Genomic DNA, 230686 nt, shown 5'->3' on the forward strand with positions numbered 1-230686 from the left:
GCTCGTCGGCCCCTGGGCGGCGGTGGAAGCATGGAAAGGACCGTCGGGGAGCTCAAGGGATTTCGAGCTGGACGGGTGTCTCGTCGAGGTCAAAGCTCGCCGTGGAGCAGCAAAGCCGTTCGTACAGATTTCCTCCAAGGACCAGCTATCGGACGTCGACGGTTGTCGACTCTTTTTGGTGGTTTCTGCGGTCGATGCGGCGATCAGGCCGGACGGCAAGACGCTAACTGACCACGTCCGCGATCTCGAGACGTTCTATGCGACTGCCGAACCCGAGGCATATCGGCTTTGGGAACAGGCCCTCGCCGATGCAGGGTTCGACTTCGAGGACGATTATTCCGAGCGTTGCTGGACGTTGGGAAAAACGAGCGAGTTCGAGGTCTCGGGCAACTTTCCGCGGGTGGCGGCACCGTTGAAGCCGGGTGTTTCCGGGGTACGCTACAGCATCGCCCTGGACGCATGCGCACCTTTCCGGATTGAGCCTGAAACGCTCGATGCACAGATCAAAGAGGGGCTGGGAGGATGGATGAGCTGAATGAATTTCATCGCGAGTTCCTGGCAGAGGTCCAGGGCGAAGCCGACGCGCAGGGCCTGATCACCACCGAGGCGTTCCTCGAGAAGATGGGCGATATCCTCGACGAGGCGGGCGAACTCTCCTCGTTCGCCCAATGCTACCACGAGGGGACGTTCAAGCGGAAAGCCGTCCAGGTCGATGGCTATGGCTGGGATGCTGACGAGGAGGAGGGCACGCTCAACCTCGTGATCTCAGATTTTCATCGCGATGCGGAAGCGGGGGCAATCGACAAGACTGAGGCGAACCGCCTTTTGTCTCGGCTGGTGCAGTTCGTCATGGCCGCTCTGGATCGGGACTATCGCGAAGGTCTCGAAGAAAGCAGCCAGGCCTATGCACTCGCAGATCTGATCCGGCGCAACTGGAAGAAGGTCGCAAAAATCAAACTTATTCTGGTCACCAACCGGCTGAACAAGTCGAGGACGGACGCCCAGCCCGTGGGAAAGATCGGCGAGATTCCGGTCACCTCAAATGTCTGGGACCTGGCGCGGATCCAGCGTTTCATCGAGGCCGGCCAGACGCGTGAGGACCTCGTCATCGACTTCGCCGAAGATTTCGGCGAGGCAATCCCGGTCCTGCGGGCATCCTATGACGGCGCGCCTCTGGAGAGCTACATTGCGGTGATCCCAGGTAAGCAACTGGCTGACATCTACGACAGATGGGCGATGCCTTCCTTGCGGCACAGCTCGGCGATACTGTCTTCGCCGCGCAGCCCCTCCAGCACGATCCTGATTTTGTCCTCTGCAGAGAAGTGCCGGCGCGTCGCACGCCGTATGTCCTTCACCACCCGCTCAGCTGGGGCCTTCGGCGCCGATTTTTTCAAGGAGGATTTGGGCTTCATCTTCGTTCCTTCGTCACTACGACGAAGCCCAAATCCTCCTTAAATCACAACCTCAATCTGTGCCATTGGCGCTGACGGCGGACACTCTTGACCCTCAGCCAGTTAATGGTACTCATAAGTATCAGAAAATTAGGAGGGGACGTGCTGTGAAGTCGGCACCAAAAGCTTGATCATGTGCCCGGCGCAGCAGTGTGAGACCTTGATATCTTCGAAATGCCCCTCGCAGATATCATTGATCTGCAAGACGCCTAGACGGCCTTTCGCAAGCATGAAGATATTTTATGGACACCAAAAATGAAGGGCATTGGGCGCTTACCAGACTTTGGCGTCAAGCCGGAGCACAACTTCGCATGGCTACGGGCATTGTCTTCCGGCGTCGTGGGCTCGAACATGTCTGGCCTGCCGCAACCTAAGCATAGCCCCCGCGCTTGCCTGCCTCGACGAAAGGAGAATGTATGACGAGCACCAATGAAAATGCACTCACTTTTAAAGGCACGTGGGTGTCACGATACAAGGTGATTCATACCATCCCGGCGACTGGCGATGAGATCTGGCACGTTACGACCGACTATTTTGGCGATCTATCCGGCGTCGGGAACGCTGCAGGCACAGTCAGGGCGGGCTCTCCCGGCTTCATGTTGCGCTCCTTCGTAAATGAGACGGTGTCCATGAACGGAGGATCCCGCGTCGGCACATTTCTCAACTATGGCCCCATAGATGTGAAAGCCAACAACGGCCCCCATGGCATGGTCGCTGATCTCTATGCCGAATTTGGTACGGGTGATTTTGTCGGACTCGGCGGCAAGTTCACTCTCAGTATCGACGCCCTCGATCCACCAAAGGGCGCTTGGTGCCTGGAACTGTTTGAGCCCCTCTGCGACGCGTGATGATGCAGCGGACAGCTGACCATATCTTGGAAAGGAACACGAAATAAAAGCTGTGGTGATGCGGCAGGCGACACACCCATTTGCATCGAAGACGTGACGGTCGCCGACGTCGGGCCGCGCGGGGCACGAATTGCCACGCTCGCTGTTGGGGTATGTCATTCCGATCTGCATTTCGCGAGGGGAGAGCTGGCGCTTCCGCTGCCGACTATCCGCCCCGTGGAAATGTCCATGTGCCTTTATCCAGGCATGATTTAAGCTGTAGCCCGGATCAGTGCTCCCGCCTCCTGCCCCCAAATGTGGGAGGCGGGGCACGGCGTCAGGACGGGCGCCACGCAAAGCACGCATAGTCATTAACGGCGACTTCGCGCCCTAATTCCCGCCGTCCGACCTCACTTGAGACACCCCTAGAAGCGGCCGTTCTGCGTGGTTCAGCGGAGGGCCCTGGTAGGTTGATCTAGCCGACCATTGCGCCTGCCAGATGCTGCAACTTGTCCGGATTGCGAACGATGTAGATCGCCGTGATCTTGCCGTCTCGTATGTCCAGCGCCGTGGTCTGCACGAGGCCGCAGTCAACGCTGATGTAGCCAGGCAGACCATCGATCTCGGCAGTGCTTAGCAGTTGCGCGGTAGGCGCGTTCTTGCGCCGAAGTCCGGCGAACAAGCGCAGCGCGCGATCGAGGCCGCGGATCACATTGCGGAAGGCCAACACCCTGCCGCCGCCGTCCGAATGGATCTCGACCTCTTGGGCAAGTAGTGAGGCAAGCGATGCGGTATCGCCATCACGTGCTGCAACGAAGAAAGCCTGAGTGATTCGGCTTGCCTCGGCTGCTTCCACGCTGAAGCGCGGTCGCGCGGCCTGGACATGCTTTCGTGCGCGAGAAGCCAGTTGACGTACCGCGGCTGGCTCGCGACGAAGCGTCGCGGCGACGTCGCTCAGAGCGACATCGAATACGTCGTGCAGCAGGAAAGCTGCGCGTTCCAGGGGCGAGAGGCGCTCCATGGCGAGCATCAGCGTGACCGTAATATCGTCAGCGATCGTTTCGTCGGGATCGGTCGAGCCCACCAGCGGGTCCGGCAACCACGGTCCGATGTAGGTTTCGCGGCGCGAGCGTGCGGATTTCAGAAGATCGAGGCATAGCCGAGTGATGACCCGCGTCAGATAGGCAGCAGGTGAGTCGATACCACCCTCGACCTGCTCCCATTTCAACCAGCCATCCTGGACGACATCCTCAGCTTCGCTGAACGAACCGAGCATCCGATACGCCAGGCGGATAAGACGCTTACGCTCGCGCTGAAAGTCAGCCAAGCGAGAGCTCGGTTCGATCGTCGTTACCGGCGCCTGCTCCCTGTCGAACCTCGTCATTTTGCGTCGCTCCAATGGTTTCACCGATCTGACGAGCCAGCCCAATGCAGTGTGACATGGTCGCGGCAGAACCGAAAAAAAATACTTTGGACATGTCACATCGCCGGAGCCCGCCTCGTCAGTGCAGCGAGCGTCAATTCGACGCTGCTGTGAAAGGAACGATGGAATGAACGAGATCAAAAGACTGGTGTGGCACGAAGTTGCTCCGAAGGGCGCTCAGGCATTGTTCGGCGTGCACCAATACATCGCGACGGGCACAAATCTGCCCAAAGAGATGATCCATCTCGTGTTCCTGCGCGTGTCGCAGATCAACGGCTGCGCGCATTGTATCGACCTGCATACGCGCGACCTGCTCAAGACGATGCCGCTCGACAAGGTGCTGCTGCTGTCGGTGTGGGCAGAAGTGCCCCACCTCTTCGATCGGAGATATCGCGCAGCCCTTGCCTGGGCCGAAGAAGTTACGCGCGTCAGCGAGACCCACGCCTCGGAGGACGCCTACGCCGCAGCAGCGGCAGCGTTCGAGCCACGCGACCTGGTCGACCTGACGATCGCGATCGCGGCGATGAACGCCTTCAACCGGCTTGGCGCGCCATTCCGTTTGCCGGTCAAAGCCAAGCCCTGACACCTCCCGACGTATTGGATCTACAGACCATGACCAAACGACTGAACCATATGCGCCAACTGCCGGCACTGACGCAGAAGCTGGGGCTGGGTGTATCTGTCGACCGTGCTCGACGACTTCTCCCGCTATGTCATCGCCTGGAAGCTTTGCACCACCATGCGCGCCGGGGACGTCACCGACACGCTGGAACTGGCGCTTGAAGCCTCGGGCTGTTCGTCAGCCAGGGTCGTGCAAAAGCCCAGGCTGCTCAGCGATAATGGTCCGAGCTACATCGCCGAGGAGCTGGCCCAATGGATCGGTGCCAACGGTATGAGCCATGTCCGCGGCGCCCCGATGCATCCCCAGACCCAAGGCAAGATCGAGCGCTGGCACCAGACCCTCAAGAACCGGATCCTGCTGGAAAATTACTTCCTGCCCGGCGATCTGGAGACCCGGATCGAGGCCTTCATCGACCACTATAATCACCGCCGATATCACGAAAGCCTCGGCAATGTGACGCCCGCCGACACCTACTTCGGCAGGGCTGACGCCATCATCCAACAGCGCGAAAGGATCAAACGGAAGACCATCGAACACCGACGCTTGCAGCACCGCAAGCTCGCCGCTTAATATCAACCCCAGGACGAGGCCCGCGCTCCGCTAATCTACGCCGCGATCTGCGCCAAATGTTCTGACGACAGACACGGTCCCAAGCCTGCCGCAGCATGTTCACGACATGGTTGGAAGCATCTCGCCGCGCAACCACAGGATCGCCTTGCTTAGGCCGCCCTCCCAAAAAAGCTTCGATCTCGGTCTCGGCACGCAGCGTGATCTGCATTTCAGCCGGCAGGTAAGAGCGCATTTCTTCAAGGCCGGCGAAGGTGACAAGCAGCGCGTCATGTCTGACGCTTGGCACTGGTAGCATTTCGGGTATCTTTTTAAGCGTGTCAGCGCTCACTCGCAGGTTGTAGAAGCGCACACGAGGCGGCAGCGCTTTGAGGCCAAGCGAGTTTGTCATAAGTTCGGCATTCCGCTCGATTACCCGATCCCGCCCCTCGAACCAGTCCGAGACCCATTGACCCACGGCTTGCGATTCGGCGCGTCTCGGGAATTCGTCTCGCGCGAGCAGTTTGAGCAGCCTAGCTAGCCCGTCGGCCCAGGAAGGGTGGAAAGCGATCGCATTCTGCCGCGCGACCTGCATGGGGAGGTCGCTTCGGTTGAGTGGCGCGAGCGTGATGGGGACGATGAACTTATCATGCTCGATCCCCAGCCTCTCAGCGGTTGCAGCGGCGCGCTCTATTTCGTCAAGAACGCCGTTTTTCGAGCGTGTCACCTTGGAAACGATGGCGACCGTCTTTCCAATCACTGTGTCGAAAGCTTGTTCGATCCCGCTCCAGAATCGCTCGCCCCAATCAGTTGTGTGGCTTCTGACCAGACGCGATATCCGGCATTGGCGAGTTGCATGCCAAGCCAGACGGCAAATTCGGTATCCTCTGGCATAGCATGACTGAGAAAAATGACGTCTCTTGGCGTTTGTCCGATTGCATCGTTCAAAATCGGGCCCTCGAAAGCATTGACCGTCTGTCTTTGGCCTTTAACATCTCAAGTCTCCAGACCTTTTTAGGCGCAGGTGATTTGGAGGCTCCGCCGCCTCGTGCCGCTTGTGCAACTTCTCCATGAATGTGTAGAGAGTCGATGCGCAATTTCTCCTTGAAACCTGAAGATATTCCGTCATTCAAGCCTATGGAGCAAAGTTGTTATTGACGCACCCAAGCATTAGCGATTCGCTGCTCCAGTTTGTGATCGTTTTTTCATATCTGGAGACCCGCAAAAACCGGTAGCGTTTGGACGGCTATAATGATTCACTGAGGGCGCGCGATCACGGAGGCCAGCTATGGATCCCAAGTCCCTGTTCAGTTTGAGCGATCACCTTGAGGCATTGAGCAAGGAGGGCGATCCGCTTGAGGTTTTGCAGGAGACGGTGGATTTCGAGTATTTCCGGGCGTGGCTGGTCGAAGGACTTGGTTATGGCGATGGAGCCAAAGGCGGACGCCCACCCTTCGATCCGGTGATGATGTTCAAGGCCCTGATCCTGCAGGCGCAGCATAATCTATCAGACGCCCGGATGGAGTTCATGATCCGCGATCGGCTGAGTTGGCTACGGTTTCTGGGACTGTCGCTTGGGGATCGCACGCCGGATGAGAACACGATCCGGCATTTTCGCAATCGCCTGACCGAGACGGGAACGCTCAAGCGGGTGATGAAGGCCTTTGACTGGCAACTCCAGAAGAAGGGCTACATTCCAATGTCCGGGCAGATCGTGGACGCCTCGCTGGTGCCTGCACCAAGACAGCGGAACACCGAGGGCGAACGTGAAGCGATCAAGTCGGGCAAGAGCGCCAGAGATATCTGGCCGGACGAGCCGAACAAGGCAGCACAGAAAGATACCGACGCCCGCTGGACCCTCAAGGTCGGCGGGAAAGTTCGGTATCGGGCGGATGGGACGCCGCTCCCCATGATCGCCCTGCCGGTCTTCGGCTATAAATCTCACATCAGCATCGACCGACGCTTCGGCTTCATCCGAGGCATGGCGGTGACTTCGGCGTCAGCGGCGGACGGGCGTCTTCTCCGACAGGTCGTCAGCACGGACAATACCAGTTCCGAGGTATGGGCTGACAGTGCCTATCGATCCAGGCGCAACGAGAAGTGGTTGTCGGATCAGATGCTCACGTCCCGCATTCATCGCCGCAAACCCATGGGCAAGCCGATGTCGAAGGCAACCGCACGGGCCAATGCCGCCAAATCCTCGATCCGTGCACATGTCGAGCATGTCTTCGCGCATCAGAAGAACCGGTTCAACCTGTTCATCCGCACCATCGGCCTGGCCCGCGCTGAGGCAAAACTGACCCTTTGCAACCTGGCCTACAACTTCAACCGCCTGATCTTCCACGAACGCCGGGAATGCAGGGGCTGACTCTGTCTGCAAGCCAGCCAAACCGGCGAAAACAACGCCAGGCATCGTGGAAATCGCTCCGAACGATGCCGTTCTTGCGCCCCGAAGCCTCGACGTCATCAAACCAGCCCGCTTCGCCAGAAATTACCCGGTTTTTGCGGGTCTCCAGCTAACCTTGGTGTTCCTGTTATCGACCAGGGAAACACCATTGCCATTGAGATCAAGCACAATGGGCGAGGCAATGCCTACTTGGACACCTCCCTTAAATTCGGTCTTTTCGATCCCGGTCAGCGTGTCCTTACCATCGTTCCCATCAGCAAGCGGACTTGTATCAATGATCGAGACGCTGCCTCCCGAAGTGACCAAGGAATAAGATGCTTGTTCACCAGCAAACCTGGCAATGTCCGTGCCACTCCCTCCTGAAATGATATCATTGCCGCCGTCACCGGAGAGGATATCGTTTCCATTGCCGCCGTAAAGTTGGTCATCGCCGTTTCCACCAGCGATATTATCAGAACCTTCATAGCCATAGAAAATATCAGCACCTTCAGTGGGTTGCTGAGACCGAGCCATCATATCAGCGAAGGTCCAAACAGTGCCATCGGCGAAGGTCACCTTTTCGATCCGCGAGCCTGTCACGGTATTGTCGAGGGTGATTCGATCAGTCGATCCGGCAAAGGTCAGGATCAGATCATTTCCATTATCGGCTTGCGTCACTGTCACGTTCGCCGGATCAATGCTGATACCTAGCTGGACAATATCCTCTCCCGCCTGACCGGCGTCATTGATGATGTCCTGCCCGTCACCAATGTTGAACACATAAATATCACCGTGGTCATTCCCACTTAGCGTATCACTACCCGGACCTCCGATCAGGATGTCACTGCCGGAACGGCCATAAAGGACATCATTCCCTGCACCACCGGTCAGCGTATCGGCATCAGAGCTGCCCGAAAACACATCGTCGCCCCCGTTGTTCAGCATGGATCGCGTCACCAGATCCGCATGCGTCCACACCGTGCCGTTATTGAACGTTACCTTTTCGATCCGGCCCCACCAGTCCTGCATCGTATTGTCGAGGGTGACGCGATCGTCGGTCCCTGCGATAAGTAGGATCAGATCGTTCCCATTGTCAGCCTGTACGACCGTGACGTCGGAAGGGAGGATCCCAGGACCGAATTGCACGATGTCCTCACTACCTTGGCCGCCATCTGAAACGAAATCCTGACCGTCGCCCAGATTGAACACATAAGTGTCGCCACCATCGCCGCCGCTCAAGATATCATTGCCGATGCCACCTTGGAGAATGTCGTTGCCGGCGCGGCCATTTAGGACATCCTTTCCTGCACCACCGGTTAGCGTATCGGCATCAGAGCTGCCCGAAAACACATCGTCGCTCCCATTGTTCAGCATGGATCGCGTCACCAGATCCGCATGCGTCCACACCGTGCCGTTATTGAACGTAACCTTTTCGATCCGGCCCCACCAGTCCTGCATCGTATTGTCGAGGGTGACGCGATCGTCGGTCCCTGCGATGAGTAGGATCAGATCGTTCCCATTGTCAGCCTGTACGACCGTGACGTCGGAAGGGAGGATCCCAGGACCGAATTGCACGATGTCCTCACTACCTTGGCCACCATCTGAAACGAAATCCTGACCATCGCCCAGATTGAACACATAAGTGTCGCCACCATCGCCGCCGCTCAAGATATCATTGCCGATGCCACCTTGGAGAATGTCGTTGCCGGCGCGGCCATTTAGGACGTCCTTTCCTGCACCACCGGTTAGCGTATCGGCATCAGAGCTGCCCGAAAACACATCGTCGCTCCCATTGTTCAGCATGGATCGCGTCACCAGATCCGCATGTGTCCACACCGTGCCGTCATTGAACGTTACCTTTTCGATCCGGCCCCACCAGTCCTGCATCGTATTGTCGAGGGTGATGCGATCGTCGCTACCGGCAAAGGTCAAGACCAAGTCATTGCCATTGTCCGCCTGTGTGACTGTCACATCACCGGGTGCTATGCCTGCGCCAAGCTGAACGATATCGTCCCCCGCCTGGCCGGAGTCAGTGATGATATCTTGTCCATCTCCAGGGTTGAACACATAGATATCACCATGGTCGTTGCCACTTAGCCAGTCGTTACCGGCACCGCCGATCAGAATGTCGCTGCCCGCCAACCCGCTGAGCCTGTCATTTCCCGGCCCACCGGTCAGGGTATCTGCGGAGCTTGTTCCAGTGACAACCAAATCTGACGGCGAAGTGGAAACACGTGCAACAAGATCATTATGCGTCCAGACGGTGCCGTCTGCGAAGGTCACCCGCTCGATCCGCCGCTGATTGTTCGTCATGGTGTCGTTAATGATGATGCGGTCGGTCGAGCCGGCGAAGGTAAGCACGAGATCATTGCCGTTATCGGCCTGGAAGACCGTAACATCGGAAGTCAGGATACCCGTGCCCAACTGGATGGTGTCGTTGCCCCATCCATCATCAGTGATCGTGTCCTGGCCATCCCCGGGATTGAACACGAAGATGTCATCACCGCTATTCCCGTACAATATGTCATTGCCGGTCCCGCCTGTCAGAACATCGTTACCATCACGACCAACCAGAATGTCGTTGCCCGCGCCTCCGGTCAGAGCTTCACCGAATTCGCTACCATAGAAGGCGTTGTTAGCGACATTGTCGAGCATAGAACGGGCGACAAGATCATTATGGGTCCAGATCGTGCCGTCGGCAAAGGTGACGCGCTCGATCCGCCGCTGGCCGTTAATCATCGTATCATTGATAACGATGCGGTCATTCGAACCAGCGAACGTTAGAACGAGATCATTGCCGTTATCGGCCTGAGAAACCGTCACGTCGGAGGTCAGGATACCCACGCCCAACTGGATGGTGTCGTTGCCCCATCCATCATCCGTGATCGTGTCCTGACCATCGCCGGCATTGAACACGAAGGTGTCATCACCGCTATTCCCGTACAATATGTCATTGCCGGTACCGCCTGTCAGAACATCGTTGCCATCACGACCAACCAGAATGTCGTTACCCGCGCCTCCGGTCAAAGCTTCACCGAATTCGCTGCCATAGAAGACGTTGTCGCCAGAATTATCCTGCATAGAGCGGGAGACAAGATCATTATGGGTCCAGATCGTGCCGTCGACAAAGGTGACGCGCTCGATCCGCCGCTGGCCGTTAATCATCGTATCATTGATAACGATGCGGTCAGTCGAACCGGCAAATTTCAGTACGAGGTCGCTGCCGTTGTCCGCCTGGGAGACCGTCACATCGGAGGTCAGGATACCCACGCCCAACTGGATGGTGTCGTTGCCCCATCCATCATCCGTGATCGTGTCCTGACCATCGCCGGCATTGAACACGAAGGTGTCATCACCGCTATTCCCGTACAATATATCATTGCCGGTCCCGCCTGTCAGAACATCGTTACCATCACGACCAACCAGAATGTCGTTGCCCGCGCCTCCGGTCAGAGCTTCACCGAATTCGCTACCATAGAAGGCGTTGTCAGCGACATTGTCGAGCATAGAACGGGCGACAAGATCATTATGGGTCCAGATCGTGCCGTCGGCAAAGGTGACGCGCTCGATCCGCCGCTGGCCGTTAATCATCGTATCATTGATAACGATGCGGTCATTCGAACCAGCGAACGTTAGAACGAGATCATTGCCGTTATCGGCCTGAGAAACCGTCACGTCGGAGGTCAGGATACCCACGCCCAACTGGATGGTGTCGTTGCCCCATCCATCATCCGTGATCGTGTCCTGACCATCACCGGCATTGAACACGAAGGTGTCATCACCGCTATTCCCGTACAATATGTCATTGCCGGTACCGCCAATGAGAATGTCATTGCCGTCGCCTGCGATCAGAACATCGTGGTCTGCACCGCCTTCCAGCCGATCATTGCCGCTCCCACCAGAGAGAGTGTCATCGCCGCTCCCGCCCAAAATTAGGTCGTCACCCTCCAACCCAGAGATAATATCATTGCCGCCAAGGCCAAAAATATCTTCGCCGGCGGCTGTGCCGACGATGTAATCCTTATATTCTGAACTGAATGAACGCAGATAAATCGTTGCAATATCACCGGCATCAAGAGGGCCTACGCCAACAAAGCTGAACCGCTCGACCGCCGAGCCACCCATGTTGACCTGATTAGTCAATATGATTCCTTGCGAAGCATCACCAAAGTGAAGCTGCAGATCATTGGTACCTGTGATCCGAATAACATGCAGATCTTCGAGTTTCAGCTCACTGGAAAAGAATACAGCATCTTCGGCGCCGGATTCTTCTGTGATGCGGTCGAGGCCTGAACCTGCCGAATAGACATACATGTCACTGTCGGAACCGCCGAACAGGAGATCGTTTCCAGCGCCACCGATCAGTGTATCAACCCCGTCATTTCCGCGGAGTTCGTCGTTTCCTTCATATCCATACAAACGCTGATCGCGGGTCTGTCGCGACTGCTGTGTATAGACCGTTCCGCCATTTGCTCCCGTTGAAGCGACAAACTCTGTTATCGTGGACACAACGACGTTGAGCACATCGTTCCCGGATGTGCCATGCACATCGGCTGCCGGCTTCATCAGCCACTGCCATCCGGTGACGTTCTTCACATAGTCTCCGCTGATTCCCATGGCAGCGGCTACGTTGAACAGCAGGGATCCTTCTTTTTCGTACCACGCCTGCCACGGATGCACCGGCTCCGGCTCCGGCTCTGGCTCGCCTTCGCCCGAGCCGAAGGTGCTAACTATATAACCGTTCGTTTTCGGAGGTGCCGGCGGCGGTCCGCTAGACGCGCCTACGAACATGCTTCCAAAAGATGGCTGATCCTTGATGAACTCCCTGGCGAAGGCATCAAAGTCACCCGTCACCAAGCCTGTTTCGGGATCCAACGAAAGATCAGAGAATTTCTCAAGATATTCGTAAGGAAGTTCAAGGTTCGCAATATTGGACAGAACTGAATCCGTTAAATCGGCAACGGTATCCAAATAACCAGCATCGAACGGATCAAGGCCAGCCAATTGGCTACCCAGATCAACCATGAGCATATTTCTGGAGCGGTCGGCCGCCTGAATAAGGAATCCAACCCCAAACCGCCCAATGATGCTGTCAAAAACATCGTTGATCCGGGCCTGCTGACTTGCGCTTAGATCGAACAGAGACTCCCCTGTAAGGGCTTCGATGAGCTTTTCCTTGAGAGATGCGCTCGTTTCACCTGCCGCATGCAAATCTATACCGGCCCAGCGGTACAGGATATCCATGAAGCCACCATCAAGAAAATCCTTGAAGGTGTCGAAATCATGGTTCTGCGCGACCAGATTGAGGACCATGCCCTTCAAGGTCGGATCATGGAACATCGAAGTTCTCAAATCGGCAATCGGACCATAGCCCCCGAGATTAGGTAGCGTTCCGATTTCACTCAAGTCCGCCCCCTGCGGCAATGTTGGGCGCGTCACCGTTTCATCTTTTGCGAATTGCACACTGCCCATCGCACGTTGAGCGCCGGAGGTAAGGGTATAACTCCCTACTCGCGCGATAACATTGCCGCCAGCGTTAGCACCTGATGACGTGTATGCCAGATTGAAACTGGTAATTCCGGCTTGCGCCGTTGTCAGCAGTTCGCTCGACGAAGAAACTCCGTCACCATTGACATCGCGCCAAACGAGCAGCTTGGAGAACTCAGCATCCTGTTGATTGATTTTCCCATCGCCGTTTGAATCCAACGAAGCCAATTCATCAAAGCCGTCAATATGCGTGTTACCGATCAACTCATCGATACCATCGACCTGCCCGTTCTGATTAGCATCAAGAACCAATAGGCCATCATTCGGGTCGATCCAGCCTACGCGTTCCATTGCACCGTCGCCGTCAACATCAAATCTGGTATTGCTTGCGTTAAGGGCGGTCAATGTAATGCCATTGCCGTCTAGATCGAGAACTAGCGGATCCGAGCGGAAGTGACGAAGAAGATCGCCAAGGGCGTCCAGCGCATCGACAGCGTCAAACCCGAAGTCTGCGGCCTTTCCAAAAAGCCATTCTCCAATCAATCCACCGCCGAAAGCGCCCACTATCGAACCAACAATTCCCGCTACGATTATTCCGACTGGTCCGAATGGACTTCCAACTTCTATTCCGGCAATAGCACCGAGAAATGCGCCACCGAAGGCACGCCCAAGCAGGCCGCCAATCAGTTCATCTGCACGCTTAAGGTCGCCGCGTGATAATGCATCAATAACTTCTTGATAGGTTTGAGCAGAGTCCAGCCCTATCAGTGCTGCTCCAACCCCTTCTCCCGCGAGGTGGAAAATTTTACTTTGTACACCTTCTGGAAGATCGCTCCACTTAAGCGATCCCATCTCGGGAATTGTAACAGCCCCCTTCTCATCGAACGCAATAGACCTCCAGAAGTCTGATAGACCTTTAGCAGGACCAAGGGGGCGACCGAATATTGAATTTTCGTGATATTTAGGACGCATTGATTCGACATAGTCCGCGCCCCGCATATAATTTTCATAGGTAGGATTTGCAGAAAACCTATCCGCATACAATCCAAGCCTATTTCTATAATTACTTTCATCAAATCCGGCTTCATTGAACCATGGCTTACCCGGAAATCGATCCTCTCCGCTAAGAAATATCTGTCGTCCATTTGAAGCTGGAGACCCGCAAAAACCGGTAGCGTTTGGACGGCTATAATGATTCACTGAGGGCGCGCGATCACGGAGGCCAGCTATGGATCCCAAGTCCCTGTTCAGTTTGAGCGATCACCTTGAGGCATTGAGCAAGGAGGGCGATCCGCTTGAGGTTTTGCAGGAGACGGTGGATTTCGAGTATTTCCGGGCGTGGCTGGTCGAAGGACTTGGTTATGGCGATGGAGCCAAAGGCGGACGCCCACCCTTCGATCCGGTGATGATGTTCAAGGCCCTGATCCTGCAGGCGCAGCATAATCTATCAGACGCCCGGATGGAGTTCATGATCCGCGATCGGCTGAGTTGGCTACGGTTTCTGGGACTGTCGCTTGGGGATCGCACGCCGGATGAGAACACGATCCGGCATTTTCGCAATCGCCTGACCGAGACGGGAACGCTCAAGCGGGTGATGAAGGCCTTTGACTGGCAACTCCAGAAGAAGGGCTACATTCCAATGTCCGGGCAGATCGTGGACGCCTCGCTGGTGCCTGCACCAAGACAGCGGAACACCGAGGGCGAACGTGAAGCGATCAAGTCGGGCAAGAGCGCCAGAGATATCTGGCCGGACGAGCCGAACAAGGCAGCACAGAAAGATACCGACGCCCGCTGGACCCTCAAGGTCGGCGGGAAAGTTCGGTATCGGGCGGATGGGACGCCGCTCCCCATGATCGCCCTGCCGGTCTTCGGCTATAAATCTCACATCAGCATCGACCGACGCTTCGGCTTCATCCGAGGCATGGCGGTGACTTCGGCGTCAGCGGCGGACGGGCGTCTTCTCCGACAGGTCGTCAGCACGGACAATACCAGTTCCGAGGTATGGGCTGACAGTGCCTATCGATCCAGGCGCAACGAGAAGTGGTTGTCGGATCAGATGCTCACGTCCCGCATTCATCGCCGCAAACCCATGGGCAAGCCGATGTCGAAGGCAACCGCACGGGCCAATGCCGCCAAATCCTCGATCCGTGCACATGTCGAGCATGTCTTCGCGCATCAGAAGAACCGGTTCAACCTGTTCATCCGCACCATCGGCCTGGCCCGCGCTGAGGCAAAACTGACCCTTTGCAACCTGGCCTACAACTTCAACCGCCTGATCTTCCACGAACGCCGGGAATGCAGGGGCTGACTCTGTCTGCAAGCCAGCCAAACCGGCGAAAACAACGCCAGGCATCGTGGAAATCGCTCCGAACGATGCCGTTCTTGCGCCCCGAAGCCTCGACGTCATCAAACCAGCCCGCTTCGCCAGAAATTACCCGGTTTTTGCGGGTCTCCAGCTTGATATTCTGGATTCTGCGCCGTTTCAAACGCCAGAGATCTTTCGCCTTTGTCGGACCCAGTATATTGGGCAGCCACTTCCGGTGACAATATATCGACGTCTATCCTGTTCGAATGTTGATCTAACCAGTCTTTAATCAACGGTCCGTCGTCATACCCTCCAGCCGTCAGCTCTTCGATTATTTTTGAATTCGTCACCAATCGATCGTCGCCAACCAGAAGGTCATCAAGAAACCTATATGCGTCAGGCGGGATCGGATCCCCCGGCTCCCAATTTCCAAGCCCAGCATTTATTGCATATATAAGATCATTGGTGTCGAGAAAGATGACGTCAACCATGTCGGATACCTCCAACATTCTTAGGCATGCCAAGCTTAACTGTTCTTATGGCGGTTCTCATATCCATCCATGCCGATATAAGCGCCATATGCCCTTCCACCTCCGCATTATTTTGTAAAAATTGGAAAACGGTAGCCTGTACATCTTGCAACTCATTAACTTCTACGGCTCTCCCTTTAGCCTCAATCGACATCCATTCTTTGAATTCTAGTTGGAATAGTTTTTCAAATTTATTGAGTAGTTCTATTATATCTGATTCGCTGTGAATCTTAGGGTGCGTTAGCTTAATCATAAATAACTCCGCATATATTTCTTTACAAATTTCGTGTTATTAGAGTTTTTTATCTCTCTCGCCCAGATTCTTCTACAGATTCCTGGATAGGCGACACCAAATAACTTAGGATGCTGCGCTTTCCAGTCCTGATGTCGGCTATGGCTACCAAGCCAGCACTTAATCGTACGTTATTCGATATCGTCTTATCGACAGGTTCGAGATGGATACGAATTGGGTAAACGAGACCAAGCTTCTCATCCTCGATAGCATCCGATCCGATGCTATCAACATACGCGGGAATGGTACCGTATCGAGTGAACGGGAACGCCTCGAGTTTAATAGCTACTGGCTGCCCCTCTTTCACGAAGCCGACATCTTTGTTGAGGATCTTGACCTCAGCTACAAGAGAACCGCCTTTGGGCACCACCACCATGATTGGCTTGGCCTGTTCTACGACGCCGCCAATGGTGTGAATGGAAAGCTGAGTGATCGTCCCATCGACAGGAGCGGTAAGGCGCTGCAAGCTGCTGCGCTGTCGGCTCTTGGTTAGTTCCTCCTGGCGTAACCGCGCATCGGCCTCCGCCTTAGCAAGGTCCGTCAATATGCGTGCACGCGCTTCGGCCTTGCTCTGGGCCATAGTGCTGGAGGCACTAGAGGATTGGGCTTCAGCCCTGCGCGCCGTCGCCAGCGCCGCCTCACGATCTCGGGCCGTTGCGAAACGCTGCCGCCGCATCTCGATAACCTTGAGCTTGGCGGCATAGCCCTTTGTCAGCAATCCTTCATAGGCATCGAGTTGCTGATCCAGGAGCGGGAGGGTTTCTGTTAGCTTGGCAGCCTGTACCAGCGCTTCCGAACGCGCTGCATTTGCTGCCTGCAAATCCGCCGATCGACCCGTTGCGGACGCTTCGATTGAAGCCAGCTCCGCCGCCGCCAAGGCCCTCTGGGTCGCAATAAGTTGCAGAGCCGTTCCCTTGGGCGGCACAAAGTCGAGTCCATTCCCGTCCAATGCTGAGAGCCTGATCCGAAACTAAGTTGAGTGGTATCAGCGGGTTAGCTTGACGCCAGCCCAAGTCGTTGATTCAGGTGGTTTTGCGAAGACTACCGGAGATCAACGATGTGGACCGACACCACTCGGGCGCAGTATGCCCGCGCGGACTTGGCTTTGCCAAGTGATTTGACCGACGCCGAATGGGCGCTGCTTGAGCCGTTTTTTCCGCCGCCGTCGCATGTGGGCCGTCCGCGCAAGTGGCCGCTCAGGCGGATTGTCGAGGCGATCCTGTATCTGTTGCGCGGCGGTCTGCCGTGGCGGATGCTGCCACCGTGCTTTCCGCCGGTCTCGACAGTGCGGCGCTGGTTCTACCTGTGGCGGGACAACCGGCTCTGGTTATCGCTCAATCATGCCCTATTGCTGATCGGGCGCGAGGCGACCGGGCGCGATGCCTCGCCCAGTGCCGGGGTCATCGACAGCCAGAGCGTCAAGACCACCGAATCCGGCGGTCCTCGCGGCTATGATGCGGGCAAAAAGATCAAGGGTCGCAAGCGCCACATTTTGACTGACACCGAGGGCAATCTGGTCCACGCCGTGATCCACACCGCTGACATCCAGGACCGAGACGGTGCACCGCTGGTGCTGGCCGAGATCATCAAGCGCTTCCCGTGGCTGCGCTATGTGTTTGCCGATGGCGGCTATGCTGGCGACAAACTCCGACAGGCGCTGCGCCGGATCGGCAAATGGACCCTCGAGATCGTCAAACGGTCCGATACCGCCAAGGGTTTCGTGGTCCTTCCACGCCGTTGGGTCGTAGAGCGGACGCTGGCATGGCTGAATCGAAACCGCCGACTGGCCAAGGACTTCGAGCAAACCATCGCGTCAGCAACCGCATGGCTGTTCATCGCCTCGATCCAGCTCTTTGCCCGCCGCATCGCAAGGCTATGAATTCGCAAAGGATAATTTTGAATCAGACTCTGAGAGTACCGCCTTGGCGCGCGCGACATCAAACAGTGCCGTTTGCAGCGCGGCCTCCGCCTGGACAGTTTCGGCGGTCGAAACCGTCGGATCGAGTTCGACCAGCACCTGCCCTTTGCGCACGAACTGACCGTTGCGAACATAAATAGCGCGCACGATCCCTGCCTCCGCTGGCTGAACCAGCTTGACGTTGTCCGCGGGGATCAGACGGCCTGGCGCAGAGGCCACTACATCGACCTTGCCAAAGGTCAGCCATACGATTGTCGAGACAAGGATGATGAGCAAAACCCAGGTCGTCGCTCTTGCGGTGGGCGACACGGGCTGTTCGATGATTTCCAGCGCTGCCGGAAGAAAGGTGACTTCATCGACCCTTATCAGTTTGTTCGCCCGCCGTTTTTCATCGGCGAGCGCAGCGCGGACTACATCCCAATGTTGCGCGATGCTATTCATGCCGCGCCCTCACTCACACCCATCTGTCGCCGGTGCAGGCCAGCATAGCGACCGCCTTGTCGCAGCAGTTCGTCATGGGTGCCGACTTCGACGATCCGTCCTTTTTCCAACGTCATGATGCGGTCGCATTGGCGGATTGCCGAGAGGCGATGGGCGATGATGAGGACCGTGCGGCCCCGCGCCATAGCACGGAGATTGCGCTGGATGATCTCCTCGCTCTCCGCGTCCAAAGCCGAGGTGGCTTCGTCAAGGATGAGAATGCGAGGCTGCGTGACCAAGGCGCGAGCAATGGCAATACGCTGGCGCTGTCCACCGGACAGGTTGACGCCCCTCTCCTCGATGATCGTGTCATAGCCTTGCGGCAGACCAACGATGAACTCATGGGCGCCCGCAAGTTGGGCGGCGGCCATGACCTGTTCCAGCGGCATGGCGGGATGGGCCAGCGCGATATTCTCGCGGATCGAACGGTTGAACAGCAGGTTTTCCTGCAACACCACACCGATCTGACGACGCAGCCAGCTTGGGTCGATCTGGGCGATATCGACGCCGTCGATGAGGACCCGTCCTGCCGCCGGGGTATAGAGGCGTTGCAGTAGCTTGGTGAGGGTGGACTTGCCCGATCCCGAGGAGCCAGCAATGCCCAGCGTCCCGCCCGCGGGCAGATGGATGTCGATATCCTCCAGCGTCCAGGGGCCATCCACGCCATAACGGAACTTCACGCCCTCGAAGCGGATGGTGCCCTTGATCTCCGGCAGGGCGACGCGGGAGCCTGCGCCCGGCTCGATGGGCTGGTTGAGGACATCGCCCAGCCTATCGATGGAAAGGCGAACCTGCTGGAAGTCCTGCCAGAGTTGGGCCATGCGGATGACCGGTCCCGAAACGCGCTGGGCGAACATGTTGAAAGCGACAAGCGCTCCCACCGTCATGGCCCCGGCAATCACCTCGCGGGCGCCGAAGAATAGGATGGCAGCGAGACTGAGCTTAGAGATTAGCTGGACTGCTTGGCTGCCAGTATTGCCGAGATTGATGACCCGCTGATTGGCGGCACTATAGCCTGCCAGTTGCCGTTCCCATCTTTCCTGCCATTGCGGCTCAACCGCCGACGCCTTGATGGTCTGCATCCCCGACACGCTTTCCACCAGCAGGGCGTTGTTGGCCGAGCCGCGTTCGAATTTCTCATCGAGGCGATGACGCAGCGGTCCGGTGACGAGCAGCGACACCCCGACATAGGCCGGAATCGTGGCGGCAACGATCCAGAAGAGGGTGGGAGAATAAATCCACATTGCCACCAGGAAGACGATGGTGAAGAGGGGATCGATCAGGACCGACAGCGACGCGTTGGTCAGGAATTCGCGGATGGATTCAAGCTGGCGTACCCGCGTCACCGTGTCGCCGACACGGCGCCCTTCGAAATAGGAGAGTGGCAGACCCAGCATGTGCCGGAAGAGCTTGGAACCCAATTCGACGTCGAGCTTCTGACTGGTCTCCGAATAGAGCCGGGTCCGCAGCCAGCCAAAGGCCACCTCCCAGAGCGAGACCGCCACAAAGCCGACCGACAGCACCTGGAGGGTCGCCAGGGTGTTGTGGACCAACACCTTGTCGATCACATTCTGGAAGAACAAAGGCGCGGCCAATCCAAGAAGATTGAGCGCCAGCGTGATGAGCAGCACCTCGCCAATCAGCTTGCGATAACGAACGACCTGCGGGATGAACCATCGGATATCGAAGCGACCGGCTGCGCCACCTACGCTTTCACGCGTGGTCAGCAGAATAATCTCGCCGGACCAGATCGCCTCCAGTTCGTTCCTTGAAAGCTTCTCGACATTGGCGTCAGGGCGTTGGATCAGCGCTTCCGACTCAGAAGCACGGCCGATCAGGAACCAGCCCTCATGTCCATTGGCCATCACCGGCAGCGGCTGTCGCGCCAATCTGTCGAAATTTGCGTGAACAAGGCGCGCGCGAACTCCGTCCTGACGTTTGGCTAGCCTTAACACTTCATCGGATGTCAGCGCCTCATGATGCCCCAGTTCATGACGCAGCTGTTGAGGATCGACAGCAATTTTATGCACGGCCAACAGCGTAGCGAGCGCACGCACGCCGCTCTCGACGCCCGAAGAGACGTCTCCCAATCCCCTGTCCATCTTCACCCCTGTTCGGCGCAGACCCCGGCGCCATCGCAATGGGTTTCACAACCGCACGGACTAATCAATTCAATTTGCGACGATTTGAGGAATTTTATCAGGATATTTCAGTTCATTATGGATGATTTAGCCCTAGCTTCTCATTAACCAGACAGGCCCATCGGGCCTGTCACCAACAAAGGGTTAGCCGTCGCATCGAGTTTAAAACAAGCAGGACTGGATCGGCCGTGATAGCCGTCACGGTGGGGTCGGATTTCGAGGATTTCCGGTCTCTTCGCTGAGTGCTGCCATGGCATCGGCAACATTTGCGATTTGCATCACTTGCAGCTCAATCCGTATCACAAAATCCCAAAAGCCTGCTGGGCCATGTGATGGTATACGCGATCAAATTCGTCATATTATACAGAAATATCAATAACTTAATCCACTAAAACAATTCCCGTAGGGGTCACCAATAGCATCAATGGATGGGATGGATGGTGAACCAGGAAATTGGTCCATCTCCTTTATCCATGGATTCTTCCCGAAAATCAGCCGTTTACGCTCAAATGCACTGAAATCCTGAAGCCATTCCCCTGTCCGATAGTCGACCCCGATGAAATGCGAACGGTCGCGTTCCCGTCGGCGTTCGGCCTCAAGAACGGTTCAGCCCATTCGACCAAGCCAATCAGATGATCAAAGCCCGCGCAGCATTTCGAGACGGCGTTCGCCGATGATGCGCGCAGTCTCCCCTCGTTAATGTAGTCTCCTCGTTAACGATGCACAGCAGCCCGCCGAACGCTCCCTCGGCTATGTGCAGCGGACTGTAGGAGAAGCTGTGGCAGGCCCCCTCGGGGAAACCGCTCCGCTCAAGCAGCAGCAACGCCTTGTTCCAGGTCGCCTCGCCGGCACGCGCACGCGACCTGATCAGCCACCTCGTCATAGCCTTCGGACCAGACCCTCGCAGAACGGATGGCCGAGCATGGCCGGATGCTCGATGCCGAGCGTCGGGATATCGGCATCCTCCTAGAAGAAGCTGAACTCTTCACCCCAGCCATGCCGGAGATCGGCGTCACCGCGCGGGAACGGGAGCAATCCGCATGCCCCTCCCCCCGGACGGGCATGCGCGGTAAAGCGTCAGTTCGCCTTGCTCAGATCCACCTTCTCGACCCATTCGGGATAGAAGGTCGGCTCCCGGTTCGACCAGCCCACGGCGGTCGCCGCTGCCTCACTGATCGACTGGAGCAACGCGCGGCGCTTTTCGGGATGCAGATGCGGCAGGCTCGCGGCCGCGCAGAAGGCACCCGGCAGCCACGGCCGCGCCCCCGCCCCCAGCAACCGCTCGTAGAGAAAGCGATAGGCCGAAAAGCTGCTCAGCCGATCCTGGCCCAGGTCGAAGGCGGAGATCGTCACCAGCGGCGCCATGAACGGCTCCATCTGATCGAGGCCGCTGTCATCGGGCACGCGGGCCTTGATCTCCTCAAGGCGGCCGTAAATCCGCGCCTGCGCACGGATGCTGGCTTCCTCCACCATGTCGCGCGACCACAGCTTCATCGCATCGCGCCGATGGAGGCCGATATCCAGCGATCTTCGGATATAGCGCTGCGTGGCGGCCGGGAAGCTGGCGAATTCACGCAATTCCGCCAGTGTGATGGCCCCGTCCGCAGGTCTTGCACTCGTGCCCATGCTCATGCCCTCCGACTTCAAGTCGACCGACAAACCATGCGCCCAATATGGTTTCTACAAGATTAAGCGCCGGTTGCCCCGACAGACACAGGGAATCATTTTTCCTTGTGCGGTGCAACATGTAATTTTTGTGAATGCGCCCAATGGATAAGCGCCACGGCAGGAATGTCCGCCGGCACCCTCGCGCATGGCACATTTTCGGCCCTTTGCCGCGCCCTCACTCCTGCGCGGCCAGCGGTTCGGCCCGCAGCATCCCGGCCAGTTCCGGCCAGTGCACCGCCGCCCCTTCCTGCGCCGCAGCCTGCAAGGCACGGTAGCGCGCCAGCAATGCCTGCCCGAATGGGGTCAGACGCGCCCCTTCGGTCGAGGTGGCGACCACCGGCGTCGTCCAACAGCGATTCATGACGTCCACCAGCAACCAGCAGCGGCGATAGCTCATCTTCAGCTTGCGCCCGGCAGCGGAAATCGACCCTTCGCCGGCAATGGCGTCCAGCAGGTCGGCCTTGCCCGGCCCCATGGCGATTTCCTCGCCGCAATAAATCTGGATCTTGATCTTCAACATCGGCCCAACCATAGCGAAGCCTATGCCATGGCGGCGCGAAGAGGCCAATGCGCCTTTCCCGCGAAACGGCTACGCCTTCAGGCCCGCCGCTCCAGCACGGCCCCGATCATGCTCCGCCACACCGTCACGTCGCCCGCCTGCGCCATCTGCGCATCGGGTTCGCGCAATGTGTGCAGGATCGCATAGGCGTCATCGACATGGTTCTGCCAACTGGCATCGACTGCGCCCGCCGCGTGCGGATCGCTGCCCTCGCCGTTCAGGCTGAGCTGGCGCCCGGCCAGGACACGGGCAATGCGTTCGATCGCGGGAGTAGCGGAAGTCGGCATATGAAGTGGCTCCTCTCACCTGCGAAGGGGCCACATCGGGGCGGCCCCTTGCGAAAAACGATCATATCACGATTTCCCGCTCCGTCTATCGCCGGTCCTTCTCCTTGCCCCCGGGAAAGCCGGAAGACGGCACCGGATCACCATGGTCGCCCGGCGCGGTGGCGGACGGCGGGTCGGACGCGTCCATCGAATCCTTCAGGCCCTCGTCCAGCTTTTCCTCAGGGGTGATGGCATGGTCCTGCTCGTCGGTGGGCCGCTTGTCGCCCGCTTCCTCGCGGCTGTTGGGACGGATATCGGTCTTGTCGGTCATGGCTCTCTCCTTTTCCGATCAACGGGCCAGCGCGGCGGCCGGTTCCGCCCCCCGACCACACCCTCATCGACCAACGCCCTCATCGACCAACGCATGGAACCCTTCGACCAGCTTCACCGCCAAGGGGCGACAGCGCGGACCGCTTGGCCTAGACTTTCGCCCATGAGCATAAAGAATGAAGACGGCGAGCCGGGCGTGCCGCCGACGGTCGCACTCTATTCGATACTGGGTTTCTGGTTCTTCTATGCGGTGCTGGTGACGCTGCGCGCCTCGGTCATGGGGTTCGAGGCGCAGGGGGCCATGGCCGCGCGCCGCGCGGTGGTGACGGTGATCGGCATCGTCGTCACCTGGGTCCTCTATCTCTGCCTGCGCCGGTTCGACCGCAAGCCGCTGGCGACCCGCATCGTCGCCGCCTTCACCCTGGCCGCCCCCTTCGCGCTGGCGACGGCGGCAGCCAATTTCTACGTCTTCAACATCTATGATCCGGCCTCGCTCTTCCCCGACGCGGATTACCAGAAATATGCGAGCGAACAGGGTTTCGCCCTGACCCAGATCGTGGAGGACGCGATCAGCCGCTATTTCTTCCTCGCCGCCTGGGCCGGCCTTTACCTCGCCTTGTCCTATGCCAGCGAGGCGCATCGGGTGGAACGCCGCGCCGACCGGCTGGAACGCGCCGCGCAACAGGCCGAACTGCGATCGCTGCGCTACCAGGTGAACCCGCATTTCCTGTTCAACACGCTCAATTCGCTCTCGTCACTGGTGATGAAGAACCGGCGCGACGAAGCGGAACAGATGATCCTCTCCCTCTCCAATTTCTACCGCACGAGCCTCACCGGCGACCCGCTGGAGGATGTTTCGCTGGAGGAGGAAGTGCATCTCCAGAAACTCTATCTGGATATCGAAGCGGTGCGCTTCCCGGATCGCCTGTCGACCAGCATCCGGATACCCGACAGGCTGCTCAATGCCTGCGTACCCGGCCTCATCCTGCAACCGCTGGTCGAAAATGCGATCAAATATGGCGTGTCGCGCACGTCCAGCCCCGTCACCATCACCATCGCCGCGCGGGAGGAGGAGGGCATACTCCACCTCAGCGTCACCGATAATGGCGACAAGCCGCCTAGCGATGCCGATGCGGGCAGCGGCATCGGCCTTGCCAATGTGCGCGACCGCCTGACCGCGCGTTTCGGCGATAAGGGGCGCATCGACTATGGTCCCCGCACCGGCGGCGGTTTCGCGGTCGACCTCACCCTGCCCGTCATCCGCAGGAATATCTGAATGGCCATCCGCACCCTGATCGTCGACGACGAGCCGCTCGCGGTGGAGCGGCTCCAGATGCTCTGCGCCCGCGAACCGCGCATCGCCCTGGTCGGCACGGCCAGCGACGGCGAGGCGGCCCTGCGGCTGATCGAGGGGCTGGAGCCCGATCTGGTGATGCTGGACATCGCGATGCCGCTGCTCGACGGCATCGGCGTGGCGCGGGCGACATCGCGCATGGGCATCTGCCCGGCGGTGATCTTCGTGACCGCGTTCGAGGGGTTCGCGGTCGAGGCCTTCGACCTTGCCGCCGTCGATTATCTGCTCAAGCCCGTCGCGCATGAACGCCTTGCCCGCGCGGTCGACCGGGTGGAACAGGCGCTCGGCAACCGCGCCGCGCCCTCCCCTGCGACCAGCATGGAGGCGGAGAGCGAATGGGCAGAGGAATTCTGGGTCCCGCACCGGTCCGAACTGGTGCGCATCGGCGCGGTCCAGATCGACCGGATCGAGGCGGAACGCGACTATATGCGCCTGCATGTCGGGCAGAACAGCTATTTGCTGCACCAGACGATCAGCTCGCTGGAAAACCGGCTCGACCCGCAGCAGTTCGTCCGCCTGCACCGATCGCATATCGTGCGCCGCGACCATATCGCGCGCCTTCGCCACGACGGCAGCGGCGTCTGGTCCGCCTGCCTGGTCGACGACACGGAAATCCGCATCGGCCGCACCTATCTCGCCAACGCCCGCGCCATGACCGGGCGCTGATCGATCGGAGCGGGTTTGGGTGGCTAGTAGACTGGCGGCTTTGCGCCGCGATCAGATCAAACCGGCCATCGCTAACGTCTGCGAAATTCAACAGTCGTCCGTCTGCCCGACAGATTAATTGTCGTTGGCGTCGGGCTACCATCAAGACGGAGCTTCAAAGCGCTTTTCTTCCTGTCGATACCGACCCGATTTACATCTGACACACCGACGTAAACGGCGGGCAGAACATATCGCCCAACTTTGTCGTGTTCGACCACATAGCTAACTATCTGCTTCTGCAAGGACATTTGCCCGCCTTGCAATTTTAGGGAGCCACAGCAAGCGCTCACATAAATGCCGTCGGCTGACCCGATTGGCTCGCGAGGCGGGAAGGCTGCCCAATATCCGAGCAAAGCCACAAAGAACGTAGGAATGAGAACGATGCGGACGAGGGTGGCCTTATTCACCACTGCATTATCAGCCAAATTCCATGACATAGCAACGTCCGGTATCTGGACTGCGTGCCGACGCTTTGAACGGCCGGAAATGGTCGTCAGCGGCCTGGCGCATCCAAACAAAAAGGCCCGGGTCTCCCCAGGCCTTTGCTCCATCACCAAAGCGGAAAATCTCAGTTCCCGGCGCCCAGCGGCTTGTCCTTGGCCATATCCGCATAGCGTTCGCCATTATTGGCCTTGGCGATCGCCAGTTCCACCGAACTGCGCACATGCGCGGCAGCGACCGACTGGCACTCCTTGATCTCGCTGTCCCTCGTGCCGTGCTTGCAGACCTTCCACGCGGCCCGCCAGATCCGCCACTTCAGCGCATTCTGCCCCTTGGCGCTGGACAGGTCCAGGTCATGATAACGGACGTCGGCGGTCTTACCGTTGGATTGGAATTCGACGGCCGAAGCCGTCCCGGCAACGCCCAGCAATGCGGCGGCAGCGATTATCTTCGCGGCGATCATGACACTCATCTCCTCAACTCTCGTCCGCGCGCGGCGAACCTCAAGCGAAGAGAAGAGAGGGCCTCAACAGATCATCGTCTCTGTCTTCGCCCATCCGGTTTACGCCCGCTGCCCGTGCACCGCCTTCCGCTTTCGACCGGCGCCCCTTCCCGTCGGCCAACGACGCCCCTGTCGACCAAATGCAGTCCAGCTTGGACGAACGACAATTTTACGCCAAAAAAACAAGCTTTCCGTAGCGGAAAATTACAAATGTTCAACAAGCGCGCGACACAAAAAACACCCCCGGCGCAAGGGATAGGCCGGGGGTGCATCCAGGAAGCTGTCGGGCTCTCCGGGACTTCAAACTGTTATCGACAGGGCAACCTCACACCGGCCGGAACCGTATCGGGTCGTCGCTGTGTCGGCACGCATCATAGCGCGGGCGAAGCAGGACCGTTTTCCCCATTCGATGATCCGCCGACCCGCCCCGCCCGGCGGCATCCACGGACGACAAACCGCAGCAGCCCGTCGACGAACGACATCACATCGCAGCCCCGCCGCCCGCCGCCAGTTGCGCCCGCAAATCGACCAGCGTCCGCGCGTCGACCGCAGGCCGCGACGGCGCCTCCTGCCCCTCGCGCAGCTTGCGCTTGTCCTTCTCCGGCGGCTCCACCACTCGCACCCTGACCGGCGCATGGCCCGTCGCCCTGATCCCCAGTTGCTCCGCCGCGCCGCGCGACAGGTCGATGATCCGCCCCTGCCCGGCAAAAGGCCCGCGATCGTTCACCCGCACCAGGATGGTCCGCCCCGTATCCAGCGACGTCACCTCGACATAGCTCGGCAGCGGCAGCGTCGTATGCGCCGCCGTCACCGCCCTGGGCACGAAGCGCTCCCCATTGGCCGTCTGGTTCCCGCTCTCATGCCCATACCAACTGGCATAACCCAGATAGTCGTAGGTGGGATCGGCCGCCGGCACATAAGTCACCCCGCGCACCGTATAGGGTTTCCCGACCCGCACCGGCACATCGCTCACCGGCCGGAACTTGACGCCCCCGCCACACCCCGCCAGCGCGACCGCCACGGCCAGCGCCCCGCATCGCATCCGAACCGAAATCCCGCTCATCCCCCAGCCCTAACCCAGCCTCTCCGCGGAGAAAAGCCGCCACCTTTTCCTTTCACCGCACAGACCCTATCTTGCCCCCGACCGGGCCTTGCCCTCGAAGAACAAATCTGGAACAACACGCCCCCATGAGTCTCACGCAAATTTCCGTCCGCGGCGCCCGCGAACACAACCTCAAGGGCGTCGACGTCGACCTCCCCCGCGACAGCCTGATCGTCATCACCGGCCTGTCCGGCTCGGGCAAGTCCAGCCTCGCCTTCGACACCATCTATGCCGAGGGTCAGCGCCGCTATGTGGAGTCCCTCTCCGCCTACGCCCGCCAGTTCCTGGAGATGATGCAGAAGCCCGACGTCGAACATATAGAGGGCCTCTCCCCCGCCATCTCGATCGAACAGAAAACGACGTCCAGAAACCCCCGCTCCACCGTCGCCACGGTCACGGAGATCTACGACTATATGCGCCTCCTCTGGGCGCGCGTCGGCATCCCCTACAGCCCCGCCACCGGCCTCCCCATCAGCGCCCAGACCGTCAGCCAGATGGTCGACCGCGTGATGCAGCTTCCGGAGGGCACCCGTTTCTACCTCCTCGCCCCCGTCGTGCGCGGCCGCAAGGGCGAATACCGCAAGGAACTGGCCGAATGGCAGAAGGCCGGCTTCACCCGCGTCCGCATCGACGGCGAACTCTACGCGATCGAGGACGCCCCCGCCCTCGACAAGAAATACAAACATGACATCGAAGTGGTCGTCGACCGCCTCGCCGTCACGCAGGACATGTCCACCCGCCTCGCCGACAGCTTCGAGCAAGCCCTCAAACTCGCCGACGGCCTCGCCTATGTCGACCTCGCCGACGGCACCGTCGCCGACCTCACCTCTCCCCTCCCGCAGGCGGGAGGGGCCGGGGGTGGGCAAAGCGCAACCGCCGGCAAAATGAAAAACGCCGAAGTCCCCGCCAACCGCATCGTCTTCTCTGAAAGATTCGCCTGCCCCGTCAGCGGCTTCACAATCCCCGAAATCGAACCCCGCCTCTTTTCCTTCAACGCCCCGCAGGGCGCCTGCCCCGCCTGCGACGGCCTGGGCGAACGGCAGGAGTTCGACCCCGAACTCGTCGTCCCCAACGAAGCCCTCACGCTCAAGAAGGGCGCCATCGTCCCCTGGGCCAAATCCAACCCGCCCAGCCCCTATTACATGCAGGTCCTGGGCAGCCTCGCGAAGGAATTCGGCTTTTCCCTCGAAACCCCTTGGGCCGACCTCCCCGCGGAGGTGAAGATCATCATCCTCCACGGCACCGCGGGCAAACCCGTCACCCTGCGCTTCGTCGACGGCAAGAAGTCCTACGAGGTCAAGAAACCCTTCGAAGGCGTGATCGGCAACCTCAACCGCCGCCTGCTCCAGACCGACAGCGCCTGGATGCGCGAGGAACTGAGCAAATACCAGACCGCCATGCCCTGTGAGACATGCGACGGCGCCCGCCTCAAACCCGAAGCCCGCGCGGTCAAGATCGCCGGAGAGGACATCTCCATGTCCACCCGCCGCTCGGTGGCGGACGCGCTCGGCTTCTTCTCCACCCTCCCCACCCACCTCACCGATCAGCAGAATCAGATCGCCAAGGCCATCCTCAAGGAAATCGTGGAACGCCTCGGTTTCCTCAACAATGTCGGCCTCGACTATCTGAACCTGGACCGCACCAGCGGCACCCTGTCCGGCGGCGAGTCCCAGCGCATCCGCCTCGCATCGCAAATCGGCAGCGGCCTCTCCGGCGTCCTCTACGTCCTCGACGAACCGTCGATCGGCCTGCACCAGCGCGACAATGACCGCCTGCTCGTGACCCTCAAACGCCTGCGCGACCTCGGCAACACCGTCATCGTCGTGGAGCATGACGAGGACGCGATCCGCACCGCCGACTATATCGTCGACATGGGGCCGGGCGCAGGCGTCCACGGCGGCACCATCGTCGCACAGGGCAACCTCAACCAACTCCTCGCCCACAAGGACAGCCTGACCGCCGATTATCTGAACGGCACCCGCCGCATCGAAGTCCCCACCAAACGCCGCAAGGGCTCGGGCAAGAAACTCACCGTCCACAACGCCCGCGCCAACAACCTGCAAAATGTGACAGCCAGCATCCCGCTCGGCACCTTCACCTGCATCACCGGCGTCTCAGGTTCGGGCAAGTCCAGCTTCACCATCGACACCCTCTACGCGGCGTCAGCCCGCGCCCTCAACGGCGCCCGCATCGTCGCCGGCCCGCACGACAAGGTGACTGGCCTCGAACATTGCGACAAGGTGATCGACATCGACCAGTCGCCCATCGGCCGCACCCCCCGCTCGAACCCCGCGACCTATACCGGCGCCTTCACCAACATCCGCGACTGGTTCGCGCAGCTTCCCGAAGCCCAGGCCCGCGGCTACAAACCCGGCCGCTTTTCGTTCAACGTCAAGGGCGGCCGCTGCGAAGCCTGCCAGGGCGACGGCGTTCTCAAGATCGAGATGCACTTCCTCCCCGACGTCTACGTCACCTGCGACGTCTGCCACGGCGCCCGCTACAATCGCGAGACGCTGGAGGTGAAGTTCAAGGGCCACAGCATAGCCGACGTGCTCGACATGACGGTCGAGGACGCGGTGGAATTCTTCAAGGCCGTCCCCCCCATCCGCGACAAGATGGCGATGCTGGCCGAAGTGGGCCTGGGCTATGTCAAGGTCGGCCAACAGGCCACCACCCTCTCCGGCGGCGAAGCCCAACGCGTCAAACTCGCCAAGGAACTGAGCCGCCGAGCCACCGGCAACACCCTCTACATATTGGACGAACCCACCACCGGCCTGCATTTCGAGGACGTCCGCAAACTGCTCGAAGTCCTCCACGCGCTGGTCGAACAGGGCAACAGCGTGGTCGTGATCGAACATAATCTGGATGTCATCAAGACCGCCGACTGGATCATCGACATGGGGCCAGAGGGTGGCGTCAAGGGCGGCGAAGTGGTGGCCGAAGGCACCCCGGAGAAGGTCGCGAAGAACGCCCGGAGCTTTACCGGGCGCTATCTCGCGCCGTTGCTGGGGATGGAGGCTGTGGCGGCGGAGTAGGCTTTTCAGAGGGGGTAATTAATGCCGCGGACTTTTGATGAATTAGCTTTCTCACCGAGCGTTAACGAAATTCTCGAGAAACAAAGTGAAAGAAATGTTACCATCTTCACTGGTCGGAATAATTCGGGAAAGTCGGCATATCTCAAGAAAATGTCTCTTGATAAGACGAAGCTGTATATAGGTGTAAATAGATTTTATTCATTTCATCATCTCCCTCTTTATAATCACAATGAGAGAGAGCTGGACGAGTGGTATAATAACTTATATCATAACAGCAGAAGTCATTATCAGAACTTTGAAGGGTCATATTTTAATTGTAACACAGCTGGAGACCCGCAAAAACCGGGTAATTTCTGGCGAAGCGGGCTGGTTTGATGACGTCGAGGCTTCGGGGCGCAAGAACGGCATCGTTCGGAGCGATTTCCACGATGCCTGGCGTTGTTTTCGCCGGTTTGGCTGGCTTGCAGACAGAGTCAGCCCCTGCATTCCCGGCGTTCGTGGAAGATCAGGCGGTTGAAGTTGTAGGCCAGGTTGCAAAGGGTCAGTTTTGCCTCAGCGCGGGCCAGGCCGATGGTGCGGATGAACAGGTTGAACCGGTTCTTCTGATGCGCGAAGACATGCTCGACATGTGCACGGATCGAGGATTTGGCGGCATTGGCCCGTGCGGTTGCCTTCGACATCGGCTTGCCCATGGGTTTGCGGCGATGAATGCGGGACGTGAGCATCTGATCCGACAACCACTTCTCGTTGCGCCTGGATCGATAGGCACTGTCAGCCCATACCTCGGAACTGGTATTGTCCGTGCTGACGACCTGTCGGAGAAGACGCCCGTCCGCCGCTGACGCCGAAGTCACCGCCATGCCTCGGATGAAGCCGAAGCGTCGGTCGATGCTGATGTGAGATTTATAGCCGAAGACCGGCAGGGCGATCATGGGGAGCGGCGTCCCATCCGCCCGATACCGAACTTTCCCGCCGACCTTGAGGGTCCAGCGGGCGTCGGTATCTTTCTGTGCTGCCTTGTTCGGCTCGTCCGGCCAGATATCTCTGGCGCTCTTGCCCGACTTGATCGCTTCACGTTCGCCCTCGGTGTTCCGCTGTCTTGGTGCAGGCACCAGCGAGGCGTCCACGATCTGCCCGGACATTGGAATGTAGCCCTTCTTCTGGAGTTGCCAGTCAAAGGCCTTCATCACCCGCTTGAGCGTTCCCGTCTCGGTCAGGCGATTGCGAAAATGCCGGATCGTGTTCTCATCCGGCGTGCGATCCCCAAGCGACAGTCCCAGAAACCGTAGCCAACTCAGCCGATCGCGGATCATGAACTCCATCCGGGCGTCTGATAGATTATGCTGCGCCTGCAGGATCAGGGCCTTGAACATCATCACCGGATCGAAGGGTGGGCGTCCGCCTTTGGCTCCATCGCCATAACCAAGTCCTTCGACCAGCCACGCCCGGAAATACTCGAAATCCACCGTCTCCTGCAAAACCTCAAGCGGATCGCCCTCCTTGCTCAATGCCTCAAGGTGATCGCTCAAACTGAACAGGGACTTGGGATCCATAGCTGGCCTCCGTGATCGCGCGCCCTCAGTGAATCATTATAGCCGTCCAAACGCTACCGGTTTTTGCGGGTCTCCAGCTTTAACTCGACTGAGCGATGCTCGGCGAGAGGTGCTGTTCTCCACTTTCAGAGATTTGTTCGATCTGGATATTAGCGTGGAATCGGAATTTCCAGATAACGCCTTCAGCAATCGCTACATTAGCGTTGATGGCGAGAGCCTTAGCGTCACTTCAAGTGGAACAAGATTATTCTTAGGCATTCTCGCTGCATTAATGGATGAGCGATTTTCAGTTGTCGCCATTGATGAGCCCGAATTGGGCCTCTCGCCTGCTCTCCAAGCAAAGCTAGCCAAAATTATCGTGGACAGAGAACGAGGAGAGGACTTATTTCCTCACAAACCGCATTTCGTTCTAAGCACACACTCACACAACTTTTTAGACAAACAAGTTCCAAGCAATAATTTTGTTGTGAGTAGAAATGGGAATTTAATTTCTGCTAAAACTTGCAAGACATTTTCTGAACTTCACGATATACAGTTTAGAATGCTTGGAAATGATTTGGGTAGTTTATTTCTACCGGATGCCATAATATTGGTAGAAGGTGAAACAGATAGAATTTACCTCAACAAAGTAATATCGCTTATGTTGCCCGGACGGCGTATCGTAATCGAAGGCTGCGGCGGCGATATCGCTGCCCGCTTAAATTACTGGTCGTCTCTTTTAGGAGATATGCAAACGAGTCCGTATCGAAATAGGACTTTCATCGTTCTAGATTCGGTCAAACAATCTGGCATTGAGAGAGTTTGTAACAGGGTGGGTATACCGACTTCATCGATGGTCGAATGGTCCGACAATGGCATAGAATATCTCTATCCCTCTCGCATAATATCCGGTATTTTCAAGACCAACATAGCGACCACTTCCGATCTTCATATTTCCGGAGATCGAGTTGAATTCAATGGGATTACTTATACAAAAATGCAACTTTGCAACTTAGTAGTCAACGCCATTCAGACAGATACCGAGTTTCCTGACGAGTTGATAAATAAACTTGTTACCCCTCTTAAAGACGCTATTGAAGACCGAGACAGCGGATAGGTTTGCTGCCATGCTGAACCAGTTTTGCTCTCCTAGGAAGATGCTAACATCTATGGTATTTTCACCAGCATGACCAAGCTCACCCCCATCGAGTCCGAGTTCGCGACGACCGAAGAAGCCGAGGCCTATGACGCATGGTTCCGTGCGCAGATAGAGGCATCCTTGGCCGACCCTCGGCCGGGCATCCCGCACGATCAGGTCATGGCGGAACTGCGCGCCATCATTGAGGCCAAGAAGGCCAACCAGGCATAATGCCCCACATCATCTGGCGTCCGAGGGCGCGCGAGGATGCTGGCCGGATCGTCGACTATATTTCCGACCGCAATCCCGCAGCCGCCGCCCGACTTGCCGAATTGCTCGAATATGCCGCCGAGCGATTGGCCGATCATCCTTATATGCACCGCGCCGGACGCCTGCCCGATACGCGTGAAGCGATCATCACCCCCAACTACATCCTCGTTTACCGCATAGGCGCCGAAGCCATCGAGATACTGGCCGTCAAACACACCCGCCAGCAATATCCCTGACGCTATCTGTTCCCATTTTGTTCTGTCCTACAACCCCTCCCCTAACATATCCTCCCGGCAAACCCTCCCATAAAAAGGAGCTTTGCCCATGTCCTACCACTTCCCTCCCCTCCCCGCGCCCGCTCCGCCAATCCGCATCGACGGCTGGAGCCCGGAACGCCAGCGCGCTTTCCTTGAAACCCTCGCCGCCACCGGCATCATCCGCGCCGCCTGCGAAGCCGCGCAGATCAGCACCCGCTCGGCCTACTCCTTACGCATCCGCCGCGACGGCGCGGCCTTTCGCTTGGGCTGGGACGCGGCCATCCTCATCGCTCGAGCCCGCCTCGTCGACGATCTGCTCGCCCGCGCGCTAACCGGCCATGAGGAAGTGATCCGCAAGGACATGGAAGCAGGCGAAATCACCCGCCACCGCCACGACAACCGCCTCGCCATGTCGATGCTCTCCCGCCTCGACCGCATGGCCGACAGCCCGCCCGAAGGCTCCGACGCCGCCCTCGCCCGCATCGTCGCGCAGGATTTCGCCGCCTATCTCGACATGCTCTGCCCGCAGGACCAGGCGGAAGCGGAGGCAGATCTGTCCGCTCCCTATGCCGGTCCCATGGCCGGCGACAGCGACGACGCCGGACCGCTCGACCCCGCCATGGAACGGGCTGCCCCCGCCCTCTCGCCGGGCGCCTCCGCCGCGCTGTTCGTCGCCGCGCGCATGGCGCTGAAGGAGGGCGGCAAGGCCCCGTCCCACCGCTTCCAGGAACAGTGTGAACTTCCGCCCGCGCCGGTCGACCGCACGACCCTTCCGCCCGATGAGGCCGCCGCCCTGCTGCGCGGCGCTTGGTGGGACGCGAACCTGGAAAGCTATCGCACCGACTTTCCCCCGCCCCCCGGCTTCGACGGCTACGAGAGCGACGACCTTTATGACATCGACTGTTATGAGCGCGACCTGACAGCGGAAGAATCGCAAGCGCTCCGCGCGCTGGCGGCCGAACAATGCCGCCCCTATGTGGACGCCGCCGCCCGCGCCCGCGACGCCTTTTTCGGCTTCTCCGCGCTGGCGGGTGCGGGATAGGGACTGCCGCACGACGGAGGGTCAGGCCATCCTGCGCGAAGGTGGAAACCGGTTTCCTCCAAAGCGATGCGACACCTGCGTCCGCTGAAAATGCGGCGCGCTCCGGCATGGCCCATGCCGCCGCTTTCGCCATCCCGTCCCCCGCTGCCACCATATCGCACCGCGACCACGCCTCGCCGCAGCCCCGGAACCACAGGCCCCGCCGCCCGTTTATCCGGCAAATATCGAAACCAAGGAGCATCCCATGATCCGCACCCTGATCTTCGGCGCGATCGCTGGCTATGTCGGCAAGAAACTCTATGACGAAGGCAAGCTGACCGAGTTCAAGGACGACCTTGTCGCCCGCTACAATGATGCGAAGGCCAACCTGGCCGCCCGCGAAACGGAAACGGCGCCGGTGATCACCCCGACCCCACCCCGGCCCACGACCAGCGCAGGATCGCCATCCCTGTCCTGATCCTTTTTCGCTGACCCTCTTCGGGCAGGAGAAACTGGCCCGCTCCAGACGCCCCTCTTCCTGCCCGGACCCAGCCTTCCCCAGACAGCGCCAAACCAGCGGACACACCCTCTCTCCGCTGGCCCCCACTGCCCGCCCGGACGCCTTTTCCCCCCTTTGGGCACGCCGCGGCGGGCAGACTAATTCTGCCCGCGAAACTTCCCTCGGCCAAAAGCATTATCCCTCTCATCAGGGGATATAATGAGGAGAGAACAACCATGCGCACCCCCCTTCTGGCCGCGATGTTGCTGGCCCTGCCGCTGACAGCCTGCGTCACCGACGGCGATGGCGGCCGTTACGGCTATGATCGCCCCAGCTACGGCCACCGCCCCGGCGGCCGCCCGATCGGCGACAACGACTATATCTATCGCGACAATGACGGCCGCTATTATTGCAAGCGCGACGACGGCACCACCGGCACCATCGTCGGCGCCATAGCGGGTGGTGTACTGGGCAATATCATCGCTCCCGGCGGGTCGAAGACCCTCGGCACGATCCTGGGCGGCGCAGGCGGCGCGCTGGCAGGCCGCGCCATCGACAAGAATGACGTCCGCTGCGAATAACGGACAAGAAAAAGGGCGCGGACCTGAAAGCCCGCGCCCTTCTTTCGAATTTCAGGGGGAACTGGCTTACAGCTTCTCGACCAGCTCCGGCACGACCTTGAACAGGTCGCCGACAAGGCCGATGTCCGCGACCTGGAAGATCGGTGCATCCTCATCCTTGTTGATGGCGACGATGGTCTTGGAATCCTTCATCCCCGCCAGATGCTGGATCGCGCCGGAGATGCCGACCGCGATATAGACTTCCGGCGCCACGATCTTGCCGGTCTGCCCGACCTGATAATCGTTCGGCACATAGCCAGCATCGACCGCCGCACGGCTCGCACCGACCGCCGCGCCCAGCTTGTCCGCCAGCGGGAAGATGGTCGCCTCAAACGTCTCGCTGTCCTTCAGCGCGCGGCCGCCCGACACGATGATCTTGGCCGAGGTCAGTTCCGGACGCTCCTGCTTGGCGATCTCGGCGCCGACGAAGCTGCTCAGCCCCTTGTCGCCGGTCGAGGCCACGGCTTCCACCCCGCCCGAACCACCCTCACGGGCCGCCTTCTCGAACGCCGTACCGCGAACGGTCAGGACCTTCTTGGCATCCTTCGACTTGACGGTCGCGATCGCGTTGCCGGCATAGATCGGACGGGTGAAACTGTCCTCGCTCTCCACCGACAGGATGTCGCTGATCTGCATCACGTCGAGCAGAGCCGCAACACGCGGCGCGATATTCTTGCCGTTGCTGGTGGCAGGCGCGACAAAGGCGTCATGGTGGCCCATCAGTTCGACGACCAGTGGCGCGACATTCTCGGCCAGCGCATGACCGAAGGCGGCGTCGTCCGCGACATGGACCTTGCCCACGCCCGCGATCTTCGCAGCCTCCTCGGCCACCCCGCCGACGCCCGAACCGGCGACCAGCAGATGGACTTCACCCAGCTTCGATGCAGCGGTGACGGCGGAGAGGGTCGCGTCCTTGACCGCGCCGCCCTCATGTTCAACCCAAACGAGCGTCTTCGTCATGCTGCAACTCCCAGAGCCTTGAGCTTAGCGACCAGTTCATCGACATCGGCAACCTTCACGCCGGCCGAACGCTTGGCGGGTTCCGTGACCTTGAGCGTCTCCAGACGCGGCGCAATGTCCACGCCGTAATCGGCGGGTGCCTTGGTCGCGAGCGGCTTGCTCTTCGCCTTCATGATGTTGGGCAGCGAGGCATAGCGCGGTTCATTGAGGCGCAGGTCGGTGGTGATGATCGCCGGGGTGGTGAGCTTCACCGTCTCCAGGCCGCCATCGACTTCGCGGGTGACGCTGACCTTGTCGCCCTCGACCTCCACCTTGCTGGCGAAGGTGCCCTGCGGCAGGTTCAGCAGCGCCGCCAGCATCTGGCCGGTCTGGTTGCTGTCATCGTCGATCGCCTGCTTGCCCAGGATGATCAGGCCAGCGCCTTCCTCTTCCTGGACCTTCGCCAGCAGCTTGGCCACGCCCAGCGGTTCAACCTCATCATCCGTCTGGATCAGGATCGCCCGATCCGCACCCATGGCCAGCGCCGTGCGCAGCGTTTCCTGCGCCTTCGCCACGCCGATCGACACCGCGACGATCTCGGTCGCGACGCCCTTTTCCTTCAGGCGGATCGCTTCCTCCACCGCGATCTCGTCGAACGGGTTCATCGACATCTTCACGTTCGCCAGGTCGACGCCCGTGCCGTCCGCCTTCACCCGCGGCTTCACATTATAATCTATCACCCGCTTCACGGGCACAAGGATCTTCATCTCCAACATCCTCCGTTAAATCACGCCAAGTCCGCCGATGCGAAAGCAAAGGCAAACACAGGCGCGGGCAGCCCGTCTCCGGACCACCCGCACCCTTTGGTGTCTTGGTTCAGGCGAAAAGCTGCGTCAGGCTGCCTTCCTCACTTCCGCCACGATCTTCTTCGCCGCGTCGCCCAGATCGTCCGCCGGGACGATGGCCAGGCCCGAAGCCGCTAGAATGTCCTTGCCCTGCTGGACGTTCGTGCCTTCCAGGCGGACGACCAGCGGAACCGACAGGTTCACTTCCTTGGCGGCGGCGACGATGCCCTCGGCAATGATGTCGCACTTCATGATGCCGCCGAAGATGTTGACGAGAATGCCCTTCACCGCCGGGTCCTTCAGGATGATCTTGAAGGCCGCGGTCACCTTTTCCTTGTTCGCGCCGCCACCGACGTCCAGGAAGTTGGCAGGGAATTCGCCGTTCAGCTTGATGATGTCCATGGTCGCCATGGCCAGGCCCGCGCCGTTCACCATGCAGCCGATGTTGCCATCGAGCTTGATGTAGGCGAGGTCATATTCCGAAGCTTCGACTTCCGCCGGATCTTCCTCGGTCAGGTCGCGCAGTTCGGCGATGTCCTTGTGACGGAACATGGCGTTGCCGTCGAAACCGACCTTCGCATCGAGCACCAGCAGGTTACCCTGTTCGGTCAGCGCCAGCGGATTGACTTCGATCTGCTCGGCGTCGGTGTCGAGGAAGGCGGCGTAGAGCGAGGCAGCGACCTTGGCAGCCTGCTTTGCCTGGTCCCCGGACAGGCCCAGAGCGGCGGCAACGGCGCGGCCGTGGTGCGGCTGGAAGCCCGAAGCCGGATCGACCGAGAAGCTGTGGATCTTTTCAGGGGTCGAGTGGGCGACCTCTTCAATATCCATGCCGCCTTCGGTCGATACGACGAAGGCAACTCGGCTGCTGGCGCGGTCGACCAGCAGGGCGAGGTAGAATTCCTTCGCAATGTCGGCGCCATCGGTGATGTAGAGGCGATTGACCTGCTTGCCCGCTTCGCCGGTCTGGATGGTGACCAGCGTGTTGCCGAGCATGTCGGTGGCATGCGCCTTCACTTCGTCCAGATTGAAGGCCAGGCGAACGCCACCCTTCGCATCGGGACCGAGTTCCTTGAACTTGCCCTTGCCGCGACCCCCAGCATGGATCTGCGACTTAACCACATAAAGCGGCCCGGGCAGCTTCTTGGCGGCTTCGACGGCTTCCTCGACGGAGAAGGCGGCATAACCGGCAGCGATCGGCGCGCCGTATTTCGCCAGCAATTCCTTCGCCTGATATTCGTGGATGTTCATGGGGCTCGCCCGTCCTTTCCGCTGAAACTTGATGGTCAGCGGCTAAGCACAGGCGAAAGGTCAACGCCAGTGAATTTCGCAAAACCACTTTGCAAAATTGCAAAACTTTTGCAAAGCGTCGCCTCGATTTATTGCGAAATCAGCGGTCGATGGCGCAGATCAGCGCCGCCTTGCTGGTTACCGCGAATATCTCCGGGTCCTCCAGCGCGCGGACCTTATAGAGCAAGCGGTCGACCGTCATGTCGCCCATGTGAGACTTGCGAAGCGAGGCCAGCGACTGGAGCCGTCGCAATTGTGCGATACTGAGCCGGTCAGCCATTCTTTCGGCCATGCAGCCCGCCATGGGCGGCGACAATCCTGCATCGATCAGCCCGGCGCGCACCCGCGATTCGGGTGACACCGTCGCACAGGAGGCGAGAAAAAGTGATGCGCCAAGCCCGACGGCCAGCGAACGGAAGGGGATGGTTGTCATGACACCTTCATGGCAAGCACGGGCTGAACGGAGGCTAAATATGGCTGCTCACATCCATTTATTTTTGCCTTCCGCGAAACATAAACCGTTTCGGCCGAGTTCAGCACGTTCCAGGAGAAATATCGATATGGACAGGATTTTTACGGCTTTCGCGCACAGGATCGCCTGCTGGTCGGGGCAACCTCTCGCTTTTATCCTGGCGGTGCTGGTAATCCTCTGCTGGATCCTGACCGGTCCGATCTTTCATTATTCCGACACCTGGCAACTGATCATCAATACCGGCACGACCATCGTGACCTTTCTGATGGTGTTCCTCATCCAGAATGCGCAAAATCGCGATGGTTCCGCAATCCAGGCAAAGATGGACGAACTGATCCGCGCCATCTCGACCGCGCGTAATGAGTTCATCGGCATCGAACATCTGACGGAAACGGAACTGGAGAAAATCAAATCGGTTCTCGAGAAAGAGTGCGGCGACGATCACGTCCATCGCCTGTCGATCGAGAATCTCATCGCCCGGCGCTAAAGCGTGCCGCGTCCCATCTGACGCAGATCACACTCAACCCGGACAATGCGCGAGATCGACCAATCGTTCATTCTCACGGCGATAGGCGTCGATACGGCTCGTGTAACCGCGCGCCAGATCCTCATAGGCCGCCCTGCCCTTGGCGGAGTGGCTCATCTGCGCGCGGATCAACGCCACTTGTTGTCGATGCAACAAATAGTTGACATCCATTTCCCCAAACATATTCACCCTCCTACCTGATCGCTGAAAGGGACTGGCTAGGGTCTTCGCATCTCGTGCGATTCGCTCTTATGGCGGCCAGCAAAATAGCATTGCCGCTTTCCGCGCGCGATTCCGTCCGACGCATGGACAGAGCGGTCCAACGGATAATCGCGCTACTCAACAACGCGATTCCGCCCTCCGTAAAACTATATATCCAGCCACGGCGGATAGCAACGATCCCGCGATTATGCCGATCTTCGCCTGTTCCACCAAGGCGGCGGAGCCCGGGAATGCCAGCATGCCGATGAACAGGCTCATGGTGAAGCCGATGCCGCAAAGCAGCGCCATGCCGTATATCTGCGCCCAACTCGCCCCTGCGGGTCGCCGCGACAGGCCAAGCCGGTCGGCTACCCAGATACCGCCGAAAATACCGATCTGCTTGCCGAAAAACAGGCCGGCGGCGACGCCGATCGGCAGGGGGGTCAGCAATACGCCCAGCGCGGCGCCGTCGAGCATCACGCCGGCATTGATGAAACCGAACAGCGGCACGATCAGATAAGCGCTCCAGGGATGCAAGGCATGTTCCAGGCGATGCAGGGAACTGTCGGCGGCATCCGGCTTGCCGGGCGTGGACTTGATCGGCACGGACATTGCCGTCAGCACCCCCGCGACGGTCGCATGCACCCCGGAAAGCAGGGTAAAGTACCACAAGGCCCCAAAAGCCAGCATATAGGGTATCAGCCTTTGCACGGCTAGGCGATTGAGACCGAACATCACGAGCAGCACCGCCGCCGCACAGCCCAACGCCGTCCAGTCGATGTCCTGCGTATAGGCCAGCGCGATGATTGCCACCGCCCCCATATCGTCGACTATCGCGATGGCGGTCAGCATGAGCTTCAACGAAGCTGGCACCCTGCGCCCCAGCAGCGCCAACACCCCGATGGCAAAGGCGATGTCCGTTGCAGCCGGGATCGCCCAGCCGCTCGCAAGATGGGGCCGTCCCGCGACCACGAGAAGATAGACGCAGGCCGGAGCAAGCATGCCCGCCGCCGCCGCGATGAACGGCAGGCGCCGCCGTTCCCAGCTCGACAGGCCGCCGTCGACCAGTTCCCGCTTGATCTCCAGCCCGACCAGAAGGAAGAAAATCGCCATCAGGCCGTCATTGACCCAGAGGTGGACGGTCATAGGCCCCAGTTTCGGCGTGAATTCAGGGCCGATTTGCGCATGCACCAGCGCGTGATGCACATGCCCCGCCTCTCCCGGCAGGTTGGCGAGCAGCATCGCGAAAGCAGCGACCGCCATCAGCAGAACGCCGCCACCGGCCTCACTCTTCAGAAAATCACGCAGCGCCGACGGCGGACGATTCAACATGGGCGCTTTCTCCAAGACATTCTCCATCTGTAGGCAATGGCTTTCCCAGATCAAATGTCAAAATGGATACGAAAGTGGAACGAATAACCGTTTGAGAATCAATCTGTTACTGCAATAGCTCACGCTAGGGACAGAGGGGGTTAGATCCGTGGCGGAAATATTCTTCGCTTCTCTGGCGAAGGCGCATCATGAGATTCTGCTGTTCGCGGTGGTAGGGCTGGCGATCGGCGGCATCGATGATTTCATTATAGACGTGCTGTTCCTGTGCCGCCACTTGTGGCGCCGCCTGACCGTCTATTCCCGCCATCAACGGATGACGACCGTCACCCTGCCCGCTTCCGTACGGCCCGGACGCATCGCCATCTTCATTCCAGCCTGGCGGGAGGCGGACGTGATCGGACCGATGCTCCGCAATGCGCTCGCCCATTGGGGGCATCAGGACTATCGCATCTTCGTCGGCCTCTATCCCAATGATCAGGCGACGCTGGATGCCGTCGCGCCCCTGGCGGCCGGGGAAGAGCGGCTGATATTGTGCATCAACGAGCGGAATGGACCGACCACCAAGGCGGATTGCCTCAATGTGGTCTGGCGGACCATGTTGCGGGAGGAAGCGCGCACGGGCGTCGACTTCAAGGCCATCGTCATGCACGATGCGGAAGATGTCGTGCACCGCGACGAAATCCATCTGTTCGATGTCATGACGGATCGCTTTCAACTGGTCCAATTACCGGTCCTGCCCCTGCCCGGCCAGGGTGGCTGGTGGAACAAAGCCATTGCAAATCATTACTGTGATGAGTTCGCGGAGAGCCATGGCAAATATCTGACGGTGCGAGAAGCGATGGGCGCCTCCATGCCCTCGGCCGGGGTGGCTTGCGCCTTTGAACGCAAGATGCTGGAGCGTCTGGTGAACCCCGCCCATGGCGGGCCGTTCGACCCTGGATCGCTGACCGAGGATTATGAGGTCGGGCTGCGTATCGCCACCATGGGTGGACGAGGCGTGTTCGTACGAATGCGTGACAGTGACGGACAACTGGTTGCTACCAAGGAATATTTTCCTGACAGCCTGAAGGGCGCAGTCAAGCAGAAGGCGCGGTGGATGGTCGGCATCTCGCTTGCGGGATGGGATCGCTTGGGCTGGCAGGGCGGGCCCATGGAATGGTGGATGCGGATGCGAGATCGCCGCGCGGCGCTGTCTGCCTTCGTCCTGTTCACCGCCTATCTCACTCTATTGCTATCGGCGGTGCTACAGATCGGCGGCCTGTTCGGCCTCGACTCCCATCTTAGACCTTCACGCGCGGTCGAAACGCTGTTGTGGATCAATTTCGCTTTCATGACCTGGCGCATGGCGACGCGCGCCATTTTTGCCGGCATGAGCTATGGCTGGGCGTTCGGCCTGGGGGCGATACCGCGCACCATCATTGCCAATATCATCGCGATGATGGCTGCCCGGCGCGCCATGTTTCTTTACCTCCAGTCCTTGACCGGCAAACCGCTGGCATGGGACAAGACCCAGCATCGCTTTCCCGATCTGGAAGTCCCGGCATGAACGAGGCGGCGAGCGGACGGCCGGTTCGCTTCTTCGCCTTCGTCATGGCCGGTTGGGTCCTCATCCGTCTGGCAAGTCCCCAAGGCGACATATGGGTGTACCCCGAAGACGGACAGCTCCGCCGCCCGGAGCGTCCGAAAATCTGGTCGACATCAGCGCGGAACGACGCCCCCTTGCACTGGAAGACCATGGTCCGACACAGGCAGACCCCACCCGCTTCCGGCCGGCGCGAGCCTTCATATTTCGCCTCACCGGCCGGGGAGAGCAGGACTGCGGCGGTCATTCCCATTTCCATCCGGGTGGCCGACGTCGCCGCCACCTCAATGCCGAGTGAGGATCACACAGCTCCAACCGATCCGCCGGTCCATCCAGCTCCCGCCATACCCCTGGCGTTGCCGCAGACGGTGGGCAACGGCCGCTGGCATGGCAGCCTGTGGTTGCTCTGGCGCGAAGGCGGCGCCACTCGGGCCGATGCCGTTTCGGCGGGCAGGCTCGGCGGGTCACAGGCAGGGGGCCGCATCGATTTCGATCTGACTCCGCACGCCTCCTCCCGGGCGACGGCCTATGCGAGAGCGAGCGCAGCCTTGAACCGTCCCGCTTCCCCCGAAGCGGCGCTGGGACTGGCATGGCAGCCGGCACGCCGCATTCCGGTCAGCGTTGCGACGGAGCGACGGATCGCGCTTGGTCAGGGTGGACGCAATGCCAATGCGGTCATGGTTGTAGGCGGAATCGGACCGATGCCGATCGCGCCTTCATTGGAGGTTGCAGCCTATGCGCAGGGCGGCATGGTCGGCTTCCGATCGAACGATCTGTTCGTCGACGGCAAGATATCCTTGCTGTCGACGATCGGGCGTTCGCCTTTACGGCTTGGCGCCAGCCTTTCGGGTGGAGCGCAGCCGCAAGTGGAGCGACTGGATGTCGGACCGGAAATCCAGGTCCGCCTGCCCCTGAAGCCCGTCGCAGCCCGGTTGGGCATCGAATGGCGCGAACGCATCGCTGGCCGCGCTGCACCTGCCTCCGGCCTTGCCGTGACGCTTGGGGCGGATTTTTAAGCGGGACCGCCTTTATCTCTCCGCATATTACGCTTAACCCAAGACCTCCATGGACCTTTATCTGCCCATCGCCAATCTGTCGGTGAACGCGCTGGTCATCATTGCCCTTGGCGGCGTGGTGGGCCTGTTGTCAGGTATGTTCGGGGTCGGCGGGGGATTCCTGACCACGCCATTGCTGATTTTCTACGGCATTCCGCCGACCGTTGCTGCGGCTTCGGCGGCGTCACAGGTGACCGGCGCCAGCGTATCGGGCGTCGTCACGCACATGTCGCGCGGCACGGTGGATTTCCGTATGGGCGGCGTGTTGATCGTGGGCGGCGTGGTGGGGGCGGGCCTGGGCGTACTCATCTTCCGGCTGCTGCAAGCCATCGGCCAGATCGATACGGTGATCGGTATCCTCTACGTGTTGATGCTCGGCGGCATCGGATCGCTCATGGCGAAGGAATCGATCCAGGCGCTGATCGCGCTCAAGAGCGGCAGACGCATCCAGGCGCGCAAGCGGCGACACCATCCCCTGGTCGCTGCCATGCCGATGCGCTGGCGTTTCTATCGCTCGGGGCTTTATATCTCGCCGCTGGCGCCGCTGCTGCTGGGCATGGCGACGGGCATCCTCACCATGTTGCTGGGCGTGGGCGGCGGGTTCATCCTGGTTCCGGCCATGCTCTACCTGCTGGGCATGACGACCCAGTCGGTGGTCGGGACGTCGCTGTTCCAGATTTTGTTCGTCACCATGGCGACGACGATGATGCACGCCATGACCACCCATGCGGTCGATCTGGTGCTGGCCCTGCTGCTGCTGATCGGCAGCGTCACCGGCGCGCAGGTGGGGACGCGCATCTCCATGACGATCCGGCCGGAATATCTGCGCATCCTGCTGGCCGCGATCGTGCTGCTGGTCGCTGCGCGCATGGCGCTGGGCCTGGGATTCCGGCCAGATGAAATCTATACGGTCGAAGTGCGGTGAAAAGGCGTGCCCTTCTCGCTTTGCCCCCCGCCATGCTGCTGCTGACGGCGGCGGACGAGCCGATGCTGGTGCCCGACGTGTCGCAACGCGAGGTGGAGATCCAATATAGCTTCACCGGTGCCGACCTGCTGCTGTTCGGCGCAATCGTCTATCCCGACGGGCGGCGGCCGAAGACGCCCGCCGACATCATGGTGGTGCTGAAAGGCCCCGACCAGTCGATCACCATGCGCGAAAAGCAGAAGGTGGCGGGCATCTGGGTCAATGCCGACAGCGCGCGCTTCCGCTCGGCGCCGAGCTTCTATGCCATCGCGTCGTCGCGGCCCATCGGCAAGGTGGTCGATGAACGGACGGCGGCGATCTACGAGATGGGCGTGGACAAACTCCAGCTTTCTCCCTCCTCCCTCAACGACAGCGCGGAACTGGATCGCTTCCAGAAGGGGCTGATCGACCTGCGCCAGCGCGCGGGCCTCTATGTCGAGCAGCAGGGAACGGTGGAGATCACCGACGGCGTGCTCTACCGGGCGCGGCTGCCGCTGTCCGCGCGGGTGATCGTGGGCGATTATACGGCCGAGACATTCCTGGTGCAGGATGGTCGCGTGGTGGCGGCAGCGGTGCGCGACATAACCATCCGCAAGTCCGGGTTCGAACGCTTCATGGCGGTCGCGGCCGAGCAATGGCCGTTTTTCTATGGGCTGGTCGCGATGATGCTGGCGGTCGGCATGGGCTGGGCAGCGGGCGCGATCGCCAAGCGGATTTAGGAACGGGGATCTCAGGCGGGAGGGCACGGCACTGAGGATGTCCCTGCTTCGCCGGGATCAGGGACAACCTCCGGACTGTGACCGATGACGCGTTGGGGGCATGTTGGATCTTTGCGCTGCCTTCTGCGTGGCGATCGTGCCGGAAACGTCGGCCCGGCTCGGCACGCGGGGCGCCGGGGATAGCGACAGCCGCGCGTGCGCAATGGATTGGGCATATCGGTGGTGACGCTGACGCTGGAACAAGCGCGCGGGCAGTCCCGGTACGGGAACGGATCGTCCTCCATCACGCCCCCCTCATGAATTGGCGCTTTTCCGATGCGCGTCCGGCCGCTACGGCATGTCCCGGTTCCATTCACGGCGCGCCCCCGGCCCGCCAATTGCCTGAGCGAGTAAACCGCCTATGTCCATCACTCTCACCCGCTTCCTGATCGAGCAACAGCGGCAGGCCAATGCCCTGCCGTCCGAGTTGCGCCTGCTGATCGAAACCGTCGCGCGCGCATGCAAGACGATCTGCCACAGCGTGTCCAAGGGCGCGCTGGGCGAGGTGCTGGGAAGCCTGGGCAGCGAGAATGTGCAGGGCGAGGTCCAGAAAAAGCTGGACGTGATCGCCAATGAGTTGCTGCTCGACGCCAATGAATGGGGCGGGCATCTGGCGGCCATGGCTTCGGAGGAGATGGAGACGATCCATCGCATTCCCAATCGCTATCCCAAGGGCGAATATCTGCTGCTGTTCGATCCGATCGACGGGTCCAGCAATATCGACGTCGACCTGAGCGTCGGCACCATCTTCTCCGTGCTGAAGGCGCCGGAGGAATGTTCGGGCCGCGAGGTGACGGAGCAGGACTTCCTCCAGCCCGGTACGCAGCAGGTCGCGGCGGGCTACGCGATCTACGGGCCGCAGACGCTGCTGGTGCTGACCATCGGCACGGGAGTCTATGAGTTCACGCTGGACCGGGAAATCGGCTCCTGGCGGATGACTGACGGACCAATGGAAATGCCGCAGGGCAATGCCGAATTCGCGATCAACATGGCGCGACGGCGGCAATGGTCGCCGGGGATCGCCCGCTATATCGAGGAGCGCATCCAGGGGACGGAGGGGCCGCTGGGCAAGGATTACAACATGCGCTGGACCGCTTCGATGGTGGCAGACGTGCATCGCGTCCTGAAGCGAGGCGGCATTTTCCTCTATCCCGCCGATCACCGCTATGCGGACAAGGCGCGACTGCGGCTGATGTATGAGGCGAACCCCATGTCCTTCCTGGTCGAACAGGCCGGCGGCGCGGCAAGCAACGGTTATGCGCCGATCATGGAGGTGAAGCCGACCGGGCTGCATCAGCGGGTCGGCGTGGTGCTGGGCGACAAGGCCGAGGTGGAGGCCGTGATTGCCTATGGCCAGGCGGGATAGGGGTCCATAGCCCTTACCGCTACCCCGGGCTTGACCCGGGGTCCCCTGACTGGACAGGCCGCGGACGAAAGACGAACAGCGGGGCTCCCAATCCAGTCCGGAGCGACGATTGGGGGAAGGCGTTCCCCGGTCAGGAAACCGTCAACACACCATCATAGGCGCGATCTTCCAGCGCCCGGCCCGCACCCATCGCCACGCAGATCAGCGGCTTTTCCGCGACCGTCACCGGCAGGCCGGTCGTGTCGGACAGGGCTTCGTCCAGCCGCTGGAGCAGTGCGCCGCCGCCGGTCAGGGTGATCCCTTCCTCGATGATGTCGGCCGACAGTTCCGGCGCGGTCTGTTCCAGCGCGGTCATCACCGCCATCTTGATCTGGCCCACCGGCTCCGACAGGGCGTCGACGATCTCCGCCTCGCTGATCGTCATTTCCGCCGGGCGGCCGTTGACCAGGTCCCGGCCCTTCACGATCATGCGGCGGCCTTCGCCGTCGGGCGGGGTGGCGGCGCCCAGTTCGCATTTCACACGTTCCGACGTGGCTTCGCCGATCATGAGATTGTGCGTGCGACGGATGTGGGAGGCGATGGCGTCATCCAGCCGGTCGCCGCCGACGCGCGCGGAACTGCTGTAGGCGATGCCGCGCAGGGACAGTACGGCGACTTCCGTCGTACCGCCGCCGATGTCGACCACCATGGCGCCGCGCGGTTCGGTGACCGGCAGGCCGGCGCCGATCGCGGCGGCCATGGGTTCCTCGATCAACTGGACCTTGTAGGCCCCGGCATTGGAGGCGGCGTCGCGCAAGGCGCGGCGCTCCACCATGGTGGAGCCGGTGGGGACGCAGATCACCACTTCATGACGGCGGCCGAAACGGCTGTGGCCGTCGAGCGCCTTGTCCATGAAATGCTTGATCATCTGTTCGGCCACATCGATGTCCGCGATCACGCCGTCGCGCAGGGGACGGATCGCCTGGATACCGCTGGGTGTCTTGCCCATCATCAGCTTGGCTTCGTTGCCGACGACCTTCACCTTGCGGATGCCGTCGCGGGTCTCGATCGCGATGACCGAGGGTTCGTTGAGCACGATGCCGCGATCGCGCACATGGATGACCGTGTTGACGGTGCCAAGGTCGATGGCCATGTCGCAGGCGGTCGAGGAAAAGAAGCGCGGCAGTTTCATGCGGAGGGCGGGCAATCTGTGTTGGGAAAGCGGGACGGCTCCCCCTGCATAGTCGCCTTGTTCAGAAGAAGGGCGCTGCGACAGCCCGTCCGGTAAGTGAGGCCAGTTGAAGCCTCAATAGGATCGGCGGGTATAGCTGATCGACAGCGACGGCGTCTGATAGACGATGAAGTTCAGCGGCCGGGAATAGGTCATGGTGATTTCGGTATAGGGCACGCCATATTGGGTGCCGTGGGTGATGGTCGGATTGTTGGTATAGGCCGGGTCCAGGCCGAATTCACGCGAATTGACCTTGGCGATGATGTCCGTATCGGTTGGCGTGGGATAGATGGACGCGTAGCGCGCGCCTTCATCCACCGCATGTTGCAGGCCTGTGCGTGCGCAGGCGATGATGCCGAGTTGCAGCGCCCCCATCAGCAGCATGATGAAAGGCGGCAGGGCAAGGGCGAACTCGACGGCACCCGCTCCGCGCTGGTCGCGTACCAGCCGGATCATTGCAGGCGCACCGATGCGGAGCCGGTGAGCGCGATGCCCTGGGCCGACCAGTTGCTGCTGGGCGCGAGTTTGGCGAACATCGGCGTATAGGTCCCCGAAATATTGATCGCGACATAGCGCTTCATCTGCTGGGTCGCGGTGCAGTAATCGGGCGTGGTTTGCGCCGTACTGTCGCAAACCAGCGTGGGCGTGATAGTGACGTTATTCGTTGAAACACCGGCGGCTGAAGCGGCGTCCGCCTTCAAATTGCTATAATTGTTGGCGGATGTGGTGCTGTATCCGCCCGCGGTCGCCATCTGGGCCGCACGTTCGGCCCCGCGCTGGAGCCCGATCTTCGCCTTGAAGGCCATGGCCACATCCGCTGCCATGAAGGTCAGCAGCACCAGGACCGGCATGATGATCGCCAGTTCGACCGTGCTGTTGCCGGATCGGTCCGAAAGGAGGCGCTTCATCATCCCACCAGCCTCACCAGCGTCGCGACGATTTTATCGACGCCCTTATTGTCGCATTGATTGACGATATTGCTGTTGCCTATGAAGGTGACGCGCTTGCTGACCATCTTCACGCAGGTGGTGGTCATGCCCGACGTGCCGCTGAATTCCATCGCCTGGCCCGGAAAATAGAAGGCGCCTTGCAGGGCAGAACTCGCATTGCCGTTGATCTTGTTGGTTCCCGAATCCAGCGCGCGCCGGTCCTGGTAGAAGAGGACGCCGTGATAGGGGTTGGTCATGTCCGTCGGCGCCGTCAGATTCAGCGTTGCGCCACCATTGATGCTGACGGTGGAGATGGAACCGGGGTTGTTGGTCGCGTTGCTGCTGGTCAGGATGATGGTGACGCCGGTGCCGTTGACCACCGCCTGCGACCCGATGTCGAAGGTCGTGCTGTCGATGAAATAGGTGCCGGGCGCCATGTTGAGCGTGCCCTTGACGTCGAAATTCTTGAAGCAGCCTGGCGTGATGGACTTGCTGTTGTTGGGCTGAACATTGGCGTTGCCATTGCAGCCTGACAAATCCGACGCGGTGGGCGTGGGCAGCGACGCATAGGGGTCCTGCACCGGGATGCTGTAGGGCATCAGCGTGGTCGGTGAAACATAGTTGGAACTGGACGACAGCCCACCCACCGCCGCGACCGGAGTGGCCGTCACCGTGCTGCTGCCTCCTGCCGTGACGGCGTTCGACGCGCGCGAATTGGTGGCCATGCCGCAGCCCAGATTGACCGTGGCGTTACCCTGGAGCGTGATGCCGACCGCGGTCGTCTTTTCGAGCGTGACGACGCAATAGTCGCCGCTGCCCACCACGGCCGCGGTTGCTTCGCCATAGATGACCGGCGTCCTTACGCCCAATATCTTCGAAAAGGGCAGCTCGGCTGAGGTTTGCAGCACCACCCGCACCGCCTTGTTGTTGCCGGCATAGGCGCCGGCGGTGGGCGCATTTTCGATGGTGGGGGTCTGCGTCAGGGTGACCAGCGACAGGCGGCTGATGTCGGAGGTCGCACTGTCCGATGCGCTGAAGCCCTGCGCCACCGCATAGGCACCGGCCAAGGCAGCGCTGTCCGCCTGGCGCTGAATCTGCCGCTTCCACAGGGTCCATTGCACCGTGTCGGTGGCAAGCCCCGCCGAACCGACCAATATGGGCATGGAGGCAGCCGCCATCATCAGGACATTGCCCGTCCTGTCCCGCAGCAATCGCCCCATCGATCTGCCGAACATCACATCACCCTTTCCTGTGCGTCATGAACCAAGCCAGACGACAAGAGGGACTGTAATTAATGTGGGTTAATGAAATCCTATTTTCTAACAAAAATTGAGTATATTTTATAGTATATATCCAACGATATATAAGAATAATTCTACTTTTATCTTATAATTTTCAGTACATTATTACCTATTATTTTCCATAATTTGTTACATTTCGAATAATATTGCAAATCATTCGAGAAATGAATTTTACAAACCCTCATTCACATGTCGAAACAATGGAGGAACTTCGGTAGATATTCTCAAAATCCGGACCACCTATCCCCGACATGTTCCTTTGATGATAGCACAGAGCACAAGATAAGGCTTCCGCTATAGTCCGCGTGCGTCGCGGCCTGGCTCTCACCACGACCGCTTTCCCGTTCGGCATTTTTTCTGTAACTTGCTCCGGCGGTTATTGCCGGGGCGACTCGAAATGCCGGACTGAAAAAGGCTTCGAGCGCCCGCCTATATGGGAGAGGGCTTGTGCCGGTTGCGGTAGCCATCGCCATGCTTGTGGTCGGTTCGGTCGCCTTTCACCTGTTCAGTCCCTGGTGGCGCACGCCCATCGCCTCCAACTGGGGTTCGATCGATTCCGCGCTCGACGTGACGTTGTGGATTTGCGCAGCGGCCTTCGTGGGGCTGAACCTGTTCCTCGCCTGGGCGGTCGTCAAATATCGCCATCGCCCGGAATATAGGGGGCTGAGGCACAAGGCGCATTATGAGCCGGAAAACGCCTCCCTGGAGAAAAGGCTGACCTTCTGGACCGCGATCGGCATAGCGGGAATGCTGGCGCCGGGATTGGCGGCGTGGGGCAAATATGTGTCCGTGCCCCACGAAGCGACCGTGATCGAGGCGGTCGGCCAGCAATGGCAATGGTCGTTCCGCTATCCGGGGCCGGACGGTGTGCTGGGCGCAGCGGGGGTCAAGTTCGTCACGCCGGACAATGGGCTGGGGCTCGATCCGCTCGATCCCTACGGCCGTGATGACATAGTGGTCGAAAGCGGCGACTTGCATCTGCCGATCGGCAAGCCGGTCAAGATCGTGCTGCGGTCCAAGGATGTGCTGCATGATTTCTACGTGCCTGAATTCCGCGCCAAGATGGATCTGGTGCCGGGGATCGTGACCTATTTCTGGTTGACCCCGACCAAGACCGGAACCTTCGACATTCTTTGCGCCGAGCTGTGCGGCACGGGGCATCATGCCATGCGCGGCAAGGTAGTGGTCGAAGAGCCCAAGGCCTTCGCCCGGTGGCAGGCGCAGCAGACCAGCTTCGGCCAGATTCTGGCCGAGGCACCGCCGGCCGCCATGTCGATCCTGATCATCAAGGCCAATGCCTGTTCTACGCCCGCCTCCTGGAGCATTCGCTGATGGCTACCACCCTGGCCGACGACCTGCGCCCGCTGCATCATCCGCACAGTTGGGTCACCAGATATGTCTGGAGCCAGGATCACAAGGTCATCGCCATTCAATATAGCTGCACCGCCATCGGGATCGGACTGGTGGCACTGGTGCTGTCGGCGCTGATGCGGTTGCAACTGGGCTTTCCCGGCGCCTTTCCGGCGATCCAACCCGACAATTACCTGCAATTCGTGTCGATGCACGGCATGATCATGGTGGTCTATCTGCTGACGGCGCTCCTGCTGGGCGGGTTCGGCAATTATCTGATCCCGCTGATGATCGGGGCGCGGGACATGGTGTTCCCCTTCGTCAACATGCTGAGCTACTGGTTCTATCTGCTCTCGGTGATCGTGTTGGTGGCGGGCTTCTTCGTGCCGGGCGGGCCGACGGGCGCGGGCTGGACGCTCTATCCGCCGCAAGCGATCAGCGAGGGCACGCCGGGGCATCAATGGGGCATCGTCACCATGTTGGTGAGCCTCGCCATCTTCGTCGCGGCCTTCACCATGGGCGGCCTCAACTATGTGACCACGGTGTTGCAGGCGCGGACCAAGGGCATGACGCTGATGCGGATGCCGCTATCGGTGTGGGGGATCTTCACGGCATCGGTGATGGGCCTGCTGGCCTTTCCGGCGTTGTTCGTCGCGGCGATCATGATGCTGTTCGATCATCTGGCGGGCACCAGCTTCTTCATGCCGACCATGCAGTCCATGGGCGCGATCACCCCGACACAAGGGGGCAGCCCCCTGCTCTTCCAGCATCTCTTCTGGTTCTTCGGCCATCCCGAAGTCTATATCGTCGCCCTGCCCGCCTTCGGCATCGTGTCCGACCTGATCAGCGTCCATGCGCGGCGCAATATCTTCGGATACCGGATGATGGTGTGGGCCATCGTCATCATCGGCGCGCTCAGCTTCCTCGTCTGGGCGCACCATATGTATGTGTCGGGCATGAACCCCTATTTCGGGTTCTTCTTCGCCACGTCGACGCTGATCATCGCCATTCCGACCGCGATCAAGGTCTATAACTGGCTGCTGACATTATGGCGCGGCGACATTCACCTGCGCGTGCCGATGCTGTTCGCCATCGCTTTCATCTTCACCTTCATCCATGGCGGACTGTCGGGACTGTTCCTGGGCAATGTCAGCGTCGATGTGCCCTTGTCAGATACTTTCTTCGTTGTCGCCCATTTCCATATGGTCATGGGCGTGTCGCCGGTATTGGTGATCTTCGGCGCCATCTATCACTGGTATCCCAAGATTTTCGGGCGGATGTGGAACGACACGCTGGGCAAGCTCCATTTCTGGATCACTTTCCTTGGCGTCTATGCGATTTTCCTGCCGATGCATTATCTGGGCATATTGGGCGTGCCGCGCCGCTATTATGCGCTGGGCGAAACCGCCTTCATCCCGCAGTCGGTGCATCTGGCCAATGCCTGGATCAGCGTGGCGGCGCTGATCGTCTTCTGCGCGCAGGGCCTGTTCTTCTTCAACATGATCTGGAGCCTGTTCCGGGGACCAAGGGCCGATCCCAATCCCTGGGGCGCGGCGAGCCTCGAATGGCAGACGCCCGACACCCCGCCCGCCCATGGCAATTGGGGACCGCATCTGCCGGTCGTTTATCGCTGGGCCTATGATTACAGCGTGCCGGGGGCGGCGCGCGATTTCATTCCCCAGACCGAACCCCGAACGGAATTGGGCGCATGACGATCCTCGCGCGCCTGACGGAGAAAAGCTGGGAGCCTGGTCCACCGCCGGTCGAACGGGAAAGGCCGTCTGCGGGAACTGTCGGGACGCTGGCCTATTTCGGCGTCGCCATGGTGATGTTCTCGCTGCTGGTCGCGGCCTATCTGATGCGCATGGGACTGCATGGCGCCATGGGGCATGGCAGCGACTGGAAATCGATGCCCGACCCGCCGCTGCTGTGGATCAATACGCTGCTGCTGGCGGCAAGCAGCGTCGCGTGGGAGATGGCACGGCGGGAACGAATGGCCCGCGCGGCGACCGCGGGAGCCGCGCTGGGCGTCCTGTTCCTCATGGGACAATTGCTGCTATGGCGGCATTATCAGGCGACCGGCTACACCCTGTCCGCCAATCCGGCTAATGCCTTCTTCTACCTGCTGACTGCCCTGCACGGGCTGCACATAGTTGGCGGCCTGTTCGCGGCCGGCCGGGCGCTGGCGGCGGCGAACATGCGCAATATCGCTCTGTGCGCGCTCTACTGGCATTTCCTGTTGATCATCTGGCTGGTTCTGGCCGCTTTACTGCTGTCGACTTGAGGACTCATCGCCATGGCTCAAGCCCCGTCGGATCGAGAGATTATAGGTCCCACCTTGCGGGAGATCGCGGCCGACTGGTCCGCCGATCAGGAAGTGTTCCGCCACACCCACTGGGGCAAGGCGATGATGTGGATCTTCCTGCTCAGCGACACCTTCATCTTCTCCTGCTTCCTGACCGGCTATATGACGATGCGCTCCTCCGCGGTGCTACCCTGGCCCGACACTGCGAAGGTATTCGCGCTCGATATCGGCGGGCATGAGATTCCGCTCGTCCTGATCGCGATCATGACCTTTGCCCTGATCAGTTCCAGCGGCACCATGGCGATGGCAGTGAATTTCGGCTACCAGCGCGACCGGCGGAAAACGACGATGCTGATGCTGCTCACCGCCCTGTTCGGCCTCACCTTCCTCGGCATGCAGGCATTCGAATGGACCAAGCTGATCTTCGAGGAAGGCGTGCGGCCCTGGTATAATCCCATGGGGGCACCGCAATTCGGCGCCAGCTTCTTCATGATCACCGGCTTTCACGGGCTGCACGTGACCTGCGGCGTCCTATTGCTGCTGATCATCGCGTCCAAGGTGGCGCGGGGCCATTACGACCGCACGGGAGATTATAGCGCGGTCGAGATTGCCGGACTGTACTGGCATTTCGTCGACCTCGTCTGGGTGTTCATCTTCGCCTTTTTCTATCTCTGGTGAGGCGCGCCATGCAGCATGATCCTTCAATCACCCATGAAGCGCAACAGCATCCGATCAGCCTCTACCTCAAGGTCTGGGGCCTGCTGTTCCTGCTGAGCGCCATGTCCTATCTGGTCGATTACATGCATGTGCAGGGGATCATGCGCTGGACGCTGATCATCGTCTTCATGCTGCTGAAGGCCGGGCTGATCGTATCGATCTTCATGCATATGGCGTGGGAACGGCTGTCCCTGATCTATGCCATCCTGGTGCCGCCGTTGGTGTTGCTGGTGCTGGTGCGGATCATGACGATCGAGGCGAACTACGCCTTCTGGACGCGGGCGATCTTCATGGGCGGAGGGGGGTGAACCATGGGACGGATGCGCGGGACGGCGGTGGCGCTGTGCGTGGTAGGCGCAGTGGTGACGGCGCTGGGCCTCGGCTGGTTCAGCGACAAGCTCTATACGCGGGTCAGGCCAGGACAACTGGCCTACAGGCCGATGGATGAGATGCCGCCGCGGGTCGACATGGCGGCAATCCAGCGGGACTGGCCCGCCAGCTTTGCCGAGCCAGGCGAAGGCAGCCGGGTGATCGCCTATCACAGGGCCATGCGGGGCAAGGCGCCGGAGCCTTCAGTGGTCGGCGGAGGCACGACAGCGGCGCCTCCACCCGACCTCGGTACCCTGCTCGCCCGCGCGGATGCGGGTGCGGGAAAGCAGAAGGTGCAGCTTTGCATGAGCTGTCATGACTTCACTCCGGGCGGCCCCAATCGCATCGGACCCAATCTGTGGGGTGTGGTCGGGCGACCCGTGGCGAGCCATGCGGGTTTTGCCTATTCGCCCGCCATGCAGGCGCATCGGGGTAGCTGGAGCTATGACAATCTGTTCGATTTCCTGGGTTCGCCGGGGCGCGTGGTGCCGGGCACGAAAATGACCTTCGCCGGATTGCGCCGCCCAGAGGACCGGGCGGCGGTCATCAAATATCTTGCCACCCTGGGGACCGGCGCCCCGCCCTTGCCCCAACCGAAGACGGCTGCGGCGGCGAAGGACATGGAAGCGGGCGGTCAGCTATAGGGGCTGCGCCAATCCTCCTCGGCCAGATAGCGGCTGAGGAAGGTCGATCCCTGCCGTGCCGCCGTTCTGGCGATGTGGCGACGGATGTCGTTGTCGCTGGACGATCCCAGCACCGCGCGAAACGCCTCCATCGCCTTGGCCGTGGGTTCGCGTTTCAGGTCGACATAGGGTTGGAAGATATCGCCGAGCGCCTGTTCCCAGGCCTTCTCGATCTGAAGTAGCCGCTTTTCCATGGCTCGCCTCGCTATGCAACATGCTGCGTCAGGAATATGGAGCGGCGCGGCCGGCAGGACAAGGGAACGACCGAGAGGACGACACACGGGGAGCCAGTCGAGGTGACGGCGGACGGGCCTCTCACGCCTTGGCCGACAGGGCGCTCAACTCCTCCAGATCGAGATCGCGTTCCAGTTCCTGAAGCGTATGCTCGTCGATCTCGCCGGTGCGGTGAAGGCGCAGCAGTTCTGCGCGCCCGGCGGCGATGGCCTTCAGCACCAGATCGAAATGCGCGTGGAGCGTGTCGGAAAACGCCTCCTCCCGCGCCGCATAATTGGCGGAAAGTTCGGCGTGGCGCTGATAGCGTTCGAGAAGGCGCGGGTGGAGCAACATACCCTGCCCGTCATAGGCGTGGACCTCCACGACGCGGACCTGCGCCTGTGCCATGGCGGCTTCGGCCTCGCTCATGGTCATGCGCGGGCGGTCGCTTTCCGGTTCGACCAGCTTCACCATGCGGATCACCGCGCCCAATGTCGTGCCTTGCAGGAGGACGGTGCCGATGATGACGGCGAAGGCGGTGGTCAGGATGAAGTCGCGGCCGGGGAAATCCGCCGGAACGCTGAGCGCGACCGCCAGCGTCACCACGCCGCGCATCCCGGCCCAGCCGAGCACGGTCGCCGAGCGGGGGCCGAGCGGTTTGTATCCGCATATCCCCATCGCCCTCAACAGGATGATGACGGCATCCGATCCGAATACCCAGAGGAAGCGTGCGACGGTGATCGCGGCCAGGATCGCAAGGATGGGCAGCGTCATTTCGTCCAGCACGACGCCGATACCCCCGACGCGCTCGATCACGCCGCGCAGCGACGATCCGATGAGGAGGAAGACGAACGCCTCCATCAAGAAGATCATCACTGCCCAGAAGGCCGTGCCGTTCATCCGTACCATCGCGGAAAAGACGACATGCTGATACCAGCCGCAGATGAGGCCGGTCGTGACGGTCGCGATGACGCCGGAGGCATGGATGGATTCGGCCAGCATATAGGATGCCCAGGGCGCCAGCAGCGACGCGGCGATCATCAGATATTTGTCGTCCAGGCGCTTGACCGTCAGCACCCAGAGCACGCCGATCGCAACGCCGACCAGGGCGCCGCCCGCCGCCAGCATGACGAAACTCTGCAAGGCATCGACCATGCTGAACGCGCCGGTCACCCCTGCCGCTATGGCGAAGCGGAAGAGGACGAGGCCGCTGGCATCGTTGAACAGGCTTTCCCCTTCGAGCAGGATCGAGAGGCGACGCGGCAGGTGGACATGTTGTAATATCGCGCGGGCGGATACGGCATCGGGCGGCGAAACGATGGCTCCCAGCGCCGCGCAGGCCGCCCAGGGCAGGCCCGGCACCAGCCAGTGGGCCACAGCCGCGACGATGGCGGTGGTGAAGACCACAGCGCCCACGGCCAGGGCAGCGATGCCGATCATGTGCCTCCGGAGATGTCGCAGCGCAATGAACCACGCGCCGTCCATCAGCAGCGGCGGCAGGAAGATCACCAGCACCAGTTGCGGATCGAGCGAAATTACCGGCAAGCCCGGCAGGAAAGCGAAGAGCGCGCCCCCGGCGAGCAGGGCGACCGCGGGCGGCAGGCCAAGCCGGTTGGCGCCATAATGAAGCACGATGATCGCCAGCAGCATGACGATCACCAATTCGAACAATTGCATCGGATGCACGGCGCCCTCCCTGGCCTGATCACTCGATCCTAACGACTGCGGCGATCTCAACCAAGATGGCCCTTGGTTTCCCTCCGACGGGCGCATCGGATTGAATACGTATGTTGGATTCTGTGCAGGCCGCATGTCCTGCGGCTATCGAACGCTCAACCAGCAAGGCTGGCAAGAAACGCGATCCATGCGTCTTGGGGAGGGTCCAGAAAAGTGCATCAATTCCATCATTCCGTCCTGCGGGCCGCCCTTCTGGCCGGCGCTTCGCTGTCGGTCGCGGCTACCGCTTCCGCACAGGCCGTAAGGGAAAATGCTCCCTCCGTCCCGGCGACCGCCGACGCGCAGTCCGGTGACGCGATCATTGTCACCGGCATTCGCGCTTCGCTGGCATCCGCTGCGAAGATGAAGCGCGATTCGGTGCTGATCGTCGATTCGATCTCCGCCGAGGATGTCGGCAAGCTGCCGGACGTGTCGATCGCGGACTCGCTGGCCCGCCTGCCCGGCGTGACGGCGCAGCGGCTGGAGGGCCGCGACCAGCGTCTGTCGATCCGCGGCCTTGGCCCCGATTTTTCCACCACGCTGCTCAACGGGCGCGAACAGGTGACGGTGGGCGACAATCGCGGCGTCGAATATGACCAATATCCATCGGAATTCTTCCAGAACGTCAATGTCTACAAGAGCGCCGACGCGGCGCTGATCGCGGCCGGTATTTCCGGCACGGTGGACCTGCGCATGCTGCGGCCACTGGACAAGAAGGATCGGGTCGTTGCCCTTTCGCTGCGCGGGCAGATGAACGGCATGGACAAGCTCAATCCTGACGGCAAGCGTTACGGCTATCGGGCGTCGGCTACCTATATCGACCAGTTCGCGGACGACACGCTGGGCCTGTCGCTGGGCTTTTCCGCCTCGCAGACGCCTTCGCAGGATGAGCGGTTCAACGCCTGGGGCTATCCCACCGACGCCAGCGGCAACCTCATCATCGGCGGCGCCAAACCCTATGTGCAATCGAATCTGCTGAAGCGCTATGGCGCGGTCGGCACGCTGGAATGGCAACCCAATGACAATTTCCATTCGACCTTCGACGTGCTGGCCTCGCATTTCGAGGAAGAACAAAGGCTGCGCGGCATCGAATTCCCGCTCGTCTGGGGCAGCAATGTCGGCGTGAGCAACGAAACGGTCGAGAACGGCTTCGTCACCGGCGCGACCTTCAGCAATGTCTATGGTGTGCAGCGCAACGACTATAACAAGCGCAAGGCGGACACGATCTCGCTCGGCTGGAACAACGACATCCGCCTCAACGACACGCTGAAGCTGAATGTCGATGCAAGCTGGTCGCGAGCCAAGCGCACCGATTTCCTGCTGGAGACCTATTCGGGCACAGGCTATTTGCGGTCGGGCGTTTCCGATACTGTCCAGGTTCAGCGACAGTCCAACGGGCTCTTCCGCATCGTACCGGCGCTCGATTATACCGACACCGGCATCATCAGCCTGACCGATCCCAATGGTTGGGGCTATAACGGCACGACCGCCGTGGTGCAGGCGGGCTTCCTCAACCAACCCAAGTTCATCGACGACATGAAGTCGTTCCGCACAAACCTGATCGGCGATATTGCGGGCAGCATCTTCTCCAAATGGGAAGTCGGCGGCAACTATAGCCGCCGCAAGAAAACCAGCGCCTATACATCCTATTTCCTCTGCTCTCCCGGCGGCACCGACTGCACCATCTCCGGCGGGACGCCAGGATCGGTACCCGTGCCGAGCGAAGCGCTGCTGGGGTCGAACGTCTCGCTCGACTATCTGGGCGTGCCGGCGATGCTGACGCTGAACCCGCTCTACCTCTACGACAATGTGCTGGACGCGGTTTACGACAATCGCCCGGGATCGCTGGTGCGCGACAATGTGGTGAAGGAGGATGTCTTCACCGGCTATGCCAAGCTGACCATGGACGGCAACCTCGGCGGCAAACCGCTGAAGGGTGCGATCGGCGTGCAGATCATCCATTCGCGGCAGGCCTCGACCGGCACGATTTCCAACTTCGCCAATGGCGTGGTGACCGTGCTGCCGGTGTCCGGCAAGGACAGCTACACCAATGTCCTGCCGAGCGCTCAGATTTCCGTCGAACTGGAGCCGAGCTTCTTCGTCAAGCTGGGCGCGGCGCAGACCATGGTGCGTCCGCGCCTGGACCAGGAACGGATCAACCAGGAATTCAAATATAATTTGAGCTATGTCGGGATAGGATCGTCCGATCCGCAATTCAGCCCGTTCAGTTCAGAGGGCGGAAATATCTTCCTGCGCCCCTATCAGTCGACCAATATCGACCTGTCGCTGGAGAAATATTTCCGTGGCGGCGGCTATGTGTCGGTTTCCGGTTATTTCAAGAACCTGACCAACTTCGTCGATCCCAACAATAATATCGCCTATGATTTTTCGTCGGTCCTACCGACCTTGCCAGCCGATCAGCGCGACGCCATTCTCGCCGACGGCAGCTATATCGGTCTGGTGAAGTCGCCCGCCAATACCGGCAAGGGCACGATCATGGGGGTCGAGGCGACCGCCTCCCTCCCCTTCAAGCTGTTCAGCCCGGCACTCGACGGCTTCGGCATCTTCGCCAGCGGCTCCTATACGCATAGCGAGGTCGAATATGGCAGCAACCCGACGGAAAGCGTCACCCTGCCCGGCCTGTCGAAATGGGTCGCCAGCGGCACCGCCTATTTCGAAAAGGCCGGTTTCCAAGCGCGGGTAAGCTATCGTTACCGCTCCTCCTTCCTGGGCGAAGTGGCGGGGCTGTCGGCGGCACCGACCTTCCGCACGGCCAAGGCGGAGGGCATTCTCGATGCGCAGATCGGCTATGAGTTCCAGTCCGGGCCGCTTCAGGGTCTGTCGATCCTGCTCCAGGGCAAGAACCTGACCGACCAGCCCTTCGTCACCTACCAGAATGACGACCCGCGGCAGGTGATCGATTATCAGCGCTACGGCCGGGATTATTATCTGGGTTTGACTTACAAGTTTTAACGTCCCCGATCTGCCTGACTGCACGCAGGCAGTTCTCCCCCTGGACCGCCGCCCCTTTCAGGGGTGGCGGTCCTCCCTTTTCTGCTGGGGAAATATTACGTGCTCCTGCGAAGGCAGGAGCCCCGTTCTGACCTTGGGACTGGGCTCCTGCCTTCGCAGGAGCACGTTAACTACGCAAACTATGCCGTCATTCTTGTGACCAGCCTCGGCGCCAGCAACGAAGGCGTCACCGTCTGGCGGTCGATCTGGCCGATGAGCGCGTCCACCAGCACTTCGCCCGCGCGCAGATAGTCCTGCGCGATGGTGGTCAGCGGCGGGCGGGTCAGACTGGCGGCGGGGATGTCGTCGAAGCCGACCAGCGCGACGTCGTTCGGCACGCTCATGCCCGCTTCGTCCAGCGCCCGCATCGCGCCGATGGCGATCAGGTCCGACCCGGCGAAGATCGCGTCGAAGGGCAGGCCGCGCGCGATCAGGCGGCTGGCGGCTTCGTGGCCCGATTGCTCGGTCGAAAGCGCGTCGACATGCAGGCCGAGGTCGACCGGCAATCCTGCTTCCTTCATCACCTCCGCGAGGCCGGCATAGCGATCGCGGAATTCGGGATAGCGACTGGACGCATCGCCGAGGAACGCTATGTTCCGGCAGCCACGCTCGATCAGATGGCGGCCTGCATCGCGCCCGCCCTGCCGGTTGTCACAGCCGATGGTCATGCCCAGCGCATTGGGATCGACCGACCCCCATCGCACGAAATGAGTCCCCTGCCCGATCAACTGCTCCAACCGGGCGCGGTAGCTTTCATAATCGCCATAGCCGAGCAGGATGATGCCGTCGGCCTTGCGGCTATCCTCATAATCGACATGCCAGTCGGTCGAAAGCTGCTGGAAGGAGGTCAGCAGATCATAGCCCCGCTTGGCGCAGGTCTGCAGGATCGGCCCCAGCATCGAGAGGAAGAAGGGGTTGATATAGCTCTCGTCAGGCAGAAGATCCTCGAAGAACAGCAGCGCTAAAGTATTGCTCTTCCCCCGGCGCAGCGAGGAGGCATTCTTGTCCACGGTGTAGTTGAGCTGACGGGCGATCGCCTCGATCCGTTTGCGCGTGGCTTCACTGACGGTGCGGTCGCCGCGCAGGGCGCGGGATACCGTCGGTTGGGAAACACCTGCGAGCGTGGCGATGTCGAAGGACGTCGGTTTTTCGTTGACAGCCATCGCCCGATCTTACGCCCGCTCCCTCCCCTTGGGAAGATAGGGCTCTGAATACGTATGTCGGCTGCTTGGCCCCATGGGTGCGATCCGATTAAGACCCCTATGAAAGCCGCTGCAATCAAGCCAGAAGCGGCAGGGGAGGCCATGTCCATGCGCGCAAGGAAAGCATTGCTGTACGTCGCGCTGTGCGCGCTCGCCGCGCCCCTCCCCCTGTCTGCCACCCAGCCGTCCGATTTCCGGGCACGGCTGCCCGAGGATGAGGTGATCTACTTCGTCCTGCCCGACCGCTTCGACAATGGCGATGCGGCCAATGACAAGGGCGGATTGAAGGGCGACCGGCTTGTCACCGGCTATGATCCGACTTCCAAGGGCTTCTATCATGGCGGCGACCTGAAAGGGCTGATCCGCCGCCTCGATTATATTCAGGGACTGGGCGCGACCGCCATCTGGGTGGGGCCGATCTTCCGCAACAAGCCGGTGCAAGGGCCAAAGGGTCAGGAAAGCGCGGGCTATCACGGTTACTGGATCACCGACTTCACCCATGTCGACCCGCATTTCGGCACCGATGCCGATTTCGCCGCGCTGGTCGAGGCCGCGCACCACCGGGGGATGAAGGTCTATATGGACATCATCGCCAACCACACGGCGGACGTGATCCAATATCGGGAATGCCCGAACACAAACGCCGACAAGCCCTGCCCCTATCGTTCGCGCGCCGATTATCCCTATCAGCGGCAGGGCGGCGTTGGGGGCAAGGCGATCAACGCGGGATTCGCGGGCGATCAGGACCATGGCGAAGCGAATTTCGTGAAGCTGACCGATCCCTCCTATGCCTATCCCCCCTTCATTCCCAAGGGCGAGGAACGGGCAAAAAACCCGGCTTGGCTCAACGATCCGATTTACTATCATAATCGCGGGGAAACGACCTATTCGGGCGAAAGCGCGACCATGGGGGACTTTGCGGGGCTGGACGACCTGATGACCGAGAATCCGCGGGTGATCGCGGGCATGATCGAGATTTTCGGCGGCTGGATCGATCGTTTCGGCATAGATGGCTTCCGCGTCGACACAGCCCGTCATGTCGACCCGCATTTCTGGCAGCAGTTCGTGCCCGCCATGCAGGCCCGCGCCAGGGCGAAGGGAATCCCCAATTTCCATATTTTCGGGGAAGTCTATGTCGAGACGGTCGATGCGGGGCCGCTCGCCTGGCACACCAGGGAAGGCGGCTTTCCAGCGGTATTGGACTTCGCCTTCCGACAGGCGGCGCTGGAAACGGTCGCGGGCAGCGGCGCGAGCGCGATCTGGGAACGGATGCTGGCGGGCGACACGCTCTATCGCGATGGCGAGGCAACGGCACGGCAATTGCCGACCTTCATCAGCAATCATGATGCCGGGCGCTTCGCCAGCTTCGTCCGCAAGGCATTCCCGCAGGCGAGCGAGGATGAATTGCTGCGCCGGGTGATGCTGGCCAACGCCATGCTGCTGACGATGCGCGGCGTGCCGACCATCTATTATGGCGATGAACAGGGCTTTGCCGGCGACGGCGGCGATCAGGATGCGCGGGAGGATATGTTCGGCAGCCGGGTCGAGAGCTATAATGACAATCATCTGCTGGGGACCGGCGCCACCACGGCGACGCCGCGCTTCGATACCAGCCATCCGCTTTATCGGGAGATCGCCGCGCTGGCCGGTCTGCGCACCGCCCATCCGGCGTTGCGGCGCGGCCGGGAGGTCATCCGGGCGCGGGGCGACCAGCCGGGCCTGTTCGCCCTCTCCCGTTTCGATCTCGACAGCGGGGCGGAAACATTGATCGCCTTCAACACGTCCACCGCGCCGGTCAAGGCGCAGGTCGAGGTCGACACCCGTTCCGACCGTTTCACCACATTGGCCGGAGCCGAATGCGCCGCAAACGCGTCCGCGCCCGGCAGCATCGCCGTCTCCCTCCCCCCTCTCAGCTACAGCGTCTGCGCTGTCCGGAGTGCCGTACCCCAATGACCGACACGACCCTGCCCTGGTGGCGCGGCGCTGCCATCTACCAGATCTATCCCCGCAGCTTTGCCGACTCCAACGGCGACGGCATCGGCGACCTGAAGGGCATCACCGCCCACCTGCCCTATGTGGCGTCGCTGGGGGTGGATGCGATCTGGCTGTCGCCCTTCTTCAAAAGCCCGATGCGCGATTTCGGCTATGACGTGTCGGATTATTGCGACGTCGATCCGATCTTCGGCACGCTGGAGGATTTCGACGCGCTAGCGGCGCGGGCGCATGAGCTGGGCCTGCGCATCATCGTCGATCAGGTCTGGGCGCATACGTCGGAGGAGCATCACTGGTTCATCGAGAGCCGCTCCAGCCGCGACAATCCCAAGGCGGACTGGTATGTCTGGGCCGATCCCAAGCCGGACGGTTCCCCGCCCAACAACTGGCAGTCGGTGTTCGGTGGCCCGGCCTGGACCTGGGATGCGCGGCGCGGCCAATATTATATGCACCAGTTTTTGCGCGAGCAGCCGCAACTGCACCTGCATCATCCGCAAGTGCAGGACAGCGTGTTCGACATCATCCGCTTCTGGCTGGACCGGGGCGTGGACGGTTTCCGCATCGATGCGATCAACCATTCGATGCACGATCCGAAGTTGCGCGACAATCCGCCCGCGCCGGAGGATGGCAAGGTAAGGACACGGCCGTTCGACTTCCAGATCAAGAAGTACAGCCAGAGCCATCCGGATATTCCGCTGTTCCTGGAAAAGGTGCGGCAGGTGTTCGACGAATATCCGGATCGTTTCACCGTTGCGGAAGTCGGCGGGGCGGACAGCGACGCGGAGATGAAGGCCTTTACCCGGGGCGATGACCGGCTGAATACCGCCTATGGCTTCGATTTCCTCTATGCGCCGGAGCTGACCGCCGAATTCCTGCGGACGGCGCTCGTCAAATGGCCCTCCGAAACGGGAGCGGGCTGGCCGAGCTGGGCGTTCGAAAATCATGATGCGCCGCGTGCCGTGTCGCGCTGGGCCAAGGGGGTGGACCCGGACGCCTATTGCCGGATGAAGATGCTGCTGCTGGCCTGCCTGCGCGGCAATATCTTCCTCTATTATGGCGAGGAACTGGGGTTGCCGCAGGTCGACATCGCCTTTGAGGATCTGCAAGACCCCGAAGCCATCGCCAACTGGCCGCTGACCCTGTCCCGCGACGGGGCGCGCACGCCGATGCCCTGGCGGGCGGATGCACCCTATCTGGGCTTTTCGGACATCAAGCCGTGGCTACCGGTCGGGGAGGCGCATCGGGCGCTCGCCGTCGACGTGCAGGAAGCGCAGCCGGATTCTCTGCTGCACTGGACCCGGAAGGTCTTGGCACTGCGCAAGGAAACGACCGCCTTGCGCATCGGAGCCATAGATTTCCTCGACGCGCCGAAGGAACTGCTTGCTTTCGAGCGCAGCTTCGAAGGCGAGCGTCTTCTCTGCGTCTTCAACCTCAGCGATCAGCCTGCGACATGGACCGCGCACGGTGACTGGCACCCCCTGCTGTCCACCGGCGAGATCGAGGGCCGTCACTTTCCTGCCGCCTCCGCCCTTGTCGCGCACGCCTGAAGGACCATCCCATGAAGAAACTTGCCGCCCTCGCGCTGCCCCTTTTCGCGCTTTCGCTCCTTCCCACTGCCGCTCGCGCCGATGTGGTGGCGAAGGCCGCCTCGCCCGATGGCCGCATCACGCTGACCATCAGCCTCGATAATGAAGGCCGCCCCAGCTATGCCGTGCAGCGCGACGGCAAGGCGCTGATCGCCGACAGCCGCCTTGGTTTCATGTTCACCGACGCGCCGAAGATCGAGCGCAACCTGACGCTGGCCGACGCCAAGCTCGACAAGAGCGACACGACATGGACTCAGCCGTGGGGCGAATGGTCCGGCATCCGCGACAATCACAATGAAATCCGTCTCGCCTTCCGCGAGAAAAGCGACCTTCAGCGCGAGATGGATGTGACCTTCCGCCTGTTCGACGATGGCGTGGCGTTCCGCTACACGCTGCCGGATCAGGCCAACCTGCACCACGCCAATATCGCGGAGGAACTGACCCAGTTCGCCTTTGCCGAGGACGGCACCGCCTGGTGGAAGCCCGCCTTCGAATGGAACCGGGAGGAATATCTTTACAACAGGACGCCGCTCGATGCGGTCGGCACCGCGCAGACGGTGATGACGGTGAAGCTTGCCAGCGGCACCCATGTCGCGCTGCATGAGGCGGCGCTGGTCGACTATGCGGGGATGAACCTGGCGCGGGCGCAGGGCAACACGTTCCGCGCTGCGCTGACGCCCGGTTCCGGGGCGCCCAAGGTTTCACGCGACGCCGGTTTCTCGACCCCCTGGCGCACCATCGCCATCGCGGACGATGCGGCGGGACTTTACATGAACCACATGATCCTGAACCTGAACGAGCCCAACAAGCTGGGCGACGTGTCGGGCTGGATCAAGCCGGCCAAGTTCGTCGGCGTGTGGTGGAACATGATCAAGGGCGACTGGAGCTGGGCGCGCGGGCCGAAACATGGCGCGACCACCGCCAATGTCCGCCGCTACATCGATTTCGCCGCCACCAACGGCATCCCCGCCGTGCTGGTCGAGGGCTGGAATGTCGGCTGGGACGGCAACTGGTTCGGCAACGGCAAGGATATGAACTTCTCCCAGCCGACCGAGGATTTCGATGCCGATGCGCTGGCCGCCTATGCCAAGTCCAGGGGCGTGACGCTGATCGGCCATCATGAGACGGGCGGGTCGGCCAGCCATTATGATGGGCAGCTCGACAGCGCGTTCAAATGGGCCGCCGACCATGGCGAGCAAGTGGTGAAGACCGGCTATGTCACCGATGCCGGGCAGATCGAGCGGGTCGATCCCGACGGTTCCCAGCATCGCGAATGGCATGAGGGGCAGTGGATGGTGAACCATTATCTCCGCGTCGTTCAGACGGCGGCCAAGTACAAGGTCAGCATCGACAGCCATGAGCCGGTGAAGGATACGGGCCTGCGCCGCACCTATCCGAACTGGGTGGCGCGCGAGGGCGGGCGCGGCATGGAGTACAACGCCTGGATCGGCGGCAAGAATCCGCCCGAGCATGAAGCGAACCTCGTCTTCACCCAGATGCTGGGCGGGCCGATGGACTTCACGCCGGGCGTTCTCAGCCTTTCCGGGTCGGAGGGGAGCGCGATCCAGTCGACCATCGCCAAGCAACTGGCGCTGTATGTCGTGCTCTATTCGCCCTTCGTGATGGCGGCGGACACGCCCGAAAATTACGCCAAATATCCCGGTCCCTTCCAGTTCATCAAGGATGTGCCGACCGACTGGTCCGACACCCGCGTGCTCAATGGCGAGGTGGGCGATTATGTGACCATCGCGCGCAAGGCCAAGGGCAGCGACGACTGGTATCTGGGCGCTATTGGGGATGAGGAAGCGCGGTCGAGCCAGGTGAAGCTCGATTTCCTTGATGCGGGGCGGCGCTATACCGCCGAGATTTATCGCGACGGGCCGGGGGCGGACTATCGCACCGAGGCGCGCCATGCCATCCTGATCGAGAAGAAGGCGGTGAAGAAGGGCGATGTGCTGAACATCGATCTGGCGCCGGGTGGGGGGGAAGCGATCCGCTTTGTGGCGGGTGGGGGTAAGGGCAAACGGTAATTCTGGGCGCGCTGTGTTCCTGCGTAGGCAGGAACCCAGTTCAGACGACGGAACTGGGCTCCTGCCTTCGCAGGAGCACGGATTACTGTTCGCAAAGATAATGGCTAAAAGGCTGAGGATGTATGGATCAAACTAATAACAGCCCACCTCCCCTTAGCCGCCCCCGTCAGGGCTTTTGGGGACTGTGGAACATCAGCTTCGGCTTTTTCGGCATCCAGATCGGTTTTGCCCTGCAAAACGCCAATATGAGCCGCATCTTCCAGTCGCTGGGCGAAAGCCTCGACGATCTGGCGCTGCTGTGGATCGCGGCGCCGTTGACGGGGCTGCTGGTCCAGCCGATCATCGGCCATTATAGCGACCGGACATGGTGCCGCTTCGGGCGGCGGCGGCCTTATTTCTTCGCGGGGGCGCTGTTCGCGGCGCTGGCGCTGTTCGGCATGCCCAATGCGCCGAGTTTGCTTGCCGCCGCGATGATGCTGTGGGTGCTGGACGCCTCGCTCAACGTCTCCATGGAGCCGTTCCGCGCCTTTGTCGGCGACATGCTGGCGAAGGAGCAGCATATGGCGGGCTATGCGCTCCAGACCGCCTTCATCGGTGCGGGAGCGGTGATCGGCTCGTCGACGCCTTGGCTGCTGGACCGGCTGGGCGTCGCCAATGTCGCGACCGGCTCCGGCATCCCCGATACGGTGCGGATCAGCTTTTATATCGGCGGCGGCGCGCTGTTCCTGGCGGTGTTGTGGACCGTCCTCACCACCCGCGAATATTCGCCCGAGCAGATGGCCCGTTTCGAACCTTCGGAAGAGCCATCGACCGTCGAACCCGATACCGCGCCAACCATTCCGGCTGGTGGGCCGCTCTGGATCGTCGCCGGGCTGGTTGTCGTCGCCCTCGTCCATCTCTGGGCGCTGGAGAAGGAGCTCTATCTGCTGGGCGCATTGCTCGCGGCTTATGGCATCGCCAGGATCGTCGCGCGCCGGTTGTACCGGCAGGGCCGCGGCGACAATCTGCTGGGCCATGTGATCGGCAATTTCGCGACCATGCCCGTGATGATGAAGCGCCTCGCGCTCGTCCAGTTTTTCACCTGGTCGGCGCTGTTCATCATGTGGATCTACACCACGCCGGTCGTCGCCCAATATGTCTTCGGGTCCGCCGATCCGAAAAGCGCGGCTTATAATGAAGGGGGCAATTGGGTCGGCATCCTCTTCGCCACCTATAATGGCGTCGCCGCCCTTGCCGCGCCCTTCCTGCTTCAGCCGCTCGCCCGGCGCATCGGGCAAGCCAATACCCATGCGTTCGCGCTGATGCTGGGCGCGCTGGGCTTCCTCTCATTCCTGTTCCTCCGCGACGCGCAGGCGCTGCTGTTGCCGGAGGTGGCGATCGGCATCGCCTGGGCCTCCACCCTCGCCATGCCCTATGCGATGCTTGCCTCCAGCGTGCCGCAGGCGAAACTCGGCATCTATATGGGCCTGTTCAACGCCTTCGTGGTGATCCCACAGCTTCTTGTCGCGACCGTCATGGGCACGATCATGCGGCATATCTTCCCGACCGAGCCGATCTGGACCATGGCCTTCGCCGCCGGGGTCATGCTGCTTGCCTCGCTCGCCACGCTGCGCTGCCGGGAAAACTGACGATCCGGCCGGGCTACTGCACCCGGAACGGCATCATCACATGGAACAGCGCCTCGCGGGAGGAGACGCTCATCTTGCTGTAGAGCTGCCGGATATGGCTGCGCACGGTGTCCACGCTGATGTCGAGATTGGCTGCGCATTTTTCCGCAGTCAGGCCCTTCAGCAATTGGCGCAGCACCCTGTCCTCCGCCTGGGTCACGCCGAAATAGGCGCGATAGCCGGCATATTGGATGTGATCCGCCTCATCGCGCCAACGCAGTTCCAAACCATAGAGCGTCTCGCCGGCACGATCGCCGGGCAGCAACCGGATGACGATGACCGCGCTCATGTCGCCGCCCAATCCGTACGACTGGATCAGCATCTCCTCCCCCCGCAACTTGCCCGCTTCCACCGCCAGAGCGCCGGAACCGGCATTCTGGCCGAAGGTCAATATACCCTCCCGCTCCTCCAGGCCCTGCCGTGCCTGCAACACCTTGCGAGCAGCACGATTGGCCCAGAGTATGGCAAAATCCCGGTCGAGAATCAGGCGCGCGGTCGAGCCGCCGTCCAACCAGCTCAACGCCGCACTTTCCAATATCGCCCCGTCGCTCAGCACTTCCCCCACCTTCCGGACACCATCAACAATCGATCCCTCGACTGTACCGTTTTCGGACATTCTGACCCCCCGGCCTGCCCTTCGTCGGGATATTTAATGGTTAATAATCAGTTAATAGCCCCACCTCACCAATTTTGGTGATGCGAATCGATATATGCCAGACGTAATAAGCCGCTCGCAACGGAATTAACAAAAGGTTAAATCATCAACCTCCTCACAGGCAGGAATTGCAATTCTTGATTCAGGTCAAATCGACCGAAGAATAAGGATTTCCTGTCCTCAACGGAGCCATATCCTGCGGGTCGCATCGCATTTTGATTGGCTGGAAATACGGAGGGCTAATGTCAGCGGCAAGAAAAGGGGGCGTCGTCATCATGGCGGCGATGATGGTCTTCGCCTTGGTAAGACCCGATGCCGCTTCGGCATCCGATCTTGTCTATACCCCGAACAATCCGTCCTTTGGCGGCAATCCGTTCAATTCGGCGCATCTTCTGGGCGTGGCGAACGCGATCAATAAATATAAGGATCCGACGGCAACGACGAGCTCCGATCCTGCCTCTCAATTCTTGCGGACATTGCAAAGCCGCCTGCTTTCTACGCTGGCATCGCAGATCACCGACGTGATCTTCGGCGAGAATGCGCAGGAAAGCGGCCTCATCAAGTTCGGGGACCAGGAAATCAGCTTCGTGCGTGGCGTCGATTCGGTGACGCTGACGATCAGCGACCTGGCATCGGGTTCGGTCAGCGAAATCGTCGTACCCTTACTGCAGGGGGCCGGTTGATGCGCCTTTCCTCGCTGCGGTCCTGCCTGCCTATGCTGGCGGCGGCGGCCGTTCTTTCGGGCTGCGCGACGGCCAATCCGGTGAGCTGGCAGCAGCCGGTCATGGCCAAGCCATCCCAGATCCAGAACCGCCTGGCCCTGCTGCCCGCCAGCGGCAAGAAGGTCGCCGTGGCAGTCTATGGCTTCACCGACCAGACCGGCCAGTTCAAGCCCACCGACAATGTGCAGACCCTGTCCCGCGCGGTGACCCAGGGCGCGACGTCGATCCTGGTCAAGGCGTTGCAGGATGCCGGCAACCGCCAGTTCTTCCAGGTGATCGAGCGCGAGCGGCTGGACAATGTGCTGCGTGAACGCGCGGTCATCCGCGAAATGCGTGCCTCCTATCTGGGAGAAAAGCAGGTCAATCCCCAGGCATTGCCGCCGCTGCTCTTTGCCGGGCTGCTGCTGGAGGGCGGGATCATCGGCTATGACAGCAACATCAAGACCGGCGGCGCGGGCGCACGCTTCCTGGGGATCGGTGGCAGCTCGCAATATCGCGAGGATACCGTCACCCTCTATCTGCGCGCGGTGAGCGTCAAGACGGGCGAGGTGCTGACATCGGTCAATGTGCGCAAGTCGATCGCTTCGGTGGCGCTGGGGGCCAATGCCTTCCGCTATGTCGGGTTCAAAGACCTGCTGGAACTGGAAGCGGGCGTGACCTTCAACGAGCCCGATCAGCTTGCGGTGCAGCAGGCCGTCGAAAAGGCCGTCTATGCGCTGATCGCCGAGGGCGCGTTGCAGGACTTGTGGTGCTTCGGCACGACCGAGGATTACAGCGCGAACCTGTTGCGCGACTATGTGGCGGAACGGGACTCGATCAAGGCACAGGACGTGATCCTGCCGCAGCGCGCCGACGGATCGAAAGTGACCGGCGCCTGTCAGGTCGCTTCACGCCACGCCGCGACGGCACCGCCCCGGATTCAGACGCAGATCGTCAGCGGGCCGGCAGTCGGCGATCCCGCGCTTCAGACGAAAATCGTCCAGGCCCGGCCCGCCGGGAAATGAGACACAGGAGAGGATGAACCGAAATAGCATGAATGGGCTGGTCCGCCAGCGGCGGTGATTGGCGTCAAGACGCTGACGGACCAGGTCGGACATGGTTTGCGGAAAACCATGTCCGGATCGTGAGTTTCAGGAACCCACGCCACAATGTGGCACAGATGCGTGCGCCAAGGCAATCCGCCCTGGTTCCGTGAGAACGGCCGCGCGTCCGGGCAACCCCTGCATGATCCATCTCTTCCGCCGGCTGCTCTTGAGGCCGGGCAGAGCAGCCGGACCCTACCGGCCATAACAGGGGGCATGATGCCCTTTTCGGGAGAATGTGGGATGAAGAAGATCCTTTTGACCGCGGTGTCGGCGTTCGCGCTGACCACCACCGCCTATGCCAACAGCTCGACCAGCTCGGTGACGCAGAGCAGCACCAACAACCAGGCCTATGTCGATCAGGTCGCCGCCCAGACCGGCGGTTCTTCCACGATCAACCAGACGGGTGCAAGCAACTATGCCAAGCTGACCCAGGCCGACGACGCCACCGGCGCGAACCCGGTCCAGACATCGAACATCCAGCAGACCGGCGCGAGCAACTCGGCCATCGTGTCGCAGACGCTGGAAACGTCGTTCAACTATCCGCCGTCGACCAAGAATGCCTCGACCGTCATCCAGTCGGGCAACACCAACGCCACCACCGTCACGCAGAAGGATGACGGCCAGAACAGCTATGTGGAGCAGGCCAGCAACGGCAACGTCGCCACCGTCACGCAGGGCGTCGCCAATTCGGGCGATTCGACCTATGAAAACAGCTCGTCCGTCTATCAGGGCGGCAACGGCAGCCATGAAGCGACCGTGTCGCAGACCGGCTATCGCAACGGCAGCTCCGTCTATCAGATCGGCAGCAACCAGCTCGCCGACGTGAACCAGAGCGGCGACAACAACACCGCCGGCGTCGTCCAGGACGGCGCGGACAACCAGTCCTTCATCGACCAGAGCGGCGGCGGCAACCAGGCCTACACCACCCAGGGCGGCGTCAAGGGCAGCATCTCGACCATTACCCAGATCGGCTTCAGCAACAGCGCTTCGGTCGTGCAGACCGACGATGGCGACGGCAACAACCCGCCGCTCAACCGCTCGACCATCACCCAGTCGGGCAATCGCAACAGTGCCGCGGTCAACCAGAATGCCCAGACGCTGATCATTCCGAACGTGTCGACGATCGCCCAGTCGGGCAACAACAGCGCGGCAAGCGTCACCCAGAAGGACGACTGGCAGTTTTCGGACATCCAGCAGTCGGCCAGCAACAGCTCCGCCACGGTCGTGCAGGGCGTGGCCCAGTCGGGCGGTTCGGACACCAGCTACGGCAACACCTCCACCATCACCCAGTCAGGTTCGACGCAGCTCGCCTATGTCGAGCAGATCAACCGCAGCAGCTATTCGGACATCGACCAGTCAGGTTCGCTGAACAGCGCCACCGTTCTCCAGAGCGGCTTCAGCGGCAATTCGGACATCGACCAGACCGGCAGCGACAATGACGCGCTGGTGAACCAGTACGGCACCAACAACGATGCCGTTACTTACCAGTCCGGCAACCTGAACGCGTCCACCATCCTCCAGGGCGGTGCGAACAACTACGCCAATGTCAGCCAGACGACCAACGGCAACGTCTCGTTCGTCGATCAGACCGGCACCGGCAACATCGCCTACGTCGCGCAATAAGTTCATCCCAGTCCGGGCCTCTTCGCTGAGGCCCGGACCTCCTTCGCAGGGGGCAAGACCCATGAAAATATTCCTTCTCGGCGCGGCGTCGGCCCTGGCTCTTGCCACCGCCGCTCATGCCGATACCTCCACCAGCATCGTCACCCAGTCGGGTTCGGCCCAGAATGCCAACGTCACTCAGACCGCCGCGATCAGCTCCGACTCCCAGATCGTCCAGAGCAACGCCAACAACAAGGCGACCGTGGTCCAGGCGGGCGCGGACAATCTGTCGGGCATCAACCAGTCGGCCAACGGCGCCATCGCCCACGTCGATCAGGACAGCCGCGTCGACACGCCGACCAGCAACAACCCGACCAACGCGGCCTTCGTGACGCAGACCGGCGCCTCGCGCGCCGACGTGACCCAGGACGGCGAAGGCAACAGCGCCTATGCCATCCAGTCGGGCACCGCGTCGCAGGCGACCATCGTTCAGCTCAACGCCAACCGCCCCTTCCCCGGCACGGCCAACCGCGTCCAGACCGGATCGATCACGCAGGATGCAGACTCCGCGACGGCATCGATCAACCAGAATGGCGAGGGCGGCTATAGCTTCATCGTCCAGAACGCCGCCGCCGACGGTTCGACCGCCAGCTCGACCCAGTGGGGCGAGGATAACGGCTCGAACATCAACCAGTTCGGCCCCGGCAACAACGCGACCGTCTATCAGCAGTCCGGCCCCGGATCGTCGGGCAACGGCAGCTATTCGTCGGTCGACCAATATGGCAGCGGAAACGACGCCGACGTCTTCCAGCTCGGCGCGGGCAACCAGTCCTATGTCGTGCAGGACGGCACCAATGGCGATGTGAAGGTCAAGCAGACCGGCAACGCCAACTTCTCCACCGTGTCGCAGACCGCGTTCGGCGGCAGCAGCGTCGATGTGAAGCAGAATGGCGATCGCAACGCCTCCACCGTCTATCAGGCATCGACCGCATCGACCGTCGATGTCGATCAGGATGGCAATGACAATATCTCCGGCGTCACGGAAATCGCCGCCAATTCGGCGGTGGCGGTCGATCAGGACGGCAACCGCAACTATGCCAATGTCGGCCAGTTGACCGTGCTGGGCAGCGTCAACGTCAAGCAGGATGGCAACCGCAACAGCGCGACCGTGGGTCAGGCCGGTGCGGGCGTGCTGGTGATTGTCGACCAGAAGGGCAACGACAATCTGGCGAACACCCAGGAAGTCGCGGCGCTGGCGGCGGTGACGGTCGATCAGGACGGCGACCGCAACCAGTCGCAGGTCGGCCAGCTCGGCTATACGGCGGCCGTCGCGATCAAGCAGCAGGGCGACGACAACCATTCCAGCGTCGCGCAGTCCAGCGCGCTCGATCTGGATGCCCAGTTCAGCATCGTCGGCGTGACGCAGATCGGTGACGGCAACGCTTCCGCCGTCGTTCAGGGCGGTCTCGACCAGCAGGCCTATGTCACGCAGCTTGGCGACGGCAACGGCTCGTCGGTGCAGCAGGTCGGGGAGAACAATCTCGCCCTGGTCGGCCAGACCGGCGACGGTAACGGGTCGATCATCGAGCAGGGCGGCCTTGGCAACTATGCCAGGCTGACCGTGATCGGCGATCTCAACCAGTCGGCCATCTATCAGAACGGCACCAGCCTGGTCGCCAATGTGACGCAGACCGGTGACGGCAACAACTCCTTCGTGTCGCAGAGCGGGCTGGCCAATATTGCCAATGTGACGCAGAGCACCGACTATAACATCTCGTCGGTGGTCCAGTCCGGGATCGGCAATATCGCCACGGTGAACCAGTAAGTTTACCCCAGGGGTGGCGGCGGGCGATGCGAATGGCCCGCCGCCGCTTCCCCTTTTTTCCACCCGAGGTGCGCCGATGAAGCCGATGCTTGCCCTATTGCCTGTCCTTGCCGTTGCGGTCCCCTTCGCATCCATGGCGCAAACCAGCGCGGAGATAGTCAGCCTGGGCCGGGGCAACGGCATATTGGTGGACCAGAGCGCGGCCAATGCCGCCGCGGTCGACGTCCAGCAGATCGGCGACGGCAATGCCCTTGCCGTCACGCAGGTGGGGAGCGGCCAGTCGGCCCGCCTGACCATCCATGGTTCCGCCAACGACATACGCCTCAACCAGGGCGGATCGGGCGCAAACGGCGTGGAACTGTCGCTGACCGGAGATGGTCATCTGGGCCGCCTGGACCAGTTTGCCGACGCGGGTGGGAGCAACATGATGCTGCTCGATCAATCGGGCGCCGCCAATTTCGCGACCCTGTCTCAGACCGCCTATGTGGGCATGAACGAGATGAGCCTGCGCCAACATGGCCAGGACAATAGCGCGACCATGACGCAGAACGGCGATGACAATCGTCTGGCTCTGACGCAAAATGGCGATGGCAATGCGGCGGCGCTCAGCCAGACCGGCAATGGCCTGGGGCTGGCGCTGACCCAGACGGGTGGCGCGGCGATCACCATCACCCAGACCGCTCATTGAGAACGGCCATTGAGAAACCGCCATTGAGAAACGGATCGAGGACCAAGCAAATGCCCGGCATCGCCCTGCCCCTGTTTCTCCTGCTCCAGCAAGGCAGCGCCGCGGCGCAGGCGGGCAGTCCCGGCTTGGAGGTCGAACAGCTCGCCCATCCGCAGCCGCACGCAAGCGACCTGGCCGTGCCCAATGTCGCTGCGCCCCGGAACGGCAATCCCGCGCAACTACCGCAACTGCCCCCGACCCTGGAGGCACCGAGGGAAAGCGGCAAGGGCGAAGCCGCGCTGGTCAAGGGCGATGACAAGCGCGACCTGGCCGGCGAAGTCGCCAGGGCGGCGGAAATGCTCCGCCAGCGCGGACAGCAACCGACGCCCGAGACGCTGGCGCGCGAAATCGGGCCTGACGCACTAGCCGCCTATCTCAACCAGAACCCGTCCGCATTGGACATCTACAGCACGCCCAAGACACCGGACAACAGCCCTGCTCCGGACGGGAGCGGAGCGACCGGCCAGGTCATCATCCTGCCCGGCCCGACCGGAGGATGAGCCCATGCCTTCGATGCTTTTGCGTATCGCCACCCTATTGCTGCCGGGAATGATGATGATCTCTTCTGCCCATGCCGCCGATCCGGACCGTCCGGTGTGGCTCGACGTCCGGACCGAGGGGAATCAGGCCGTGATCAGCGTCCTGGCGGCCTGGCCTGAGAAGGTCCGGGTGGAGGTCGACCTCCAGATCGCAGGCGCCTCAACCATCCACACCGCCAATCGGGCCGAACTGAGGGCTGGCGCGGCGCCGGTGACGCTCAGCAGGGCCGCTATCGATGCGCGCAAGGGCTGGTCGGCGCGGCTCAGCGTCCAACCGCAAGGCATGGAGCCCTATCAGATAAGCCGCAGCAGCAACGAGAAGATTCCCGCTGCCCGCTGATGCTTCAATTGTCGCAATATTCCCATCGGCCCGCATTGCAGGCGGCGACGGCGCGGCGCCAGGCGGCCATCTCGCGCGCATAGTCGGCACGGGCGTCGGCATAGGCTTCGCGGTCCCTGCGCGACACGCGGTAGGTCGGGCGGTTCCGGGCGTCGCGTTCGCGGACATAGGCGAGCTGCTGCTGGTTCATCCGCTTGATGATCGCGCTGTCGCGCGCGCGCGCCGCGGCACTGCGCATGGTCGGATCATGCGGATCGTCGGCCAATGCCGCCACGGGCAGAAACGCCGCGCCCATTGCCAGCGCGCACGCGAACGAACCAAATTTCATGAGCATTTGCCCCTTTATTCCCTTCGCCCGTTCTTTGCCTGCCGCCCCGCTCAAGGCAATCGATTTGCGACGAATGGGGGAACGATCCGATCACTGCCGGTCTGACAGGCGCCGGGCCCCGATATCCGGCGTTTCGTCCGACGAGTCGGTTACCATGTGCCGTGCGCCTTGACGAAATCGACGAACGCACGAAGCGGGGACGGCAAATGCCGCCGGCCGGGATAATAGAGAAAGGGCCCGGTGAAGCTCTGCCACCAGGGTTCCAGCACGGGCTGAAGCTCGCCGCTTTCCAGATGGGGTCGCAGCCAGTCCTCGAAGATTTGCACGATGCCAAGGCCGCCGATCGCCGCCTCCACCATGAGGTCGGCGGCAGCGCCCAGACGGACGAGCAACGGCCCGGTGGGATCAAGCCGGAGTATCTCGCCATCCCGCTCGAATTCCCAGGTCGGGATGGCGCCGCTCGCAAACTGGCCGCGCAGGCAGTCATGGTCCAGCAGGTCGCGCGGATGATCGGGGCGTCCGCGTGCGGCCAGATAGGCGGGCGCGGCAGCCGTCGCGAACCGCTGGAACCGCGGGCCGATCGGAATGGCGATCATGTCCTGTTCCAGCCGCTCGTCATACCGGATGCCCGCGTCGCATCCGGCCGCCAGCACATCCACGAAACTATCCTCGACGACCACCTCCAGCCTGATGTCGGGATAGGCCTTGAGAAAGGGCGCGATGATGGGCGGAAGGATCAATCTCGCCACGTTGGACGGCACGTTGAGCCGCAGCGTTCCGGCCGGCCGGTCGCGGAAATTGTTGACCACATCCAGCGCCGCATCGACCTCTGCCAGCGCGGGCGCCAGACGTTCGAACAGACGGCTTCCCGCCTCGGTCGGCGCCACGCTGCGCGTCGTGCGGTTGAGCAAGCGAACCCCCATGCGCGCCTCCAGCCGCCGGATCGCTTCGCTCAGGCTTGACGGGGATCCATCGGTCAACCGGGCGGCCTCGCGAAAGCCTCCAGCCCGCGCGACCGCCAGAAAGGCGTAGAGATCCTGGAGATCATTGTTCGGCATATGGGACAGCCTGTACGATTCTTGGCGGATTATCGCACAGCCTAGCACAGTCCATATCGGCGCCATCCGATTTTTCCACGGCGAAGGAGAGACGACATGACCGATATTCGCAAGATGGACAGTTTCCGCCTCGGCGACAGAAATGTACGGCGCATGGGCTATGGCGCGATGCAACTCGCCGGGCCGGGCGTGTTCGGCCCGCCGCGCGACCGTGACGCAGCGCTTCGTGTCCTTCGCGACGCCGTGGCGGCAGGCGTCAACCATATCGACACCAGCGATTTCTACGGCCCGCATGTGACCAACCGGATCATCCGGGCAGCGCTGCACCCCTATGCCGACGATCTGGTGATCGTGACCAAGGTCGGTGCAGCACGCGGCGACGACGCATCCTGGTTGCCCGCGCAAAGTCCGGCCGAACTGATCCAGGCCGTGCACGACAATCTGCGCAACCTGGGCCTCGACATGCTCGAGGTGGTCAATCTGCGGGTGATGGGCAACGTCCACGCCCCGACCGAGGGCTCGATCGAGGCCCAGTTCACCACCCTGACGAAGCTGCGCGAGCAAGGGCTGATCCGGCATCTGGGGTTGAGCAACGCGACCGCCGCGCAAGTCGCCGAGGCACAGGCCATCGCGCCCGTGGTCTGCGTGCAGAACCATTATAATCTCGTCCATCGCGACGACGATGCGCTGATCGACAGTCTTGCGGCGCAGGGTATCGCCTATGTCCCCTTCTTCCCACTGGGGGGCTTCAGCCCGATCCAGTCGGAGGGTTTGTCCGCCCTCGCCGCCCGGCTCGACGCGACGCCGATGCAGGTCGCGCTATCCTGGCTGCTGGCGCGTTCCCAGAACCTGCTGCTGATCCCCGGCACGTCGAGCCCGGCGCATCTGGCCGAAAATCTGGCGGCGGCGGAACTGGAGCTATCCGATGCCGAAAAGGAAGAGCTCCACGCGCTCGCAACCGCCGGGTGACCGCGCGGTGCGGGCGCATGCGAAGGAAGCGGACCCAAGGCCCGCCTCCCGCTGGTCCGGTCAGCCGCGGAAGAAGGCGAGCAGATCGGGGTTGATGATGTCGGGGTGGGTCGCGGCCATGCCGTGCGACAGCCCCGCATAGGCCTTGAGCGTGCCGTTCTTCAGCAGCTTGACCGCCTTTACGCCATGGTTGGCAAAGGGCACGATCTGGTCGTCGGTGCCGTGCATCACCAGCACCGGTACGTCGATGGCCTTCAGGTCCTGGGTGAAGTCCGTCGCCGAGAAAGCCGCGATCGAGTCATATTGCGCCTTTGCACCGCCCATCAGGCCCTGGCGCGACCAATTGTCGATCAGCCCCTGGCTGACCTTCGCCCCTTCGCGGTTGAAGCCGTAAAAGGGACCCGATGCGATCTCGCGATAGAATTCGGCGCGGTTGGCGACCAGCGAGGCACGGAAACCGTCGAACAGGTCGATCGGCAGGCCTTCCGGATTGCTTTCCGTCCGCACCATGATCGGCGGCACGGCGCCGATCAGCACCGCCTTCGCGACGCGACCCGGCTCCGCCCTGGCGACATAGCGGGCGACTTCGCCGCCGCCGGTCGAATGGCCGACATGAATGGCATTTTTGAGGTCGAGCGCCGCCGCCAGTTCCGCGACGTCGGCGGCATAATTGTCCATATCGTTGCCACTGTCGGTCTGGCTGGAACGGCCATGGCCGCGCCGGTCATGGGCGATGACGCGATAGCCCTCGCCCAAGAAGAACAGCATCTGATTGTCCCAATCGTCGGCCGAAAGCGGCCAGCCATGGTGGAAGACGATGGGCTGCGCCTGCTTGCTGCCCCAGTCCTTGTAGAAAATCTCCGTGCCGTCCCTGGTGGTGATCGTCGTCATGATCTGTCTCCTTGCTTTCCGGCGTCATCGCCGCTGCTGTGGACTATGTAGGGGAGCACTGGCAGGATCGCGCTTGGCAGAAACGACACAATGCGAGGTAAAACTGACAATGCGCCCGATCATCGCGGAAATAGGCCTTGTCCTTTACCCCGATTGCCAGCTTTCGGCCATATATGGGCTGACCGACCTTTTTCGCATCGCGGGCGACATGGCGCAGTCGGTGGATGGCGATAGATCTCCCGCCATCCGGGTCAGCCATTGGCATCAGGAAAATGGCGAAATCGTCTGCGTTCAGGACAGCCACCCCGATCCCGATCATGCGCTGACCCACATCATCACCCCGCCCAGCCTGATCTTGCCGGATCATATGCGACCCATGCCCGAATTCGCCGGCTGGATGACGGACCTCCACGGCAAGGGCGCGACCTTGTGCTCGGTCTGTGCGGGCGCCTTCCTGCTGGCCGAGACGGGGTTGCTCCAGGGGCGGGAGGCGACGACCCACTGGGCATTCGCGCAGACGCTGGCGTCCCGTTTCCCGGCGGTGCAGATCGACGCCGACCGCATGCTGATCGACGATGGCGACATCATCACGGCGGGCGGCATACTGGCCTGGACCGACCTGGGCCTGACATTGGTGGAGCGGCTGCTCGGGCCAAGCGTAATGCTCAACACCGCCCGGTTCCTGCTCATCGATCCTCCGGGCCGCACGCAGCAGCCTTACGGCCGGTTCATCCCCAGGCTGACCCATGGCGACGCCGCCATATTGGCCGTGCAGCACTGGCTCCAGGCGACCGACGCGAAGGTGCATGGCGTGCCCGACATGGCGCGCCGGGCGGGACTGGAAGAGCGCACCTTCCTGCGCCGTTTCAGGAAGGCCACCAGCCTCAGACCTACCGAATATGCCCAGCAGGTCCGTATCGCCAAGGCGCGCGAGGCGCTGGAACTGACAAGGCGTCCGGTCGAACAGATTGCCTGGCAGGTGGGCTATGACGATCCGTCCGCCTTCCGCAAACTGTTCCAGCGTGTGACGGGGCTGGCACCCCATGCCTATCGGCAGCGCTTCGGCGTAGCCGCCCGGCAAGATGCGGGATCGACGGAGGCGGCTTGAACCCGTCGCGCCCCTCAGTCGGAAAACCGACCGGCGCCCCTGCCAATCCGGCCGTCGCTTCCCATATGCACGACGGAAAGCATGGAGGATTCATGGGATATCATGACGACGAGCGTGACGCCGCTGCCGCGGCCTGGCATCGAAAAGCGGAATATGAAAATTATCGCTGTTCGGTCTGCGGCGAGGTCATCTCCTATGATGATCGGGAACAATATTTCGGCACCAAGGCGTGCGCCTATCATGCGCATCAGGCGCGCAAGGACGATTGACGCCTGACCGTCACTCCTCGATCGACCGCAGCAATTCGGGGAGCAATTGCCGGGCGTCGGCCACCGCGCCGACTTCGGCATAGCGGAAGATCGGTGCATCGGCGTCGCTGTTGATCGCAATGATGCGGGTGGCCGCGCCGATCCCGGCCAGATGCTGCGGCGTGCCCGAAATGCCGGCCGCCAGATAGAGCTGCGGCGTCACGAAATGGCCGGACTGGCCGATCTGGCGGGATACCGGCGCAAGGCCGAGGTCGACGGCGGGCAAGCTGGCGCCCAGTGCGCCGCCGAGTTTCCGCGCGATGCCATCGAGCATGGCGAAACCGTCGGCATCCAGCCCGCGCCCGCCGCTAACGACCAGATGGGCGCCCTCCAGCGCGGCGTTCCGCGCGGACAGTTCGACCCGGTCGATCGCCGGTGCCGCGAGCGGCGCATGCCTGATCACATGATCGCCGGCAGGCGGTTCGTTCATGGTGGCGATGGCGATGCCCTGCGCCAGCCGCAGTTCAAGCCGGATGCGACCGCCATAGGCGGGGCGTGTCGCTATCAGCGTATCGCCATCGAAACCGATGTCCGACACGCGGCCCAGCAGGACCCCATCCAGACGGGCCGCCAGCACACCTGCCAGTACATCGCCATCCGGCGTGGCGGGGAAGATGAGCAGGGTGCGGTCCGGATACTGGTTCGGTGCGACCTCCCCGGCTTCGTTCGTGTCAAGGTCCACCCGAATGCGCCGCCAACCGCTCATAGCCGTCCATCCCGCAGCACTGCGGCAAGTGCGCGCGCCTGTTCCCCCACATCGCCGTCGATCATCTGGCAATCGGTGAACGACCGCGCGCCCGCCAGTCCGGCGCTGCCCGCGAGTTGAAGGCCGGTGGCGGCGACCGGTACCGGGTTCCGATGCACGATCGGAGCCTGGCGGGCCATCATGACATTCTTCATCAACGGCTTGCGCAACCGCGTGCGGCGGTCGTTGGTCACGCTGGCGACGATCGGGCGGTCCACCGCCACCCATTCCTCATGACTGCCCGCTTCGCGCATCAGCCGCAGGGCAGGATTGGATTCCACCACCTGCGCGCGGCCGAAGAAAGGCAGGCCGAGGATCGCAGCCAGCATCGGTGGGATCAACCCATCGTCGCAATCGCCAAATTCCCGGCCGATGAGAATGAGATCGGCGCCGGATGCCGCCAGCGCGAGGGTCCGCGCGACTGCCGCCTGATCCCAGGGCGTCGCGAGGGCCAGGGTCGATACGTCCGCCACATGCAGCGCGCAGACCGTGCGGGCAAGCCTTTCGGCTTCCGGGCCGCCCGCCACGACGGCGCTCAATGCTATGTCGGCCCGCGCATCGCGAATCTTGAGCGCAAGTTCCAGCACCGCCTCGTCAAAGGGGCTGAGCAGCAGCCGGTCGCCCGATCGCGCGGGCAGGCCGCCGGGCACGGGCACGACCGGCCATTTGGGATCGAGCACGCCCGCGATCAGCACCACGATCCTCATGACGCCACCGCCTGCCCCGCGATCCGCCCGAACACCACCGCCTTGCCCAGCGCGGAACCGGTCATATAGGCCGCGCCGTGGAAGCCGCCGGTGACTTCGCCGGCGGCGTAAAGCCCCTTTATCCAACTCCCGTCGGCGCGCAGGACATGCGCGTCGGAATCGATCCGCAGGCCGCAATAGGTGCCGAACACCACGGCGGTCGAGGGATAGGCATAGAATGGCGCCCGATCGATCCGGCGCAAGGCGCCATGATGGTGGACGAGATGCGACCGCCCGAAATCGGGATCGTGCCCGGCGTCGACATGGGCATTGTAACGGTCCACCGTCGCCACCAGCACATCGGGTTCAATCTCGATCTGCGCGGCGAGGTCCGCCAACGTATCGCCGACATAGAAGAGCCCCTCCTCCAGCCGCCGCCCGAAATCCAGGATGCGGACGCGGTCGTCGCCGGTATCGAAAATCCCCTGGTCCATGATCTGATAGGCGCAATGCCAGGGCTGCGCCATCACCGCGTCGCCCAGCAGCTTGTAGGAAATGCTTTCATCGACGAAACGCTGACCGTCCTGATTGACGGCGATCGCGCCCTTGTAGACCGCTTGCAGGCTGTGGTCGTTGCTCTCGTCGGTGGGATGCTTGCCGAAGGTGCCCTTGACATAATCCATGTCGCGCAGCTCCGCACCCAGGGCCTGCGCCATTTGCAGGCCGTCGCCCTGCGACCCCGCACCAGCGACGAACACCGCCGGGGCATAATGGGGGGCATAGCGATCGAGCAGCGCCGGATTCTTGGCAAAACCCCCGCTGGCGATGATGACGCCGCGCGCCGACTCCAGCGTTTCGCCGTTGTCGAGGACGACGCCGGTCACGCGACCGCCCGTATCCTGACGCAACGTCCGCGCCATGGTCTCGGGGCGATAGTCGATACGGCCGGCAGCCTCCGCCGCGGCTCGAAGAGCACGCACCATATCGGCAGGATCGACGCTGTGCACGCGCGGCACCGACTGACCCGCCGCCGTTTCGATCACCGGGCTGAACGTCACACCGGCAGCCTTCAGCCACGCATAGGTGCCGAGTTGCGCATCGCAATAGGTGCGGACCAGATCCGCGTCGTTCACCCGCTGACCCACCTCGCGCAGGTCGGCGAACAGCAGGTCGGGGCCGTCGGCGACGCCCTGAGCGACTTGCAGATCGGTGCCGGCAAAGGCCAGGCAACCGCCGCTCATGGCGGAAGACCCGCCGGATTCAGCCAGTTTCTCCAACAGCATGACCTTCAGGCCACGCTGCGCGGCGGACAAGGCCGCGGCCCAGCCCGCCGCCCCGCCACCAATGACGATCACATCCATCGTACCAGGGGTCATGCCGGGTTCAATCCGTAGAAATCGAGAATCTCGGCGCGCCGCACCGGATCGGGGATCGCCCCGAAATAGCCGGTGCCTTCTGCCTGCATACCGCTCCGGCGGGCATCCACCGCCGCTTCCGCCGCCCGCACCCAGGCACCGAGGGAATCGATCACCGGCACGCCGTCGACTTCGCTGACGCCGTTCATCGCCAGCAGCACGTTGAGCGGCGCCTCCCCCGGCACGATCGCTTCCGCGCCTCTGCCGATCAGATCGCGGGCCGCATCCCGAAAGCGATCGATCAGCCGGCCGGGACTGGCGAAACCGGCGAGCACATCCGTGAACCGGAAACCCACGTCGCAGGCGCCTACCAGACGGCAACCAAGGCCGTGGCGGCGGACATTGTCGCGGTACAGTTCGGCCAGTTCGGGAATGAACACCAGCGCCCCGAATTTGCGTCCGTCGTCTACCGCCGCCCGCGCCGCGCATTCGCCATAGCCCACCACCGGCATGTCGACCAAAGCGCGGATTTCCCGCAATCCCGGTTCCGGCAGTGTACTCAAGGCGAAGGCGTCATAGCCTTGCCGTTCCGCTATCAACGCACCCTGAAGGAACTGGATCGCGTGCAGGAACTGGAAGCCGACATGCTTGATGTCGTCACCCGGATAGTTGGTCCGGTATGTGCCCTCGCGCATGCCGTGCATATCGATCACCGTGTCGGGCCGCGCCACCCGCCTGAAATGCGCCTTCAACGCATCGTCATAGGCGGCAAGGTCGCTGAGGACCGTGAAGCTCTGGTGCCAGATATGGATGCCCATGGCTCAGCCCGCCTTGGGCTTTTCATAGAGCATCGGCGGCAATTCCCCGCTCAGCAGATAGCCGCCCAGCGCCGCCGCATTATTGTCGGCATCCTGGGTCACGTGATTGGCGGCCACCAGCGTGTCACGCAGATAGCGCTGGATCGGATTGGATTTGTACACGCCCCGCGCGCCGGTACATTTGTAGAGCGTCAGCACCGCCTCCTCGCACTCACGTCCGATGCGGGCCATGTCGAGCATATAATGGATGCGATCGTCGGTGGATACCAGTTCGCGCCGTTCGACGATCTGCGTGCAATGCGCCATCATCTGTTCCATGCGGGCCTGCGATGCGCGGACCTTGGCCACCGCATTGGCGAGCCGGTCCTTCACATAGGGGCTGAGCCGTGTCGCTGCGCCGGTGCCATTGTCGACCCGCACCTGCATCTGGTCGATGAAGACGTCGATCGCCCCCTGCGCGAAACCGATGATCACCGACGATACGGACGAATAGAAGATCATGGCGAAGGGGAAGAGATAGTTGGTCGGCCGGTCGTCCATCTTGTAATCGATCATCGAATGGGCGCGATGGTCGGGGATGAAGGCATCCTTGATCAGCAGGCTCTTGGAGCCGGTGCCCGACAGGCCGAACGTGTACCAGTCGTCGATGATCTCATAATCCTCGCGCTTGACCAGCAGGGCATGGCGATCGACCGGCACGCCTTTCTCATTGCGTTCCAGCGCGCCGATGAAGGCCCAGGCGCCATGGTCGCTGCCGCTGGAGGTGGGCCAACGGCCCTTGAGGCGCCAGCCGCCCTCAACCTTGGTCAGTTCACCCATAGGCGGATAGGAGGAGGCGATGATGGTCTGGTCATCCTCGCCCCACACATCCTGCGCGGCGCGATCCTCCATCAGGCCGAATTCCCAGTTGTGGACACCTAGGATCATCATCGCCCAGGCGCTGGCGCAGCAGCCCCGGCCCAGTTCCCCCAGCACCCGCATGAAGACGATGGGGTTCATTTCCCACCCGCCATAGGCCTTGGGCTGAAGGATGCGGAAGAAACCGGCGTCGCGAAACATGGCGATCACATCGTCGGGCACCCGGCGCGCTTCCTCGATCGCGTCGGCGCGGGCGCGCAGGCCCGGCACCATCGCGAGGGCGCGGGCGACCAGTTCATCGGGCGTCGGAATTTCGCTGGCCTTCTGGCCCAGAACGGCAACGGACATGGCCGGCTCTCCTTGTTTCTGATTGTTCATGGGATGGGACGTTCGGGCAGGAAGGCCCCATCGAAATAGATGAGCGGATCGCCGCCCGGCTCGCGCAGCAGCACGCCCAGCACGTCGCAGATGAAGATGTCGTGCGTGCTGGCCTCGATGCTTTCGCTCACCAGGCAGTCGAAGCTCGCGAGCGCGCTGCCGAGCAAGGGCGCTCCGCTGGTGGCGGTCAGCCAGTTGCCCTCGCCGAATTTCTCCTCCGGCGGGACACCACCGGCGAAGCGCTTGGCGAGCGGCAGGGCATCCCCGCCCAATATGTTGACGCCCAGGATGCGCGACTGGCTGATGATATTATGCGCCCAGGTCGAGCGGTTGATGCAGACCAGCAGCCGCGCCGGTTCGGCCGTGACGGACGCCACCGCCGTCGCCGTCAGCCCGGCCCACCCCTCCCGCCCCTGACCCGGTGCGACCGACGTGATGATCGTGCAGGCCCCGGCCAGACGCCGCATGCCCTGCCGGAACAGGTCCGGCTTGGGCGCCATGGGCGGCGACGGCGGGACGGGATGGGCGAGCGCGGCGGCCATGGCTTTCAGACCTCTCCGGTGGTCAGATATTTGACCACCACGGCATCGAATTCCTCGGGGCTTTCATATTGCGGCCAGTGCCCGCAATCCTTCCGCATGACGTAGAGCTTGCCTTTCTTGAGGCGCGGCAGGGCGGCCTCGGCGGCGGGGACGTCATGGATCGGATTGTGCGTGGTCCAGAGCAGCAGCGCTTCCTGCTCGATCTTTTCCAGTTCCATCGCGTCGGGCATCGCCTGGCCGCCGCCGGCCTTGGCCTGGTTCAGCCGGGCGAAGACGAGCGGCGCGGACTTCTGGAAATCGGGCCGCGAATAGATAGCGAGGCGGGATTCGATCAGCTCGTCGGTCAGAAGGTCCCAATTGCCTTCATAGATGAGCCACTGCATCCGTTCCCTGATGCTCTCGAAGCTGGGCGGCTTGCCGTAATTCTTCTCGGTCAGCGTGGCGAGGTTCACCAGATCCTGCCGCCCCTTGTCGGTCATGATCGGAATGCCGCCCGCCGTGTTGAGGATCAGGCGCAGGCAGCGTTCGGGATATTTGACCGCGAACAGGCCGGTTACGAGACCTCCCAGCGATTCCCCGGAAATATGCGCCTTCTCGATGCCGAGCGCGTCCATCAGCTCCTTGAGCTGGTCGGCATAGATGCTGGCGGGATATTCGATGTCGGTCTTCTTTTCCGATAGCCCATGACCGACGAAATCGAAGGCGATGACGTGGAAATGCTCGCCCAGCGGCACCACATTCTTGGAATAGGCCTCGATATGGCCGCCAATGCCGTGCATCAGGAACAGCGCTTCGGGCTTGCCCTTACCGGCTTCGGCAATGCGCACGCGGCCGAAGCTGGGCGTGTCGATATAGCGGATTTCGGCGCCGAGAAAATCGATCCAGATAGACATAATTGCTCCCTGATTGGGTTGGGGCCGTTGTCAGTCGGCCATGTTCATGTTGCGGGCGTGACCCCAGTCCGACATGCGGTCGTAGATTTGCGGTTCCCAGCTCACCTCGTCGATCACCAGACCGCCATGACCCAGTTCCATCCCGAAGCCCGAAGGGGTCCGCATGTAGAAGCTGAACATCTGGTCATTGGGGTGATGGCCCAGTTCCAGGACGATCGGGATGCCGGCCTTCTTGGCGCGGTCGCAGGCCAGGCCGACGTCGTTCATGTCCCGATATTCCAGCATCAGATGATTGAGCCGCTTGGACGACGGGAAGGAACCGGTCGCGAGCGAGTGGTGACGGCCGGTCGCGCTATGGAAGAAGGTCGCGTCCGCATAGACGCCGGGGGCGATCAACTGCCGGATGCGGTCGCTGTAGCGCAGACCCAATATGTCGCGATACCAGGCGACGCCCTCGTCATAATCGCGCGAGACCGGCAGGATATGGCCGATGCCGAGATCGCCGGTCATGAAGCCGGGACCGCGCAGGATGGGCGAAAGATTGCCGCCATCCGGGATCAGGCCGGTCCGTCCGCTGAAAAATTCATGGATGACCCCATTGGGATCGGTAAGGCTGTAGAGCCGCGTGACAGAGCGCGCCGACGCCCGTTGCGCATCTTCCTCCCGCACATCCGCTCCCTTGGAGCGAAGGGCGGCGACATAGGCTTCCAGTTCCTCGGCCGAACCGACATCCCAACCCGCATGGGTCAGGTCATCCTCCGTCGCCTGCGTCGCCAGCATCCGCCAGGGATGATCGTCCATGCGCAGCCCCAGGCTGCCGTCGGGGGTCGTCGTCGTGCCAAGACCTACGATGTCGGTGGCAAAGCCCCGCCAGGCCGCCAGGTCGCTGACGCCAAAAACCACATAGGCGAGATTCTGCAGTTCTGCCATCGATCCACTCCTGCCTCTCGCTTGCCGCGAGCTGATGGGACTGGATTAGCGCCGCCCGCCTATTGTCAGAAACGATATATTTAGATAGTCACTATCACCACAAACGATTAATGAGCGAGAGCGATGCAACTGAGGGATTTCGACGTCAACCTGCTGGTCACGATGGAAGCGATCTGGACCAACCGCAACGTGTCCAATGCGGCAAAGACGCTGAACCTGGCCCAGTCCACGGTCAGCGCCGCGCTCAACCGGCTGCGGCTGGCGCTGGACGATGAACTGTTCACCTGGACGGGCAGCGAGATGGTGCCGACGCCGCTGGCGGAACAGATCATGCCCGACGTATCACAATTGCTGAACGGCGTGCGCGCCGTCATCACCAAGTCGCGTGGTCAGATCGACACTGTCGAACGGCGCCTGGTGATTGCGACGGCAGACTATGTCGCGGCATTGGTCGGCGGCCAGTTGCTGATGCGGGCGGCCAGCGAGGCACCACAACTATCCTTCGACTTTGTGGAGATCAGACCACAATTTCTTAATCGCTCGACACGGCCGGACATCGATCTCTTCATCTTTCCGTCCAATGCCCTGCGCGTATCGGGGATGGAGCGGCAATTGCTCTATCGTGACAGCTATGTCTGCATCGGCGCAGAAGACAATGACGCGCTCTATCCCGGCATGTCGGCCGACGCATTCCTGGGGCTGCGCCATGTCGGCTATTCGGCGCTGCCCCGCGTATCCTTCAACCACGAAACGATGCTGTGGGACGAATTGGGCAAGGCCCAAAATCTGCGACTGACCATGGGCAACTATCTGATCTTTGCTCGGATCGTCGCGAGCAGCGACGCGGTGGCGATCCTGCCCAAGCGGCTGGCCGTGACGCTCCAGGGAGAATGGAAGCTCAAATGGATCGAGCCTCCCCTACCCACTCCCGAAATCGATATCTCGGCCACATGGCGACCGGACCAGTCGAAGGATATCGCGCTTACCTGGCTGCGTCAGGCGCTAGTCGATATCATGGGGGATTAGGGCCCGGCAGGTCATCCTATGGCGGCCTGCTCCCCCGCGATCCGCCCGAAGACCGCGCCGCTGGTCAGGCCCGCACCGCCGGGATAGCGATCATAGTAAAGCCCGCCGACCAACTCGCCCGCCGCATAGAGGCCCGCGATCGCCTCCCCCTCCTCGCTCTGCACGCGCGCCTGCTCGTCGATCGCGAGGCCACCATAGGTCAAAGTGATGCCGCAAGTGACCTCATAGGCGACGAAGGGCGGTTCCCGCAGCGCCCGCGCCCAATTGCTCTTGTTGATGACGAGCCCCCGGGTTCCACGGCCATCCTTCACCGCCGGGTTGAAGGGCATGCCATCGTCCACCGCCGCGTTGAAATCCGCGATCGTCCGCAGCATCGCATCGCGGTCGATGCCCTCCAGCTTGGCGGCCAGTCCTTCGAGCGTGTCCGATTCGAACCGCGCGGCACGGGGCACGCGATATTCGTCGGGCAGGATAGGGATCGATTGAGCGTCGAACAGTTGCCAGCCCGTTCCACCCGGCTGACGCAGGATTGCCGCACCCATTTTCGAATAGATATAGTTGCGGAAATCCGATCCCTCATCGAAAAATCGCTCGCCATTGCGGTTCACGACTATACCCAGCGTAAAATAATTCTTCTGCTGGTTGAGCATGGCGATATTGCCGAAGTCCTCGGCCCCGGCATCGAAGAATACGCTGTGGCAGCCCGACCAGTTGCCATGCGACCGTGCGCCGATGGCGAAGGCGGCCTGGATGACATTGCCGGTGTTATAGCGCGAACCCCGGACCTTCGCCAGATCCCATCCCTGCCCCAAAGTGCGCACCCGCCATTCGCTGTTGGCGTGATAGCCGCCCGACGCCAGCACGACCGCGTCGGCGTGCAGAGGCTCGCCATTGACGACGACACCCTCGATCCTGTGGCGATTGCCGATCAGTTGCTCGACCTTATGGTCGTAACGGATCGTGACACCCAGCGCCTCGGCCCGGCGGAACAGGGCATCGACAAGGCCCACGCCGCCGCCCGCCGTCTCCACGGTCAGCCCGCCCCAGAAGATGTTGCGTCCATCGACCTTGAAGGATTGCCGGCCATAGGCCGGCAGGAAACGCACGCCCTGGTCACGCATCCATGACAGGGTGGGCAGGCTCTGCTGCACCAATATGTCGATCAGCAGCGGATCGGCGCGATAGCCGCTGAGCTCGCACAGATCGAGATAGAATTTCTCCGCATCATAGCGCCCGAAGTCGCTGCCGTCGCGCTCCTCCTCCGTCAGGTCGGGAACGAGCCGGGCAATATCCTCCACCCCGTCATAGACGGTGCGGAAGCATCCGCCGGTAAAGGCGGAATTACCGCCCCGCGCCGTTTCGGGCGCTCGCTCCAATATCGTGACCCGCGCGCCCGCCTCCGCCGCGGCAATAGCCGCGCACAACGCCGCATTGCCCGCACCCACTATCACCACATGTCGCATTCGCCCCTCCTATCACCATAGACGATAATCGCTATCGATAATTATCGCTTCATTCGATGATGGAGATGTTCTAGTCCTGTGGTCAAGAGAAAAGCCGAAGTCGTCGCCAAACAAAGACGCAGGCAAGTGGGAGGGAAGAAGATGACGTTCACGCGTCTTGCAACAGCCGTGTCCGGCGCCGCACTTACGACAGCGCTTCTGTCGGCCGCGCCCCTCCTGGCACAGGAGGCGCCACAACCCGACAATAATGTCGACATCATCGTCACCGCGACCAAGCGCGCGGAATCGATCAACGACGTCCCCATGTCGATCAGCGCGGCATCGGGAGACGAACTGGTCAAGGCCGGTATCCAGAGCGCCAACGACCTCGGCAAGATCGTGCCGGGCTTCACCTTCACCCAGTCGGCCTACAGCACGCCGGTCTATTCGCTGCGCGGCGTGGGCTTCTACAATTACGACATCGGCTCGACACCGACGGTGACAGTCTATCAGGACGAAGCGCCCCTTCCCTTTTCGGCGATGACGCGCAGCGCCAGTTTCGACCTGGAACGGGTGGAAGTGCTGAAGGGCCCCCAGGGCCTGCTGTTCGGGTCCAATTCGACCGGCGGTGCGGTGAATTATATCGCTGCCCGGCCGACCGACCATCTCAGTGCCGGTGCCGACGCCAGCTACGGCCGTTTCAACAGCTGGGATCTGGGCGGCTTCGTCTCCGGTCCCATCAGCGATACAGTCGCGGTACGGATCGCCGCCCGGCATGAGGGATCGGGCGAATGGCAGCACAGCGCGACCCGGCCAGATGACGGCAACGGCAAGCGCGACTTCACCCAGCTTCGCGGCCTCATCGATTATAATGGGGGACGGCTGAAGGCGAAGATCGGCTTCAACGCCTTTTGGGACAAGTCCGACGTGCAGGCGGCGCAGCTTATCCAGGTCAATCCGCTGATGCCGCCTTTCGTCGATCCTCGCCTTGCGAACCAGCCGATCGTCAATTCCGATGCTCGCGTCGGCGATTGGACGGCGGGCCTTAACCCCCGCCGCGACGACCGCCAGTGGCAGGTGACGGGACGGTTCGACTATGAGCTCAGCGACAGCGTCACGCTGACCTCGCTCACCTCCTATTCCGATTACAGGCAGCATGATGTGGTCGATCCGGACGGCACCGCGCTGGTGATGGTCGATACGATCGACAGCGGCCGGATCAAGGCCTTCTTCCAGGAAGTGCGGCTTTCGGGCGAGTTCGGTTCCGGCAGCCGCTGGATCATCGGCGCCAACCATGAAAACAACAAGGTGGACGAGACCCAGCGGCTGACATCGACCGAAGCGTCGGGCTTCGCGCCGTTCGCCGTCTTCTTCGGCCTGCCGGTGCCCGACCAGATCCCGATCACATCGGAGCAGCGGTTCAAGACCTATGGCGTCTTCGGCAATGTCGATCTGGCGCTCAGCGACAGCATCACGTTGCATGGCGGTCTGCGTTACACCGATACGTCGGACAAGTTCACCGGCTGTACCGGCAACAGCGCCAATGGCAGCCTGGCGATCGGCCTCGGCATCATCACCCAGGGCGATCCCCTGGCTCTCGGGCCCAATCCGCAATGCACCCAGCTCAACGCCACGCTGCAACCGACCATCACGCGCACCAAGCTGGCGCAGGACAATCTGTCATGGCGCGCCGGCATCGACTTCAAGCCAGACCAGGACACGCTGCTCTATGCCAGCGTCAGTCGTGGCTACAAGGTCGGCGCTTTCCCGCTGATCCCGGCATCGTCGGACTCCCAATATACGCCGGTAACGCAGGAAAAACTGACCGCCTATGAAGCCGGTTTCAAGCTGACGCTGCTGGACCGGAAACTGCAACTCAACGGCGCGGTCTTCCATTACGACTATCGCGACAAGCAGACATTGGGCAGCGTCATCCTGACGCCGAATATTTTCGGCCCGCTGAACCTGCTGGTCAACATCCCGAAGTCGAAGGTGACGGGGGCAGAACTTCAGGCTGTACTGCGCCCCGTACGCGGCCTGACGATCAACGCGGGCGTGACTTATGTGCGCAGCCGCATCGGCGATTTCGTCAATTTCGACCCCTATGGCGTGGTCGAGAATTTCAAGGGAGAGGCCTTCCCCAACACGCCGCGCTGGCAGTGGTCGGTGGCCGCCGATTATGAATTCCCACTATCATCCACGCTGAACGGCTTTGTCGGCGGCAACATCAACGGGCGAAGCAAGACCAACGGGGCACTCGGCCAGAATCCGACGCTGGATATAGACGGGTACAGTCTGATCGACCTACGCGCCGGGGTCGCCAATGCCAACGATCGTTGGCGGATCAGCATCTGGGGCCGCAATGTCGGTGACAAATATTACTGGACCAATGCCTACAAGATTGCCGACGTTTCGGCTCGATTTGCCGGAATGCCCGCCACCTACGGGGCAACGCTGTCCTTCCGTTACTGACGATTTATCGAATATTGGAGAATGATGAATGACTGCCGCGCTGCTATTGCTCGACCTTCAAAATGAGATGGTCGACCCCCAGGGCAAGGTCGGCGCCCATGGCCTCGCCCGGATCGTCGAGGAACGCGGCGTGCTCGCCAATGCCCGCCGCTGCCTAGACGCGGCGCGCGGCGCTGGCATGGCGGTCGTCCATGTCCGGCTCGGCTTCCGCCCCGATTATGCCGATTGCCTGAGCGTCGCCGCGCGGATCGGCGGTCTCAAGGCCAATCGCGCCGCCATCGTCGGGGAATTCGGCACCGAATTCCATCCCGACGTCGCGCCCGCCGATGGCGAACTCGTCATCACCAAACAGTGCGTCAATCCCTTCTTCAACACCGGCCTCATGACCTGGCTGATGCAGAAGGGGATCAAGCAACTCTATATGGGCGGGGTCGCCACCCATCTGGTCGTGGAAAGCACCGCCCGTTTCGCGGACGATGCCGGGTTCGCGCCCGTTGTGATCGAGGATATCTGCGCCGCACCCAACCCGGCCCTGCACGATCATTTCATCACCATGATCGCCCCGGCAGTCGGCACGGTCAGCACCACAGAGGCGTTCGTCCAGGCCGCGCAGGGAGGCTGATCACATGACTCTGCGGGAAATCGCGTCACGTCGGACGGCCGTTCTGGCTCCCGGCGCCGCCAACGCCCTGTTCGCGCGGATCATCGAGGATCTGGGCTTCGAATGCGTCTATGTGACGGGCGCCGGCATCGCCAACATGGCATTGGGCGCGCCGGACATCGGTCTCACCACCCTGGACGACATTGCCGGCACCGTGTCGCGGATGGCCGACGCCGTCAGCCTGCCGTTGATCGTCGACGCCGACACCGGCTTCGGCAATGCCGTCAACACGTTCCGCACGATGAAAGTACTGGAACGAGCCGGCGCCTCCGCCATCCAGTTGGAGGATCAGGACTTCCCCAAGCGCTGCGGCCATTTCAACGGCAAGGGCGTGATCCCGCTCGGCGAGATGCTACCGAAAATCCGGGCAGCCGTGGATGCGCGGACCCGCGACACGTTGATCATCGCCCGCACTGATGCACTCGCGGTGGCGGGCATCGACGTGGCACTGGAACGGGCGGAAGCCTTTGTCGAGGCGGGCGCGGACATCACCTTCGTCGAGGCGCCGCGCGATGCGGAGCAGATGCGGCGCATCGCGACGCTATCCGTGCCTCAGGTCGCCAATATCGTCCATGGCGGCAAGACGCCGCCCCTGCCGCAATCGGAACTGGCCGATATGGGTTTCGGCCTCGTCCTCTATGCCAACGCCGCCTTGCAGGCAGCCGTGCGCGCCAGCGCCACCGTGCTCGGTTCGCTCAAGGCGACCGGCTCGCTCGACGCGGTGCATGACCAGCTCGCCTCCTTCGAGGAACGACAGGCAGCGGTGGCGAAACATCATTGGGATGCGCTCGAACAGCGGTTCAAACCGGAGTGAAATCATGCATTTGATCGTTGTGGGCAGCGGCATTGCGGGCCTTAGCGCCGCGCTGACCGGAGCCGAAGCGGGCGCGCGCGTCACGCTGGTCGAACGCGCGGCGGAGGGCGAGCATGGCGGCAACACCCGCTATACAGAAGCCTATCTGCGCATGAAATCGATGGACGAGGTGGCCGACGACTTCATCGACCATTTCATGGCCAATGCCGGGGGCTATACCGACCCCAGCATCGAACAGGAAATGGTGCGCGATCCTTCCGACTGGTCGCCGATCGCGCGCAGCCAATCGATGGTCGACCCGGATCTGCTGTCGGCCTTTGCCGACCATGCCGGGGCGACGCTACGCTGGCTGGAAATGGCGGGACTGCGCTTCGACTTCCTGCCCACCGCCTTCATCACCACCACGACCACGCGCCTGCTGCCGGTCGGCGGCGGATTGGCGATGGTCGAGATGCTGACGGATGCCTGCAAGGCGAAGGGGGTGGACTTCCACTTCGAAACCACCGCCCGCTCGCTGCTGACGCACGACGGACGCGTCACGGGGCTGGCGACAAGCCGGGGGGATGTGGAGGGGGACACCGTGATCCTCGCCTGCGGGGGGTTCGAGGGCAATCCGGAGATGCTCGCCCGCTATGTCGGCCCGCAGGCGATCAACCTGCGTCCGGTCGCGCGGGGCGGTCATTACAACAAGGGCGAGGGCATCCGCATGGCGCTCGACATCGGCGCCGCCCCCAATGGCGATTTCGGCAGCTATCATGCCGAACCCATCGATCCCCGCTCGGGCCTTGCGGAACCGGCGATCTTCACCTTTCCCTATGGCGTGCTGGTCAACAAGGACGGCCTGCGTTTCACCGACGAAGCGCCCGGCACGGTCGATGCCCATTATGAAAATGTCACCCGGCGCATCTACCAGCAGCGCGACGGCATCGCCTGGCTGATCGTGGATGCGCGGATAGAGGACGTCCCCAACTGGCAAAAGGGCAGCCGCACCGACCAGCCCCCGGTCAGGGCGGACAGCATAGAGGCCCTGGCCGACGCCATCGGCGTTCCGCGCGCAACGCTGGCCGACAGCATCGCGCGCTACAATGCGGCATGCGGAACAGGCGAATTCATGCCGCTCGCGCGCGACGGCCTCGCCACCCATGGCCTTATCCCGCCCAAGTCCAACTGGGCGCGGCCGATCGACCGCGCGCCCTATCTCGCCTGGCCGATCATCTCGGCCAATGTCTTCACCTTCGGCGGGCTGAAGGTCGATCGCAACGCCCGCGTCCTGGATCAGGACGGCCGCGCCATAGACGGCCTTTATGCTGCCGGAGAAACGATGGGCCTTTATTATCGCACCTATACCGGCTCGACGTCCGTGCTGCGCGGCGCGGTGTTCGGGCGGCAGGCGGCGCTCCACGCGAGCGCAGGCGCATGAAAACCCGGTTCGCGCTGGACGATATGGTCGTGCTGGTCACTGGAGCGGGCGGCATGATCGGCGGCGCGATCGCAAGGCGCATGGCCGAGGGCGGCGCCCGGCTGGCGCTTGCCGATCGGGAGGCGCCGGCTGCGGCTGGCGACAGCCGCGGCTATGCGCTCGACCTTTCCGATGCGGCACAGGTGCGCGCGCTGGTCGACAAGGTGGTCCGCGATTTCGGGCGGATCGACTGCCTCGTCACAGCGGCCGGCATCACGTCACCGGGATCATTCGAGGACATCAGCCTGGAAGAATGGGACGGGGTGCATGGCATCAACCTGCGCGGCGTCTTCCTCGCCAACCAGGCGGTGATCGCGCCGATGAAGACGGCAGGCTTCGGCCGGATCGTCAATATCGGGTCGGTCCTCGCGAAGAATGGCGGCAACCCCCGGCCCTGGATCGATCCGGCGGAACAGACGCGCGCCGGCAACGCCGCCTATGGCTCGGCCAAGGCGGGCGTGCATGCGCTCACTCTCTATCTCGCGAAGGAACTGGCGGCGCACGGCATCACCGTCAATGCCGTCGCCCCCGGCCCGATCGCCAGTTCGATGACGACCAGCTTCCCCGCCGTGCTGACACAGCAGATTCCGGTCGGCCGGATGGGCAGCGCCGATGAGGTGGCGGGCATGGTCGCATGGCTATGCACGCGCGAAAGCGCCTTCGTCACGGGCGAGATCATCGACGTGAACGGCGGCCTCTGGCTCGACTGACGGTCGGGAACCAACCGGCGCGACGCCGCATCCGACATCCCTCTATCTGCGGACATCGGTTCCGCTGATCCGGCCGTCCAGCATCGATATCTGCACATCGGCAGCGGCGGCCACATCGGGATCATGGGTCACGCACACGACGGCGCGGCCCTGATCATGGGCAAGCGCGCGAAACATCTCCACCACGCGAGCGCTGTTCTGGCTGTCGAGATTGCCCGTAGGTTCGTCGCCCAGCACCAGCACCGGATCGTTCGCGATGGCACGGGCGATGGCGACGCGCTGGCGTTCGCCGCCGGAAAGGCGGTCGGGCGTCTTGTCCATCTTCGCGCCCAGGCCGACTTCGGTCAGCAGCGCCGCCGCCTTCGCCCGCGCATCCGGCAGAGGCAGCCGTCCCAGTCTGCGCATCGGCAGCAGCACATTTTCCAGGGCCGTGAATTCAGGCAACAGGAAATGAAACTGGAACACGAAGCCGAAGTTCGCCAGCCTGATCTGCGCCCGCTCGTCCCCGTCGAGGGAATTCATGTCGCGTTGCTGGAAGCGCAGCGATCCGCTGCTCGGACGGTCCAGCAATCCCAGCAGATAGAGCAGCGACGACTTGCCGCAGCCCGACGGGCCGACGATCGCAACGAAGCTGGCGGGCTGGATCGCGAGCGACACGTCCGTCACCAATGACACGGGCGGCGTACCGGGAAGGTTGCGCGACAGCCCGCCGGCCTCCAGTATCGCGTTCATACCGCGCCCCGCAGGATATCGACCGGATCGACCTTCGCAGCCTTTCGCGCCGGAAGCCAGGCGGCGATCACTCCGGACAGCAGCGAGGCGGCAGCGGCAATGGCATATTGACGCGGCGACCGGTCGAGCGGCAGATATTGATTGTCGCCCGCGATCGGGAATTTCAGCGACCCCAATATCGCCATCAGGCCATAGCCCAGCAGCCATCCAGCGAAGATGCCGATCAGCGCCAGCGCCAGCCCCTCGAACACGAAGATCAGTTGCAGGTCGCGCTCGGAAAAGCCGATCGATCGCATGATCGCTATGTCCCGGCGCTTGTCGGTGACGCTGTTCGACACGACCGTATAGATGCCGAAGCTGGCGACGAGCAGGATCGCCGACACCACGCTGTACATGATGACGTTGCGCGTCACGAGCAGCGAGAGGAAGTCGGCCGACCGTTCCTGCCAGCTTTCCGCCTTGTAGGAAAAGCGCGTCTCTAACCTGCGGGCGACAGGCTGCGCGCCATAGGGATCGTCCAGATGCACGCCGATGCGGTTGACGATGAAGGGCCGGCCGAGCAGCGACTGCGCCTCGCGCAGCAGCACATAGCCGGCCGAGGGGCCGAGTTGGCTCTGCCCGCGCTTGAACAGGCCGACGATGCGCATCGACCTGCTCTTGCCCGACGCGGATGTCGCACCCACCACGTCGCCCATGCCAAGGCCAAGGCGCTGCGCCATTTCCTCACCGATGATGATGCCGCCCTGCGTGCTTTCCAGGTCGCGCAGATGGCCGGTGCGCAGCTTGTCGGCCACGCTGCTCACTTTTTCCTCGACCGATGGATCGACGCCGATGACGGTCAACGCCTCTTCCCGCCCGCCGCTGCGCAGTGTGATGGCACCCGTCAGGCTGGGCGATCCGATCGCGCCGGGCTGGGCATTGACGGCGCGCAATATCTCCGGCCAGCCCCTCAGCCCGCGCACCTCATTGCGTACCTTGTAATGGCGCAGGTCGATGGCCGCGCCCTTATGGACCTCTACGCCCGGTTGCGGATGGGGACTGCGAAGCTCGTCGGAAATGATGATGTGCGGCGCGGCGTCGATCAGCGTCTTGATGAAATCATTCTGGCTGCCGATCATCATCGCCGATACGGCGAGGAAGAAGCCGACGCCCACCGCCACGCCGCTGACCGCGACCAGCGTCTGTCGCCGCCGACCGGCCAGATGCCGGGCCGCGATGCGCCCAAGCAACGGCAACTGCCCCATCATGGCGCGGTCCGCACCCGCATGTTTTCGGCAATCTTGCCCTCGGGTGCCCTGATGACCTTCTCACCGCGCGAAAGGCCGGAAAGGATCTGGACCTCTTTGGACCCGGCTATGCCCGTTCGAACGGACCGGGCATGGGCGCGACCGTCGCCGACGATCCAGACGCGGCCATTCTCGACGGCGCTGGCGGGAACCAGCAGGGCGCGCGGCGCGCGCCGGCTCACGATATTGACTTCGAGCGTGAGGCCGAGCGGCAACGTCACCTGCCCGTCGGTCGCCAGCCGGACGCGGAAAGCGCGCTGTTCGGGATCGCCGCCGGGCGTCACCTCCCGCACATGGGCATTGAGCACCCGGCCTGGCCAGGCGTCGCTGGACATCAGCGCGGCCTGCCCCGGCCGGATGCGGGGCACGTCCCGTTCGTCGACGGTAGCGGTGATACGTATGCGCGCCGGATCGCCCAGCGTCATCAGGGTACGGCTGGGGATGGCGAGATCGCCCGGTTCCACGTCCCGGCGCAGGACGATGCCGTCCATGCCCGAACGGACCACCATCTAGTCGAGCCGGGCGCGGGCGCTGGCTTCGGCCGCCCGCGCGCCGTCCGCGGCGGCCACGGCGGCATCGCGCGCGGAACGCGTGACCCAGCCCTGGGCAAACAGCGTCAGCGTGCGCCGCTCATCCTGAACCGCGACGCGGCGTTGCGCAGTCGCCTGCGCAAGGGCATGGCGCTGCTCCGCATCGTCGAGCAGGATGAGCGCCTGTCCCTGCGCCACGCGACGCCCCTCATCCACAAGCACGTCCCGAACCGGGGCGGTGACGCGCGCGGCGATGGAAACGGGATGTTCCGCTTCGACAAAGCCGGTGGCGTAAACCAGTTCCACCGCTTCGCCGATCCGTCCCGACGCCATCGTCACTAACGGAGCGCGCGACGCAACCAGCCAATATCCCACCGCTGCCGCCAGCAGCGCCGACGGCAACAACCAGAGCGCGACGCGTTTCATGCGGCCCTTATAGCGTCATACGGAAATCATTGCGAAAGCGTTTTGATCGTCCGCTCACGCTTGATTTCCCCCTACAGGAATCCGTCTCGGCTTCTTTGCTTCGGTGGCAAGGCGGGGAACGACCACCTTGAGCAGCCCCTTGTCGAGATGAGCGCTGGCCTTTTCAGCATCGGCTTCGAAGGGGAGCGTGAAACGACGCAGGAAACTGCCCTGGCTGCGCTCGACGAGATGATAATGCTTCTTCTCGTCCTTTTCCTCCCGCTCCTCCTTATGCTCGGCCTTGATCGTGAGCATGCCTTCGTGGATGTCCAGCGACACGTCCTTTTCGTCGAAACCGGGAAGCTCGGCGGTCAGTTCCAGCCCGGCATCGGTCTCGGCAACATCGACCTTGGGTAGCAGGAAAGCCTTGGCGTCACCCGCCGCAGCAGCGGGCCAGCCACGGCCGAAATCATCGACCAGCCGGTCCATCTCCTTCCGGAAATCGGCGAATGGGTCAAAGCCGCCGCGTAACATGGTCCCGCGACCAAAGGGAATCAGCGAACGAAAATCGGTCATTTCTGCTCTCCTTTCTCATGATCCGGGGTCTGCATCGCTTTGCAATGCTCCCCATGATGGCCAGGATTTGTCCGATCATGCGACATTGTCCCCGCCGACACGGACGGCATGCAGTCATCCATGATCGGACAGGGGCGATCGGGCTCCGCCCCAAGAGGCGTCCGGGCCATTTCAGTCTTGTCCTGATGATGTCCCGCATGAGGGTCGGCCGTCTGCGCGGCGGCACTGAAGGCGATAGCCAGCGACAGCATGCCGAACAGGAAATGGCGCATGACCCACCTTCCTTTGCCTGAATATATATCGGAATCTGCGTCGGTGTGCCCCTTTGCGCCATAGGTAAAGTTACGCATCCCGAGGCACTGATCGGGCGGCCCCGCCCGATCAGTGCGGCAGCGGCGCCAGATGCTCGGCACATGTCAGGCAATGGCTGCCAAACCGGGCAGTCGCCATGGCCTGCCCCCGAACGAAGGGCAACGAAAGTGCGGAAATACCCTGGAGATAAGTCGACAAACGCTTTTGAGCCACTAAGGTCTGTGGACATTTACCGACAAGCGATGAGTGTAGCGATTAGGTTGAGGTTGGCTTTGAAGCTGCCATCGGTTTTGTCGTATCTGGTTGCGATACCACGAAATTCCTTGATCTTGGCGAAGTAGTTTTCGACGAGGTGGCGCCATTTGTACATTTGGGCGTCGTAGTCGATGCAAGCTTTGCGATGCTTGCGCGGCGGGATGACGGCTTGCGCCTCTCGTTCGGCGAGTTCCGTGCGTAGCCAATCGGCGTCAAAGGCCTTGTCAGCGAGCAAGGCGTCGAACGTCAGCCCCTCGATCAACGGCCTGACGCCCATGATATCGTTGCGTTGCCCCGGCATCAGAACAAAACGCACCAGATTGCCCAGCGCATCGACCAGAGCCATGATCTTGGTCGTCAGCCCACCCTTCGATCTCCCGATGGCCTGATTGTGAGTCCCCCTTTAGCGCCGGTCGCCTTCTGGTGAACGGAAACAATCGTGCCATCGATGAGCGCATATTCCATATCGGGATCGTCCGACACAGCCTCGAAAAGCCGGTCGAACACGCCATCGCGCGCCCAGCGTCGAAACCTGCGGAAGTTGCTGTTCCAATTGCCAAACCCGGATGGAAGGTCGCGCCACGGCAGACCCGCGCGAACCCGCCAGAATACTGCCTCCAGAAATAAGCGCGTGTCCGCCGCCGTCACACCACGGTCTGTCACTTTGCCGGGAAGCAACCCCTCAAGTCGTTCCCACATCGCATCACTGATAACAAAACGGTTCGGGTCCATGTTCGCGCTCCCAAAAGGAGCTTGAATCACTTCTCAGCCAAAAAGAAAATCCCTATTGTCCACAGACCTTAGTATAATCCTCTATTCGCGGGCTCGATGATAATCATTTTCCGGTGCCGGCACTGCATGAAGATTGATCATGGCCATCCAGAGCGGGATCATGGTCGTCTTCGCAGTCGGCATGAACCGCTGCACGGTGGGGCTTCATAGGTCGATCCTGATGGATTGTCTTACTTGATTGCGGTAGATTGGTCCGTGCGCATTTCTCAACCATTTGGCATTATCCATAAGCCGCCGCGAGATCAGCACTGGAACCGCCGCACTTCTTCTCCCATCCCCTTTTTCCTTAAGAGACATGGGAGACCATCGTGCAGGCGTATCGATGCTGTCCATCCAGCATCATCAAAATGTCGGGACAGAGCGCGTTCCTGTCGCAAATCGCGATCAGCGGGAAGGCTCAGGCTCGGTAGGAGCCTTCGACTATCGCCTTGCCAATATTGTTGCGGTGAATTTCTGTCGAGCCATAGCCGATCGCCATGCCGCGCACGTCGCGATAATGCCTCTCGAACGGGTATTCGGTGGAAAGGCCATAGGCTCCCGCGAGTTGCATCGCGGTTTCCGTGATGCGCATCGCCGCTTCGTTGGTGAATGTCTTCGCGACCGATACATCGATATGATCGACATGGCCGGCGTCGATATTCTTTGCCGCGCGATAGACCAGCGCCCGCGCCGCCTCAAGGTCGATCGCCATGTCGGCAAGCTTCCAGCGCAGTCCTTGAAAATCGCCAATCGCCTGGCCGAACTGGCGCCGGGACGCGACATATTCTGCCGCTTCGTTCAGCGCCGCGGCAGCGACCCCCAGGCAAATGGTCGGATTCCCGGCGATGCGATCCGCGTTGAAGACATTCAGCAGGTCGCGCATGCCGCCGGCGGGAAAGAGAATATTCTCCGCAGGCACATAGCAATCGTCGAAAAAAAGCGGGGCCATGCCGGTCGCGCGAAGGCCGATCAGGTCGAGATGCTCGCCGATCGTGAAACCAGGCGTCCCGCGTTCGACCAACAAGCCCCCCACCCCGGCCAGCCCCTTTGCGTCGTTCATACGCACGAGTACCAGGAAAAGATCGGCGACCTGGGCGCAGGAACACCACATCTTCGACCCGTTCAGTCGGTAACCCTCGCCGTCCGCCACGGCGCGGGACTTCATGGCGCCAAGGTCGGAGCCGGCTTCGGCTTCCGACATGCTCCAGGCGGAATAGAGTTCGCCGGAAACGAAACGCGGCAGGTAGCGCCGCTTCTGCTCTTCCGTCCCCAGATGGAGGATCGCGCGCGGGGTGGCCCCATCCGTGACACTCATCAATATAGCTGTGTTGGCGCAGGAGCGCGCGATCTGCTCATACATGAGGGCATTTTCGAGGACGCCCAAGCCAAGACCACCATAGGCTTCCGGCACGAACGTGCCGGTAAAGCCGTGCTCGGCCAGTATCTTTATATTCTCGATCGGCGGATCGAACTTCCGGTCGGCGTCCGCGGCGATCTCCTGAAAATTATTCTCCGCAATTTGCCTGACCGTATCGCGCAACATGAGTTGGTCGTCGGTCAGCATTTCCGAACCGTTCATGCGTCTTGCCCCTGCTTTGCATTGGCGATCGCGACCGACCGGGCGATTTCTTCTTCGGTGTGCATCCAGATCTGCTTTGCGATGGGATTGCGCAGTTCCTCCGCGATATGGCCGACGAGGCCCACCGACCGGCCAATGACGGCAAGACCGCGACACAGTCTCCAGTCAAGGCCGAGTTCGCAGCACAGTGCGCCAAGGGCTCCCGTCGCGTTCACGGGCATGGATTTACCCGTCCGCGCTTCAGCCGCTGCCGCCACTGCCTCGATCAGGGCGACGAAGCGGCCGCGATATCCCTGCTGCTCCGCAATGGCGAACAGCACCGGCGTACGGGGATCGATCGGTTTGTGCAGATTGTGACCGATGCCGAAGATCGGTCGTCCGGCATCAAGCTCCCGATCAACTATGGTTTTGGCGATGGTATCGATGTCCGCATCGCCGGGCACATCCTTCAACCCGGCATAAAGCATCTTGGCCGCACCTTCGGCGGTGCCCGCGAAGGTCGTGCCCATGCCAAGAAGGCCAGCCGCAACCGCGCCCTGCAATGCTTCGGGCGCCCCGAGGTAGGTCAGGCGCGTCGCGATAGCCATCGGCGTCGCGCCATGTTCGACCAGGGTCAGCAGCATCGCTTCCAGAAGCGTGGTCTGGGCTTTGGACGGAAGCTCTCCGGTCAGTTCCAGCCACGTCATCTCCGCAAAGCCGATCTTGCCGAGCAATTCAGTGCACAGATTGCGACCCTGCACCCAGATCGTATCCGGGACGCTCGCGCCCATGCGCGAAATCATCAGCTTGTCACTCATAAAGATCATACACTTTCTTGGAAATCGAGGCGCGCATCACTTCCGCCGCACCCTCGGTGATGATGAACGAGCGTTGTTCACGCCACATGCGTTCGATCGGCATCTCGGTGGTGAGGCCCATCCCGCCATGCATCTGCATGCAGCGATCAACGGCCCGGAATCCCATTTCCGTCGCCTGACTTTTGGCGATCCATGATTTCAGCCTCACGTCGCGTCCCCGCTCCAGATCCAGCGCGGCATCACGCACCAGCAATCGCGCCTGCTGCAACTCCGCATAGGTGTCCGCGATCATGAACTGGATAGCCTGACGCGCCGCAAGTGGTGCGCCGAACGTCTGCCGCTGCCGGGAATAGGAGATACCGAGTTCAAGGCAGCGTTCGGCAACGCCCAGGGACCGTGCGCCATGACGAAGGATGCGGCCTTCGGTGATCCACTGCTGGGCAAGCGCCATGCCGTCGCCTTCGGAACCGACCAGATTGGTTGCCGGGATGCGGACATTGTCGAATGTCACTTCGCATGGCCTGTCGCCCATCATCGTGTCGTAGTCGGCGGTGACCGACACGCCCGGTGTCCGCATTTCGACGAGGAAACAGCTGAGACCACGCAGGCCCTTCGACTTGTCGGTGTAGGCGATCATGCTATGCCGCGAACCTTTTCACCCGCCTCCCTCGCCCCGGCCAATAGCCGCCGGGCATCCTCGGCAAGGCTTCTGCCCGCCGCGGTCAGCGAGACGTGATGGGTATCCCGAACAAAAAGGATGGCGCCCAGTTCCTCCTCCAACTGCGCGATGGCACGGCTAGGGATAAATCCGATGCTCGGGATGCGGATCGCTTGTGCGAGGACGCTGGTAAATTGCCGTCAGCCCCATCACCGCCATCAGCCGCCGGACCCGGCGGCGGCCGATCGCATGACCCAGACGCCGCAAATGCCGCGCCATCTGACGGCTGCCGTACCACGGACATTCCATGAACGTCTCGTCGATCACCGTCATCAGCGCCAGCGTCTCGTCGGTTTCCGGCACCGGCGTGTAGTAGTAGGACGACCGGCTGATCGACAGCAGCCGGCACTGCATCGCGATCGACAGGTGCTGGTGTGCCGGCTCGATCTTCGATCGCCTCCAGGCCACGCTCATCGACCGGAGGCTTTCGCCAAAAAATCGCGTTCCACCAGCAATTGCCCGATCTTGGCGTGCAACTTCTCGATTTCCGCCTCACTAGTGGATTGATTCCAACACTTGGTGCCCGCGCCTCACAGAGGCGATAATTTCGTTTGGATCGGCCTTCCAGACGAAGGGGCGCGGGTCCTGGTTATGTTCCTTGATGAAGCGATTGATGGCAGCCTGTAGATCGACGACGGAATGAAAGACGCCGTTCTTCAGGCGGCGTCTCGTGAGCTTGGCGAAGAAGCCCTCGACGGCATTGAGCCACGAGCAGGACGTCGGAACAAAGTGAAAGGTCCAGCGCGGATGTCTGGCCAACCAGGCACGGACCTTGGGCTGCTTGTGGGTCGCGTAATTGTCGAGAATGACGTGGATGGCCTTGTCCGCGGGCATCTCGGCTTCGATGGCGTTCAGGAAACGGATGAACTCCTGATGCCGGTGCCGCTGCATATTGCGGCCGATCACGGAGCCATCCAGGACATTGAGCGCGGCAAACAAGGTTGTGGTCCCGTTACGCTTGTAGTCGTGCGTCATGGTTGCCCCGCGCCCCCGCTTCAGCGGCAAGCCCGGTTGGGTGCGGTCGAGCGCCTGGATCTGGCTCTTTTCGTCGACTGACAACACAATGGCGTGGGCAGGCGGCGAGACATAGAGCCCGACGACATCGTGCAACTTCTCGGCGAACGCCTTGTCGTTGGACAGCTTGAAGCTGCGCCACCGATGGGGCGCCAGACCGTGGTCGTGCCAGATCTTCACAACCGACGATGCCGCGATACCAATGGCTTTGGCCATCGCACGCACCGTCCAATGCGTGGCCTCATGGCTGGGCGGTTCCAGCGTCAGCGCGACGACCTTGTCGACCAAAGCCGCATCGAGAGGAGCGATCCCCGGAGGCCGGGTCTTATCGCGCAGCAGCCCATCCACCCCTTCGGCCATGTACCGTTCCTGCCAGCGCCAAACGCATGTCTTCGATTTTCCCGTCGCCGCCATGATCGCCTGGGTTCCCAAGCCCTGCGCCGTCAAGAGAATGATGCGCGCCCGCCAGACATGCTTCTGCGCCGAGCCGCGCGCCGCGACGATCGCCTCAAGCCGCTTCGTGTCCGGTGCGGTGACCTCTATCGCGATACCCGTTCGCATGCCCCATCGTCGCACGACGACGATGGCATGGGAATCCCTCAAACGGACTCATTCGTTCCGATCAATCCACTAGCAGCCTTCGAGCTCTGATCGCCATTATCGAATAGGCTGGCCATCCCATCCATCGCGTGGCGCTTCCATGCCCCGATCATCGTGTGGTGGATGCCATGCTTCGCTGCCAGTTCCGCCAGCGTCAGATCGCCACGGATCGCTTCCATCGCCACCTTCGCCTTGAACTCGGCTCTGTAGCGCTTTCTCGTCGTCTTCATTCCCGTCCATTCCTTCAGGTCGGGATGAGCTTAGCACCCTGTCCGAATTTCCGGCACCACCTCAGATGACCGGCGTCTCCTTCGATCATCGCTGCTGGAGGTCGGGGTGGGCCTTTGATTTTGTCAAGCTACTCGCATGACCTCGCCCGGCAGCATGGCCTGAAAGCGGAATGGCTCAATGCCTTTCGCAGCGAGGCCAGCCGTCAATCGCTCGACCGGATCGTCCCACGCTTCATCGGCCATCCTGAACACGCCCCAATGCATGCCGATCGCGCGTGTCGCCCAAGATCGCTCAGGATCTGGATGGCCTCTTCAGGATCGATGTGCAGGGCGGCCATGAACCAGCGCGGATCACAGGCCCCGATCGGCAGGGGCCGCGCCCTTGTAGCTGACGCCCGCTTCGAACGCGCGGGCCAGCGTGGCTACGGTCGCGCGCAGCATCGTTTCGATCGGCGCCCCCGCAGTCACGAGCTGGGCGACGAATGCAGGGTGGACGTAAATCATCCCGGCATCCCGAACGACGCCAGCCGCGAGTTGCACATCATCCACCTTCCATTCGCCACGCCGGACCGCTTTCTCGATCAGGCGAGCGACGAGCGCCGTGATCCGGTCCGCATAGGCCGCGATCATGTCCGGCCGCTCCACGACGATCCGGCGGTACAGGTTGTGAATTTCCTGATCGCCTTCAAACCGCTCCCGCTTGTGACGATGCAGGTCGAGCAGCATCGCCGTCAGCCTTTCTGCCGGGGGGCCGTCCGTGTCGACGTGCATTGCCGCCAGCCTGGCTTCGTCATCCATCGCTTCCTGGACGATGGCGTCCATGATCGCGCTCTTCGACGGATAGAAGCGGTACAGCGCTGCGTGGCTGACCCCCATTGCGCGGGCGATATCAACGACATTGGTCTTGCTCTCGCCGAAGCGGCGGACTTGCAGCTTTGCGGTTTCCAGTACCTTTGGGGCGGAGAGGGGCGGATCGGTTCGCACTTGCATCTCAGGATAATGCACCACGGCCTGCTCATCAACAATATAGAAGTTACATATTACGTATATTGTAATATGTTTTGAGCCCTGCTATTTCGAGCCGACTCATTGGAGGAAAGGCCATGAAAACTGCATTTGTGACCGGGGCCACCGGGCTGCTGGGGCATCATCTTGTCGAGAAGCTGGTGGAGCGGGGCTGGACCGTGCGTGCGCTACATCGTTCGCCGGGCGATGCAGCGAAGCTGCGGGCGATTGGCGCTCAGCCGGTTGCAGGCACTCTGGACGACCAAGCCAGTCTTCGCCGTGGCATGGCAGGTGCCGATGCGGTCTTTCATGCCGCCGCCCTATTCACCATGTGGGCTCCGTTGGCCGACTTCGAGCGCGTCAACATCCAGGGTACTTCCAATATGTTGGCTGCCGCCCGGGCGGAGGGTGTCGAAGCTTTCGTCTATGTCAGCGCGGCAGGCGTCGTTATGGGCGATGGCAAGCCGATGTTCGACGTTACGGAAGATGCGCCCCTCTCCTATCCATCCTGGGCGCCATATCTGGCCACCAAAGCGCGTGCTCAGGAATTGGTGCTGAAGGCAAACGATGCCGGCGACGTTCGAACCACCGTCATATTGCCGCCGATGATATGGGGCCGCGGCATGCACATGCTCGATAACATCGTCGCAAATGTTCGGGAAGGTCGTTTCAGGTGGCCGGCCGGGGGGCAGCAGATGATGTCCACAGCTCATGTCGATAATGTCTGCGCATGCGCTATCCTCGCCGCTGAGAAGTCGCCCGGCGGCCGCGCTTATTTCGTGTCGGATGGCCAGCACCAGTCGATGCGTGCGGTATTGACCGACCTGCTGGCCACTCGTGGCGTCGCGGTGAAGGCCAGCAATGCACCGCTGGGCATGGCATGGTTCATGGCGACCATCATGGAGTTCATGTGGCGCACCTTCAAGCGGCCCGGCGAGCCGCCACTAACGCGGCAAATGCTGCGATTGGTGGGATATGATTTCACCGTGTCGGACCAACGAGCCCGCGATGAGCTGGGCTATCAACCCGTCACGAATTGGAGCGCGGGCATAGCCGGCATGCGCGCCACCGCCTGACCGGCCGCAAGCCTCGCGACCATGATCATCCCTGCGCGGTTGGACGAAGGACGATGCTGCCGACACCCGCTTCGGGCGGCGGCTAGAGCGCATGGAGAATGCGGTGTGCGTATTCTTCAGAAGCCATATCCAAGAGACACACCGTAGGTGGCGGGCGCTCCCGCGAAGCGGACAACGGCATCGTAGGATTTGACCACATTAGTCCAATAATATCGGTTCGTGACGTTCCGTCCGAATATCATGAGCTTCAGCCTTTCGTCGGGCGCCGACAGGACCGCCCTGAGGTCGAGCAGGGCAAAGTCACGGATTCGGTAGGTTGGATCGACACCGATGATCGAGGACGTACTGCTGTTATAGGACAGCGAGGCTCCAGCCCCGACGCTCCATCCCGACGACAGGCGATATTCATAATCGACGCTGCCGGAACCCTGCCATTTCGGCGAGTAAGGGACACGGGCGCCCGCGAAATCCGAAGGTGTTCCGGCACCATTGACCCCTTGGAATTGGGTGATCTTCGAGTCCACATAGGTGAGCGCGCCAAAGAATCGCAGGCCGGAAACGGGGCGCAGGCTGGCCGACACTTCTCCGCCCTGGACGCGCGACTTGGGAATGTTGACGAGGGCATCGAGCACACCGAAGACGGGGTCGAGAAGCTTCGCGCGTAGCTGCTTGTCGCTATAGTCATAGTAGAAGCCGGCCATGTTGAGCGTCAACGCGCGCCCGAGCAGTTGCGCCTTCAAGCCAGCCTCATAGGCCAGAACGGATTCCTGCGTCACCGGGGCCAGCGCCGCCGTCGTCGATGCCGCCAGGGTCGGGTAGCCGCCCGTCTTGTAGCCCCTGGATATGTTTCCATAGGCCAGGATCGACGGCGAAAGCTTGAAATCAGCGCCGACACGGAACGACAGATTATCCTGTGCAAGCACGTCCCTGTAGACGACCGGGTCGAATGTCGTCTTGTCGAGCAGGACATTGCCGCCCGGAGCGATCGGCATGAACGATCCCTGTTTCAGACTGGCCTGGAGACCGTTGAAGAAAGCCGCCGCCCTCCCGTCCCCTGTGTCGTTGTTCGTCGACGCCGTCGACGTCCTGTCCTTGGTGTAACGGACCCCCGCCTTCAGTGTCAGCCTGTCGGTCAGGTCATAATCCCCGTTCGCGAACAGGGCAAATTGGCGCATCTTCTGCAGGGAGTTGTAATGATCGGATACGAACTGGAATACCGGAACAACGCTCGAGTCATCATAGGTCAGGAAATCATCCTCGAAGACACGGCTCCGCTGGAAATTGCCGCCCGCAATCCAGCGGAACCGGTTCTGCGCCCCGTTCGCCAGCCGCACTTCCTGGAAGAAGGTCTTGATGTTGCCCGTCACAGGATTGATGTCCAGCAGCGTCAGGTTGACGCCGTCGCCTTCGACCACCTGCCGCTGATCATATTTCGCGTAGGAGGATATGGTGGTCAACGTGACGTCATCTGTCAGCGCATAATCGCCTCGCAAGGCGATCTGCCAAAAGCTGCTATCGCCGCTCGGCCGGGAATTGGTGGACCAGTCCGCAGCGCGCGGGCGGGCCGGAGCCGTAGGGTAGGCTGCGGCGGCGGCAGGCACCGTCGCCGGGAGTATGGGATCGAGCTTCAGGAACTGGGCCGCCTGGGGATCAGACCGGTTCTTCCAGGCCGTCGCCGACATCTCCAGCTTGACGCCGTCGGCCGGTTGCCAGTCGAGCAGCAAGCGTCCGACGAGCAGGCGTTTCTTGCCACTGCTGTCGTCGCGCGTGTAGCTATATTGCCAATCGTCGCCATGCACCGCCTTCACCGAAAAGCGGGCGGATAATGTGGGCGTCAGGGAGCCGCTTATATATCCGGTCCCTTCGAATGTGTTGAACCGGGCATAGCTGACATTGATGCCGCCCTCCAAGCTCGTCGTAGGCTTGGCCGCGACATAATTGATCGCCCCGCCCGTCGAGTTGGCACCGAACAGGATACCCTGCGGCCCCTTCAGAACTTCGACCCGTTCGAGATCGAGCGCGGCCTGTGGCGTGAGAGCCGGAAAGGGCAAGGGAATTTGGTCGACATAAACGCTTACCGCAGGCGAGGCCGCCAAGGAACTCTCGTAGAATCCGACACCTCGCAGCGTGTAGACGGGCGTGTCGTTCGGGCTGATCGCGAAGGTCAGCCCGGGAACGATCCTGACCAGGTCCGAAACATTGCCCCCACCGGCGTTCCCAAGGGCTTCGCTTCCGAAGGCAGCGATCGTGCTACCTACGCGTTGAACCGACTCTTCCCGCTTCGAAGCGGTGACGACGATATCGTCGCTCTGATCCGGCGACGGCCCAGATCCGACACCTGGTCGATCCGGCGCCCCCGCAGCCCGAGCCATGGCAGGCTGAGCATGAGCGGGCGATCCGGCAATCGCCACCGCACCTGCAAAGATCAACGTCATCCGCTTATTCATCACCCCTCCCAAGGCTATGATAATTTTGAATGGCAAAGCGGCCGTCCACCTATCGGCACCGCAAGCTTATATTCGGCTCCGCTACCACATCGTCCAATAATATCTGTCAATGCAGGCGATATGCCGATCCCATGACTGGACCGGCGATGGCCGCTACAAGTAACGGGATACGCTGAAGATCGGTGGTGATCGCCCAAGCTACGGAATAGCCAGTCTTCTCGACGAAACCGCAAGAGCTCCCTGTTGGCAATCCGCGGCCGCTACCGCCGGCTCAGGGTTCGATCATGATGTGGATGGCCGACTCCCCGGGTATCTTGCCGGCCAAGAGCTGGAGCGCATATTCAGTGCGTTCGAGCGGGATCGTGTGCGTGTGCATCTTCTCCAATGGGAACCGGCGGGATTCGATAAGCTGGACCGCAATCTCAGTCGTTCGGTACGGGACGGCAGCCATGCCTATGATCTTCAGGTTGTTCCGAACGATAAGATCGGACTTGAGACCTGACACCAGGTCTGACCCATGCGTGCCGGCCAAGCCGATCGTGCCGTTGGGCGCCACCATTGCGACCGCATGATTGATCGACTTGGAATAGTTGGGCGTCGTGTCGACGACGACATCTGCGCCCTTGGGAAGAATCTTGCGGACTTCTTCGACCGGGTCGGTCTCATCGGCGATGATGATATGGTCGGCGCCGAACTCCTTGGCCAGCGCCAGCTTGGCGGCGTCGCGCTTCAGCCCTGTTATGATGATGCAGGACACGCCCACATTCTTGGCGGCGATGACCGAGCATAGGCCCCGCTGCCCGCAGCCGAGGATGACGAGCGTGTCGCCCATCGATGTGCCGGGCCGTTCGACGGCCCAGGAAATGCCCGAGCCCAGTGGATTGTAGAGCGAGGCCAGCTCTGCCGGGATCGTAGAGCTTATCTTGTGGACGAGACTGTGGGGATCGAGATACATATAGTCGGCATATCCGCCCCACAGCGCGGTGCCGCCGACGCCGGCGGGCACATGCCCCAGATAGGGAATATGATCGCGACCGTTGCATACATTATAGTCGCCATGCAGGCAGTTGCGGCAATAGCCGCAGGGTATCGCAGGATCGACGACTACGCGATCGCCCTCCTTGACCCCCCATCGCTTCGCCGCCTTGCTGCCGATCTCTGCAATGATACCAACAGGTTCGTGGCCTGGAACGATCGGGTAACGGATATAGCCCTCCGACTCCCCCACATATTGGGACCAATCGCTTCCGCAGATACCGCATCCTTCCAGTTTCAGCAGCGCGTCGTCGTCTCCGATCTGGGGCAGCGGATATTCTCGCATCTCGATCGCCCGCGGGCCGGTCTGGACGATGGCTCTGCTCATTGTCACTGTTTGCACTGAACGCCCTTCCCAATTGCATTTTAGAATATGTCGCGCCGCGGTGCAAAATGACCGTCGCTCCAACTGTTCGATCAAATAACCAATATACCTGTCCGTCTCTGCGCTACAGAACTCCTCTCGCGCTCGATGTGCCGCCGGACATGGCTCACGCCCGGCGGCAAGATCGTCAAGGTCTATTGGCGTCCTCGACGGGACAACGCCACAGCCTTAGAACTTATATCCGGCTTCAAGGCGAATTTCCCGGGTGCGAAGCGGAATGGCCTGATACTCACCGATGCCACCAGCCGACTTGTCCAGCGTGTAGGTCGACACATGTTCGTTGGTCAGGTTCCGACCTTGCAGAGCGAGAGACCAGCCACTGTCATCCTGGTAAAGGCGGACGCCGGCATTAAGCAGCCAATAGGCCTTTTGGAACGCATTGGGATCAAGCGTTTCCTGTTGATTGGACGAACTCGCATATTTGAAGTCGACATTGAAGCCGAGCTTCATATCGTTCCCGACCTCTATATCGTAATCCGCTCCGCCCGTTGCCGAATATTTCGGGGCTCTCGGTAATTGATGTCCACTGAGATCCTGAACGCAACCCACTGGCGTAACCGCACTCTGCGCTTTGGTGCAGGGAGCGCCGACATATCTGACGTATTTGGCGTCGACATAGCCGAACGCCCCCCGCAATGTCAGTTCCTGGGTGGCGCGCCATTCGGCCGACGCTTCCAGCCCCTGCGTGCGCGCCTTGCCCGCATTGTTGATGGAATATGCGAAATTGCGTCCATCGAAAGAAGTGATCTGCAGGCCGGACACATTATATCGGAACGCCGCCAGTTCGATACGCAGCGACCGATCCAGCAGAGAAGCCTTATAACCGATCTCCCCTCCCTTCGTCTTTTCCGGCCCATATTGAAGCGTGCCGGGCGAACCGATCGGCCCCATATTGTTGATCACCGAAAGCGTGGTCGGCGCCGCGAAGCCGCCGGAGTGATAACCATGTTTGTAGGTGGCATATACCAGCTGCCGTTCCTCGGGCTTCCAGCTCAAGGACACTTCGGGCGACAGATCATCATCCTTGTACTTTCCCGTCAGCACCGTTCCCGCAGGCGAAAAACGGCCGGCAAAAGCAGCATGAAGATAGGGCGATACACGCTCCGAATCCTTGACTTCCTTGGTATAGCGCGCGCCGGCCGACAGCTCGAACTGCTCTGCGAAAGCCCATTTAACCAAGCCAAAACCGGAATAAGCATCCGTCCTGTCGCGAGAAATATTGGCGAGGGTATAATGCAATCCGGTCGTCGGATCGGGGCCGACCGAACGGAGGATAGCGATGCTGTCCTGCAACCGCTTTCCATATTCGTAGAAGGCACCGACCACGAAGTTCAGCGGACCGCCGAAATTGCTGCTCAACCGCAGCTCCTGGGTCACGCTTGTGTTGCTTGCGTTGTTACGACCGCTGACGACCGGCCTGGAGGTAAGGTTCGCGTTGTCGATCCCCCGATACTTATAATGATAATATCCGGTCGTCGACGTGAGCGTCAGATTGTCGGTGGGGGAATAATTGCTGACAAGCGTGATCAACGTGTTCCGGCCGGCGCCGAAGGCTTCGGTCTGCTTGCCGCCAGTCATCTCCGAAGCGATAGCCGGATTGAGTCCCCCTACTGAGACGCGACCGTCCAACTTGCAATCGCTGGTCGGATCGGCGACGCCATAGTCGGTCAGCTTCGTCACGCCGGGGGCGCAGAAGAGCTCGCGCGAACCGGCATCGCCATCGTTATGGCTGTCGGCGACAAGCACCTTCAGCGTCGTGTCGAACGAGGATGACGGCGTCCACGTGGCGGTCAACCGTCCCGCCACGTTGCGGCTGCCGGGACGACGATCTTTGTACCGGCCGGGGATGTTCGGAAAGAACGGATCAACCGGATTGACCTGCGGACCTTCCGGCGCGACATTCTTAAGCCAGCCTGCGGTCTTGTCAGCGCGGAGTGCGATGCGCAGACCGATGGTTTCCGTCAAGGGACCGCCGATCGCGCCTTCAATGTAGCGTTCGCGCGCATTGAATTCGTAGCCCGCGCGAATATAGCCGTTGAGCGTGTCACCGGGGCCACGCGACTTGATCGAAATGACGCCCTGCGGACTGTTCTTGCCGAAGAACAGCGACTGCGGCCCCTTCATGACTTCGACCTGCTGAAGATCGAACATCGCCAGGCCGGTGACACGGCCGCGCCCCAATTGCATCCCATCAATGTCCATCAGCACGCTCTGCTCGATGAACTGGTCGTTGGACGCGGCGCCGATGCCGCGGATCGAGACGAAGGAAGCAACCGCCGTTGAGCTGTTGACAACTTGAATCTGCGGGGAAATCTGCGCGATACGCGTCAGATCGGAAGCGTTGGTGCGCTCGATAGTCGCCGAACCGATCGCAGTAACGGCCACCGGCACCTTGAGCGACGATTCCTCCTTGCGGCGAGCCGTCACGACGATTTCCTCCAGGCCACGGCTATCGGTGGCCTGAGGAGCGCCGGCCGGCGTGTCTTGCGCGATCGCAGGCTGGTCAGCCAGTAACAGTGCCATGACAAAAACCGATCCGCTTAAAGAAAACCTGATCATCCAACTCCTCCCCTTCATTGCATCACTATGTCGATTGACGATTTCTATAGTGAATCCAAAATTGTCCCTTTGTACTTCCCTGATTTTTCCGCGTTAATCTGCAGTAACGACAGGCGTTATGACTTCGTAGAGATGGGCGACGGCATCGGACACTTCGACGGCGTCGGTGACATGCATTTCGCCGGACGCGACGAGTTTATGCATATGGTCCAGTGCAGCCTGCGGATCATCGGTGCGCATCGTATATGTCGAAAGATAAATTCTTTCCGGAGACTTCGGGTCGGCTGGATCGGCGATGCGATAGCGCTGCGCCGCTACAAACCCCGGAAGGGCGACGACATCGGCAAGATGTTCGTCGGAATACCATTTGTTGAAGTCGTCCTCTCGACCCGGCAGAGGCCGCGTGTGAACGACATACACATATTCTTTCATATCCCTCTCCGAAGTTATGGCCTTGCTGACCTTTGGGGGCGCTTCACTTTCCACAGATGCCATCGGCCATAGCGATTAGCCCGAATTGGCCGGACACCGATCAATGGTCGCGACACGTCGATCGATCTTCACCCTCGCCGGTCGCAGATTGGTGCGCCGCTGTCTTTAACCAACAGCCACTAGGTTGACCAGAAGAATATTAGTCGGTTGATTAAGTAAGTCAAGACGCACAGCTCTTCGATGGTGAAAATTCTTGGCGTTTAGGCGGCGGTGCTGCCTCCATCTACGGGAAGGGCAGCGCCCGTGACGTAGCTGCCTTCGTCCGACGCCAGGAACAGCGCGGCAGCGGCCACTTCCTCAGGCCGGCCCATCCGTCCCATGGGAAAACGGTGGTCGAGCAGTTGCTGGACCGCATCGTCCAGATCGCGGCCTTGACCGAGCGCGGCCCGCGCCATCGGCGTATCGATCAATCCCGGGAGGATCGCGTTGCACCGGATCGGATAACGCCGTTCCGCGCAATGAAGCGCCACCACGCGGTTGATGTTGAGTGCCGCGCCCTTGGCGGCGCTATAGGCGGTCGTCTGGGGATTGGGACGGACAGAGGAGGAAGACAGGATATTGACGATCGCCCCTGCCTGACTCGTGTCCTTCATGATCCCGACCGCGAATTGGCATGCGAGGAACACCGATTCCGCATTCACTGCCTGGAGCAGTTTTAGATCATCGATGCTGTTGGTTTCGATGGTGCCCATCCTGATGGCGCCTGCGGAATTGACCAATATGTCGAGTCGGCCCTCTCGTCCACGAATGTCGGCATCGATGGCCCTCCACTCTGCGGGATCGACGACATCCAGCCGGACGAAACGTGCCTGGGAGCCGATCTGCGCGACAACGGTCTCCCCGCGCGTTTCGTCGAGGTCGGTGACGATCAGTTGGGCCCCTTCCGTCGCGAATCTCTTCGCGATCGCAGCCCCCATGCCTGACGCGCCGCCCGTAACGAGGGCGATCTTTCCCGCGAGCCTTGCCATACCCTCTCCACAATCCGGCTGGATGTTTCCGCCCGCCCCTACCCCTGCTCGGAGCCTATGGATCCATCGCGGCCACCGACCCGACGGATGCTTCATCTGTCGGGATATGGCTCAGAGTCTGTTTGGAAATGCGCGGAAGGGCGCATTTCCAAACAGATTCTCAGTGATCTTCGACGAGATCGTGACGCGCACCGATCATGACCGACGACATCTGGCATTCGACATCGAAGGGATTGCTCCACGCATGGATTGTCCCATTCTGGATAAGCGTGTCGCCTTCATTGAGCTCGATCTTCTCCCCATCGTCGAGCTCGCAGACGCAGCTTCCCTTCACGATGAAGATGATATCGATCGTCGCCGACCGGTGGAAACCGCGTTCGGACATGGAGCGCTGCATATCGTCAGCCGCTTCCCCGGCCGACGCGCGCTCGAAACCGGACGCCGTCCTCGGGGCGATCGTCGCTTGCCCGAAACGCATCGCGCCGAGCGGGGGGAACATCCAGGAAGTCGGCTTGCGGCTGCCATCGTCCGGAAAATGCGGATTGTCGGCCGACCATATGTCGAGCCAGCCCCAGCCCGCCATGCCGGGCATCTGGACGAAGGACAGCTCGTCGTCGCTCGCGACAATGGCGCGGCCATTCTGGTTATGGGCCGTTACAACACGCCTGACTTTTGTCATCACATCATCCTCTCAAGATAAATCGCCATTTTGCGGCAACGACCCTCGGCGGCCTGTCAGCCGATCGCCCGGGCATCCCGCTCCAACTGCTTCAGCGCCGCGCCGAGGATCATGACATCGAGCCCGACCATCATGAAGCTCATGCCCCGCGCCTTCCATTTCGCGAAGATCGTAAGATCGGTGGCCATCATGCCCACAGCGCAACCGACCGACTGGCAGGCCTCGACCACCTGGCCGATCGCCCCATCGATGTCGAAGCCGGCGTCGGCGCTATGGGCGATGGACAGGCCCAGATCGCCGGTGCCGATGAACAGCACGTCGACGCCTGGCACCGACGCAATCTCCCGGGCGTTGCGCACGCCTTCGACCGACTCGATCATCAGCGCGACCAGGATGCCGTCATTCGCACCCTGGAGATAAGGGCCGATGTTCATGCCATACCGACTCGCGCGCCCTGCCCCGACGCCACGATCGCCCATAGGCGGAAAGCGGGCAGCCTTGACGATGGCGCGTGCCTCGTCGGCATTCTCGACATGGGGAATCATGATGCCCCCTGTCCCGGCATCCAGCGCGGTGCTGATCCAGTTGCCTTCCATCGGCACTCTCACGATCGAAGGAATTCCCGCGGCATCGGCCGCGCGAACCATATCCTCGATCTGGCTCCGGCCAAAGGCGGCATGTTCGCCCTCTATGGTGATGAAGTCATAGCCGGCGTCGCCCACCAGTTCGACGATCGCCGGTGCGGGCAGGCTGACCCAAGTGCCGATCAGCGGCGCGCCGTTGATGACCGACTGACGAATATAGGCGGGTCTCTCCATGGGATTATTCCTTTGCTTCTGTGGCCCCGACGACCGGCAGGGCACCGATGCGGGAGGCAAGCGCCCCGGCAATGAACAGGAGTCCGGCCGAAATGCCTAGCGCTGTGGCATAGTCGCCCGACCAGTCCCGCAAATATCCCGACAAGGCCGGGCCGACCGCACCGCCGATGAAAAAGGCGGCATAGATCGCGCCATAGACCTGTCCGTAGCGGGCCCGATCGAAATGGCGCCCGCAGAAGAAGGAGATCAGGTCGACCTCCGCCCCCACCGCCAGCCCCACGATCAGCGCCCCCGCCACCGCGACCTTCGCCCCGCCGATCGCCAGGCCGGTGAGGCCCAGCCCCGCCACGATCATCAACGCTGTCGCCACATTATGGGGCGCCACGCGATCGAGCATGAACCCCGCCGCCAGGCGTCCGGCCATTGCGGAAAAACCGATCAGCGCGGCAATATGTCCTGCCCGGGCGGCATCCAGCCCCGCGTCGGACAGCATCGGGATAAACTGGACGATCGCCCCCAGAATCGCGAGGGCTGCAAGGAAGAAGATCAGCGCGAGCAGCCTCAGCGCGGGATCGGCGAACAGTACACGCAGCGGTAGCGGCGTCGCACTGCCCCCGCCCTTCGCGGAATAACGCCGCAGCACGAGCCAGAGCAGCGGCGTCGCGCCCGCAATGATGAAGGCAAGCAGCCTGTAGCCGGCACGCCAGCCGAATTCGGCAATGTAGGGGCCCAGCAGCATCGGAAGCAAAATAGCCCCGAATCCAGTCCCTGAAAGCGCCAGCCCCAGCGCGAAGCCACGGTTCCGCTCAAACTGGGCAACGATCAGCCGCGTGAACGGCAGCGGGTTGCAGCCCGTCGCGGCGATCGCCAGCAGCCCGTTGAGGATCACGAAGCTCATGAGCCCATCGACCAAAGTCCCGAGCGCCAGAAATCCCACCGCCAGCGCCAGTAGCGACACGATCGCCACCGGAACGCTGCCGATAAAGTCCAGCGCCCGGCCGACCGGGATGGACATGACCGCAATGCCTGCGGTTCCGGCGACCGCTCCCAATGAGGCTTGCCCCCGGCTCCAGCCGAACTCGGCGACGAGCGGCTTTATGAACAGCCCGAGTGAGTAGAAATAGAGGGAACTGATACCAAGCGTAATCCCGACGAAGCAGGCGATCAGCAAGGGCCAGCCCGTCACGAACTCCTGCGCGCCGATCCGACGCAGCGCAGGCCCGGCGGCCGGGACGACCGTCGACGGATCCGGCGGCGGCTTGAGCTCCGACCATTCCATCCTGGCCTCCCGGTATATCCTGTTCGCTATCCCTCGTTCAGGCTGGATCGAACACCACGTGCATCGAATCCAGGCCGTGCACAAAGGCGTGGGACATATATTGGGGGGCCGGATGCGACGGCGACAGCCTCATGCCCGGAATGCGGGCGATGATCTGCTCGATCGCGATACGCATTTCCGCCTTGGCCAACAGGGCACCCGGACAGAAATGAAGCCCACGGCCGAATGTCAGGTGATTACGGCCACCCTTGCGACCCATCTCGAATTCCTCGGGATCATGCCAACGCTCTGGATCATGATTGGCGGCGATGTTGGAGATCATGACAAGGCTCCCCTTGGGGATCTCGACATCGCCGATCTTCGTGTCGCGCGTCGTCCGGCGATACATCACCGGCACCGGCGAATGAGAGCGCATCGTTTCCTCGACAAAGGCGGTGATCGCCTCCGGATGGCTGCGAAGATGGTCCATCATGCCGTCATGGGTCAGCAGGATATTGACTGCGGACAAGATCGCATTGGTCGATGTCTCGTTGCCGCCGACCATCGTCAGATAGGCCAGCGACACGGCTTCCTCATCGCGCAGCGGCGCCCCGTCGACCTCGATCGTCGCATATTTGGTGAGCAGATTATTCAGCGGCTCGGCGCGATATTTCTTCAGGAAGCCGTAGCAGTAATTCTGCATTTCGATGATTTCGTCGACCAGTTCCAGTTCGCGCTCGGGCGAAAGGACCGGATCGATCCGCTCCACCATCACATCCGACCAGCGCTTGATCCGCCGCCAGTCCTCACGCGGCACGCCGAGCTGGTCGCAGATCACATACATGGGGAAGAGGATTGCGAATTCTTGCAAAAAGTCCGCTTCCCCCCTGTCGATGATTTTGTCGATCAACCCATCGGCGATGGCGCGTATCTCGGGCTCGATCTCCTTGACGTAGCTGGGCGAAAACACCTTGTCGACGAGCCCACGGTAGCGGCTGTGGATCGGCGGGTCCGACGTGGCGACGGTGTGAACTTCTGGAAAGCCGCGCTGGGCAAAGCGACAACGAGCCTCCTCCGCCACCGGAGAGGTGGCACGACCGGTCAAAACATCGGCCTGATTACTGAAGATTTCCCAATTATCATAGACATAGGTGCAGTCGGCATAGCGCGTGACCACATAACCGCCAGCCGCCGGATCGAAATAGACAGGTTCTTCGGCTAGAAGTCGTTTCAAGAAAGGAAGCGGGCAAGCCCTGGCCTCGGGGGACGTCAGCGTCCCTAGATTTTTTTGCTGCACCGCTTCCATATCAACTCCTGCTATAAATATTCATCAAGCTCTTGAGAACGCGGGCGCCCGATAGGCACCGCCCCGTCTGCCGGCTGTCCAAATCAGTCGGGAAGCAGCCACTTCCCATTGTCGACGAAGAACTTCCTGACGACCTGTTCGCCGAAGGGCGCGATCTCCTCGTACATCTTCACCAGGGGCTTCTCGCCGCCTTCGACATGCGGATAATCCGACGCGAAGCAGAGGACGTCTTCGAGGTCGTAGTTGCTGAGGTACCGCCCGAACGGCTCGAAATCGAACCCGGTCACTCGGACGTTGCGCTTGACATAGTAAGAGGGCGGATGGGGCAGACCCACGCCATTCTTGTTCACCCGGGCGATGTCCAGACCATACCACATGTCCAGCCGTTCGCAGAGCGGACCGATCCAGCCGGCACCCAGTTCGATGCATCCGAAACGGAGCATCGGATGCCGCTCGAACACGCCCCCAAGCACCATCGTCAGCAGGAAATTTTCCGCCAGCGTGTGAAAATGCGCAGTGGACCAGGGATCGACATCGAACTCGCCGAGGAAGGTGAAACCCTTGAAAGCCGGAGCGTCGGCCCAATCCTCGACGAACACGCGGCCGCGCGATGAAACATGCAGGCAGACCGCCACATTATTGTCTTCCATCAGCGACCAGAAGGGATCGAGATCAGGATGGGCAGGCGACCTTCCGCCCGGCATTTCGCCGCTCAGCAACCAGATGGCGCGGATACCATTGTCAATCAGGCGGCGTGCCTCGGTCATCATGCCGTCGACGGTCTCGCTGTAGATCGGAAGCACCGGCCGGACGCGGTCGTTGAACTTCGCGACGCGGATTCCCCAGTCATTATAGGCCTTGAGCAGCTCATAGCCATAGGCACGGCGCTCCTCATAACTGTTCCGGATTTTCTTGCCGAAGCGATGTTCCGGCGGAAGATAGACCATTGCCGCGCACTGGATGCCCATCGTCGGGAACAGCAGTTGCCGCTTGATGCCCATCAGGTCCATCACCTCCGGCCGGCGCGAGATGTCGGCGGCGGCCGGAGCCGGCGGGCCCTTGAGCTTCCAGATCGTTTCGGGGCTGATCGGAACGTCGTCCTGGACATAACCGGGAACGTTCGGATGATGGCGGTCGCGCCCATTGTCCTCCATACCCAGCCAGTAATTGGCGAGGTCCTTCATCGCCGGGCCCATTTCCTGTTCCCAAACCTGGGCAGGCAGTTGCTCATGGGCGTCGATGTCCATGAGTTCGCCCCAATAGGGTTTCAATTCGTCGGGATAGGGGCTCACATCAGCCATCACTCTTCTCCTGCGGCACAAGATGCACATTCTCCAGGGCTTCCCCTGGCGAGAACGCGCACGAATTCACACGTTAAGCTTTCAATCAATTATCGCCCATTCAGGACGCCTTCTTCCATGAACGGAGTTCAGGCATGACCTTGTCGGCAAAGAGGCGCACGCTCCGCTCGGCATTTTTCGCCGACAGGCCGCCAAAGCTCGGCTGGATCAGATAATCATAGTCGCCGATGATCGCGCGCCGCTCCTCCAGCCGGTCGAGCACCTGCTGCGGAGTGCCGAAGGTGTTGATGTCGGCGAACGCCCGCGCGGTATCATGGAGCGCGGTCGATGCCAGTTGCTCGGCAGCCTCCTCCGCCGCCTTGGCATAGGCGCCATAGCCCTTCATCGTCTTGAAGTGGCTTCCCATGATTTCATAATGTTCCATCACCGAATAATAGGTGTTGGCCATATGCGTGCGGGCCAACTCTTCCGCCTCGTCGGCACTTTCGCTGCATAGCATGAAATCGGCGATCAGCGGACGGGGCGCAGGTTTGCCGTGATACTGCTGGAAAAGAGATCGATAGGTCTCGAAATGCGGCACCATTTCGGCCCACGGCTTCTGTGAGAAGCAGACCATCTGGGCGCCGAGTTCCGCACAGGACGGAATGGAATCGGACGACATCGCCACAGCCGAGAGCCGGTCGCGGAAGCCGGCGCGCGGCTGCGGACGGACTTCCGTGCGGGGAATCTTGTAGAAATTCCCATTCGCCTCCATGTGGCCGGTGTCGAGCGCGTCGAGGATGATCCGCGCCGACTCGTCGAACCGTTCGCGCGATTCCCCCATATCGATGTCGAAGACATCATATTCGCGGCGTGCCAGCCCGCGGCCGATGCCGAACAGGGCGCGTCCACCGCTCAGATGATCGAGGACCGACATCTGCTCGATCACCCGCCTCGGATCGTTCCAGGGCAGGATCACGACCCCCGTGAGCAGCTTGATCTGCTTGGTTCGCGCAGCCCAGTAAGTCAGCAACTGGATGTTCGAGCTCGAGGTCGAATAATCGAAGAAATGGTGCTCGACGCAACTCAGTATTTCATATCCGAGAGGCTCGGCCAGGTCCGCGAGAGCCAGATCACGACGCCATGCTTCGGAATCCGAAAGCTGCTTCTCGTAATTCTGGAATATCAAAAGCATACCTATTTGCATCACATCCTCGATTCGGCGCGGTAGTAGTTATTTGCTCAATTAATTATCATGTCGAAGCCGGGTCGGCAATAGGCGTCGGCCATCAACCGGGGAGAAGCGGATCTCGGCCGCCCACGCCGCCGATACGCTCGCTTAAAAAATGTCCAAGCTCCGCCCATCCTCATAATCGGTCGAGCAGGCGATATCCCTTTGCGCTTCGAGATCGGCGAGACGAGAGGTCAAAGCGTTCTTGATCTGCGCATAGGTGTCGCTCCCCAAGGCGAGACGCAGCGGTGCGGGATGCACGTCCACGCTCGCGATGATGGCGTCGACCACCTTGACCGGATCGCCCGGCGATTGAATCGACTTGTCATCGACCGCACGATTGATCCTGCGCGAAGGCGAGGCATCGTAAGCGGCAATGACCGGCCCGACGACCGCGCCCTGCCCCCGAAACCCGGTGCGCGAACTGCCCGGTTCGACGATCGTGCAACCGATACCGAAGACGGCCACTTCCTGCGCGACCGCTTCGATAAAGCCCTCTACGCCCCATTTGGTGGCGTGATACAGCGACCCGCCGGCGATGGCGATCTGGCCGCCGAGGCTGGAAAGCTGGAGAATACGTCCGCCGCCCTGTGAACGCATGTGCGGAAGCGCCGCGCGCACCACCTGGATCGAGCCGACGAGATTGGTATCAATCTGGTGCCGGATCTGCGCATCCGTCACCTCTTCGGCAGCGCCGAGCAGTCCATAGGCCGCGTTGCTGACCACGACGTCGATACGCCCGAAGGCCGCCCATGCGGCATCGACGACCGGCCTGATCGCGTCGCCATCGGCCAGATCGAGCGTGCCCAGCCATAGCCGATCGCCGAATTGCGCTTTCAGATCATCGGCCACGGCCGGGTTGCGCAGGGTGCCGGCGACGCGATCCCCGGCAGCCAGCAGCTTCGCCGCCATCAAGCGACCGAAACCTGCACTTATGCCGGTAATGAACCAGCTTCTCATCGACGAACTCCTTGGCGGTGAGGGATGGAGGGCGGTCGCCGGCTGATGATACATAGCTGCCATTGCCTCTCGGCCTATGCCGCCGTCCTGCCACCATCGACCGCGAGTCCGGCTCCGGTGACGTAGCTTGCCTCGTCCGAGGCGAGGAACAGTGCAGCCGAAGCGACCTCATCGGCGGTTCCCATGCGCCCCATGGGGAAGTGCCGGGCCAGCAGATCGCGGATAGCTGCTTCCGGATCTGGCACTTTGGCGAAGACGTCGCGCGTCATCGGCGTGTCGATCAGCCCGGGCAGCACCGCGTTGCAGCGGATGGGATAGCCTTTCTCCGCGCAATGCAGGGCAACCACACGGCTAAGATTGATCGCGGCGCCCTTGGACGCGCCATAGGCGGCCGCGTGGTGGTTCGGCCGGACGGCGGAATCCGAGAGAATATTCACGATCGACGCCGCTCTGCTCGTATCCTTCATGAGGCCGATCGCGAATTTGCAGGCCAGGAAGACCGCGTCCGAATTGACCGACTGGATGAACCGCAGATCGTCGAACGTGCCGTCCTCGATCGAGCCCAGTCGCACCACGCCGGCCGAATTCGCCAGTATATCGAGACGCCCTTCGCGCGCCCTGATATCGTGATCCAGACGCGGCCAGGCGGCGGGATCGGAGACATCCATCGGGAAGAAGCGCGCGGCGGCGCCAATGGCCCGGACGACGGCCTCACCGCGCCGCTCATCCCAATCGGCGACGATGACCTGCGCGCCTTCCGCCGCAAATCTCCTGGAGATCGCCTCACCTATTCCCGAAGCGCCTCCCAAAACGAGCGCGATCTTTCCAGCGATCCTCGTCATCATGCCTCCTGTTTGTCTGCGGTCGAATGGCGCGCCAAGGCCAGGAGCCATCGACGATCCGGACGATATGGCGCGGCCCGTTCAGTCCAGAAGCGATAGCCCTTTCCCGGCCTCTATCGGAGATCGCCCGACATGGGTTGGACGCTCCCTCATCAGGGCGGTGTCACCTGAAGCTAGATCGACTCATTGAGCGCCAGGCCACCACGGCCATGGCCGGCCATTTTCGAAACGATGCCCGGATCGGCGGCAGCGAGCTCGCTGACGAACAATTCGGCGGTGGAGCTGACCGGGTGGAGATCCGTCGGCTCGAACAGCTGTCGCGATTGCAACGCCCACGCTTCTGGCGTGCTCTCGACGACCTTGACGGATGGGTAAGCCGCCATCGTCAGGCGGGCGGCCCGTCCGCCGCTGATCTGAAAAGCCTCATTGTTGACGGTCGTGCTCTGATGCGTCAGCCACGCGACGAGAGCGGACACATGCTCAGGCTGAAAATATGTCCTTATGGTCTCCAGGATGGCCGGATCCTTGATGACGTCCGCCATCCTCGTCCAGGCGCTTGGAAGGATGGCGTTGGCGGTGATCCCGACCACGTCGCCCTCCATCGCCAGGCAACGGGTCAAGCCGAATATGGCGGCCTTGGCGGACCCATAGGCGCTGAAGCCCTCATTCCCGAGCATGCCGCTCGACGAGGTGTTGACGATCCGCCCCGCGCCCGACTGCACGAGATACGGCCATGCGGCCCGGCACATCGTGTAGCGCGACGATTACGGTGTCCGGTCGGCGTCAATTTTGATGGCCGATAGGTGGCCGCGCCGGTTGGTGAATTCTGGCTACCATTTGCTGTTGCGAGGAGCAACCGTCGAGCGACAATTACGACGCTGGGTAATTGTCGCTGGCGCTGGCCGGAAGCGAGGGTTTGAAGCGCATGGGATGGTTGGCATGTAATTGCCGCTGGCGACAATTACCCGTTGCCTCAGCAAGGGTGCTCCCGAGCGCGAAGCCAGCGACAATTATGATGGCCGGTCCGGGGCGCCATTGGGCGGGTCGTAATCGCCGGCGTTGATGCGGGCGACGGCGGAACGCTTGCGGTAGCTTTCGCCGTTCATCTCGATGATGGTCGAGTGGTGCACGAGGCGGTCGATCGCGGCGACAGTCATGGCGGGATCAGGGAAGACGTTGTCCCATGCCGAAAATGGCTGGTTGGCGGTAATGGCGAGCGAGTGGCGTTCGTAGCGGTGGGCGATGAGCTCGAACAAGGCGCTGGTTTCGACCTGGTCCTTGCGGACGTAGGACAGATCGTCGAGCACGATGAGATCGAACTTGTCGAGCTTGTCGAGCATGGCGGGCAGGCTGAGGTCGCGGCGCGCGGACTGGAGCTTCTGGACCATGTCGGTGGTGGAGCAGAACAGGACGCGCCGCCCCGTGTCGATGAGGGCATGGCCAATGGCGGCAACTGCGTGCGTCTTGCCGGTCCCGCTCTGGCCGAACAGCAGCAGGTTGCCGCCGTTCTCGATCCAGTCGTCACCGGCGGCGAGGGACAAGAGGTGCGGTTTGCGGATGCCGGGGGCGGCGTCGAAATCGAAGGTGGCGAAGGTCTTGCCTGCGGGCAAGCCGGACTGGTCGCGATGGCGCTGGATGCGCCGGGAGGAGCGATCAGCCATCTCGATCTCGAGAAGCGAGGCCAGCAGGTTGGCGGCCGGCCAGCCATCGCGATCGGCGGTGTCGGTGAGGCGCTTCCAGTTGCGGTTGATGCTCGGCAGGCGCAAGGCCTTCAGCAGGGTAGGCAGTACGGCGGCGGCCTGATCCTTGGTGCGGGTCATCAGTGCACCTCCCCGCTGGCGATCAGGCTGTTGTAGCTGTGCAGATCGGGTGGCGGGATAGCGACATCGCGCTGCGATCTTGCGGTTGGCAGGAACTCGTCCCTGAGCGCATCGACATCGGGCAAGCGCCCGCTGTCGAGAGCCTCATCGATCCGCCGGGCCAGCACGTCGACACAGTCGCCCCTGGCGGCGATATCGAGCAGCGCGACGGCATCGCGGCAGGCCTGCCGTCCATCGAGTTGGGCATCGAAGGCTTGCCAGGCCCGCCGGTAGGCGTGATCGGGGAAGAGGGCTTCGCGGTAGACGAGGTTGCGCAGTGCACCGGGCTTGCGGCGCAGGTTACCGATCATGTGCCGGAAATCGATGCTATGCCCCCGGTGGGGATGACTGATCCGCACACGCGGCGTGGACATTACCCTGTCCGGACCGAGGAAGAGCTCGATGCGATCGTCAAAGAGATGCGCGTTGAGGCGCCGTCCGACGAGGCGGGAAGGCACCGAATAGGTAACCCGATCGATGGCGACGGTGCCGTTGCGGGTGACATCGACGGTGACCATGGCGAAATCGGTGGTTCGCCTTGCGGGCAGCGCCTTGAGTACCCTGCGTTCTGCATCGATGCGCGCAGCATGTCGCCGGTTCTGTCTGGCGACCTGCGCCTCAACGAACTCGCGCCAGGCCTCGATGCTGACGAAATCGCGGCTGCCCCGCCGGCGTAAGGCCTGATCGAGCCGTCGCTTGAGATGGGCATGGGGACCTTCGATCGATCCGTTCTCGTGCGCCTCGCCGCGGTTGTTGCGGGTAGCAAGCATGCCGTAATGACGACACAGCTCGTCATAGCTTCGGGTGAAATCCCGCTGCGCATCGGCGTCGAGGTTTTTGTAGGCGGCTGACAGGGAATCGCTGCGGTGTTCGGCCGGCGCACCGCCCAGCTTCCACAACGCATCCTGCAGGTGCTCCGAAAGGGCGGCAAAGCTCTCCCCGCCCAGCACGACAGCCGCATGCTCCCAGCCACTCGCCGCCAAGCGGAAGTGGTAGAGGCGATAGGCCAGGGTCTCGCCGGCAACGGTGACCTTGAGACTGTCGCATACCGTGAAATCCGACAGGCCCTGCCGACCGGGCTCATGATGCTGCGGGAAGAAGATCTCCTTCTCGCCGCCGTGCAGTGCCCGCCAGCGGGCGATCCGGCGTTCCAGTGTTCGTCGTATCGCATCGGGAACAGCATCCTCGCCGAACTCGTCCTGGAGCGTCTCGAAGACCGTGACGGCAATGATACCGTCGATCTGGAGCAACTCCTCTATACGTGGCCAGAATGGCTCGAGCGGATCGGCGCGGGTGCGCCAGTGGCGCTCCTTCTTCTTCTGGGACGGAAGCTGCGGATCGTTCTCGATCCGGCGTGCGCTGCGTTCGCTGATACCGGCCTTGGCAGCCGCGACGGCCTGGGTGTGTTGGCGACGATGGGTCATGAAGAGAAATACCTGCTGATCGGAAATGTGGTGGCCCGGCATCGCAAACCCATCGCTCGTTGTTCGATGAGTGTTCCGATACCACCGCCCGCCACAGCCCCGATCTGCCCCCCGAAAGAAGGGGAAAAAGATCGCCACCGGTTGTCTGGTCCGCTCTCCGGTCGGGGCTGCGCCCCTCCCTACGATCAGACCAGACAACCGATCCTACCGGCCATCATAGTCGCCGCTCAACCGGCCATCGTAGTTGTCGCCGCGCACATCGCGACAGTTCCATCAAAATGTATCCGAAAAACCTGCTCCCACTCGCCGAGGTCGGCGTCCGCGAAGTGCGCGCTGCGGACGATCCCCGCATTATTGATGAGGATATCGAGTCGACCGAAGCTGTCGATCGCAGTCGCGACCACGGCCGCGGCATCTTCGGTAATGTCATGATGGTCAGCGACCGCAACCCCACCGCGTTCCCGGATTTCTCTGACGACGTCGGTGGCAGCATCTTCCAGGCCCGCATCAGGCGTCAGATCGTTGACAACGACGCGTGCGCCCCTCGCGGACAGCATCAGGGCATGGGAGCGCCCCAGGCCGCGCCCGGCGCCGGTCACAATCGCGACCCTGCCCGCAAAGTCCATGACCGCCATGCCTCTCTCCCATTTTCTCCATCCAGACCCAAGGAAAGACTTTGCGACTATGGCTGTCGCAAATCGGACCGTCGGGCTGGCATATGGGGCCGTTAACGCTCCATTCGCTGGCGGTCAACATGATTTAGTTGATTGACTAATTTCGAATCGTTAAGGTGCCTTCGAACTTTGCGGCCAATGCGTCGGCCGCCCTAAGCAGGAAAGATCATGCCAAAGTTTATCATTACGGGAAGAGACGGCGAAGTCTGCACGGTGGATGTGACATCGGACGGATCAGTGATGGAGATGATCCGCGACAGCGGAGGGGCAGACCTCGCCGCGATCTGCGGCGGTAACTGCGCCTGCGCGACGTGCCACGTCCACATCGATCCCGCATTCGCCCATCTGTTCGAGCCGATGGCTGATGACGAGAATGAATTACTGTCGACGTCGGCTCATCGGACGGAATATTCGCGGCTCTCATGCCAATTGCGGTTGAGCGGCGATGTCGAAGCGCTGGCATTGAGAATAGCCGAGGAGGACTAGCGCCCGACCGACGGTGGTCCACCGAAAGCTGCGCGAGCCCGCCATGGGGCGCTTTGGCTGCCGAAGCTCCGCTTTGATAGGGAAGCCGCGGCCCGACGTGCCGCGGCGGCGCTGCATGCTTCCCTCTCGACTCCCAGGGGCCTCGATGATCCCCTGGTTAGTTAATCCGGTGACCCGATCTCTATACCCTCCTTGTTCTGGCGTACCCAATCCAGCAGCGAGAGCGGCTGGACGCCGAACGGTTCCAACATCTCCGGGCGTGCGGGATAGCCGACCTCGGTAAGCCACATATGAGAATGGGCCACGCGCGGCAGCAGCCCAAGTTCCATAGCCTCGTCGAGGCTTACCGAAGTAACGCTGACAGCCTTGCCACTGGCCTCCGTCAAAGCAGCCGCGAGTTCTCCATAGGAGGAATAGCTGTCCGCCAATTCGATCTCCGCCCCGTCGAAGCGTTCAGGATCGGCAAGTGCCTCGGCGGCGACGCGGCCGATCGTGTCATAGGAGATGAACGAGACGGGCTGATCGGCCGGCATGGCGACGAGCAGGTCGCCATGTGTCGCGAGGCGCGGATACATGAAGGGGGCGCGCAAAACGAGATTGTCGATGATGAGCGCCGGGCGCAGGAAAGTGCGATAGCGGAAGGGCGCGTCTCGAACCATGCGCTCCTGAGCAATCTTTGTCGGCCAATAGTCACCCTTGGCCGCGTCGGCCGCATGTCCGGCGGAGGCTTCCTGCTGCCGCACGCCCGATACCGTGGTATGAACATAATGTTCGACCCCGGCCGACACCGCCGCGTCAATCAGCCGCGCAAGATCGTCGAGGGGGGCACCGTCCTGCTGCATCGAAAAGACGCTGCGGACGCCCTCCATCGCCGCCGTCAGTGCCGCCCCGTCCTCGAAGCTTCCCTTGACGAGTTCGGCACCTGCCGCCGCCAGCACCTGCGCTGCTCGGCTATTGGGGTCTCGGACGAGAGCGCGCACGCCCAAGCCTTTCTGCAGCGCATGGCGCGCCGCGCTGCCCCCCTGCCCGCCGGTTCCACCGGTCACGAGGATCGGCCGTGGATCGAGATGCGGCATATGCGAATAATCCTTCATCTAGGCGTCGGCCGGAAAAACCCAGCCTTCGGGCAGCGATCCGGGCATTCCGGACCGGTCTGCGATTAACGGATCGCGGCTGCTCAGAGCCGGGACCCAGCGATCCTCAAGACTCCAGACCCAGATCGATCAGTTCAAAATGCTGGCTCAGCACATGGACCGAGAGGTGGTCGATATGCGCGCGGACTTCCGGCGCATGTGCCGCTTCGAAGCGCCGGTGATGCTCAAGGCTATCCCACTCGATCAGCACATAATAGTTATTGGGAATCTCGATGGAACGCAGCAACTTGACATCGCGGCAACCTTCCCCAGCGCGCACCAAGGCAAAGGCTGGCTTTGAAGCTTCTTCAAACTCGGCGGCACGTCCATCGATCAACTCTAGTTGGGAAATTTGTCTCAGCATTCCTGACCTTTCGATCACGCTGGCGCGATTTGGTTGGAAAGGAGCCCCATCTAGCTCGCGGGAAGTATATCGTCAATGTGCATTGATTGATTAATTATTTTGTCATATGCTGCGCTTGTTGCATTTATGTCGGCAAAGTGCCGTAAGGGGAGCGCCGTGGGGAAAAGGATTTTATCTCCTCGTAACAATATGGGCAAGGATGCGCGCGACGTCCGGCGATGCAGCAAGCGATCTTGGAAAGGAGGCCTTCGCCACACGGAGCAGCTTCCCGATGCAGAGACCGCAGGGTTGCGCAGATATGATCCATTAGTTAATCGCCCGAACACTCTCTTGCCTTTGAGGGTTGCATAGCGAGGCCATACCGGGCAGGCAAATGTAGGAAACGTAAAGGAGTTGTCCGAAAGTGTTGGCAGATGCCGCGACATCGCAGAACGCGCGGGGCGATACGCGCCTGAAATTCATCGAAAGCACAAGCGCGTTGATGATGGAAATGAATTCCATCGACGTGACCCTGTTGCAGATCGCAGCGCGTTCAGGTTTGAACAGTGCGTTGATCAAATATCATTTCGGCAACAAGGACGGCCTGTTGACAGCTGTAGCGCTGCATGCCTCCGAAAGAAACATGGACGCACTGAACCAACTGGTAGAAGCGAAGATTTCGCCGCGGAAAAAGATGGAGATTCATCTGACGGGGCTGATGCAGCTATATTGGCACCACCCATATATAAATGTGCTTTGCCAATACATTCTGCGTCATAGCGAAGAAAAATATAAGGAAGCGATCGACAAGAAGATCATGCAGCCCTTCATTCAGTTGCAGAATACGATCATCCGTCAAGGGATCGAAGCCGGAGAGTTCCGCAATGTCGACCCCGAAATGACATTTTACATCATGCGCGGCGCATGCGACTCACTGATCGACGCCAGCCAGCAGATGAGCAACGCCAGTCGGATCAGGGGAATGTCCCAGGCGGCGCGGCTCGAATATACCCACGAAGTCGTGAATATGCTGCTGCACGGGATAAGCAGCCATCCGCTGGTTTGATACGCGCCCGGACGCGCGAAGGCGAAAAGAGCCGCAGACCGGGAATCACGGAAGATCAATGGTCTGGAGCCTCGATTGATGCACCGATGGAGTGAGTTCTAAGCCTGCCCGGGAGATTCCCCGAATCCCGCTGAGGACCAGATGGTTCCGCTGCACCCCGGACAACAGACTTGCAGGAAGCGGGGCGAAGAACCCCGCCCCCCTCCCTGGCTGCCTTAGTGGCTAAAATTAAGCTTCAGGCCGGGCTCCGGCCATCGGCAGTGGAGCAGCTTGCCGGTTCCCGAAAGGGTGATGTAGGCGTCGCGCATATCGCTTCCGCCGAACGCGATGTTGGTAACGACATCGTCCGGCAGGTCGATCAGCTCGACATCGCCGGCCTCAGTCACCACCGCCATACCGCCCGGGTGGATCGCCGCCACGCAGATCTTGCCCGATTCAAGCACCGCCATGCTGTCGATCGCCCCTCCGGTGGGGATTGTCGCGTGGAGATGGCCCGGATGGCCAGACGGGGCCGGCCTTGCCTTGCCAGGCGCCTCAATCTCAAGCCGCCACACCCGCGCACTGTAGGTATCGGTGACGTAAAGGATGTCTTCATCTGCGGTCAGGCCCACGCCGTTGAACGACAGTCCTCGGCCATAGACCTCATTGATCGCACTGCCGTCGATCGCCGCATAATAGAGGCCGCCATAAGTCCGGTCGTTCTGGAAGTCCTTGCCCAGGTCGGTGAACCACATATTGCCCTGTCGATCGAACACGATGTCGTCGGGGGCCTGCAGCAGCTTGTCACCATAGGCTTCATAGAGACGCTCGACCTTCCCGGTCGACAAGTCGACCCTCTCTATCCGCCCCTCGAAGCCGGCACCCTGGCCGAAGCACATCGTGGAGAGGTCGAATCCGCCGAGATTGCAGATATAGAGTGCTCCGTCCGGCCCCAGCGCGGCGCCTGCGGGACCGCCCTTGGTGTCCGCGACAAGTTCGCGTTTGCCCTCGCCCCAGATGCGGGTGACATGGCCGGACAGTATCTCGGTCACGATGACAGACCCGTCGGGCATCACCACGGGACCTTCAGGAAAAGCGAGGCCCGACGCCAGTTCTGTGAATTGCACGCACCATCTCCCAATGAGTCGCCGCCATCCGGCACCTTACTACTTAGTTGACCAATGACACCTCAAAAGCGCGCATGCAACACCCCCATTTGAACGTCGTCCATCCGCGCGGAACCACAACCATCCCGAACCCTGAAAATGCTAAACCGAGGACGGGCATAAATTTTCATCATGCTTGTGATTAAAACCCATTATTAGACATAATGGCCGTGGAGGAACAGGAAATGGATCAACCATGAACTGACAGCAGGTGATTACAATGGCCCGACCCAAAGTTATTCTCCAGGTTTATCCCGTGATGCCGACTGACGGCGAGGAGGGGCGGAAAGCCGCAAGGCCGATCGGCCGTGATGGTCCGCTATATAACAAGATCATCCACGAATGGACCGATGTCCTCAAGGCGGCCGAAGCACTCGGTGTCTGGGGTGCTGCGACGATCGAACATCATCTCCATTCCGAAGGCTACGAACTCGGCCCCAATCCCGGCGCACTGAATGCCTATTGGGCGGCGAAGCTGGACAAGATGCATGTTGGTGCAATGGGCTATGTGATGGCCACCCAGGACCCGATTCGCGTCGCGGAGGAAACCGCGATCATCGACCACCTCAGCAACGGCCGGTTCTTCGTCGGATTCGCCCGCGGCTATCAGTCCCGTTGGGCCAATATCCTCGGCCAGTTCACCGAAAGCGTCGCCACCGTCTCCGACGGCAGTTCTGCCGACCAGAAGAATCGGGAAATATTCGAAGAGCGCGTGCAGATGGTCATCGACTGCTGGACCAAGGATTCGCTTCAGCTTTCCGGCCAATATTATCAGGCGCCCTATCCGCTCGAAACCGGTGTGGAGGGCTATCCGGCTTGGAAGATCGCGCGCGACGCCGGCTGCGAGGGTGAGATTGACGGGAATGGCGCGGTGCAGGCGATCAGCGTCGTGCCGTCGCCCTATCAGCGCCCCTATCCACCGGTCTTCGTCGCGACCAGCAAGAGCGAGGAATCGATCCGTTACTGCGCGCGAATGGGCTTTTATCCGCTGCATTTCACCGCTTTCGACAAGGTCGTGCGCGGCAATGAGATCTACATCGAGGAAGCCAAGAAGGTCGGCAAGACCTATCGCACCGGCGAACGGCAGAACATCGTCCGCTGGGTCCACATCTGCGAATCGGAGCAGGAATATAATCGCAAGCTCCGCGACTATGACCTCGACATCTACAAGAATTTCTATGGCCCCTTCTTCCCGCAATTCCCGACCGGCGACGTCGATGACGATGAGATGATCGAGAACATCAAGAAGTCAGGCATCTATATCGGTGGCACTGTCGATCAGGTGCGGAACGAGTGGATCGACATCTACAACAAGGTGCCGTGCGAGTATATTACGCTCATCTTCCACTTCGCCCAGCAACCCAAGGAAGACTGCATCAACACGATCTCGCGCTTCATGACCGAAGTTTGGCCGCATCTGGAATATGACGACTCGCTGGTCGAGCCGCCTGTCCGGGATCTCGTGGACGCCTGATTAAGAGAAACAGGCGGTCAGCGTCCCGCATCCCACGGCATCGCCATGGGAAGGGCACGCTGACGCCCGCCGGAGAGAGTCTGAAAATGACCAACCGCCTCAGCGATCTGACCGGGCATAATATCCTTGTCACCGGCGCGGCCAGCGGGATCGGGCTTGCCGCCGCAAGGATATTCCATGAGCTGGAGACCCGCAAAAACCGGTAGCGTTTGGACGGCTATAATGATTCACTGAGGGCGCGCGATCACGGAGGCCAGCTATGGATCCCAAGTCCCTGTTCAGTTTGAGCGATCACCTTGAGGCATTGAGCAAGGAGGGCGATCCGCTTGAGGTTTTGCAGGAGACGGTGGATTTCGAGTATTTCCGGGCGTGGCTGGTCGAAGGACTTGGTTATGGCGATGGAGCCAAAGGCGGACGCCCACCCTTCGATCCGGTGATGATGTTCAAGGCCCTGATCCTGCAGGCGCAGCATAATCTATCAGACGCCCGGATGGAGTTCATGATCCGCGATCGGCTGAGTTGGCTACGGTTTCTGGGACTGTCGCTTGGGGATCGCACGCCGGATGAGAACACGATCCGGCATTTTCGCAATCGCCTGACCGAGACGGGAACGCTCAAGCGGGTGATGAAGGCCTTTGACTGGCAACTCCAGAAGAAGGGCTACATTCCAATGTCCGGGCAGATCGTGGACGCCTCGCTGGTGCCTGCACCAAGACAGCGGAACACCGAGGGCGAACGTGAAGCGATCAAGTCGGGCAAGAGCGCCAGAGATATCTGGCCGGACGAGCCGAACAAGGCAGCACAGAAAGATACCGACGCCCGCTGGACCCTCAAGGTCGGCGGGAAAGTTCGGTATCGGGCGGATGGGACGCCGCTCCCCATGATCGCCCTGCCGGTCTTCGGCTATAAATCTCACATCAGCATCGACCGACGCTTCGGCTTCATCCGAGGCATGGCGGTGACTTCGGCGTCAGCGGCGGACGGGCGTCTTCTCCGACAGGTCGTCAGCACGGACAATACCAGTTCCGAGGTATGGGCTGACAGTGCCTATCGATCCAGGCGCAACGAGAAGTGGTTGTCGGATCAGATGCTCACGTCCCGCATTCATCGCCGCAAACCCATGGGCAAGCCGATGTCGAAGGCAACCGCACGGGCCAATGCCGCCAAATCCTCGATCCGTGCACATGTCGAGCATGTCTTCGCGCATCAGAAGAACCGGTTCAACCTGTTCATCCGCACCATCGGCCTGGCCCGCGCTGAGGCAAAACTGACCCTTTGCAACCTGGCCTACAACTTCAACCGCCTGATCTTCCACGAACGCCGGGAATGCAGGGGCTGACTCTGTCTGCAAGCCAGCCAAACCGGCGAAAACAACGCCAGGCATCGTGGAAATCGCTCCGAACGATGCCGTTCTTGCGCCCCGAAGCCTCGACGTCATCAAACCAGCCCGCTTCGCCAGAAATTACCCGGTTTTTGCGGGTCTCCAGCTTGGCGCCAAGCTCTTCCTGGCCGATCTCAACCCACAGGCACTGGCTGCGGTCGCGGAGGAGTTTGGCGGTTGCGGTCATGGTGCCGTCGATGTCGCCGACGAGGCCGGCTGCGAGGATATCGTGGCGCAGGCGGCTACCCGCCTCGGTCGCCTCGACGGCGTTTTCCACTGTGCGGGGATCAGCGACCGCGTGGAGCGGGCGCTCGACATGGACATGGCGGCCTGGCAGCGCGGCATCGACGTCAATGTGCGCGGCACGATGATGATCTGCCGCGCCGCCGGGCGCATCATGGTTTCCGCCGGCCGTGGCTCGATCGTCAATGTCAGTTCGGTGAACGGGCTTAACGGCATTCCGCGCCGCCATTCCTATGCGCCTGCAAAAGCGGCCGTCGCTATGATCACCCGCACCCTCGCCTGCGAATGGGGCAGCGCAGGCGTGCGCGTGAACGCCGTCGCGCCCGGCTATATCGTGACCCCGATGAATGAAGTGCTCGCTGCCCAAGGCAAGTTGGACATCAAGCGACTTGAAGATCGGACGCCGCTGGCTCGGCTGGGACAGCCTTCCGAAGTCGGCCGGGTCGCCGCCTTTCTGTTATCGGACGCCGCCTCCTACGTCAGCGGCGCCATCGTTCCCGTCGACGGCGGCTGGGCCGCCTATGGCGGACCCGGCCCCGTACAGACCGCCTGACAGGCCTATCGGGCGGTGCGTCAAGGCACGCCCCATCGAAGAAAAAGGAATTAGGATCGTGGCAAAGAAGGTCATCATCACCTGCGCCATCACGGGGTCGATCCATACCCCGTCGATGTCGCCCCACCTGCCCAAGACGCCTGAGCAGATTGCCAATGCGGCCATGGAGGCAGCCGAAGCGGGCGCGTCCATCGTGCACCTTCATGCGCGCGATCCGGAGACCGGCCGTCCCACCCAGAATCCGGACATTTATGGCGAGTTCCTACCGGTGATCCACGAGCGGTCGGACGTTGTCATCAACCTGACGACCGGCGGCTCGCCGGTGCTGACGCTTGAGGAACGGCTCGCCCCCGCTGCCCGGTTCCAGCCCGAGATCGCCTCGCTCAACATGGGATCGATGAATTTCGGCCTCTATGAACTTACCGGCCGGTTCAAGGAGTTCCAATATGACTGGGAACGGCCCTATCTGGAAAACAGCGACGATTTCGTCTTCCGCAACACCTTCCGCGACATCGCTCATATCCTGAAATCCTGCGGCGATGCTGGCACGAAGTTCGAGATCGAATGCTACGACATCGGCCATCTCTACACGGCCGCGCATTTCCTGGATCGCGGCCTGATCAAGGCGCCGCTGTTCATCCAGTCGGTATTCGGCATCCGTGGCGGCATCGGCGTCCATTATGCGGACGTCGCCCATATGAAGGCCACCGCAGACCGGCTGTTCGGACAGGATTATATGTGGTCGGTGATCGGCACGGGCCGCTTCCAGATGGGCGTGGGCACGATGGCCGCGGCGATGGGCGGCAATGTCCGCGTCGGGCTGGAAGATTCGCTCTGGGATTCGCCAGGCAAGCTGGCGACCAGCAACGCCGCTCAGGTCGGGCGGATGCGCACCATCCTTGAAGCGTTGTCACTCGAAGTGGCGACCCCCGACGAGGCCCGCGAGTTGCTGCAACTCAAGGGCAAGGCGAACGTGCGGATCTGAGCCGTGACGCTGCTGAAATCCCATACCCCCAACCCTCTCAAGGGGTGGCAGGTCGATCCGGCTTCGATCCGCACGATCGGTACCGGGCTTGCCCGACCCGAATGCATCCTGGCCGAGCGGGACGGATCGCTTTGGGCGGCCGACGCGCGCGGCGGGGTGATGCATATCCGGCCCGACGGCAGCCAGCGTCTGGTGGTCCAGTCGGCCAGCGATCATTTCAATCTGGAAGCCGATGAAGCGGACAGCCTGCTGCGAGGCACGCTGCCGAACGGCCTTGCCTTTGCCCGCAATGGCGACGTGCTGATCGCCAATTTCGGGACGGACGCGCTGGAGGTGATGACCCGAGACGGCGCAAGCCGCACCCTGTATGACAGCATCGACGGCCAGCCGCTGGGCAAGGTCAACTTCGTGCTGAGGGATTCGCGCGACCGGATCTGGATCACCGTTTCCACCAAGGTCAATCCGTGGAGCGACGCGATCTGTAGCAGCCTTTCCGATGGCTATATCGCGTTGATCGATGAGCGCGGACCGCGCATCGTCGCCGATGGCTTCTCCTTCACCAACGAGATCCGGTTCGACGCGCGCGAGGAGTGGCTCTACGTCGCCGAGACATCGGCGCGCCGGGTCACGCGCCTGCGCGTGCAGCCGGACGGGTCGCTGACGGATCGCGAAGTGTTCGGCCCCTCCTCGCTCGGCCCTGGCGCGGTCGACGGCATCACCTTCGACACCTATGGCAATCTCTGGGCCACGATGATCTTCGCGGACCGGTTGATCGCCATCACCCCGGACGGCGAATTGCTGCTCCTGCTCGACGACGGAAATCCGGAAGCGACGGCCCGCTTCGACGCCGAACTCGACAGTGGCCAGCCCGTGGGATTTGAGACCATGGCCGCGACAGGCGGAACCATCGCGCCCTGGCTCGCGAGCGTGACGTTCGGGGGGCCCAATCTGAGTACTGCCTATCTGGGATCGCTGAAAGGCACGACCATTCCCTATTTCCACGTGCCCGTGACAGGGTTGCCCATGGCCCACTGGCACGATCGGTCATGAATTTCAGTTTATAAACAAATGCATAGGGAGAGGCCATGAAGAAAATAGCCATTGGGTCGACGCTGGCGATCGCTACGACGCTGATTTCAGCTACGGCCTGGGCCCAGATTCCCCCAGGTGCCGATTCCGCCTCCACGGAAAGCCCGCGTGGACAGCAGGACGATTCCCGCATCGGCGAAATCGTCGTGACCGCGCGGCGGCAGGCGGAGTCGCTCACGCGCGTCCCGATCGCGGTGGCCGTCATCGATTCCAGCACGCTGGAACGTTCGGCAGCGACAAGCTTGGCGACCATCGCCCGACTGACGTCGCAAGTACAGATTTTCGACAAGTCGACACCGAACGGCTCCTTCCTGGCCATTCGCGGCATCGGCGCCGCTTCGCAGGATCAGGGCGTAGAGCAGAGCGTACTCGTCGACATCGACGGGGTCCAGATCAGCCGCGGCCGCATCACCGGCTTGGCCATGTTCGATCTCCAGCAGGTCGAGATACTGAAAGGGCCGCAATCGCTCTTCTTCGGAAAGAACAGCCCGGCCGGCGTCATCTCGGTGAAATCAAAGGGCCCCGGTGACCGGCTGGAGGGCTATATTCGCGCGGGCTATGAATTTGCCGGTAACGAGCGGTCGTTGGAAGGCGCGCTGGGGGGCCCGCTGACGGAGACCTTCGGCGTCCGGCTTGCGGCCCGCTACAACCATGTCGACGGCTGGGTCAGGAATGTGGCGCCCAAAGGGCCGTTGGCGAACCCCTTCGATCCTGCCCGGCCGCTGCCCGGCCGCGGGTTCGACCGGTCGCCGGAATCCACCGAATATAACGCCCGCCTGACCGCGCATTGGAAGCCCACGGCGGATTTCGACGCCACACTGAAGATATTGGGTGGCGTCGTTCGCGGCAATGGTGACGGCAATAACGTCGAATCCTATTGCGAGCCCGGCAAGACGCGGCTGACCGAATATGGGGTTGCCGATCCCTACAGCGATTGCAAGATTGACGGCCGTATTTCGCAAGGCGCGATAAATCCGGCACTCGCGGCGACCATCCCCGGTTTCCGGAACGGCATTCCCTATTCACGGATGCGCACGCTGCTGCCGTCACTGACGATGAACTACAGCTTCGGCGGGATGACGCTGACCTCGACCACGGGCTATTATTATTACAATGTGAAGGCATTCGATAATTTCGGCGGCACCGTTTACGGGAATATCGCCTCCTACAATCCTCAGCGGAACAAGACGCTGACGCAGGAAGTGCGGCTGGCCAGCGCCTTCGACGGCCCGATCGACTTCATGGTCGGCGGCTTTTTCCAGAGGGACAGGCGGAGCAACGAGAATTTCATCCGCTTCGGCAATTTCGGGCCGGATACGGCGACTGGAAACGATTATTCCTATGTCACGGTAGAATCCGACCGGGCGACGGTATATTCCGGTTTCGCTCAGTTAAAATGGCAGTTGAACGAAGCCTTCGAACTGTCGGGCGGCGCGCGCTACACGCATGAAGCCAAGACCGCACGCCGGCTCGCCGCCTTTGCTCATGAGGCAATCGCCGCGGGCTTCCTACCCGGCGGGACCCTCCTCGGCGGCAAGTTCGTGGACGATAACATCGCCCCCGAAGTGACGCTCAGCTGGCATCCGGATCGCGATACCCTGCTCTATGCCAGCTACAAGACGGGTTATCATTCAGGCGGATTCGGTGATCCTTCCACCTTGTCGCCGTTCGCCAACCTGGGGCCCGTCGGCACCCCCGGCACGTTGCAATTCGGAAGCGAGAAGGCCAAGGGCGGGGAAATCGGCTACAAGGCCTCGCTCCTCGATCGGCGGCTGCATGTCGAGCTTGCTGTCTTCCACTACACGTTCGACGATCTTCAGGTCGTGTCGTTCGACGCACCGACGACGACCTATTCGATCAGCAACGCCGGCAAGGCCCGTACCCGGGGATTTGAGGGGTCGATCGACTGGCGGGCTATGCGCGACCTGCGGCTGAACGGGTCCTTCGGCTATGCGAAGGCCAATTACCTTCGCTACACGACCGCGCCATGCACCGCGGCGCAGGCGGCTGCGACGCCGGCCTGCACCCAGGATCTCAGCGGCCGCGCACTGCCGCGGGCGCCACGGTTCACGGCCAGCGCAGGATTCGATTATGGCATGGACCTCCCGGCCGGACTGCGGCTCGGAATCGACGGCGATGCGAAATATAGCGGCGCGTCGATCCAGCAGGAAAATCTGGACCCGAATACGAGGCAGGGCAGCTATTGGCTGCTGAACGCGGGCATCAGCCTTCACGACGCCAACGATGCGCGGACCATCCGCCTGTCCGGCCGAAACCTCACCAACGAGCGGCCCCTGCTCTATTCGTTCGACAAGCCCGGCGGAACCCCCGGCGAGTATTTCGGCTTCCCACTTCGCCCGCGTGAAATACGCGTCGAACTGAGCCACCGCTTCTAAGCAGCAGCCTTTCAGCCCATAGTGATGGAGCGAGGAACCAACGTTCCTCGCTCCGCAAAACGCCGGCTCGTCGCTGCGTCACAGCCAGAGCCACATCACCCAGATCAGGCGGCGGTATAGCCCCCGTCCACCGGCAAAGCGGCGCCGGTGACGAACGACGCGGCGTCCGACAGCAGCCAGGCCGCCGCCTCTGCCACTTCGATCGGCTCGCCATAGCGGCCAATCGGATGGCTGGCGGCCATCGCCGCGGCCAGATCCTCCCGCGCGCCGATATGCTTGCGCATCAGGGCGGTATCGATCGCGGCGGGCAGCACTGCGTTTATGCGGATACCTTTGCGGCTATAGTCCAATGCGCTGGTCCGCGTGAGCCCCAGGACGGCATGTTTGGTGGCGTCATAGTCGTAATTGCCGGGCAGGCCGATGACCGACGAGATCGAACCGGTGTTGACGATCGCGCCTCGCCCCGCCGCGAGCATCTGCCGCACCTCATGCTTGATGCACAGGAACATGCCGGTGATGTTGACCGACAGGGTGTTCTGCCAGTCCTCGAGCGCGTAGTCGGTAAGCGCGCCGCCTTTCGACCCGATGCCGGCATTGTTGAACGCGCCGTCGAGCTTTCCGAAGGTCGACACCGCATGGGCGACCATCGCCTCGACATCAGCCTCAACCGAAACGTCGGTCCGGATCGAAGTCGCCCGGCCGCCAGATGCGGTGATGGCATCGGCGATCTCGCGCGCCGCCGCGCCATTCCTGTCGGACACCACCACGGCCGCGCCGCGCTGTGCGAAGAGCTTCGCAGCGCTGCCACCGATCCCGCCGCCTCCGCCGGTCACGACGATGACGCGATCTTCCAGGCTCACCGATCGAAACGCCTCGCCAGCACCGAATTGCGCCGTTACGGCTCCGCTTTTCACAGACACAATTGCCTCCTCTCCAAAATCATCATTTTATTAATTGATCAATCAACATTGTTCAAGGCATGGTGGGGAAGATAATATGGTCAACGATCAGCCAGATCGAGCCCCGCACCGCGGAACCTGGAACTGCCGTGCTCGACCAGCGAAAGCTCGGAATGGATGAGTTCGAGAAACTTCTCGCACGCCGCGTCCAACGGTTTGGTTCGCAGATGGGCGACGAAATAGTTGATGTATATTTCCTCGCTGATCGGGCTGAACCGGATTTTGCCCGTCTCGAAGCGGCTATGGGCCGTCGCCGAAGGGAGCAACCCCACCCAGTCGCTTGACGCGATGAATTCGAGCATCCCGGCCAGGCCGTCGATCTCGATCATCCGGGCCGGTACGATCCGCCCGGCCCGCAGCGGTTCCTCCAGCAAGGCCGACAGGCTGCGCCGCAGCACTGAAGGAACGACATATTTGAACAGGGGTGGCTCGCTCAGCGACACCGGGCTTTCCTCGGTCAACCCCAGATCACAGTTAGAGGCGAGGACGAAGCGATCCGTGAACACCTTCGTATAGATGATCGCGGGATGGTTGGGCAGGGGGGCGACCAGCGCGAAATCGATCTGCCCGCTTTCGATCAACGAAATCAGCGTGTTGTTGATTACCGTTGAGAAGTGACCCGGGATTTCCACCGAGAAGTGACCCGCCTGATATTATGTTTCGGATGTCATTGATGGGTCAAGGTGCAGGTTTCTCCTTTCTGGGTTTGGCCTGGTGGGCCGAGCTGTTTTTGAACCGGAAGCTGTCGTTGCCGGTTTCCAGGATATGGCAGTGATGGGTGAGCCGATCGAGGAGCGCGGTGGTCATCTTGGCGTCACCGAACACGGTGGCCCATTCGCTGAAGCTCAGGTTGGTGGTGATGATGACGCTGGTGCGTTCGTATAATTTGCTCAGCAGGTGGAAGAGCAGTGCGCCGCCTGATGCGCTGAACGGCAGATAGCCTAGCTCGTCGAGGACGACGAGGTCGGAGTGGACGAGCCGGTTGGCGATCTGCCCGGCGCGCCCCTGGGCCTTTTCCTGTTCCAGGGCATTGACCAGCTCGACCGTGGAGAAGAAGCGGACGCGCTTTCGATGATGCTCGATAGCCTGAACACCCAGCGCCGTGGCGACATGGGTTTTGCCGGTGCCCGGTCCGCCGACCAGCACGATATTGTCGGCAACGTCGATGAAGTCGCAGCGGTGCAACTGGCGCACCAGCGCCTCATTCACCTCGCTGCTGGCAAAGTCGAAGCCGGCGAGGTCGCGATAGGCGGGGAACCGCGCGACCTTGAGCTGATAGGCCACAGACCGCACCTCGCGTTCGGCTGTTTCGGCTTTCAGCAACTGGGAGAGGATCGGCACCGCCGCCTCGAAGGCGGGCGATCCCTGCTGCATGAGGTCGGTCACAGCCTGGGCCATGCCGGGCATTTTCAGGCCGCGCAGCATCACGACGAGGGCGCCGGTGGCGGGATCATGACGCATGACGGTTCTCCCGGCGCAGGGCATCGTAGCGTTCGACATTGGCCATCGGCTCACTGACCAGCCTCAACGCCTGTGGCGCCGTCACCGGCGGCGTCGAGAGCGGCTTTCCATCAAGCAGCCGGTGCAGCAGGTTGAGGATGTGCGTCTTGGTCGGAACGCCTGCATCCAGCGCCATGGCGACGGCGGTCAGCACCGCCTGCTCGTCATGATGGAGGACCAGCGCCAGGATCTCGACCATCTCCCTGTCGCCGCCGGGGTTGCGCAGCAGATGCCGTTGCAACCGCTGGAAGGCATCGGGCAGTTCGAGGAACGGCGCGCCGTTGCGCAGGGCGCCGGGCTTGCGTTGAACGACGGCGAGATAATGACGCCAGTCATAGACGGTGTGGCCGGGACCATCATGGGATCGGTCGATGATGCGCTGATGCTCGCATATGACCTGTCCCTCTGCGACGACCAGGAAGCGATCGGGATAAACCCGAAGGCTGACGGGCCGATTGGCGAAGGACGCCGGAACGCTGTAACGGTTGCGTTCCAGGTGGATCAGGCAGGTTGGCGAGACCCGTTTGCCATATTCGACAAAGCCATCGAACGGTCTGCCCACCGGCATCAGGCTTTCCACTTCATCGCCCCAGGCATCGGCGACCGAACCCGGTTCGATCCCGTGCGGGATATCCTGCCACAGCGCCTTGCAGCGCTCCTCCAGCCACAGGTTCAGGGCATCCAGGCTTTCCGCCTGCGGCGTGGGTTGCCATAGCCGATGACGGGCATCCTGGACATTCTTCTCGACCTGGCCCTTTTCCCAGCCCGCTGCCGGATTACAGAACTCGGCCTCGAACAGATAGTGACTGACCATGGTGAGGAAGCGGTTGTTGACGTTGCGCTCCTTGCCGCGCCCGACCTTGTCGATGGCGGTGCGCATATTGTCGTAAATCCCACGGCGCGGAACGCCGCCCAGCACGCGGAATGCGTGATTATGGGCATCGAACAGCATCTCGTGGGTCTGGAGCAAATAGGCCCGCACGAGGAAGGCCCGGCTGTAGCTGAGCTTGAAGTGCGCCACCTGCAGCTTGGTGCGCACGCCGCCGATGATCGCCCAGTCCTCGCTCCAATCGAACTGGAATGCTTCCCCCGGTGCGAAGGACAGCGGCACGAATGTCCCGCGCCCGCTCATCTGTTGCTCACGACGATAATCATCGCGCCAGTCCCGGGCAAAGGCCGCCACCCGATTGTAGGAGCCGTCATAGCCCAGGCTGACCAGATCAGCATGCAGCTGCTTCATCGTCCGCTTCTGCTTGCGGGTCCGACCCATCTCCCGTCTCAGCCAGGCTGACAGCCGCTCCGCGAACGGGTCCAGTTTGCTCGGCCGATCGGGCACCTTGAACCGCGGCTCGATCGTGTCCGAACGTAGATATTTACGGATCGTATTACGTGACAGCCCGGTACGCCGCGCAATCTCGCGGATCGAAAGATGATCGCGGAAATGCCAGCGCCGGATAACGCTCAATAACGCCATGTCCAACACTCCATGACCCCTCGCTCGTCAATGCCAGGGGTGAGTTCAACATGGGTCACTTCTCAGTGGAAATATCGGCCCTTCCCGGGTCACTTCTCAACGGTAATCAACACACACCGGGAATCGGGGGCATCTATGTCGGCCCGGGTGACTTGGGCCTTTCGATGGGGCTGCCAGCCAGCCTTGACCGGGAGGAGCCCGAAATACTCCGCATTTACGAAACGCTCGCCGCCGCCGCCAGGGCGCGGGGTCAGATCGCTGGCATGCACAACCATAGTGCCAACTATGCCCGGCGGATGGTCGACCTGGGCTTCGATTTCGTCACGGTGGGCAGTGATCTTGGCCACATGCTGACCAATGGCTTGACCGATATTCGGCGGTTTGCAGTTGTCCCCGAAGGGACGGCCGCATCCGCCTATTGAATGTCCCGGAGCCTAACGGCTCCTGGACGTGTCGGCCAGGAAGTCCGCCAGCATATCCCCCAATAGGGCGGGTTGCTCCTGTTGGAGCCAATGCCCGGCACCCCTTATGAACCGGGGCTTTATCGGCTTCATGGCAAGGCGCGCGCTCATCACGTCTATCGCGCCAGGCGCCTGATAAGCCGCCCAGTCCCCTTCGCCGGCGACGAACAGCGTGGGGCATTGAACCTGGCGGCCGGCGAACAATCCCAGGCCCCGGGCCATATCGCCTCGAACCGCGCTTCGATACCATTGCATGCCGCCCTGGAAGCCGGTCCGAGCAAATTCTCCCGCGACAATCTCGAGATCAGCCTCGCTCAGCCATGTGCATCGCGCGACCTCGCCCTTGGACGGCATGTGCGCGGCTGCGATCTCAGCCATCGTCTGGTTCGCCGGCATGATATAATATGAAGGCATGCGGGCGAGTTGCTCAGCGCTCCAGCCGCCGAGCGGGTGCGGATGATTATTCGGCCAGTCGGCGCTCTTATGGTGATAATAGCCCCGCAGCATATCCGACACGCCCTGCGGACATTTCCACATATCGTCATTCGCCTCGGGGCCGGCATAATAAAGAAGATAGTGCCTACGCGGAGGGGCAAGCGCCAGGAGCGCGGCATGGATCGGATCGTTTGCCAGAGGCGTGCCGAGAGGCGTGGTGAGCGTGGGTGCACCAGCAAAAGGTGTGCCGAGCAGCGCAAGTTTATGGAAGAGATCGGGGCGCACCAGCGCGCAGGTGCCCGCTACCAGTGAACCGAAGTCATGACCGATGACGGCGTCCACCGCATTCAGGCCGAGCGCGCCAAGGAGCGCAACCATATCCCCCGCCAGGTTGAGAATGGAATAGGGTTCGACCGCGTCGTCATAGGAAACCGGGCGCGGCGTCGTCCGGCCGTAGCCCCGCTGGTCGGGAGCGATCACATGATAGCCCCGTTCCGCAAGCAGCGGCATGATCCGTCGCCAGCAGAAGGCAAGTTCGGGAAAGCCGTGGAGGAGCAGGATGGTCCCCGCGAGCCCCGGCGCTTCGCCCGCCTCCAATATGTGCACATCGAGGCCATTCACATTCTCGACGATGCGGGATCGAATGCCAGCAGGCAGCAAAGCGTGAGGTAGTGGATCGATAGAGTTTTTCCCCATGATGATTTGGTCTCGATCCTCATTTGCTTGATATTGGGCAGTGGTGCCAACTTCCCAGCAATCTTGCCGATCAATCCAATGGGCCGATTTCCTCGCGATCTCTGTCATTTTTGTTACAATGCGGTCCCGACAAGCTCTGCATTGCGGGATCAGAACGGTGTGACGCGTATCCAATCGCTCATGGTGTCTGGCTGCTCCCCTCTGATCAACGCGCTGATGAAGGCGCACTCGTAATTGTAGGCAGCTACGGCGGAGTCGGCATCTCCCCGCGCCAGCGCGTCGACCAGACGGAGGTAATTCTCCATGATGGCGATCCGATGGGGAACGAGCGAGGCATATTGGGCAACGAAGCTGATCCAGTGCACGACCTGAAGCCGTCGCGACGCCTCATCAAGTATCTCCGATTTGCAGAATGCGTTGATGCTGCGGTGAAATTCAAGAATGGCCGTCAAGATTCCCGCATTCGATTTCTCCGACGGCAGCCGATCCATAACCGCGCGGGTCTGAGCAAGCTGAGCTTGCAAGTCGGGCTGCTCCCGGAGCAGGCGCGCCGCCTTGCGGATGCCGATGAGTGTCAGCACGCGGAACACCTCGTGCCATTCCTCCGTCTCACTGCGCGACAGACCTTTGACCCTGGCGCCCTTCTGCGGAAGGAGGTCGATCACGCCTTGCCCGGCAAGAAGGTGAAGGGCCTCGCGCACCGGCACCAGGCCGACATCGACCTCCTTGGCGATCTTGTTCGCATTCAGCTTTTCGCCGGAGCGATAACGGCCATTTACCAGGCCAAGCACGATTTCCCGGAGCACCCGATCGACGCCTGCGCGCCCCGTCGGTCGCGCGAGAAAGGCGATCATAGTGTCCTGCCCTTCGTTCACCAATGAATCTCCTTCGCGCTTCAGCCCCATCCGGCATCGTGGATGCTTACCGACTACGCCTCCACGTTGGAAAGGAATTATATAAATAATCGCCAATTTTTTTTGCAATGGGCCATCCTGCACCTCTAGACAGGTAAATATTTATAAATATTATTCACAAATCGCTTTCGGGCGATGCCGAGTCACGCCTTTGACGTGAGAGATTATAGATTTTTGCCGAGGTCCCCATGCCGTCAACCGCACAGCACGATCTGACGCGTCGCCTGGACAGGGTGGCGATCGAAGCGCTCAAATATAGCTATGCCCATTGGTGTGATCGGGATTATGCACCGGATGAGCTCGCCCACCTCTTTCTTCAGAACGCGACATGGGATGGCGACATCTTTGGCGTGCATGAAGGGCGGGTTGCGATCAGAGCGTTTTTCGAGGAAGCGGGACGCCAGGTTTCATTTGCAACTCACTATCTGCTCAATCCCGAGATCGAGCTGAACGGCGACATGGCTGTGGGCAAGTGGATGCTCTGGCAGCAGTTGGTGTTACGGGAAACGGGCCAGGCTTTCTGGCTGATGGGACGCTACACCGACACGTACGCACGCGTGGCCGATCAGTGGAAGATCGCGTCGCTCAAGTTGAAGATCTTGTCCTTCACCCCCTATGAGGAGGGGCCGGGCAAGACCTTGATCGCAACGATAGCTGCGTAACCATTGGCAGGATCGAACGTCACTGCCTCAAATCAATGGCAAGGAACGATTATGGACCTAAATGATCTTTGCTGCGGCTCAATTTCGCAAATAGCTCCGCTGATTGAGAATAAATCCGTCTCCCCTGTCGAACTAACCTCGGCAATGCTTCAGCGTATAGAAACGATCGATTCGGAGCTTCATGCCTATGTGCATGTTGACCATCTCGGAGCGTTGCGGGCTGCAAAGTCTGTAGAGGACCAGATTCTCTCAGGCGTCTATCTGGGTCCGCTTCATGGCGTTCCACTCGGCATTAAAGACATTTTCGACACGGCCACCATGCCGACCGAGTCTGGTTCGCTTCAACTGCGCGGCCGCGTGCCAGAGCGGAATGCCCATGTCGTTGATCGTCTGGACGCTGCGGGCGCCATCATGCTCGGCAAGCAGGCAACCGCCGAATTCGCCTGGGTCGGCTATCCGTCCGAGGTCGGGCCAGCGCCAGTCAACCCTTGGGATGCCAGCAAAACGCCAGGCATGTCTTCGGGCGGATCTGCGGTGGCCGTTGCGGCATCGCTGTGCTTCGGCGCCTTTGGGTCCGACACGGGCGGTTCGATCCGATTCCCAAGTGCGGTGAACGGTATAGTTGGGCTCAAGCCGACATTCGGCCGGATCAGCCGGCGCGGTGTGCATCCATTTGCTTCCACCCTCGATCATGTCGGCCCTCTTGCACGAACGGTCAAGGATGTGGGCCTGCTCTATCGGGCTGTTGCAGGCCACGACGAAGGAGACCCCTTTAGCGCGGCGGCGGCGGTTGGCGATCCACTCGCCCTTCTCGGTGAGAGTGTTCGCGGCCTACGCCTCGGCGTCGATCGCCATTATCTCGAGGCCTATGCCGAGCCGGAGGTGATCCAGGCAACGCTTGCTGCGGCCGGCAGGCTGGAAGAAGCGGGGATGGAGATCGTTGCCGTTGATCTTCTGAAGTTGGCGGATATCTGCCATCATTTCTTACCCGTGGCGGGTTCCGAAGCATTGCGCGCCTATGGGAAGGAAAAATTCCACGAGAACATCGACCGGTTCGGCAGGAATGCGCGCGAACTTTTGACCATCGGAGAGCAGACCACGGCCGATGACTTGCTCCGGGCAATGGCAGCGCGTCGACTAGCTGGCAGTCAATTGGACGTTGCCTTCCAGTTGGTCGACTATCTCCTGCTACCAGGCGTTGGATCGCGTGTGCCACCGCTAGCCATGGTCGCGGTAGAACCGGAAATGCCGATCGAGGCTTTCGCCGCAGCGACAGCCTTTACCGCGCCCTTCAACTTCAGCGGCCATCCGACGCTTTCCGTGCCGAACGGCCTCGATCCTGACGGGCTTCCATATGGGCTGCAACTCGTCGGGCGACCCTTTGATGAGGCTGGGCTGTTGAAGCTTGGACATGTGGTTGAGATGGCAACACCTCCCCTCACCCTTCCCCGTCGCGCGCTTGGCTGAAGGTAACCAAATGCTCAACAATCGCGTGAACATCGTCATTGATGACGGTATCGCCGACGTTCGCTTGGCACGGCCGGACAAGATGAATGCCATCGATCTGCCGATGTTTGAAGAGATCGCCTCGGCGATCGACCGTCTCGCTGGCGAGACCAGCCTGCGCGTAGTTGTCTTGTCGGGCGAAGGTCGCGCGTTCTGCGCGGGGCTCGACATGGCAAGCGTGGCGGACGGCGGTTCTGAACTTGATCTTGCGACGCGCAGCCATGGACTTGCCAATCATGTGCAGCAGGTCGCCTGGGGCTGGCGGACGCTGCGTGTCCCGGTGATCGCGGCCGTGCATGGGATTGCATTCGGCGGAGGGCTGCAAATCGCCAGCGGAGCGGACATTGTGCTCGCCCGGGCGGATACCCGTTTTTCCGTGATGGAAATGAAATGGGGAATCATTCCTGACATGGGGGGTTTTGCCCTATGGCGAGGCCGTGTGCGCGACGATGTCGTGCGGGAATTGACATACACCGCGCGAGAATTCGATGGTGTAGAAGGCGCCACGCTCGGCTTCGTATCGCGCACGGCCGATGATCCCCACGCCGAGGCCCTGGCGCTCGCGAGAACGATCGCCGCGCAGAACCCCCATGCGGTTCGCGCAGCCAAGCGCATCGCGAACCTGGCGGCCACTGCCAATGCCGGAACTATCCTGATGGCTGAGAGCATCGAGCAGATAAAACTCCTGCAATCTCCAAACCAGATCGAGGCTGTGCAGGCACATAAGGAAAAACGCTCGCCTCGTTTCGCCGATTGAGTTGTCCGACCTACAAATATCATCGCTGCGAAACGACGTCCCCATCGCCGGCACAACTTTTAATCCTGCGGTCGGGCCGCCAAGACCGAGGTGCTCGCCAACGTCATGAAATGCACGACCTTGCGGCACCTCCAGGCGCAACGGCGGAGCAGGTAACGCCGATCTGCCGCCCGCGTTTCAGGCGGGATCGCGTCTAGCAGCGGGTTGAGTCCCGCATATGCCCATTCAAAGGAAATCCGCTTCCGCCTTCAACCCCTCGAGATCGAGCACCTCTATCGATCCATAATGAAGTGCAATCAGCCCTTCGGCAACGAAGCTCTTGAATATGCGGTGGATCGACTGCCGTGACACGCTCACGAACATGGCAAGCTCGGCATGGGTGACTTTCACCGTCAGGCGGCCGGTCGAGTCACGCTTCGCCAGTTCGAGCAGGCGAAGCGCGATCTGGCTTGGAAGCGATGCAAGCCTGGCCGCACCTACCTGCATGCTGAGAGTCTGGATACGGCGGGCAAACAGTTGCAGAAGGGCATTCTCAAACTCACGATGATCTTCTCTTAGTTTCGAGAAAGCCGCTGCGCTCACCACCTGCAGTTGGACATCGTCGAGTGCTTCGGCCGTCTGCGGCAGAGGATGTTTGTCGATCAAGCTGCTCGCCGCGATACATTCGCCGGGTCCGAACAATGCAAATATCACTTGCTGCCCGTCCGTCCGCATCAACGACAGGCGAACCGTTCCCTCGAGAACCCTATACATCGCGCGGCCGGTATCGCCATGTTGGAAGATAAAACCGCCTGCGCCGACATGCCGTCGAACCCCGGCGCTGGCCACCGCCTCCCGCCCTTCCGGCGTCAACCACTGCAACAGGTCCGTTTCCACACCGGGAACCGGCATGCGTTCGAATGAGGATGCGAGCTGACGGACGCCTGACGCTCCCTGCCCAAAAATAGAACGGCGGATCATCTCAGAGGACCTAACTGCACTTCGTCGCATGCCATAGGAGCGTTGTCCTGAATAATATCTACCAACAGCGATCCGGAGTTGGGCTCCCCCAGATTAGCCGGCATTCCTGCAAAATCCAACTATTGTAACAAGCTTGACAGTGGCGGCCATCCCTGACGGCGTAATGCGGTCAACAAGGTTGGAAGAGTGATCCTATGGCGCTCCGGCTTCCAACATATGGCGTGGCTCGGAATGCTGGAAAGAGAAGAAACCTCTCTACCTCGCACTATCCCCGTCTTTACGCGAATGCATGACTATAATTTTTCAGGAATGTATAATGACAGCTGTTATCACTTCTACTTCCGGCGAAAATGAAAGTGAATCCAAGGCATCGACACTGTTATTGAACGCCGCCGACGACGTCTTGATTGCATTGCGGCCGATCGCGCGTGGTGAAGTCCTGCGCGATGGCCTCATCGCGCAGGACGATATCCCCGCGGGGCACAAAGTAGCCAGGCGGCCACTGGCAAGTGGCGAGGAGATCAGGCGGTACAACTCCTTGATCGGCGCCGCTTCCGCCGACATCGCAGCCGGCGCGCACATCCACGTCCAGAATCTCGAAATGCTCGATTTCGCACGCGACTATTCATTCTGCGCGGACGTCCGTCCAACCCCAACCGCGGGAGAAAAGCGCACCTTTCAGGGAATCATCCGCGAGGATGGCCGCATCGCGACCCGCAACTACATCGGGGTGATCTCGAGCGTAAACTGTTCGGCAACGGTCGCCCGGATGGTTGCCGATCATTTCCGCGGGCGGCTGGACGCCTATCCGAACATCGATGGCGTCGTGCCTTTGACGCACAAGCGCGGATGCGGGCTCGACACCAAGGTGGAGGGTGTCGAGGCGCTCCGGCGGTGCCTTGCAGGCTATGCAGCGCATCCGAACTTTGCCGAGGTGATCATCATTGGTCTGGGCTGTGAGGTTGGCGATCTCACCGGCGTGCTCGGCGGCGCTCAGGGGACCGCGCTGGTGATCCAACAATCCGGCGGGAGCGCTGCAACCGTCCGCACGGGCATCGAACGTGTAGAGGCGGCCCTCGAACGGGCGAACAACGTCCGCCGGGTGCCGGTGCCGGTCAGCGAGTTGAAGGTTGCCTTGCAATGTGGTGGCTCTGACGGCTATTCGGGTGTCAGCGTGAATGCCGCGCTCGGCGTTGCCGTCGATCTTCTCGTCGCCCAAGGCGCCACCGCCATCCTGTCGGAAACGACAGAATGCTATGGCGCGGAACATGTGCTGACCCGTCGCGCCATCAGCAAGGAGGTCGGAGAAAAACTCGTCGACCGTGTGAAATGGTGGGAAGAGTTCGCCTCTCGCAACGGGATGGAGATCAACAACAACCCCTCCCCGGGCAACAAGGCGGGAGGGCTCACGACGATCATCGAGAAATCGCTGGGATCGATCGCCAAGGGCGGCACCTCGAACCTGATGGCCGTGTATGATTATGCCGAGCTGGTGACCGAACATGGGCTCGTCTTCATGGACGCGCCGGCGTTCGACCCGGTGGGTGCAACCGCCCAGGTCGCCGGTGGTGCTAACGTCATGTGCTTTACCACCGGGCGCGGTTCGGCGTTCGGCTGCAAACCAACCCCTTCGCTGAAACTCGCGAGCAATTCCGAACTTTTCCGCCGGATGCCGGACGACATGGATATTAATTGCGGGACAATCCTCGATGGAGACGAAACGGTCGAGGCGGCCGGCGCCCGGATCTTCGAGGACATCATCCAAACGGCCTCCGGCAAGAGGACTTGCAGCGAGCGTCTCGGCTATGGCGACGAGGAATTTGCTCCGTGGGACATGGGGGTGATGCTCTAACTACCGCACGATGCGGTATCGGATCCTGTCTTGACATTGCAGGCTTGGGGACGAGGAAAAGGCTGATGCCCTTCACCCCTTCGGGGGACCCGTCACCAGGAACGTCCCATCGGTGCCGGGCTTGGCGCTTGTCGTCAACAGACCAAGTCCGAGCATTTCGCTCAGAAAGCGATCGTCCTCGATGGGAGGCGCATATCCCTGCACGTTCCGGCTAGCGCACTGCCCGATGGTCGCGAAAGCCACGGCCCTGCCCTGCCAGACGCACGAGCAGGTCCGCGGGAGCAAAATCCGGCCCTCGCTCTGCCTCCAACTCACGCAAGCCGTCAACCACCTTGTCCAAACCGATCGTGTCCGCCCAATGCATCGGCCCGCCGGTATAGACCGGCCAGTTATATCCCAGGATGGCGGCGATATCGATGTCGCTGGCCCTCAGCGCAACGCCCTCCTCCAAGATCTTCGCGCCCTCGTTGACCACGGGATACAGGAGGCGACCGAGGATAGCTTCGGCGGACCGCTGGCCTTTGGTGCTCACGCCCTTATAGGCTGCAAAATCCGCAATGATCTCAGCGGCAATGAGAGAAGGCGTGGCGACCCGGTTTTCGTCATAATCGTAGAAACCGCCGTTCTTTTTCTGCCCCAGGCGGCCGCGCGCCACAAAGTCGCCTCGCAGCGTACGTTCGAGGCTGTCCCGGCCGATCACATCGAGGCCGACCAGATCGTTCATCTGGAACGGTCCCATGGCAAAGCCATAGTCGTAGATCACCTTGTCGATGTCCGCGGGCGTGGGACCCTCCAGCACCAGCTCTTCTGCCTGGCGTCCCCTGGGCCGCATCAATCGATTGGCGATGAAACCTGCGCATACACGGCTGAGAACCGGGACCTTGCCGATGCGCTTGGCGAGCTTCATGGCAGTGGCGATGACTTCGCCCGAGGTGCGGGCGCCGCGGACCACTTCGAGCAGGCGCATGACATTGGCCGGCGAGAAGAAATGGAGGCCGACCATTGCCGACCACATTCATCCGGTGATTGGGAAGAGCCGTACCGTCCTCGTCGCCGACCGTATCCACTTTCAGCTTCGAATAAGCCGTAATGGAGGTCAGCGTCGCATTGTCCGAAACCTCCAGATCGCCGCGCGCCGAGAACTGATAGAAGCTGTCATCCTTCTTGAGCTTCTGATTGGGATCCCAGTCCGCCGCCCTGATGCTGCCGCTGGGCGGTTTGGGATAGTTCGCCAGATCCTGCTGCAGCGTGGGATAGCCGGGCGCGTCGGGCTGGAAGTTCGGGTTGGATGGATCGGTGCCAGGCGTCCATGCAACGAATTGCTTTGCCTGGGTGTCGGAGGTGTTGATCCAGCCATTGGCGTTCAACTCGATCTTGAAACCATCGGTGGGTTCGAGATCGATCAGCAGCCGAGCGGTTTTGAAGTCGCGATCGCCCAGTTCGTCGTCGCGCGTATAGCTTTTCTGCCAGGGACCGCGAAACTCGCCCCGTACCGCTAACCTTGCCCTGACCTTCTCGCCGAGCGGACCACTGATGAAGCCCTCGAGATCGACCTGATTGAAGCGGCCATAGGTAAGATCGCCACCGATATGGAAGCTGTCGGTCGGCTTGTTGGCGATGTAGTTGATGGCGCCGCCCGTCGAGTTCTGCCCAAATAGAGTGCCTTGCGGCCCTTTGAGTACCTCGACGCGCTCGGCATCCAGTCCGGCCCCTTCGGTCATGCGCGTGAAGGCAAGCGGCACCTGGTCGACATATACGCTGACGGTTGGCGAAATGCCGATGGCTTCGTCAAAAAAGCCGATTCCCCGGATCGTATAAAGCGGCGATCCATAAGGACTTGCGGCATAAGTAAGTCCTGGCACGATCTTGGTGAGATCGGCGGGTGAATTTATGCCCTGCTTCGTCAATTGTTCACCGGTCTGGGCGGTAATTGACAATGGCACGTCGCTCAACCGTTCCGATCGCTTTTGCGCCGTTACGATGATATCTCCGACCTGCGGATTATCGTTTACTTCGCCTGCTGCCTGCGTTTGGGCCAGAGCTTGAGCAGATACGCATGCGAGCACTGACGACAGACACGCGTATACGATGCGTGAATTGCGCATTTTCCCCTCCATCATGATTTTCTATTTTGATCGTGGGTTATAGCATCTGCCCGTAAGGCGGTCCTGTCAATACTAATCTTTACGGAAGTAAAGAATAGTGCGATGATCCCCTTCGGCGGCGGCAAGGGCGCCTCCCCCGATAAAAGCCGAACGCGGCTACCGAGAGGATCGAGCGATGGGCCGACTGGCCGGTAAAACAGCCATTATCACGGGCGGCGCAAGCGGCCAGGGCGCGGCTCAGGCGCGCCTTTTCGCGGCGGAAGGCGCACATGTGATGATCGCGGATATCGGCACCGATCGCGCGCAAGCGCTTGTCGATGGAATCGGCCCTTCCGCGCGTCACCGGACGGCCGACGTGACAGAAGAGAGTGCCTGGGCCGCGCTGGTAGCGGAGACGGAGGCGTGGACCGGCCGCATCGACATCCTCGTTAACGGCGCGGCGCTCTATGATCCAAAGCCGTTCCCCGACTCGGCTGCCGGCGATCTGGACCGACATTATCGGCTGAACGTGCGCGGTCCGTTTCTCGGCATGAAGGCGGTATTCGATCTCATGGTTCGCGGCGGCGGCGGCTCCATCATCAATGTCGCGTCCGGCGTTGCGCTCAGAAGCTTTCCGGGCATGCTCGCTTATTCCGCGTCGAAATGGAGCCTTCGGGGTCTCAGCCGGTCAGCGGCTCTCGATCTGGTTCCCTTCGGCATCCGGGTGAACACGATCTTTCCCGGCCTTATCGACACGCCCCTGCTGGGTGGGAATTCGCCGGAATATCTCGACTTTCTCCGGCAGATGGTTCCGATGAAGCGTCTCGGCCAATCCGACGAGGTGGCGTTCGCCGCGCTGTTCCTTGCATCGGACGAGTCGTCCTATGTCACGGGCGCCGAGCTGTCAGTCTGTGGAGGAATCAACATCTGACGCAGACCCGGTGCCGGCAACGCCATCGCCGGCCGCTTTTTCCCATGGCATTCAGGGCGACGGGACACTCCACGCTCGATGCCCCAATAAACCAAGAGGAGATGATTGTGCCCCACGATAATCTGGTCATGTACAATGCGACGGTGCGGTCGCTTCCGCTCGCCGAGCAATGCCGGGTGGCGGCGCTGACGGGTTGCACGGCCTTGACCCTGACCCCCAACGATTATCTCACCCTGCTCAACAGCGGGATCACAACCCGCGAGATGCGTACAATCGCGTCGGATCATGGCGTCAAGCTGACGCACCTGGATATGATCGCCCGCTGGCATCCCAAATGGGAACCCACACATCACCGGGGGCTATATGACTTCGCGCTGATCTCGTTCGACATCGACGACTTTCTGCGCATGACGGATGCGCTGCAATGCAGCTCGTTCACTGCCATCGGCACGCACGCTCCGGAGCCGATCGATCTGCCCGAAATGATCGATCATTTCGGGGCGTTGTGCGAGCGTGCGGCAAAGGAAGGTCTCCGCGTCGATCTGGAGTTCGTTCCGTTCTGGGGTGTCAACACGCTCGAATGTGCATGGCAGGTCGTCAACGGCGCAAACGCCGCCAATGGGGGGATCATGTTCGACATCTGGCATTACCGCCGCAGCCACTCGTCCGATGATCTGCTGCGCACGATCCCCGGCTCGAAGATCCACAGCGTACAGCTCAACGACGGAAAGGCTGAACTGGGTCCCGACGAGAATATCGTCGAGGATTGCCTGTTCGGGCGACGGCTGCCCTGCGACGGCGATTTCAAGGTCCGTGAAATCGTCGCCATTTTGCGGGAGATTGGCGGGCTGAACAATGTCGGTCCGGAGATATTCTCGACCGAGCTCGATCAGATGCCGGCGGACGCCATCGCGTCGGTCGTTCGCGAAAGCATGAATCGCGCTCTCGCATAACGGACCGGCACACCGGCTTGAGATCATCCACCCCGCAGCAGGATCAACCATCCATGACCGACTCTGGCATCTTGAAGGGCAAGATCGCCGTTATCACCGGAGGCAGCAGCGGCATCGGCCGCGCGATAGCCCAGCGATACACGGCCGAAGGCGCAGACGTGATCATCGTCGATCGCGATCCGGCTACGCTGTCGAAGGCGCTCTCCGAACTTGGGTCACAAGCGGGCGCGATGCGCGCCGATGTCGCCAGCAAGAGCGATCTGGACAGGCTGTTTGACGACATCCGCGCGCGCTGGGGCCGTATCGACATACTCGTCGCCAATGCGGGCGGCGGTGCGATCCGCTCCCTGGGAGAGATTGACGAGGCCCATTATGACAGCATCTTCGCGACCAACGTCAAAGGTACGTTGTTCACCGTGCAAGCGGCCCTGCCGCTGATGCCGGATGGGTCGGCGATCATCTTGACCGGGTCGGATGTCGCCATCCAGGGCAATGCAGGCTTGAGCGTTTACGCAGCATCGAAGGCCGCGATCCGCAGCTTCGCGCGCAACTGGATCCTCGACCTGAAAGAGCGGAGGATCCGGGTGAACACGCTGTGCCCTGGGCCGGTCAACACGCCCGGGCTGCTCGGCCTCGTCCCTCCGGATCAGCAGGCTGCTTTCCTTCAGGGGCTCGCCGCGAAGATACCGGCCGGCCGGGTCGGCGAGCCCTCCGAGATCGCAAATGCCGCTCTTTTCCTGGCTTCCGACGCAGCGAGCTTCGTCAACGGAATCGAACTCTTCGTCGACGGCGGAAATGGCCAGGTGTAAGGGGCGTACCCGTTTGAGGGCCGCCTGAATTACGCCACCTGCACTGCCGTCCAGTCGACGGACTGAAGCACCGACCGCAACCAGTAAACGGGCGACGGCTTGTACCAACCGGTCTCGGAGCGAAGGAGAATGTCTTCATAGGATTGGGCGAAGGCCAGCCAGGCGGCGTTGTCGCGCATCTTGCCCTTGTGGTCCCAGGCCGCGGTCACGTCCGGGAACCAGCGATAGATCACGACGCGATTGTGTATTCCATCGATGGCAAACCACGCTCCGATGATGCCCGAAGTCGCTTCCGGACCGACCCGCTCGATATAGGATCGCCATGCATCCCAGTATCGAGGCAGGCCGCCCGGCCGAAGCTCCAGCATCTCTTCGGTCACACATAGGCGCGCCGGATCCGCGCCGCTGGCGGCGACCTCGCCCTGCACCTCCGGCAGCGTTCCGCCGAACAGCGGAAGGACGAGCGCCTCCAACGGTGCCGGCGCGAAAAAGCCGCTTTGCTGCGCGAGGAACAAGGACCGCACCGTGGCGAAATACTCCGGGGGATGCGCGGCATAGACGGCCATATAGCTGGACCGCCATTGGTCGAGGCTCTCGAAGCCGTAGATATGGACGATATGATCGCCATTCCCCGCGATCGGTTCCAGCGAGATCAGATTATGACGCATGACCGTCTGCGCGACGGGACTGCGGTTCCAGCGGTCCTGCGCCGCCCAGAATTCAGCAATTCGTCCAGGCTTGGCGGTATATTGGCGGCGATCGAGGATCATGTAATTTCTCCGGCAGGTGAGCCTTTTCGAGTCCGGCTATCGTTAGGGCTTTACGACCGTAAAGCCAACTGTCACAAAAGTTGCGTCGTCTCTGGTTCGTCCGGCACATGCCGACTGTCCCGGAGCGACGACATCGTGATAGTGAGCGCGGATGCGTAGCTGTAAGAGCTTGGAGTAGTTGATGACGGCCGGAAAAAAGCGAGTGGTTGTGAAGCGTGCCGAGCAGGCACGCGCGGCGGAAACGCGCTCGCTCATACTTCAGGCGGCTTTGAGCGAGTTCGCCGAGAATGGGTTCGACGCAGCCAGCATCAGGAATATCGCCGATCGCATCAACGTTCAGCACCCGCTGATCACATATCACTACAGCACCAAGGACGTGCTCTGGCAGGCGGTCGCCGAGCATGCGTTCACGCGTATTCGTGATCAATGGGACGAGAATATCTCTGAAGGGTCGGACATGAGCGCGCTCGAACGGCTGCGCGAGGAATATAAGGCCTTGTTCCGGTTCACTGTCGAGTTTCCGCAATTTCATCGCTTCATGCGCCAGGAGACGAGGTCGCACAGCCCTCGGCTGCAATGGGTCGCTCAAAAAATGCTCAGCCCGTTGATCGAGCGCCTGCTTCCACAAATTCGCGCCGCGCAGGAAGAAGGGTCCCTGCCCCAGGTGGAGCCGATCATTTTCCACTATCTCATGATCAGCCTGACCTCGACGCTGTCGGGCTTCGGTCCTGAGATGGAAGAAACCAGCGGCCTTTCGCCCAACAGCCCGGAAGTGGTCGATGGCTACTGGCGCTTTGTCGAACAGCTCGTCTTCAGCCGGCCCGGACAAGGGCAGTCGCGCAGCGACCGCGCCGCTGCCGCATCGTCAAAGCGACCTGCACAGCCGCGCAAGGCACGCAGCGTCAAGGCGTCAGATGCGAGCGATATCACGGACTGAGACAGGACATCACACGCGTCGAGAAACACGGACAACATCCAGGTCGGTCGCGCGATCTTAGGACTTCCGCGCCCTAAAGGCAAAATTGGTGGAGCCGAGGGGGATCGAACCCCTGACCTCGTCATTGCGAACGACGCGCTCTCCCAGCTGAGCTACGGCCCCAAAGGAGCGCTGCCTATAAGCGAGCGATTGCGCCCATGCAACGGTCTTTTTACGCAAAAGACGCGCCGCCTTTCTGATCTGGATCAAGAGCCGGCCCGGCTCCATCGCCCTGCCGGGGCAAAGGCGGGACGTTTCCCCTGCGTAACGCCCGGAACGATGCCCTCCAACACTCATTGGTGCGGTGACGGCGCCATGATGGGATGCCGTGGGACAGCAGATAAGGAGATGGAAAATGGGTTACCAAGGCGGACGTCGCTATGGTGACAGCGACCGTAATTGGGATCGAGGCTGGGCCGGCCGGAACCGTGATTCGGACCGCTACCGCTATGGTACGCGTGGCCAGTTCGGCGGTCCGGGCTACCGGCAGCCGCCCGAGGATTATGATCCGGACGAGCGCGGCTTCTTCGACCGCGCGGGCGATGAAGTGCGGAGCTGGTTCGGTGATGAGGAAGCCGAGCGGCGGCGCGAATATGACGAATATTATAACCGGCCCTATGGCGATCCGCGCGACCAGAGCAGCAGGATCGGCTATGCGTCGGCCTCCAACAGCAGCCGCTACCTCCCCAATCGCGGCTATTCGCCCTATAGCGGCGAACGCAGCGGCTATGGCAGCGAGGATCATGGCTATCGCGTCCGCGCCTTCGGCCCCGATCATGATTATGGCGAGCATCACGACGCCAACTATCATGCGTGGCGCCAGCAGCGGATCAACGAACTGGACCGCGATTATGCGGAGTATCGGAACGAGAACCGTCAACGTTTCAACAATGAGTTCGGCACCTGGCGCAGCCGCCGCAACGAGCAGCGGTCGGCGGTCCAGACCGTGCGCGAGCATATGGAAGTGGTCGGCAGCGACGGTGAGCATGTCGGCACGGTCGACAAGCTGCGCGGGGACCGTATCATCCTGACCAAGGGCGACCAGGATGCCGGCGGCATCCATCATTCGGTCCCGTCATCCTGGATCCGGTCGGTCGACGCCCAGAAAGTGACGCTGGAAAAGACCGCCGAGGAAACCCAGGCCGCCTGGCGCACCGAACACGAGCAACAGGCCCTGTTCGGGTCGCGCGACGAGGGCGATTATGCCGATCGCTATCGCAGCACCGCTTCGGAAAAGGGCCGCTATCGATAAGCCTCCCCCTGATTCAGGCGAAAGGCCTGGCCGCAAGGCCGGGCCTTTTTCCTTATCCGGCGGCCGCCACTACCCGCTGCGCCTGGACGAGATGCGGCCGGTCGATCATCTTTCCGTCCAGCTTCAGCACCCCCGCGCCGGGATTGGCCGCGAACGCATCGATCACCGCCCTTGCCCGCTCCACTTCCGCCTCGCTGGGGGTGAAGCCCTCATTGATCGCGGCAACCTGCACCGGATGGATCGCCATCATGCCGGTGAAACCGTCGCGCCGTGCCCGCCCGACATAGGCCTTGAGGTCATCCATCGCCTCGATCCGGGGGAAGACCGTATCGATCGCCGGGACGCCTGCGGCGTGGGCGGCGAACAGCGTCAGGCTGCGCGCCATTTCGAAGGGCGCGGTATAGCGGCCATCCTCTTCGCGCGATGTCGAAGCGCCGATCGCCGCGGGGAGGTCCTCTGCCCCCCAGGTCAGGCCGACCAACCTGTCCCCGACCTGCCTGAAACTCCCCAGCTCGAAAATCGCGGACGGCGTTTCGGTCGCGATCGGCAGGATCGGCGGCACATGGACCCCATCGGCCAGCCCGATCAGCGCCCGGATGCTGGATGCACCTTCCGCCTTGGGCAGCATGATGCCGTCAGGCCCGGCCGGAAGCGCGGCGGCCAGGTCGGCGCGGGCCTGATCGCCGTCCAGCGGATTGACCCGGACGAAGGTCGCACAATCGCGCGGGCCGGTCAGCCATTCCGCGATCGCGTCCCGCCCGAAGGGCTTGCGCTCCGGCGCGACCGAATCCTCCAGATCCAGGATGATGGCATCGGCGCCGCTGGCAGCCGCCTTGGCAAAGCGCTCCGGACGATCGGCGGGGACGAACAGCAGCGAACGGAGCTTCATGCAGGACCTCTCTTTGAGCGACGATTTCGTCCGGCTCCCTTGCGCTCGCCGGCGCGGCAATGCAACAGCCCCCTGTCCACGCATCCAAAGGCCGTTCATGCCGACCATCCTGCTCCTCACCATTTCCAATCTGTTCATGACCACCGCTTGGTACTGGCATCTGAAGGGCGGGATGAACAAACCACTGTTCGCGGTCATCCTGATCAGCTGGGGGATCGCCTTCGTCGAATATTGCTTCGCCGTGCCCGCCAATCGCATCGGTTTCGCCAGCGGCTGGAGCGCGGGTCAGCTCAAGATCGCGCAGGAGGCGATCGCGCTGCTGATCTTCGGCGGCTTCATGGTGACGGTGCTGGGCGAACCGCTGCACTGGCGCCACCTCGCCGCCTTCTTGTGCATCATGGCGGCGGTGGGTTTCCTGTTCGTCGGGCGCAGCTGAAACCGGTCAGGGCAACAGCAGTGAGGAATCCCCATAGCTGTAGAAGCGATAGCCTTCCGCGATCGCATGGGCATAGACCGCCTGCATCCGCTCCCGCCCCATCAGGGCACTGACCAGCATGAACAGGGTCGACCTCGGCAGGTGGAAATTGGTCATCAGGCCATCCACCGCCCGGAACCGATAGCCTGGCGTGATGAAAATCCGTGTCTCGTCGGCGAAGGGCCTGACGATGCCGTCTTCCCCCACGGCGCTTTCCAGCAGGCGCAGGCTGGTGGTGCCGACGGCGATCAGCCGCCCTCCTGCCTTTCGCGCCGCGTTGAGGCGATCCGCCGTCGCCTGGTCGATCCGGCCCCATTCGGCATGCATCCGGTGGTCGTCGGTGTCATCGGCCTTGACCGGCAGGAACGTGCCCGCCCCCACATGCAGGGTCAGGGTTTCCGTCTTCACCCCCGCCGCCTCCAGTGCCTCCATCAGCTCGGGCGTGAAATGCAGCGCCGCGGTGGGCGCCGCGACCGCACCGTCCTCCCGCGCGAACATGGTCTGATAATCGCTGCGGTCGCGCTCGTCGGTGGGGCGCTTGCTGGCGATATAGGGCGGCAACGGCATGCGGCCCGCCCGCTCCAGCAGCACTTCGACCGGCTCCTCGCCCTCGAAGCTCAGCGTCACGCCGCCATCCTCGTCGCGCGGGCCGGCAAGGGCGGCGACGCCCGCGCCGAAATCGATCCGGTCGCCATCGCGAACCCGCTTGGCGTTGCGCAGGAAGGCCTGCCACTGGCGCAGGCCCAGCCGCTTGTGCAGCGTCGCGCCGATCTTCGCCTGACCGCGCATGCCCTCCAACTGGGCCGGGATCACCCTGGTATCGTTGAACACCAGCACATCGCCGGCGCGCAGCAGGCCCGGCAGGTCCCGCACGATACGGTCCCCGAAGGGCGCTTCGCCAGCCACCAGCAGCAAACGCGCCGAATCGCGCGGCGAAGCGGGCCGGAGCGCGATGCTCTCAGGCGGCAGATCGAAATCGAACAGGTCTACGCGCATGGCTTCTGCCCCCGCTGGGGCGCCTTATTTCTTCTTGGTCGCGACCGGCTTCTTCGCGGGCACGGGCTTCTTCGCGGGCAGCGGCGCGATGATCGAAGGCGCTGGCGCGGGCGGTGTCGGCAGCGCGGTCACGGGCGGCTTGCCGTCGCTTTCGATCGACGCCTGAAGGATCAGCGTCGGGTCGGCGGGCGGCTCGCCCTGGTGGATCGCGTCGACATATTGGATGCCCTCGATCACCCGGCCGAAGACGGTATATTTCTTGTCGAGCTGCATACGCGGCAGCAGGACGATGAAGAACTGGCTGTTCGCGCTGTCCTCGCTCTGGGCACGCGCCATGGACACGGTGCCGCGCAGATGCGGCATCGGATTGAACTCCGCCTTCAGGTCGGGAAGCGTCGAACCGCCAGTGCCATCGCCCTTGGGATCGCCGCCCTGCGCCATGAAGCCAGGGATGACGCGATGGAATTTGAGGCCGTTGTAGAAGCCCTGGCGCGTCAGTTCCTTGATCCGCTCGACATGGGTGGGCGCGATGTCGGGCCGCAACTGGATGCGTACGCGGCCGCCGCTCGACAGGTCGAGATCCCAGATATTCTGGGGGTCCACCGGCACGGTCGCGGGCGGCAGCTTGGAGGCAGGATCGAGGCCGAGCTGCTTGGCCGTCTGCTCCGCGCGGACGGCAGCCTCCTCCTTCTTCGCTTCCTCGGCATTGCGTCCGCCCTGGGCCAAGGCCGCGCCGTTCGATGCATAGAGGGCGAAACCGATCGCCACGGTCTTGAGCGCCGACGTGAACCGCATGAATGAAGCTTTCCTATATTTGCCCAGGTGCGAATGTGCCCCTGATAGCGTCCTCTTGGCGATTGGCAACTGAACGAAGGCTGAGTCGAGCCTTTACTGGCCCTTGCGACCCAGGTTCGCCACCCGTGCCTCCACCTCGTCGCGGACCGCAGGGCTGACGAATTTGTGGATCGGCCCGCCGTAAAGCGCGATTTCCTTGACCAGGCGGGAAGCGATGGGTTGGAGCGAGACGTCCGCCATCAGGAAGACCGTCTCGACCCGGCCGTTGATCTGCTGGTTCATCCCCGCCATCTGATATTCATATTCGAAGTCCGCGACGGCGCGCAGGCCCCGGATGATGACGCTTGCCCCCTGCGATTCGGCAAAGTCCATCAGCAGCGAATTGAAGCCGGTGACGACGATTTCCGCATCGATCCCCGCGCATTCGCGACGCACCATGTCCAGCCGCTCCTCGTCGGAGAACATCGGCGACTTGGAAATATTGGTCGTGACGCCGATCACCAGCTTATCGACCAGCTTCGCACCCCGCCGGATGATGTCCATATGACCCAGGGTGATCGGATCGAACGTGCCGGGATAAACCCCCACCCTCTGCTTGCTCATGCCCCTAGCGATCCCTTTCCACGATATAATCCGCGATGGCGCGCAGCAGATCGGCCTCCGGACCGTGCCCATGCAGATGCGCCTTGGCCTGCTCGACGAGCAGGCGTCCCTGTTCCCGCGCACGCTCCACCCCGAGGAGCGAGACGAAGGTTTCCTTGCCCGCCGCCGCGTCCTTGCCCAACGCCTTGCCGGCAAGACCGGCGTCCCCCACCACATCGAGCAGGTCGTCGGCGATCTGGAAGGCAAGGCCGATGTCGCGTGCATAGCCGTGCAGGCGGGTACGCGCCTCCGGCGGGATGCGCGCCATGATCGCGGCGGCATCGACGCAGAAGGCGATGAGCGCGCCGGTCTTCATTTGCTGGAGCCGGGTGACGGTGGGCAGGTCGAAGCTCGCCTTCTCCGCTTCCAGGTCCATCATCTGACCGCCCGCCATGCCGCTGGTGCCGCTGGCGATGGCGAGCGCCTTCACCAGTTCGACGCGGACGAAGGGATCGGGATGGGTTTCCTCGTCCGCCAGCACTTCGAAGGCCAGATCGTGCAGGCAGTCGCCCGCCAGGATCGCCGTCGCCTCGTCGAACGCCTTGTGAACGGTCGGCTTGCCCCTGCGCAAGTCATCATCGTCCATCGCCGGCAGATCGTCATGCACCAGCGAATAGACATGGATGCATTCCACCGCGATACCGACGCGGAGCGCCGAATCCCGCGAAATATTGAAGAGGTCGCTCGCCGCCTGGACCAGCAGCGGGCGCAGCCGCTTGCCACCATCCATGGCCGCATGGCGCATCGCCTCGTAAAGGCGTCTGCGCGGATCGTCGGGGACGGCCAGCAAGGAGTCGAACAAACGGTCGACCTCGACCGCGACGGCAGCGGCGCGGCTGGCGACCAGGGACGAGGCGGAGGCAGCTCCGCTCATGCCGGCGGCTTTCAGTCCGTACCGAAGGGTTGAGCGCCCGTCACCGCGCCACTGGCATCGACGGTCAGCTTGGCGATGCGCGCTTCGGCCGCCTGGAGCCGTTCCATGCAGCGCTTCCGCAACTCTTCGCCCTGCGCATAAAGCGAAATGGATTCGTCGAGCGGCACGTCGCCGCTTTCCAGCCGCCGGACGATCGATTCGAGCGCGCGCAGCGCATCCTCGAACGACATTTGCGACGGATCGCCCTGCTGCATCATGCTGTCTTGCGCCATGTCCCTGCATTGGCGGCCCCCGCCCGCCCGGTCAAGCCCGCAGTCAAGCTCACTGGCAAGTTCGCCGGGGCGGTTGCGGCCGATTCCGGGGCGCGGTCATGAAAATGTCATGACGTCAGGCCAGTGGCTGGCGGACTTATGGCAGTTTTGCGTTGACGCTTGGCGTGGCTAATGCACATAGAAGGACCGCTATGAAATATCATCTCCCCCTCATCTCCGTAGCGGCGCTCAGCCTGCTGTCGGCCTGCAACAAGAATGACGAACCCGAAGTCGTGGGCGGCCCCGCCGATCCCATGGCTGAAAAGCTGGCCAATGCCGCGCCGGTCGAGCTGCCGCCGATGGTGAAGGAAAGCCATCAGTATCGCTGCAAGGACAACAGCCTGATCTTCGTCGACTTCATGAGCGACGACAAGACCGTGCAGTTGCGCACCGAGAAGAACGGCGCGCCGACCAAGCTGACCGCCGCCGAGGCCGGCAAGCCCTATGAAGCCGAAGGCTACAAGGTCGAGGGTTCGGGCAAGCAGATCACCGCCACGCTGCCGGGCAAGAGCGCGGTCAGCTGCAAGGGCTGATCCCTTTCATTTTCCTGCAAGTTCGGGCCGGCCCTCCTGAGCGGAGGCCGGCCCTTTTTCTTGCCCGAGAGCGCGCCGCGTTCAATCTGACGCAGGCCGCGCGCTCCAAATTTGTGTTGTCGCATCGTTTCGCGCCAAACCGGTTCCCACTTTTGCGCACGATGCTCTAACGCAATTCCGGTTCCCCGACCTCGACCGGATCGGGACCGAAGCGATTGGCTCCCCGCGTACCGCTCATGATCAGGAAGATGAGCAGGACGATGCTGCCGATGAAGGGAAAGACGACGATCAGCAACCACCAGCCGGTCCGATCCGTATCATGCAGCCGCCGGACAGATACTGCCAGTTGGGGAATCAGCATCGCCAGCGCGAACAGCCCGGTCAGCGGCCCGCCGCGCGTGCTGTAACCCGCGCTGGCCCACCAGGGGCCGCGCTGGAACCAGCGATCGGTCGTGGTGAGACCAAGCATGGTTTCGGCCAGCGACAGGATGAAGAAGCCGAGGAGCAGGAACAGAACGAACATCCAATATTCCTTCGGCCGCGCCCGGCCCGAAAATCGGGCGTAGCGGCGCAGCGGCAACAGCATCCATTCCATGCAGACCTCCTTTTTGGCCTTCCGAGGCAGACAGGCTATCATGTTTTCGGGCGCAAGTGAGCGTCAGCATTGTCTATCGCACGCTCCCTCGCTAAAGGCGCGCACATGTCCAGCACCGCATCCCAGATCACGCCCCAGGTCGTCGCCGAACATGGGCTTTCCCCGGAAGAATATGATCGCGTCCTGAACGCGCTTGGCCGGGAGCCGAATCTCACCGAACTCGGCATCTTCTCGGTGATGTGGTCGGAGCATTGCTCCTATAAAAGCTCGCGCATCCACCTGAAGAAGCTGCCCACGGAAGGCCCGCAGGTCATTTGCGGCCCCGGCGAGAATGCGGGCGTCGTCGACATTGGCGACGGACAGGCCGCGATCTTCAAGATGGAGAGCCACAACCACCCGAGCTATATCGAGCCCTATCAGGGCGCGGCGACGGGCGTGGGCGGCATATTGCGCGACGTGTTCACCATGGGCGCGCGGCCGGTGGCGAACATGAACGCGCTGCGTTTCGGGCGGCCCGACCATCCGAAGATGAAGCATCTGATCAGCGGCGTGGTGCACGGCATCGGCGGCTACGGCAATTGCGTGGGCGTGCCGACCGTGGGCGGCGAGGTGAATTTCCACCCCGCCTATGACGGCAACATCCTGGTCAACGCCATGACCGTGGGCGTCGCGGATACCGACAAGATTTTCTACAGTGCAGCTTCGGGCGTCGGCAATCCGATCGTCTATGTGGGGTCGAAGACCGGTCGCGACGGCATTCACGGCGCGACCATGGCCTCGGCCGATTTCGGCGAGGATTCGGAAGAAAAGCGCCCGACCGTGCAGGTCGGCGACCCCTTCACCGAAAAGCTGCTGATCGAGGCCTGTCTTGAGCTGATGGCGTCGGACGCCATCGTCGCGATCCAGGATATGGGCGCAGCGGGCCTCACCTCCTCCTCGGTGGAAATGGCGTCCAAGGGCGGCGTCGGCATCGAACTGAACATGGACATGGTGCCCCAGCGCGAAACCGGCATGACAGCCTATGAAATGATGCTGTCGGAATCGCAGGAACGCATGCTCATGGTGCTCCAGCCGGGCAAGGAAGCGTTCGCCGAGGCGATCTTCCGCAAGTGGGAACTGGACTTCGCCGTCATCGGCCATGTGACCGATACGGGCCGCATGGTTCTGGTGCACAAGGGCGAGACGGTGTGCGACATTCCGCTGGCTCCGCTGGCCGACGATGCGCCGCTTTATGACCGTCCCGCCATGCCGAAGGACGAGTATAAGGCTTGGTCGGGCGTCCAGCCGCTGGGCGATATTCCGGCTTCGGACATCGGCGCCGACCTCGTCAAGCTGATGGGTTCGCCCGACATCGCATCGCGCCGCTGGATCTGGGAGCAATATGACCATATGGTCGGCGCCGACACGGTGCAGCGCCCGGGCGGCGACGCCGCCGTCGTGCGCGTCCACGGTACGCAGAAGGGCATTGCGATCAGCACCGACTGCACGCCGCGCTATTGCTATGCCGACCCTTATGAAGGCGGCAAGCAGGCGATTGCCGAATGCTATCGCAACATCAGCGCGGTCGGCGCGACGCCGCTGGCCGTCACCAACTGCCTGAATTTCGCCAATCCGCAGCGGCCGGAAATCATGGCGCAGTTCACCGGCTGTCTGGAGGGCATGGGCGAGGCCTGCCGCGCGCTCGACTTCCCGATCGTGTCGGGCAACGTCTCGCTCTACAATGAATCGAAGGCGACAGGCGGCGGTTCCGCCATCCTGCCGACGCCCGCCATCGGCGGCATCGGCCTGCTGAAGAATGTCGACGTGATGGCGACCGTCGCGTTCAAGAATGAGGGCGACGCCATCTGGCTGATCGGCGAGGAAGGCGCGCATCTGGGCCAATCCATCTGGCTGCGCGAAATCGCCGGTCGCGAAGCGGGTGACGCACCGAACGTCGACCTGGCCGCCGAACGCGCCCGCGCCGAGACCGTTCGCGAGCTGATCGCGGCGGGCAAGGTCAATGCCGTGCATGACATTTCCGATGGCGGCCTGCTGGTGACGGTGACCGAAATGGCGCTGGCCGGGAAGATCGGCGCGCAGCTGGACATCCCGCTCACCACCGCGAGCGCCTTTGGCGAGGATCAGGGCCGCTATGTCGTCGCCGCCGCGCCGGGCGTCGAGATTCCGGGCGCGATCCGCATCGGCACAACCGGCGGCGACACGGTCGCGGGCGTGGCGCTCGCCGACCTGCGCAGCGCGCATGAGGGCTTCTTCCCCGCGCTGATGGACAGCGAACTCTAACGGATCGGAACGGTCGTTTCCATCAGCTGACAGGACGGAGCCTGCCATGGCCTTTACCGCGAAAATCCTCCTTCTGGGTTCGGGCGAACTGGGCCGGGAATTCGTGATCTCCGCCAAGCGCCTCGGCGCACAGGTCATCGCCTGCGACAGCTATGCCGGGGCGCCCGCCATGCAGGTGGCGGACGGGCATGAGGTGTTTTCGATGCTCGACGCCGATCTGCTGGCGAAGGCGATCGAGAAGCACCGGCCCGACTTCGTGGTGCCGGAGATCGAGGCGATCCGTACCGAGGTGCTGGCGCAGGTCGAGGCCAGGGGCGTGACCGTGGTGCCCTCCGCCCGCGCCACCATCATGACGATGAACCGCGATCGCATCCGCGAGGTGGCGGCGGTCGAACTGGGTCTGCGCACGTCCCGCTACCGCTATGCCGAAACGCTGGCGGAAGTGCTGGCCGGGGCCGAACATACGGGCCTGCCCTGCGTGATCAAGCCGGTCATGTCCTCGTCCGGCAAGGGGCAGAGCACGGTGCGCAGCGCCGACGAACTGGAGACCGCGTGGGACTACGCCGTCGCCAACATGCGCGGCGACCGCAGCCGGGTGATCGTGGAAGAATTCATCGCCTTCGACTATGAAATCACGCTGCTGACGGTGCGCAGCCGGGAGGGCGTCAGCTTCTGCCCCCCCATCGGCCACCGGCAGGAACGCGGCGACTATCAGGAAAGCTGGCAGCCCACGCCCATGTCGAATGCCGCGCTGGCCGCCGCGCAGGACATGGCCCGCAAGGTGGTCGACAATCTGGGCGGCTACGGCATTTTCGGCGTGGAATTCTTCGTGAAGGGAGAGGATGTCATCTTCTCCGAACTCTCGCCCCGGCCGCATGATACCGGCATGGTGACGCTGATCTCACAGAATATGAGCGAATTCGACCTGCACGCCCGCGCGATCCTGGGCTTGCCGGTGCCGGAAGTGACGCTGCGGGGACCCGCCGCTTCGGCGGTCATATTGGCGGACCGGGAATCGAACGATTTCCGGTTCGAAGGATTGGCCGATGCGCTCTCCACGCCCGGCGGCGAAGTCGACCTGCGCCTCTTCGGCAAGCCGGCGACCCGTCCCTATCGCCGCATGGGAGTCGCCCTGGCACGGGCGGAGGATGCCGATGCGGCGCGTGCCGTTGCGGCGGACGCTGCGGGCAAGGTCAGGATCGTCTACGGCGAATAGGGGTGGCTTCTTGCCTCTGGCCTGTCATCCCAGCGAAAGCCGGGATTTCAGGCGAGGGCACAAGTCAGCCTCACGGGATCCCAGCCTGGATGACGGATGTTGTTGACGTCCGCTCATAACGTGGCGGCCCCATCCAAAACCCTAAACCACGCGCGTCACCCGGCCGAACAGGACCTGATAGACATCATTCCCGCCGCTTTCCTCGAAAGCCGCCATGACCCGGCGCAAATCCCTGGGTGCCAGCGGCTTGCGCCCCTCGTTCGGCACCACCGCGCCGATACCCTTGAGATGGGCGATCAGCCCCTTCGCGCCGCCACAGGCCAGGACATAATGCTCGTCAAAGGCGAAGGCGTCCCCGAAACGCCCCAGCATCGACCGCAAAGTCTCAAGCGCGGGATAATCCGGAATGCCGGCTGTTACCCCGCCAGCGTCATGCGCGCCGCGCCAGCGGGCGAAGCTGCCCTGCCCCATTGTGGAGAAGATGAGGCTCCCCCCCGGCCGCAGCAATCCGACCAGACGGGCTATGGCGCGCTCCAGATCATCGAACCACTGGAAGGCCAGGCTGGAGAGGATCAGGTCGAACCATTCCCCTTCGAAGATCGGCGCCTCGCCGTCCATCGTCAGGAATGTGCCCGCGATCAGTCCATCCCTCGCGGCCCGCGCCAGCATATCGGGCGACAAGTCCGTTACCACCAGTTCCGCGCCCGGCCAGCGCGCCTGGATGTCCCGCGTCAGAAAGCCCGTGCCGCAGCCGATCTCCAATATCCGCCCGACACCCTCGGGCTTCTGCCGCTGGGCAAGATCGGCGACCAGCGCGGCCGCCAGCCGCTGTGGCCCGGCATGATCGTCATAACGCCCCGCCGCCGCGCCGAAAGCGTCGCTTATTCGTTGCTTGCGATGGCCGTTCATGGCTAGTCGCATTGACAGAGCCGCATGTTCTTTTCCAGCCTCTTCAAGGACAGCCAGAACCGATGACCACCCCTTCTTCCCGGATTCCCGCCATGGACGTCCTGCGCGGATGCGCGGTGATGGGAATCTTGTGGATGAACATCGCGGTCTTCGCCCTGCCCGCGCAGGCCTATTTCAGCCCGGCGGCGGCGGGACCGCTCTCCACGGGCGACATCCTCTTCTGGACGGTCAGTTTCCTGGCTGTCGATGGCAAGATGCGGGCGCTCTTCTCCATGCTGTTCGGCGCGTCGATGCTGTTGCTGATCGACCGGGAGGAAATGGCCGGGCACGACGGTCAGCGGACACAGATGATCCGCGCCGCCTGGCTGTTCGTCTTCGGCCTCGCTCATTATCTGCTGCTGTGGTCGGGCGACATATTGATGATCTATGCGCTGGTCGGCCTCGCGGCCCTGCTGTTCGTCCGGAAGGAGCCGCTGGCGCTGGTCAAATGGGCCTTTCTCTTCTTCCTGGCGCATTTCCTCGTCTGCGCTTTCTTCATCACCACGCTCCACGCCTGGAGCCACGCCGCCGCGGCGCCCGATGCAGCGTCCCATATCCCTGCCGGTTTCGCTGACTTCATCGGTTCTTTTTCCGATCCCGCCCACCCTGCGATCCGCAGCGAATTCGAAATCTATAGGGGGAACTATGCCGGCATCTTCATGCATCACGTCGCCCTGTTCGGCAGTCAGTGGCTCACCACCCTGCCCTTCGTGACGCTCGATACGCTGGGCTTCATGCTGTTGGGCATGGCGATGCTGAAGGGCGGTTTCCTGACCGGACGCTGGCAGGCAGAGCAATATTGGCGCACCGCGCGCCATTGTTTCCTGATCGGCCTCTTGCCCATGGCGGGTCTCGCCTGGTGGGTGATCGCAAGCGGGTTCGCCACATTGCCGGCGCTGGGAACGGTGCTGGCCTGGTCCTTCCCCTTCCGCATTCCGCTGGCCGTGGGCTGGGCGGCGCTGATCCTGTGGCTGTTCACCCGCTATCGCGACCGGCGCCTGACGCACCGAATCGCTGCCGTCGGACGGCTGGCGCTCAGCAATTATCTCGGCACCAGCATCGTCATGAGCGCGACTTTCTATGGCTGGGGCCTCGGGCTGTTCGGCCAGGTGCGCTACAGCCTTCTGCCGCTGCTCGTGATCGCCGCCTGGGTGGTCATGCTGCTCTGGTCGCCACTCTGGCAAAGGCGATTCGCGCTCGGACCGATGGAATGGCTGTGGCGCACCCTGGTCGGCGGCCAGACGCAAAAGATTCGCAACAGCGATTGAATCACTATTGCGACCTATTATCACTTACGCTATCTCCCACTGCAGGAGATTTGCATGGTTGTCTGTGTCTGCAATGCCATTCGCGAGAAAGACCTGAAGGAAGTGGCCCGGGAAGGCTGCGCCACTCCGTGCAGCGCCTATGCGCGCCTTGGTCGCCGCCCCAAATGTGGCCAGTGCGTCCCCTTCGCCCGGACCATCATCGCCGCCGAGCGCGCCTCGATCTGAAGCCATTGCGAATCAGGCGCATCTGACCGCCGCGAACTCCACGCAATAGCATAGCGAAAAATGGCGGATTCCCGCGGCTTTCCGGATTAACAAACGGAACCGGAATGCTTATACTCCCGGCACTTTCCCAAAAAGCCGGAGACAAACCCGATGAAGGGCGATCCCAAGGTCATCGAATATCTGAACGAGGTGCTCAAGAATGAGCTGACCGCGATCAACCAATATTTCCTCCACTATCGGATGCTGAACCATTGGGGCATCGAGAAGCTGGCCAAGTTCGAATATGAGGAATCGATCGACGAGATGAAGCACGCCGACAAGCTGGCGGAGCGCGTCTTGTTCCTCGACGGCCTGCCCAATTTCCAGTTGCTCGGCCGCCTGAAGATCGGCGAGACGGTGGAAGAGATACTGAAGGCCGACCTGGAGCTGGAATATGAAGCCCTGCCGGTCCTGAAGGACGCCATCGCCTATTGCGAATCGATTCGCGACTTTGTGAGCCGCGACCTGTTCCAGCACATCCTCGAAAGCGAGGAAGAGCATGTCGACACGCTCGAAACCCAGTTCGAGATGATCGAACGCATGGGCATCCAGAACTACATCCAACTCCAGAGCAAAGCAGCCGAGGAATGAAGCTTTGGGCGGGGCAGGTCCATCCGGCGCCCCGCCCCTTTCCCTGGAGCGATTTCCACGCGATCGAAATCGGTCGCTGGTCAAAAATCGCGGAAACGAAAGGCTTAGGATAGCGATCTGATGCAATCAGATCGAAAACCCCTCTAGAGCGCGCTGCGCTAAATCGTACGCGAGCCGCACGCTCTAAGCTTTTGTTGTCGCATCGCTTTAAGCGCAAAACCGGTTCCCACTTTTGCGCACGATGCTCTAAATCAGCGAATCGAGCAGGCCGATCAGCGGCAGGTCCGCCGGTGGCATGTCCAGCGCATACATTTGCGCGGGCCTGGCCCATTGCAACGCGGTCGCGTGCCGCGCTTCGGGAATGCCCTGCCATTTGCGGCAGACATAAAGCAGTAGCAACAGATGCCGCTCGCCCAACGGCTCGCTGGCGAAGGCAGCGGGCGCGAGACAGCTCGCATGGGTGCGGATCCCCAACTCCTCCTCCAACTCGCGGATGAGCGCGATTTCGGGCGCTTCGCCCGGCTCCACCTTGCCACCGGGGAATTCCCACAGATGCGCCATCGGCTTTCCCGGCGGACGCTGCTGCAACAATATGCGGCCATCCGCATCGACCAGAGCAGCGGCAACCACCAACAGGGGAGAATTTATCGTCATGACGGTCCAGCTTGAGGGGTTTGTTAACTCTGTCGCTTTTACAAGGGCATTCTGGGCTGTGTGTAAATGGGGTATGGCATGCGCGCGTTGTTCAAAAATTTCAGCTTCTGGAAGCTGATCTACTGCCAGCGCGGCGCGACGGCGGTGGAATATGGATTGATCCTCGCCCTCATCTGCCTCGCCATCGTCGGCGCCATGTCCAACGTCGCCAACAAGACCATCGGCATGTGGAACAATGTCGCGACAGAAGTTCTCGCGCATTAACCATCAATATCTGACAACCTGCCGATCGCATTAAATCTTTATCAACCCACCCCGTCTAAACCTGCCAATGCTGACCTTCAATTCAAGCGGGGGGCGGCCGGGTAGTTAAACGTTGAATTTGAGGCAAGGAGACTTCCAATGCAGTTCATCCGCAAGATGCTGAAGAACGAAAAGGGCGCCACCGCCATTGAATATGGCCTGATCGCAGCTCTGATCGCTGTCGCCGCCATCGGCGCCATGACCAGCCTGGGCGGCAAGCTCGGCAACACCTTCAACAATGTCTCGGGCAACCTGAAGTAAGCTCGAAGCCATTGAAGAAAAGGGGCGGTGGGAGCAATCCCGCCGCCCCTTTTATTTAGGGCGATTCCCAAGCAACCAGAACCTCGCTGGTCAAGAAATCGCGGCGAACAAAAGGCCTGGAGCGGCGATCCGATTCAATCAGATCGAAAACCGCTCCAACCTCGCGTCGATGCCGGCTCACCAGGTGACGATCTTCACCCGCTGCCCAGGCCGCAAAACGCTGTTGGCGTTCAACGCGTTGAGCGTCAGGAAGCGCTCGACCGCATAGTCGCCATAGGCCATGCGCTTGGCCAGCGACTGGACGCTGTCGCCGGATTTGACGGTAAGGACGCTGATGCGACGCGGCTTGATGGCGGCCGCCTCCTGGGTCGAGAGACGCTGGACCGATTGCACCATGGTCGAGAACGGACCGATACCCTGCCCCGCCGCCGTCAGCAGCAGGAAATGATAGGCCTTGCCGCCGCCGAAATCATAAGCGAAGACCGTGGCGTCAACCTGACTCGACTGTGTGCTGGCCCGGATCGTGCGCCACGCCGCCGGGAGGCCGTTGACCGTGGTACGGCGTACATCGCCGGATGGAACAGTGCCCCCGCCGCCCAGTTTCGCGAACACCGAATCGATATAGGCAGGCAGATCGCCGGAAAAGGGCGCCGCACCGAACTGCGCCTGCCCGCCCGATCCCGCGACGGTGACGGCATCCGCGCCATTTTCCATGCCGAAGCCCTGCGGCGCGGTGAAGCCCAGCCGCAGGTCGGGATGACGGAAACGGCTACCCTCGATCACCCCCTGTTTGGGATCGTCGCCATAGAGCACGCCGTCCAGCGCATTGAGGAACGCGTCCCGGTTGCGTACCGTGCTGGTCGATCCGGTGGCGGCGGCATTGCGCGCCGCACGACCGACGCGGGAGGCGGGATCGGGATGGGTACTCGCCCATTCCGGCACCGATCGCGCATTACCGGTCACACGGGCATCCAGACTGCTCTGCGCAGCGAGCGAAGCGAGCATGGTCGAAAGCGCCTTGGGATCATAACCACCGGACGCCAGATACCGGATGCCCAGATCGTCCGCCTCATATTCCTGGGTGCGGGAGAATTTGAGCGTCAACAACTGGCTGCCCTGACCGATCCCCTTTTGCAACAGGCCGCCAATCGCCGAATCGCCCAGCAGCGCGCCGGTCAGTACCTGAAGCAGCGTGCCGCCGATCGCGTTGCGCTGGGCCGCCTGCTGGCGCCGCTGGCCATGCTGAGCCGCGACATGGCCGATTTCATGGCCCAGCACCCCGGCCAGTTCGGCCTCATCGTTCATCAGCGCCATCAGCTGGCGTGTGACATAGACATAGCCGCCGGGAATGGCGAAGGCGTTGTTCACCGGCGAATTGAGCAGGGTGACGGTGAAATCGCCCTGCGCGTTGGAGAGACCCGACTGGACGGCGATGCGACGGCCCACACCCTCGACATATTTGGCCTGCGGCCCGGCATAGGCTCCGCCAAATTCGTTGAGAAGCTGCGGATGCTGCTTGGCGCCGGATTCCTTGTCCTGCGGGCTGATCGAGGAAACCGTGCGAATCGCCCGTTGCTGGCCCTGCACCGAAGGCGCCGCGGCAAGGGCGATCAGGCCCAGCCCCGCATAAGCCCAATAGGATAATCGTGTCACGGCGCCTCCTGATCCCCTGTTACCATGGCGTAACGAGGCATAGCAGGCAGAGGTTCCCCAAGACAGGGGGTGAACGGTCAAACGCCGATGGCGAGGAACTTGTCGGCGCGATCGGTCCGCAGGGCCTCGGCGCTCATGCCCGACAGCGCGTCCAACTCCTCGCCGATCGCCGCGCCCAGATGGGCGATGGCCTGCACGGGCTCGCGATGGGCGCCGCCGGTCGGCTCCGGCACGATGCGGTCGATGACACCCAGCGCCTTCAGATGCTGGGCCGTCACCTGCATGGCGGTGGCGGCATCGCTCGCCTTGTCGGCCGTGCGCCAGAGGATGGAAGCGCAGCCTTCGGGCGAGATCACCGAATAGACCGCATGTTCGAACATCAGCACGCGATTGGCCGCCGCCAGCGCCACAGCGCCGCCAGAGCCGCCCTCGCCCACCACGGCCGCGACCATCGGCACGCCCAGGGCGAGACATTGCTCGGTCGAGCGCGCGATCGCCTCCGCCTGACCGCGTTCTTCGGCCTGCACGCCGGGGAACGCGCCCGACGTATCGACCAGCGTCACCACGGGCAGGCCGAAACGGTCGGCAAGCTGCATCAGGCGGATCGCCTTGCGATAGCCCTCGGGCTTCGCCATGCCGAAATTGTGGCGGACGCGGCTTGCCGTATCGTCGCCCTTTTCATGACCGATCACCACCAAACGGCGGTCACCCAGCGTCGCGAAGCCGCCGATGATCGCCTGATCATCGGAAAAGGCGCGGTCGCCCGCCAACGGCATGAAATTGTCGAACATGCCCGCGACATAGTCCTTGAAATGCGGACGGTCGGGATGGCGCGCAACCTGCGTCTTCTGCCAGGGCGACAGCTTCGCATAGCTGTCCACCAGCATCTTCGCCGCGCGCTGTTCGAGCTTGTCGATCTCACCGCTTATGTCGATATCGCCCACATTGGCGGTGGCGCGCAGTTCGATGATGCGCGCTTCCAGCTCCGCAATAGGCTTTTCGAATTCAAGAAAGCTAACCATGGCGCAAGGCGTTAGGGCGCTGACGCTTCGCCGTCAACGCGCCGATGCGTCATGCTGGCCAGCGGATGGCGGCTGTTCACCAGTTCGACCAGGCGACGGCTGTCGACATGGGTGTAGATTTGCGTGGTGCCGATATCGGCATGCCCCAGCATGGATTGCAAAGCGCGCAGATCCGCCCCGCCCTCCAGCAAATGGGTAGCAAAGGCATGGCGCAGGACATGGGGGCTGACCCGTTCGGGCGCGATCCCGGCGGCGGCGGCCAGCGCCTTCACCATCTGGTAGAGGCGGATGCGGCTGACATGGCTCTTGCCCGAGGGGAAGAGCCATGGGCTGTCGGCGGGCACGTTCGGCAGCCAGGCGGCGACGGCGGCGCGGGCGCGATCGGAAATGGGGACGAGCCGTTCGCGGGCACCCTTGCCCTTGAGGATCAGGAACGGCCGGTCCGACGCCAGCGCACGGCGGGGTAGCGACACCAGCTCGGTCGCGCGCAGGCCGGACCCATAGAGCAACTCGATCAGCGCGGACAGCCGCAGGTCGAGCGGCGCAGGATGCTCGGCCGCCAGCTTCCCGGCGATCAGCACAAAGAGCGAATCGACTTCGGCGGTCGACAATATCTTCGGCAGGGGACGGCGCGTCGCCGGGCGCGGCAGGGCCGTAGAGGGATTGTCGGCACGCAGCCCCTCTTCCTCCAGAAACGCGTAAAAGGCGCGCAGGGCGGAGGCCTTCCGCGCCACGGAGGAGGCGGCCAGTCCGGCCCAGGCGTCCGCCAATCCGCCAATGTCGTCCTTGGTCGCGCCGGAAAGCCCGCCGACAATCTTCGCCGCGCCCATCAGGTCGGCGCGATAGGCGAGCAGCGTGTTGCGCGAGGCGCCCCTTTCGGCCGCCATCATTTCCAGAAAGCGGTCGATAAGCGAGGCGTCGTCACCCATCAGAGCCGCGTCATCGCCTCCGCCGCGATCATCCGCGCTTCGGGGTCCAACCCGACGCGATGCAGCGCGGCGACGATATGATAGAGATGGACAGGCGGCAGCCGGTTCCAGTCCGCCGTCTGCATGCCCACCGCCGCCAGCAGCGCGACGCTGGCCTTTTCGCCCCGCCCCGCGGCCGCGTCGATAGCGCGCGACCAGCGGCTGGTGACGCCGAGGTTGAAACCATTATCCTGTGCCAGCGACGCGCCATCCTGGGCATTGAGACGGGACAGCCCCGCCAGTGCCGCGATCAGCATCTGCGTCTTGTGGGCATCGGCCGCCTTGGCGAAGGACGACACCCGCCCGCCGCTGATGTCGACGACCGGGGCGGGCGCTCCGACGGCCAGCAAGGCCCAGAGGTCGCCAGCACCGTCGCCGTCCGCCTGCGCGGCAAGGCGCGCCCACGCAACGGCGCTGCGGTCATAGCCCGCCGTGAACATGGCCGCCACCAGATTGGCCGCGTCCCGCGCGCCCAACTGCGCAACGGGCAGCGCAGCCGCCGCCCGCGCCGTCGCGATCAGACCGACGAAATCGGGGCGCGCCTCATTCTGCCAGATCGTCCGCATCGCCTGTAGCCGGTCGTCGGCGCTCAATCCGGAATAAGCGGCGCGCAATGCGTCGATCCGATCGGCGGCGGCGGGCGCGTCGCCATCCACGCCAAGCTGGCTGTAGAAACCGACCAGCGCCTCATTGGAAAAGACGCCCAGCCGCGCCGCCATCTCCACACCGGGAAGGCGACGTGCCGCCGTCAACGCGGGTGCCCGGGCTTCCCAGGCGCGGACATGCGGTCCGACCGTGGCGTAAAGATTGTCGGGAATCTCGACATTTAGCGCCGTCGCCAGGCCGAATCGCCACGCCGTCAGCCGGTCCACCGCGTCCCATTCGATCTTGACCGAACGACGCGCATTGAAGCCGGTGCCGACCACCTTTTCCGCCAGCCGATAGTCGATGCCGCGCACTTGCCCGCGCCGCTGCGCCTGGTTGAGCGCACCGCTGGCCGAGCCCTGATCACCCGACAGCGCCGGACAGATCGCCCGCGTCATGTCCCAGCCCGGTTCCTTGCTGAACCGCAGCGCGCCGGCCGACAGTGGGCACAGCCCCGCCGGGTCGGCCGTCGCCAGATAGGTCTGCATGGCGATGGCATAAAGGCGCGGGGTGAACTGGTCCGAATCGACGCTCTGCACCAGCAGGCGCGCGCTGTCCGCCTCCCCCATGCGCAGCAGCAGCCAGGCGCGCTCCGCCACCCAGTCGGCGCCATTGATGTCCCTGGGCGTATCGACCGCCGACAGCAGCGTCCGCCGCAGCAGGATCGAGGCCCAGCGCGACGTGATCGGCGCCCGGGTTTCCTTCATCAGCGCGGCCAGGAACTGCCCCGATTGCGCGCCGAAGGCGTTGGGCGCCAACCCCAGCCGCTCGGGCGTCAGCGGTCCCACCCGGTCGAGCGACCGATGCGCATTTTCGGGCAGGTCATATTTGGCCTTTTGCGCGGCCATTTCCTCTTCCGACAACTGCGCTTCGGCGGCGTTGTCGGCGGCCTCGTCCGTTACGGGGAAGCTTGGCGGCTGGACTGCCATGGCGGGCGCGGGCGCGGCTGGAGCAGCAGGCCCCTGCGCCGGACGGGCAGGTTGCGACGGCGCGGGCGTGGGTGTCGCGGGCGTGTCGCCGAAGCCTGGCGGCAACAGCGATTCCGGCGCCTGTTGCGCAACGACCGGCAGCGTCAGGGCGAGCGCAAAGCTGCCCAACGCCCATTTCACATTCACCCGCCTTTGGACCATGCCGCTTAGTGGCCCAGCTTTTCGGCGGGGATGACCTTTTCCACGCGGGCCTGCGGCTTTTCACCACCGCGCGACCAGAGCAGGGCGATGATCGCCACCAGCACGACGACCGCAATGACGGGAATGATCGGCAGAGACCGTCCGCGGCGACGCGAGCTGCCTTCAAAACTGCTGTAGGAACGATTGCGCTTCATGAGTCCTGTTCTGGCTCGGCCTGGCTTGGGGAAAGTTGCGATTTGCCTTGTCGACGCGGGGTTGTATAGCCCCGCTCGCCATGCAGCGAAACAGCAAATCCGCCGAAGCGCGTGCGAAGCGCGGCCCCATCGTCCTGGTGGGCATGATGGGCGTCGGCAAATCGACCGTCGGCCGGCGGCTGGCCGCACGGCTTGGCGTCGGTTTCGTCGATGCGGACGAGGAGATCGAAAAGGCGGCCGGCATGACGATCACCGAAATGTTCGAACGCTATGGCGAGGCCTATTTCCGCGACGGCGAGCGGCGGGTGATCGCCCGCCTGATGGATGGCGAGCCCAAGGTGATCGCGACCGGCGGCGGCGCCTTCATGCAGGAGGAGACGCGGACGCTGATCCTGGACCATGCGCTGGCGATCTGGCTGAACGCCGATATCGACACGCTGGTCGACCGTGTGTCCCGCCGGGAGGGACGACCGCTGCTCAATGGCAAGGACCCGCGCGTCGTGCTGACCGAACTGGCCGCCGTCCGCAATCCGGTTTACGCCCTCTGTCCCATTCATGTGCGGAGCGCCGCCGCGCCGCATGATGTGGCAGTCGACAGCATCATGGAGCAGCTTTCCCAATGGCCGTAGTCCGCGTCGCGCTCGATACGCGCAGTTATGACATCGTGATCGAACAGGGGGCGCTGACCCGCGCCGGCACCTATCTGGCGGGCTATGCGCGCAAGGGCAGGCTGGTGGTCGTGACCGACGCGCATGTGGCCAAGGCGCAGCTTCCCCGGCTGGAGGCGAGCCTGCGCGCCGCCAATGTCGCTGTCGAACCCGTCATCCTGCCGCCGGGCGAGCAGACCAAGAGCTGGCGCCACCTGGAGGAGTTGCTCGATGCACTGCTGGCGCTGGAGATCGAGCGCGGCGACCATGTGGTCGCGCTCGGCGGCGGCGTGATCGGCGATCTTGTGGGCTTTGCCGCCTCGATCCTGAAACGCGGCTGCCATTTCATCCAGGCGCCGACGACCTTGCTGGCGCAGGTCGACAGTTCGGTCGGGGGCAAGACGGCGATCAACGCGCGGGCCGGCAAGAATCTGATCGGCAGCTTCTACCAGCCCGCCCTGGTGCTGATCGACCCCTCGACCCTCGACACGCTGCCGGTACGCGAGACGCGGGCGGGCTATGCCGAGGTCGTGAAATATGGCCTGATCGACGATCCCGATTTCTTCGCCTGGTGCGAGGAGGAAGGGCACAAGCTGCTCGCGGGCGATGCCGGAGCACGTGAATATGCGATCGAGCGCAGCGTCGCCGCAAAGGCGAAGATCGTGGGCGAGGACGAGCGGGAAACCTCCGGTCGCCGGGCGCTGCTGAACCTGGGCCATACTTTCGGCCATGCACTGGAGGCGGATACGGGCTTTTCCGACACGCTGCTCCATGGCGAGGGCGTGGCGGCGGGCATGGCGCTGGCCTTCCGCTATTCCGCGCGGCTGGGGCTGTGCACGAGCGAGGATGCGGATCGGGTGACGGCGCATCTGAAGGCCATGGGCCTCCCCCACGATCTGGCAAGCGCGCATGTGACGGCCGATGGCGCGACGTTGGTCGCGCATATGCTGCACGACAAGAAGATGGCGGCGGGCACCCTGCCCTTCCTGCTGGCGCGGGGGATCGGCCGGACCTTCCTCTCGAAGGATGTCGTGCTGGACGATGTCGCTGCCTTTCTGGACGAGGATCGCGCGGCGGCGGCTTGAGAGTGACACAGCTGCGGCTGGGGTGGATTCAGTTCGTTCGGCTTGTCGTTACCTCAGTCTGATCCCAGGGTCCCACAGCCTTGAGCGGGCATCGGGTCACAGGATGGATGGGACGCCGGGTCAAGCTCGCTTCAAAGTGACGCCACTGTCCGTGCAAGACCCACCAGGTCCGTCATCCTGGCCCTCTATTTCTGCCCGCCCCAGGAAACACCGCCTGCCGCCGATCATTGTAGCGGGCATGCCCTCGACCGCCATTCGCCAGTTCGACTATGATCCCATCCACCGGCGGCTGGACGTGCAGTTCGTCAGCGGCAAGCGGTACAGCTATTTCGACGTGCCTGCCGCGATCGTGCAGGGCATGAAGCAGGCCGCATCGAAAGGCGGCTATTTCAACCGCCTGATCCGCGACCGCTATCGCTTCATCCGCCAGTGACCATGCCTCGCAAGTAACCCTTCATTCCACCGTCACCGACTTGGCGAGGTTCCTCGGTTGGTCGACGTCGGTGCCCTTGGCGACAGCGACATGATAGGCGAGCAACTGCACCGGCACGGCATAGACCATCGGCGCGATCAGCGGATGGACCTTGGGCATGGTGATGGTCGCCATGCAGCCCTCGCCCGCCGCCTGCACCCCGTCATAGTCGGAGATCAGCACCACCTTGCCACCGCGCGCCTGCACTTCCTGCATGTTGCTGACGGTCTTTTCGAACAGCGGCCCGCTGGGCGCCAGCACGATCACCGGCACCTTGTCGTCGATCAGCGCGATCGGCCCATGCTTCATCTCGCCCGCGGCATAGCCTTCGGCATGGATATAGCTGATTTCCTTGAGCTTGAGCGCGCCTTCCAGCGCCAACGGATAGTCCGGCCCGCGCCCCAGATAGAGCACGTCCCGCGCTCCCGCGATCAGATGCGCCATCGCCTCGATCGATTCATCATAGGCCAGCGCGCCATTGAGTGCCGCGGGGGCTTCGGCGAGATGGCGCACCAGTTCCTTCTCGGCTTTCGCATCCAGCCGCCCCTTGGCCCGCGCCAGATTGGCCGCGAACGCGGCCAGCACCGCCAACTGGCAGGTGAAGGCCTTGGTCGACGCCACGCCGATTTCCGGCCCGGCCAGCGTCGGCAGCAGCAGGTCCGCCTCCCGCGCCATGGTGCTGGTCGGCACATTGACGACGGCGGCGATCTTCTGCCCCTCGGCCCGGGCATGGCGCAGCGCGGCCAGCGTATCGGCGGTTTCGCCCGACTGGCTGATGACGATCATCAGGCCGCCTTCCTCCATCACCGGGTCGCGGTAACGGAACTCGCTCGCCACATCGATGTCGACGGGCACGCGGGCGAATTGCTCGAACCAATATTTGGCGACCATGCCGGCATAATAGCTGGTGCCGCAGGCCACGATCGTCACGCGGCGGATCGCGCCCAGGTCGAAATCGGGGATCGGCAACGACACCCGGTCCTCCATCCGCTGAAGATAGGATTTCAGCGTCTGCGCCACCACCACCGGCTGCTCGTAAATCTCCTTGAGCATATAATGGCGGTGATTGCCCTTGGAGATCAGCTCGCCCGTCACGCCCGAAATGGTGACGGGCCGCTCGACCGGGTTGTTGTCCTTGTCGAAGATCTCCGCCCCATCCTTGGTGATGACGACCCAGTCGCCTTCCTCCAGATAGGCGATGCGCTGGGTCAGTGGCGCCAAAGCCAGGGCATCCGAGCCCAAATAAGTCTCACCCTCGCCATAGCCGACGACCAGCGGCGAACCCAACCGCGCGCCGATCAGCAGCTCGGGATGGCTGCGGAACAGGATCGCCAGCGCGAAGGCGCCGTGCAGGCGTGGCAGGACTTGCTGGACCGCCTCCTTCGGGCTCGCCCCCTGCTCGACCAGTTCACTCACCAGATGGGCGACGACCTCGGTATCGGTCTGGCTGTCGAACACCCGGCCCCGCGCCATCAGTTCCTCGCGCAGCGGCTTGAAATTCTCGATGATGCCGTTGTGGACGAGGGCGACTTCCTTGGTGGCATGGGGATGCGCATTGCTGGTGGTCGGCGCTCCATGGGTGGCCCAGCGGGTATGGGCGATGCCGGTCGTGCCGGGCAGCGGCGCCTCCGCCAGTTCCTTCACCAGATTGACCAGCTTCCCCTCGGCCCGGCGGCGGTCGATTGCGCCTTCATGCACGGTCGCGACGCCCGCGCTGTCATAACCGCGATATTCCAGACGCTTCAGCCCATCGACGAGCCGGTCCGCCACGTCGTTCTTGCCGATGATTCCGATGATACCGCACATGGATGTCGAGCCTCAAAGCCATGAAAATCAATAATGAACATGCCTATGCCATGTTCGCGGCGCCCGCGACAGGGGCAAGCCCTATCGTGGATGAATTGTAATCAGCCAGACATCCGGCGGCGCGAGCAAACGGATCGGCAGGCCGCTGGTGCCAAGCCCGGCGGATACGATCATCCTTTTCGCGCCGTCGCGATAGAGGCCGCAGGCATAGCGCGTCCCGTAGCGGGACGGCACATAGACGATGCCCGCAAAGGGCAACGCCACCTGCCCGCAATGGGTATGCCCCACCAGCGTCAGCATCGCCTCGTCCGGCAACAACGGAAACACATCCGGCCCATGCGCCAGCATCAGCGGCGCGCCGCCCATCGCCCGCATCGCGTCCAGCGTCTTCGGAATGTCGGGCCGGCCGGTATAGATGTCGCGCAACCCGCCGACCGCCAGCGGCCCCCGCCGCACCGCCTGGTTGTCGAGCAAGGTGATGCCGATGCGCGCGAACAACTGGTGCCATTGCTTGCGACCGATCAGCGCATGTTTGCGGGCATCGTGATTGCCGAGTACCGCCACCACGCCCAACGGTGCGCGCAAGGCGGCGAACGGGGCGATGCTCTCCACCGGACCGTAAGTCGCGCCGCCCTTGTCATCCCCGATATAGTCGCCGCCCAGCACGATCAGATCGGGCTGGAGCCCGTTCACCTGGGCAACGATCCGCGCCATCCGCTCCGGGCTGTTGTCCGGTCCCGACAAATGGCTGTCGGTCATCAGCGCTATGGTGACCGGTCGCCGCGGCGCATCGGCCGGGAAGGGCAAGCTGACATCCCACCGTCGCACGACCGGCATCGCCCGCGCATTGGCCACCAGCCAGGCGATCCCGCCCGACAAGGCCAGAAGGATGATCAGCAGCGCCGTCAGCCAGCGCCGCCTGCGGAAAAAGCGCATCATGAAGGGACGGTCACTTGCCGGCTTTGCGCGCCTGCATCTTCGCCCGGAAGCGCGCCGCCCAACCCGGCTTCGCATCCTGCGCCGGCCGCACGAGGCAGAGCGCATCGGCATCCACCGATTGCGTGACGACGCTGCCGGCTCCGACGATCGCGCCATCGCCGATCTTCACCGGCGCGACCAGGGCGCTGTTGGAGCCGATGAAGGCACCCGCGCCGATCTCCGTCCTATATTTGAAGAAGCCGTCATAGTTGCAGGTGATGGTGCCCGCGCCGATATTCGCGCCCGCCCCCACGCTGGCGTCGCCGATATAGGAAAGATGATTGGCCTTGGCCCCTTCACCCAGTTCGGCCTTCTTCACCTCGACGAAATTGCCGACCTTGGCCCTGACCCCTATCTTCGCGCCGGGACGCAGGCGGGCATAGGGCCCGATTTCGGCGCCCTTGCCGATCGTCGCGCCCTCCAGGTGGGAAAAGGCGTGAATCGTCACATCGTCCGCCACGATCACGCCCGGCCCGAAGACGACGTTGGGCTCTATCACCACATCACGCCCCAGCGCCGTGTCATGGGCGAAGAAAACCGTATCGGGCGCAATCAGCGTGACCCCCTCCCGCATCGCATCGGCGCGGCGGCGATCCTGCCATACGGCCTCCACACCGGCCAGTTCCGCGCGGCTGTTGACGCCCGCCACCTCCCAGGCCTCGGCCTCGATCACCGCGCTCTGCGCTCCGGGCAGCATGACGATATCGGGCAGATAATATTCACCCGCCGCATTGTCGTTGCCGATCCGGTCGAGCAGCACGAACAGGTCGGTCGATCGCACCGCCATCAATCCCGAATTGCAGAGCGTCACCGCCCGTTCCTCGGCATTCGCATCCTTATATTCGACCATCTTCTCGATGACGCCCTGATCGCGGGCGATGATCCGGCCATAGGCGGCTGCGTCCTCCGGCCGGAAGCCCAATACCACCGCGCGGGGCTCGTCGCCCCAATTGAGGCGCTCCAGCATGGACCGCAGGGTTTCGGTCCGTACCAGCGGCACGTCGCCGTACAGGATCAATATGTCGCCCGCAAAGCCCGCCAGCGCGTCATGTGCCTGCGCCACGGCATGACCGGTGCCATGCTGCTGCTCCTGCACGGCGATCACCGCGCCGCTGCCCTCGACCGCCTTTTCCACCTGCTCGCGGCCAGCCCCCACCACCACGACCTGCCGCTCCGGCTTCAGCTCCGCGACGCTGGCCAGCAGATGCAACAGCATCGGCCGCCCGGCAATCGGATGAAGTACCTTGTGCCTGGCGGATTTCATGCGTGTACCCTGCCCGGCGGCAAGGATGATCACGGCCAAGGGGCGACGGGGCGGGCGGGTGGCAGTCACGAGGGGGGCATCCTTTATGGCAAAGAGGCCAAGAATCTGAGCGCTCTCTGCCATGTTTGACTTGCCTTTGCCACCCACCCGGCGGCATGAGCCGGGCCATGGCATCCTTTCCCTCCGGCATTCCCTTCGATATCGTCGGCTTCGACCTCGACGGCACCCTGCTCGACACCAGCGGCGATCTGGCCGCCGCGGTCAACTATGCCATCGCCACCGATGGCAGGCCCCCCTTCCCGGTCGAGGCGATCCATCCCTTCGTCGGCAAGGGTGCCAAGGTGATGCTTGAACGGGCGCTCGACGCCTCGGGCGGCTATGACGAGGCGATGCTGGCGAGGATGCTGCCGATCCTGCTCGATTATTATGAACAGAATCTCGCCATCCACTCCCTGCCCTATCCCGGCCTGATCGCCGCGATGGACGCGTTGGAAGCGGCGGGCGTGAAGCTTGCCATCTGCACCAACAAGGCGGAGCGCTTCACCATTCCCCTGCTGCATCAGATCGGCCTGTCGGAACGCTTCGCCAGCGTCGTCGGTGGCGACACGGTCGGCATCGCGAAGCCCGACCCAGCGCCGATCCACGCCATGATCGAGCGCGCGGGCGGCGGGCGGACGATCTTCCTGGGCGACACGATCAACGACATTGCCGGCGCGCGCAATGCGGGCATCCCCAGCATCGCGGTCAGCTTCGGCTTCCTCGACGGCCCGGTCGAAGAGCTGGAAGCGGACGCCATCATCCACCATTTCGACGAACTGGTGCCCCTGCTGAAAGGCTGGCCCGCATGACGCTGCGGCTGGAACGCGACGGCGCCATCGCCACGCTGCTGATCGACCGGCCCGACCGGCATAATGCCATGAACCAGGCCATGTGGGAATCGCTGCCCCAATTTGTCGGGCAGGCCATGACCGATGAGGCGGTACGCGTCCTCATCCTGACATCGGGCACGTCGGGGCTGTTCTGCGCGGGCGCCGACATCCACGAATTCGCCAGCCATTCAGGCGAGGAGAACTGGCGCATCGCCAATCAGGCCGCGATCCGCTCCACCCAATATGCCCTCGCCCACGCCGAAAAGCCGGTCATCGCCGCTATCGACGGCGATGCGGTCGGCGGCGGGTGCGGCCTTGCCATCGCCTGCGACCTGCGGATCGCATCGCCAAGGGCGCGGTTGGGCATCACTCCGGCCAGGCTCGGCATCGTCTATGGATTGTTCGATACCAAGCTGCTGGTCGATCTGGTCGGCCCGGCACGTGCCAAGCGTATATTGTTCACCGGCGCGTTGCATGACGCGCATGAAGCGCTTGCCATCGGCCTGATCGACGAGATCGCGCCTGATCCCCTCGACGCTGCAAAGGCCATGGCGGATGTCATGGCCGCCAATGCGCAGCATTCGATCCGTTCGTCCAAGGCGATCATCCGTCGTATCCTGGACGGCCAGGACGATGACGACGCGACCACGCTCGACCTGTTCCGCGATGCCTTCACCCTGCCCGATTTCAAGGAAGGCGTGCAGGCCTTTCGCGAAAAGAGGCGTCCGCGCTTCTGAAGGTGCCTTCGATTCATCCATATCGGATCAACAACTCATCCGGTCCGGAAATATTTGTTAAGGATCAACCGATACCCGCTGTCGGGCGCGGATAAGGCACCTGCCCCGCACGATTTCGATACATCAAAGGAACGGGCGGCCAGCATGGGAGAAAATTTCGCCTTCTTCCTGCCGATCATGATGGCCGGTTTCGGCGTCCTGTTCGGGATCGTCTGGCGCTGGCGGGTGCGAGCCGCGGGTTTTTGGAGCGGGGCCTTTTTCTGCGTTGCGGGGGGCTTCGCCGTACCTGTCGCCTTTGCCGCCCTTCCCAGCACGACCTGGGGTCTCGTCGCCGATATGATGTTCGCCAGCGGCTTCCTCCTGTTCAGCCAGGCGTTGCTGGAGCGTTGGCGTCCCTCCTGGCTGTTGCCCGCGCGGATCGCGATATGGGGCCTGTCCCTATTGCTGTGCGCCGTCGCCCTCGTCCTAGACAATCTGCCCCTCTCGCTGGTGGCGTCGGATTTCGGCTGCTTCCTGCTCATCGCCCTGCCGTTGATCGCGGGGAAGGATCATCTGGACGATTGGTCCGATCGCACTCTGTTCGCCGCCGCCCTGCTGGTCGCGCTCGACAATCTGTTCCGGGGCAGTACCGTACCGCTTACCTTGTCGGCAGGCGGTTTCCACAATAGCGAATATGCCTTTTTGATGCAGGCAATGGCCTGTGTCTTCGGGCTTTTCCTTGCGCTCGCGGCGCTGGCAGCGACCATGCTCGACCAGCTCGCCCGCTATCGGCGCGATGCGCTGCACGATCCGCTGTCCGGCCTGCTCAACCGGCGCGGCTTCGACGATGCGATCGCCGGGTGGACGCACAAGATGCCGGTCGCAGGCAGCCTGATTGTCTGCGACATTGATCATTTCAAAGCGATCAATGATGAATATGGCCATGGCTTGGGCGACCGCGTGATCGAGACCCTGGCGAAGATATTGGCCCGATCCGCTCCTCCAGATGCCGTCACCGCCCGCTTCGGCGGCGAGGAATTCGTGCTGCTCCTGCCAGAAACCGATGCGGCGCGCGCGGCGGCGATCGCCGACGACATCCGGGAAAGCCTGGCGCGGGAGGTCGCGAACGAGCTGGGTCTGCGGCGGCCACTGACGGCCAGCTTCGGTCTTTCGACTGTCCAGCATGGCGATGCCTCGGTCCATGATGCGATCGCGCGGGCCGACGCAGCACTTTACGAAGCGAAGGCAGGCGGCCGCAATCGGGTTTGCGTGCGGCGCTCCCTTTCAGCGCAAGCCACGCCTTCCGCCAGTCCGTCATGGCGGATTTGCAACGCGTAGAAGATACCGAATGAAAAAGGCCGCCCCGAAGGGCGGCCTCGTCATCCCAGCATGCGACAGGAAACGATCACATATGAATCGGCTTGCCGGTCACGGCCATGGCCGCTTCCTTGATCGCCTCGCTATGCGTCGGATGCGCGTGACAGGTGTAGGCGATATCCTCGCTCGATGCACCGAATTCCATCGCCTGCGCCGCCTGCGCGATCATCGTGCCTGCGACCGAAGCGATGATCCACACGCCCAGCACCTTGTCGGTTTCGGCGTCCGCAATCACCTTCACGAAACCGTCCGGCTCATGGTTGGTCTTGGCGCGGCTGTTCGCCATCATCGGAAACTTGCCGACCTTGACGGCGCCCTTTTCCTTGGCAGCCTCTTCGGTCAGGCCCACGCCCGCGATTTCCGGCTTGGTGTAGACCACCGACGGGATCACGTCATGGTTCACGATGCCGGTCAGGCCCGCGATATTCTCCGCGACGGCAATGCCTTCGTCCTCGGCCTTGTGCGCGAGCATCGGGCCGGGGATGACGTCGCCGATCGCCCATACGCCCGGAACCTTGGTGGCGAAGTCATGATCGGTTTCGATCTGGCCGCGCGCATTCAATTCCAGGCCGATCTTGTCGAGGCCTAGACCTTCGGTATTCGGACGACGGCCGATCGACACCAGTACGACATCGGCCTCGATCTTCTCGGCCGCGCCGCCAGCAGCGGGTTCGACGGTCAGGGTCACGCCCTTCTTGCCGACTTCCGCGCCCGTGACCTTGGTACCGAGCTTGTACTCGAAGCCCTGCTTCTTGAAGATCTTGTTCGCTTCCTTGCGGACTTCGCCGTCCATGCCGGGCAGGATCTGGTCGAGAAACTCGACGACCGTGACCTTGGCCCCGACACGACGCCACACCGAACCCAGTTCCAGGCCGATGACGCCGCCGCCGACGACGACCAGATGGCCCGGCACCTTGTCCAGTTCCAGTGCGCCAGTGGAATCGACGATCCTGCCGCCCGCATTGTCGACCTGAACGCCGGGAAGCGGCGTGACCGACGAGCCGGTAGCGATGACGATATTCTTCGCCGTCACCTTCTTGCCCGCCACTTCGACGGTGTTGGCACCGGTAAAGGTCGCCTGGCCCTTCAGCCAGTCGACCTTGTTCTTCTTGAACAGAAACTCGATGCCGCCGGTCAGGCCCTTCACCGCATCCTTGCGCTGGCCCTGCATGGTGTCGAGGTCCAGGCTCATCTTGTCGATCTTCACGCCCAGCTTGGCGAGCGCGCCGTTCGCAGCCTCTTCATAAAGCTCCGAAGCGTGCAGCAGCGCCTTGGACGGGATGCAGCCGACATTGAGGCAGGTGCCGCCCAGCGTCTCGCGGCTTTCGGCGCAGGCGGTCTTGAGACCAAGCTGCGCCGCGCGGATCGCGGCGACATAGCCACCGGGTCCTGCACCGATTACCAGAACGTCATAATCGAAGTCTGCCATAACAATCTCCGTTCGCCCTTGGACCGAGTCACTTGCCTCGGTCCAACCTGTCAAAGGGCATTACTTCTTTCGTCCCATAAAAAGGACGGGGCTTCGACAGGCGCAGCCCGAACGGGATGAATGGACGAACCTTACAGGTCGATCAACAGGCGGGTCGGGTCCTCGATCGCGTTCTTGACCGCGACGAGGAAGGTCACCGCTTCGCGACCGTCGATCAGGCGATGGTCATAGCTGAGCGCGAGATACATCATCGGGCGGATGACGATCTGGCCGTCGCGGACGACCGGACGGTCCTCGATGCGGTGGAGGCCCAGCACCGCCGACTGCGGCGGGTTGATGATCGGGCTCGACAACAGCGAACCGAAGACGCCGCCGTTGGAGATGGTGAAGGTGCCGCCCTTCATGTCCTCCATGGTCAGCGTGCCTTCCTTGGCCTTCTTGCCGAAGCTGCCGATCGTCTTCTCGATCTCGGCCACGCTCAGCGATTCCGCGTTGCGGATGACCGGAACGACCAGGCCATTCGGCGCCGACACGGCGACCGAGATATCGGCGAAGTCGTTATAGACGATCTCGTCGCCCTCGATCTGCGCGTTGACGCCCGGAATGTCGCGCAGCGCCATGCAGACCGCCTTGGTGAAGAAGCCCATGAAGCCCAGACGGACGCCATGCTTCTTCTCGAACAGATCCTTATACTTGGCACGCGCCTCGATGACGTTGGTCATGTCGACGTCGTTGTAGGTGGTCAGCAGCGCCGCGTTGTTCTGCGCTTCCTTGAGGCGCTTGGCGACGGTCTGGCGCAGACGGGTCATCTTGACCCGTTCCTGCGCGCGGCTCGGACCGGCAGCCGGGGCAGCGGCGGCAGGCGCGGCGGCAGCGGCCGAAGCGGCGGCCTTGGCGGTGCCGGCAGCGGCCGCAGCCACGACATCGTCCTTGGTCAGACGGCCATCCTTGCCGGTGCCTTTGATCTTGCTCGGGTCAAGGCCATGTTCCAGCACCAGGCGGCGAACCGCGGGCGACAGGGTCAGATTGCCGCCCTCTTCATCGTCCGCGGCGGCAGGAGCCGAAGCGGCAGGCGCCGGGGCCGCCGCTTCCGCCTTGGCAGCGGGCGCGGCAGCGGCGGGAGCAGCCGCAGCGGCCGCGCCCTCGTTCACATAGGCCAGCAGAGCGCCGACCTCGACCGTATCACCTTCCTTGGCGACGATATCACCCAGCACGCCGGCGACGGGCGCTGGCACGTCGACCGCGACCTTGTCGGTTTCAAGGCTGACGATGGGCTCGTCGGCCTTCACGGCATCGCCGGGCTTCTTCAGCCACTGGCCAACGGTTGCTTCGGTAACGGATTCGCCCAGGGTGGGCACTTTGACTTCGGTAGCCATGAGCTTGTTCAGCCTTTCTTCTGGCGACGGATTTCTTCACGAACGCTGTGACCCAGCGCATCGGCGACGAGAGCGCCCTGCTCGGCGACATGACGCTTGGCGAGGCCCGTTGCGGGCGACGCCGACGCCTTGCGTCCAGCATAGCGGGCGCGCATCGGCGCCTTGCCGGCCTGCGCCAGCGCTTCCTCGATATAGGGCTCCACGAAGAACCAGGCGCCGTTGTTGCGCGGTTCTTCCTGACACCAGACGACTTCCTGAAGGTTCGTCATGCGCGCGATGCGCGTTGCGAGGGCCTCGGTCGCGAACGGGTAGATCTGTTCGATGCGAACGATCTGCACATCCGTGTCGCCATGCTGGTCGCGGGCTTCCATCAGGTCGTAAAAGACCTTGCCGGAGCACAGCACCAGGCGCTTCGTATCCTTGTCAGGCGCCCCATTGGGGTCCGACAGGATGCGCTTGAAATGCGTTGCACCCAAGAAATCCTCCGCCTTGCTGACCGCCAACTTGTGACGCAGCAGCGACTTGGGCGCCATGATGATCAGCGGCTTGCGGAAGGGCCGCAGCATCTGACGGCGCAGGACGTGGAAATAGTTCGCCGGGGTCGTGATATTCGCGACCTGGATATTCCCTTCCGCGCAAAGCTGGAGATAACGCTCCAGACGGGCCGAGCTATGCTCCGGACCCTGCCCTTCATAGCCATGCGGCAGCAGGCAGACGAGGCCGTTGGACCGCAGCCACTTGGTCTCCGACGAAGCGATATACTGGTCGAAGATGATCTGCGCGCCATTGGCGAAGTCGCCGAACTGGGCCTCCCAAAGCACGAGGCTCTTCGGGTCCGCCAGCGCGAAGCCATATTCGAAGCCCAGCACGCCATATTCGGAAAGCGGCGAATCCAGCACCTCGAACCGGCCGTGCGGCACGGTCGAGAGCGGGATGTACTTGCTCTCCGTATCCTGGTCGGTCCAGACGGCGTGACGCTGGCTGAACGTGCCGCGCCCGGAGTCCTGGCCCGACAGGCGCACGCCATAGCCTTCCGACAGCAGCGAACCGAAGGCCAGGGCCTCACCGGTCGCCCAGTCGAAATTCTCGCCGGACTTGAACATCTCCGCCTTGGCGTCGATCACGCGCTTCAGCGTCTTGTGGACGTTATGGCCTTCCGGAATCGTCGTCAGCGTCTTGCCCAGGCTGTCGAACAGCTTCTGGCTGACCGCGGACTCGACGCTCTGGCGGGTGGTTTCGGCGTCGGCGGGCTTGTGCAGGCCCGACCAGCGACCGGCGAACCAGTCGGCCTTGTTGGGCTTGTAGCTCTTCGCCGCCTCGAACTCTTCCTCCAGATGGTTGACGAAATCGCCCGTCACCTGGGCGACGAAATCGTCGTCGACCACGCCTTCGGCCTTCAACCGCGCGGAATAGACGTCGCTGACCGGCGGATGCTGGCGAATCTTCGCGTACATCTGCGGCTGGGTGAATGACGGCTCGTCGCCTTCATTATGGCCGAAGCGGCGATAGCACCACATGTCGATCACGATGTCGCGATGGAAGGTCTGGCGATATTCCATCGCCAGCTTGCACGCGAAGGTGACCGCTTCGGGATCGTCGCCGTTGATGTGCAGGATCGGCGCCTGAACGCCCTTCGCCACGTCGCTCGGATAGGGCGAGCCGCGCGAGAATTGCGGGCTGGTGGTGAAGCCGATCTGGTTGTTGACGATGAAGTGGATGCAGCCGCCGGTATTGTAACCCGACACGCCCGAGAAGCCGAGGCATTCCCAGACGATGCCCTGGCCCGCAAAGGCCGCGTCGCCATGGATCAGCACGGGCAGGACCTGCTCATGCTTGGCAAGGTCGTCACGGAAAGTCTGCTGCGCGCGGACCTTGCCCAACACCACCGGATCGACGGTTTCCAGATGCGAGGGATTGGGGACGAGCGACATATGCACCTTGATGCCGTCGAACTCGCGGTCAGTGGAGGTGCCGAGATGGTACTTCACGTCGCCCGAACCGCCGACATCTTCGGGATTGGCGGTGCCGCCCGAAAATTCGTGGAAGATGACGCGGAAACCCTTGGCCATCACATTGGCGAGTACGTTCAGGCGGCCGCGATGGGCCATGCCGTAGACGATCTCGCGCACGCCCTGCGCGCCGCCATATTTGATGATGGCTTCGAGCGCCGGGATCATCGATTCGCCGCCGTCCAGGCCGAAGCGCTTGGTGCCGACATATTTGCGGCCCAGGAACTTCTCATATTGTTCGGCGTGGATCACCTTGGCCAGGATCGCCTTCTTGCCTTCCGGCGTGAAGTGGATTTCCTTGTCCTTGCCTTCCAGACGCTCCTGGAGGAAACGGCGTTCCTCCACGTCCGCGATGTGCATATATTCCAGGCCGACATTGCCGCAATAATTGGCGCGCAGGATCGCCACGATCTCGCGCACTGTCGCATATTGCAGCCCCAGCGTGCCGCCCAGATAGACTTTTTTGTCGAGGTCGGTCAGGCCGTGATATTCCGGCGTCAGGTCGGCCGGCAGGTCGCGCTGGGTGAGCCCCAGCGGATCGAGATTGGCCGCCAGATGACCACGTACGCGATATGTGCGGATCAGCATCTGGGCACGGATTGCATCATCGGCCGCACTTACGGCATCAGCATCCGAAACCGCCTTGCCGACGGCCTTGGCGGCGGCCTTCACGGCCACCTGCATCTGCGTGGGGTCCAGCGCCCCGGTCAGGTCGTCGGTATCGATCGGCGGCCAGTTGGTGCGCGCCCAGCTCGGTCCGCGCTCGATTTCCCCGAGCCCCTCAAAAACTTCCTGATTCTCGTAACCCATGTCTCACGTCCCATGCCAACCGCGTGCAGTCGCGGCGGGGGTAACAAGCGGCCGGGGTGCAGCCCGGCCGCCTTGTCAGCTTTGTGGCTCAGCCCTTCAGCACTTCCAGCAGGGTCGTGCCAAGTTCCGACGGGCTGGCAGCGACCTTGATGCCGGCCGCTTCCATCGCCGCGATCTTGCTCTCGGCGTCGCCCTTGCCGCCCGACACGATCGCGCCGGCATGGCCCATGCGACGGCCCGGAGGCGCCGTGCGGCCCGCGATGAAGCCGGCCATCGGCTTCTTGCGGCCCTTCTTGGCTTCGTCGATCAGGAACTGGGCAGCCTGCTCTTCCGCGTCGCCGCCGATTTCACCGATCATGATGATCGATTCGGTGGCGTCGTCGGCCAGGAACAGTTCCAGCACGTCGATGAAGTTGGTGCCGTTGACCGGGTCGCCGCCGATGCCGACCGCGGTGGTCTGGCCCAGGCCCGCATTGGTGGTCTGGAACACGGCTTCATAGGTGAGCGTGCCCGAACGCGACACGACGCCGACCGAACCCTTGGAGAAGATGTTGCCGGGCATGATGCCGATCTTGCACTCGCCGGGCGTCAGCAGGCCGGGGCAGTTCGGGCCGATCAGGCGCGACTTGCTGCCCGACAGGGAGCGCTTCACCTTCACCATGTCCAGCACCGGAATGCCCTCGGTGATGCAGACGATCAGCGGGATTTCGGCGTCGATCGCTTCCAGGATCGAGTCGGCCGCGAACGGCGGCGGAACGTAGATGACCGACGCGTCGGCGCCGGTCTTCGACTTGGCTTCGGCAACCGTGTCGAACATGGGCAGGCCGATATGGGTCGTGCCGCCCTTGCCGGGGGTGACGCCGCCAACCATCTGCGTGCCATAGGCCAATGCGGTTTCAGTGTGGAAGGTACCGGTGGCACCAGTCATACCCTGGGTGATGACCTTGGTGTTCTTGTTCACCAGAATGGACATGTCAGTCCCTTTATCTTCTGTGGACGTGGCACTTTGGGTCTAAAGGCAGGCCGCCCCAGGGTGCGCACTCACCTGGGACGGACTGGTGCAGCTCTTGGAAAGGATCAGGCGAGCGAAGGGTCGATGCCCTTGCAGGCTTCCAGCAGTTCCTTGACGGCGTCGACCGACACCTGAAGGTTCGCCTTGGCCTCGTCGTCCAGCGCGATCTCGATGACCTGCTCGACGCCGTCCTTGCCGATGATCACGGGCACGCCGACATAGAGATTGTCGACGCCGTACTGGCCGGTCAGGTTGGCGGCGCAGGGCAGCAGGCGCTTCTTGTCGCCCAGATAGGCTTCAGCCATGGCGATCGCGCTGGTAGCGGGCGCATAGAAGGCCGAGCCGGTCTTGAGCAGCGCGACGATCTCGCCGCCGCCCGAACGGGTGCGCTGGACGATGGCGTCGATGCGCTCCTTGGTCGAGCGGCCCTGCTTGATGAGGTCGGGAACGGGGATGCCCGCGACGGTCGAATATTCGATGACCGGGACCATCGTGTCGCCATGGCCACCGAGCACGAAGCTGGTGACGTCCTTGGCCGACACGTTGAATTCTTCCGCCAGGAAATGGTTGAAGCGCGACGAGTCGAGCACGCCCGCCATGCCGACGACCTTGTTGTGCGGCAGGCCGGAAAATTCGCGCAGCGCCCACACCATGGCATCCAGGGGGTTGGTGATGCAGATGACGAAGGCGTTCGGCGCATTGGCGGCGATCCCCTCGCCCACGGCCTTCATGACCTTGAGGTTGATGCCCAGCAGATCGTCGCGGCTCATGCCCGGCTTGCGGGCGACACCGGCGGTGACGATGATCACATCGGCGCCTGCGATATCGGCATAGTCGTTCGATCCGGTGATCTTGGCATCGAAGCCCTCGACCGAAGCGCACTGCGACAGGTCCAGCGCCTTGCCCTGCGGCACGCCTTCGACGACGTCGAACAGGACAATGTCGCCCAGCCCCTTGAGAGCCGCAAGATGCGCGAGGGTGCCACCGATATTGCCAGCGCCGATAAGCGCGATCTTCTTACGGGCCATATGTAATCCTCCAAGCCGTGGAAAACCGGAATTGCCAAGAAATCCTCAAACAAGGGAGCGCTTAGGCCTATCTGGCCTAGGTTTCAACCGCGCAGAAGCCTTAGCGACAAATTATCTTTGCAATTCATTCGCAATTTCATTAACGGCGATTTTGCCTCTGTTGCCCAAGCGCTCCTACCCTGGCGCACGGCCCTTCCCCGCAGCGGCCACTGCCGCACGCTTCCCGCTGAGGGAGGCGTTCGGGCCCTTTTTGCCTAATAGCGGATTGTTACGGGATGAACGGATGAGCGACAGGGCGAGATTATCTCTCGTCGAGGCTATTTCTCACCGTGGCCTAGAGCCAGATAATCGTCCGACTGCATTTCCATGAGGCGCGACACGGTCCTCTCGAACTCGAAGGCGCCGTCCCCTTCCGGATAGAGGACCGCCGGCTCAGCATCGGCGGAGGCGAGCAGTTTCACCTTATATTCGTAGAGCGCGTCGATCAGCGTCACGAAACGCGCCGCTTCATTGCGCTTTTCCGGCCCCAGCACCGGGATGCCGACAAGGATGACCGTGTGATATTTACGGGCGATCGCCAGATAATCCGGCGCGCCGCGCGCTTCGGCGCAGAGGCGCTTGAAGGAGAAGACGGCCACGCCCTTGAGGCTCTTGGGCACATGCAGCGTCCGGCCGCCCTGTACTTTGATGTCTTCGGCCGGAACCCTGGCGCGATCCTCCACCGGATAGTCGGTCAGGCGGAAAAAGGCTTCGGACAAGGCCCTGGTCGCCTCCGGTCCATTGGGCGCGTGCCAAAGCTGCGCATCGCCCAGCCGATCAAGCCGGTAATCGGTCGGCCCGTTCAGCGTCATGACATCCAGCTTCGCCTTGATCAGGTCGATGAAAGGCAGGAAAAGCTGGCGATTGAGCCCGTTCTTGTAGAGTTCGTCCGGTTCGCGATTGGAGGTGGTGACGATCGTCACCCGCTTTTCCAGCAGCCCCGTGAACAGTCGCGACATGATCGCGGCGTCGGCCATATTATTGACGACCATCTCGTCGAAACAGAGCAGCCGCGCCTCTTCGGCCAGCGACTCGACCACCGGTGGGATCGGATCGCCGGTCTCGGATTTACGCGCCTCGGCCAGGCGGGCATGCACGTCCAGCATGAATTCGTGGAAATGCGCGCGCTTCTTGCGCTGGACATGCACCGTGTCGAAGAACAGGTCCATCAGCATCGATTTGCCGCGCCCGACGCCGCCCCACATATAAAGGCCTCGTGGCGGCTCAGGCGCCTTGCGAAGCAGCTTCCACAGGGTCGACCCGCGCGGCGGCGCCGCTTCCAATTCCCTTTGCAGATGATCCAGCCGTCCGGCGGCCGCCCGCTGATCGGGATCGGCCCGCAATTCGCCGGCCGCGACAAGCGCGTCATATCGGGCGATCACGCCGGTCACGTTGCGACAGGAGCCTTGCGCACGGTTGCGGTGGACGCCGCGATCAGTTCCTCGTCCTGATGGAGCGTCAGCCGCAAAAACATCATCCGTCCCGTCTCGCGCAGCAATTCGACCTCCGCGCGCAGATGCGGACCCACCTTGCCTGAACCACAATATTGCATGGTCAGATCAACGGTCACGGCCGCCGCCTGTTCCGGCCGTCCCATCGCGGCCAGTCCCGCGAACAGCGCATGATCGGCGAAGGCGGCCAGAAAACCGCCATGCAGCGCACCAAGGCGATTGGCATGCGACGGTCGCGTTTCCAACATGACCGTCGCCTGACATTCGGCATCGCCACGCGAATAGCTGATGCCTATGGCCGAGTCGAGAAAGGTGCCGGGCACTGGATCGGCCCAGGACATCCAGTCCATCCACGGGCCATCCGGCACGCGGCTTAGAGGACCAACCCGGTCTCCCACCTCGATCAGAGCTGCCGTTCGACCATCATCTTCTTGGTTTCCGCGATCGCCTTGGCGGGGCTGAGGCCCTTGGGGCAGACATTCGCGCAGTTCATGATGGTGTGGCAGCGATAGAGGCGGAAGGGGTCTTCCAGCTCGTCCAAGCGCTCGCCGGTATATTCGTCGCGGCTGTCGGCCAGCCAGCGATAGGCCTGGAGCAGGATCGCCGGACCCAGGAACTTGTCGCTGTTCCACCAGTAGCTGGGGCAGGAAGTCGAACAGCAGGCGCACAGGATGCACTCATAGAGGCCGTCCAGCTTCTCGCGGTCGGCGGGCGACTGGAGCCGTTCCTTGCCGCTGGGCGCGGGGCTGACGGTTTGCAGCCAGGGCTTGATCGAATTGTACTGCGCATAGAAATGCGTGAAATCGGGCACGAGGTCCTTGATCACGTCCATGTGCGGCAGCGGCGTGACACGCACTTCCTTGCCCGAGCATTCCTCGATCGAGGTGGTGCAGGCCAGGCCATTGCGGCCGTTCATGTTCATCGAACAGGAACCGCAAATACCCTCCCGGCAGGAACGGCGGAAGGTCAGCGTCGGATCATATTCATTCTTGATCTTCAGCAGCGCGTCCAGGACCATCGGACCGCAATTGTCGAGATCGATCTCGAACGTGTCATAGCGCGGGTTCTGACCGGAGTCGGGGTCGTAGCGATAGACCTTGAAGCTCTTGACGTTCGTGGCCCCGTCAGGCGCCTTGTGGGTTACGCCCTTGGCGCTGATCTTGCTGTTCTTGGGCAACGCAAATTCGGCCATTGCTCGTCAAGCCTCTTCGGATATGTCTCAACTGTTCGGCGTTGCGCATAACAAAAAATCTGCAAAGGTCCAGCACAGAGAGCAGAACAAATAAGGGTTGCTTGATTTGTAGCGGGCGGGATCGCTACGGCGGGACATACACTGGGGAGCCCCCGTTGCCGACCGACATCGCCTTTCTGGCCATCGCCGAAGCCCATCAAGCCTATCATTGGCTGCCAGCCGCCCTCGCCCTGTCCCGCCGCGCGGGGGTGAGGGTCCATGTCCTGTCGCCCTCCCCCCTGATCCTCGACCTCGTCGCCAGCTATGATCCCGAAGGCGACATGAACCTCGTCCGGCTGCGCAGGCCGCCCTCACAGCCCGACTCGCTGTTCCGCCAGCCCTCGCGTTTCCTGACGCTGATGCTGAACTATGCGACGATCCGCCGCTTTCCCGTGCTGGTGACGACGGAAATCTCCAGCGGCTGGCTGCGCAGCGTGCCCGGCTTTTCCGGGCGAATGATACAGATCAAACATGGCGCGGGCGATCGGGAGGGCGGCTACAAGGCGCGCCATTCCGCCTTCGACCTGACGCTCGTCGCGGGCGAGAAGGATCGGCGGCGGCTGATCGACCGTGGGCTGTGCACGACGGACGATTGTGCGGTCGGCGGCTATGCGAAGTTCGAGTTGAAGGCCGCGCCGCAACGTTTTTTCGACAATGACCGGCCGGTCCTGCTCTATAATCCGCATTTCGATGCCGCATTGTCGTCATGGCCCCGCCATGGACCGCAGGTGCTGGGCGCGCTGGAAGCGCTGAAGGGCTGGAACGTCATCATCGCCCCCCATACCAAGCTCGCCGGCCGCACCGCGCCGATCTGTACGAACGCGCCTCATATCCGTGTGGACATGGGTAGCCGGCATTCGATCGACATGAGCTATACGATGAGCGCGGACGTCTATCTGGGTGACGTATCGAGCCAGATCTACGAATATCTGCTCCGTCCCCGTCCCTGCATCTTCCTCAATCTGGACCGGCGCGACTGGCGCGGCAACGACGCCTTCTCCCATTGGCGCCTGGGGCAGGTGATCGAGGATATGGCCGCCTTGCCACAGGCACTGGATCGCGCTGCGGACTTGCAAGCCGGGTTCGTTGATGCTCAGGAAGCGGCCATGTCCGACTCCATCGACCGATCGCCTACGCCCGCCTCCGAACGGCAGGCCGACCTCATTCTCGATTTTGCCCGGAAATCCGAAAGGACCGCCGCCGCATGACGCAGACGATCACGACCGCACTGGGACCGGTGCGGCTGTTGGGCGACAATGCGACCCGCATCTGGGGCATGTCCAATGCCGAGCGCTGCCGCCGCATGGCCGAGAGTGCGGCGAAGAATGGCAACGCGCTGGCGGAAGGTCATGAACTGCTGTTCAACTTGGCCTACGCCTTCGATCCGATGTTGCTGCGGCTGGTGCTGGAGGAACCCGGAACGGTCTTCGCCTGGGGCAGCACGCCGATCGTCGGGCAGGTGACGGCGGGCAGCGATCCGCTGAACGCGGCGCAAGTGATCGACCTCTCTGACGGGCGAAAGCTCTACAACCGGCAGTTGCGCAAGCTGGAACAACCCTTCGTCAAGCAACTGACCCCGGCCACCCGGCGCGGCATCGAGCGGCAAAGCTATTTCGGCGCCTATAAGGGCGTCACCGATCTGCTGACCAAATATCTCTGGCCCGAGCTCGCTTTGTGGCTGACGCGGCTGGCGGCGTCCATCGGCATGACGCCCAATATGGTGACGGCGATCGGCGCGACCCTTTGCGTGGTGGCGACCTGGTTCTTCGCGCAGGGTCTCTATTGGACGGGCATGCTCGCCGGCTTCATTTTCATGATACTCGATACGGTGGATGGGAAGCTGGCCCGCTGCACCATCACCTCTTCCAAATGGGGCAATGTGGCGGACCATGGCGTCGACCTCATCCATCCGCCCTTCTGGTGGTATTTCTGGGGCGTGGGGCTATCGGCCTGGGGACAGGCGCTCTCGACAGAGACCTTCGCCCTCGTGATGGCCGCGGTGATCATCGGCTATGTGCTCCAGCGAGTGATCGAAGGGATGTTCATCAAGGATTTCGGCATGGACATCCATGTGTGGGGCCGGTTCGACAGCTGGTTCCGCCTGATCACCGCGCGGCGCAATCCGAACATGGTGATCCTGTTCGTGGCGCTCCTGGCCGGACGCCCCGACATGGGCCTGATCGCGCTGGCCTGGTGGACGGGGATCTCGCTCGTCGTGCATGCCGTGCGGCTGATGCAGGCCTATGGCGTGCAGCGCTCCGGACGGCCCATCGTCAGCTGGATGGAGGCAGTGGCATGAACGCGACCATCGAGAAATTCGGATTTCCCGCGACTCTGATCGCTGAGTTCGCGCATTGGGTGGCGTTGCTGCGCCCTGCCCAGCCGACGCTGGGATCCCTGGTTCTGGCCGCAAAATCGGACGCCACCGCCTTTGGCGACCTGCCGGCGGAAGCGCATGCCGAACTGGCCGTCGCGACCAAGGCAATCGAAAGCGCGCTGGCTCAGGCGGTCGGCTACCAGAAGATCAATTATCTGATGCTGATGATGGTGGACCCGCATGTCCATTTCCATGTGCTACCCCGTTACGAGGACAGCCGCGAGCATGCGGGCATTCAGGTAGCGGACGCCGGTTGGCCCGGCCAGCCCGACCTTGGCAGCGCGGTGAAGCTCGACCCTGAACAGATCGCCGCACTGACCGGCTGGCTGAAACCCTATTTCGCGTAGCGGCCCTCGGCCAGCCAACGGGCGGTGAGCGTCTTCGCCGCCTCCACATCCTGGGGGAAGTCGACTTCCTGCCAGTCCAGCCCTTCGATCGACACGGTGCCAACGCGGTTCCCCTTGGCGATGATGTCGATGGCGCGCAGATACCAGCGCTCGACGCCCTCTGGGGTGCGCATCATCTGGTCGATCTGGTTGCGGAAGATCGCCGGCCCCTCGCCCCGGAACGCCAGCATGCCGATGGATTCGGCGTTGGTGTCGTGCGGCAGCAGCCTTTTGCCGATGTCCAGCAGACGCCCCGTCCCGTCCCGGTTCACCTTCATGTCGTCATCGTCATAGTCGCCCGGCTTGATGTCGACCGTCACCGTGATCGCATCCTGCGCCCCGGCAATCAGCTTGCCCACGATCTCGTCCGAAACGATCGTGTCGCCGTTCAGGATGATGAAGTCGCGGTCCATCTCCTCCCGCACGATCCAGCAGGTTCCCAGATTGTCCGCCACCTGGAAAAAGGGATTGAACACGGTCCGGATGCGCGCGCCGGTCTCGCGGTAAAGTTGCAGCGCATGATCCTCCACCCGTTCGGTCCGGAAACCGGTGACGACGACGATGTCGGTCACGCCATTGGCCACCAGCGCCGCGACCTGCCAGCTGATGAGGCTGCGGCCGTTGAAGTCGATCATGCATTTGGGCACGTCGCGGGTGAGCGGAAGAAGGCGCGACCCCTGGCCTGCGGAAAGGATGATGGCTTTCGAAATGGTCATGGGGTGCCGCCTTAGAGCAAATGAAGCGGGAGGGACAGCGTGTGTTGCATCGCCCCCTGACCGATCCTAGATAGGCGCTCGCCGGTCGGTCGGCGCCAGGGAAAGGCCGGAACGTCAGTGGACAGCAAGCGCGGATCGGGTGGCGCTCAGGAAGGCTTCGCTCGTATTCTGGCGAATACCGGATGGCTGCTAGGCGGCAAGGGCGTGGGCGCGGTGCTGAGCCTCGCCTACCTCGCCATCGTGACGCGGACCCTGGGCGTCGCGGATTTCGGCCGGTTCGCGCTGGTGCTGAGCGCCGCCAACGTCATCAAGACGCTGGTGAGCTTCGACAGCTGGCAGATCGTGGTGCGCTATGGCCAGCCGCACCTGGCATCGGGCAATGGCGATGCGCTCAATCGGGTGCTGCGCTTCTGCATCCTGATCGACCTGGGCTCCGCCGCGGCGGGCGGACTGATCGCGGCCTTCATCATCCTCGCCTTCGGATCGCTGATGGACTTGTCGGCCGGCATGGGATGGCAGGCGTGGATATTCTGCATGGTGATGATGATCACCATCCGCTCCAGCCCGACCGGCGTGCTGCGGCTGTTCGACAGATTCGATTCAGGCGCCTTTGCCGAGACGATGATCCCGGTCGGCCGCATGATCGGCGCATTGCTCGCCTGGGTGCTGATGCCCAATGTCACTGGTTTCCTGATCGCCTGGGGCGTGGCCGAACTGCTGTGCGCGGTGAGCTATTGGTGGCTGGCCATCCGGGTCGGCGGCGATAGCTTGGGAGGCTGGCGGGCCGGCAAGGCCATGGACGCGCGGACGGAAAATCCGGGCATCGTCGGTTTCCTGACCGCGACCAATTTGCAGACCACCCTGTCGTCCGTGGGGCAGCAGGTAGCCGTCCTGGTGGTGGGCCTGTTCGTCGGACCGGCGGGCGCGGGCCTATACCGCCTCGCCAACCAGCTCGCCAACTCATTGACCAAGATTTCCAGTCTGCTTTCGCGCAGCATCTTCGTCGAACTGAGCCGCACGCATGGCAGCCACGGCCATGAGGCACTGGGGATGCTGTTCCGCCGTACCAACCGGCTCGCTCTGATCGCGGGCGCGGTGATCATCGTCCTGATCCTGACCATCGGCCATCCCTTGCTGGGGCTGATCGCCGGAAAGGCGTTTCTGCCGGGCTATCCGCTGCTGGTGCTGCTGGGAATTTCGGCTTGCATCGATCTGATCGGCGTGAGCTATCGCCCGCTGCTGATGGCGACCGACCGGGCCACCCTGTCACTGCGCATCACGTTGGTGTCGACCGCGATGCTGCTGGGGATGCAGGCGGCGCTGCTGCCGCTCTACGGTACCATCGGCGCGGCGGCGGCGAATGTCGTCGCCTCCATCATCGGCTTTGCGATGATGGGCCTGGCAAGTCGCCGCGCCATGTCGAGATAAGGCCTTGGAGGTCACCAAGGCGGCCCATGAACCCGGCAAACAGGAACGGTGAACGATCGAACCGTCCTCCGCGCCCAGAAGGCCGTCAATCGGCGCCGCCACCAGTTCAGGCCGCGGCGGCAATCCCGCTGACGCCGAGCTCCGCCAGGGCGAACTGGCGGATATGTTCGCCCATATCCTCGCGATCCAGCGCCAGCGCCAGATTGGCCTCGATATAGCCCGCCTTGGAGCCGCAATCGAAACGCCGTCCGTCGAAGGTCACGCCATGAAAGGGCTGGGTGCCGATCATCGACGCCATGGCGTCGGTCAGCTGGATCTCCCCGCCCGCGCCCTTTTCCTGCGTTTCCAATATCTTCATGACCTCCGGCTGGAGGATGTAGCGGCCCGGCAGGATCAGGTTGGACGGCGCCGTCCCTGGAGCGGGCTTTTCCACCAGCCCCTTGACCTCGGTCAACGCTCCGTCGCGCTTGCCGGGATCGATCACGCCATAGCTCGGCGTCTCGGCCATCGGCACTTCGAGGGCGCAGACCAGATTGCCGCCGACCCTGTCATAAGCCTCGACCATCTGCTTGAGGCATCCCCGCCCCGGCGCGCCCTTCATGAATTCGTCGGGCAGCAGGATGGCGAAGGGTTCATCGCCCACAATATCGCGCGCGCACCAGATGGCATGGCCCAGGCCCAGCGGCTCCTGCTGACGCAGGAACACCGCATTGCCGGGCAGCAGCCGCGTGCCGTCCAGCGCCGACAGGTCCTTGCCCCGCTCGCGCTGGGTGGCCTCGGCCTCGAACGCCATGTCGAAATAATCCTCGATCGCGCCCTTGCCGCGGCCGGTGACGAAGATCATCTGCTCGATCCCCGCTTCCCGCGCCTCGTCCACCGCATATTGGATCAGCGGACGGTCGACGACCGGCAGCAATTCCTTGGGCACCGACTTGGTCGCCGGAAGGAAGCGCGTGCCGAGCCCCGCGACAGGGAAAACGGCTTTGCGAATCGGTTTGTAGGACATCAAGTCTCCATTCTCGCTGGTCGCGCGGACAGGCTTCGGCCTCCGCGCGATAAAGATCAAGCGTGGAAGATGGCTTACCCCGTTTCAGACGGCCAGCAGACGCTGCGCCACCCTTTCGAGGGAGCCGATCTCCACATCGAGTTGTTCAAGCGAAACATGCGTCTGGTTGTTCCGCGCATCGCGGCATGTGAAGCCGCCGGGCGCGGGCTGCTGAAAGCCGCCGATGATAAGCGACCGGAACCGGTCGATCCTCTGCATGTCGCGCTCGATATCCGATATTTCCGTCAATGCGCCGGCATTGCGCCGGTCCCGCATCGACACCATGGTTCGCAGTTCGGTCATCAGCTTCGTCATGCCCGGCCGGGTCCGGGCACCTACGGTCCGCACATCTCCCATGGCTTCCCGCATCATCGCGATCTTCGCCTCCAGGCTCTGCTCCAGCATCGTCCAGGCACAGACCAGACGCCCCACACCGCACAGAAGCGCCGCATCCTCCGGCGCATAATCCGACATCGACCTTATATTGATCTCAGCAACCACGTTCACTTAACCCACGCCCCGATATGTTCTTGCTTTTCCGCTCGGGTCAAACCTGCCCGTTTTGCAACGCGAAAGGCTAGGGGGGCGGAGCCTTGCCGCTCGCACCAGCGGCACAGGCCATCGCCAACTGTGCCCAAACAGCGATGAACCGTTAACCGTCTTTCACCCGATCGGGGCGCGGCTATCAAAAATCGATAGCGATTCCCTTGCGTTCCCAGTCGCCATAGCGAACCGGGCTCAATTCCTCGTCATGAGGGGAAGGCCGGTCGAGCGGGTCGGGCTGCGGCACCGGGGGACTCTTCGAAAGATGCGCGGGCGGCTTCACATGCGCGGGGCGCTTGCCGTTGAAGGTTCCCATCGATCCATCCTTTCGATTGCGGGGACGTCATCATCACCCCATATTCATGGGCGACCCGCTATCTGGGCCGCAAAGGAGGTTTACGCAAGTGAGTGGTGTTCGGACCGTGATGCTGTTGTCGGCGCTGACCGCGCTGTTCATGGCATTGGGCTATACGCTGGGTGGCAGCGGCGGCGCCGTGATCGCGCTGCTGGTGGCGGCCGGCATGAACCTCTTCACCTTCTGGAACGCCGACAGGATCGTGCTGTCCATGCACCATGCGCGGGAAGTCGACGCGACGAGCGCGCCGGAATATTATGGCCTCGTCGCGGAACTGGCCCAGCGCGCCAAGCTCCCCATGCCCCGCGTCTATCTGATCGACGAGCCGCATCCCAACGCCTTCGCCACCGGGCGCGACCCGCGACATGCCGCCGTCGCCGCCACCACCGGGCTGCTCTCCATGCTGAGCCGGGATGAGGTGGCCGGGGTCATGGCACATGAACTGGGCCATGTGCGCAATCGCGACACGCTGATCATGACAATGGTCGCGACCATTGCGGGCGCGATCTCGATGCTCGCCAATTTCGGCCTGTTCTTCCGCGGCGGTCACAACGAAAATGGCAACAGCAACATGGTCGCGACCCTGCTGGCGGTGATCGTCGCCCCCTTCGCCGCGATGATCGTGCAGATGGCGATCAGCCGCACCCGCGAATATGGCGCTGACGCGGCCGGCGCCGAGATCAGCGGCAACCCCCGCGCGCTCGCCTCTGCGCTCGCCAAGATTTCCGGCCGGGCGGAAATGATCCCCAACCCGGTAGCGGAACGCAATCCCGCTGCCGCGCAGCTCTATATCGTGCCGGTGCATGTGAGCGAACTCTTCTCCACCCATCCGGCCACCGAAAAACGCATCGCCGCGCTGGAGGAACTGGCGCAGGATATGGGGGCTCCGGTGATTGCACCAATCGAACGGCGTGCCTCGGCCCTTAGTCCCGCAAAGCCGGCGCCGCGCAAGTCGAGCGCCCTCAATCCCCTCCGCCGCGATTAGCGTGCCTCTGGCCTGTCATTCCAGCGAAAGCCGGGATTTCGGGCGAGAGGACGCGACCTGTCGTCACGGAATCCCAGCTTTCGCCGGGAGGGCGGATGTCGCTGACGTCCGCTCATGGCAACAGCCTTTGCAAACAAACCTTACCTTCCATCCCGTTTTGCCCTAATCGCCGCCCATGCCTCGCCCATCCCGCCCCGAAGACGCCCCCGGCCTCCCCGCCCGCCGCGCGGCCCTGCGCCTGCTCGATGCCGTACTGCGCCGGGGCGATCCGCTGGAACTCGCGCTGCACGGCGCCGCCCAGGGCCTGCCCCCGGCCGACCGCGCCCTGGTCCACGCCATCGCCGCCGAAACACTCCGTCACCTGCCCGATCTCGACGCGCTGATCGACGGCGCCACCCGCCAGCCGCTGCCCCATGATGCCAAGGCGCGCATGGTGCTGCGCATCGCCCTCATCCAGGTCCTCGCGCTCGGCACGGCCCCCCATGCCGCCATCGCCACCGCCCTGCCGCTGGTCGACGGCGGCCCGCGCAAGCTGGTCCATGGCGTGTTCGGCACCCTGACCCGAGCCGATCCAATACTCCCTTCCCCCCCGGCCCTGCCGCCCGAAGTCGCGGCCCGCTGGGCCGGTCAATGGGGGGAGGCCATGACGCAGGCCGCCGCTACGGCCTATGCCCTGCGTCCGCCCGTCGAAGTCACCCTGCGCGATGCCGGCGAAACTACCCGCTGGACCGAAGCGCTGAACGGCCGCAGCTTCGCGCCCGGCCATGTTCGCCTGCCCGAAGGCGCCGCCATCCCCGACCTGCCCGGCTTTGCGGAAGGCGCCTGGTGGGTGCAGGATCTTGCCGCCTCGGTGCCCGCGCGCCTGCTGAGCAAGGGCGAAGGCCGCACCGTTCTTGACCTCTGCGCCGCCCCCGGCGGCAAGACGATGCAGCTGGCCGCTTCGGACTGGCACGTCACCGCCGTCGACCAATCGAAAAAACGCCTTGAACGGCTGAGCGAGAACCTCGCCCGCACCGGCCTCTCCGCCGAGGTCGTGCAGGCCGACCTGCGCACCTGGACGCCGGAGGCCCCGGCCGACGCCATCCTGCTCGACGCCCCCTGCACCGCCACCGGCATCTACCGCCGCCATCCCGACGTGCTCCACCGCATCGGCCCGCGCCAGATCGCGGAGCTGGCCGAACTCCAGGCCGAACTCCTCGCCCGCGCCGTCCAGTGGCTGAAACCGTGCGGCGTTCTGATCTACGCCACCTGCTCGCTCGAACGCGCCGAGGGCGAGGAACAGATCGCGCAGTTTCTGAGCAGCCACACCGATTTCACGCCCCATCCGGCCGACCCCGCGGAATTGCCCGAAGGGATTGCGCCGACGGCGCAGGGCTGGGTGCGCACCTTGCCCGATACGCTGAAGGAACAGGGCGGCACGGACGGCTTTTTCGTTGCGCGGCTCAGGCGATCCACTAAGGCTTAACCACCGCGTCTTATGCTGCGATCCGGCCGTTCTTCATCATCCGAGCTGCTCTAGGAAAGACCCGCTTTGCGCCCGACCGAGCCCTTGCCCCTGAACCATAGCTGGCCGCTCTACGCGCTGCGCGAGCATCTGGCGCCGGTCATGCTGGACGATCGGCTGGCCCGCGACGATGAAGCGCTGGCGGAACGGGGTCTGGGCCTGTGGCACTGCAATCTGGCCGACGACACCCTCAGCTGGACCGACGGCGTTTACGATATTTTCGGGCTGGAGCGGGGCATGGTCGTGCCCCGTCCCCTCGCCGTCTCGCTCTATGCGCCTGACAGTTGTGCCGCGATGGAGCAGTTACGGGCCTATGCCATCCGCCATCGGCGCGGCTTCACGCTGGACGTCGATATCCGCCCCGCGGAGGGCGGCGAATGCACCATGCGCCTGATCGCCGCCCCTATAATGGAGGAAAATCAGGTCATTGCGCTGCATGGCGTCAAGCAGTTCCTGCCCAGGGGTGCGGGGCCTTCCAAGGGACTCGATCCCACACTGTTCATCCTGTCCTGAAACAGTTTTCCACAACCGCCAAGGCTTGTGGCCAAAAGCCTGTGGATAGCGAGAATCGGGCGTTGCCCTTAACCACGGCCAAGGCTAAGGCCGAAGGTCAAATGACCAGCCCGATCCTTATCTCGCCCTCCGTCCTGTCCGCCGATTTCGCCCGCTTGGGCGAGGAGGTCCGCGCCATCGACGAAGCGGGCGCCGACTGGATCCACATCGACGTGATGGACGGCCATTTCGTGCCCAACATCACCATCGGCCCCGGCGTGGTGAAGGCACTGCGCCCCCACACGAAGAAACCGTTCGACGTCCACTTGATGATCTCCCCGGTGGACCTCTATCTGAATGCCTTTGCGGAGGCGGGCGCCGACATCATCACCGTCCATCCGGAGGCCGGTCCCCATATCCACCGCTCCATCCAGCATATCAAGTCGCTGAACGTGCAGGCAGGCGTGGTGCTGAACCCCGGCACTCCGGCGAAGATGCTGGATTACCTCATCGACGAGGTCGACCTGATCCTGGTGATGAGCGTCAACCCCGGTTTCGGCGGCCAGAGCTTCATCACCAACCAGCTCCGCAAGATCGAGGCGATCCGGAAGATGATCGACAAGTCGGGCCGTGACATTCGCTTGCAAGTCGACGGCGGCATCGATTTCAAGACCGCACCGCTCGCGATCGAGGCGGGCGCGGACGTGCTGGTGGCGGGCACCGCGACCTTCCGCGGCGGCCCGTCCGCCTATGCCGACAATATCCGGACGCTGCGCGGCGGGTGAGCGAGCGTCGCCGCCTTTCCCCCCAATCCGTCCCGCCCGATTCTTTCGGGAACGAGGCCGACCAGCCGGATGACGGGATCGAACAGGGCAAGCGGCTCATCCGCGTCGCGGATGACAAGGGGCTTTCGCTGGCCCAGCGCATCGCCAACCGCTTCTACCTGCTGAGCTGGAAAACGCCGATCCACGGCCGCCGCCTCAAGGGCAAATATCCGCTCAAGCTGCTTGCCGTCCCCGACGATGAAATTCCCGGCAATGCCCATGCGGGCCAGGCGATCCGTGCCGGTTATTTCCTGTTCCGCGGACTGAAGCAGCCGCTCGGCAAGCTGGATTTCGCCAATCTCGGCCTGCCCCCCGCCTTCACCGACTATCTGCACGGCTTCCACTGGCTGCGCGACCTTGCCACCGTCGCCACCCGCGAACAGGCTGCCCCGCTGGCCGAAGGGGTGATGCGCAAATGGCTCGACGCCCATGCCGACACACCCAGCGAACCCGCCTGGCGCGCCGACAATGCCGGCTGGCGACTGCTCTTCTGGTCGGCCCACGCGCCGCTGATCCTGTCGTCCAGCGATCTCGTCTACCGATCGCTGGTGCTGAACTGCATCGCGCGCACCGCCCGCCATCTCGATCGCGGCGCGGACAAGGCGCATATCGGCCTGCCCCGGCTTGTCGCCTGGGGCGGCATCGTCGCGGCCTCCATGCTGCTGCCCGGTGGCGCGGCGCGCAAGCTGTTCGGCGAAGCGGGCCTGAAACGCGCGCTCGACGGCGGCCTCCATGCCGATGGCGGCATCATCTCCCGCTCGCCGCTGGACCAGTTGGACACGATCATGCTGCTGACCATGATCGCTGCGGTCTACGAAGTGCGTCGTGAACAGGTGCCGCCTTTCCTCAAGGACGCGCTCGGCAAGGCGGTTCCCGCGCTGCTGGGCCTCGTCCATGGCGACGGCGGCCTTGGCAACTGGCAGGGCGCGGGTGCGATCGATCCCGCGACCATCGAAGCCGTGATCCGCGCCAGCCGGGTGCGCGCCCGCCCGCTACGGCAGGCCAATGGCTGGGGCTATCAGCGGCTTGCGGCCAGCGGCACGGTGGTCCAAATCGACGCCGCTCCGCCGCCGGTCGCCCAACTGGCCGATGCGGGCTGCGCATCGACCGGCGCGATCGAGATCAGCGACGGCCCGCAACGGCTCGTCATCAATTGCGGCGGCGCCGCGCTGGAAGGCGCCTGGATTAACCGCGACCTGGCGCAGGGCCTGCGCACCACCGCCGCGCACAGCACACTGGTACTCGACGACAGCAATTCCACCGCGCTGCTGCCCGACGGCACGCTGGGCAAGGGCGTGACCGAAGTCGAGATCGACCGGCAGGAAAGCGAAAGCGGCAGCCGCCTCGATTTGAGCCATGACGGCTATGTCCGCCGCATGGGCTATGTCCACCGCCGCCTGCTGCTGATGAGCAGCGACGGCAAGGAAATCCGGGGGGAGGACATGCTGACCCCCGCCGCACGCCGCCGAAAGCCGGTCAAGCTCCCGGTTCAGCTCCGCTTCCACCTCGCCCCCGGGGTCGAACCGACGCCGACGGCGGACGGCATGGGCGCGCTGCTGCGCATCGACACGGGCGCGACCTGGCAATTTCGCGCCAACGCCGGGAAGCTCGCCATCGAGGAAAGCCTGTGGGTGGACGCCGAAGGCCGCCCCCACGGCACGCGCCAACTGGCCGTCACCACCGAAGCCCTGCCCGGCGGCTCCACCATCGGCTGGCTGTTCAAGAAAGTCGGCTAAGCCTCCTGCTCGCGCGCTCCAGCGGAAATCACTCCTCCACCGGAACGAACGCCCCCTTCGCCCTGTCCTTCACCACCTTGTCGGCCCGAAAGACCGAGCCGCTCATCGTGATATAGACCCCCGGTTCCGCCAGCTGGACCGTGGCGAAGGCCATGCCGAGGTTGAAGCTGGCGTCGCTCTCGCCAAAGCGCGCAGGGGCCAGGGCCCCGACCAGCACGATCCTCTTGCCCGCTATGGTGGCGAGCAGCTTTGCCGTTTCCGTCATCGTGTCGGTGCCATGGGTGATGATGACATGGCTTTCCGGCGCGGCGATCACACGGTCGCGGATGAGCGCCCGGTCGGCATCGTCCAGTTCCAGACTGTCCTTGCGCACGACTTCCTCGATGCGGAAAGGCCGCTTGACCCGGGCGATGTCCAGCAGCTTCGCCATCACCGTCTCACCGACCTGATAGTCCGACAGCGCGTCGAAATAGATCTTGTCGATGGTCCCGCCGGTGGTGAGCAGGAGGATGGGCGTTTCAGGGGGCAGCATGGGGAGGCTCCAAGAGGGATCAGCCGTCCCTTTAGAGGATTTCCCTCTCGGCGTGAACCGGCGAGGCTTATCCGCCCCTGGCCATTTCCTCGCCCCGGTCGCGAGCGGCGGCGAGCGTGTCGGTCAGCAGCTTCAGCAGCCGTTCGTCGGCATCCAGCACGTTCAGCCCCTGCCGCGTCATACCGCCGGGACTGGCCACCCGGTCCGCGAGGATGGCGGGACTTTCGCTGGCACGGGCCGCCATGCTGGCCGATCCGCGCACCGTGGCAAGCGCCATGCGCACCGACTGGTCGGCGGGCAGTCCCAGCGCCTCGCCCGCACGGGCGAAGGCGTCGATGAAGCGGAACAGGAAGGCCGGCCCGCAGCCCGACAGCGCCGTGACCTCGTTGAACTGCCCTTCGTCAGCGATCCATTCGGCCAGGCCCAAAGGCGCGATGAAGGCCTCCACGGCCCCGCGCGAGGCAGCGGGAAGCGCGGCGTCGGCGTGGAGCGCGGTGACGCCCTCCCCTATGCCCACGGGCAGGTTGGGCATGGCGCGGACGATCTCGCCCGCTTGCGCGAAACGAGCGCGCAATTCGGCAAGCCGCGTCCCCGCGAGGATCGAGACGATGCGCGTATCGCCCCCGCAAAGCGGCGCGAGCGATGCGGCCACATCGCCGAGTTGATAAGGCTTCATGCCAAGCAGCACGGTCGTCCTTGCGGGCAAGGCGGAAGGATAGTCCGTGACCACCTGCACCCCCTCGGCCACCGGCTTGCCACTGGGGCGCAGCACCGTGACGCGGGCGGGATCAAGCCCGCAGGCGAGCCAGCGGGCCAGCATCTGCCCCGCCATATTGCCACAGCCGACAAGGAAGAGATGATCGGGCCAGATTGGGGTCATGAACGGGTACTCAGGCTTCGCCGCGGGTTTCGATCAAGCTGGCGGAAATGGCTTCGGTCGGGGACTTGCCACCCCACAGCACGAACTGGAACACCGGGTAGAAGCGCTCGCACTCGTCGATCGCGGTTTCGATCAGGATCTGCGCCTGGTCGAGCGTCAGCGTGCCGCCGGCGCCCAGCAACGCGCCATGACGGAAGAGGATGATGCCGCTCGACGACCAGAGTTCGAAATGGCCGAGCCAGAGTTGCTCGTTGATCAGCCCCAGCGTTTCGTAGATCGCCGGGCGCTTGTCCTCGTTCACCCTGATGTCGGGCAGGGCAAGCAGCTGGAGGACCTGATCCTCGTCACGCCAGATACCGCGCAGTTCATATTGTGCCCAGGACCCCTGGGTGCTGGCGACGATTTCGTCCTCGCCCACCTGATCGAAGCTCCAGCCATGCGCCTCGAAATAGGCGGCCAGCATGTCGATCGGCGCGGCTTCCTGACCGCCATTTTCAAATTCGTCGCTGTCCATCATTTGCGGGCCTTAGAGCATTTTCGACGGCGTGGGAAACCGGGCGCCACGGAAAATGCGTGGACAACTTCGCTTGGAGCGTCGGACCGGACGCCTATTCCGCGTCCTTGCCCTTGGCGCGGACCGTCTTCGTGACGGGTTGGGGCGCCTTGCCCTCCAGCGCGTCGAGGCGGGCCTTCAGCACTTCCACCTCTTCGCGGGCGGCGGCGGCCAGAGCCTTGACCGCATCGAATTCGTCGCGGCTGACGAAATCCATGCCGCCGATCCACTGCTTGGCCTTTTCGCGGGCATTGGTTTCAAACTCGCGGCTCATGCCCGCGACCGTTCCGGCCGCGCCGTTCACCAGCTTGGCCAGGTCGTCGAAAAAGCGGTTTTCGCTCTGCATGATGCTTCGTCCTTCCGTGCAGCGCCCCGGCAGGGACGCACAAAAATCATATCTGGGTCTGGAATGCGGGTTTGCCAAGGCTTTCCGCGTCCGGATTAAGGCGGCCGATCTCATAGTTGAGGTAGGATGCAAAGGCCAGCCAGCACAGATAAGGCAGCAACAAAAGGCCCGCGATGCGCCGGACACGCCAGAACAGCGCGATCGTGACCGCCACCAGCGCGAACAGGATCAGGATCAGCACCAGCGCCTGGTCCACCTGATGCGCGCGGAAGAAAAGCGGCGACCAGAGCAGGTTCAGCACCAACTGCACAAGAAAGACGCCGATGGCGATCCCCCGACCCGTCGCCCCACGGGCATGCAGGACGATCGCCAGCGCCAGCGCCATGAGGATATAGAGGATCGTCCAGGCCAGCCCGAAGGCCCAGCCAGGCGGGATGATGTCCGGCTTGGCCAGCGCCGCGAACCAGCGATTGCCATAGCCACTATTGGCTAGCTTGCCGGAAAGAAAGCCAAGGAAAACAATCGCTGGCACAGTAACCAGCGCCCAGCGCGCATAGGCGAGACGTAATTGACCCGGAGACGCAATCTCGTTCATCGGCAACGAAGCTCCACGATTTACTCGGCGGCTTCGGGCGAATCCTTCAAGGCCGAGTCAAGCCGCCGACTGACGGTTTGCGGTGAAACGGTTCGTCCCGCAACCCGTGAATAGAAGATCGGGATCAGGAACAGCGTGATAAGGGTCGCCAGGCTGACGCCGAATACCACCACCACGCCGATCGAATGGCGCGACGCGGCCCCCGCCCCGCCGCGGATGACCAGCGGCACGGCGCCGATCACCGTGGCGATCGACGTCATCAGGATCGGGCGCAGGCGACGGGTGGCGGCCTGACGGATCGCCTGCCCGATCTCCAACCCCTCGTCGCGGAGCTGGTTGGCGAATTCGACGATCAATATGCCGTTCTTGGCGGCCAGGCCGACCAGCATGACGATGCCGATCTGGCTGTAGAGATTGATCGACCCGCCCGTCAGCGCCAGCCCGATCACACCCCCCGCCACCGCCAGCGGAACCGTGGCGATGATGACGCCGGGATGGATGAAGCTTTCGAACTGCGCCGCCAGCAGCAGATAGACGATCAGGATGGTGAGGCCGAAGACCAGCCAGATCGATCCGCCGGTTTCCCGCAGCGACTGGCTTTCGCCGCGATAGCCGACGGCCAGAATTTCGGGCGACTGGCGGGCCTGATCCTCCAGGAAATTGAGCGCTTCACCCAGCGAATAGCCCGGCGCGAGGGCCGCCGTCAGCGTGATCGCGCGCAGTTTGTTGTAACGGTTGAGCTGGCGCGGCCCAGCCACTTCGCGCACGGTGACGACGGCGGACAGCGGCACCAGCGCGCCGGTGCGGCTGCGCACGTTGATGCGCTCCAGGTCCGCCTGCGTCTGGCGCCCCTCCTTCTCCGCCTGCACCAGCACGCGATACTCCTCGCCCCGGTCGACATAGGTGGTGACGCGGCGGGAACCGAGCAGCGTCTGCAAGGCCTGGCTGATGTCGCTGGCGGACACGCCAAGGTCGCCCGCGCGCTGCTGGTCCACCTCGACCCGCATCTGCGGCTTGGTTTCCTTATAGTCGGAATCGAGGTTGATGAGGCCGGGATTGGCCGCGGCGGCCGCCATGATGCGATCGCGGGCAGCCACCAGCCCTTCATAGGTCGACCCGGCCAGCACCAGGTTGACCGGCAGGCCGCGTCCCCGGCCCAGTCCCGAGCGCGGCGCGACATTGCCGCGTACGCCCGGCTGGTTGGCGATCACCTTGTTGATCGTGTCGGCCACCTGCGCCGTGGTGATCGAGCGGTCTTCCCATGGGCGCAGGAAGGCGATGATGTTGCCGCCGTTGAAATCGTCGCCTCCCCCGAAACCGGCGGGCGCGCGGACGTTCAGCACCTGGAGCGTACCCTTGTCGCGCAGCGGCTGAAGATCGGCCTCGATCTTCTGCATATAGACCTTCATCCGGTCGAAGCCGGTGCCTTCGGGGGCCGACACCTGGCCGTCGATCACGCCGGTGTCTTCCGCCGGGGCAAGTTCGGTCGGCAGCGTCATGAACAGGGCGCCCGCCCCTGCAAGGAACAGGGCGACGACGGCAAGAGCGAGTGCAGGCCCTTTCAGCGCCCGGTCGAGCAGGCGCGAATAGGACGCTTCCAGCCGCTGGAACCGATCGTCGATCCAGCGCGACAGGCGCGAGCGTTCCGAATGGCGCAGCAGCTTCGAACAGAGCATCGGCGCAAGGCTCAACGAAATGAAGCCGGAAAAGGCGATGGCGGCGATCATCGATATGGCGAGTTCGCGGAACAGCAGCCCCGTCTGCCCGGCGAGGAACATGACCGGCACGAACACCGCGCAGACCACCAGCGTGGTCGAGATGATCGCAAAGCCCACCTGCCGCGTGCCGAGATAGGCGGCGAGCAGCGGGTCCTCCCCCTGTTCGATGCGGTGATAGACATTTTCCAGCACGACGATGGCGTCGTCCACCACCAGCCCGATCGCCAGCACGAAGGCCAGAAGCGTCAGCAGATTGATCGACAGGCCCAGCAGCCACATCACCGCGCAGGTCGCCAGCAGGCAGATCGGCACGGTGATCGAGGGGATGATCGTCGCCCGCATCGACCCCAGGAACAGGAAGATCACCAGCACCACCAGCACGGCGGCCTCGGCTAGCGTGTCGTAGACATTGTCGATGGCGCGGCTGATGAACAGGGATTCGTCGGAGCCGATATTGACCTTCATCCCCTCGGGCAGGGTCTGACGCAGTTCCGCGATCAGCGCCTTGGCCTTTTCCGCGACATCCAGCGTGTTGGCGCCGGACTGACGGATGATGCCGACGCCGACGCCCGTCACCGCGTTGGACCGGAAGGTGGTGTAGGGATTTTCGGCCCCCTCCTCGATCCGTGCGACATCGCCCAGCTTCACCTGATAGCCGTCCGCGCCGCGCCCGACGACGAGCCCGGCAAATTGTTCAGGCGTCGAGAAGGCCCGCTCGACGCGCAACGTCTGGTTCTGATCCTTCGATTCGAAGCGTCCGGCGGGCAGTTCCACATTCTGCGCGCGCAGGGCGCTTTCGATGTCGCCCGGCGTGATGCCGAAGGCGGCGAGCTTTTCCGCGTTCAGCCAGATACGGGTCGAGGGCCGCTCGTCGCCGCCGCCGGTGACGCGGGCGACGCCGTCGATCGCGGAGAAGCGGTCGAGCACGTTGCGGTCGAGATAATCCGCGATCTGCGTCGGGGTCCAGCCGGGCTTGGTGAAGACGATGAACAGGATCGCCCGCGCATCGGCATCGACCTTGCGGATTTCCGGGGCGAGCGCATCCTCCGGCAGATCCTCCACCACCGCGCCCACCCGGTCGCGCACATCATTGGCGGCGGAATCGATGTCGCGCGACGGATCGAACTCGATGCTGATCGACGAAACGCCGTCGCGCGAAGTGGAGGTGATGTTCTGGATGCCCTGGACCCCCGCGACGCCATCCTCGATGATCTGGGTGATGCGGGTTTCCACCACTGACGCCGCCGCGCCGGTATAGCTGGTCTCGACCGACACGATCGGCGGATCGGTGTCGGGATATTCGCGCACCGACAGGCTCATATAGCCGACGATGCCGATGATGCAGAGCAGCACGGCGACGACCGCCGCGAAGACCGGACGGCGGACGGAAAGGTCGGACAGTTGCATCGCCCGCGTCCTAGCCGGCGGCCCGGTCGGCGCTGGCGCTCTTCGCCTCGGGCTTGTCGCCGGGCAGGCGGACGGGCACGCCGTCGGTCAGCTTGACGACGCCTTCGGTGACGACGGTCTGGCCGGGCTTCACCCCGCCCCGTATCTCGACCAATCCGTTCTGGCGAATGCCGGTATCGACCTTCGTCCTTTTGGCCTTGCCTTCCTCGACCACGAAGACGAAGCGTTCTTCGCCGTCGCCCACCACGGCGAGTTCAGGAACGGCGAGCGACTGGCGCTCCCTGGCGATCACATTGACGGTCAACAACATGCCCGGTTTCAGCGCGCGGTCGGGATTAGGCAGGATCGCCCGCACCCGGACCGCGCGGGTGGCGGGATCGATCACCGGATCGATGGTCGCGATCGTGCCGGTGAAGGGCCTTTCCGGCCAGGCGGCGGAAACCGCCCGGATCGGCTGCCCTTCGCGGATCATCGACAGCCGGGTTTCAGGGACGGTGAAGTCCAACTTGATCCGCGAAATGTCGCTGACCGTGGCAATCGGCGTCCCCGCCGTCACGATCGCGCCGGGCGATACGGTGCGCAGGCTGAGCCAGCCGGCAAAGGGCGCGCGGATCACCCGGTCGCCGATCGAGGCGCGGGCCTGCTGCGCGCTGGCCCGCGCGGAATGAGCCAGCGCAACCTGGCTGTCGAGACTGGCGGCGGTGGCAAAGCCGCGCGCCTTCAACGCCTGGATGCGCTCCAGCTGTTGCTGCGCCTGCAACGCCTGCGCCTGCGCGGCAGCGAGTTCGGCCTTTTCCTGCCCTGCCGCGAGCGTCGCGATCACCTGTCCCCGGCTGACATAGCCGCCGTCGCTGAAATTGAGGGTCGTGATGCGCTCCGTCACCGGGGCAGAGAGTATCACCTGCTCGTTGGCGAAGGCGGTGCCCACCGCGTCCAGATTGTCGGTGAAGGTTTCCGGCGCGATCGGCGCGGCCTCGACCAGCGCTGCTGGGCGGGCCTTCTTTTCCTTGCCGCCTCCGCAGGCGGAGAGGGTGGACGCGATCAGGATCAGGATGAGGGAGGTGCGCATGGGAAAGGGCTAACGGGCCTTGGCAAGCGACTCAAATGGGCATTTGTCGCAAATTGTCACTATTGGGGCGAAACGAACGCCGCGGCATTATCCGCCAAATATTGCGAACAGGAGAAACTCCACATTGCCCTGCGGCCCCGTGATCGGACTGGGGATGATGCCCTCCACCCGCCAGCCCTTCGAAACCGCCCAGTCGCGCGCTTCGTTGCACACCCGCTCATGGATGGCGGGATCGCGCACGACGCCGCCCTTCCCCACTTCCTCGCGCCCGGCCTCGAACTGGGGCTTGATCAGCGCGATCAGACGCGCGCCGGGACGGGCGAAGCTCAAGGGACGGTCCAGCACCTTGGCCAGCGAGATGAAGCTGGCGTCGCACACGATGACATCCACAGGCTCCGGAATGTGATCGGCGGTCAGGATGCGGGCACTGGTCTGTTCATGGACGATGACGCGGGAATCGGACCGCAGCTTCCAGGCAAGTTGGTTGGTGCCGCTGTCGACCGCATAGACCCGCGCCGCGCCGTTCGTCAGCAGCACGTCGGTAAAGCCGCCGGTCGAGCTCCCGACATCGATCGCCACCACGCCGGTCACGTCGATCTGGAATGTCTCCAGCGCATGGGCGAGCTTGATGCCGCCGCGCGACACCCAAGGATGGTCGCGACCCTTGACTTCCAGTTCGGCATCGGCGGCGACCTGCTGGCCGGCCTTGTCGATCTTCCTGTCGCCCAGGAAGACGAGTCCAGCGAGGATCAGCGCCTGCGCGCGGGCGCGGCTCTCGGCAAGACCGCTGTCGACAAGCAGTTGATCGGCGCGGACCTTGGCCATCAGGACGGGAGAGCCGTCAGTGTGGCGGGGGTCAGTATCTGGGGCAATATCTGCGCGCCCTTGCCGGGAGCGTACCAAAGATACAGCGGCACGCCCGACCGCCCCTGCCCTTCGAGGAAGCGGGTGATGGCCGGGTCCGCATTGGTCCAGTCGCCGACCATCACCGTGACGCCTGCCTTGTCGAACGCGGCACGGGTTTCGCTGCGGTCGATGGCCGCGGCTTCATTGGCCTTGCAAGTCAGGCACCAGTCGGCGGTGAAATAAAGGAATACCGGCTTGTTGGCGGCGCGCAGGCTGGTCAGGCGGGCTTCGTCGAAGGGGATGGTACCGTCGGTTCCGGACGCGGCGGCAGGCGCATGGGCGGGCAAAAGCGCCGCCGTCGCCCCCAGCAAGGCAAGCGCCATGACGGCAACGATCATGCCACCGCGCTTGCCCCGATGCTGTCGACTGCCGAGCCACCAGAGCAGCAGCGCAAGGAGGAGCGACGCGCCGAGCCCCAGCGTCATGGCGGACACGCCCCGCTGCTGGCCCAGCAGCCAGGCAAGGCCCAGCGCAGTCAGGAACATCGGCACCGACAGGATCTTCTGCACCCGGCCCATCCATGCGCCCGGTCGGGGCAGGCCCGTCCTGAGCGCGGGCACGAAGGCCAGAGCCAGGAAGGGCAGCGCCAGGCCAAGGCCAAGGCCCGCGAAAACCGCCAGCGCCGCGGCCAGCGGCAACACCAGCGCCGCGCCCATGGCCGCACCCATGAACGGCCCGGTGCAGGGCGTGGCAACGAACGCCACCAGCACGCCGGTCCAGAAGGCGCCCGCAAGGCCGCCCTTCCCCGCCAGCTTCCCGCCCCCGCCATAGGCGCCAAGTTCGAACAGTCCGGCGAGGTTGAAGGCGATCGCCGTCACCAGCAGCAACAGGCCAAGGATGATGCGCGGGTCCTGCAACTGGAATGCCCAGCCGACCGCCGCCCCCGCCGCGCGTAAACCCAGCAGCAGGCCGCCCAGCGCAAGGCAGGTCAGGATGATACCCAGGCTGTAGGCCAGCGCTTCGCGGCGAACGACATGCTCGTCCCCGCCCGCCTTGGCGAGTTTCATCGCCTTGAGGCCCAGGATCGGGAAGACGCAGGGCATGATGTTGAGCAGCAGGCCGCCCAGCACCGCGCCGCCCAAAGCTATCAGCACGGTGCGAAGCGTGCCCGATCGGGCCGCCGGAACGTCGCCGGGCCTGGCCGTGAGCAGGAAGCCGACATGATCGCCGGTCCGCAGCACCGCCTGCACCGGACCGGGTTTCAGGCCCTGACCCGCCTCGGTCTCTATCAGCAGATGGTCGCCTTCGCGGGACACGCTCTGCGGCGCGGCATAGCGGGCAAGGCCATCGGCCAGCGGAAACAGATGCACGTCACGGGCATCGGCCCCCGCCGGAAAGGGAATGGCGAGGCGCAGCCGCCCATCGACAAGGGCGTAGCGCGCCTCGCTGCCCAGCGGCCGGGGCAGATGGCCGCGCCAGCCGTCGAACTGCGCCCGCCGCGAAGGCAGGATCGCGCCATCTCCCGCCGTCAGGTCCAGCGTCAGTTCCGCGCCTTCGGGCACGCAGACCTTGTCGGTGCAGGCCAGCCAGTCGGCGCGCACCCTGATCGGCAGCGGCGTGCCCGCCGGGACATCCGGCGCGACGGTCAGCTTCGCCAATATCCCATAGGGACCTTCATAGACATGGTTCATGAGGCCGGAAATCAGCAGCGTTTCCGGCACCGGATAGCGCAGCGCACCGACGCTCACGCCCCTGGGCAGCATCCATTTGACCGTCATACCCAGGCCCGCATCGCCCGGATTTTCCCAATAGCCGTGCCAGCCCGGCTCGGGCGTCATGGAAAAGGCGATGGTCGTGCCCTGCCCTGGCTGCGGCGTCGCGCTTTCCCCGATCAGTTCCGCCGCGATATGGGGCACGCCCCGGCCGAAGGCGCCCTGCTGCGCCCGTACCGCATTCGGCGCGAGCAACAAAAAGACTGTCATCAGAAGGACATGAAAAAACCGCATCGGGCCTCTGTTCCGGTGGATGCAAGGGGGCTAGGTCCCGTTGCATCTGCCGTCAAGGCATCAGAAGGTATCTTCACCCCATGTTGAAAAAAGTCGCTGCCGCCCTCCTCCTCGCCGGTTCGGTCCCCGCACTGGCCCAGAGCCCGACAACAGTTCCGGCGACAGCCCCGGCGGGAGCGCCGGCTTTGGCAACGGCGCCCAAACTGATCGTCGCCATCTCCGTCGACCAGTTCTCCGCCGACCTGTTCAGCGAATATCGGCAATATTATACGGGCGGCCTCAAGCGGCTGACCGAACAGGGCGTGGTCTTCCCGCGCGGCTATCAGAGCCATGCCGCGACCGAGACCTGCCCCGGCCACAGCACGATCCTGACCGGCAGCCGCCCATCACGCACCGGCATCATCGCGAACAGCTGGTTCGACCTTGGCGCCGCCCGCGCCGACAAGTCGGTCTATTGCGCGGAGGACGAGACCCAGCCAGGCTCCAGCAGCGACAATTATGTCGCCTCCCCGATACATCTGAAGGTGCCGACATTGGGCGGGCGCATGAAGATCGCCAATCCCGCCACCCGCGTCGTGTCGATCGCGGGCAAGGACCGCGCCGCCATCATGATGGGCGGGCCGACCGCCGATCAGGTCTGGTGGCTCGGCGGGCCGAAGGGCTATGTCAGCTACAAGGGCGTGGCGGTGCCGCCGCTGGTGGCGAAGGTGAACGAGGCCATGGCGCGGCGGCTGGCGGAAGCCAATCCCGGCTTCGAACTGCCACCGCAATGCGCGGCGAAGGATTTTCCCGTGAAGGCCGGGGACAAGACCGTCGGCACCGGCCGCTTCGCGCGTGAGGGGGGCGATTACAAGGGCTTCCGCATCTCGCCCGAACAGGATGCGATGACGCTGGCCTTCGCCGCCGCCGCGATCGAGGCCATGGCGCTGGGCAAACAGGCGCAGACCGACATCATCTCCATCGGCCTCTCCGCCACCGACTATATCGGTCATACTTATGGCACGGAGGGAACGGAAAGCTGCATCCAGGTCGACCGGCTCGACCGCGAACTGGGCGCCTTCTTCGACCGGCTGGACAAGGACGGGACCGACTATGTCGTCCTACTGACCGCCGACCATGGCGGCCATGACCTGCCCGAACGGCACCGCCTGAACGCCATGCCGATGGAGCAGCGCGTCGACACGGCGCTCACGCCCAAAGCGCTGTCGGCCGTCATTGCGGAGAAGACCGGCATCGCGGGCAAGACGCTGATCTGGGGCGACGGCCCCGCGGGCGACCTGTATTTCGACCGTGGCCTGACGGCGGCCGAACGAGCCAAGGTGGAAGCGGCGACGCTCGCCCTGCTGCGCGCCCATCCCCAGGTGCAGACCGTCTTCACCAAGGCGGAGATCGCCGCCACCCCATCCCCTTCCGGCCCGCCGGAAAGCTGGTCGCTGATCCAGGAGGCTCGCGCCAGCTTCGATCCGCAACGATCGGGCGATCTCCTGCTGCTGCTGAAACCGCGCGTCATGTCGATCCCGGAAAGCGCGGTGATGGGCAATGTCGCCACCCATGGCAGCCCCTGGGACACCGACCGCCGCGTGCCGATCCTGTTCTGGCGCAAGGGCCTCACCCATTTCGAACAGCCGCTGGGCATCGAAACGGTCGACATCATGCCGACGCTGGCGGCGCTGATCAAATTGCCGGTGCCGAAGGATCAGATCGACGGACGCTGCCTCGACCTGATCGCAGGTGACGGGGATAGCTGCGCCAACTGAGAAACCCGACCAACTGCGTCAGATATTCTCCGCGATCCCGTCGCGTCCTTCGTCCAGCAGCGCATGGACGCGATGGGGCGCGGAGACTTCGACCCGGCTCGTCACTTCATAATGCGCCTTGGCTTGGCGGACATTGCTGTCGGCGGGCACACTGTCGGTCAGCCAGACATTGCCGCCGATCACCGACCGGCTGCCGATGATGATGCGGCCCAATATCGTCGCGCCGGCATAGATCACCACATCGTCCTCGATGATCGGATGGCGCGCCAACGCCTTTTCCAGCCGGCCTTTCTCATCCGCCGGAAAGCTGCGCGCGCCCAATGTCACACCCTGATAGATGCGCACGCGGTCGCCGACGATCGCCGTCTCCCCGATCACGACGCCGGTGCCATGGTCGATGAAGAAGCTGTGGCCGATCTTCGCGCCCGGATGGATGTCGATCCCCGTGATGCCATGCGCGATTTCGGAGATGATCCGCGCCACCAGCGGTGCGCCGAGCTGATGGAGCCGATGCGCCAGGCGATGATGGGTGATCGCCATCATCGAAGGATAGCAGATCAGCACCTCGTCCACGCTGCGCGCGGCCGGATCGCCCAGGAAGGCCGCATCCACATCGCTGTCCAGCAGTTCGCGCAAGCCCGGCAGGCTCTGCGCGAAGGCGCCGATGATACGCGTCGCCTCCCTGTCCACGGCTTCGATCGCATCGTCCTTCATCGCATAGATGAGTTCGAGCCTGATCTGCCCGTACAGGCGGCTGAGCACCGTCTGCAATGTCTGGGCGACATAGGCGTCCTCATTATGCACACGCACGAAACTGGGACCGAGGCGCAGCGGAAACAGCGCGCCGCACAGCGCGGCCATGATCTTGGTCAGGGTGGCGCGGGAGGGGAAGCCCTCCGCCCCATATTCGGCATGATGATCCTGCGCCTGCCGCCAGCGCCGCCGCACGGCGCCCAGTTCGGCCGCCAGCCGATCGATATCCCAATAACCCTGGGCGATTTCCCTTTCGCCTTCTGCCGTCATATGTGCCTCTTTTAATATAGGCTCCCCGCATAGCGCGGCATGACGCCGCGCGGTAAATGAGTTTTGCTTGGGGGCAGGCAGATTCCTTTTGTCAGCGGTTCGGCGCATGCCCCGGCAGATGCAGGCAGATTTCCGCGCGCAGCCCGCCTTCGGGCCGGTTGGCGAGGATCAGTTGCCCACCCTCCAGTTCGACCGCGCGCGCCACGATGGCAAGACCCAGGCCAAGGCCGCGCGTATTGCGCTGCCGCGCACCGTCCAGCCGGACGAAGGGCTTCAGCACCTCCTCCAGCTTGTCGCGCGGGATGCCCGGCCCCTCATCGTCGACCCGGATCAGCACTTCACGCGCGGTCCGCTCCAGCGTGACCCGCGCGCGGCCGCCATAATGCAGGGCGTTCTCTATGAGATTGACGACGGCCCGCCGCAGCGAAAGCGACCGGACCGCCATTTCCAGATGATCCGGCCCGGCATAGTCGACATCCTTGCCGTGATCCTGAAAGGCGTCGACCACCGTCGCCACCAGCACCGCCAGATCGGTGCGCACCGGCGGCTCGCCATTTTTCTCCCCCCCCAGGAAGGCGAGCAGGGAATCGATCATCTCCCCCATTTCGGTGAGGTCGCCCTCCATCGCCTCCCGCCCCTCATTCTCGGGAAGATTGTCCAGCCGCAGCCGCAACCGGGCCAGCGGAGTGCGCAGGTCGTGGCCGACGGCGGCCAGCATCTCGGTCCGTTCGGTGATCAGGCCATGGATCCGCGTCTGCATGGCATTGAACGCACGGATGAGATTGCGCACGTCGTTGGAGCCACCCTCCTCCACCATGACCTCGTCGGACAGGCCGATGCGCTCGGTCGCCCGCGTCAGATCGCGCAACGGCGCCAGCGTGCGCCGAATCATCAGGCCGCCGACGATCAGCAGCGCCAGCACCGGGATCATCGCCAATCCCATGCGACCGATGGTGAAGGTCCATTTGCCCCCGCTATGCCGCATGCCGAAATAGAGCCAGCTTCCGTCCGCCAGCCTCAGGCCGCCATTGATTTCCGACACGCGCCCCGGCGAGGCGAGGCGCAGCCAGAGGCCCGACTGTTCCAGCGTCGGTTCCCAGTTGATGATCTGGCGCCGCATGCGTTCCAGCCCCGGCGCCAGCGGCGGCGGCGGCGGCGAGGACGGCGTCCAATGGACATCGTAGCGATCGGTGGTCAGTTGCAACGCCAATGCGTGCCGATCGTCCGCCGGTTGTTCGGTCAGCAGCTTCCGGGCGATGACCAGATGCTCGGCCAGGCGGCGCGCCTCGTCATCCTGTAACGAAAGATGGTTGGCCCGCTCGTTGAGGAAGATGCCGACCGCGAATTCCAGCGTCAGGGTCAGCAGCAGGATCGCGAATATCTGCCCGACCAGGCTGACATGCCGTCTCAAGCGCGGCTGACCTCCGCATTGAACATATAGCCGACGCCGCGGACGGTCGTGATCGGCGCCGCGCCCTTTTCCGTCGATAGCTTGCGGCGCAGGCGGCTGACCAGCACGTCGATGCTGCGGTCGGAACTGTCGCCCATGCGCGTGCGGGACAGTTCGATCAACCGTTCGCGGGCGATGACGCGCTGCGGGTGGCTGAGGAAGCTGCCCAGCAGGTCGAACTCCGCGCCGGTCAGGTCGACGATCGCGCCGGTCGGCGAACGCAGTTCCCGGCGGGGGAAATTGACGATCCAGCCATCGAAGCGGGCTTCATTCTCACGATGTTCGTCCGGCCCGCGCTCCACGCCGACGCGGCGCAATATGGCGCGGATGCGGGCGATCAACTCGCGCGTGCCGAAGGGTTTGGGGAGGTAATCGTCTGCGCCCAGTTCCAGCCCGACGATGCGGTCCGTCTCGCTGCCCTTGGCGCTGATGAAGATGATGGGAACGTCGCTCTTCCGTCGGATCTGGCGGCAAAGGTCGATACCGTTGGTGCCGGGCAGCATCACGTCGAGAACGACGAGGTCGACCGGCCCGGCATCGAAAGCCACCCACATTTCCGGGCCGGAGGAAGCCGGTCTGACCTGATAGCCATGTTCCTGCAACGCCCGCGCGGTCAACGTGCGCAGCGGCGGGTCGTCCTCCACCAGGATGATCGTCGGGGCGGTCATGCCGAAAGGCACAGAATTTTGCACATGGGGAGCGAGATAGGTCCCGCCGGGCGGAGGGTCAACCGGGCGTTGCCGCAGCAACAGGGCGCGGGAAGCCCAGCAACAATTTGTCACGTCCGGGACAAGCGCCCGTCCCGGCACAGCAATTTTTGTCATGCCGGGCCCCGCGGCCCGGCATGCATCGCGTCAGAAGGCGGCCGAAAGAGAGAAGACCACCCGGCTCCGCGCGATCGACGAACCATTGTCCAGGTCCGAGAAGTTCGGACGGATATAGTTTTCCTCGACCCGCGCGATGTCGGTGTCGACATAGGCCACGCCCAGGGTCAGCGGCGTGCCGGGGATAGCGACGTCCGCGCCCACCAGCCAGTCGAGATATTTCCCGGTCGGCGCGAGCGACGTGCCGTTCGGGCCAAGGCCGCTATTGCCGTTCGACCAGCCCAGATGCGCCTTCAGCGTGACCGGGGTGTTCGGCACGGCACCGCTGATGTCGCCCCAGACGTAGAAATTGTCTTCCTTGTCGCCCGGATTGAAGACCGTGCATGCCGCATCGCTGCACCATTTCCCCAGCGCCTGCTGCTTGGGCGCATAGGCGACGCCGATCAGGCCCTTGACCGGTCCCAGTTCGCTCGACAGCTTCACATAGGGTTCGGCAAAGTCGGTCTTGTTGGCGCCCGACGGATACATGTACCAGGTCAGGCCCACGTCCAGCGTCGCGCTGCCCAGCGGAACCGCATAACCGGCGAACAGGTCCAGTTCCATGTTCGACCCACCGAACGTTCCCCAGCCGGCGAGGTTGGAACCCCAGGTGCCGGCATAAAGGCCGCTTTCGTGGGTAAGGGTGACGCCGCCCTGCACGGCCATGCCCTTGTCGGACTGCGACACGCCACGGAAACGGTAGTCGGACACCAACGCAACGCTGCCGGAAACGGTGACGGGGCCTGCGGGCTTTTCCTGGGCAAAGGCCGGAGCGCTGGAGAGCAGCGCAAGCGCGGCACAGGCAATCTGATACTTCATGAACATTCCCCTTTTACGTAAGAATGTTCCGTCCTGCGTCCGCTCCGTCCGAAGATCTTTTTTCTCTTCGTCTTCGATACCGGCGGATCGAAAGCAGATTATGGTCACGCCGCGGATTGGGGAAACGGCTTTTTCGCAGATGCGAAAGGAAATGAGCGCACTGTGTTGTAGGCAACACGATTATTGTCTTGCGTCGTTCCAAATGTTTCCAATCTGTTTCTATTCGGAAACTTAACGCAAAACCGCCGCATCACTGGGAGATGATGCGGCGGTTCCTTTATCGCCCGACGAGGGGGATGGTATCAGGCGACGAGGTGACGCATGCGGCCGGTGGCGCCGAACAGTTCGACCTCTCCGCCCGTACCCCGGCGGCGGTCGACCCATTCGCGGACCATTTCCGCGCAGGTGTGGTCGATATGGCCGAGACGCTCGACGTTGAGGATGACCAGCCGACCGGCCGGCACCGATTCCAGCCTGGCCGAAAGCTTCGGCAAGTTGAGGAAGGTGGCGGTGCCGTGCAGCGCCACTTCATGCGCATCGTCCCGGCTCTCCTCCTCCAGGCCCAGTCGCAGGCGGCGGGCATGGGGCAGCATTTCGAGCAAGGACAGGCCGATGCCGACCAGCACGCCGGTCAGGAGGTCGGTCGCCACGACACAGACCAGCGTCGCCGCCCACACCACCGCCGGCAGCGGACCATAGCGGTGGAGAAGATGCTTCACATGGTCGACGCTGACGAGGCGGATGCCGGTGACGACCAGGATGCCCGCCAGCGCCGCCATCGGGATTTCGCGCAGCAACCAGGGCAGCAGGGCGACGAAGCCCAATATCCAGACGCCGTGCAGGATCGTCGACAGACGCGTCTTCGCGCCGGCCTGCACATTGGCCGAACTGCGCACGATCACGCCGGTCATGGGCAGAGCGCCCGCGACGCCGCAGAGCAGGTTGCCCACGCCCTGCGCGCTCAGTTCCCGGTTGTAGTTGGTGCGCACACCGTCATGCATGCGGTCGACCGCCGCCGCCGACAGCAGCGTCTCCGCGCTGGCGATGAAGGCGATGGCAATGGCGGTGGTGATGACCGTAGGGTTCAACAGCTGCGCAAGCAGCCCCTGTTCCGGCAGCGAAATGGCGGAGACGATCGATTCCGGTACGACGACGCGAGCCACGGGAAGGCTGAGGGCAAAGGCCACCAGCGTCGCCAGCACCACGCCCACCAGCGCGCCGGGCACCAGCTTCAGCGAAGCGGGACGGAATTTCTCCCAGCCCAGCATGCCGCCGATGGTGACGAGGCCGACGGCGAAGGCCGTTGCCGCATCCTGATTGCTGAGACCGAAAAGCTGGCCCGGCATCGCCACCAGATTGGCAAGGCCGCTCGACAGCGGCTTGTCGTCGAACAGCACATGGAACTGGCCCACGACGATCAGCACGCCGATGCCCGCCAGCATCCCATGCACCACCGCGGGCGAGATCGCGCGGAACCAGCCGCCGACCCGCAACAGCCCCGCCACCACCTGGATGGCGCCGGCCAGGATCAGGATCGGACCCAGGGCGGAAAGCCCCTGTTTCTGGACGATTTCGAAGACGATGACTGCCAGGCCCGCCGCCGGACCGCTGACCTGCAAGGGCGAACCCGCCAGCACGCCGACGATCAGGCCGCCAATCATGCCGGTGATCAGGCCCTTTTCCGGCGGCACGCCGGACGCGATGGCAATGCCCAT

General features: G+C 62.5%; 217 protein-coding genes, 1 tRNA gene and 7 pseudogenes (2 of these 225 running past the window's edge). 93 read left to right on the plus strand and 132 right to left on the minus strand.

The features are described 5' to 3' along the window. Window positions 1-535: pseudogene (locus CAF53_RS02695) on the plus strand (PD-(D/E)XK motif protein); its annotated part reaches 107 nt to the left of the window's first position; the annotation flags it as partial. A 697-nt stretch (window positions 536-1232) separates the two neighbouring features. On the opposite strand, the pseudogene CAF53_RS02700 reads toward CAF53_RS02695, so the two are convergent. Then, window positions 1233-1412: pseudogene (locus tag CAF53_RS02700) on the minus strand (IS3 family transposase); the annotation flags it as partial. A 455-nt stretch (window positions 1413-1867) separates the two neighbouring features. Here CAF53_RS02700 and CAF53_RS02705 point away from each other — a divergent pair. Beyond that, a complete protein-coding gene (locus CAF53_RS02705; RefSeq protein ID WP_100237254.1) occupies window positions 1868-2299 on the plus strand; it encodes a hypothetical protein in 432 nt (143 codons plus the stop codon). Window positions 2300-2753: 454 nt separating this feature from the next. On the opposite strand, the gene CAF53_RS02710 is transcribed toward CAF53_RS02705, so the two are convergent. After that, window positions 2754-3662, minus strand: coding sequence for a sigma-70 family RNA polymerase sigma factor (locus CAF53_RS02710; protein WP_100237255.1), 909 nt, complete (start codon window positions 3660-3662; stop codon window positions 2754-2756). A gap of 166 nt (window positions 3663-3828) precedes the next feature. Here CAF53_RS02710 and CAF53_RS02715 point away from each other — a divergent pair, with 166 nt between their 5' ends. Together CAF53_RS02715 and CAF53_RS02720 are read left to right on the plus strand one after the other, a co-directional pair. Next, entirely contained in the window at window positions 3829-4284 is a 456-nt protein-coding gene (locus CAF53_RS02715) for a carboxymuconolactone decarboxylase family protein (protein ID WP_197707347.1), read from the plus strand. A gap of 81 nt (window positions 4285-4365) precedes the next feature. Further along, window positions 4366-4893: pseudogene (locus CAF53_RS02720) on the plus strand (DDE-type integrase/transposase/recombinase); the annotation flags it as partial. Here CAF53_RS02720 and CAF53_RS26985 read toward each other — a convergent pair. After that, entirely contained in the window at window positions 4838-5629 is a 792-nt protein-coding gene (locus tag CAF53_RS26985; RefSeq protein WP_157801193.1) for a hypothetical protein, read from the minus strand. The pseudogene CAF53_RS02720 and the gene CAF53_RS26985 sit on opposite strands and share 56 nt — an antisense overlap. Further along, window positions 5626-5817, minus strand: coding sequence for a hypothetical protein (locus tag CAF53_RS26990; RefSeq protein WP_157801194.1), 192 nt, complete (start codon window positions 5815-5817; stop codon window positions 5626-5628). The genes CAF53_RS26985 and CAF53_RS26990 overlap by 4 nt, the downstream gene beginning before the upstream one ends. Before the next feature lie 340 nt (window positions 5818-6157). On the opposite strand from CAF53_RS26990, the gene CAF53_RS02730 reads away from it, so the two are divergent. Then, complete coding sequence (locus CAF53_RS02730; protein WP_100236968.1) at window positions 6158-7237, plus strand: transposase; 1080 nt, start codon at window positions 6158-6160, stop codon at window positions 7235-7237. Between the two features lie 123 nt (window positions 7238-7360). Here CAF53_RS02730 and CAF53_RS02735 read toward each other — a convergent pair whose 3' ends face one another. Continuing rightward, window positions 7361-13741, minus strand: coding sequence for a calcium-binding protein (locus tag CAF53_RS02735; RefSeq protein WP_100237257.1), 6381 nt, complete (start codon window positions 13739-13741; stop codon window positions 7361-7363). 229 nt (window positions 13742-13970) lie between these two features. On the opposite strand from CAF53_RS02735, the gene CAF53_RS02740 reads away from it, so the two are divergent. Then, window positions 13971-15050, plus strand: coding sequence for a transposase (locus tag CAF53_RS02740; protein WP_100236968.1), 1080 nt, complete (start codon window positions 13971-13973; stop codon window positions 15048-15050). Window positions 15051-15148: 98 nt separating this feature from the next. Here CAF53_RS02740 and CAF53_RS02745 read toward each other — a convergent pair whose 3' ends face one another. Genes CAF53_RS02745 through CAF53_RS02750 form a run of 3 tightly spaced genes read right to left on the minus strand, consistent with a single transcriptional unit; the run spans window position 15149 to window position 16818 of the window. Continuing rightward, complete coding sequence (locus CAF53_RS02745) at window positions 15149-15538, minus strand: hypothetical protein (RefSeq protein ID WP_157801195.1); 390 nt, start codon at window positions 15536-15538, stop codon at window positions 15149-15151. Beyond that, the gene (locus CAF53_RS26995) at window positions 15531-15830 is read right to left on the minus strand and encodes a hypothetical protein (protein WP_157801196.1); all 300 of its coding nucleotides are present in this window, start codon (window positions 15828-15830) and stop codon (window positions 15531-15533) included. Before CAF53_RS26995 ends, CAF53_RS02745 begins: the two co-directional genes overlap by 8 nt. A 49-nt stretch (window positions 15831-15879) precedes the next feature. Further along, on the minus strand, window positions 15880-16818 hold the full coding sequence (locus tag CAF53_RS02750; protein WP_242443373.1) for an HlyD family type I secretion periplasmic adaptor subunit: 939 nt from the start codon (window positions 16816-16818) through the stop codon (window positions 15880-15882). A 108-nt stretch (window positions 16819-16926) separates the two neighbouring features. On the opposite strand from CAF53_RS02750, the gene CAF53_RS02755 reads away from it, so the two are divergent. Then, on the plus strand, window positions 16927-17748 hold the full coding sequence (locus tag CAF53_RS02755; protein ID WP_100237067.1) for an IS5 family transposase: 822 nt from the start codon (window positions 16927-16929) through the stop codon (window positions 17746-17748). On the opposite strand, the gene CAF53_RS02760 is transcribed toward CAF53_RS02755, so the two are convergent. The 6 genes from CAF53_RS02760 to CAF53_RS02790 all read right to left on the minus strand — a co-directional run bounded on the left by CAF53_RS02760 (window position 17743) and on the right by CAF53_RS02790 (window position 23232). Next, on the minus strand, window positions 17743-18228 hold the full coding sequence (locus CAF53_RS02760) for a biotin/lipoyl-binding protein (protein ID WP_242443374.1): 486 nt from the start codon (window positions 18226-18228) through the stop codon (window positions 17743-17745). The two genes, CAF53_RS02755 and CAF53_RS02760, sit on opposite strands and share 6 nt — an antisense overlap. Next, entirely contained in the window at window positions 18225-20369 is a 2145-nt protein-coding gene (locus tag CAF53_RS02765; RefSeq protein ID WP_100237259.1) for a type I secretion system permease/ATPase, read from the minus strand. Before CAF53_RS02765 ends, CAF53_RS02760 begins: the two co-directional genes overlap by 4 nt. A gap of 1116 nt (window positions 20370-21485) precedes the next feature. Continuing rightward, the gene (locus CAF53_RS02775; protein ID WP_046763161.1) at window positions 21486-22034 is read right to left on the minus strand and encodes a hypothetical protein; all 549 of its coding nucleotides are present in this window, start codon (window positions 22032-22034) and stop codon (window positions 21486-21488) included. A 217-nt stretch (window positions 22035-22251) separates the two neighbouring features. Then, window positions 22252-22596 carry a LysR family transcriptional regulator gene (locus CAF53_RS02780; RefSeq protein ID WP_232307490.1) on the minus strand — a complete coding sequence of 115 codons (345 nt, stop codon included), beginning with the start codon at window positions 22594-22596 and terminating at the stop codon, window positions 22252-22254. 77 nt (window positions 22597-22673) lie between these two features. After that, a complete protein-coding gene (locus CAF53_RS02785; protein ID WP_046763162.1) occupies window positions 22674-22922 on the minus strand; it encodes a hypothetical protein in 249 nt (82 codons plus the stop codon). Window positions 22923-23007: 85 nt separating this feature from the next. Next, entirely contained in the window at window positions 23008-23232 is a 225-nt protein-coding gene (locus tag CAF53_RS02790) for a hypothetical protein (RefSeq protein WP_046763163.1), read from the minus strand. A gap of 162 nt (window positions 23233-23394) precedes the next feature. On the opposite strand from CAF53_RS02790, the gene CAF53_RS02795 reads away from it, so the two are divergent. Further along, complete coding sequence (locus CAF53_RS02795) at window positions 23395-24507, plus strand: histidine kinase (RefSeq protein ID WP_046763311.1); 1113 nt, start codon at window positions 23395-23397, stop codon at window positions 24505-24507. Continuing rightward, complete coding sequence (locus CAF53_RS02800) at window positions 24508-25251, plus strand: LytTR family DNA-binding domain-containing protein (protein ID WP_046763164.1); 744 nt, start codon at window positions 24508-24510, stop codon at window positions 25249-25251. It abuts the gene before it with no gap. Window positions 25252-25858: 607 nt separating this feature from the next. Here the strand turns inward: CAF53_RS02800 and CAF53_RS02805 are convergent. Further along, entirely contained in the window at window positions 25859-26194 is a 336-nt protein-coding gene (locus tag CAF53_RS02805; RefSeq protein ID WP_100238669.1) for a UrcA family protein, read from the minus strand. Window positions 26195-26714: 520 nt separating this feature from the next. Further along, window positions 26715-27296 carry a septal ring lytic transglycosylase RlpA family protein gene (locus CAF53_RS02810; RefSeq protein WP_046763167.1) on the minus strand — a complete coding sequence of 194 codons (582 nt, stop codon included), beginning with the start codon at window positions 27294-27296 and terminating at the stop codon, window positions 26715-26717. A 125-nt stretch (window positions 27297-27421) separates the two neighbouring features. Here CAF53_RS02810 and uvrA point away from each other — a divergent pair, with 125 nt between their 5' ends. Next, window positions 27422-30370, plus strand: coding sequence for an excinuclease ABC subunit UvrA (gene uvrA, locus CAF53_RS02815; RefSeq protein ID WP_100237261.1), 2949 nt, complete (start codon window positions 27422-27424; stop codon window positions 30368-30370). A 473-nt stretch (window positions 30371-30843) separates the two neighbouring features. Here the strand turns inward: uvrA and CAF53_RS02820 are convergent, their stop codons facing one another. Continuing rightward, a complete protein-coding gene (locus CAF53_RS02820) occupies window positions 30844-31923 on the minus strand; it encodes a transposase (RefSeq protein WP_100236968.1) in 1080 nt (359 codons plus the stop codon). A gap of 28 nt (window positions 31924-31951) precedes the next feature. On the opposite strand from CAF53_RS02820, the gene CAF53_RS02825 reads away from it, so the two are divergent. The 6 genes from CAF53_RS02825 to CAF53_RS02850 all read left to right on the plus strand — a co-directional run bounded on the left by CAF53_RS02825 (window position 31952) and on the right by CAF53_RS02850 (window position 35668). Then, on the plus strand, window positions 31952-33019 hold the full coding sequence (locus tag CAF53_RS02825) for an AAA family ATPase (protein ID WP_157801197.1): 1068 nt from the start codon (window positions 31952-31954) through the stop codon (window positions 33017-33019). A gap of 69 nt (window positions 33020-33088) precedes the next feature. Next, window positions 33089-33271, plus strand: coding sequence for a stability determinant (locus CAF53_RS02830; protein ID WP_100237262.1), 183 nt, complete (start codon window positions 33089-33091; stop codon window positions 33269-33271). After that, window positions 33271-33546 carry a type II toxin-antitoxin system RelE/ParE family toxin gene (locus CAF53_RS02835; protein ID WP_100237263.1) on the plus strand — a complete coding sequence of 92 codons (276 nt, stop codon included), beginning with the start codon at window positions 33271-33273 and terminating at the stop codon, window positions 33544-33546. Before CAF53_RS02830 ends, CAF53_RS02835 begins: the two co-directional genes overlap by 1 nt. An 88-nt stretch (window positions 33547-33634) precedes the next feature. Continuing rightward, window positions 33635-34609, plus strand: a complete 975-nt coding sequence (locus CAF53_RS02840; RefSeq protein WP_100237264.1) for a hypothetical protein — start codon at window positions 33635-33637, stop codon at window positions 34607-34609. 244 nt (window positions 34610-34853) lie between these two features. Then, complete coding sequence (locus tag CAF53_RS02845) at window positions 34854-35066, plus strand: hypothetical protein (RefSeq protein WP_046763175.1); 213 nt, start codon at window positions 34854-34856, stop codon at window positions 35064-35066. Window positions 35067-35323: 257 nt separating this feature from the next. Continuing rightward, window positions 35324-35668, plus strand: a complete 345-nt coding sequence (locus CAF53_RS02850; RefSeq protein ID WP_046763176.1) for a glycine zipper 2TM domain-containing protein — start codon at window positions 35324-35326, stop codon at window positions 35666-35668. Between the two features lie 66 nt (window positions 35669-35734). Here CAF53_RS02850 and CAF53_RS02855 read toward each other — a convergent pair whose 3' ends face one another. The 4 genes from CAF53_RS02855 to CAF53_RS02870 all read right to left on the minus strand — a co-directional run bounded on the left by CAF53_RS02855 (window position 35735) and on the right by CAF53_RS02870 (window position 39211). After that, a complete protein-coding gene (locus CAF53_RS02855) occupies window positions 35735-36667 on the minus strand; it encodes an FAD-binding protein (RefSeq protein ID WP_100237265.1) in 933 nt (310 codons plus the stop codon). After that, window positions 36664-37413, minus strand: coding sequence for an electron transfer flavoprotein subunit beta/FixA family protein (locus tag CAF53_RS02860; protein WP_046763178.1), 750 nt, complete (start codon window positions 37411-37413; stop codon window positions 36664-36666). The genes CAF53_RS02855 and CAF53_RS02860 overlap by 4 nt, the downstream gene beginning before the upstream one ends. A 126-nt stretch (window positions 37414-37539) precedes the next feature. After that, window positions 37540-38739, minus strand: coding sequence for an ADP-forming succinate--CoA ligase subunit beta (gene sucC, locus CAF53_RS02865; RefSeq protein WP_046763179.1), 1200 nt, complete (start codon window positions 38737-38739; stop codon window positions 37540-37542). A 139-nt stretch (window positions 38740-38878) separates the two neighbouring features. Then, entirely contained in the window at window positions 38879-39211 is a 333-nt protein-coding gene (locus CAF53_RS02870; protein WP_046763180.1) for a hypothetical protein, read from the minus strand. 127 nt (window positions 39212-39338) lie between these two features. Here CAF53_RS02870 and CAF53_RS02875 point away from each other — a divergent pair, with 127 nt between their 5' ends. Continuing rightward, a complete protein-coding gene (locus CAF53_RS02875; RefSeq protein ID WP_046763181.1) occupies window positions 39339-39737 on the plus strand; it encodes a low affinity iron permease family protein in 399 nt (132 codons plus the stop codon). 33 nt (window positions 39738-39770) lie between these two features. On the opposite strand, the gene CAF53_RS02880 is transcribed toward CAF53_RS02875, so the two are convergent. Together CAF53_RS02880 and nhaA are read right to left on the minus strand one after the other, a co-directional pair. Further along, window positions 39771-39959: a hypothetical protein gene (locus tag CAF53_RS02880; RefSeq protein WP_100237266.1), complete on the minus strand. Its 189-nt coding sequence runs from the start codon at window positions 39957-39959 to the stop codon at window positions 39771-39773. A gap of 156 nt (window positions 39960-40115) precedes the next feature. Beyond that, window positions 40116-41309: a Na+/H+ antiporter NhaA gene (gene nhaA / locus CAF53_RS02885; protein ID WP_100238671.1), complete on the minus strand. Its 1194-nt coding sequence runs from the start codon at window positions 41307-41309 to the stop codon at window positions 40116-40118. Window positions 41310-41457: 148 nt separating this feature from the next. Between nhaA and CAF53_RS02890 the strand changes: the two genes are divergently transcribed. The 5 genes from CAF53_RS02890 to CAF53_RS02910 all read left to right on the plus strand — a co-directional run bounded on the left by CAF53_RS02890 (window position 41458) and on the right by CAF53_RS02910 (window position 47034). Next, window positions 41458-42855 carry a glycosyl transferase family protein gene (locus CAF53_RS02890; RefSeq protein ID WP_100237267.1) on the plus strand — a complete coding sequence of 466 codons (1398 nt, stop codon included), beginning with the start codon at window positions 41458-41460 and terminating at the stop codon, window positions 42853-42855. After that, entirely contained in the window at window positions 42852-43907 is a 1056-nt protein-coding gene (locus CAF53_RS02895; protein ID WP_100237268.1) for a hypothetical protein, read from the plus strand. Before CAF53_RS02890 ends, CAF53_RS02895 begins: the two co-directional genes overlap by 4 nt. 49 nt (window positions 43908-43956) lie before the next feature. Then, window positions 43957-44871 carry a sulfite exporter TauE/SafE family protein gene (locus CAF53_RS02900; RefSeq protein ID WP_100237269.1) on the plus strand — a complete coding sequence of 305 codons (915 nt, stop codon included), beginning with the start codon at window positions 43957-43959 and terminating at the stop codon, window positions 44869-44871. Next, window positions 44868-45629 (plus strand): TIGR02186 family protein, encoded by a 762-nt coding sequence (locus CAF53_RS02905; RefSeq protein WP_046763191.1) that lies wholly within the window; start codon window positions 44868-44870, stop codon window positions 45627-45629. The genes CAF53_RS02900 and CAF53_RS02905 overlap by 4 nt, the downstream gene beginning before the upstream one ends. A 400-nt stretch (window positions 45630-46029) precedes the next feature. Then, a complete protein-coding gene (locus CAF53_RS02910; RefSeq protein ID WP_046763192.1) occupies window positions 46030-47034 on the plus strand; it encodes a class 1 fructose-bisphosphatase in 1005 nt (334 codons plus the stop codon). 130 nt (window positions 47035-47164) lie between these two features. Here CAF53_RS02910 and CAF53_RS02915 read toward each other — a convergent pair whose 3' ends face one another. The 4 genes from CAF53_RS02915 to CAF53_RS02930 form a co-directional block, all read right to left on the minus strand. After that, entirely contained in the window at window positions 47165-48205 is a 1041-nt protein-coding gene (locus tag CAF53_RS02915) for a rod shape-determining protein (RefSeq protein WP_046763193.1), read from the minus strand. A 114-nt stretch (window positions 48206-48319) separates the two neighbouring features. Continuing rightward, window positions 48320-48700 (minus strand): TadE family protein, encoded by a 381-nt coding sequence (locus CAF53_RS02920; protein WP_046763194.1) that lies wholly within the window; start codon window positions 48698-48700, stop codon window positions 48320-48322. Continuing rightward, window positions 48697-49155, minus strand: a complete 459-nt coding sequence (locus CAF53_RS02925) for a TadE/TadG family type IV pilus assembly protein (protein ID WP_046763195.1) — start codon at window positions 49153-49155, stop codon at window positions 48697-48699. The genes CAF53_RS02920 and CAF53_RS02925 overlap by 4 nt, the downstream gene beginning before the upstream one ends. Then, entirely contained in the window at window positions 49152-50408 is a 1257-nt protein-coding gene (locus CAF53_RS02930; RefSeq protein WP_100237270.1) for a pilus assembly protein TadG-related protein, read from the minus strand. Before CAF53_RS02930 ends, CAF53_RS02925 begins: the two co-directional genes overlap by 4 nt. A gap of 513 nt (window positions 50409-50921) precedes the next feature. On the opposite strand from CAF53_RS02930, the gene CAF53_RS02935 reads away from it, so the two are divergent. Genes CAF53_RS02935 through CAF53_RS02960 form a run of 6 tightly spaced genes read left to right on the plus strand, consistent with a single transcriptional unit; the run spans window position 50922 to window position 55859 of the window. Further along, entirely contained in the window at window positions 50922-51806 is an 885-nt protein-coding gene (locus CAF53_RS02935; protein ID WP_100237271.1) for a cytochrome c oxidase subunit II, read from the plus strand. Continuing rightward, the gene (locus CAF53_RS02940; protein WP_100237272.1) at window positions 51806-53536 is read left to right on the plus strand and encodes a cbb3-type cytochrome c oxidase subunit I; all 1731 of its coding nucleotides are present in this window, start codon (window positions 51806-51808) and stop codon (window positions 53534-53536) included. Before CAF53_RS02935 ends, CAF53_RS02940 begins: the two co-directional genes overlap by 1 nt. Further along, window positions 53533-54108: a cytochrome c oxidase subunit 3 gene (locus CAF53_RS02945; RefSeq protein WP_100237273.1), complete on the plus strand. Its 576-nt coding sequence runs from the start codon at window positions 53533-53535 to the stop codon at window positions 54106-54108. The genes CAF53_RS02940 and CAF53_RS02945 overlap by 4 nt, the downstream gene beginning before the upstream one ends. Before the next feature lie 12 nt (window positions 54109-54120). Continuing rightward, entirely contained in the window at window positions 54121-54807 is a 687-nt protein-coding gene (locus CAF53_RS02950) for a heme-copper oxidase subunit III family protein (RefSeq protein ID WP_046763200.1), read from the plus strand. An 8-nt stretch (window positions 54808-54815) separates the two neighbouring features. Beyond that, window positions 54816-55154: a cytochrome C oxidase subunit IV family protein gene (locus CAF53_RS02955; RefSeq protein WP_046763201.1), complete on the plus strand. Its 339-nt coding sequence runs from the start codon at window positions 54816-54818 to the stop codon at window positions 55152-55154. A gap of 3 nt (window positions 55155-55157) precedes the next feature. Continuing rightward, the gene (locus CAF53_RS02960) at window positions 55158-55859 is read left to right on the plus strand and encodes a cytochrome c family protein (RefSeq protein ID WP_100237274.1); all 702 of its coding nucleotides are present in this window, start codon (window positions 55158-55160) and stop codon (window positions 55857-55859) included. Here CAF53_RS02960 and CAF53_RS02965 read toward each other — a convergent pair. Continuing rightward, window positions 55850-56092, minus strand: coding sequence for a hypothetical protein (locus CAF53_RS02965; protein ID WP_100237275.1), 243 nt, complete (start codon window positions 56090-56092; stop codon window positions 55850-55852). The two genes, CAF53_RS02960 and CAF53_RS02965, sit on opposite strands and share 10 nt — an antisense overlap. A gap of 121 nt (window positions 56093-56213) precedes the next feature. Beyond that, window positions 56214-57788: a Na+/H+ antiporter gene (locus tag CAF53_RS02970; RefSeq protein ID WP_242443471.1), complete on the minus strand. Its 1575-nt coding sequence runs from the start codon at window positions 57786-57788 to the stop codon at window positions 56214-56216. A gap of 213 nt (window positions 57789-58001) precedes the next feature. Between CAF53_RS02970 and CAF53_RS02975 the strand changes: the two genes are divergently transcribed. Next, window positions 58002-60800 carry a TonB-dependent receptor gene (locus CAF53_RS02975; protein ID WP_100237277.1) on the plus strand — a complete coding sequence of 933 codons (2799 nt, stop codon included), beginning with the start codon at window positions 58002-58004 and terminating at the stop codon, window positions 60798-60800. A 179-nt stretch (window positions 60801-60979) separates the two neighbouring features. Here CAF53_RS02975 and CAF53_RS02980 read toward each other — a convergent pair whose 3' ends face one another. Then, window positions 60980-62002 carry a LacI family DNA-binding transcriptional regulator gene (locus CAF53_RS02980; protein WP_046763206.1) on the minus strand — a complete coding sequence of 341 codons (1023 nt, stop codon included), beginning with the start codon at window positions 62000-62002 and terminating at the stop codon, window positions 60980-60982. A 147-nt stretch (window positions 62003-62149) separates the two neighbouring features. On the opposite strand from CAF53_RS02980, the gene CAF53_RS02985 reads away from it, so the two are divergent. The 4 genes from CAF53_RS02985 to CAF53_RS03000 all read left to right on the plus strand — a co-directional run bounded on the left by CAF53_RS02985 (window position 62150) and on the right by CAF53_RS03000 (window position 69277). Then, entirely contained in the window at window positions 62150-63994 is a 1845-nt protein-coding gene (locus CAF53_RS02985; protein WP_100238672.1) for an alpha-amylase family glycosyl hydrolase, read from the plus strand. After that, on the plus strand, window positions 63991-65580 hold the full coding sequence (locus CAF53_RS02990; protein ID WP_100237278.1) for an alpha-glucosidase family protein: 1590 nt from the start codon (window positions 63991-63993) through the stop codon (window positions 65578-65580). Before CAF53_RS02985 ends, CAF53_RS02990 begins: the two co-directional genes overlap by 4 nt. A gap of 11 nt (window positions 65581-65591) precedes the next feature. Beyond that, window positions 65592-67649, plus strand: coding sequence for a glycoside hydrolase family 97 protein (locus CAF53_RS02995; protein ID WP_100237279.1), 2058 nt, complete (start codon window positions 65592-65594; stop codon window positions 67647-67649). A gap of 122 nt (window positions 67650-67771) precedes the next feature. After that, a complete protein-coding gene (locus CAF53_RS03000; RefSeq protein ID WP_100237280.1) occupies window positions 67772-69277 on the plus strand; it encodes an MFS transporter in 1506 nt (501 codons plus the stop codon). 13 nt (window positions 69278-69290) lie between these two features. Here CAF53_RS03000 and CAF53_RS03005 read toward each other — a convergent pair whose 3' ends face one another. After that, entirely contained in the window at window positions 69291-69932 is a 642-nt protein-coding gene (locus tag CAF53_RS03005) for a helix-turn-helix transcriptional regulator (RefSeq protein ID WP_046763210.1), read from the minus strand. A 314-nt stretch (window positions 69933-70246) separates the two neighbouring features. On the opposite strand from CAF53_RS03005, the gene CAF53_RS03010 reads away from it, so the two are divergent. From CAF53_RS03010 to CAF53_RS03040, 7 genes are all read left to right on the plus strand, one after another. Next, window positions 70247-70654, plus strand: a complete 408-nt coding sequence (locus CAF53_RS03010; RefSeq protein ID WP_100237281.1) for a curli assembly protein CsgF — start codon at window positions 70247-70249, stop codon at window positions 70652-70654. Then, window positions 70654-71697, plus strand: coding sequence for a CsgG/HfaB family protein (locus CAF53_RS03015; protein ID WP_197707348.1), 1044 nt, complete (start codon window positions 70654-70656; stop codon window positions 71695-71697). Before CAF53_RS03010 ends, CAF53_RS03015 begins: the two co-directional genes overlap by 1 nt. Window positions 71698-72018: 321 nt before the next feature. Next, complete coding sequence (locus CAF53_RS03020; protein WP_197707349.1) at window positions 72019-73401, plus strand: hypothetical protein; 1383 nt, start codon at window positions 72019-72021, stop codon at window positions 73399-73401. Window positions 73402-73462: 61 nt separating this feature from the next. After that, entirely contained in the window at window positions 73463-75205 is a 1743-nt protein-coding gene (locus tag CAF53_RS03025; RefSeq protein ID WP_197707350.1) for a hypothetical protein, read from the plus strand. A 76-nt stretch (window positions 75206-75281) separates the two neighbouring features. Beyond that, on the plus strand, window positions 75282-75893 hold the full coding sequence (locus CAF53_RS03030; RefSeq protein WP_157801198.1) for a hypothetical protein: 612 nt from the start codon (window positions 75282-75284) through the stop codon (window positions 75891-75893). A 50-nt stretch (window positions 75894-75943) separates the two neighbouring features. Next, entirely contained in the window at window positions 75944-76432 is a 489-nt protein-coding gene (locus CAF53_RS03035) for a hypothetical protein (RefSeq protein ID WP_100237285.1), read from the plus strand. A 4-nt stretch (window positions 76433-76436) separates the two neighbouring features. After that, window positions 76437-76811 carry a hypothetical protein gene (locus CAF53_RS03040; RefSeq protein WP_100237286.1) on the plus strand — a complete coding sequence of 125 codons (375 nt, stop codon included), beginning with the start codon at window positions 76437-76439 and terminating at the stop codon, window positions 76809-76811. Window positions 76812-76815: 4 nt separating this feature from the next. Here the strand turns inward: CAF53_RS03040 and CAF53_RS03045 are convergent, their stop codons facing one another. Both CAF53_RS03045 and CAF53_RS03050 read right to left on the minus strand, forming a co-directional pair. Further along, window positions 76816-77139, minus strand: coding sequence for a hypothetical protein (locus tag CAF53_RS03045; protein WP_046763319.1), 324 nt, complete (start codon window positions 77137-77139; stop codon window positions 76816-76818). 149 nt (window positions 77140-77288) lie between these two features. Beyond that, window positions 77289-78197 (minus strand): LysR family transcriptional regulator, encoded by a 909-nt coding sequence (locus CAF53_RS03050; protein WP_046763320.1) that lies wholly within the window; start codon window positions 78195-78197, stop codon window positions 77289-77291. Window positions 78198-78293: 96 nt separating this feature from the next. Here CAF53_RS03050 and CAF53_RS03055 point away from each other — a divergent pair, with 96 nt between their 5' ends. Next, entirely contained in the window at window positions 78294-79166 is an 873-nt protein-coding gene (locus CAF53_RS03055; protein WP_100237287.1) for an aldo/keto reductase family oxidoreductase, read from the plus strand. A 60-nt stretch (window positions 79167-79226) separates the two neighbouring features. On the opposite strand, the gene CAF53_RS03060 is transcribed toward CAF53_RS03055, so the two are convergent. Beyond that, window positions 79227-80057, minus strand: a complete 831-nt coding sequence (locus CAF53_RS03060; protein WP_100237288.1) for an alpha/beta hydrolase — start codon at window positions 80055-80057, stop codon at window positions 79227-79229. A 109-nt stretch (window positions 80058-80166) separates the two neighbouring features. Here CAF53_RS03060 and CAF53_RS03065 point away from each other — a divergent pair, with 109 nt between their 5' ends. Both CAF53_RS03065 and CAF53_RS27000 read left to right on the plus strand, forming a co-directional pair. Then, a complete protein-coding gene (locus CAF53_RS03065) occupies window positions 80167-81165 on the plus strand; it encodes a GlxA family transcriptional regulator (protein WP_100237289.1) in 999 nt (332 codons plus the stop codon). A 92-nt stretch (window positions 81166-81257) separates the two neighbouring features. After that, window positions 81258-81434: a hypothetical protein gene (locus tag CAF53_RS27000; RefSeq protein ID WP_157035721.1), complete on the plus strand. Its 177-nt coding sequence runs from the start codon at window positions 81258-81260 to the stop codon at window positions 81432-81434. Window positions 81435-81444: 10 nt separating this feature from the next. Here the strand turns inward: CAF53_RS27000 and CAF53_RS03070 are convergent, their stop codons facing one another. Genes CAF53_RS03070 through CAF53_RS03105 form a run of 8 tightly spaced genes read right to left on the minus strand, consistent with a single transcriptional unit; the run spans window position 81445 to window position 88678 of the window. Continuing rightward, a complete protein-coding gene (locus CAF53_RS03070; RefSeq protein WP_197707351.1) occupies window positions 81445-82155 on the minus strand; it encodes an electron transfer flavoprotein subunit alpha/FixB family protein in 711 nt (236 codons plus the stop codon). Window positions 82156-82175: 20 nt separating this feature from the next. Beyond that, window positions 82176-82925 (minus strand): electron transfer flavoprotein subunit beta, encoded by a 750-nt coding sequence (locus CAF53_RS03075; RefSeq protein ID WP_100237291.1) that lies wholly within the window; start codon window positions 82923-82925, stop codon window positions 82176-82178. Next, on the minus strand, window positions 82922-84280 hold the full coding sequence (locus tag CAF53_RS03080; RefSeq protein WP_100237292.1) for a flavocytochrome c: 1359 nt from the start codon (window positions 84278-84280) through the stop codon (window positions 82922-82924). Before CAF53_RS03080 ends, CAF53_RS03075 begins: the two co-directional genes overlap by 4 nt. Next, complete coding sequence (locus tag CAF53_RS03085) at window positions 84277-85077, minus strand: aspartate/glutamate racemase family protein (protein WP_052757354.1); 801 nt, start codon at window positions 85075-85077, stop codon at window positions 84277-84279. The genes CAF53_RS03080 and CAF53_RS03085 overlap by 4 nt, the downstream gene beginning before the upstream one ends. 3 nt (window positions 85078-85080) lie before the next feature. Continuing rightward, the gene (locus CAF53_RS03090) at window positions 85081-86283 is read right to left on the minus strand and encodes an acyl-CoA dehydrogenase family protein (RefSeq protein WP_046763220.1); all 1203 of its coding nucleotides are present in this window, start codon (window positions 86281-86283) and stop codon (window positions 85081-85083) included. Between the two features lie 26 nt (window positions 86284-86309). After that, the gene (locus CAF53_RS03095; protein ID WP_046763221.1) at window positions 86310-86855 is read right to left on the minus strand and encodes a flavin reductase; all 546 of its coding nucleotides are present in this window, start codon (window positions 86853-86855) and stop codon (window positions 86310-86312) included. A gap of 5 nt (window positions 86856-86860) precedes the next feature. Next, entirely contained in the window at window positions 86861-87748 is an 888-nt protein-coding gene (locus tag CAF53_RS03100; RefSeq protein ID WP_100237293.1) for an alpha/beta hydrolase, read from the minus strand. A 30-nt stretch (window positions 87749-87778) separates the two neighbouring features. Continuing rightward, window positions 87779-88678, minus strand: a complete 900-nt coding sequence (locus tag CAF53_RS03105; RefSeq protein ID WP_046763223.1) for a VOC family protein — start codon at window positions 88676-88678, stop codon at window positions 87779-87781. Between the two features lie 123 nt (window positions 88679-88801). Between CAF53_RS03105 and CAF53_RS03110 the strand changes: the two genes are divergently transcribed. Next, complete coding sequence (locus tag CAF53_RS03110) at window positions 88802-89704, plus strand: LysR substrate-binding domain-containing protein (protein ID WP_046763224.1); 903 nt, start codon at window positions 88802-88804, stop codon at window positions 89702-89704. An 11-nt stretch (window positions 89705-89715) separates the two neighbouring features. Here the strand turns inward: CAF53_RS03110 and tcuA are convergent, their stop codons facing one another. Then, a complete protein-coding gene (gene tcuA, locus CAF53_RS03115; protein ID WP_100237294.1) occupies window positions 89716-91167 on the minus strand; it encodes an FAD-dependent tricarballylate dehydrogenase TcuA in 1452 nt (483 codons plus the stop codon). Between the two features lie 141 nt (window positions 91168-91308). On the opposite strand from tcuA, the gene CAF53_RS03120 reads away from it, so the two are divergent. From CAF53_RS03120 to CAF53_RS03140, 5 genes are read left to right on the plus strand one after another with little or no spacing between them, the layout of a single operon-like run. Continuing rightward, window positions 91309-93618: a TonB-dependent receptor gene (locus CAF53_RS03120; protein ID WP_100237295.1), complete on the plus strand. Its 2310-nt coding sequence runs from the start codon at window positions 91309-91311 to the stop codon at window positions 93616-93618. Between the two features lie 28 nt (window positions 93619-93646). Beyond that, entirely contained in the window at window positions 93647-94240 is a 594-nt protein-coding gene (locus tag CAF53_RS03125) for an isochorismatase family cysteine hydrolase (RefSeq protein WP_100237296.1), read from the plus strand. Window positions 94241-94244: 4 nt separating this feature from the next. Next, a complete protein-coding gene (locus CAF53_RS03130) occupies window positions 94245-95093 on the plus strand; it encodes an isocitrate lyase/PEP mutase family protein (protein WP_100237297.1) in 849 nt (282 codons plus the stop codon). 4 nt (window positions 95094-95097) lie between these two features. After that, the gene (locus CAF53_RS03135; RefSeq protein ID WP_197707352.1) at window positions 95098-96513 is read left to right on the plus strand and encodes an FAD-dependent oxidoreductase; all 1416 of its coding nucleotides are present in this window, start codon (window positions 95098-95100) and stop codon (window positions 96511-96513) included. After that, window positions 96510-97262 (plus strand): SDR family NAD(P)-dependent oxidoreductase, encoded by a 753-nt coding sequence (locus CAF53_RS03140; protein WP_100237298.1) that lies wholly within the window; start codon window positions 96510-96512, stop codon window positions 97260-97262. The genes CAF53_RS03135 and CAF53_RS03140 overlap by 4 nt, the downstream gene beginning before the upstream one ends. Before the next feature lie 42 nt (window positions 97263-97304). Here the strand turns inward: CAF53_RS03140 and CAF53_RS03145 are convergent, their stop codons facing one another. The 14 genes and pseudogenes from CAF53_RS03145 to CAF53_RS03210 all read right to left on the minus strand — a co-directional run bounded on the left by CAF53_RS03145 (window position 97305) and on the right by CAF53_RS03210 (window position 108075). Then, window positions 97305-97994 (minus strand): ABC transporter ATP-binding protein, encoded by a 690-nt coding sequence (locus tag CAF53_RS03145; RefSeq protein ID WP_100237299.1) that lies wholly within the window; start codon window positions 97992-97994, stop codon window positions 97305-97307. Next, entirely contained in the window at window positions 97991-99241 is a 1251-nt protein-coding gene (locus tag CAF53_RS03150; RefSeq protein WP_100237300.1) for an ABC transporter permease, read from the minus strand. The genes CAF53_RS03145 and CAF53_RS03150 overlap by 4 nt, the downstream gene beginning before the upstream one ends. Then, window positions 99238-99789 carry an efflux RND transporter periplasmic adaptor subunit gene (locus CAF53_RS27975; RefSeq protein ID WP_242443375.1) on the minus strand — a complete coding sequence of 184 codons (552 nt, stop codon included), beginning with the start codon at window positions 99787-99789 and terminating at the stop codon, window positions 99238-99240. Before CAF53_RS27975 ends, CAF53_RS03150 begins: the two co-directional genes overlap by 4 nt. Continuing rightward, entirely contained in the window at window positions 99790-100236 is a 447-nt protein-coding gene (locus tag CAF53_RS27980; RefSeq protein ID WP_242443376.1) for a biotin/lipoyl-binding protein, read from the minus strand. Between the two features lie 54 nt (window positions 100237-100290). Beyond that, window positions 100291-100791 (minus strand): Hsp20/alpha crystallin family protein, encoded by a 501-nt coding sequence (locus tag CAF53_RS03160; RefSeq protein ID WP_100237301.1) that lies wholly within the window; start codon window positions 100789-100791, stop codon window positions 100291-100293. 541 nt (window positions 100792-101332) lie between these two features. Next, window positions 101333-102090 (minus strand): IS5 family transposase gene (locus CAF53_RS03170; RefSeq protein WP_100237303.1). Its coding sequence is split into 2 segments (ribosomal slippage): window positions 101333-101754 and window positions 101754-102090, totalling 759 coding nucleotides; the frame shifts between segments, so codons are not numbered across the junction. A gap of 457 nt (window positions 102091-102547) precedes the next feature. After that, window positions 102548-103708 carry an acyl-CoA dehydrogenase family protein gene (locus CAF53_RS03175; RefSeq protein ID WP_100237304.1) on the minus strand — a complete coding sequence of 387 codons (1161 nt, stop codon included), beginning with the start codon at window positions 103706-103708 and terminating at the stop codon, window positions 102548-102550. Beyond that, window positions 103705-104514, minus strand: a complete 810-nt coding sequence (locus tag CAF53_RS03180; RefSeq protein ID WP_197707353.1) for a citryl-CoA lyase — start codon at window positions 104512-104514, stop codon at window positions 103705-103707. Before CAF53_RS03180 ends, CAF53_RS03175 begins: the two co-directional genes overlap by 4 nt. Next, window positions 104498-105142 carry an acyl-CoA dehydrogenase gene (locus tag CAF53_RS03185; RefSeq protein WP_100237306.1) on the minus strand — a complete coding sequence of 215 codons (645 nt, stop codon included), beginning with the start codon at window positions 105140-105142 and terminating at the stop codon, window positions 104498-104500. The genes CAF53_RS03180 and CAF53_RS03185 overlap by 17 nt, the downstream gene beginning before the upstream one ends. Next, complete coding sequence (locus tag CAF53_RS03190) at window positions 105139-105333, minus strand: LysR family transcriptional regulator (protein WP_100237307.1); 195 nt, start codon at window positions 105331-105333, stop codon at window positions 105139-105141. The genes CAF53_RS03185 and CAF53_RS03190 overlap by 4 nt, the downstream gene beginning before the upstream one ends. After that, window positions 105305-105729 (minus strand): annotated as a pseudogene (locus CAF53_RS03195) (IS3 family transposase); the annotation flags it as partial. The gene CAF53_RS03190 and the pseudogene CAF53_RS03195, both read right to left, overlap by 29 nt. Beyond that, a complete protein-coding gene (locus CAF53_RS03200) occupies window positions 105719-106798 on the minus strand; it encodes an IS630 family transposase (protein WP_100238674.1) in 1080 nt (359 codons plus the stop codon). The pseudogene CAF53_RS03195 and the gene CAF53_RS03200, both read right to left, overlap by 11 nt. A gap of 107 nt (window positions 106799-106905) precedes the next feature. Then, window positions 106906-107067: pseudogene (locus tag CAF53_RS03205) on the minus strand (transposase); the annotation flags it as partial. Between the two features lie 351 nt (window positions 107068-107418). Further along, a complete protein-coding gene (locus CAF53_RS03210; RefSeq protein WP_197707354.1) occupies window positions 107419-108075 on the minus strand; it encodes a TetR family transcriptional regulator in 657 nt (218 codons plus the stop codon). A 95-nt stretch (window positions 108076-108170) separates the two neighbouring features. Here CAF53_RS03210 and CAF53_RS03215 point away from each other — a divergent pair, with 95 nt between their 5' ends. After that, on the plus strand, window positions 108171-109148 hold the full coding sequence (locus CAF53_RS03215) for an NAD-dependent epimerase/dehydratase family protein (RefSeq protein WP_100237308.1): 978 nt from the start codon (window positions 108171-108173) through the stop codon (window positions 109146-109148). A gap of 116 nt (window positions 109149-109264) precedes the next feature. Here the strand turns inward: CAF53_RS03215 and CAF53_RS03220 are convergent, their stop codons facing one another. From CAF53_RS03220 to CAF53_RS03300, 17 genes are all read right to left on the minus strand, one after another. Further along, window positions 109265-111583, minus strand: a complete 2319-nt coding sequence (locus CAF53_RS03220) for a TonB-dependent receptor (protein WP_157801200.1) — start codon at window positions 111581-111583, stop codon at window positions 109265-109267. Window positions 111584-111866: 283 nt separating this feature from the next. Next, window positions 111867-112958, minus strand: coding sequence for a zinc-binding dehydrogenase (locus CAF53_RS03225; protein ID WP_100237310.1), 1092 nt, complete (start codon window positions 112956-112958; stop codon window positions 111867-111869). 225 nt (window positions 112959-113183) lie between these two features. Then, window positions 113184-115538, minus strand: coding sequence for a TonB-dependent receptor (locus CAF53_RS03230; RefSeq protein WP_197707355.1), 2355 nt, complete (start codon window positions 115536-115538; stop codon window positions 113184-113186). Window positions 115539-115667: 129 nt separating this feature from the next. Next, window positions 115668-116006, minus strand: coding sequence for a DUF4286 family protein (locus CAF53_RS03235; protein ID WP_100237312.1), 339 nt, complete (start codon window positions 116004-116006; stop codon window positions 115668-115670). Between the two features lie 260 nt (window positions 116007-116266). Beyond that, window positions 116267-117034, minus strand: coding sequence for an SDR family oxidoreductase (locus CAF53_RS03240; protein WP_157801201.1), 768 nt, complete (start codon window positions 117032-117034; stop codon window positions 116267-116269). A gap of 160 nt (window positions 117035-117194) precedes the next feature. After that, window positions 117195-117713 carry a hypothetical protein gene (locus CAF53_RS03245; RefSeq protein WP_100237314.1) on the minus strand — a complete coding sequence of 173 codons (519 nt, stop codon included), beginning with the start codon at window positions 117711-117713 and terminating at the stop codon, window positions 117195-117197. Window positions 117714-117769: 56 nt separating this feature from the next. Next, window positions 117770-118531 (minus strand): aldolase/citrate lyase family protein, encoded by a 762-nt coding sequence (locus tag CAF53_RS03250; protein WP_100237315.1) that lies wholly within the window; start codon window positions 118529-118531, stop codon window positions 117770-117772. Window positions 118532-118535: 4 nt separating this feature from the next. Further along, the gene (locus tag CAF53_RS03255) at window positions 118536-119810 is read right to left on the minus strand and encodes an MFS transporter (RefSeq protein ID WP_100237316.1); all 1275 of its coding nucleotides are present in this window, start codon (window positions 119808-119810) and stop codon (window positions 118536-118538) included. Window positions 119811-119847: 37 nt separating this feature from the next. After that, window positions 119848-121023, minus strand: a complete 1176-nt coding sequence (locus CAF53_RS03260) for a cytochrome P450 (protein ID WP_157801202.1) — start codon at window positions 121021-121023, stop codon at window positions 119848-119850. A 155-nt stretch (window positions 121024-121178) separates the two neighbouring features. Continuing rightward, the gene (locus CAF53_RS03265) at window positions 121179-122396 is read right to left on the minus strand and encodes an amidohydrolase family protein (RefSeq protein WP_157801203.1); all 1218 of its coding nucleotides are present in this window, start codon (window positions 122394-122396) and stop codon (window positions 121179-121181) included. Between the two features lie 100 nt (window positions 122397-122496). Then, a complete protein-coding gene (locus tag CAF53_RS03270) occupies window positions 122497-123570 on the minus strand; it encodes an LLM class flavin-dependent oxidoreductase (protein ID WP_157801204.1) in 1074 nt (357 codons plus the stop codon). Window positions 123571-123714: 144 nt separating this feature from the next. Next, entirely contained in the window at window positions 123715-124566 is an 852-nt protein-coding gene (locus tag CAF53_RS03275; RefSeq protein ID WP_100237320.1) for an SDR family oxidoreductase, read from the minus strand. 74 nt (window positions 124567-124640) lie between these two features. Beyond that, complete coding sequence (locus tag CAF53_RS03280) at window positions 124641-125408, minus strand: SDR family oxidoreductase (RefSeq protein WP_197707356.1); 768 nt, start codon at window positions 125406-125408, stop codon at window positions 124641-124643. A 173-nt stretch (window positions 125409-125581) separates the two neighbouring features. Further along, window positions 125582-126157 (minus strand): SDR family NAD(P)-dependent oxidoreductase, encoded by a 576-nt coding sequence (locus CAF53_RS03285; RefSeq protein WP_100237322.1) that lies wholly within the window; start codon window positions 126155-126157, stop codon window positions 125582-125584. A 261-nt stretch (window positions 126158-126418) separates the two neighbouring features. Continuing rightward, window positions 126419-127228: an IS21-like element helper ATPase IstB gene (istB, locus tag CAF53_RS03290; RefSeq protein ID WP_007686496.1), complete on the minus strand. Its 810-nt coding sequence runs from the start codon at window positions 127226-127228 to the stop codon at window positions 126419-126421. After that, window positions 127228-128691 carry an IS21 family transposase gene (istA, locus tag CAF53_RS03295; RefSeq protein WP_167369509.1) on the minus strand — a complete coding sequence of 488 codons (1464 nt, stop codon included), beginning with the start codon at window positions 128689-128691 and terminating at the stop codon, window positions 127228-127230. The genes istB (CAF53_RS03290) and istA (CAF53_RS03295) overlap by 1 nt, the downstream gene beginning before the upstream one ends. A 227-nt stretch (window positions 128692-128918) precedes the next feature. Continuing rightward, a complete protein-coding gene (locus tag CAF53_RS03300) occupies window positions 128919-129326 on the minus strand; it encodes an SDR family NAD(P)-dependent oxidoreductase (protein WP_100237323.1) in 408 nt (135 codons plus the stop codon). A gap of 207 nt (window positions 129327-129533) precedes the next feature. Here CAF53_RS03300 and CAF53_RS03305 point away from each other — a divergent pair, with 207 nt between their 5' ends. After that, window positions 129534-129851, plus strand: coding sequence for a 2Fe-2S iron-sulfur cluster-binding protein (locus CAF53_RS03305; protein WP_100237324.1), 318 nt, complete (start codon window positions 129534-129536; stop codon window positions 129849-129851). A 161-nt stretch (window positions 129852-130012) separates the two neighbouring features. On the opposite strand, the gene CAF53_RS03310 is transcribed toward CAF53_RS03305, so the two are convergent. Both CAF53_RS03310 and CAF53_RS03315 read right to left on the minus strand, forming a co-directional pair. Then, on the minus strand, window positions 130013-130945 hold the full coding sequence (locus tag CAF53_RS03310; RefSeq protein WP_100237325.1) for an NmrA family NAD(P)-binding protein: 933 nt from the start codon (window positions 130943-130945) through the stop codon (window positions 130013-130015). 106 nt (window positions 130946-131051) lie between these two features. Next, window positions 131052-131348, minus strand: coding sequence for an antibiotic biosynthesis monooxygenase family protein (locus CAF53_RS03315; RefSeq protein ID WP_100237326.1), 297 nt, complete (start codon window positions 131346-131348; stop codon window positions 131052-131054). 403 nt (window positions 131349-131751) lie between these two features. Between CAF53_RS03315 and CAF53_RS03320 the strand changes: the two genes are divergently transcribed. Continuing rightward, window positions 131752-132393, plus strand: coding sequence for a TetR/AcrR family transcriptional regulator C-terminal domain-containing protein (locus CAF53_RS03320; protein ID WP_157801208.1), 642 nt, complete (start codon window positions 131752-131754; stop codon window positions 132391-132393). A gap of 215 nt (window positions 132394-132608) precedes the next feature. Here CAF53_RS03320 and CAF53_RS03325 read toward each other — a convergent pair whose 3' ends face one another. Beyond that, the gene (locus CAF53_RS03325) at window positions 132609-133499 is read right to left on the minus strand and encodes an SMP-30/gluconolactonase/LRE family protein (RefSeq protein WP_100237328.1); all 891 of its coding nucleotides are present in this window, start codon (window positions 133497-133499) and stop codon (window positions 132609-132611) included. Window positions 133500-133758: 259 nt separating this feature from the next. On the opposite strand from CAF53_RS03325, the gene CAF53_RS03330 reads away from it, so the two are divergent. From CAF53_RS03330 to CAF53_RS03355, 6 genes are all read left to right on the plus strand, one after another. After that, window positions 133759-135012 carry an LLM class flavin-dependent oxidoreductase gene (locus CAF53_RS03330; protein WP_100237329.1) on the plus strand — a complete coding sequence of 418 codons (1254 nt, stop codon included), beginning with the start codon at window positions 133759-133761 and terminating at the stop codon, window positions 135010-135012. 259 nt (window positions 135013-135271) lie between these two features. Continuing rightward, a complete protein-coding gene (locus CAF53_RS03335; protein ID WP_100236968.1) occupies window positions 135272-136351 on the plus strand; it encodes a transposase in 1080 nt (359 codons plus the stop codon). A 46-nt stretch (window positions 136352-136397) separates the two neighbouring features. Next, window positions 136398-137189 carry an SDR family oxidoreductase gene (locus CAF53_RS03340; protein WP_157801210.1) on the plus strand — a complete coding sequence of 264 codons (792 nt, stop codon included), beginning with the start codon at window positions 136398-136400 and terminating at the stop codon, window positions 137187-137189. Between the two features lie 58 nt (window positions 137190-137247). After that, on the plus strand, window positions 137248-138174 hold the full coding sequence (locus CAF53_RS03345) for a 3-keto-5-aminohexanoate cleavage protein (protein ID WP_277949195.1): 927 nt from the start codon (window positions 137248-137250) through the stop codon (window positions 138172-138174). 3 nt (window positions 138175-138177) lie between these two features. Beyond that, complete coding sequence (locus CAF53_RS03350; RefSeq protein ID WP_100237332.1) at window positions 138178-139224, plus strand: SMP-30/gluconolactonase/LRE family protein; 1047 nt, start codon at window positions 138178-138180, stop codon at window positions 139222-139224. A 35-nt stretch (window positions 139225-139259) separates the two neighbouring features. Next, complete coding sequence (locus CAF53_RS03355) at window positions 139260-141659, plus strand: TonB-dependent receptor (protein WP_100237333.1); 2400 nt, start codon at window positions 139260-139262, stop codon at window positions 141657-141659. Between the two features lie 104 nt (window positions 141660-141763). On the opposite strand, the gene CAF53_RS03360 is transcribed toward CAF53_RS03355, so the two are convergent. From CAF53_RS03360 to istA (CAF53_RS03375), 4 genes are all read right to left on the minus strand, one after another. After that, the gene (locus CAF53_RS03360; RefSeq protein WP_242443378.1) at window positions 141764-142579 is read right to left on the minus strand and encodes a glucose 1-dehydrogenase; all 816 of its coding nucleotides are present in this window, start codon (window positions 142577-142579) and stop codon (window positions 141764-141766) included. An 80-nt stretch (window positions 142580-142659) separates the two neighbouring features. Next, a complete protein-coding gene (locus CAF53_RS03365) occupies window positions 142660-143250 on the minus strand; it encodes a substrate-binding domain-containing protein (protein WP_100237334.1) in 591 nt (196 codons plus the stop codon). Window positions 143251-143296: 46 nt separating this feature from the next. Next, window positions 143297-144079, minus strand: coding sequence for an IS21-like element helper ATPase IstB (gene istB / locus CAF53_RS03370; RefSeq protein ID WP_100236963.1), 783 nt, complete (start codon window positions 144077-144079; stop codon window positions 143297-143299). Continuing rightward, a complete protein-coding gene (gene istA / locus CAF53_RS03375; RefSeq protein WP_100236964.1) occupies window positions 144069-145592 on the minus strand; it encodes an IS21 family transposase in 1524 nt (507 codons plus the stop codon). Before istA (CAF53_RS03375) ends, istB (CAF53_RS03370) begins: the two co-directional genes overlap by 11 nt. Before the next feature lie 164 nt (window positions 145593-145756). Between istA (CAF53_RS03375) and CAF53_RS03380 the strand changes: the two genes are divergently transcribed. Continuing rightward, entirely contained in the window at window positions 145757-146014 is a 258-nt protein-coding gene (locus CAF53_RS03380) for a hypothetical protein (RefSeq protein ID WP_100237335.1), read from the plus strand. Between the two features lie 12 nt (window positions 146015-146026). Here the strand turns inward: CAF53_RS03380 and CAF53_RS03385 are convergent, their stop codons facing one another. Both CAF53_RS03385 and CAF53_RS03390 read right to left on the minus strand, forming a co-directional pair. Next, window positions 146027-147184: an alpha/beta fold hydrolase gene (locus tag CAF53_RS03385; RefSeq protein WP_100237336.1), complete on the minus strand. Its 1158-nt coding sequence runs from the start codon at window positions 147182-147184 to the stop codon at window positions 146027-146029. A 149-nt stretch (window positions 147185-147333) separates the two neighbouring features. Beyond that, window positions 147334-148167, minus strand: a complete 834-nt coding sequence (locus CAF53_RS03390; RefSeq protein WP_157801212.1) for a GntR family transcriptional regulator — start codon at window positions 148165-148167, stop codon at window positions 147334-147336. Between the two features lie 119 nt (window positions 148168-148286). Here CAF53_RS03390 and CAF53_RS03395 point away from each other — a divergent pair, with 119 nt between their 5' ends. From CAF53_RS03395 to CAF53_RS03405, 3 genes are read left to right on the plus strand one after another with little or no spacing between them, the layout of a single operon-like run. After that, the gene (locus CAF53_RS03395) at window positions 148287-148760 is read left to right on the plus strand and encodes a nuclear transport factor 2 family protein (RefSeq protein ID WP_100237338.1); all 474 of its coding nucleotides are present in this window, start codon (window positions 148287-148289) and stop codon (window positions 148758-148760) included. Between the two features lie 51 nt (window positions 148761-148811). Continuing rightward, entirely contained in the window at window positions 148812-150227 is a 1416-nt protein-coding gene (locus CAF53_RS03400; RefSeq protein ID WP_100237339.1) for an amidase, read from the plus strand. A 10-nt stretch (window positions 150228-150237) separates the two neighbouring features. Then, window positions 150238-151023, plus strand: coding sequence for a crotonase/enoyl-CoA hydratase family protein (locus CAF53_RS03405; RefSeq protein ID WP_100237340.1), 786 nt, complete (start codon window positions 150238-150240; stop codon window positions 151021-151023). 225 nt (window positions 151024-151248) lie between these two features. Here the strand turns inward: CAF53_RS03405 and CAF53_RS03410 are convergent, their stop codons facing one another. Next, window positions 151249-151851 carry a Crp/Fnr family transcriptional regulator gene (locus CAF53_RS03410; RefSeq protein ID WP_197707357.1) on the minus strand — a complete coding sequence of 201 codons (603 nt, stop codon included), beginning with the start codon at window positions 151849-151851 and terminating at the stop codon, window positions 151249-151251. 448 nt (window positions 151852-152299) lie between these two features. Here CAF53_RS03410 and CAF53_RS03415 point away from each other — a divergent pair, with 448 nt between their 5' ends. Then, a complete protein-coding gene (locus CAF53_RS03415) occupies window positions 152300-153835 on the plus strand; it encodes a UxaA family hydrolase (protein WP_100237342.1) in 1536 nt (511 codons plus the stop codon). Between the two features lie 211 nt (window positions 153836-154046). On the opposite strand, the gene CAF53_RS29220 is transcribed toward CAF53_RS03415, so the two are convergent. The 3 genes and pseudogenes from CAF53_RS29220 to CAF53_RS27985 form a co-directional block, all read right to left on the minus strand. Then, window positions 154047-154490 carry a 3-hydroxyacyl-CoA dehydrogenase family protein gene (locus tag CAF53_RS29220; RefSeq protein WP_347337863.1) on the minus strand — a complete coding sequence of 148 codons (444 nt, stop codon included), beginning with the start codon at window positions 154488-154490 and terminating at the stop codon, window positions 154047-154049. 9 nt (window positions 154491-154499) lie between these two features. Then, window positions 154500-154850 (minus strand): annotated as a pseudogene (locus tag CAF53_RS29225) (3-hydroxyacyl-CoA dehydrogenase family protein); the annotation flags it as partial. A gap of 625 nt (window positions 154851-155475) precedes the next feature. After that, window positions 155476-155955 (minus strand): annotated as a pseudogene (locus CAF53_RS27985) (Plug domain-containing protein); the annotation flags it as partial. A gap of 160 nt (window positions 155956-156115) precedes the next feature. Here CAF53_RS27985 and CAF53_RS03435 point away from each other — a divergent pair. The 3 genes from CAF53_RS03435 (at window position 156116) to CAF53_RS03445 (ending at window position 158612) form a co-directional block, all read left to right on the plus strand. Further along, the gene (locus CAF53_RS03435; RefSeq protein WP_100237345.1) at window positions 156116-156850 is read left to right on the plus strand and encodes an SDR family NAD(P)-dependent oxidoreductase; all 735 of its coding nucleotides are present in this window, start codon (window positions 156116-156118) and stop codon (window positions 156848-156850) included. Window positions 156851-156957: 107 nt separating this feature from the next. Then, window positions 156958-157803, plus strand: coding sequence for a sugar phosphate isomerase/epimerase (locus tag CAF53_RS03440; protein WP_157801214.1), 846 nt, complete (start codon window positions 156958-156960; stop codon window positions 157801-157803). 53 nt (window positions 157804-157856) lie between these two features. Then, complete coding sequence (locus CAF53_RS03445) at window positions 157857-158612, plus strand: glucose 1-dehydrogenase (protein ID WP_100237347.1); 756 nt, start codon at window positions 157857-157859, stop codon at window positions 158610-158612. A 29-nt stretch (window positions 158613-158641) separates the two neighbouring features. Here CAF53_RS03445 and CAF53_RS03450 read toward each other — a convergent pair whose 3' ends face one another. Next, window positions 158642-159382: an NIPSNAP family protein gene (locus CAF53_RS03450; RefSeq protein ID WP_100237348.1), complete on the minus strand. Its 741-nt coding sequence runs from the start codon at window positions 159380-159382 to the stop codon at window positions 158642-158644. A gap of 181 nt (window positions 159383-159563) precedes the next feature. Here CAF53_RS03450 and CAF53_RS03455 point away from each other — a divergent pair, with 181 nt between their 5' ends. Then, a complete protein-coding gene (locus CAF53_RS03455; RefSeq protein ID WP_100237349.1) occupies window positions 159564-160319 on the plus strand; it encodes a TetR/AcrR family transcriptional regulator in 756 nt (251 codons plus the stop codon). 86 nt (window positions 160320-160405) lie between these two features. On the opposite strand, the gene CAF53_RS03460 is transcribed toward CAF53_RS03455, so the two are convergent. Then, a tRNA-Ala gene (locus CAF53_RS03460) sits at window positions 160406-160481 on the minus strand. 232 nt (window positions 160482-160713) lie between these two features. Between CAF53_RS03460 and CAF53_RS03465 the strand changes: the two genes are divergently transcribed. After that, window positions 160714-161610: a DUF2171 domain-containing protein gene (locus tag CAF53_RS03465; RefSeq protein WP_100237350.1), complete on the plus strand. Its 897-nt coding sequence runs from the start codon at window positions 160714-160716 to the stop codon at window positions 161608-161610. 52 nt (window positions 161611-161662) lie between these two features. Here CAF53_RS03465 and CAF53_RS03470 read toward each other — a convergent pair whose 3' ends face one another. Then, window positions 161663-162499, minus strand: a complete 837-nt coding sequence (locus tag CAF53_RS03470) for a CoA ester lyase (protein WP_100237351.1) — start codon at window positions 162497-162499, stop codon at window positions 161663-161665. A 97-nt stretch (window positions 162500-162596) separates the two neighbouring features. Here CAF53_RS03470 and CAF53_RS03475 point away from each other — a divergent pair, with 97 nt between their 5' ends. After that, on the plus strand, window positions 162597-162935 hold the full coding sequence (locus CAF53_RS03475) for a DMT family protein (protein ID WP_046764614.1): 339 nt from the start codon (window positions 162597-162599) through the stop codon (window positions 162933-162935). Between the two features lie 6 nt (window positions 162936-162941). Here the strand turns inward: CAF53_RS03475 and queA are convergent, their stop codons facing one another. The 5 genes from queA to CAF53_RS03500 form a co-directional block, all read right to left on the minus strand. Further along, complete coding sequence (gene queA, locus CAF53_RS03480) at window positions 162942-163970, minus strand: tRNA preQ1(34) S-adenosylmethionine ribosyltransferase-isomerase QueA (RefSeq protein ID WP_100237352.1); 1029 nt, start codon at window positions 163968-163970, stop codon at window positions 162942-162944. Between the two features lie 24 nt (window positions 163971-163994). Further along, window positions 163995-164765 carry a peptidylprolyl isomerase gene (locus tag CAF53_RS03485; RefSeq protein WP_100237353.1) on the minus strand — a complete coding sequence of 257 codons (771 nt, stop codon included), beginning with the start codon at window positions 164763-164765 and terminating at the stop codon, window positions 163995-163997. Between the two features lie 93 nt (window positions 164766-164858). After that, complete coding sequence (gene coaD / locus CAF53_RS03490; protein WP_046764617.1) at window positions 164859-165368, minus strand: pantetheine-phosphate adenylyltransferase; 510 nt, start codon at window positions 165366-165368, stop codon at window positions 164859-164861. 4 nt (window positions 165369-165372) lie between these two features. After that, window positions 165373-166281: a polyprenyl synthetase family protein gene (locus tag CAF53_RS03495; RefSeq protein ID WP_046764618.1), complete on the minus strand. Its 909-nt coding sequence runs from the start codon at window positions 166279-166281 to the stop codon at window positions 165373-165375. Between the two features lie 11 nt (window positions 166282-166292). Beyond that, the gene (locus tag CAF53_RS03500) at window positions 166293-166553 is read right to left on the minus strand and encodes an exodeoxyribonuclease VII small subunit (protein ID WP_046764619.1); all 261 of its coding nucleotides are present in this window, start codon (window positions 166551-166553) and stop codon (window positions 166293-166295) included. A 191-nt stretch (window positions 166554-166744) separates the two neighbouring features. Here CAF53_RS03500 and CAF53_RS03505 point away from each other — a divergent pair, with 191 nt between their 5' ends. Further along, complete coding sequence (locus CAF53_RS03505; RefSeq protein WP_046764620.1) at window positions 166745-167125, plus strand: hypothetical protein; 381 nt, start codon at window positions 166745-166747, stop codon at window positions 167123-167125. A gap of 166 nt (window positions 167126-167291) precedes the next feature. Here CAF53_RS03505 and CAF53_RS03510 read toward each other — a convergent pair whose 3' ends face one another. Further along, a complete protein-coding gene (locus CAF53_RS03510; protein WP_100238677.1) occupies window positions 167292-167720 on the minus strand; it encodes a DUF805 domain-containing protein in 429 nt (142 codons plus the stop codon). Window positions 167721-167825: 105 nt separating this feature from the next. Between CAF53_RS03510 and purL the strand changes: the two genes are divergently transcribed. Then, the gene (purL, locus tag CAF53_RS03515; RefSeq protein ID WP_100237354.1) at window positions 167826-170000 is read left to right on the plus strand and encodes a phosphoribosylformylglycinamidine synthase subunit PurL; all 2175 of its coding nucleotides are present in this window, start codon (window positions 167826-167828) and stop codon (window positions 169998-170000) included. Between the two features lie 46 nt (window positions 170001-170046). After that, window positions 170047-171216: a formate-dependent phosphoribosylglycinamide formyltransferase gene (purT, locus tag CAF53_RS03520; RefSeq protein ID WP_046764623.1), complete on the plus strand. Its 1170-nt coding sequence runs from the start codon at window positions 170047-170049 to the stop codon at window positions 171214-171216. Between the two features lie 141 nt (window positions 171217-171357). On the opposite strand, the gene CAF53_RS03525 is transcribed toward purT, so the two are convergent. Then, window positions 171358-172125, minus strand: a complete 768-nt coding sequence (locus CAF53_RS03525; RefSeq protein ID WP_046764624.1) for a methyltransferase domain-containing protein — start codon at window positions 172123-172125, stop codon at window positions 171358-171360. Between the two features lie 62 nt (window positions 172126-172187). On the opposite strand from CAF53_RS03525, the gene CAF53_RS03530 reads away from it, so the two are divergent. From CAF53_RS03530 to bfr, 3 genes are all read left to right on the plus strand, one after another. Next, window positions 172188-173432, plus strand: coding sequence for a DUF418 domain-containing protein (locus CAF53_RS03530; protein ID WP_046764625.1), 1245 nt, complete (start codon window positions 172188-172190; stop codon window positions 173430-173432). 54 nt (window positions 173433-173486) lie between these two features. Beyond that, entirely contained in the window at window positions 173487-173657 is a 171-nt protein-coding gene (locus CAF53_RS03535) for a (2Fe-2S)-binding protein (protein ID WP_025547882.1), read from the plus strand. Between the two features lie 150 nt (window positions 173658-173807). Continuing rightward, a complete protein-coding gene (gene bfr, locus CAF53_RS03540; RefSeq protein ID WP_046764626.1) occupies window positions 173808-174287 on the plus strand; it encodes a bacterioferritin in 480 nt (159 codons plus the stop codon). Window positions 174288-174533: 246 nt separating this feature from the next. On the opposite strand, the gene CAF53_RS03545 is transcribed toward bfr, so the two are convergent. Continuing rightward, window positions 174534-174941, minus strand: coding sequence for a (deoxy)nucleoside triphosphate pyrophosphohydrolase (locus tag CAF53_RS03545; protein WP_100237355.1), 408 nt, complete (start codon window positions 174939-174941; stop codon window positions 174534-174536). Between the two features lie 78 nt (window positions 174942-175019). Here CAF53_RS03545 and CAF53_RS03550 point away from each other — a divergent pair, with 78 nt between their 5' ends. Further along, the gene (locus CAF53_RS03550; RefSeq protein WP_046764628.1) at window positions 175020-175205 is read left to right on the plus strand and encodes a Flp family type IVb pilin; all 186 of its coding nucleotides are present in this window, start codon (window positions 175020-175022) and stop codon (window positions 175203-175205) included. Between the two features lie 138 nt (window positions 175206-175343). Further along, window positions 175344-175505, plus strand: a complete 162-nt coding sequence (locus tag CAF53_RS03555; protein WP_046764629.1) for a Flp family type IVb pilin — start codon at window positions 175344-175346, stop codon at window positions 175503-175505. Window positions 175506-175682: 177 nt separating this feature from the next. On the opposite strand, the gene CAF53_RS03560 is transcribed toward CAF53_RS03555, so the two are convergent. The 5 genes from CAF53_RS03560 to CAF53_RS03580 form a co-directional block, all read right to left on the minus strand. Continuing rightward, window positions 175683-177158 carry a M48 family metalloprotease gene (locus tag CAF53_RS03560; protein WP_100237356.1) on the minus strand — a complete coding sequence of 492 codons (1476 nt, stop codon included), beginning with the start codon at window positions 177156-177158 and terminating at the stop codon, window positions 175683-175685. 77 nt (window positions 177159-177235) lie between these two features. Beyond that, window positions 177236-178180 carry an acetyl-CoA carboxylase carboxyltransferase subunit alpha gene (locus CAF53_RS03565; RefSeq protein ID WP_046764631.1) on the minus strand — a complete coding sequence of 315 codons (945 nt, stop codon included), beginning with the start codon at window positions 178178-178180 and terminating at the stop codon, window positions 177236-177238. An 11-nt stretch (window positions 178181-178191) separates the two neighbouring features. Then, window positions 178192-179109 (minus strand): tyrosine recombinase, encoded by a 918-nt coding sequence (locus CAF53_RS03570; protein ID WP_100237357.1) that lies wholly within the window; start codon window positions 179107-179109, stop codon window positions 178192-178194. Next, window positions 179109-180923: a hypothetical protein gene (locus tag CAF53_RS03575; RefSeq protein ID WP_100237358.1), complete on the minus strand. Its 1815-nt coding sequence runs from the start codon at window positions 180921-180923 to the stop codon at window positions 179109-179111. Before CAF53_RS03575 ends, CAF53_RS03570 begins: the two co-directional genes overlap by 1 nt. A 5-nt stretch (window positions 180924-180928) precedes the next feature. After that, window positions 180929-181117, minus strand: a complete 189-nt coding sequence (locus CAF53_RS03580) for a hypothetical protein (RefSeq protein ID WP_046764634.1) — start codon at window positions 181115-181117, stop codon at window positions 180929-180931. Between the two features lie 80 nt (window positions 181118-181197). On the opposite strand from CAF53_RS03580, the gene CAF53_RS03585 reads away from it, so the two are divergent. The 3 genes from CAF53_RS03585 to CAF53_RS03595 all read left to right on the plus strand — a co-directional run bounded on the left by CAF53_RS03585 (window position 181198) and on the right by CAF53_RS03595 (window position 183282). Continuing rightward, window positions 181198-181746, plus strand: a complete 549-nt coding sequence (locus CAF53_RS03585; protein WP_046764911.1) for a shikimate kinase — start codon at window positions 181198-181200, stop codon at window positions 181744-181746. After that, complete coding sequence (aroB, locus tag CAF53_RS03590; RefSeq protein WP_100237359.1) at window positions 181737-182849, plus strand: 3-dehydroquinate synthase; 1113 nt, start codon at window positions 181737-181739, stop codon at window positions 182847-182849. Before CAF53_RS03585 ends, aroB begins: the two co-directional genes overlap by 10 nt. A 238-nt stretch (window positions 182850-183087) precedes the next feature. Further along, entirely contained in the window at window positions 183088-183282 is a 195-nt protein-coding gene (locus CAF53_RS03595; RefSeq protein ID WP_046764636.1) for a KTSC domain-containing protein, read from the plus strand. Between the two features lie 21 nt (window positions 183283-183303). Here CAF53_RS03595 and glmS read toward each other — a convergent pair whose 3' ends face one another. The 3 genes from glmS to glmU form a co-directional block, all read right to left on the minus strand. Then, entirely contained in the window at window positions 183304-185127 is a 1824-nt protein-coding gene (gene glmS / locus CAF53_RS03600; RefSeq protein WP_100237360.1) for a glutamine--fructose-6-phosphate transaminase (isomerizing), read from the minus strand. 81 nt (window positions 185128-185208) lie between these two features. Continuing rightward, a complete protein-coding gene (locus CAF53_RS03605) occupies window positions 185209-186063 on the minus strand; it encodes a metallophosphoesterase (protein ID WP_046764912.1) in 855 nt (284 codons plus the stop codon). A gap of 13 nt (window positions 186064-186076) precedes the next feature. Then, entirely contained in the window at window positions 186077-187492 is a 1416-nt protein-coding gene (glmU, locus tag CAF53_RS03610; RefSeq protein WP_197707358.1) for a bifunctional UDP-N-acetylglucosamine diphosphorylase/glucosamine-1-phosphate N-acetyltransferase GlmU, read from the minus strand. A gap of 44 nt (window positions 187493-187536) precedes the next feature. Here glmU and gph point away from each other — a divergent pair, with 44 nt between their 5' ends. The 3 genes from gph to CAF53_RS03625 all read left to right on the plus strand — a co-directional run bounded on the left by gph (window position 187537) and on the right by CAF53_RS03625 (window position 190292). Continuing rightward, window positions 187537-188217: a phosphoglycolate phosphatase gene (gph, locus tag CAF53_RS03615; protein ID WP_046764639.1), complete on the plus strand. Its 681-nt coding sequence runs from the start codon at window positions 187537-187539 to the stop codon at window positions 188215-188217. Beyond that, window positions 188214-188975: an enoyl-CoA hydratase-related protein gene (locus CAF53_RS03620; RefSeq protein WP_100237361.1), complete on the plus strand. Its 762-nt coding sequence runs from the start codon at window positions 188214-188216 to the stop codon at window positions 188973-188975. The genes gph and CAF53_RS03620 overlap by 4 nt, the downstream gene beginning before the upstream one ends. 144 nt (window positions 188976-189119) lie before the next feature. Continuing rightward, window positions 189120-190292, plus strand: coding sequence for a GGDEF domain-containing protein (locus CAF53_RS03625; protein WP_100237362.1), 1173 nt, complete (start codon window positions 189120-189122; stop codon window positions 190290-190292). A gap of 67 nt (window positions 190293-190359) precedes the next feature. On the opposite strand, the gene lpdA is transcribed toward CAF53_RS03625, so the two are convergent. From lpdA to CAF53_RS03665, 8 genes are all read right to left on the minus strand, one after another. Further along, window positions 190360-191760: a dihydrolipoyl dehydrogenase gene (lpdA, locus tag CAF53_RS03630; RefSeq protein ID WP_100237363.1), complete on the minus strand. Its 1401-nt coding sequence runs from the start codon at window positions 191758-191760 to the stop codon at window positions 190360-190362. 131 nt (window positions 191761-191891) lie between these two features. Beyond that, window positions 191892-193136 carry a 2-oxoglutarate dehydrogenase complex dihydrolipoyllysine-residue succinyltransferase gene (odhB, locus tag CAF53_RS03635; RefSeq protein ID WP_046764643.1) on the minus strand — a complete coding sequence of 415 codons (1245 nt, stop codon included), beginning with the start codon at window positions 193134-193136 and terminating at the stop codon, window positions 191892-191894. Between the two features lie 8 nt (window positions 193137-193144). Then, window positions 193145-195955 (minus strand): 2-oxoglutarate dehydrogenase E1 component, encoded by a 2811-nt coding sequence (locus CAF53_RS03640; RefSeq protein WP_046764644.1) that lies wholly within the window; start codon window positions 195953-195955, stop codon window positions 193145-193147. Window positions 195956-196043: 88 nt separating this feature from the next. Beyond that, the gene (gene sucD, locus CAF53_RS03645) at window positions 196044-196928 is read right to left on the minus strand and encodes a succinate--CoA ligase subunit alpha (RefSeq protein WP_046764645.1); all 885 of its coding nucleotides are present in this window, start codon (window positions 196926-196928) and stop codon (window positions 196044-196046) included. 104 nt (window positions 196929-197032) lie between these two features. After that, on the minus strand, window positions 197033-197995 hold the full coding sequence (gene mdh / locus CAF53_RS03650) for a malate dehydrogenase (protein ID WP_046764646.1): 963 nt from the start codon (window positions 197993-197995) through the stop codon (window positions 197033-197035). Between the two features lie 317 nt (window positions 197996-198312). Then, complete coding sequence (gene zapE, locus CAF53_RS03655) at window positions 198313-199425, minus strand: cell division protein ZapE (protein ID WP_046764647.1); 1113 nt, start codon at window positions 199423-199425, stop codon at window positions 198313-198315. After that, a complete protein-coding gene (locus tag CAF53_RS03660; RefSeq protein WP_242443379.1) occupies window positions 199422-199826 on the minus strand; it encodes a PaaI family thioesterase in 405 nt (134 codons plus the stop codon). Before CAF53_RS03660 ends, zapE begins: the two co-directional genes overlap by 4 nt. Window positions 199827-199888: 62 nt before the next feature. Then, on the minus strand, window positions 199889-200677 hold the full coding sequence (locus tag CAF53_RS03665; RefSeq protein WP_046764649.1) for a succinate dehydrogenase iron-sulfur subunit: 789 nt from the start codon (window positions 200675-200677) through the stop codon (window positions 199889-199891). 155 nt (window positions 200678-200832) lie between these two features. Here CAF53_RS03665 and CAF53_RS03670 point away from each other — a divergent pair, with 155 nt between their 5' ends. From CAF53_RS03670 to CAF53_RS03680, 3 genes are read left to right on the plus strand one after another with little or no spacing between them, the layout of a single operon-like run. Then, entirely contained in the window at window positions 200833-201924 is a 1092-nt protein-coding gene (locus tag CAF53_RS03670; RefSeq protein WP_046764650.1) for a glycosyl transferase, read from the plus strand. Then, complete coding sequence (locus CAF53_RS03675; RefSeq protein WP_100237364.1) at window positions 201921-203015, plus strand: CDP-alcohol phosphatidyltransferase family protein; 1095 nt, start codon at window positions 201921-201923, stop codon at window positions 203013-203015. The genes CAF53_RS03670 and CAF53_RS03675 overlap by 4 nt, the downstream gene beginning before the upstream one ends. Then, window positions 203012-203440 carry an HIT family protein gene (locus CAF53_RS03680; RefSeq protein WP_100237365.1) on the plus strand — a complete coding sequence of 143 codons (429 nt, stop codon included), beginning with the start codon at window positions 203012-203014 and terminating at the stop codon, window positions 203438-203440. Before CAF53_RS03675 ends, CAF53_RS03680 begins: the two co-directional genes overlap by 4 nt. Here the strand turns inward: CAF53_RS03680 and CAF53_RS03685 are convergent. Continuing rightward, the gene (locus tag CAF53_RS03685) at window positions 203428-204195 is read right to left on the minus strand and encodes a phosphocholine cytidylyltransferase family protein (RefSeq protein WP_100237366.1); all 768 of its coding nucleotides are present in this window, start codon (window positions 204193-204195) and stop codon (window positions 203428-203430) included. The genes CAF53_RS03680 and CAF53_RS03685 overlap by 13 nt on opposite strands. 117 nt (window positions 204196-204312) lie before the next feature. Here CAF53_RS03685 and CAF53_RS03690 point away from each other — a divergent pair, with 117 nt between their 5' ends. After that, entirely contained in the window at window positions 204313-205623 is a 1311-nt protein-coding gene (locus tag CAF53_RS03690; RefSeq protein WP_100237367.1) for an oligosaccharide flippase family protein, read from the plus strand. A 106-nt stretch (window positions 205624-205729) separates the two neighbouring features. On the opposite strand, the gene CAF53_RS03695 is transcribed toward CAF53_RS03690, so the two are convergent. The 3 genes from CAF53_RS03695 to CAF53_RS03705 form a co-directional block, all read right to left on the minus strand. Beyond that, a complete protein-coding gene (locus CAF53_RS03695) occupies window positions 205730-206629 on the minus strand; it encodes a UTP--glucose-1-phosphate uridylyltransferase (RefSeq protein ID WP_046764655.1) in 900 nt (299 codons plus the stop codon). Window positions 206630-206713: 84 nt separating this feature from the next. After that, complete coding sequence (locus tag CAF53_RS03700) at window positions 206714-207142, minus strand: hypothetical protein (protein WP_046764913.1); 429 nt, start codon at window positions 207140-207142, stop codon at window positions 206714-206716. A 211-nt stretch (window positions 207143-207353) separates the two neighbouring features. Continuing rightward, complete coding sequence (locus CAF53_RS03705) at window positions 207354-207527, minus strand: DUF1674 domain-containing protein (RefSeq protein ID WP_084733213.1); 174 nt, start codon at window positions 207525-207527, stop codon at window positions 207354-207356. A gap of 88 nt (window positions 207528-207615) precedes the next feature. On the opposite strand from CAF53_RS03705, the gene htpX reads away from it, so the two are divergent. From htpX to CAF53_RS03730, 5 genes are all read left to right on the plus strand, one after another. Then, a complete protein-coding gene (htpX, locus tag CAF53_RS03710) occupies window positions 207616-208551 on the plus strand; it encodes a zinc metalloprotease HtpX (protein WP_046764656.1) in 936 nt (311 codons plus the stop codon). A gap of 175 nt (window positions 208552-208726) precedes the next feature. Continuing rightward, on the plus strand, window positions 208727-210016 hold the full coding sequence (locus CAF53_RS03715; protein WP_100237368.1) for a transcription antitermination factor NusB: 1290 nt from the start codon (window positions 208727-208729) through the stop codon (window positions 210014-210016). 66 nt (window positions 210017-210082) lie between these two features. Beyond that, complete coding sequence (locus tag CAF53_RS03720) at window positions 210083-210568, plus strand: hypothetical protein (protein ID WP_046764658.1); 486 nt, start codon at window positions 210083-210085, stop codon at window positions 210566-210568. Window positions 210569-210669: 101 nt separating this feature from the next. Beyond that, entirely contained in the window at window positions 210670-211332 is a 663-nt protein-coding gene (gene rpe / locus CAF53_RS03725; RefSeq protein ID WP_100237369.1) for a ribulose-phosphate 3-epimerase, read from the plus strand. Beyond that, a complete protein-coding gene (locus CAF53_RS03730) occupies window positions 211329-213107 on the plus strand; it encodes a heparinase II/III family protein (protein ID WP_100237370.1) in 1779 nt (592 codons plus the stop codon). The genes rpe and CAF53_RS03730 overlap by 4 nt, the downstream gene beginning before the upstream one ends. A gap of 28 nt (window positions 213108-213135) precedes the next feature. On the opposite strand, the gene CAF53_RS03735 is transcribed toward CAF53_RS03730, so the two are convergent. From CAF53_RS03735 to CAF53_RS03775, 9 genes are all read right to left on the minus strand, one after another. After that, entirely contained in the window at window positions 213136-213639 is a 504-nt protein-coding gene (locus tag CAF53_RS03735) for an asparaginase domain-containing protein (RefSeq protein WP_046764661.1), read from the minus strand. Window positions 213640-213706: 67 nt separating this feature from the next. Further along, on the minus strand, window positions 213707-214519 hold the full coding sequence (locus CAF53_RS03740) for a pyrroline-5-carboxylate reductase (protein WP_100237371.1): 813 nt from the start codon (window positions 214517-214519) through the stop codon (window positions 213707-213709). Window positions 214520-214529: 10 nt separating this feature from the next. Next, window positions 214530-215036, minus strand: coding sequence for a YbjN domain-containing protein (locus CAF53_RS03745; RefSeq protein ID WP_046764663.1), 507 nt, complete (start codon window positions 215034-215036; stop codon window positions 214530-214532). Between the two features lie 91 nt (window positions 215037-215127). Continuing rightward, the gene (locus CAF53_RS03750) at window positions 215128-215418 is read right to left on the minus strand and encodes an accessory factor UbiK family protein (RefSeq protein ID WP_100237372.1); all 291 of its coding nucleotides are present in this window, start codon (window positions 215416-215418) and stop codon (window positions 215128-215130) included. Window positions 215419-215464: 46 nt separating this feature from the next. Further along, window positions 215465-216013, minus strand: a complete 549-nt coding sequence (locus CAF53_RS03755; protein WP_046764665.1) for a TspO/MBR family protein — start codon at window positions 216011-216013, stop codon at window positions 215465-215467. Between the two features lie 20 nt (window positions 216014-216033). Beyond that, entirely contained in the window at window positions 216034-219138 is a 3105-nt protein-coding gene (locus CAF53_RS03760; RefSeq protein WP_100237373.1) for an efflux RND transporter permease subunit, read from the minus strand. A gap of 10 nt (window positions 219139-219148) precedes the next feature. Next, on the minus strand, window positions 219149-220207 hold the full coding sequence (locus tag CAF53_RS03765; protein WP_046764666.1) for an efflux RND transporter periplasmic adaptor subunit: 1059 nt from the start codon (window positions 220205-220207) through the stop codon (window positions 219149-219151). A gap of 87 nt (window positions 220208-220294) precedes the next feature. Continuing rightward, window positions 220295-221032, minus strand: a complete 738-nt coding sequence (locus tag CAF53_RS03770) for a TlyA family RNA methyltransferase (RefSeq protein ID WP_100237374.1) — start codon at window positions 221030-221032, stop codon at window positions 220295-220297. Next, complete coding sequence (locus CAF53_RS03775) at window positions 221032-223059, minus strand: protein-disulfide reductase DsbD domain-containing protein (protein ID WP_100237375.1); 2028 nt, start codon at window positions 223057-223059, stop codon at window positions 221032-221034. Before CAF53_RS03775 ends, CAF53_RS03770 begins: the two co-directional genes overlap by 1 nt. A gap of 80 nt (window positions 223060-223139) precedes the next feature. On the opposite strand from CAF53_RS03775, the gene CAF53_RS03780 reads away from it, so the two are divergent. Next, the gene (locus tag CAF53_RS03780) at window positions 223140-224816 is read left to right on the plus strand and encodes an alkaline phosphatase family protein (RefSeq protein WP_100237376.1); all 1677 of its coding nucleotides are present in this window, start codon (window positions 223140-223142) and stop codon (window positions 224814-224816) included. Window positions 224817-224834: 18 nt separating this feature from the next. On the opposite strand, the gene epsC is transcribed toward CAF53_RS03780, so the two are convergent. The 5 genes from epsC to CAF53_RS03805 all read right to left on the minus strand — a co-directional run. Beyond that, complete coding sequence (gene epsC, locus CAF53_RS03785; protein ID WP_046764669.1) at window positions 224835-225839, minus strand: serine O-acetyltransferase EpsC; 1005 nt, start codon at window positions 225837-225839, stop codon at window positions 224835-224837. Window positions 225840-225930: 91 nt separating this feature from the next. Beyond that, a complete protein-coding gene (locus CAF53_RS03790) occupies window positions 225931-227250 on the minus strand; it encodes an ATP-binding protein (protein ID WP_046764670.1) in 1320 nt (439 codons plus the stop codon). Beyond that, window positions 227247-227957 (minus strand): response regulator transcription factor, encoded by a 711-nt coding sequence (locus CAF53_RS03795; RefSeq protein WP_100237377.1) that lies wholly within the window; start codon window positions 227955-227957, stop codon window positions 227247-227249. Before CAF53_RS03795 ends, CAF53_RS03790 begins: the two co-directional genes overlap by 4 nt. Before the next feature lie 186 nt (window positions 227958-228143). Further along, on the minus strand, window positions 228144-228977 hold the full coding sequence (locus tag CAF53_RS03800) for a TorF family putative porin (RefSeq protein ID WP_100237378.1): 834 nt from the start codon (window positions 228975-228977) through the stop codon (window positions 228144-228146). Window positions 228978-229273: 296 nt separating this feature from the next. Further along, a protein-coding gene (locus CAF53_RS03805; RefSeq protein ID WP_046764672.1) for a SulP family inorganic anion transporter crosses the window boundary here: on the minus strand, window positions 229274-230686 show its 3' portion. Its footprint extends 84 nt past the window's final position; only the last 1413 of its 1497 coding nucleotides appear in the window; its start codon lies beyond the right edge, outside the window; its stop codon occupies window positions 229274-229276.

This window comes from Sphingobium sp. LB126, from assembly GCF_002795205.1.
Classification (GTDB): Bacteria; Pseudomonadota; Alphaproteobacteria; order Sphingomonadales; family Sphingomonadaceae; genus Sphingobium; species Sphingobium chungbukense.

Bases quoted from the DNA above. Each gene is read 5' to 3' on its own strand.
- CAF53_RS02705 (WP_100237254.1), top strand. From the start codon at position 1,868: ATGACGAGCACCAATGAAAATGCACTCACTTTTAAAGGCACGTGGGTG.
- CAF53_RS02710 (WP_100237255.1), bottom strand. From the start codon at position 3,662: ATGACGAGGTTCGACAGGGAGCAGGCGCCGGTAACGACGATCGAACCG.
- CAF53_RS02715 (WP_197707347.1), top strand. From the start codon at position 3,829: ATGAACGAGATCAAAAGACTGGTGTGGCACGAAGTTGCTCCGAAGGGC.
- CAF53_RS02730 (WP_100236968.1), top strand. From the start codon at position 6,158: ATGGATCCCAAGTCCCTGTTCAGTTTGAGCGATCACCTTGAGGCATTG.
- CAF53_RS02735 (WP_100237257.1), bottom strand. From the start codon at position 13,741: ATGCGGGGCGCGGACTATGTCGAATCAATGCGTCCTAAATATCACGAA.
- CAF53_RS02740 (WP_100236968.1), top strand. From the start codon at position 13,971: ATGGATCCCAAGTCCCTGTTCAGTTTGAGCGATCACCTTGAGGCATTG.
- CAF53_RS02745 (WP_157801195.1), bottom strand. From the start codon at position 15,538: ATGGTTGACGTCATCTTTCTCGACACCAATGATCTTATATATGCAATA.
- CAF53_RS26995 (WP_157801196.1), bottom strand. From the start codon at position 15,830: ATGATTAAGCTAACGCACCCTAAGATTCACAGCGAATCAGATATAATA.
- CAF53_RS02755 (WP_100237067.1), top strand. From the start codon at position 16,927: ATGTGGACCGACACCACTCGGGCGCAGTATGCCCGCGCGGACTTGGCT.
- CAF53_RS02760 (WP_242443374.1), bottom strand. From the start codon at position 18,228: ATGAATAGCATCGCGCAACATTGGGATGTAGTCCGCGCTGCGCTCGCC.
- CAF53_RS02765 (WP_100237259.1), bottom strand. From the start codon at position 20,369: ATGGACAGGGGATTGGGAGACGTCTCTTCGGGCGTCGAGAGCGGCGTG.
- CAF53_RS02775 (WP_046763161.1), bottom strand. From the start codon at position 22,034: ATGGGCACGAGTGCAAGACCTGCGGACGGGGCCATCACACTGGCGGAA.
- CAF53_RS02780 (WP_232307490.1), bottom strand. From the start codon at position 22,596: ATGTTGAAGATCAAGATCCAGATTTATTGCGGCGAGGAAATCGCCATG.
- CAF53_RS02785 (WP_046763162.1), bottom strand. From the start codon at position 22,922: ATGCCGACTTCCGCTACTCCCGCGATCGAACGCATTGCCCGTGTCCTG.
- CAF53_RS02790 (WP_046763163.1), bottom strand. From the start codon at position 23,232: ATGACCGACAAGACCGATATCCGTCCCAACAGCCGCGAGGAAGCGGGC.
- CAF53_RS02795 (WP_046763311.1), top strand. From the start codon at position 23,395: ATGAGCATAAAGAATGAAGACGGCGAGCCGGGCGTGCCGCCGACGGTC.
- CAF53_RS02800 (WP_046763164.1), top strand. From the start codon at position 24,508: ATGGCCATCCGCACCCTGATCGTCGACGACGAGCCGCTCGCGGTGGAG.
- CAF53_RS02805 (WP_100238669.1), bottom strand. From the start codon at position 26,194: ATGATCGCCGCGAAGATAATCGCTGCCGCCGCATTGCTGGGCGTTGCC.
- CAF53_RS02810 (WP_046763167.1), bottom strand. From the start codon at position 27,296: ATGAGCGGGATTTCGGTTCGGATGCGATGCGGGGCGCTGGCCGTGGCG.
- uvrA (WP_100237261.1), top strand. From the start codon at position 27,422: ATGAGTCTCACGCAAATTTCCGTCCGCGGCGCCCGCGAACACAACCTC.
- CAF53_RS02820 (WP_100236968.1), bottom strand. From the start codon at position 31,923: ATGGATCCCAAGTCCCTGTTCAGTTTGAGCGATCACCTTGAGGCATTG.
- CAF53_RS02830 (WP_100237262.1), top strand. From the start codon at position 33,089: ATGACCAAGCTCACCCCCATCGAGTCCGAGTTCGCGACGACCGAAGAA.
- CAF53_RS02835 (WP_100237263.1), top strand. From the start codon at position 33,271: ATGCCCCACATCATCTGGCGTCCGAGGGCGCGCGAGGATGCTGGCCGG.
- CAF53_RS02840 (WP_100237264.1), top strand. From the start codon at position 33,635: ATGTCCTACCACTTCCCTCCCCTCCCCGCGCCCGCTCCGCCAATCCGC.
- CAF53_RS02845 (WP_046763175.1), top strand. From the start codon at position 34,854: ATGATCCGCACCCTGATCTTCGGCGCGATCGCTGGCTATGTCGGCAAG.
- CAF53_RS02850 (WP_046763176.1), top strand. From the start codon at position 35,324: ATGCGCACCCCCCTTCTGGCCGCGATGTTGCTGGCCCTGCCGCTGACA.
- CAF53_RS02855 (WP_100237265.1), bottom strand. From the start codon at position 36,667: ATGACGAAGACGCTCGTTTGGGTTGAACATGAGGGCGGCGCGGTCAAG.
- CAF53_RS02860 (WP_046763178.1), bottom strand. From the start codon at position 37,413: ATGAAGATCCTTGTGCCCGTGAAGCGGGTGATAGATTATAATGTGAAG.
- sucC (WP_046763179.1), bottom strand. From the start codon at position 38,739: ATGAACATCCACGAATATCAGGCGAAGGAATTGCTGGCGAAATACGGC.
- CAF53_RS02870 (WP_046763180.1), bottom strand. From the start codon at position 39,211: ATGACAACCATCCCCTTCCGTTCGCTGGCCGTCGGGCTTGGCGCATCA.
- CAF53_RS02875 (WP_046763181.1), top strand. From the start codon at position 39,339: ATGGACAGGATTTTTACGGCTTTCGCGCACAGGATCGCCTGCTGGTCG.
- CAF53_RS02880 (WP_100237266.1), bottom strand. From the start codon at position 39,959: ATGTTTGGGGAAATGGATGTCAACTATTTGTTGCATCGACAACAAGTG.
- nhaA (WP_100238671.1), bottom strand. From the start codon at position 41,309: ATGTTGAATCGTCCGCCGTCGGCGCTGCGTGATTTTCTGAAGAGTGAG.
- CAF53_RS02895 (WP_100237268.1), top strand. From the start codon at position 42,852: ATGAACGAGGCGGCGAGCGGACGGCCGGTTCGCTTCTTCGCCTTCGTC.
- CAF53_RS02900 (WP_100237269.1), top strand. From the start codon at position 43,957: ATGGACCTTTATCTGCCCATCGCCAATCTGTCGGTGAACGCGCTGGTC.
- CAF53_RS02910 (WP_046763192.1), top strand. From the start codon at position 46,030: ATGTCCATCACTCTCACCCGCTTCCTGATCGAGCAACAGCGGCAGGCC.
- CAF53_RS02915 (WP_046763193.1), bottom strand. From the start codon at position 48,205: ATGAAACTGCCGCGCTTCTTTTCCTCGACCGCCTGCGACATGGCCATC.
- CAF53_RS02920 (WP_046763194.1), bottom strand. From the start codon at position 48,700: ATGATCCGGCTGGTACGCGACCAGCGCGGAGCGGGTGCCGTCGAGTTC.
- CAF53_RS02925 (WP_046763195.1), bottom strand. From the start codon at position 49,155: ATGATGAAGCGCCTCCTTTCGGACCGATCCGGCAACAGCACGGTCGAA.
- CAF53_RS02930 (WP_100237270.1), bottom strand. From the start codon at position 50,408: ATGTTCGGCAGATCGATGGGGCGATTGCTGCGGGACAGGACGGGCAAT.
- CAF53_RS02940 (WP_100237272.1), top strand. From the start codon at position 51,806: ATGGCTACCACCCTGGCCGACGACCTGCGCCCGCTGCATCATCCGCAC.
- CAF53_RS02945 (WP_100237273.1), top strand. From the start codon at position 53,533: ATGACGATCCTCGCGCGCCTGACGGAGAAAAGCTGGGAGCCTGGTCCA.
- CAF53_RS02950 (WP_046763200.1), top strand. From the start codon at position 54,121: ATGGCTCAAGCCCCGTCGGATCGAGAGATTATAGGTCCCACCTTGCGG.
- CAF53_RS02955 (WP_046763201.1), top strand. From the start codon at position 54,816: ATGCAGCATGATCCTTCAATCACCCATGAAGCGCAACAGCATCCGATC.
- CAF53_RS02960 (WP_100237274.1), top strand. From the start codon at position 55,158: ATGGGACGGATGCGCGGGACGGCGGTGGCGCTGTGCGTGGTAGGCGCA.
- CAF53_RS02965 (WP_100237275.1), bottom strand. From the start codon at position 56,092: ATGGAAAAGCGGCTACTTCAGATCGAGAAGGCCTGGGAACAGGCGCTC.
- CAF53_RS02970 (WP_242443471.1), bottom strand. From the start codon at position 57,788: ATGCAATTGTTCGAATTGGTGATCGTCATGCTGCTGGCGATCATCGTG.
- CAF53_RS02980 (WP_046763206.1), bottom strand. From the start codon at position 62,002: ATGGCTGTCAACGAAAAACCGACGTCCTTCGACATCGCCACGCTCGCA.
- CAF53_RS02985 (WP_100238672.1), top strand. From the start codon at position 62,150: ATGCGCGCAAGGAAAGCATTGCTGTACGTCGCGCTGTGCGCGCTCGCC.
- CAF53_RS02990 (WP_100237278.1), top strand. From the start codon at position 63,991: ATGACCGACACGACCCTGCCCTGGTGGCGCGGCGCTGCCATCTACCAG.
- CAF53_RS02995 (WP_100237279.1), top strand. From the start codon at position 65,592: ATGAAGAAACTTGCCGCCCTCGCGCTGCCCCTTTTCGCGCTTTCGCTC.
- CAF53_RS03000 (WP_100237280.1), top strand. From the start codon at position 67,772: ATGGATCAAACTAATAACAGCCCACCTCCCCTTAGCCGCCCCCGTCAG.
- CAF53_RS03005 (WP_046763210.1), bottom strand. From the start codon at position 69,932: ATGTCCGAAAACGGTACAGTCGAGGGATCGATTGTTGATGGTGTCCGG.
- CAF53_RS03010 (WP_100237281.1), top strand. From the start codon at position 70,247: ATGGCGGCGATGATGGTCTTCGCCTTGGTAAGACCCGATGCCGCTTCG.
- CAF53_RS03015 (WP_197707348.1), top strand. From the start codon at position 70,654: ATGCGCCTTTCCTCGCTGCGGTCCTGCCTGCCTATGCTGGCGGCGGCG.
- CAF53_RS03020 (WP_197707349.1), top strand. From the start codon at position 72,019: ATGAAGAAGATCCTTTTGACCGCGGTGTCGGCGTTCGCGCTGACCACC.
- CAF53_RS03025 (WP_197707350.1), top strand. From the start codon at position 73,463: ATGAAAATATTCCTTCTCGGCGCGGCGTCGGCCCTGGCTCTTGCCACC.
- CAF53_RS03030 (WP_157801198.1), top strand. From the start codon at position 75,282: ATGAAGCCGATGCTTGCCCTATTGCCTGTCCTTGCCGTTGCGGTCCCC.
- CAF53_RS03035 (WP_100237285.1), top strand. From the start codon at position 75,944: ATGCCCGGCATCGCCCTGCCCCTGTTTCTCCTGCTCCAGCAAGGCAGC.
- CAF53_RS03040 (WP_100237286.1), top strand. From the start codon at position 76,437: ATGCCTTCGATGCTTTTGCGTATCGCCACCCTATTGCTGCCGGGAATG.
- CAF53_RS03045 (WP_046763319.1), bottom strand. From the start codon at position 77,139: ATGAAATTTGGTTCGTTCGCGTGCGCGCTGGCAATGGGCGCGGCGTTT.
- CAF53_RS03050 (WP_046763320.1), bottom strand. From the start codon at position 78,197: ATGCCGAACAATGATCTCCAGGATCTCTACGCCTTTCTGGCGGTCGCG.
- CAF53_RS03055 (WP_100237287.1), top strand. From the start codon at position 78,294: ATGACCGATATTCGCAAGATGGACAGTTTCCGCCTCGGCGACAGAAAT.
- CAF53_RS03060 (WP_100237288.1), bottom strand. From the start codon at position 80,057: ATGACGACGATCACCACCAGGGACGGCACGGAGATTTTCTACAAGGAC.
- CAF53_RS03065 (WP_100237289.1), top strand. From the start codon at position 80,167: ATGCGCCCGATCATCGCGGAAATAGGCCTTGTCCTTTACCCCGATTGC.
- CAF53_RS27000 (WP_157035721.1), top strand. From the start codon at position 81,258: ATGGGATATCATGACGACGAGCGTGACGCCGCTGCCGCGGCCTGGCAT.
- CAF53_RS03075 (WP_100237291.1), bottom strand. From the start codon at position 82,925: ATGAGGATCGTGGTGCTGATCGCGGGCGTGCTCGATCCCAAATGGCCG.
- CAF53_RS03080 (WP_100237292.1), bottom strand. From the start codon at position 84,280: ATGACCCCTGGTACGATGGATGTGATCGTCATTGGTGGCGGGGCGGCG.
- CAF53_RS03085 (WP_052757354.1), bottom strand. From the start codon at position 85,077: ATGGGCATCCATATCTGGCACCAGAGCTTCACGGTCCTCAGCGACCTT.
- CAF53_RS03090 (WP_046763220.1), bottom strand. From the start codon at position 86,283: ATGTCCGTTGCCGTTCTGGGCCAGAAGGCCAGCGAAATTCCGACGCCC.
- CAF53_RS03095 (WP_046763221.1), bottom strand. From the start codon at position 86,855: ATGGCCGCCGCGCTCGCCCATCCCGTCCCGCCGTCGCCGCCCATGGCG.
- CAF53_RS03100 (WP_100237293.1), bottom strand. From the start codon at position 87,748: ATGTCTATCTGGATCGATTTTCTCGGCGCCGAAATCCGCTATATCGAC.
- CAF53_RS03105 (WP_046763223.1), bottom strand. From the start codon at position 88,678: ATGGCAGAACTGCAGAATCTCGCCTATGTGGTTTTTGGCGTCAGCGAC.
- CAF53_RS03110 (WP_046763224.1), top strand. From the start codon at position 88,802: ATGCAACTGAGGGATTTCGACGTCAACCTGCTGGTCACGATGGAAGCG.
- tcuA (WP_100237294.1), bottom strand. From the start codon at position 91,167: ATGCGACATGTGGTGATAGTGGGTGCGGGCAATGCGGCGTTGTGCGCG.
- CAF53_RS03120 (WP_100237295.1), top strand. From the start codon at position 91,309: ATGACGTTCACGCGTCTTGCAACAGCCGTGTCCGGCGCCGCACTTACG.
- CAF53_RS03125 (WP_100237296.1), top strand. From the start codon at position 93,647: ATGACTGCCGCGCTGCTATTGCTCGACCTTCAAAATGAGATGGTCGAC.
- CAF53_RS03130 (WP_100237297.1), top strand. From the start codon at position 94,245: ATGACTCTGCGGGAAATCGCGTCACGTCGGACGGCCGTTCTGGCTCCC.
- CAF53_RS03135 (WP_197707352.1), top strand. From the start codon at position 95,098: ATGCATTTGATCGTTGTGGGCAGCGGCATTGCGGGCCTTAGCGCCGCG.
- CAF53_RS03140 (WP_100237298.1), top strand. From the start codon at position 96,510: ATGAAAACCCGGTTCGCGCTGGACGATATGGTCGTGCTGGTCACTGGA.
- CAF53_RS03145 (WP_100237299.1), bottom strand. From the start codon at position 97,994: ATGAACGCGATACTGGAGGCCGGCGGGCTGTCGCGCAACCTTCCCGGT.
- CAF53_RS03150 (WP_100237300.1), bottom strand. From the start codon at position 99,241: ATGATGGGGCAGTTGCCGTTGCTTGGGCGCATCGCGGCCCGGCATCTG.
- CAF53_RS27975 (WP_242443375.1), bottom strand. From the start codon at position 99,789: ATGGTGGTCCGTTCGGGCATGGACGGCATCGTCCTGCGCCGGGACGTG.
- CAF53_RS27980 (WP_242443376.1), bottom strand. From the start codon at position 100,236: ATGAAACGCGTCGCGCTCTGGTTGTTGCCGTCGGCGCTGCTGGCGGCA.
- CAF53_RS03160 (WP_100237301.1), bottom strand. From the start codon at position 100,791: ATGACCGATTTTCGTTCGCTGATTCCCTTTGGTCGCGGGACCATGTTA.
- CAF53_RS03175 (WP_100237304.1), bottom strand. From the start codon at position 103,708: ATGAACGGTTCGGAAATGCTGACCGACGACCAACTCATGTTGCGCGAT.
- CAF53_RS03180 (WP_197707353.1), bottom strand. From the start codon at position 104,514: ATGATCTTTATGAGTGACAAGCTGATGATTTCGCGCATGGGCGCGAGC.
- CAF53_RS03185 (WP_100237306.1), bottom strand. From the start codon at position 105,142: ATGATCGCCTACACCGACAAGTCGAAGGGCCTGCGTGGTCTCAGCTGT.
- CAF53_RS03200 (WP_100238674.1), bottom strand. From the start codon at position 106,798: ATGCGAACGGGTATCGCGATAGAGGTCACCGCACCGGACACGAAGCGG.
- CAF53_RS03215 (WP_100237308.1), top strand. From the start codon at position 108,171: ATGAAAACTGCATTTGTGACCGGGGCCACCGGGCTGCTGGGGCATCAT.
- CAF53_RS03220 (WP_157801200.1), bottom strand. From the start codon at position 111,583: ATGACGTTGATCTTTGCAGGTGCGGTGGCGATTGCCGGATCGCCCGCT.
- CAF53_RS03225 (WP_100237310.1), bottom strand. From the start codon at position 112,958: ATGAGCAGAGCCATCGTCCAGACCGGCCCGCGGGCGATCGAGATGCGA.
- CAF53_RS03230 (WP_197707355.1), bottom strand. From the start codon at position 115,538: ATGGCACTGTTACTGGCTGACCAGCCTGCGATCGCGCAAGACACGCCG.
- CAF53_RS03235 (WP_100237312.1), bottom strand. From the start codon at position 116,006: ATGAAAGAATATGTGTATGTCGTTCACACGCGGCCTCTGCCGGGTCGA.
- CAF53_RS03240 (WP_157801201.1), bottom strand. From the start codon at position 117,034: ATGGCAAGGCTCGCGGGAAAGATCGCCCTCGTTACGGGCGGCGCGTCA.
- CAF53_RS03245 (WP_100237314.1), bottom strand. From the start codon at position 117,713: ATGACAAAAGTCAGGCGTGTTGTAACGGCCCATAACCAGAATGGCCGC.
- CAF53_RS03250 (WP_100237315.1), bottom strand. From the start codon at position 118,531: ATGGAGAGACCCGCCTATATTCGTCAGTCGGTCATCAACGGCGCGCCG.
- CAF53_RS03255 (WP_100237316.1), bottom strand. From the start codon at position 119,810: ATGGAATGGTCGGAGCTCAAGCCGCCGCCGGATCCGTCGACGGTCGTC.
- CAF53_RS03265 (WP_157801203.1), bottom strand. From the start codon at position 122,396: ATGGCTGATGTGAGCCCCTATCCCGACGAATTGAAACCCTATTGGGGC.
- CAF53_RS03270 (WP_157801204.1), bottom strand. From the start codon at position 123,570: ATGCTTTTGATATTCCAGAATTACGAGAAGCAGCTTTCGGATTCCGAA.
- CAF53_RS03275 (WP_100237320.1), bottom strand. From the start codon at position 124,566: ATGAGAAGCTGGTTCATTACCGGCATAAGTGCAGGTTTCGGTCGCTTG.
- CAF53_RS03280 (WP_197707356.1), bottom strand. From the start codon at position 125,408: ATGACGAGGATCGCTGGAAAGATCGCGCTCGTTTTGGGAGGCGCTTCG.
- CAF53_RS03285 (WP_100237322.1), bottom strand. From the start codon at position 126,157: ATGTGCCGGGCCGCATGGCCGTATCTCGTGCAGTCGGGCGCGGGGCGG.
- istB (WP_007686496.1), bottom strand. From the start codon at position 127,228: ATGACCCGCACCAAGGATCAGGCCGCCGCCGTACTGCCTACCCTGCTG.
- istA (WP_167369509.1), bottom strand. From the start codon at position 128,691: ATGACCCATCGTCGCCAACACACCCAGGCCGTCGCGGCTGCCAAGGCC.
- CAF53_RS03300 (WP_100237323.1), bottom strand. From the start codon at position 129,326: ATGGCGGTCATGGACTTTGCGGGCAGGGTCGCGATTGTGACCGGCGCC.
- CAF53_RS03305 (WP_100237324.1), top strand. From the start codon at position 129,534: ATGCCAAAGTTTATCATTACGGGAAGAGACGGCGAAGTCTGCACGGTG.
- CAF53_RS03310 (WP_100237325.1), bottom strand. From the start codon at position 130,945: ATGAAGGATTATTCGCATATGCCGCATCTCGATCCACGGCCGATCCTC.
- CAF53_RS03315 (WP_100237326.1), bottom strand. From the start codon at position 131,348: ATGCTGAGACAAATTTCCCAACTAGAGTTGATCGATGGACGTGCCGCC.
- CAF53_RS03330 (WP_100237329.1), top strand. From the start codon at position 133,759: ATGGCCCGACCCAAAGTTATTCTCCAGGTTTATCCCGTGATGCCGACT.
- CAF53_RS03335 (WP_100236968.1), top strand. From the start codon at position 135,272: ATGGATCCCAAGTCCCTGTTCAGTTTGAGCGATCACCTTGAGGCATTG.
- CAF53_RS03355 (WP_100237333.1), top strand. From the start codon at position 139,260: ATGAAGAAAATAGCCATTGGGTCGACGCTGGCGATCGCTACGACGCTG.
- istB (WP_100236963.1), bottom strand. From the start codon at position 144,079: ATGCGTCATGATCCCGCCACCGGCGCCCTCGTCGTGATGCTGCGCGGC.
- istA (WP_100236964.1), bottom strand. From the start codon at position 145,592: ATGGCGTTATTGAGCGTTATCCGGCGCTGGCATTTCCGCGATCATCTT.
- CAF53_RS03380 (WP_100237335.1), top strand. From the start codon at position 145,757: ATGGGGCTGCCAGCCAGCCTTGACCGGGAGGAGCCCGAAATACTCCGC.
- CAF53_RS03385 (WP_100237336.1), bottom strand. From the start codon at position 147,184: ATGGGGAAAAACTCTATCGATCCACTACCTCACGCTTTGCTGCCTGCT.
- CAF53_RS03395 (WP_100237338.1), top strand. From the start codon at position 148,287: ATGCCGTCAACCGCACAGCACGATCTGACGCGTCGCCTGGACAGGGTG.
- CAF53_RS03400 (WP_100237339.1), top strand. From the start codon at position 148,812: ATGGACCTAAATGATCTTTGCTGCGGCTCAATTTCGCAAATAGCTCCG.
- CAF53_RS03405 (WP_100237340.1), top strand. From the start codon at position 150,238: ATGCTCAACAATCGCGTGAACATCGTCATTGATGACGGTATCGCCGAC.
- CAF53_RS03415 (WP_100237342.1), top strand. From the start codon at position 152,300: ATGACAGCTGTTATCACTTCTACTTCCGGCGAAAATGAAAGTGAATCC.
- CAF53_RS03435 (WP_100237345.1), top strand. From the start codon at position 156,116: ATGGGCCGACTGGCCGGTAAAACAGCCATTATCACGGGCGGCGCAAGC.
- CAF53_RS03445 (WP_100237347.1), top strand. From the start codon at position 157,857: ATGACCGACTCTGGCATCTTGAAGGGCAAGATCGCCGTTATCACCGGA.
- CAF53_RS03450 (WP_100237348.1), bottom strand. From the start codon at position 159,382: ATGATCCTCGATCGCCGCCAATATACCGCCAAGCCTGGACGAATTGCT.
- CAF53_RS03455 (WP_100237349.1), top strand. From the start codon at position 159,564: ATGACGGCCGGAAAAAAGCGAGTGGTTGTGAAGCGTGCCGAGCAGGCA.
- CAF53_RS03465 (WP_100237350.1), top strand. From the start codon at position 160,714: ATGGGTTACCAAGGCGGACGTCGCTATGGTGACAGCGACCGTAATTGG.
- CAF53_RS03470 (WP_100237351.1), bottom strand. From the start codon at position 162,499: ATGAAGCTCCGTTCGCTGCTGTTCGTCCCCGCCGATCGTCCGGAGCGC.
- CAF53_RS03475 (WP_046764614.1), top strand. From the start codon at position 162,597: ATGCCGACCATCCTGCTCCTCACCATTTCCAATCTGTTCATGACCACC.
- queA (WP_100237352.1), bottom strand. From the start codon at position 163,970: ATGCGCGTAGACCTGTTCGATTTCGATCTGCCGCCTGAGAGCATCGCG.
- CAF53_RS03485 (WP_100237353.1), bottom strand. From the start codon at position 164,765: ATGCGGTTCACGTCGGCGCTCAAGACCGTGGCGATCGGTTTCGCCCTC.
- coaD (WP_046764617.1), bottom strand. From the start codon at position 165,368: ATGAGCAAGCAGAGGGTGGGGGTTTATCCCGGCACGTTCGATCCGATC.
- CAF53_RS03495 (WP_046764618.1), bottom strand. From the start codon at position 166,281: ATGAGCGGAGCTGCCTCCGCCTCGTCCCTGGTCGCCAGCCGCGCCGCT.
- CAF53_RS03500 (WP_046764619.1), bottom strand. From the start codon at position 166,553: ATGGCGCAAGACAGCATGATGCAGCAGGGCGATCCGTCGCAAATGTCG.
- CAF53_RS03505 (WP_046764620.1), top strand. From the start codon at position 166,745: ATGAAATATCATCTCCCCCTCATCTCCGTAGCGGCGCTCAGCCTGCTG.
- CAF53_RS03510 (WP_100238677.1), bottom strand. From the start codon at position 167,720: ATGGAATGGATGCTGTTGCCGCTGCGCCGCTACGCCCGATTTTCGGGC.
- purL (WP_100237354.1), top strand. From the start codon at position 167,826: ATGTCCAGCACCGCATCCCAGATCACGCCCCAGGTCGTCGCCGAACAT.
- purT (WP_046764623.1), top strand. From the start codon at position 170,047: ATGGCCTTTACCGCGAAAATCCTCCTTCTGGGTTCGGGCGAACTGGGC.
- CAF53_RS03525 (WP_046764624.1), bottom strand. From the start codon at position 172,125: ATGAACGGCCATCGCAAGCAACGAATAAGCGACGCTTTCGGCGCGGCG.
- CAF53_RS03530 (WP_046764625.1), top strand. From the start codon at position 172,188: ATGACCACCCCTTCTTCCCGGATTCCCGCCATGGACGTCCTGCGCGGA.
- CAF53_RS03535 (WP_025547882.1), top strand. From the start codon at position 173,487: ATGGTTGTCTGTGTCTGCAATGCCATTCGCGAGAAAGACCTGAAGGAA.
- bfr (WP_046764626.1), top strand. From the start codon at position 173,808: ATGAAGGGCGATCCCAAGGTCATCGAATATCTGAACGAGGTGCTCAAG.
- CAF53_RS03545 (WP_100237355.1), bottom strand. From the start codon at position 174,941: ATGACGATAAATTCTCCCCTGTTGGTGGTTGCCGCTGCTCTGGTCGAT.
- CAF53_RS03550 (WP_046764628.1), top strand. From the start codon at position 175,020: ATGCGCGCGTTGTTCAAAAATTTCAGCTTCTGGAAGCTGATCTACTGC.
- CAF53_RS03555 (WP_046764629.1), top strand. From the start codon at position 175,344: ATGCAGTTCATCCGCAAGATGCTGAAGAACGAAAAGGGCGCCACCGCC.
- CAF53_RS03565 (WP_046764631.1), bottom strand. From the start codon at position 178,180: ATGGTTAGCTTTCTTGAATTCGAAAAGCCTATTGCGGAGCTGGAAGCG.
- CAF53_RS03570 (WP_100237357.1), bottom strand. From the start codon at position 179,109: ATGGGTGACGACGCCTCGCTTATCGACCGCTTTCTGGAAATGATGGCG.
- CAF53_RS03575 (WP_100237358.1), bottom strand. From the start codon at position 180,923: ATGGTCCAAAGGCGGGTGAATGTGAAATGGGCGTTGGGCAGCTTTGCG.
- CAF53_RS03580 (WP_046764634.1), bottom strand. From the start codon at position 181,117: ATGAAGCGCAATCGTTCCTACAGCAGTTTTGAAGGCAGCTCGCGTCGC.
- CAF53_RS03585 (WP_046764911.1), top strand. From the start codon at position 181,198: ATGCAGCGAAACAGCAAATCCGCCGAAGCGCGTGCGAAGCGCGGCCCC.
- aroB (WP_100237359.1), top strand. From the start codon at position 181,737: ATGGCCGTAGTCCGCGTCGCGCTCGATACGCGCAGTTATGACATCGTG.
- CAF53_RS03595 (WP_046764636.1), top strand. From the start codon at position 183,088: ATGCCCTCGACCGCCATTCGCCAGTTCGACTATGATCCCATCCACCGG.
- glmS (WP_100237360.1), bottom strand. From the start codon at position 185,127: ATGTGCGGTATCATCGGAATCATCGGCAAGAACGACGTGGCGGACCGG.
- CAF53_RS03605 (WP_046764912.1), bottom strand. From the start codon at position 186,063: ATGCGCTTTTTCCGCAGGCGGCGCTGGCTGACGGCGCTGCTGATCATC.
- glmU (WP_197707358.1), bottom strand. From the start codon at position 187,492: ATGGCAGAGAGCGCTCAGATTCTTGGCCTCTTTGCCATAAAGGATGCC.
- gph (WP_046764639.1), top strand. From the start codon at position 187,537: ATGGCATCCTTTCCCTCCGGCATTCCCTTCGATATCGTCGGCTTCGAC.
- CAF53_RS03620 (WP_100237361.1), top strand. From the start codon at position 188,214: ATGACGCTGCGGCTGGAACGCGACGGCGCCATCGCCACGCTGCTGATC.
- CAF53_RS03625 (WP_100237362.1), top strand. From the start codon at position 189,120: ATGGGAGAAAATTTCGCCTTCTTCCTGCCGATCATGATGGCCGGTTTC.
- lpdA (WP_100237363.1), bottom strand. From the start codon at position 191,760: ATGGCAGACTTCGATTATGACGTTCTGGTAATCGGTGCAGGACCCGGT.
- odhB (WP_046764643.1), bottom strand. From the start codon at position 193,136: ATGGCTACCGAAGTCAAAGTGCCCACCCTGGGCGAATCCGTTACCGAA.
- CAF53_RS03640 (WP_046764644.1), bottom strand. From the start codon at position 195,955: ATGGGTTACGAGAATCAGGAAGTTTTTGAGGGGCTCGGGGAAATCGAG.
- sucD (WP_046764645.1), bottom strand. From the start codon at position 196,928: ATGTCCATTCTGGTGAACAAGAACACCAAGGTCATCACCCAGGGTATG.
- mdh (WP_046764646.1), bottom strand. From the start codon at position 197,995: ATGGCCCGTAAGAAGATCGCGCTTATCGGCGCTGGCAATATCGGTGGC.
- CAF53_RS03660 (WP_242443379.1), bottom strand. From the start codon at position 199,826: ATGTCCTGGGCCGATCCAGTGCCCGGCACCTTTCTCGACTCGGCCATA.
- CAF53_RS03665 (WP_046764649.1), bottom strand. From the start codon at position 200,677: ATGGCCGAATTTGCGTTGCCCAAGAACAGCAAGATCAGCGCCAAGGGC.
- CAF53_RS03675 (WP_100237364.1), top strand. From the start codon at position 201,921: ATGACGCAGACGATCACGACCGCACTGGGACCGGTGCGGCTGTTGGGC.
- CAF53_RS03680 (WP_100237365.1), top strand. From the start codon at position 203,012: ATGAACGCGACCATCGAGAAATTCGGATTTCCCGCGACTCTGATCGCT.
- CAF53_RS03685 (WP_100237366.1), bottom strand. From the start codon at position 204,195: ATGACCATTTCGAAAGCCATCATCCTTTCCGCAGGCCAGGGGTCGCGC.
- CAF53_RS03695 (WP_046764655.1), bottom strand. From the start codon at position 206,629: ATGTCCTACAAACCGATTCGCAAAGCCGTTTTCCCTGTCGCGGGGCTC.
- CAF53_RS03700 (WP_046764913.1), bottom strand. From the start codon at position 207,142: ATGTCGGATTATGCGCCGGAGGATGCGGCGCTTCTGTGCGGTGTGGGG.
- CAF53_RS03705 (WP_084733213.1), bottom strand. From the start codon at position 207,527: ATGGGAACCTTCAACGGCAAGCGCCCCGCGCATGTGAAGCCGCCCGCG.
- CAF53_RS03715 (WP_100237368.1), top strand. From the start codon at position 208,727: ATGCCTCGCCCATCCCGCCCCGAAGACGCCCCCGGCCTCCCCGCCCGC.
- rpe (WP_100237369.1), top strand. From the start codon at position 210,670: ATGACCAGCCCGATCCTTATCTCGCCCTCCGTCCTGTCCGCCGATTTC.
- CAF53_RS03735 (WP_046764661.1), bottom strand. From the start codon at position 213,639: ATGCTGCCCCCTGAAACGCCCATCCTCCTGCTCACCACCGGCGGGACC.
- CAF53_RS03740 (WP_100237371.1), bottom strand. From the start codon at position 214,519: ATGACCCCAATCTGGCCCGATCATCTCTTCCTTGTCGGCTGTGGCAAT.
- CAF53_RS03745 (WP_046764663.1), bottom strand. From the start codon at position 215,036: ATGATGGACAGCGACGAATTTGAAAATGGCGGTCAGGAAGCCGCGCCG.
- CAF53_RS03750 (WP_100237372.1), bottom strand. From the start codon at position 215,418: ATGCAGAGCGAAAACCGCTTTTTCGACGACCTGGCCAAGCTGGTGAAC.
- CAF53_RS03755 (WP_046764665.1), bottom strand. From the start codon at position 216,013: ATGAACGAGATTGCGTCTCCGGGTCAATTACGTCTCGCCTATGCGCGC.
- CAF53_RS03760 (WP_100237373.1), bottom strand. From the start codon at position 219,138: ATGCAACTGTCCGACCTTTCCGTCCGCCGTCCGGTCTTCGCGGCGGTC.
- CAF53_RS03765 (WP_046764666.1), bottom strand. From the start codon at position 220,207: ATGCGCACCTCCCTCATCCTGATCCTGATCGCGTCCACCCTCTCCGCC.
- CAF53_RS03770 (WP_100237374.1), bottom strand. From the start codon at position 221,032: ATGGCCAAGGTCCGCGCCGATCAACTGCTTGTCGACAGCGGTCTTGCC.
- CAF53_RS03775 (WP_100237375.1), bottom strand. From the start codon at position 223,059: ATGCGGTTTTTTCATGTCCTTCTGATGACAGTCTTTTTGTTGCTCGCG.
- CAF53_RS03780 (WP_100237376.1), top strand. From the start codon at position 223,140: ATGTTGAAAAAAGTCGCTGCCGCCCTCCTCCTCGCCGGTTCGGTCCCC.
- epsC (WP_046764669.1), bottom strand. From the start codon at position 225,839: ATGACGGCAGAAGGCGAAAGGGAAATCGCCCAGGGTTATTGGGATATC.
- CAF53_RS03795 (WP_100237377.1), bottom strand. From the start codon at position 227,957: ATGACCGCCCCGACGATCATCCTGGTGGAGGACGACCCGCCGCTGCGC.
- CAF53_RS03800 (WP_100237378.1), bottom strand. From the start codon at position 228,977: ATGTTCATGAAGTATCAGATTGCCTGTGCCGCGCTTGCGCTGCTCTCC.